The 229,987-nt window shown below is 65.1% G+C and carries 196 protein-coding genes, 3 tRNA genes, 1 other RNA gene and 4 pseudogenes (2 of these 204 only partly in view); 92 read left to right on the top strand and 112 right to left on the bottom strand.

All coding sequences use genetic code 11. The annotated features are described in order from the left end of the window. The 4 genes in view from P5W99_RS08260 to lipA are tightly spaced (at most 46 nt apart) and all read left to right on the top strand, a layout consistent with a single transcriptional unit that may run on beyond the window. Positions 1-256, top strand: partial view of a thiamine pyrophosphate-dependent dehydrogenase E1 component subunit alpha gene (locus P5W99_RS08260; protein ID WP_421024074.1) — the 3' end only. 722 nt of this gene lie to the left of the window's left edge; the window shows 256 of its 978 coding nt (coding positions 723-978); its start codon lies beyond the left edge, outside the window; it ends in the stop codon at positions 254-256. 46 nt (positions 257-302) lie between these two features. After that, positions 303-1,307: an alpha-ketoacid dehydrogenase subunit beta gene (locus P5W99_RS08255; protein ID WP_421024073.1), complete on the top strand. Its 1,005-nt coding sequence runs from the start codon at positions 303-305 to the stop codon at positions 1,305-1,307. A 4-nt stretch (positions 1,308-1,311) separates the two neighbouring features. Beyond that, positions 1,312-2,433 carry an acetoin dehydrogenase dihydrolipoyllysine-residue acetyltransferase subunit gene (locus P5W99_RS08250; protein ID WP_421024072.1) on the top strand — a complete coding sequence of 374 codons (1,122 nt, stop codon included), beginning with the start codon at positions 1,312-1,314 and terminating at the stop codon, positions 2,431-2,433. Between the two features lie 2 nt (positions 2,434-2,435). Beyond that, a complete protein-coding gene (lipA, locus tag P5W99_RS08245; protein WP_434660219.1) occupies positions 2,436-3,470 on the top strand; it encodes a lipoyl synthase in 1,035 nt (344 codons plus the stop codon). Between the two features lie 57 nt (positions 3,471-3,527). Here lipA and P5W99_RS08240 read toward each other — a convergent pair whose 3' ends face one another. The 8 genes and pseudogenes from P5W99_RS08240 to trxA form a co-directional block, all read right to left on the bottom strand. Continuing rightward, complete coding sequence (locus P5W99_RS08240; RefSeq protein ID WP_434660218.1) at positions 3,528-4,895, bottom strand: MATE family efflux transporter; 1,368 nt, start codon at positions 4,893-4,895, stop codon at positions 3,528-3,530. A 7-nt stretch (positions 4,896-4,902) separates the two neighbouring features. Next, on the bottom strand, positions 4,903-6,657 hold the full coding sequence (locus P5W99_RS08235) for an ArnT family glycosyltransferase (protein ID WP_421024069.1): 1,755 nt from the start codon (positions 6,655-6,657) through the stop codon (positions 4,903-4,905). A 278-nt stretch (positions 6,658-6,935) separates the two neighbouring features. Next, positions 6,936-7,199, bottom strand: a complete 264-nt coding sequence (locus P5W99_RS08230; RefSeq protein WP_035526223.1) for a type B 50S ribosomal protein L31 — start codon at positions 7,197-7,199, stop codon at positions 6,936-6,938. Between the two features lie 169 nt (positions 7,200-7,368). Next, the gene (locus P5W99_RS08225) at positions 7,369-8,214 is read right to left on the bottom strand and encodes a M90 family metallopeptidase (RefSeq protein WP_421024068.1); all 846 of its coding nucleotides are present in this window, start codon (positions 8,212-8,214) and stop codon (positions 7,369-7,371) included. Positions 8,215-8,265: 51 nt separating this feature from the next. Continuing rightward, entirely contained in the window at positions 8,266-9,822 is a 1,557-nt protein-coding gene (locus P5W99_RS08220) for an MFS transporter (protein WP_434660215.1), read from the bottom strand. A 155-nt stretch (positions 9,823-9,977) separates the two neighbouring features. Then, a pseudogene (locus P5W99_RS08215) lies at positions 9,978-10,457 on the bottom strand (MerR family transcriptional regulator); the annotation flags it as partial. 161 nt (positions 10,458-10,618) lie between these two features. Further along, entirely contained in the window at positions 10,619-11,881 is a 1,263-nt protein-coding gene (gene rho / locus P5W99_RS08210; RefSeq protein ID WP_027797263.1) for a transcription termination factor Rho, read from the bottom strand. 280 nt (positions 11,882-12,161) lie between these two features. After that, entirely contained in the window at positions 12,162-12,488 is a 327-nt protein-coding gene (trxA, locus tag P5W99_RS08205; RefSeq protein ID WP_027797264.1) for a thioredoxin TrxA, read from the bottom strand. Positions 12,489-12,911: 423 nt separating this feature from the next. Here trxA and ffs point away from each other — a divergent pair. The 5 genes from ffs to P5W99_RS08180 all read left to right on the top strand — a co-directional run bounded on the left by ffs (position 12,912) and on the right by P5W99_RS08180 (position 18,143). Continuing rightward, positions 12,912-13,010, top strand: an RNA gene (gene ffs, locus P5W99_RS08200) — signal recognition particle sRNA small type. Positions 13,011-13,276: 266 nt separating this feature from the next. Beyond that, positions 13,277-15,751 (top strand): DNA polymerase III subunit gamma/tau, encoded by a 2,475-nt coding sequence (locus tag P5W99_RS08195; protein WP_434660212.1) that lies wholly within the window; start codon positions 13,277-13,279, stop codon positions 15,749-15,751. An 84-nt stretch (positions 15,752-15,835) separates the two neighbouring features. Beyond that, the gene (locus P5W99_RS08190) at positions 15,836-16,162 is read left to right on the top strand and encodes a YbaB/EbfC family nucleoid-associated protein (RefSeq protein ID WP_028204938.1); all 327 of its coding nucleotides are present in this window, start codon (positions 15,836-15,838) and stop codon (positions 16,160-16,162) included. A gap of 98 nt (positions 16,163-16,260) precedes the next feature. After that, complete coding sequence (gene recR, locus P5W99_RS08185) at positions 16,261-16,857, top strand: recombination mediator RecR (protein WP_421079536.1); 597 nt, start codon at positions 16,261-16,263, stop codon at positions 16,855-16,857. A 32-nt stretch (positions 16,858-16,889) separates the two neighbouring features. Next, positions 16,890-18,143, top strand: coding sequence for a CaiB/BaiF CoA transferase family protein (locus tag P5W99_RS08180; protein WP_434660210.1), 1,254 nt, complete (start codon positions 16,890-16,892; stop codon positions 18,141-18,143). Positions 18,144-18,230: 87 nt separating this feature from the next. Here the strand turns inward: P5W99_RS08180 and P5W99_RS08175 are convergent, their stop codons facing one another. Continuing rightward, on the bottom strand, positions 18,231-19,202 hold the full coding sequence (locus P5W99_RS08175; RefSeq protein ID WP_421024063.1) for an NADPH:quinone oxidoreductase family protein: 972 nt from the start codon (positions 19,200-19,202) through the stop codon (positions 18,231-18,233). Between the two features lie 298 nt (positions 19,203-19,500). Here P5W99_RS08175 and surE point away from each other — a divergent pair, with 298 nt between their 5' ends. Genes surE through P5W99_RS08150 form a run of 5 tightly spaced genes read left to right on the top strand, consistent with a single transcriptional unit; the run spans position 19,501 to position 24,155 of the window. Then, positions 19,501-20,262 carry a 5'/3'-nucleotidase SurE gene (gene surE, locus P5W99_RS08170; RefSeq protein ID WP_421024062.1) on the top strand — a complete coding sequence of 254 codons (762 nt, stop codon included), beginning with the start codon at positions 19,501-19,503 and terminating at the stop codon, positions 20,260-20,262. After that, on the top strand, positions 20,259-21,377 hold the full coding sequence (locus P5W99_RS08165; RefSeq protein WP_421024061.1) for a protein-L-isoaspartate(D-aspartate) O-methyltransferase: 1,119 nt from the start codon (positions 20,259-20,261) through the stop codon (positions 21,375-21,377). The genes surE and P5W99_RS08165 overlap by 4 nt, the downstream gene beginning before the upstream one ends. A 5-nt stretch (positions 21,378-21,382) precedes the next feature. Then, the gene (locus P5W99_RS08160) at positions 21,383-22,255 is read left to right on the top strand and encodes a peptidoglycan DD-metalloendopeptidase family protein (protein WP_421024060.1); all 873 of its coding nucleotides are present in this window, start codon (positions 21,383-21,385) and stop codon (positions 22,253-22,255) included. 12 nt (positions 22,256-22,267) lie between these two features. Next, positions 22,268-23,344: an RNA polymerase sigma factor RpoS gene (gene rpoS, locus P5W99_RS08155; protein ID WP_421024059.1), complete on the top strand. Its 1,077-nt coding sequence runs from the start codon at positions 22,268-22,270 to the stop codon at positions 23,342-23,344. A 31-nt stretch (positions 23,345-23,375) separates the two neighbouring features. Continuing rightward, complete coding sequence (locus P5W99_RS08150) at positions 23,376-24,155, top strand: 3'-5' exonuclease (protein WP_434660207.1); 780 nt, start codon at positions 23,376-23,378, stop codon at positions 24,153-24,155. A gap of 40 nt (positions 24,156-24,195) precedes the next feature. Here the strand turns inward: P5W99_RS08150 and P5W99_RS08145 are convergent, their stop codons facing one another. From P5W99_RS08145 to P5W99_RS08135, 3 genes are all read right to left on the bottom strand, one after another. Next, positions 24,196-25,095 carry an endonuclease/exonuclease/phosphatase family protein gene (locus P5W99_RS08145; protein ID WP_421024057.1) on the bottom strand — a complete coding sequence of 300 codons (900 nt, stop codon included), beginning with the start codon at positions 25,093-25,095 and terminating at the stop codon, positions 24,196-24,198. A 68-nt stretch (positions 25,096-25,163) separates the two neighbouring features. Next, positions 25,164-25,529, bottom strand: coding sequence for a hypothetical protein (locus tag P5W99_RS08140; protein WP_421079531.1), 366 nt, complete (start codon positions 25,527-25,529; stop codon positions 25,164-25,166). Positions 25,530-25,646: 117 nt separating this feature from the next. Next, a complete protein-coding gene (locus P5W99_RS08135; protein ID WP_421079530.1) occupies positions 25,647-25,853 on the bottom strand; it encodes a hypothetical protein in 207 nt (68 codons plus the stop codon). A 398-nt stretch (positions 25,854-26,251) separates the two neighbouring features. Here P5W99_RS08135 and rlmD point away from each other — a divergent pair, with 398 nt between their 5' ends. Further along, the gene (rlmD, locus tag P5W99_RS08130; protein ID WP_434662492.1) at positions 26,252-27,556 is read left to right on the top strand and encodes a 23S rRNA (uracil(1939)-C(5))-methyltransferase RlmD; all 1,305 of its coding nucleotides are present in this window, start codon (positions 26,252-26,254) and stop codon (positions 27,554-27,556) included. A gap of 114 nt (positions 27,557-27,670) precedes the next feature. On the opposite strand, the gene P5W99_RS08125 is transcribed toward rlmD, so the two are convergent. Then, entirely contained in the window at positions 27,671-28,567 is an 897-nt protein-coding gene (locus P5W99_RS08125) for an outer membrane protein assembly factor BamD (RefSeq protein ID WP_421024054.1), read from the bottom strand. Between the two features lie 41 nt (positions 28,568-28,608). On the opposite strand from P5W99_RS08125, the gene P5W99_RS08120 reads away from it, so the two are divergent. From P5W99_RS08120 to phaR, 6 genes are all read left to right on the top strand, one after another. Then, complete coding sequence (locus P5W99_RS08120) at positions 28,609-29,877, top strand: RluA family pseudouridine synthase (RefSeq protein ID WP_421024053.1); 1,269 nt, start codon at positions 28,609-28,611, stop codon at positions 29,875-29,877. Continuing rightward, a complete protein-coding gene (gene pgeF / locus P5W99_RS08115) occupies positions 29,874-30,767 on the top strand; it encodes a peptidoglycan editing factor PgeF (protein WP_421024052.1) in 894 nt (297 codons plus the stop codon). The genes P5W99_RS08120 and pgeF overlap by 4 nt, the downstream gene beginning before the upstream one ends. A gap of 446 nt (positions 30,768-31,213) precedes the next feature. Further along, entirely contained in the window at positions 31,214-33,151 is a 1,938-nt protein-coding gene (gene phaC, locus P5W99_RS08110; RefSeq protein ID WP_434660204.1) for a class I poly(R)-hydroxyalkanoic acid synthase, read from the top strand. A 129-nt stretch (positions 33,152-33,280) separates the two neighbouring features. Beyond that, the gene (locus P5W99_RS08105; protein ID WP_421024050.1) at positions 33,281-34,462 is read left to right on the top strand and encodes an acetyl-CoA C-acetyltransferase; all 1,182 of its coding nucleotides are present in this window, start codon (positions 33,281-33,283) and stop codon (positions 34,460-34,462) included. Positions 34,463-34,579: 117 nt separating this feature from the next. Then, a complete protein-coding gene (locus P5W99_RS08100) occupies positions 34,580-35,320 on the top strand; it encodes a 3-ketoacyl-ACP reductase (protein WP_413185929.1) in 741 nt (246 codons plus the stop codon). A gap of 164 nt (positions 35,321-35,484) precedes the next feature. Further along, entirely contained in the window at positions 35,485-36,087 is a 603-nt protein-coding gene (gene phaR, locus P5W99_RS08095) for a polyhydroxyalkanoate synthesis repressor PhaR (protein WP_421024049.1), read from the top strand. Positions 36,088-36,089: 2 nt separating this feature from the next. Here phaR and P5W99_RS08090 read toward each other — a convergent pair. After that, positions 36,090-36,185: pseudogene (locus P5W99_RS08090) on the bottom strand (helix-turn-helix domain-containing protein); the annotation flags it as partial. Between the two features lie 211 nt (positions 36,186-36,396). Here P5W99_RS08090 and rimO point away from each other — a divergent pair. From rimO to P5W99_RS08070, 4 genes are all read left to right on the top strand, one after another. Continuing rightward, entirely contained in the window at positions 36,397-37,734 is a 1,338-nt protein-coding gene (gene rimO, locus P5W99_RS08085) for a 30S ribosomal protein S12 methylthiotransferase RimO (RefSeq protein ID WP_421043726.1), read from the top strand. A 5-nt stretch (positions 37,735-37,739) separates the two neighbouring features. After that, positions 37,740-38,678 carry a sugar kinase gene (locus P5W99_RS08080; RefSeq protein ID WP_434660201.1) on the top strand — a complete coding sequence of 313 codons (939 nt, stop codon included), beginning with the start codon at positions 37,740-37,742 and terminating at the stop codon, positions 38,676-38,678. Next, the gene (locus P5W99_RS08075; RefSeq protein WP_434660199.1) at positions 38,678-39,268 is read left to right on the top strand and encodes a hypothetical protein; all 591 of its coding nucleotides are present in this window, start codon (positions 38,678-38,680) and stop codon (positions 39,266-39,268) included. Before P5W99_RS08080 ends, P5W99_RS08075 begins: the two co-directional genes overlap by 1 nt. Positions 39,269-39,438: 170 nt before the next feature. After that, a complete protein-coding gene (locus tag P5W99_RS08070) occupies positions 39,439-40,653 on the top strand; it encodes a cystathionine beta-lyase (RefSeq protein ID WP_421079524.1) in 1,215 nt (404 codons plus the stop codon). Between the two features lie 112 nt (positions 40,654-40,765). Here the strand turns inward: P5W99_RS08070 and serB are convergent, their stop codons facing one another. Continuing rightward, on the bottom strand, positions 40,766-41,605 hold the full coding sequence (gene serB, locus P5W99_RS08065) for a phosphoserine phosphatase SerB (protein WP_421079523.1): 840 nt from the start codon (positions 41,603-41,605) through the stop codon (positions 40,766-40,768). 316 nt (positions 41,606-41,921) lie between these two features. Between serB and ligD the strand changes: the two genes are divergently transcribed. Continuing rightward, positions 41,922-43,007, top strand: a complete 1,086-nt coding sequence (ligD, locus tag P5W99_RS08060) for a non-homologous end-joining DNA ligase (protein ID WP_421024043.1) — start codon at positions 41,922-41,924, stop codon at positions 43,005-43,007. Positions 43,008-43,232: 225 nt separating this feature from the next. Next, on the top strand, positions 43,233-43,790 hold the full coding sequence (locus tag P5W99_RS08055; protein ID WP_421024042.1) for a DUF6013 family protein: 558 nt from the start codon (positions 43,233-43,235) through the stop codon (positions 43,788-43,790). 131 nt (positions 43,791-43,921) lie between these two features. On the opposite strand, the gene P5W99_RS08050 is transcribed toward P5W99_RS08055, so the two are convergent. Together P5W99_RS08050 and P5W99_RS08045 are read right to left on the bottom strand one after the other, a co-directional pair. Beyond that, positions 43,922-44,746: an ABC transporter permease gene (locus P5W99_RS08050; protein ID WP_421024041.1), complete on the bottom strand. Its 825-nt coding sequence runs from the start codon at positions 44,744-44,746 to the stop codon at positions 43,922-43,924. Beyond that, positions 44,743-45,495, bottom strand: a complete 753-nt coding sequence (locus tag P5W99_RS08045; RefSeq protein ID WP_421024040.1) for an ABC transporter ATP-binding protein — start codon at positions 45,493-45,495, stop codon at positions 44,743-44,745. The genes P5W99_RS08050 and P5W99_RS08045 overlap by 4 nt, the downstream gene beginning before the upstream one ends. An 88-nt stretch (positions 45,496-45,583) precedes the next feature. Between P5W99_RS08045 and P5W99_RS08040 the strand changes: the two genes are divergently transcribed. Next, positions 45,584-47,953, top strand: a complete 2,370-nt coding sequence (locus P5W99_RS08040) for an AsmA family protein (RefSeq protein WP_434660196.1) — start codon at positions 45,584-45,586, stop codon at positions 47,951-47,953. Positions 47,954-48,037: 84 nt separating this feature from the next. On the opposite strand, the gene P5W99_RS08035 is transcribed toward P5W99_RS08040, so the two are convergent. Then, positions 48,038-48,541, bottom strand: coding sequence for a hypothetical protein (locus P5W99_RS08035; RefSeq protein ID WP_434660194.1), 504 nt, complete (start codon positions 48,539-48,541; stop codon positions 48,038-48,040). A 426-nt stretch (positions 48,542-48,967) separates the two neighbouring features. Between P5W99_RS08035 and P5W99_RS08030 the strand changes: the two genes are divergently transcribed. The 3 genes from P5W99_RS08030 (at position 48,968) to P5W99_RS08020 (ending at position 53,405) form a co-directional block, all read left to right on the top strand. Further along, on the top strand, positions 48,968-50,683 hold the full coding sequence (locus P5W99_RS08030) for a sensor histidine kinase (RefSeq protein WP_434660192.1): 1,716 nt from the start codon (positions 48,968-48,970) through the stop codon (positions 50,681-50,683). A gap of 43 nt (positions 50,684-50,726) precedes the next feature. Next, a complete protein-coding gene (locus P5W99_RS08025) occupies positions 50,727-51,311 on the top strand; it encodes a response regulator (protein WP_421079520.1) in 585 nt (194 codons plus the stop codon). 96 nt (positions 51,312-51,407) lie between these two features. Next, positions 51,408-53,405 (top strand): response regulator, encoded by a 1,998-nt coding sequence (locus P5W99_RS08020; RefSeq protein WP_434662489.1) that lies wholly within the window; start codon positions 51,408-51,410, stop codon positions 53,403-53,405. Between the two features lie 58 nt (positions 53,406-53,463). On the opposite strand, the gene mscL is transcribed toward P5W99_RS08020, so the two are convergent. From mscL to mfd, 4 genes are all read right to left on the bottom strand, one after another. Further along, complete coding sequence (gene mscL / locus P5W99_RS08015) at positions 53,464-53,901, bottom strand: large conductance mechanosensitive channel protein MscL (protein ID WP_421024034.1); 438 nt, start codon at positions 53,899-53,901, stop codon at positions 53,464-53,466. Positions 53,902-54,044: 143 nt separating this feature from the next. Next, entirely contained in the window at positions 54,045-55,055 is a 1,011-nt protein-coding gene (locus tag P5W99_RS08010) for a threonine/serine dehydratase (RefSeq protein ID WP_421043740.1), read from the bottom strand. 52 nt (positions 55,056-55,107) lie between these two features. Further along, positions 55,108-56,349 carry an acetylornithine deacetylase gene (gene argE / locus P5W99_RS08005; RefSeq protein WP_421079518.1) on the bottom strand — a complete coding sequence of 414 codons (1,242 nt, stop codon included), beginning with the start codon at positions 56,347-56,349 and terminating at the stop codon, positions 55,108-55,110. 126 nt (positions 56,350-56,475) lie between these two features. After that, positions 56,476-59,949 (bottom strand): transcription-repair coupling factor, encoded by a 3,474-nt coding sequence (gene mfd / locus P5W99_RS08000; RefSeq protein ID WP_421024031.1) that lies wholly within the window; start codon positions 59,947-59,949, stop codon positions 56,476-56,478. A gap of 280 nt (positions 59,950-60,229) precedes the next feature. Between mfd and ispD the strand changes: the two genes are divergently transcribed. The 3 genes from ispD to P5W99_RS07985 all read left to right on the top strand — a co-directional run bounded on the left by ispD (position 60,230) and on the right by P5W99_RS07985 (position 62,776). Beyond that, the gene (gene ispD, locus P5W99_RS07995; protein ID WP_421024030.1) at positions 60,230-60,949 is read left to right on the top strand and encodes a 2-C-methyl-D-erythritol 4-phosphate cytidylyltransferase; all 720 of its coding nucleotides are present in this window, start codon (positions 60,230-60,232) and stop codon (positions 60,947-60,949) included. A 68-nt stretch (positions 60,950-61,017) separates the two neighbouring features. Then, the gene (ispF, locus tag P5W99_RS07990) at positions 61,018-61,497 is read left to right on the top strand and encodes a 2-C-methyl-D-erythritol 2,4-cyclodiphosphate synthase (protein ID WP_421024029.1); all 480 of its coding nucleotides are present in this window, start codon (positions 61,018-61,020) and stop codon (positions 61,495-61,497) included. Between the two features lie 139 nt (positions 61,498-61,636). Further along, on the top strand, positions 61,637-62,776 hold the full coding sequence (locus P5W99_RS07985) for an acyltransferase family protein (protein ID WP_434660188.1): 1,140 nt from the start codon (positions 61,637-61,639) through the stop codon (positions 62,774-62,776). Positions 62,777-62,865: 89 nt separating this feature from the next. On the opposite strand, the gene P5W99_RS07980 is transcribed toward P5W99_RS07985, so the two are convergent. The 3 genes from P5W99_RS07980 to ompR form a co-directional block, all read right to left on the bottom strand. Next, positions 62,866-63,414 (bottom strand): peroxiredoxin, encoded by a 549-nt coding sequence (locus P5W99_RS07980; RefSeq protein ID WP_434660186.1) that lies wholly within the window; start codon positions 63,412-63,414, stop codon positions 62,866-62,868. A 134-nt stretch (positions 63,415-63,548) separates the two neighbouring features. Next, positions 63,549-64,898: an ATP-binding protein gene (locus P5W99_RS07975; RefSeq protein WP_421024027.1), complete on the bottom strand. Its 1,350-nt coding sequence runs from the start codon at positions 64,896-64,898 to the stop codon at positions 63,549-63,551. Between the two features lie 53 nt (positions 64,899-64,951). Further along, positions 64,952-65,686 (bottom strand): osmolarity response regulator transcription factor OmpR, encoded by a 735-nt coding sequence (gene ompR / locus P5W99_RS07970; protein ID WP_027814652.1) that lies wholly within the window; start codon positions 65,684-65,686, stop codon positions 64,952-64,954. A 263-nt stretch (positions 65,687-65,949) separates the two neighbouring features. Between ompR and P5W99_RS07965 the strand changes: the two genes are divergently transcribed. From P5W99_RS07965 to P5W99_RS07955, 3 genes are all read left to right on the top strand, one after another. Next, positions 65,950-66,252 (top strand): hypothetical protein, encoded by a 303-nt coding sequence (locus tag P5W99_RS07965; RefSeq protein WP_421024026.1) that lies wholly within the window; start codon positions 65,950-65,952, stop codon positions 66,250-66,252. Between the two features lie 154 nt (positions 66,253-66,406). Continuing rightward, the gene (locus tag P5W99_RS07960) at positions 66,407-67,870 is read left to right on the top strand and encodes a DUF1800 domain-containing protein (protein ID WP_421079517.1); all 1,464 of its coding nucleotides are present in this window, start codon (positions 66,407-66,409) and stop codon (positions 67,868-67,870) included. 141 nt (positions 67,871-68,011) lie between these two features. After that, positions 68,012-69,253, top strand: coding sequence for a DUF1501 domain-containing protein (locus P5W99_RS07955; RefSeq protein ID WP_421079516.1), 1,242 nt, complete (start codon positions 68,012-68,014; stop codon positions 69,251-69,253). A gap of 54 nt (positions 69,254-69,307) precedes the next feature. On the opposite strand, the gene P5W99_RS07950 is transcribed toward P5W99_RS07955, so the two are convergent. Beyond that, entirely contained in the window at positions 69,308-70,150 is an 843-nt protein-coding gene (locus P5W99_RS07950) for a squalene/phytoene synthase family protein (protein WP_421079515.1), read from the bottom strand. Positions 70,151-70,447: 297 nt separating this feature from the next. On the opposite strand from P5W99_RS07950, the gene P5W99_RS07945 reads away from it, so the two are divergent. Beyond that, a tRNA-Leu gene (locus tag P5W99_RS07945) sits at positions 70,448-70,534 on the top strand. A gap of 103 nt (positions 70,535-70,637) precedes the next feature. Here P5W99_RS07945 and P5W99_RS07940 read toward each other — a convergent pair. Both P5W99_RS07940 and P5W99_RS07935 read right to left on the bottom strand, forming a co-directional pair. Further along, complete coding sequence (locus P5W99_RS07940) at positions 70,638-71,084, bottom strand: MarR family winged helix-turn-helix transcriptional regulator (protein ID WP_421024022.1); 447 nt, start codon at positions 71,082-71,084, stop codon at positions 70,638-70,640. A 213-nt stretch (positions 71,085-71,297) separates the two neighbouring features. Beyond that, positions 71,298-72,455, bottom strand: coding sequence for a glycerate kinase (locus P5W99_RS07935; protein WP_421024021.1), 1,158 nt, complete (start codon positions 72,453-72,455; stop codon positions 71,298-71,300). A 518-nt stretch (positions 72,456-72,973) separates the two neighbouring features. Between P5W99_RS07935 and tig the strand changes: the two genes are divergently transcribed. The 7 genes from tig (at position 72,974) to P5W99_RS07900 (ending at position 81,869) form a co-directional block, all read left to right on the top strand. After that, on the top strand, positions 72,974-74,320 hold the full coding sequence (gene tig, locus P5W99_RS07930; RefSeq protein WP_421024020.1) for a trigger factor: 1,347 nt from the start codon (positions 72,974-72,976) through the stop codon (positions 74,318-74,320). 169 nt (positions 74,321-74,489) lie between these two features. Continuing rightward, a complete protein-coding gene (clpP, locus tag P5W99_RS07925) occupies positions 74,490-75,143 on the top strand; it encodes an ATP-dependent Clp endopeptidase proteolytic subunit ClpP (protein ID WP_035533252.1) in 654 nt (217 codons plus the stop codon). A 274-nt stretch (positions 75,144-75,417) separates the two neighbouring features. Then, positions 75,418-76,689 (top strand): ATP-dependent Clp protease ATP-binding subunit ClpX, encoded by a 1,272-nt coding sequence (clpX, locus tag P5W99_RS07920; RefSeq protein ID WP_421024019.1) that lies wholly within the window; start codon positions 75,418-75,420, stop codon positions 76,687-76,689. A 190-nt stretch (positions 76,690-76,879) separates the two neighbouring features. After that, a complete protein-coding gene (lon, locus tag P5W99_RS07915; RefSeq protein WP_213295434.1) occupies positions 76,880-79,309 on the top strand; it encodes an endopeptidase La in 2,430 nt (809 codons plus the stop codon). A 270-nt stretch (positions 79,310-79,579) separates the two neighbouring features. After that, positions 79,580-79,655 (top strand) — tRNA-Val (locus P5W99_RS07910). A 91-nt stretch (positions 79,656-79,746) separates the two neighbouring features. After that, positions 79,747-79,823, top strand: a tRNA-Asp gene (locus tag P5W99_RS07905). A gap of 102 nt (positions 79,824-79,925) precedes the next feature. Next, a complete protein-coding gene (locus P5W99_RS07900) occupies positions 79,926-81,869 on the top strand; it encodes a SurA N-terminal domain-containing protein (protein WP_421024018.1) in 1,944 nt (647 codons plus the stop codon). Positions 81,870-81,987: 118 nt separating this feature from the next. On the opposite strand, the gene P5W99_RS07895 is transcribed toward P5W99_RS07900, so the two are convergent. Then, the gene (locus P5W99_RS07895; protein ID WP_421024017.1) at positions 81,988-82,326 is read right to left on the bottom strand and encodes a hypothetical protein; all 339 of its coding nucleotides are present in this window, start codon (positions 82,324-82,326) and stop codon (positions 81,988-81,990) included. 149 nt (positions 82,327-82,475) lie between these two features. Further along, positions 82,476-83,240 (bottom strand): arylesterase, encoded by a 765-nt coding sequence (locus P5W99_RS07890; protein ID WP_434660180.1) that lies wholly within the window; start codon positions 83,238-83,240, stop codon positions 82,476-82,478. Between the two features lie 6 nt (positions 83,241-83,246). On the opposite strand from P5W99_RS07890, the gene P5W99_RS07885 reads away from it, so the two are divergent. Then, complete coding sequence (locus P5W99_RS07885; protein ID WP_434660178.1) at positions 83,247-84,017, top strand: ABC transporter ATP-binding protein; 771 nt, start codon at positions 83,247-83,249, stop codon at positions 84,015-84,017. A gap of 9 nt (positions 84,018-84,026) precedes the next feature. On the opposite strand, the gene pgi is transcribed toward P5W99_RS07885, so the two are convergent. From pgi to P5W99_RS07870, 3 genes are all read right to left on the bottom strand, one after another. Next, positions 84,027-85,646, bottom strand: a complete 1,620-nt coding sequence (gene pgi, locus P5W99_RS07880; RefSeq protein WP_434660177.1) for a glucose-6-phosphate isomerase — start codon at positions 85,644-85,646, stop codon at positions 84,027-84,029. A gap of 214 nt (positions 85,647-85,860) precedes the next feature. Then, on the bottom strand, positions 85,861-87,477 hold the full coding sequence (locus tag P5W99_RS07875) for an NAD(P)H-hydrate dehydratase (protein WP_434660175.1): 1,617 nt from the start codon (positions 87,475-87,477) through the stop codon (positions 85,861-85,863). A 105-nt stretch (positions 87,478-87,582) separates the two neighbouring features. After that, on the bottom strand, positions 87,583-88,878 hold the full coding sequence (locus P5W99_RS07870) for an FAD-dependent oxidoreductase (RefSeq protein ID WP_434660174.1): 1,296 nt from the start codon (positions 88,876-88,878) through the stop codon (positions 87,583-87,585). A 369-nt stretch (positions 88,879-89,247) separates the two neighbouring features. Here P5W99_RS07870 and purL point away from each other — a divergent pair, with 369 nt between their 5' ends. Beyond that, positions 89,248-93,324 carry a phosphoribosylformylglycinamidine synthase gene (purL, locus tag P5W99_RS07865; protein WP_434660172.1) on the top strand — a complete coding sequence of 1,359 codons (4,077 nt, stop codon included), beginning with the start codon at positions 89,248-89,250 and terminating at the stop codon, positions 93,322-93,324. Between the two features lie 276 nt (positions 93,325-93,600). On the opposite strand, the gene P5W99_RS07860 is transcribed toward purL, so the two are convergent. The 5 genes from P5W99_RS07860 to P5W99_RS07840 all read right to left on the bottom strand — a co-directional run bounded on the left by P5W99_RS07860 (position 93,601) and on the right by P5W99_RS07840 (position 97,426). Beyond that, complete coding sequence (locus tag P5W99_RS07860) at positions 93,601-94,380, bottom strand: peptidylprolyl isomerase (protein WP_421024010.1); 780 nt, start codon at positions 94,378-94,380, stop codon at positions 93,601-93,603. Between the two features lie 35 nt (positions 94,381-94,415). Continuing rightward, positions 94,416-94,727, bottom strand: a complete 312-nt coding sequence (locus P5W99_RS07855) for a BolA family protein (RefSeq protein ID WP_213295460.1) — start codon at positions 94,725-94,727, stop codon at positions 94,416-94,418. Next, positions 94,724-95,257 (bottom strand): septation protein A, encoded by a 534-nt coding sequence (locus P5W99_RS07850; protein ID WP_421024009.1) that lies wholly within the window; start codon positions 95,255-95,257, stop codon positions 94,724-94,726. Before P5W99_RS07850 ends, P5W99_RS07855 begins: the two co-directional genes overlap by 4 nt. 93 nt (positions 95,258-95,350) lie before the next feature. Continuing rightward, entirely contained in the window at positions 95,351-95,770 is a 420-nt protein-coding gene (gene msrB / locus P5W99_RS07845) for a peptide-methionine (R)-S-oxide reductase MsrB (RefSeq protein ID WP_213295467.1), read from the bottom strand. 54 nt (positions 95,771-95,824) lie between these two features. Next, complete coding sequence (locus P5W99_RS07840; protein WP_421024008.1) at positions 95,825-97,426, bottom strand: protein adenylyltransferase SelO; 1,602 nt, start codon at positions 97,424-97,426, stop codon at positions 95,825-95,827. 174 nt (positions 97,427-97,600) lie between these two features. On the opposite strand from P5W99_RS07840, the gene P5W99_RS07835 reads away from it, so the two are divergent. The 9 genes from P5W99_RS07835 (at position 97,601) to P5W99_RS07795 (ending at position 107,538) form a co-directional block, all read left to right on the top strand. Further along, positions 97,601-99,280, top strand: coding sequence for a 3-(methylthio)propionyl-CoA ligase (locus P5W99_RS07835; RefSeq protein ID WP_421024007.1), 1,680 nt, complete (start codon positions 97,601-97,603; stop codon positions 99,278-99,280). Between the two features lie 250 nt (positions 99,281-99,530). Further along, positions 99,531-101,612, top strand: coding sequence for a 3-hydroxyacyl-CoA dehydrogenase NAD-binding domain-containing protein (locus P5W99_RS07830; protein WP_434660168.1), 2,082 nt, complete (start codon positions 99,531-99,533; stop codon positions 101,610-101,612). 29 nt (positions 101,613-101,641) lie between these two features. Next, entirely contained in the window at positions 101,642-102,277 is a 636-nt protein-coding gene (gene pncA / locus P5W99_RS07825) for a bifunctional nicotinamidase/pyrazinamidase (protein ID WP_421024005.1), read from the top strand. A gap of 96 nt (positions 102,278-102,373) precedes the next feature. Then, entirely contained in the window at positions 102,374-103,552 is a 1,179-nt protein-coding gene (locus tag P5W99_RS07820; RefSeq protein WP_421024004.1) for an acetyl-CoA C-acyltransferase, read from the top strand. Between the two features lie 96 nt (positions 103,553-103,648). Next, positions 103,649-103,951 carry a Dabb family protein gene (locus P5W99_RS07815; protein WP_421024003.1) on the top strand — a complete coding sequence of 101 codons (303 nt, stop codon included), beginning with the start codon at positions 103,649-103,651 and terminating at the stop codon, positions 103,949-103,951. A 26-nt stretch (positions 103,952-103,977) separates the two neighbouring features. After that, positions 103,978-104,475: a PaaI family thioesterase gene (locus P5W99_RS07810; RefSeq protein WP_413185975.1), complete on the top strand. Its 498-nt coding sequence runs from the start codon at positions 103,978-103,980 to the stop codon at positions 104,473-104,475. Positions 104,476-104,602: 127 nt separating this feature from the next. Beyond that, a complete protein-coding gene (locus P5W99_RS07805; RefSeq protein ID WP_421079504.1) occupies positions 104,603-105,601 on the top strand; it encodes an NADP-dependent oxidoreductase in 999 nt (332 codons plus the stop codon). Positions 105,602-105,638: 37 nt separating this feature from the next. Beyond that, positions 105,639-106,520 (top strand): SDR family oxidoreductase, encoded by an 882-nt coding sequence (locus P5W99_RS07800; protein WP_421024001.1) that lies wholly within the window; start codon positions 105,639-105,641, stop codon positions 106,518-106,520. Between the two features lie 55 nt (positions 106,521-106,575). After that, complete coding sequence (locus P5W99_RS07795) at positions 106,576-107,538, top strand: alpha/beta hydrolase (RefSeq protein WP_421024000.1); 963 nt, start codon at positions 106,576-106,578, stop codon at positions 107,536-107,538. Between the two features lie 23 nt (positions 107,539-107,561). Here P5W99_RS07795 and P5W99_RS07790 read toward each other — a convergent pair whose 3' ends face one another. Next, positions 107,562-108,404: an NRDE family protein gene (locus P5W99_RS07790; RefSeq protein ID WP_434660165.1), complete on the bottom strand. Its 843-nt coding sequence runs from the start codon at positions 108,402-108,404 to the stop codon at positions 107,562-107,564. A gap of 78 nt (positions 108,405-108,482) precedes the next feature. Continuing rightward, complete coding sequence (locus P5W99_RS07785) at positions 108,483-109,520, bottom strand: YgfZ/GcvT domain-containing protein (protein WP_434660163.1); 1,038 nt, start codon at positions 109,518-109,520, stop codon at positions 108,483-108,485. A 78-nt stretch (positions 109,521-109,598) separates the two neighbouring features. Between P5W99_RS07785 and mltG the strand changes: the two genes are divergently transcribed. The 10 genes and pseudogenes from mltG (at position 109,599) to P5W99_RS07735 (ending at position 119,077) form a co-directional block, all read left to right on the top strand. Beyond that, the gene (gene mltG, locus P5W99_RS07780; RefSeq protein WP_421023997.1) at positions 109,599-110,609 is read left to right on the top strand and encodes an endolytic transglycosylase MltG; all 1,011 of its coding nucleotides are present in this window, start codon (positions 109,599-109,601) and stop codon (positions 110,607-110,609) included. Then, positions 110,610-111,230: a dTMP kinase gene (gene tmk / locus P5W99_RS07775; protein ID WP_421023996.1), complete on the top strand. Its 621-nt coding sequence runs from the start codon at positions 110,610-110,612 to the stop codon at positions 111,228-111,230. 83 nt (positions 111,231-111,313) lie between these two features. Continuing rightward, on the top strand, positions 111,314-112,357 hold the full coding sequence (locus P5W99_RS07770) for a DNA polymerase III subunit delta' (protein WP_421023995.1): 1,044 nt from the start codon (positions 111,314-111,316) through the stop codon (positions 112,355-112,357). A gap of 137 nt (positions 112,358-112,494) precedes the next feature. Beyond that, a pseudogene (locus P5W99_RS07765) lies at positions 112,495-112,572 on the top strand (GNAT family N-acetyltransferase); the annotation flags it as partial. Between the two features lie 94 nt (positions 112,573-112,666). After that, complete coding sequence (locus tag P5W99_RS07760) at positions 112,667-113,452, top strand: TatD family hydrolase (protein WP_421023994.1); 786 nt, start codon at positions 112,667-112,669, stop codon at positions 113,450-113,452. Positions 113,453-113,527: 75 nt separating this feature from the next. Further along, positions 113,528-114,232 carry an ankyrin repeat domain-containing protein gene (locus P5W99_RS07755; RefSeq protein WP_421023993.1) on the top strand — a complete coding sequence of 235 codons (705 nt, stop codon included), beginning with the start codon at positions 113,528-113,530 and terminating at the stop codon, positions 114,230-114,232. A gap of 186 nt (positions 114,233-114,418) precedes the next feature. Beyond that, positions 114,419-114,775 carry a Rap1a/Tai family immunity protein gene (locus P5W99_RS07750; protein WP_421025216.1) on the top strand — a complete coding sequence of 119 codons (357 nt, stop codon included), beginning with the start codon at positions 114,419-114,421 and terminating at the stop codon, positions 114,773-114,775. Positions 114,776-115,070: 295 nt separating this feature from the next. Further along, positions 115,071-116,477, top strand: a complete 1,407-nt coding sequence (gene otsA / locus P5W99_RS07745) for an alpha,alpha-trehalose-phosphate synthase (UDP-forming) (protein ID WP_421023992.1) — start codon at positions 115,071-115,073, stop codon at positions 116,475-116,477. A gap of 91 nt (positions 116,478-116,568) precedes the next feature. Further along, entirely contained in the window at positions 116,569-117,738 is a 1,170-nt protein-coding gene (locus P5W99_RS07740) for an AAA family ATPase (RefSeq protein WP_421079500.1), read from the top strand. Positions 117,739-118,009: 271 nt separating this feature from the next. Further along, entirely contained in the window at positions 118,010-119,077 is a 1,068-nt protein-coding gene (locus P5W99_RS07735) for a glycosyltransferase family 4 protein (protein WP_421023990.1), read from the top strand. A gap of 84 nt (positions 119,078-119,161) precedes the next feature. On the opposite strand, the gene P5W99_RS07730 is transcribed toward P5W99_RS07735, so the two are convergent. From P5W99_RS07730 to P5W99_RS07720, 3 genes are all read right to left on the bottom strand, one after another. Continuing rightward, positions 119,162-119,749 carry a BPSL1445 family SYLF domain-containing lipoprotein gene (locus tag P5W99_RS07730; RefSeq protein WP_421023989.1) on the bottom strand — a complete coding sequence of 196 codons (588 nt, stop codon included), beginning with the start codon at positions 119,747-119,749 and terminating at the stop codon, positions 119,162-119,164. A gap of 147 nt (positions 119,750-119,896) precedes the next feature. After that, the gene (locus P5W99_RS07725; protein WP_421023988.1) at positions 119,897-120,343 is read right to left on the bottom strand and encodes a hypothetical protein; all 447 of its coding nucleotides are present in this window, start codon (positions 120,341-120,343) and stop codon (positions 119,897-119,899) included. A 309-nt stretch (positions 120,344-120,652) separates the two neighbouring features. Further along, positions 120,653-120,982, bottom strand: a complete 330-nt coding sequence (locus P5W99_RS07720; protein ID WP_434660159.1) for a PsiF family protein — start codon at positions 120,980-120,982, stop codon at positions 120,653-120,655. A gap of 190 nt (positions 120,983-121,172) precedes the next feature. Here P5W99_RS07720 and P5W99_RS07715 point away from each other — a divergent pair, with 190 nt between their 5' ends. Next, positions 121,173-121,469 carry a YciI-like protein gene (locus tag P5W99_RS07715; protein WP_421023986.1) on the top strand — a complete coding sequence of 99 codons (297 nt, stop codon included), beginning with the start codon at positions 121,173-121,175 and terminating at the stop codon, positions 121,467-121,469. 27 nt (positions 121,470-121,496) lie between these two features. Here P5W99_RS07715 and P5W99_RS07710 read toward each other — a convergent pair whose 3' ends face one another. Further along, positions 121,497-122,144 carry a phosphoribosyltransferase gene (locus P5W99_RS07710; RefSeq protein ID WP_421079498.1) on the bottom strand — a complete coding sequence of 216 codons (648 nt, stop codon included), beginning with the start codon at positions 122,142-122,144 and terminating at the stop codon, positions 121,497-121,499. 205 nt (positions 122,145-122,349) lie between these two features. Between P5W99_RS07710 and P5W99_RS07705 the strand changes: the two genes are divergently transcribed. Further along, positions 122,350-122,523, top strand: a complete 174-nt coding sequence (locus P5W99_RS07705) for a hypothetical protein (RefSeq protein ID WP_434660157.1) — start codon at positions 122,350-122,352, stop codon at positions 122,521-122,523. 201 nt (positions 122,524-122,724) lie between these two features. On the opposite strand, the gene P5W99_RS07700 is transcribed toward P5W99_RS07705, so the two are convergent. Then, a complete protein-coding gene (locus P5W99_RS07700; protein ID WP_421023983.1) occupies positions 122,725-123,843 on the bottom strand; it encodes an asparaginase in 1,119 nt (372 codons plus the stop codon). Positions 123,844-124,244: 401 nt separating this feature from the next. Between P5W99_RS07700 and P5W99_RS07695 the strand changes: the two genes are divergently transcribed. Further along, positions 124,245-124,562, top strand: coding sequence for a YnfA family protein (locus tag P5W99_RS07695; RefSeq protein ID WP_421023982.1), 318 nt, complete (start codon positions 124,245-124,247; stop codon positions 124,560-124,562). A 46-nt stretch (positions 124,563-124,608) separates the two neighbouring features. Here P5W99_RS07695 and P5W99_RS07690 read toward each other — a convergent pair whose 3' ends face one another. The 16 genes from P5W99_RS07690 to P5W99_RS07615 all read right to left on the bottom strand — a co-directional run bounded on the left by P5W99_RS07690 (position 124,609) and on the right by P5W99_RS07615 (position 141,761). Further along, the gene (locus tag P5W99_RS07690; protein WP_434660155.1) at positions 124,609-125,052 is read right to left on the bottom strand and encodes a thioesterase family protein; all 444 of its coding nucleotides are present in this window, start codon (positions 125,050-125,052) and stop codon (positions 124,609-124,611) included. Positions 125,053-125,176: 124 nt separating this feature from the next. Then, positions 125,177-125,485: a hypothetical protein gene (locus tag P5W99_RS07685; protein ID WP_213295559.1), complete on the bottom strand. Its 309-nt coding sequence runs from the start codon at positions 125,483-125,485 to the stop codon at positions 125,177-125,179. Positions 125,486-125,662: 177 nt separating this feature from the next. Further along, positions 125,663-126,487: an SDR family NAD(P)-dependent oxidoreductase gene (locus tag P5W99_RS07680; RefSeq protein ID WP_421023980.1), complete on the bottom strand. Its 825-nt coding sequence runs from the start codon at positions 126,485-126,487 to the stop codon at positions 125,663-125,665. A 35-nt stretch (positions 126,488-126,522) separates the two neighbouring features. Then, the gene (locus P5W99_RS07675; protein ID WP_421023979.1) at positions 126,523-126,939 is read right to left on the bottom strand and encodes a MaoC family dehydratase; all 417 of its coding nucleotides are present in this window, start codon (positions 126,937-126,939) and stop codon (positions 126,523-126,525) included. A 12-nt stretch (positions 126,940-126,951) separates the two neighbouring features. Next, positions 126,952-127,392, bottom strand: a complete 441-nt coding sequence (locus P5W99_RS07670; RefSeq protein WP_421043779.1) for a MaoC family dehydratase N-terminal domain-containing protein — start codon at positions 127,390-127,392, stop codon at positions 126,952-126,954. A 36-nt stretch (positions 127,393-127,428) separates the two neighbouring features. After that, positions 127,429-128,616 (bottom strand): lipid-transfer protein, encoded by a 1,188-nt coding sequence (locus P5W99_RS07665; RefSeq protein ID WP_421023977.1) that lies wholly within the window; start codon positions 128,614-128,616, stop codon positions 127,429-127,431. Between the two features lie 30 nt (positions 128,617-128,646). After that, positions 128,647-129,786: an acyl-CoA dehydrogenase family protein gene (locus P5W99_RS07660; protein ID WP_421023976.1), complete on the bottom strand. Its 1,140-nt coding sequence runs from the start codon at positions 129,784-129,786 to the stop codon at positions 128,647-128,649. A gap of 40 nt (positions 129,787-129,826) precedes the next feature. Continuing rightward, positions 129,827-131,707, bottom strand: coding sequence for a feruloyl-CoA synthase (locus P5W99_RS07655; RefSeq protein ID WP_434660153.1), 1,881 nt, complete (start codon positions 131,705-131,707; stop codon positions 129,827-129,829). 153 nt (positions 131,708-131,860) lie between these two features. Then, complete coding sequence (locus P5W99_RS07650; RefSeq protein ID WP_421023974.1) at positions 131,861-134,686, bottom strand: LuxR C-terminal-related transcriptional regulator; 2,826 nt, start codon at positions 134,684-134,686, stop codon at positions 131,861-131,863. A 122-nt stretch (positions 134,687-134,808) separates the two neighbouring features. Next, positions 134,809-135,423, bottom strand: a complete 615-nt coding sequence (locus P5W99_RS07645; RefSeq protein ID WP_434660152.1) for a DUF2889 domain-containing protein — start codon at positions 135,421-135,423, stop codon at positions 134,809-134,811. 197 nt (positions 135,424-135,620) lie between these two features. Further along, positions 135,621-137,042: an aldehyde dehydrogenase family protein gene (locus P5W99_RS07640; protein WP_434660150.1), complete on the bottom strand. Its 1,422-nt coding sequence runs from the start codon at positions 137,040-137,042 to the stop codon at positions 135,621-135,623. 48 nt (positions 137,043-137,090) lie between these two features. Next, positions 137,091-137,993, bottom strand: coding sequence for a TauD/TfdA dioxygenase family protein (locus P5W99_RS07635; protein WP_434660149.1), 903 nt, complete (start codon positions 137,991-137,993; stop codon positions 137,091-137,093). 128 nt (positions 137,994-138,121) lie between these two features. Further along, entirely contained in the window at positions 138,122-139,426 is a 1,305-nt protein-coding gene (locus P5W99_RS07630) for an MFS transporter (RefSeq protein ID WP_434660147.1), read from the bottom strand. A 414-nt stretch (positions 139,427-139,840) separates the two neighbouring features. Continuing rightward, positions 139,841-140,029, bottom strand: a complete 189-nt coding sequence (locus P5W99_RS07625; RefSeq protein ID WP_434660146.1) for a helix-turn-helix domain-containing protein — start codon at positions 140,027-140,029, stop codon at positions 139,841-139,843. Positions 140,030-140,254: 225 nt separating this feature from the next. Next, positions 140,255-140,695 carry a Fur family transcriptional regulator gene (locus tag P5W99_RS07620; protein ID WP_421023968.1) on the bottom strand — a complete coding sequence of 147 codons (441 nt, stop codon included), beginning with the start codon at positions 140,693-140,695 and terminating at the stop codon, positions 140,255-140,257. Positions 140,696-140,873: 178 nt separating this feature from the next. After that, on the bottom strand, positions 140,874-141,761 hold the full coding sequence (locus P5W99_RS07615) for a DUF2092 domain-containing protein (protein ID WP_421023967.1): 888 nt from the start codon (positions 141,759-141,761) through the stop codon (positions 140,874-140,876). A 343-nt stretch (positions 141,762-142,104) separates the two neighbouring features. Between P5W99_RS07615 and P5W99_RS07610 the strand changes: the two genes are divergently transcribed. Further along, positions 142,105-142,257, top strand: a complete 153-nt coding sequence (locus P5W99_RS07610; RefSeq protein ID WP_421023966.1) for a hypothetical protein — start codon at positions 142,105-142,107, stop codon at positions 142,255-142,257. Positions 142,258-142,403: 146 nt separating this feature from the next. Further along, positions 142,404-143,840: a cytochrome c peroxidase gene (locus P5W99_RS07605; protein ID WP_421023965.1), complete on the top strand. Its 1,437-nt coding sequence runs from the start codon at positions 142,404-142,406 to the stop codon at positions 143,838-143,840. A gap of 67 nt (positions 143,841-143,907) precedes the next feature. On the opposite strand, the gene P5W99_RS07600 is transcribed toward P5W99_RS07605, so the two are convergent. The 19 genes and pseudogenes from P5W99_RS07600 to P5W99_RS07510 all read right to left on the bottom strand — a co-directional run bounded on the left by P5W99_RS07600 (position 143,908) and on the right by P5W99_RS07510 (position 169,636). Beyond that, positions 143,908-144,930 (bottom strand): LacI family DNA-binding transcriptional regulator, encoded by a 1,023-nt coding sequence (locus P5W99_RS07600; RefSeq protein WP_421023964.1) that lies wholly within the window; start codon positions 144,928-144,930, stop codon positions 143,908-143,910. A gap of 81 nt (positions 144,931-145,011) precedes the next feature. Continuing rightward, the gene (locus tag P5W99_RS07595) at positions 145,012-146,115 is read right to left on the bottom strand and encodes an ABC transporter ATP-binding protein (protein ID WP_434660143.1); all 1,104 of its coding nucleotides are present in this window, start codon (positions 146,113-146,115) and stop codon (positions 145,012-145,014) included. A 36-nt stretch (positions 146,116-146,151) separates the two neighbouring features. Then, positions 146,152-147,024 (bottom strand): carbohydrate ABC transporter permease, encoded by an 873-nt coding sequence (locus P5W99_RS07590; RefSeq protein ID WP_421079589.1) that lies wholly within the window; start codon positions 147,022-147,024, stop codon positions 146,152-146,154. A gap of 59 nt (positions 147,025-147,083) precedes the next feature. Then, entirely contained in the window at positions 147,084-148,040 is a 957-nt protein-coding gene (locus tag P5W99_RS07585; RefSeq protein WP_434660142.1) for a carbohydrate ABC transporter permease, read from the bottom strand. Between the two features lie 13 nt (positions 148,041-148,053). After that, a complete protein-coding gene (locus P5W99_RS07580) occupies positions 148,054-149,295 on the bottom strand; it encodes an ABC transporter substrate-binding protein (protein WP_421025214.1) in 1,242 nt (413 codons plus the stop codon). Positions 149,296-149,356: 61 nt separating this feature from the next. Continuing rightward, positions 149,357-150,778, bottom strand: a complete 1,422-nt coding sequence (locus P5W99_RS07575; RefSeq protein ID WP_434660140.1) for a GH1 family beta-glucosidase — start codon at positions 150,776-150,778, stop codon at positions 149,357-149,359. Between the two features lie 226 nt (positions 150,779-151,004). Beyond that, the gene (locus P5W99_RS07570) at positions 151,005-152,657 is read right to left on the bottom strand and encodes a SulP family inorganic anion transporter (RefSeq protein WP_421025213.1); all 1,653 of its coding nucleotides are present in this window, start codon (positions 152,655-152,657) and stop codon (positions 151,005-151,007) included. Between the two features lie 238 nt (positions 152,658-152,895). After that, positions 152,896-154,626 carry a SpoVR family protein gene (locus tag P5W99_RS07565; RefSeq protein WP_421023960.1) on the bottom strand — a complete coding sequence of 577 codons (1,731 nt, stop codon included), beginning with the start codon at positions 154,624-154,626 and terminating at the stop codon, positions 152,896-152,898. Beyond that, a complete protein-coding gene (locus tag P5W99_RS07560) occupies positions 154,623-155,891 on the bottom strand; it encodes a YeaH/YhbH family protein (RefSeq protein WP_421023959.1) in 1,269 nt (422 codons plus the stop codon). The genes P5W99_RS07565 and P5W99_RS07560 overlap by 4 nt, the downstream gene beginning before the upstream one ends. Before the next feature lie 158 nt (positions 155,892-156,049). Next, positions 156,050-157,972, bottom strand: a complete 1,923-nt coding sequence (locus P5W99_RS07555; RefSeq protein ID WP_421023958.1) for a PrkA family serine protein kinase — start codon at positions 157,970-157,972, stop codon at positions 156,050-156,052. Between the two features lie 636 nt (positions 157,973-158,608). Further along, on the bottom strand, positions 158,609-159,370 hold the full coding sequence (locus P5W99_RS07550; RefSeq protein ID WP_421023957.1) for a 2-keto-4-pentenoate hydratase: 762 nt from the start codon (positions 159,368-159,370) through the stop codon (positions 158,609-158,611). A gap of 314 nt (positions 159,371-159,684) precedes the next feature. Next, a pseudogene (locus tag P5W99_RS07545) lies at positions 159,685-161,471 on the bottom strand (methyl-accepting chemotaxis protein). Between the two features lie 180 nt (positions 161,472-161,651). Further along, a complete protein-coding gene (gene rbsK / locus P5W99_RS07540) occupies positions 161,652-162,560 on the bottom strand; it encodes a ribokinase (protein ID WP_434662484.1) in 909 nt (302 codons plus the stop codon). Between the two features lie 153 nt (positions 162,561-162,713). Continuing rightward, positions 162,714-163,751: a LacI family DNA-binding transcriptional regulator gene (locus P5W99_RS07535; RefSeq protein ID WP_434660137.1), complete on the bottom strand. Its 1,038-nt coding sequence runs from the start codon at positions 163,749-163,751 to the stop codon at positions 162,714-162,716. Between the two features lie 104 nt (positions 163,752-163,855). Beyond that, complete coding sequence (locus P5W99_RS07530) at positions 163,856-164,893, bottom strand: ABC transporter permease (RefSeq protein WP_421023955.1); 1,038 nt, start codon at positions 164,891-164,893, stop codon at positions 163,856-163,858. Next, on the bottom strand, positions 164,890-166,626 hold the full coding sequence (locus P5W99_RS07525) for a sugar ABC transporter ATP-binding protein (RefSeq protein ID WP_434660135.1): 1,737 nt from the start codon (positions 166,624-166,626) through the stop codon (positions 164,890-164,892). Before P5W99_RS07525 ends, P5W99_RS07530 begins: the two co-directional genes overlap by 4 nt. Positions 166,627-166,911: 285 nt before the next feature. Next, entirely contained in the window at positions 166,912-167,892 is a 981-nt protein-coding gene (locus P5W99_RS07520) for a sugar ABC transporter substrate-binding protein (RefSeq protein WP_421023953.1), read from the bottom strand. A gap of 169 nt (positions 167,893-168,061) precedes the next feature. Continuing rightward, positions 168,062-169,039 carry a magnesium/cobalt transporter CorA gene (gene corA / locus P5W99_RS07515; RefSeq protein WP_421023952.1) on the bottom strand — a complete coding sequence of 326 codons (978 nt, stop codon included), beginning with the start codon at positions 169,037-169,039 and terminating at the stop codon, positions 168,062-168,064. Positions 169,040-169,168: 129 nt separating this feature from the next. After that, complete coding sequence (locus tag P5W99_RS07510; RefSeq protein WP_421023951.1) at positions 169,169-169,636, bottom strand: hypothetical protein; 468 nt, start codon at positions 169,634-169,636, stop codon at positions 169,169-169,171. A gap of 296 nt (positions 169,637-169,932) precedes the next feature. On the opposite strand from P5W99_RS07510, the gene P5W99_RS07505 reads away from it, so the two are divergent. Next, entirely contained in the window at positions 169,933-170,523 is a 591-nt protein-coding gene (locus P5W99_RS07505; RefSeq protein WP_421023950.1) for an AAA family ATPase, read from the top strand. Between the two features lie 66 nt (positions 170,524-170,589). Here P5W99_RS07505 and P5W99_RS07500 read toward each other — a convergent pair whose 3' ends face one another. Beyond that, positions 170,590-171,696, bottom strand: a complete 1,107-nt coding sequence (locus tag P5W99_RS07500; protein ID WP_434660133.1) for a saccharopine dehydrogenase C-terminal domain-containing protein — start codon at positions 171,694-171,696, stop codon at positions 170,590-170,592. A gap of 191 nt (positions 171,697-171,887) precedes the next feature. Then, on the bottom strand, positions 171,888-172,352 hold the full coding sequence (locus tag P5W99_RS07495) for an Lrp/AsnC family transcriptional regulator (RefSeq protein ID WP_421023948.1): 465 nt from the start codon (positions 172,350-172,352) through the stop codon (positions 171,888-171,890). A 289-nt stretch (positions 172,353-172,641) separates the two neighbouring features. Between P5W99_RS07495 and P5W99_RS07490 the strand changes: the two genes are divergently transcribed. Continuing rightward, positions 172,642-173,178, top strand: a complete 537-nt coding sequence (locus P5W99_RS07490; RefSeq protein WP_421079464.1) for a Spy/CpxP family protein refolding chaperone — start codon at positions 172,642-172,644, stop codon at positions 173,176-173,178. A 130-nt stretch (positions 173,179-173,308) separates the two neighbouring features. Beyond that, positions 173,309-173,743: a PGDYG domain-containing protein gene (locus P5W99_RS07485; protein ID WP_434660131.1), complete on the top strand. Its 435-nt coding sequence runs from the start codon at positions 173,309-173,311 to the stop codon at positions 173,741-173,743. A 63-nt stretch (positions 173,744-173,806) separates the two neighbouring features. Here P5W99_RS07485 and P5W99_RS07480 read toward each other — a convergent pair whose 3' ends face one another. The 8 genes from P5W99_RS07480 to P5W99_RS07445 all read right to left on the bottom strand — a co-directional run bounded on the left by P5W99_RS07480 (position 173,807) and on the right by P5W99_RS07445 (position 181,718). Next, on the bottom strand, positions 173,807-174,172 hold the full coding sequence (locus tag P5W99_RS07480) for a DUF3022 domain-containing protein (RefSeq protein ID WP_413186077.1): 366 nt from the start codon (positions 174,170-174,172) through the stop codon (positions 173,807-173,809). A gap of 70 nt (positions 174,173-174,242) precedes the next feature. After that, positions 174,243-175,073, bottom strand: coding sequence for a YhfC family intramembrane metalloprotease (locus P5W99_RS07475; RefSeq protein WP_434660130.1), 831 nt, complete (start codon positions 175,071-175,073; stop codon positions 174,243-174,245). A 121-nt stretch (positions 175,074-175,194) separates the two neighbouring features. Next, positions 175,195-176,295, bottom strand: coding sequence for a LacI family DNA-binding transcriptional regulator (locus P5W99_RS07470; RefSeq protein ID WP_421023944.1), 1,101 nt, complete (start codon positions 176,293-176,295; stop codon positions 175,195-175,197). Continuing rightward, on the bottom strand, positions 176,292-177,257 hold the full coding sequence (locus tag P5W99_RS07465) for an NAD(P)-dependent oxidoreductase (protein ID WP_434660128.1): 966 nt from the start codon (positions 177,255-177,257) through the stop codon (positions 176,292-176,294). The genes P5W99_RS07470 and P5W99_RS07465 overlap by 4 nt, the downstream gene beginning before the upstream one ends. Before the next feature lie 61 nt (positions 177,258-177,318). Then, a complete protein-coding gene (locus P5W99_RS07460; protein ID WP_434660127.1) occupies positions 177,319-178,605 on the bottom strand; it encodes an MFS transporter in 1,287 nt (428 codons plus the stop codon). 119 nt (positions 178,606-178,724) lie between these two features. Then, positions 178,725-179,702, bottom strand: a complete 978-nt coding sequence (locus P5W99_RS07455) for a sugar kinase (protein WP_421023941.1) — start codon at positions 179,700-179,702, stop codon at positions 178,725-178,727. A gap of 76 nt (positions 179,703-179,778) precedes the next feature. Beyond that, positions 179,779-180,576, bottom strand: a complete 798-nt coding sequence (locus P5W99_RS07450) for a TIM barrel protein (RefSeq protein WP_421023940.1) — start codon at positions 180,574-180,576, stop codon at positions 179,779-179,781. Positions 180,577-180,752: 176 nt separating this feature from the next. Further along, positions 180,753-181,718, bottom strand: coding sequence for a LysR substrate-binding domain-containing protein (locus P5W99_RS07445; protein ID WP_421023939.1), 966 nt, complete (start codon positions 181,716-181,718; stop codon positions 180,753-180,755). Positions 181,719-181,835: 117 nt separating this feature from the next. Here P5W99_RS07445 and P5W99_RS07440 point away from each other — a divergent pair, with 117 nt between their 5' ends. Next, positions 181,836-182,912, top strand: coding sequence for a YeiH family protein (locus P5W99_RS07440; RefSeq protein ID WP_434662382.1), 1,077 nt, complete (start codon positions 181,836-181,838; stop codon positions 182,910-182,912). Here the strand turns inward: P5W99_RS07440 and P5W99_RS07435 are convergent, their stop codons facing one another. Then, a complete protein-coding gene (locus P5W99_RS07435) occupies positions 182,913-183,278 on the bottom strand; it encodes a hypothetical protein (RefSeq protein ID WP_434662380.1) in 366 nt (121 codons plus the stop codon). On the opposite strand from P5W99_RS07435, the gene P5W99_RS07430 reads away from it, so the two are divergent. The 4 genes from P5W99_RS07430 to P5W99_RS07415 all read left to right on the top strand — a co-directional run bounded on the left by P5W99_RS07430 (position 183,272) and on the right by P5W99_RS07415 (position 186,764). Continuing rightward, the gene (locus P5W99_RS07430; RefSeq protein WP_421023936.1) at positions 183,272-184,006 is read left to right on the top strand and encodes a glutathione S-transferase; all 735 of its coding nucleotides are present in this window, start codon (positions 183,272-183,274) and stop codon (positions 184,004-184,006) included. The two genes, P5W99_RS07435 and P5W99_RS07430, sit on opposite strands and share 7 nt — an antisense overlap. 39 nt (positions 184,007-184,045) lie before the next feature. Further along, positions 184,046-185,791, top strand: coding sequence for a ClcB-like voltage-gated chloride channel protein (locus tag P5W99_RS07425; protein WP_421023935.1), 1,746 nt, complete (start codon positions 184,046-184,048; stop codon positions 185,789-185,791). A 271-nt stretch (positions 185,792-186,062) separates the two neighbouring features. Next, complete coding sequence (locus P5W99_RS07420) at positions 186,063-186,329, top strand: hypothetical protein (protein WP_421023934.1); 267 nt, start codon at positions 186,063-186,065, stop codon at positions 186,327-186,329. A 204-nt stretch (positions 186,330-186,533) separates the two neighbouring features. Continuing rightward, complete coding sequence (locus P5W99_RS07415; RefSeq protein ID WP_421023933.1) at positions 186,534-186,764, top strand: DUF2795 domain-containing protein; 231 nt, start codon at positions 186,534-186,536, stop codon at positions 186,762-186,764. 19 nt (positions 186,765-186,783) lie between these two features. Here P5W99_RS07415 and P5W99_RS07410 read toward each other — a convergent pair whose 3' ends face one another. Further along, complete coding sequence (locus P5W99_RS07410; protein ID WP_434662377.1) at positions 186,784-187,416, bottom strand: TetR/AcrR family transcriptional regulator; 633 nt, start codon at positions 187,414-187,416, stop codon at positions 186,784-186,786. A gap of 427 nt (positions 187,417-187,843) precedes the next feature. On the opposite strand from P5W99_RS07410, the gene P5W99_RS07405 reads away from it, so the two are divergent. The 4 genes from P5W99_RS07405 to P5W99_RS07390 all read left to right on the top strand — a co-directional run bounded on the left by P5W99_RS07405 (position 187,844) and on the right by P5W99_RS07390 (position 194,452). Beyond that, positions 187,844-188,995 carry an efflux RND transporter periplasmic adaptor subunit gene (locus tag P5W99_RS07405; protein ID WP_421025210.1) on the top strand — a complete coding sequence of 384 codons (1,152 nt, stop codon included), beginning with the start codon at positions 187,844-187,846 and terminating at the stop codon, positions 188,993-188,995. Next, positions 188,992-192,147, top strand: a complete 3,156-nt coding sequence (locus tag P5W99_RS07400) for an efflux RND transporter permease subunit (RefSeq protein WP_421023931.1) — start codon at positions 188,992-188,994, stop codon at positions 192,145-192,147. The genes P5W99_RS07405 and P5W99_RS07400 overlap by 4 nt, the downstream gene beginning before the upstream one ends. Then, positions 192,144-193,736, top strand: coding sequence for an efflux transporter outer membrane subunit (locus P5W99_RS07395; RefSeq protein WP_434662374.1), 1,593 nt, complete (start codon positions 192,144-192,146; stop codon positions 193,734-193,736). The genes P5W99_RS07400 and P5W99_RS07395 overlap by 4 nt, the downstream gene beginning before the upstream one ends. Before the next feature lie 296 nt (positions 193,737-194,032). Further along, positions 194,033-194,452, top strand: coding sequence for a hypothetical protein (locus P5W99_RS07390; RefSeq protein WP_421023929.1), 420 nt, complete (start codon positions 194,033-194,035; stop codon positions 194,450-194,452). Between the two features lie 291 nt (positions 194,453-194,743). Here the strand turns inward: P5W99_RS07390 and P5W99_RS07385 are convergent, their stop codons facing one another. After that, positions 194,744-197,242 (bottom strand): penicillin-binding protein 1A, encoded by a 2,499-nt coding sequence (locus tag P5W99_RS07385; protein WP_421023928.1) that lies wholly within the window; start codon positions 197,240-197,242, stop codon positions 194,744-194,746. A gap of 506 nt (positions 197,243-197,748) precedes the next feature. Here P5W99_RS07385 and P5W99_RS07380 point away from each other — a divergent pair. The 4 genes from P5W99_RS07380 (at position 197,749) to P5W99_RS07365 (ending at position 202,282) form a co-directional block, all read left to right on the top strand. Then, positions 197,749-198,345: a hypothetical protein gene (locus tag P5W99_RS07380; RefSeq protein WP_421023927.1), complete on the top strand. Its 597-nt coding sequence runs from the start codon at positions 197,749-197,751 to the stop codon at positions 198,343-198,345. A gap of 362 nt (positions 198,346-198,707) precedes the next feature. Continuing rightward, the gene (locus tag P5W99_RS07375) at positions 198,708-199,388 is read left to right on the top strand and encodes a PspA/IM30 family protein (RefSeq protein WP_421023926.1); all 681 of its coding nucleotides are present in this window, start codon (positions 198,708-198,710) and stop codon (positions 199,386-199,388) included. Between the two features lie 101 nt (positions 199,389-199,489). Beyond that, positions 199,490-200,671 carry a tetratricopeptide repeat protein gene (locus P5W99_RS07370; protein ID WP_421079452.1) on the top strand — a complete coding sequence of 394 codons (1,182 nt, stop codon included), beginning with the start codon at positions 199,490-199,492 and terminating at the stop codon, positions 200,669-200,671. A 108-nt stretch (positions 200,672-200,779) separates the two neighbouring features. After that, a complete protein-coding gene (locus P5W99_RS07365) occupies positions 200,780-202,282 on the top strand; it encodes a flavin-containing monooxygenase (RefSeq protein WP_434662369.1) in 1,503 nt (500 codons plus the stop codon). Here the strand turns inward: P5W99_RS07365 and P5W99_RS07360 are convergent. The 6 genes from P5W99_RS07360 to P5W99_RS07335 all read right to left on the bottom strand — a co-directional run bounded on the left by P5W99_RS07360 (position 202,264) and on the right by P5W99_RS07335 (position 207,589). Continuing rightward, positions 202,264-203,058, bottom strand: a complete 795-nt coding sequence (locus P5W99_RS07360; RefSeq protein ID WP_434662366.1) for a class I SAM-dependent methyltransferase — start codon at positions 203,056-203,058, stop codon at positions 202,264-202,266. The genes P5W99_RS07365 and P5W99_RS07360 overlap by 19 nt on opposite strands. A gap of 45 nt (positions 203,059-203,103) precedes the next feature. Further along, entirely contained in the window at positions 203,104-203,232 is a 129-nt protein-coding gene (locus P5W99_RS07355) for a hypothetical protein (RefSeq protein WP_421023922.1), read from the bottom strand. Positions 203,233-203,434: 202 nt separating this feature from the next. After that, positions 203,435-204,253: an ABC transporter permease subunit gene (locus P5W99_RS07350; RefSeq protein ID WP_421023921.1), complete on the bottom strand. Its 819-nt coding sequence runs from the start codon at positions 204,251-204,253 to the stop codon at positions 203,435-203,437. Next, a complete protein-coding gene (locus tag P5W99_RS07345; RefSeq protein WP_421079449.1) occupies positions 204,250-205,185 on the bottom strand; it encodes an ABC transporter permease subunit in 936 nt (311 codons plus the stop codon). The genes P5W99_RS07350 and P5W99_RS07345 overlap by 4 nt, the downstream gene beginning before the upstream one ends. After that, positions 205,182-206,342, bottom strand: a complete 1,161-nt coding sequence (locus P5W99_RS07340) for an ABC transporter ATP-binding protein (protein WP_421079448.1) — start codon at positions 206,340-206,342, stop codon at positions 205,182-205,184. Before P5W99_RS07340 ends, P5W99_RS07345 begins: the two co-directional genes overlap by 4 nt. Positions 206,343-206,488: 146 nt before the next feature. Next, positions 206,489-207,589, bottom strand: coding sequence for a polyamine ABC transporter substrate-binding protein (locus P5W99_RS07335; protein WP_421023918.1), 1,101 nt, complete (start codon positions 207,587-207,589; stop codon positions 206,489-206,491). A 466-nt stretch (positions 207,590-208,055) separates the two neighbouring features. Between P5W99_RS07335 and P5W99_RS07330 the strand changes: the two genes are divergently transcribed. Further along, the gene (locus tag P5W99_RS07330; protein WP_421023917.1) at positions 208,056-208,259 is read left to right on the top strand and encodes a DUF1289 domain-containing protein; all 204 of its coding nucleotides are present in this window, start codon (positions 208,056-208,058) and stop codon (positions 208,257-208,259) included. Between the two features lie 73 nt (positions 208,260-208,332). Here the strand turns inward: P5W99_RS07330 and P5W99_RS07325 are convergent, their stop codons facing one another. From P5W99_RS07325 to P5W99_RS07305, 5 genes are all read right to left on the bottom strand, one after another. Next, positions 208,333-208,977, bottom strand: coding sequence for an OmpW/AlkL family protein (locus P5W99_RS07325; RefSeq protein ID WP_421079447.1), 645 nt, complete (start codon positions 208,975-208,977; stop codon positions 208,333-208,335). An 85-nt stretch (positions 208,978-209,062) separates the two neighbouring features. Next, positions 209,063-210,253: an NAD(P)H-dependent flavin oxidoreductase gene (locus P5W99_RS07320; RefSeq protein ID WP_421023915.1), complete on the bottom strand. Its 1,191-nt coding sequence runs from the start codon at positions 210,251-210,253 to the stop codon at positions 209,063-209,065. Between the two features lie 171 nt (positions 210,254-210,424). After that, positions 210,425-211,858 carry an aldehyde dehydrogenase family protein gene (locus tag P5W99_RS07315; protein WP_421079446.1) on the bottom strand — a complete coding sequence of 478 codons (1,434 nt, stop codon included), beginning with the start codon at positions 211,856-211,858 and terminating at the stop codon, positions 210,425-210,427. Between the two features lie 202 nt (positions 211,859-212,060). Then, complete coding sequence (locus tag P5W99_RS07310; protein WP_421043830.1) at positions 212,061-213,653, bottom strand: ABC-F family ATPase; 1,593 nt, start codon at positions 213,651-213,653, stop codon at positions 212,061-212,063. 225 nt (positions 213,654-213,878) lie between these two features. After that, positions 213,879-214,781 (bottom strand): NAD(P)-dependent oxidoreductase, encoded by a 903-nt coding sequence (locus P5W99_RS07305; RefSeq protein ID WP_421023912.1) that lies wholly within the window; start codon positions 214,779-214,781, stop codon positions 213,879-213,881. A gap of 288 nt (positions 214,782-215,069) precedes the next feature. Between P5W99_RS07305 and P5W99_RS07300 the strand changes: the two genes are divergently transcribed. Next, the gene (locus P5W99_RS07300; protein ID WP_421023911.1) at positions 215,070-215,279 is read left to right on the top strand and encodes a dodecin; all 210 of its coding nucleotides are present in this window, start codon (positions 215,070-215,072) and stop codon (positions 215,277-215,279) included. Between the two features lie 43 nt (positions 215,280-215,322). On the opposite strand, the gene P5W99_RS07295 is transcribed toward P5W99_RS07300, so the two are convergent. The 4 genes from P5W99_RS07295 to P5W99_RS07280 all read right to left on the bottom strand — a co-directional run bounded on the left by P5W99_RS07295 (position 215,323) and on the right by P5W99_RS07280 (position 220,330). After that, entirely contained in the window at positions 215,323-216,408 is a 1,086-nt protein-coding gene (locus P5W99_RS07295) for a BMP family ABC transporter substrate-binding protein (RefSeq protein WP_421023910.1), read from the bottom strand. Positions 216,409-216,480: 72 nt separating this feature from the next. Next, a complete protein-coding gene (locus P5W99_RS07290; RefSeq protein WP_421023909.1) occupies positions 216,481-217,410 on the bottom strand; it encodes an ABC transporter permease in 930 nt (309 codons plus the stop codon). Between the two features lie 64 nt (positions 217,411-217,474). Beyond that, positions 217,475-218,581 (bottom strand): ABC transporter permease, encoded by a 1,107-nt coding sequence (locus P5W99_RS07285; RefSeq protein ID WP_421023908.1) that lies wholly within the window; start codon positions 218,579-218,581, stop codon positions 217,475-217,477. Positions 218,582-218,665: 84 nt separating this feature from the next. Next, positions 218,666-220,330 carry an ABC transporter ATP-binding protein gene (locus tag P5W99_RS07280; protein WP_421079445.1) on the bottom strand — a complete coding sequence of 555 codons (1,665 nt, stop codon included), beginning with the start codon at positions 220,328-220,330 and terminating at the stop codon, positions 218,666-218,668. 279 nt (positions 220,331-220,609) lie between these two features. Here P5W99_RS07280 and P5W99_RS07275 point away from each other — a divergent pair, with 279 nt between their 5' ends. Then, positions 220,610-221,542 (top strand): LysR substrate-binding domain-containing protein, encoded by a 933-nt coding sequence (locus tag P5W99_RS07275; protein WP_035532552.1) that lies wholly within the window; start codon positions 220,610-220,612, stop codon positions 221,540-221,542. A gap of 149 nt (positions 221,543-221,691) precedes the next feature. On the opposite strand, the gene P5W99_RS07270 is transcribed toward P5W99_RS07275, so the two are convergent. Further along, entirely contained in the window at positions 221,692-223,095 is a 1,404-nt protein-coding gene (locus tag P5W99_RS07270; RefSeq protein WP_421023906.1) for an 8-oxoguanine deaminase, read from the bottom strand. 612 nt (positions 223,096-223,707) lie between these two features. Between P5W99_RS07270 and uraH the strand changes: the two genes are divergently transcribed. Continuing rightward, positions 223,708-224,061 carry a hydroxyisourate hydrolase gene (uraH, locus tag P5W99_RS07265; protein WP_421023905.1) on the top strand — a complete coding sequence of 118 codons (354 nt, stop codon included), beginning with the start codon at positions 223,708-223,710 and terminating at the stop codon, positions 224,059-224,061. A 194-nt stretch (positions 224,062-224,255) separates the two neighbouring features. Next, positions 224,256-225,449, top strand: a complete 1,194-nt coding sequence (locus P5W99_RS07260) for a urate hydroxylase PuuD (RefSeq protein WP_421043834.1) — start codon at positions 224,256-224,258, stop codon at positions 225,447-225,449. Between the two features lie 84 nt (positions 225,450-225,533). Here the strand turns inward: P5W99_RS07260 and P5W99_RS07255 are convergent, their stop codons facing one another. The 3 genes in view from P5W99_RS07255 to P5W99_RS07245 are tightly spaced (at most 7 nt apart) and all read right to left on the bottom strand, a layout consistent with a single transcriptional unit that may run on beyond the window. Beyond that, the gene (locus P5W99_RS07255; RefSeq protein ID WP_421079444.1) at positions 225,534-227,138 is read right to left on the bottom strand and encodes a TolC family outer membrane protein; all 1,605 of its coding nucleotides are present in this window, start codon (positions 227,136-227,138) and stop codon (positions 225,534-225,536) included. Continuing rightward, positions 227,135-229,234 carry a peptidase domain-containing ABC transporter gene (locus tag P5W99_RS07250; RefSeq protein ID WP_421079443.1) on the bottom strand — a complete coding sequence of 700 codons (2,100 nt, stop codon included), beginning with the start codon at positions 229,232-229,234 and terminating at the stop codon, positions 227,135-227,137. The genes P5W99_RS07255 and P5W99_RS07250 overlap by 4 nt, the downstream gene beginning before the upstream one ends. Positions 229,235-229,241: 7 nt before the next feature. After that, positions 229,242-229,987, bottom strand: the 3' portion of a protein-coding gene (locus P5W99_RS07245; RefSeq protein ID WP_434662353.1) for an HlyD family efflux transporter periplasmic adaptor subunit. 466 nt of this gene lie beyond the right edge of the window; the window shows 746 of its 1,212 coding nt (coding positions 467-1,212); the start codon falls outside the window, past its right edge; it ends in the stop codon at positions 229,242-229,244.

Here is a 229,987-nt window from a genome sequence, read left to right as displayed (position 1 = left end):
CTATTTTGGCCACTTCGAAGGTGATGCGCAGACTTATCGCGCACCTGGCGAGGTGCAGAAGTTGCGCGAGGAAAAGGACTGCCTCAAGCGCTTCGAGGAGCGCGTGGTGCGCGCGGAGCTCGCAAGCACCGACGACTTGCGCAAGGTGGACGCCGAAGTGAAGGCGCTGATCGACGATGCCGTGGCGAAGGCCAAGGCCGCGCCGTTACCGGCCCCCGAAGCGCTGCTCACCGACGTGTACGTGTCTTATCCCTGAGCGCGGCTTGCTCATGTAATCAGGATTCCAGATCAAGGAGACGGAAATGGCACGGAAAATCACCTATTCGCAGGCGATCAACGAGGCGCTCGCCCAAGAGATGGCGCGCGACGAGAGCGTGATCGTGATGGGCGAGGACAACGCGGGCGGCGCGGGTTCGCCCGGCGAGCAGGACGCATGGGGCGGCGTGCTCGGCGTGACGAAGGGCCTCTATGGCAAGTTTCCGGGGCGCGTGCTCGACACGCCGCTCTCGGAGGGCGGCTTCATCGGCGCGGCGGTGGGCGCGGCGGCATGCGGCATGCGGCCGGTGGCGGAGTTAATGTTCATCGACTTCATGGGCGTGTGCTTCGACCAGATCTTCAACCAGGCGGCGAAGTTCCGCTACATGTTCGGCGGCAAGGCGGTCACGCCAGTGGTGATCCGCACGATGTACGGCGCGGGCCTGCGCGCGGCCGCACAGCACTCGCAAATGCTCACGTCGTTGTTCACCCATATTCCCGGCCTCAAGGTCGTGTGCCCGGCCACGCCATATGACGCGAAGGGCCTCATGATCGAGGCCATCCGCGACAATGACCCGGTGATCTTCTGCGAGCACAAGCTGCTCTACACGATGGAAGGCGAGGTGCCGGAAGAGTCGTACTCGATTCCGTTCGGCGAAGCCAACATCGCACGCGACGGCGACGACGTCACCATCGTCACCTATGGGCGCATGGTCCACTACGCGCTCGATGCGGCGCAACAACTCGCGAAAGACGGCATCGAAGCCGATGTGATCGATCTGCGCACGACGTCGCCACTCGATGAGGAAACGATTCTGGAGAGCGTGAGCCGCACAGGCCGCGTCGTGGTCGTCGACGAGGCGAACCCGCGCTGTTCGATCGCGACCGACATTGCGGCGCTCGTGGCGAACAAGGCATTCTGCGATCTCAAGGCGCCGGTCGGCATGGTGACTGCGCCGCATACACCGGTGCCGTTCGCGGCCCCGCTCGAAGACCTTTACATTCCCTCGGCGCAGCAGATCGCCGATGCCGTGCGCGCGGCAAGGAGCTGAAGTCATGCCGATTCACATGATCACGATGCCCAAGTGGGGCCTTTCGATGGAGCAGGGCCAGGTGAATGGCTGGCTCAAGTCGCTCGGCGACAAGGTTTCCAAAGGGGAGGAATTGCTCGACGTCGAGTCCGACAAGATCGCGTCGGGCGTCGAGTGCGCATTCGATGGCGTGCTGCGGAGGCAGATCGCGCAGGAAGGCGACACCTTGCCGGTGGGCGCGCTGCTCGGCGTGGTGGCGGGCGTTGAAGATTCGGATGCCGAAATAGATGCGGCGGTGGCCGAATTCCAGCGCGATTTCGTGCCCGCGAAGGCCGGCGATGCCGATGCCGGCCCGCAGCCGGAGAAGGCGCAGATCGGCGGGCGCACCCTGCGCTATCTGAAGCTGGGCGAGGGCGACGGCACGCCCGTCGTGCTGATCCACGGCTTCGGCGGCGACCTCAACAACTGGCTCTTCAATCATGCCGATCTGGCCGCGGAGCGCACCGTGTGGGCGCTCGATCTGCCGGGACACGGCGAATCGGGCAAGGCGGTGGAGAGCGGGGCGCTCGATGAACTCGCGCAGAGCGTGGTTGACTTCTTCGACGCGCAGAAGATCGGGCGTGCGCATCTGGTCGGGCATTCGCTAGGCGGCGCTGTCGCGATGACGGTGGCCGAGCGCGTGCCGGCGCGGGTCGCTTCGCTGGCGCTGATCGCAAGCGCGGGGCTCGGAGATGAGATCGACGACGCGTATATCGAAGGCTTCGTCGCGGCGGCAAACCGCAACGCGCTCAAGCCGCATGTGGTGAAGCTGTTCGCCGATCCCGCGCTGGTCACGCGCCAGCTCGTGGAGGACCTCGTGAAGTACAAGCGGCTCGAAGGGGTGCAGGACGCGCTGAGGAAGATCTCGGCGCAGGCCTTCGAAGGCGGCGCGCAGCGACGCGTGTTCCGCGACCGGCTTTCGACGCTCGCGCCGAAGGTGCTGGTGATCTGGGGCGAGACCGACCAGATCATTCCGGTCAAGCACGCACAAGGCTTGTCGCCCGGGGTGCGCGTCGAAGTGATCGCGGGCAAGGGGCACATGGTGCAGATGGAGGCCGCCGCGGAGGTCAACCGCGTGCTCAAGGCCTTCTTCGAGACGGGAGGCTGACCATGAACGCCGTCACGATTGAAGCGGCGCACGCGGGCGCTCGATCGCCGGGCGCAGCCGGCGACACCGCGCTTGGCCAGCATGGCTTGCGTAGCCGCGAGAAGCTCGCGCGCATTCCCGTGAAGATCGTGCCGGCGGACGAGGGCGCGGCGCTGCCCAAGCCGCCCTGGCTGCGCGCGCGTCCGCTCATGAGCACGACGGTTGCGGAGGTGGCCGCTGTGCTGCGCGAACACCGCTTGCATTCGGTGTGCGAGGAGGCGATGTGCCCGAACATCGGCGAGTGCTTCGCGCAACGCACGGCCACGTTCATGATCATGGGTGGGTTGTGCACGCGGCGCTGTCCGTTTTGCGACGTTGCGCATGGGCGGCCCGCGCCGCTCGACGAAGATGAGCCCGTGCACCTCGCGGCGGCGGTCGCGGCCCTCGGACTGCGTCACGTGGTGATCACCTCGGTGGACCGGGACGACTTGCGCGATGGCGGCGCGGCGCATTTCGCGCGCTGCATCGCCGGTGTGCGCGATCGCGTGCCGGGCATCGGCGTCGAGGTGCTGACGCCTGACTTTCGCGGGCGCATCGATCGTGCGCTAGAGGCGCTCTCGGCGGCTTGGCCCGATGTGTTCAATCACAACGTCGAGACCGTGCCGTCGCTGTACCGGGCGGCGCGGCCCGGTGCCGACTATCGCGGTTCGCTCGAACTGCTTGCGCGCGCAAAGGCTGCGCATGAGACGCTGGTCACGAAGTCGGGGCTCATGGTGGGGCTGGGCGAGACCGACGCCGAACTGCACGCGACCATGCACGACTTGCGCGAGCACGGCGTGGAAGTATTGACGATTGGGCAGTATCTCGCGCCATCGCGCTATCACCTTCCGGTACGTCGCTATGTGCACCCGGACGCGTTTGCGGCGCTGCGCGAGGCAGGGCTCGCGATGGGATTCAGTGAGGTGGTGGCAGGGCCGCTCGTGCGTTCGTCATATCACGCCGCGCAGACCGTCGAGGCCGCGCGTGGTTATGGATTCGCAAGCGAAGAAGCCGGTTGATTTGCAACTAACTGCCAAGACCGGGCATCTGCTCCAACAATTGCCCGGCGGCAGGTTTCATACCTTCGCGCGCGGATGCCACTTGCTGACCAGCGAAAGGTAGACCACGAGTCCAATGCCGGCGATCGCGAGGCTGGCGGTATTGGCGATCCAGAAGCCGCGCGCGCCTGTGGCCCATTCGGGCAGGGTGCCGGGCGCGTTGAAGCCGAGCGCATAGCCGCCGCCGAGGCCCACACCCCACAGTGCAATGGCATAGATCACCGTGGGCACCACAGCGACCTTGTAGGCGCGCAGCGCGAATGCTGTGGTGATCTGCAGGGCGTCGAACACGTGATAAAGCGTGACGATCGCCACGAGCGGCATCGCCGCCACGGCGACTGCCGGGTCCGGCGTATAGCCCATGATCAGGAGCGGCCGCAGCACCAGCACGATCGCACCGTAGCAGCATGCGATCGCCACTGCGGTCATCACGCCATGGCGAGCGAGCGTGCGCGCTTCGGCGGGGCGTGCGCCGCCCAGCGCCTGGGCAACCAGCGTCGAAGTCGCCACGCCGATCGAGAGCGGCGTCATGTAGAGCACCGCGCCCACGTTCCCGGCGATCTGATGGCCGGCGAGCGTCGTCGTGCCGAGGCGCGCGATGAAGATGGCCATGAAGGTGTACGACGTCACCTCGATGAGATACGAGAGCCCCATCGGAATGCCGAGCTTGAGCAGTTCGGCCTGACGCTTCCAGTCGGGCCAGCAGAAGTGCTTGAAGATTTCGAAGGGCGCGAATACGTCGATGCGCGTGAGCGCGATGGCGGCGCACACGGCGAGTGCCCAGTTGATCGCGGTGCTCGCGAGCGCACAGCCCGGGCCGCCCAGCGGGGGCACACCGAGGCCGCCGAAAATGAGCCAGGTGTTCAGCGGCACCTTGATGGCGAGCGCGGCCACCTGCAGGAACATGACGAGGCGGGGCCGGCTCACGGCATTGGCGAGCGAGCTGTAGATGCGGAACGCGAGGCTCGCGGGCAGTCCGAACGAAAGCAGCCTTAGATACGCGACGGTGCGCTCGCGCAGCGCCTCGGGCGGGCGCGCGAGATCCAGCAGCGGGCCGGGAAAATAGAGGATCGCGAAGCCGATCACCATCAGCGCGAGCGCGAGCCAGAAGGCCTGGCGCACTTCGAGGCCGATCTCGATGTCCTTGCGCGCGCCATAGAGCTGTGCGGCGACGGGTTGCAGCGCGGTGAGTATCCCGGTCAGGCCGATATAGACCGAAACATAGATCGACGAACCCAGCCCCAGCGCCGCGAGATCGAGCGCCGAATAGCGGCCCACCATCGCGGTGTCGATCACCCCGAACGCGATGATCGCGAGCTGGCCGACCAGCACCGGCCAGGCGAGCGCGGCGATGCGCTGGATGTCGCCGACGAAGGTCGTCGTCACCGGGGCCTCAGTCGGGACGCTTGCGCCAGATGCGTTTCTTCAGCGGCGGCTGCGGGCGGTCGATGCGCACGTAGAGGCGGAAGCGCTCGTCGCGGTCGGCCACGCGGCGGCCTTCCCAGACGAGCTTCCACACGAAGTTCGACATTGGGCTCGGCTCGCCGTAATCCTGCGTGTCCTGGCGCAGGATCACATCGCAGTCGTCGTTGAAGGAGAAATGCATCTTGCCGAAATACGCGAAGGTGGCGATTTGCGCGTCGCCGAGGCGCACGGGTGAAATGCACTGGTAGTCGTCTGGCAGATGCGTGGCGATCTGCTGCGCGACGTCCTTGTAGGTCCGGCTGTAGTTGACGACCGGCAGCCAGAGCGTCATCAGCAGGACCCACATCAGCGTGGTGCCGCCGCTCGACAGCACGACACTGCGCCAGAGCACCTTCGGGTGCCGCGCGACGCGCCAGTGCGCGAGCGTGATCCAGCACACGGTCACGGCCACCGCGCACACGAACGACAGAATCTTGAACTGCGGCACGTAACCGGGCACGAGGCGCGCGAGGTTGCGCGCGAGCGGCGCCGGGAAGCCGGTCATGCTGGCGAGCCAGACGAGCCACACGAAGGTGCCGAGTATCGTGAAGCTCAGCACCGCGAACCAGTCGATTGCATTGATCGTTCCGCGCTTGAGCGTGGGCAGCGCGAAGGTCGCGAGCACCGAGAGTGCGGGCAATACGAGCATGAAGAGCAGGTTGGTCTCGTGGCTCTGCACGATCACGAGGACCAGCAGCGGCACGATGACCGAGAGCGGAATTGCGACATGCGGTGCGCGTCGCAGCCCCGCCCAGCTCATCCAGGCCCAGATTGCGAGCGGCCAGGCTGGCCATGTGAAGAGCGGCAGGTTCTTCGCCGCGTAGCGCAGCACCGAGCCCGGCGGGCCCGCGAAGGTATTGACGCTCGTGCGCGCCCACTGGTCGAGGAACCATACGCCATCGGTGGGGTAGAGATGCAGAGTGGCGATCGGCCAGGAGAGCGACACCACGAGCGCGACCGGCAAGCCGGCCACGAGCAGCCAGCGCGAGCGCGTCTCGGGCGCGAAAACGAGCATGACGAGCGTGCCGATGAGCAGCGCGGCCACCAGCACGGGCCCGCTCGAAAGCATCACCACGCCGAGCGCGAGGCCCCACCAGAGCGCGCCTTGAATGGGCTTGTCGATGGCGCGTACGAGGCCGTACACCAGCATGGCGATGCCCATGAACTGCATCAATTGCGGCGTGGTTTCGTGGCCGCGCTCGGCGAGACCGAAACAGGCGAGCAGGATGAGCAGGGCGCCGTCGCCGAGCGTGCGGCCGTAGTCGCGCGGCTCGGGCTCGCCGCCAAACGCATATTTGAACGGCTGCACTTCAGGGCGCCGGCCGAGTAGATAGGCGCCGTACCAGACGAAGGCACACGCGCTGCAGAACAGCACGCCGGTGGCCACGCGGGCCGCGTTGCTCGCGTCCACCCAAGGGGCGAACACGCGGATGCAGATGGCGCCGAGCCAGTAGCCAAGCGGGCCATTGGCGGTGATGTATTTGCCGACGAGGTTCGGCATCAGCCAGTCGTGCGCGGTGCCGCCGGCCATCGTCCACATCACGCCGAAGCCGGCCGCATCCTCGTTCTTCCACGGGTCGCGGCCGAACAGGCCAAACGAAGCGAAGATGATGCAGATGGTCAGCAGCAGCCAGCGCGGCAGGGCGCTGGTGGCGGAGGCGGTCAGGCGAATGGCAGGCTTCATGCAATGCGAAGGAATTCGGGTAAGCGGACCGCGGGGTGCGCGAATGGCGGCCGTGGCGTCAAGGGGGCGATGCCTCGGGCGGCTGCGGGAATTGCCACGGCACGTGTCGTCGTGCGCCGCCGGTCGGGAGCATGCGGCATTCTAGCCGCCTGCGCCAGCGAGCGTCACGGCGCGGACCAGCGTGAACACCGTGCGGGCAATAAAAAAGGGCAGCGCAGGCTGCCCTTCTTTTGTGCGGGACCGGCTTGGAGCCGGTACGCGAAGTTCGCTTCGAAAGCTTACTTTGCAGCCTTGCCCGAGGCGCGCGCGCCGAACTTCTTGTTGAACTTCTCGACACGGCCGGCCGTGTCCATGATCTTTTGCGTGCCCGTGTAGAACGGATGCGATTCCGACGACACTTCGATCTTCGCGAGCGGGTAGGTCTTGCCGTTGAACTCGGCGGTTTCGCGCGTCTGGATAGTCGAGCGGGTCACGAACTTGAAGTCGTTCGAAACGTCGATGAACAGGACTTCGCGGTAATCCGGGTGAATGCCTTCTTTCATGGTTTTTCCTTAAATCTGGCGGTAGCCAACCCGCGAGCCCGGCTGCCCAATGCAGGACCGGCGCTTTTGCCTGAAATCAGGCGCGAGCCACTTGCCCAAGGTCGAAAAACGGCGATTATGCCAGAAAATCAGCCGGTTGGCGAATTTTTGCTGGCTCGCGAGGTGGGATTCACGCAGGCGGAGCGGCGAGCGCGGCCAGCGCTCCCACTTTGGCCGGATCCTGCCGGTAATAGCACGCGAGCAGCCGGTAAAGCTCGGGATATTCAGCCTCGAATGCCTTGGGCTTGACGAACAGCGCCTCGCTGCACACGGCGAAGAACTCCGACGGATGGTCCGAGGCATAGGGATCGATCAGCGAGTCGCGCTCGAAGCGCGACCAGCGGCGTTCGGGCACGGCATCCACCTTGTCGCAGAACTGGTCGTAGGCGTTGTCGAACACATCGGCCCAGGCCTGCCCGTCGAGCGGCGCATGCCAGCGGCGAAAAAGGGGCGGATGACCGTCGGCTTCGCCGGTGAGCATATCGATCTTGTGCGCGAATTCGTGGATCACGACATTGTAGGCATCGCTGCCATCGGTCATCTGCGCGTCTTCCCATGAGAGGATCACCGGTCCGCCTTCCCAGGCCTCGCCGCTCGCGTCGTGCTCGACTTCGTGCACCACGCCGTCCTCGTCCTCGACGGTCTTGCGGATCACGAATTCGCCGGGGTAGACGGTGACGCCGACCCAGCCCTTGTACAGATCGAGGGAAAGATTGAGCACCGGCAGCGACGCCTGAGCCGCGATCGCCACCGCGATCTGGTCGGTGAGCTCGAGGTCGTGCGCCGTGGAAAATTCCTTTTGCGCGAGAAAGAGGCTCGTGAGTTCGCGCAGGCGCGCGAGATCGGCGGCTTCGAGGTGCGAGAGGAAGGGCAGCCCGGCGAGCGTGGTCTGCCAGAGCGCGTCGTCGATCGCGTAGGTGCGCAGCGCCTTTTCGCGGCGGCGCGCGCCGAACCAGTGGGTCAGTTTCGAAAGCATCGCTCGGTGCGCTCAGTGGTGTATGCGGGGTGCGTTCACGTGTCGTTCAGTTCAGTCGATCTGCTTTTGCCACGCCGCGAAGATCCCGCCGCACACGGCCACGCCGATCAGGAAATAGAACCCGTCTAGCGAGCTCAGAAAGCTCGCCTGCTGCGCGACCAGACGGCTCATCTGCGCGAGCGCGACCCCATGGGCCTCGACTGGCGAGCGGCCGAGCGCTTCAAAGGCGTGCGAGAGCGTGGCGTAAGTGCTCTGGAAGATCGGGTTGAGCGGGTTCACGAACTCCACGAGCCGCGCCTGGTGCAGCGCCAGCCTGTGCTGCTCGACGATGATAATCGTTGCGGTCGCGAACGATATGGTCAACTGACGGACGACGTTTTTCAAGCGGTATCCGTGCGTGAACTCTTCGTTGTCGAAGATGCGGAACGTCAGGTTCGCGACCGGCAGCACGATGAAGAGCAGCAGGAGGCCGCGCAGCAGCAGCGGGAAAACGAGCCAGCTTTCGCTGGTGTCGGGCGTGAGGCGTGTCATCCAGAACGAAATGAACGCCGCTAGCACGAAGCCCGGCACGATGATCCACTTTTTGTGCGTGACGAACTTCGCGTAGCGGAAATAGAAGAACAGCGTCGAAGCTGAAATCAGCGACGTGATGCCGGTGAGGCGCCCCGCATTTTCCACCGGATAATTCAGCCCGCCCTCGAGAAAGCGCGAGACCAGATAGCTGAGCGCCGTGCTCTGGTAGTAATAGATCATGTAGAGCAGCAGCCCGACGCGAAACGGCTTTTCGCGCAGCGCGTGCAGTCGCATGAGCGGCTTCGGATGATGCCACTGATGCCAGGCGAACCACGCGAGCGCCGCTATGCCGGCCACGCTCAGCAAGATGGTGCCGGGCGAGGTGCTGAAGAGCGTGAAGCGCACCTGCTGCATGGCGATCTGAAGCGCGCCTTGGGCAAGCGCAAAGGTGATGTAGGGCCAGAAATGCGTATCGCCGCGCGCTTCGGGCAGCACGTGGCCGGCGTCGGGCAGTGCGAGCAGGGCGAGCACGGCATAGAGCACGCCGGCGGGCGCGGAAAACGCGAAGAGGGCGCGCCAGTCGAAATGCGAAACGAGAAAACCGCCTGCGAGCGGCGCGAGGGCGCTGGACAGCACGATCAGGATCAGGAATGCGCGCGTCGCCACGGGACGCTGCTGCGGCGTGAAGGAAATCTGGATGAGGATGCGGCAGGTGCCCATCATCGGGCCAATGAAATAGCCCTGGAAACCGCGCGCGAAGGCGAGTTCGATCGACGATTCGCAAAGCGCTGCCGCCACCGCGCCCGCCGAGTAGAGCAGCAGGCAGCCACCGACATAACGGCGGTAGCCGATGCGCTCGACCCACCACTGCTGCTGCAGGATGCCGAGCACGGCACACACTGCGTAAGCGCTGGACGCCCAGACGAGTTCGTCGGGAGAAGCGTTGATGCCGCCGGCGATATAGCTCGTGAAGAATGAAAAGATGGCGTTGTCGTAGTAGTCGAGGCCGGTCGCGAGCGCGAGCACCCAGGGAAAGAAGTCGCCTCGCAGGCGCGCAGCGTCAAAGACCGGTGCGCGCGTCGGGGTGCTGCTCATTCGCGAGCGCTCCCATGTTTGCGCCCGCTCGCGCTTTCGCCTTCGTCGCCGGTCTCGACGGGCCCGGCAGCGGGCGAGGTGCCGCCTGTATTGCCGTTGCGTTTGCCGCCTCTCGTGCTCGGGAGAGAGGCCGACGGCTCCGCGGCTTTGGCCGCCTCCTTGCGCCGGCGCGTGGCGGCAAGCCGCTCGTCGATCAAGGTCTCCGATGGCACGCCAGCAAGGCGCCGCCGCAGATAGTCGAGATCGCCGGCCAGTTCGGTGCGTACTGCCTGCGCTTCCCTCAATTCGCGGCGCACGGCGGCGATTCTTGCGTCGAGCGTGTCGATCTGTTGCGCGAGTGCATCGGCAATCTGCTGCAGCGATTCCTGTGAATAGCGCCGGCGGCCATCGTCGAGCGATTCAAGCGGGCGCTTGAGCATCTCGGTAATGCCGTGCAGCGAGAAGCCGAGCGCACGCAGCCGCAGGATGCGGGCGAATTGCTCGAGGTCGTGTTCGTCGTAGAGGCGGTAGCGGCCTTCGCTGCGCGTGGGCCTGACGAGGCCGCGTTCCTCGTAATACTTGAGCGTGCGCGGCGTGACGTTGAGCCGCTGGGCGGCGTCGCGCACCGTCAGCAGTGCGCTGGAATCCCTGGACATCGGCGGGCGGCCGCATGGCGGCGGTGGAGTGATGGCCGGATTATAGTCCAACGTGAACGTTCACGTACAGGTTACGGCGCTGGAGCAGCCGGATCAGAAATGACAAACGCCCGCGGATGCGGGCGTTTGCAGTACATCAAGGGTACAGGATGGGCGAGGCCTTAGCCGCCGCGACGCATCATGTCGAAGAACTCAGAGTTGTTCTTCGTCTGGCGAATCTTGTCGAGCAGGAATTCCATGGCCTCGACTTCGTCCATGTCGTGGATGAACTTGCGCAGCACCCAGATCTTCTGGAGGATGTCCGGCTTGATCAGCAGCTCTTCGCGGCGCGTGCCCGACTTGTTCAGGTTGATCGACGGATAGACGCGCTTTTCCGCGAGACGGCGCTCGAGGTGCACTTCCATGTTGCCGGTGCCCTTGAACTCTTCATAGATCACGTCGTCCATGCGGCTGCCGGTTTCGATCAGCGCGGTGCCGATGATGGTGAGCGAGCCGCCTTCCTCGATATTGCGCGCGGCGCCGAAGAAGCGCTTCGGGCGTTGCAGCGCGTTGGCGTCCACACCGCCGGTGAGCACCTTGCCGGATGCGGGCACAACCGTGTTGTACGCACGGGCGAGACGCGTGATGGAGTCGAGCAGAATCACGACGTCGTGCTTCATTTCGACAAGACGCTTGGCCTTCTCGATCACCATTTCGGCCACTTGCACGTGACGCGCGGCCGGTTCGTCGAAGGTCGAGGCGATCACTTCGCCTGCCACCGAGCGCTGCATTTCGGTCACTTCTTCCGGACGCTCGTCGATCAGCAGCACGAACAGGATCACGTCGGGGTGATTCTGCTTGATGGCGTGCGCGATGTGCTGAAGCATCACGGTCTTGCCCGACTTGGGCGAAGCGACCAGCAGGCCGCGCTGACCCTTGCCGATGGGCGCGATCATGTCGATGATGCGGCCCGTCACGTTCTCCTCGCCGCGCATTTCACGCTCGAGCAGCAGCACCTTGTTCGGGTGCAGCGGCGTGAGGTTCTCGAACATGATCTTGTGCTTCGAGGCCTCCGGCGGCTGGCCATTGACCTTGTCCACCTTCACGAGCGCAAAGTAGCGCTCGCCATCCTTCGGTGTGCGCACTTCGCCTTCGATCGTGTCGCCGGTGTGCAGATTGAAGCGGCGGATCTGCGACGGGCTGATATAGATATCGTCCGTGCTCGCGAGATACGAGGTTTCCGGCGAGCGCAGGAAACCGAAGCCGTCCGGCAGCACTTCAAGCGTGCCGTCGCCGAAGATCGTTTCGCCCGTCTTGGCGCGCTTTTTGAGAATCGCGAACATCAGTTCCTGCTTGCGCAGGCGGTTCGCACTTTCGATCTCGAGGCCATTGGCCATCTCGATCAATTCGGACACGTGCAGAGACTTGAGCTCGGAAAGATGCATACGGAGAACCCGTCGGGGAGGATGCGACGAAAAGAAGTCTGGGGGAAAAGAAGCGAGCGGAACCGCTCAAGGACTTTTGCTTGAAACTTGCTTGAAACTTATATAAGGGCGCCGGGTAGACGCTTTATAAATTCTAGCATAGCACACGCCAGAAGCCGCCAGTGGAGCCCTGTGGCAAGTTTTGGCATGTTTTTATGGTGCGTGTTGTCGGTGGACAACACGCACCTTTGATTCGCCCGCCCGTTCGCCCATTCGCGCGGCGGGGAGGAGGAACGCCTGGTTACAGGTGGCTATCCAGGAACGCGGTGAGCTGCGACTTCGAGAGCGCGCCGACCTTCTGCGCCGCAACGGCGCCATTCTTGAAGAGGATCAGCGTCGGGATGCCACGCACGCCGAACTTCACCGGCGTCGATTGATGCTCGTCAACGTTGATCTTCGCGATCTGGAGGCGATCGCCGTAGTCCTTCGCGACCTCGTCGAGAATCGGCGCGATCATCTTGCAGGGGCCGCACCATTCGGCCCAGAAGTCCAGCAGCACGGGCTTGTCGGATTTCACGACGTCCTGTTCGAACGATGCGTCGCTGATGTGCTTGATTTGTTCGCTCATTGTATGAATACCTCTTCACGATCGAGGCTGATTGAATTGCTCGCCACGATACACCAAAACTCAAAATATATCCGGGGGCCAAGGCCTCGCCAGGCGGGACCGGATGGGGTCGCCGGGATGCGGTCGCCGGGCCTGCCCAGGCAACAGTCGACGCCAGTGTAGCCTAAATCCCTATGCGTTGCCGACGGTGATAGTACGCATATCGGCAGCAGGGTTTCCCGGTATTTCAAGGCGTTCCCCAAACTTCACGATGCCGATATGGCGATGCGGGGGCGCATTTGCAAGAGGCGCACACGATGTGTCTGTCTTCATGTTTTACGCGTGCTCACCCCGGCCCATTCATCGTGGTGGACCAGGGCCGTTTGAAGACTTTTTGCGATGCGGCATTCGCAATGCCGCACAACCAATGTTAGAATGCGCCGTGACGGGCCTCCTCGCATGGAGGGGCGGTCAACCTGGTCAGGTCGGGAACGAAGCAGCCACAGCCGTTTTCCGCCAGTGCCGAGGGTCGGGCTCGTCACCTTCCTTTTTCTTCCGCGTCGTTTCTTCTCTCCCTCATCGTTTCTCCCCAAGTGCATGGCCTTTGCCGGATTTGGCTGAGTGCGCCGCTTTTAGCGTGTCGTTCGCACGCGGATCGCCTGCGGGGACGTGGGGCGCAGTACGCGCAAGCGCTCGTCCGGGCGGCCTCACGGCGATGCTGTGGCTGGGGTTCGGCGTGCCCGTCCAGAGGACGCGAGACGCGCTTCGAATCCATCTGGACGCACGGGCGTTGCTGATACAATTTCCGGATGACCTATCAAGTTCTCGCACGCAAGTGGCGACCGAAGGATTTCGCTTCGCTCGTCGGACAGGAGCACGTGGTGCGCGCGCTCACGCATGCGCTCGACGGCGGGCGTCTGCATCACGCGTACCTCTTCACGGGCACGCGCGGCGTGGGCAAGACGACGCTCTCGCGCATCTTCGCCAAGGCGCTCAATTGCGAGACCGGCGTGACGTCGAAGCCCTGCGGCGTGTGTCGTGCGTGCCGGGAAATCGACGAGGGCCGCTTCGTCGATTATGTCGAGATGGACGCGGCGAGCAATCGCGGCGTCGACGAAATGGCGGCGCTGCTCGAGCGCGCGGTCTATGCGCCAGTGGATGCGCGCTTCAAGGTCTATATGATCGACGAAGTGCACATGCTCACGAACCACGCCTTCAACGCGATGCTCAAGACGCTGGAGGAGCCGCCGCCGCACGTCAAGTTCATCCTCGCGACCACCGACCCGCAGAAGATTCCGGTCACGGTGCTTTCGCGCTGTCTGCAGTTCAACTTGAAGCAGATGCCGGCCGCCAATATCGTCGAGCATCTCACGCATATTCTTGGCGAAGAGAGGGTCGAGTTCGAACCGCAAGCGCTGCGCCTGCTCGCGCGCGCTGCGGACGGCTCGATGCGCGACGCCCTCTCGCTCACTGACCAGGCTATTGCCTATTCGGCCAATCAGGTCACGGAAGAAGCCGTGCGCGGCATGCTCGGCGCGCTTGACCAGAGCTACCTGATTCGCCTGATCGACGCCCTGGTCGCTGGCGATGGTGCACAGGTACTCGCGATCGCCGACGAAATGTCGCTGCGCAGCCTGTCGTTTTCCACCGCGCTGCAAGATCTCGCGAGCTTGTTCCACCGTGTGGCGTGGGCGCAATTCGCGCCGGCGTCGGTGCTCGACGAATGGCCCGAGGCCGACGATCTGCGCCGCTTCGCCGACGTGCTGAGCGCGGAGCAGGTGCAGCTTTTCTATCAGATCGCGACGCTCGGGCGCAGCGAGCTCGGTCTTGCGCCAGACGAGTACGCGGGCTTCACCATGACGCTGCTGCGCATGCTTGCGTTCGAGCCCTCGGTGGGAGCGGGCAGTGCGGGCGGCGCGCCGGTTTCGAGGCCGGCCGCGGCAGGCGCAGGTGTGCGCGTGGCTGCGCAGACGGCAGCACAGACTGCAACTTCGGCTGCGGGCGTTGCGTCCGCCGAGCGCGCTGTTGCTCAGCCGAAGGTTGCCGCGCCGGCCAAGCCGGTCGCACCGCGTGCCGAACAGGAACAAGCTGAAGGCGCGAGTACGCCGCTTCGTGCCGCTTTGACGGTAGACGCGAAGCAGGGCGCACCATCGCCGGTTGTCGACGACGGACATGCAGCGCCAGCAGACGTGGAACCGATCGCAGACACGGCTGCAGCGAATGTCGTGGAGGCCGCCCCCGTTGCACAAGAGCGCGTCGTGCCGCCTTGGGAAGACGAGGCCACAGCCGCGTCGGGCGACGATGCAAAGCCCGAAGCGCAAGCCGGCGTGCAAACCGCGCCGGCGCCTGCTGTTGCGCCTGTCGCCGCAGAGCCGGCCGCGCCCGAGTCACAGCCTGGCACGCATGAGGCGCCGGCCGTAGCCGCATCGTCGCGTAGCGGCGCGAGCGCTGCACTAGACGTGCTGCGCAGCAAGGGCATGCGCGTGTCCACCGAGCGCGGCTCCCGGCCCGCGGCCCAGGCTGCAACGCCCGCGGCGCCTCCGAAGAGCGCCGCGCCGCGCGCGGAGGTGAAGGTGCCAACACCCGACCCCGCGCGTCGCGCTGCGGCCGCGCAGGAAGCGCAGGCGCGTCGGCCCGCGCGGGAATCGAGTCCGCGTCAGGACGCATCGGGCGCGCCGCCCTGGGACGACATCCCGCCTGACGATTACGTGCCGCTCAGCGCCGACGATGCTTATTTCTCGGCACCTGACGATACCTTCGCGCCTGCGTACGACAGCGAGTCCGCCGCGCCGCGAGCGGCCGCGCCTGCTGCGACTGCGGCCGCAGTGGTCGATGTCAGCAAGCTGCCTGCGGGCATTCCGCTCGACACTATCGGTTTTGCGGGCGACTGGCCGGGGCTTGCCGCCACGCTGCCGCTCACGGGCATCTCGTATCAGCTTGCGTTCAACAGCGAACTCACCGCGCTCGAGGGCGGCGTGCTCAAGCTCAGCGTGCCGGTGCCGCAGTACGCCGACACCTCGCAGGTCGCCAAGCTCAAGACGGCGCTGGCCGAAACCCTCGGCAAGGCCGTGGAAGTCGACGTCACGGTCGGCCCCGCGCGCCGCACGGCGGCTGCGCTGGATGCCGCTGCGCGCGCCGAGCGCCAGCGCGACGCCGAGCGCGAGATCGGCGCCGATCCTTTCGTGCAGCAATTGATTCGCGACTTCGGCGCGAGCATCGTGCCGGGTTCGATCCGGCCGATCGCTCCGGAGGCCGCGACGGGCGGCAACCAGGCCGCCCATTGAATTGCGCGGCGCGGCGCCCCGGGCGTCGCGCGTGCGAACACATCATTTTTTACGAATCACACATGATCCAGAAGGAGCAGTGAAATGTTGAAAGGTCAACTCGCCGGGCTCATGAAGCAAGCGCAGCAGATGCAGGAAAACATGAAGAAGATGCAGGAGCAGCTTGCCCAGATCGAAGTCGAGGGTCAGGCAGGCGCCGGCCTGGTCAAGGTCACGATGACGTGCCGTAACGACGTGCGCCGTGTGTCGATCGATCCGAGCCTGCTCGCCGACGACAAGGACATGCTCGAAGACCTCGTCGCCGCCGCGTTCAACGACGCCGTGCGCAAGGCCGAAGCCACGTCGCAGGAAAAGATGGGCGGCATGACCGCGGGTCTGCCGCTGCCGCCGGGCTTCAAGATGCCGTTCTAACCCCAGGCGCGCCGCGCGGCCCGGTGGCTGCGCGCAGCCTGTGCGCGGTGGTTTTCCTGGCCGCCGCGCACGCTCATGCATTGCCACGCTGAATCCGCATGAAACAACCTTCCGCCCTGGCGGCGCTCGTCGAGGCGCTGCGCGTATTGCCCGGTGTCGGGCCGAAGTCGGCGCAGCGCATGGCTTATCACCTGATGCAGCACGACCGGGACGGCGCTGAAAAGCTCGGCCGCGCGCTGCTGTTCGCGACCGACCATCTGAAGCATTGCGAGAAGTGCAATACCTTCACCGAAGCTCAGATATGCGAAACGTGTCTCGACGATGAGCGCGACCCCACGCTCCTGTGCGTCGTGGAGACGCCCGCCGACCAGATCATGCTCGAGCAGACCATGACTTATCGCGGGCTGTATTTTGTGCTGATGGGCCATCTAAGTCCGCTGGACGGTATCGGTCCCAAGGAAATTCATTTCGACCGCCTCGTGAAGCGCGCCTCGGACGGCATCGTCAAGGAAGTTGTGCTCGCAACCAATTTCACCAACGAAGGCGAGGCAACCGCGCATTACCTCGGCCAGACGCTCAAGGCGCGAGGCCTCGCCGTCACGCGCCTCGCGCGTGGCGTGCCGGTGGGCGGCGAACTGGAATACGTCGACGCGGGCACCATTGCCCGCGCAATGCTCGACCGGCGCTCGATGTAGCGACGCGCCGGTTGCAGAACACAAGGAGTCTCATGAGGGCAGCCTCTTCCCCTGAATCCGCAGCGAAACCAGCCGGCCCGCTCGCAGGCGTGAAAGTGCTGGAGCTCGGCACGTTGATCGCAGGTCCGTTCGCCGCGCGCTTTCTTGGCGAATTCGGCGCCGAGGTCATCAAGATCGAGGACCCGAAGGGCGGCGACCCGCTGCGCAAGTGGCGCAAGCTCTATCCCGAAGTGGGCGGCACCTCGCTCTGGTGGGCGGTGCAGGCACGCAACAAGAAGTCGGTGACGATCAATCTCAAGGCCGAGGAAGGCAAGGAGATCGTGCGCCGGCTCGCAAAAGAAGCCGATATCGTCGTCGAGAACTTCCGGCCTGGCCTGCTCGAAAAGCTCGGTCTCGGCTACGACGTGCTCTCGAAGGAGAACCCCGGTCTCGTGATGGTGCGGCTCTCGGGTTATGGCCAGACCGGCCCGTATCGGGACCGTCCTGGATTCGGCGCGATTGCCGAGTCGATGGGCGGGCTGCGCCACATCACCGGCTATCCCGAGTTGCCGCCGCCGCGCATCGGCATTTCGATCGGCGACTCGATCGCGGCGCTGCACGGCGTGATCGGCGCAATGATGGCGCTTCATCATCGCAACGTGAACGGCGGCAGCGGCCAGATCGTGGACGTCGCGCTCTACGAGGCCGTATTCAACATGATGGAGAGCGTGGTGCCCGAGTACGGCGTGTACGGCATTGTGCGCGAGCGCACTGGCGCCTCGCTGCCGGGCATCGTGCCGTCGAACACCTATCCGTGCCGTGATGGCAGCATCGTGATCGGCGGCAACAGCGATCCGATCTTCAAGCGTCTCATGACGGCGATCGATCGCGACGACCTCGCCAACGATGCCGGCCTTGCGCACAACGACGGCCGTGTGCCGCGCACTGCGGAGATCGACGGCGCGATTGCAGAGTGGCTCGCGGCGCGCACCATCGACGAAGCGCTCGACGTGCTCAACGCTGCTGACGTGCCTGTGGGCCGCATCTACACGGTGGCTGACATGTTCGCCGATCCGCAGTTCGCCGCGCGCCAGATGATCCAGCAGTTCCGCTGGCAGAAGAAGGACGCGCAGGGGGGCGAGGGCGTCGATATCGCGCTGCCGGCGGTCACGCCCAAGCTCTCGGAGACACCGGGCGACACGCGCTGGCTCGGCCCCGAACTGGGTGAGCACACCGACGAAGTTTTGCGCTCGCTCGGTTATGACGCGGAGCGCATCGCACAGTTGCACGCGCAACAAATCGTCTAGCAGCGCGGTGACCGGGCCGGAAACCCAAAAAGGCTCGCGCGCTGCGAGCCTTTTTTATTCCTGCCGGGGTAACGCGCCGCGTGCCGCTCAGGGCTCGATCACGATCTTGCCCGTCACCTTGCGCGAGGCCATGTCCTTGAGTGCCTGCGCGGTGTCGGCGAGCGCATAACGCTTCGAGACATAGGGCTTGAGCTTGCCTTCGCCGATCCAGCCCACCATCTGCGCGAAGGCCGCTGCATTGCGCTGCGGCTCGCGGCGCGCAAAATCGCCCCAGAACACGCCGACGATGCTCGCACCCTTGAGCAGCGTGAGGTTCAGCGGCAGCTTCGGAATTTCGCCGTTGGCGAAGCCGACCACGAGATAGCGCCCGCGCCAGCCGATGCTGCGAAATGCCGGTTCGGCATAGACGCCGCCGACCGGGTCGTAGATCACGTCAGGACCCTTGCCGTCGGTGAGCGCCTTGATGCGCTCGCGCAGGTCCTCGGTGCTGTAGTTGATGGTGGCGTCGGCGCCGAAGCGGCGGCAGACCTCGAGCTTTTCGTCGCTCGATGCGGCGGCGATCACGCGCGCCCCCAGCGCCTTGCCGATCTCCACCGCAGCCAGGCCTACACCGCCGGCCGCGCCGAGCACGAGCATCGTTTCGTCGGCGCGCAGCGCGGCGCGGTCGACCACAGCGTGATGCGAAGTGCCGTAGGCGAGCGTGAAGGCAGCCGCAGTGGCGAAATCGGCGCCTTCAGGCAGTGGCACGCAGGCGGCGGCATCGGCAAGCACCTGCTCCGCGAACCCGCCGTTGCCGACATAGGCGACCACGCGCATGCCGGGTGCGAGCGTCACGCCCTCGCCGACGGCGCGCACGATGCCGGCGACTTCGGCGCCGGGCGTGAAGGGCAGCGGGGGCTTGACCTGATATTTGTTCTCGATGATCAGGACGTCCGGGAAATTGACGGCGGCCGCTTTCACGTCGATCACGACCTGGCCCGCGCCTGGCACGAGTTCAGGCAGGTCTTCGAGGGTGAGCGTTTCGGGCGGGCCGTACTGGTTGCAGCGGATTGCGCGCATCGTATCTCCTGTCTTCTGCCGTTCTGGCGGGGCTGTCATGGATAAGGCTCAGCGCCACAGTGTACGGTAATCCTGGTGAATGCGAACGACCGTGCATTTATTTCTTGGGTCGGGTGATCGATCCGGTCCGTGCGCGGATAGAAAAGACCGCGCAACGGGCGCGAGAAGCGGGAGAAAAGCGAAGCGCGCAAGATTCCCTGCACGCGTTGGAATGCGCCACGAATTAGCCCCTGCGCAACGGCGTGGCGCACACCGGCCTGTCGTTCGCCTGCCTTCTTTCCTCGGTTACAATCGGCGGATGCGAATCCTGATCAGCAACGACGACGGTTATCTCGCCCCCGGCCTTGCCGCGCTCTACGAAGCGCTCAAGCCGCTCGGCGAGGTTACGGTAATGGCGCCCGAGCAGAACTGCAGCGCCGCTTCCAACTCGCTCACGCTGTGGCGCCCGCTTTCGGTGCTGCGCTCCGCGACTACGGGCTTCTATTACGTGAACGGCACGCCCACCGACTCCGTGCATATCGCGCTCACGGGCATGCTCGATCACAAGCCCGACTTGGTGGTGTCCGGTATCAACAACGGCCAGAACATGGGCGAGGACACGCTGTATTCGGGCACGGTGGCGGCCGCCACCGAAGGCATCATGTTCGGCATGCCGGCCATTGCGTTCTCGCTCGTCGACAAAGATTGGGCGCACCTCGACTCCGCCGCGCGCGTGGCGGCCGAAATCGTCGAGCATTATCTGGCGAATCCGCTGCCGGGCAGTCCGCTGCTCAACGTCAACATCCCCAATTTGCCATACGACGAACTCGGCGAATGGCGTGTCACGCGTCTGGGCAAACGCCATCCATCGCAGCCTGTGATCCGCCAGACCAATCCGCGCGGCGAACCGATCTACTGGATCGGCCCCTCGGGCAGCGCGCGCGACGCGAGCGAGGGCACGGACTTTCATGCGGTGTCGCACGGTCACGTGTCGATTACGCCGCTGCAACTCGACCTTACACACACGCAGATGTTGCCGGCGACGCACGATTGGGTGCGTCAGGGTGGCAGCGCTTCATGACGGGCGAGCGCACGAAGCGTTTCCCGCTCGGTCTCGCGGATCTCGTGCGCGAGCCGCGGCGTCATGACGGCCAGGATCGTCACGATGGGCGGCCGGGCGAGGCGCGTGCGCCGCTCGGGCGAACGAGCCGGCCAGGCGGCGTATCGAAGCAGGCAGTCAATCCGGTGGCCAAAGCCGCGCCTGCGAAAAGTGCCGGCGTCAAGGGCTTGGCGGGCGTGAAGAGCGCGCCTGGTTCGTCATCCACCGCGCACGCCATTCAACCCGCAAAAGCGCCCGGAGCATTGCATGCGGCAGCGTCGCCTGCGCGCAAGTCCGAGGTGCGCCGCAGCGAGCAGGCGCAGCGCCCCGCGGCGTTCTTTTCTGCGACTACATCCGCGGCCAGGAGCGCACAGGCACGGCCGGCAGCCAACGCGCGCCCGGGTGCGGCGCCCAGCTCGGGGGCGCCAGGTGTCGCGCTCAATGGCGCACACGCGCTGACTTCGGAACGGGTTCGCGAACGCATGGTCGAACGCCTGCGTGCGAATGGCATTGCCGACCCGCGTGTGCTCCAGGCAATTGCGGGTGTGCCGCGCCACATGTTCGTCGACCCCGGCCTCGCGACCCAAGCCTACGAAGATGCGGCTTTGCCGATTGGCCATCACCAGACCATTTCGAAGCCCTCGGTAGTCGCCCGCATGCTCGAACTCGCGGGCGCGGGCCGCAACCTCGAGCGCGTGCTCGAAATCGGCACCGGCTGCGGCTATCAGGCCGCGGTGCTGAGCCGGATTGCACGCGATGTGTATTCGATTGAACGCGTCAAGCCGTTATACGAACGCGCAAAAACGAACCTGCGCCCGTTGCGCATCCCGAACATCCGCTTGCACTACGGCGACGGAAGGCTCGGTTTGCCGTCGGCGGGGCCGTTCGACGCGATCGTGATCGCCGCCGCCGGCTTCGAGGTGCCGCAGGCGCTGCTCGAACAACTCGCCATTGGCGGACGGCTCGTCGCGCCTGTCGCGGAGCAGGGCGAGACGACCCAGGTGCTCACGCTCGTCGAGCGTACGGGGCCTGCGCAGTGGCGGGAGTCGCGGCTTGATCGCGTTTTCTTTGTCCCTTTAAAATCCGGAGTGATTTGAAACCGATGAGTATGTTGCGCGCGATGCAAAGAAAACGCTTGAATATCGACCTGACCGCGGCCCGTAACGGTGCTTCGGTCATCGCGCTCTGCCTGCTGACGGCTTGCGCGACGCGCCTCGACAACGCACCTGTCGTTGACCGCACCGCGCCGCTCGGGACGGCGGGCGCACAGCCGGCGGTGCCGCTCGGGCCGCCTCCTCCGGGATACTACCGGGTGAAGCCGGGCGACACTCTCTATAGGATTGCGCTCGAAAACGGTCAGAACTACCGCGACGTTGCTACGTGGAACAATCTCACCAACCCGAACCAGATCGAGGTGGATCAATTGCTGCGCGTCGCGCCGCCGAATGGTGCGAGCAGCGCGCCGGGTGCCGTCGCTGCGCCGGCGCCGGGCGCACAGCCGGGCTCGTCTGCGATGCCGCCGATGTACGGTTCGGGCGTGGGCGCGCCGCCGCCCGTTGCTGCTGTGCCCCCGCAGGCAAGCGGTGGCGACATGGCCGCGGCGCCCGGCAGCGTGTCGCTTGCGTGGCCGGTGCGTGGCCCGGTGCTCAACAGCTTCGACGATGCGAAGAACAAGGGCATCAATATCGGCGGTTCGGCTGGAGAGTCGATCAAGGCTGCCGGGGACGGCCGAGTGGTTTATGCCGGAAATGGGCTGCGCGGTTACGGCAATCTCATTATCATCAAGCATGACGCGACGTTTTTGACAGCGTACGCACACAACCGGGCTTTGATGGTAAAAGAAGGAGATGCGGTCACGAAGGGTCAGAAAATTGCCGAGATGGGTAATACCGATTCGGACCGCGTGATGCTGCATTTCGAAGTACGCCGTCAGGGCAAGCCCGTCGACCCTATGAAGTACTTGCCGCCGCAATAAAGCGAGCCGAATATGCCGAAATCGAAGCGCCGTCTGCAGCAGTCCGAGTCTGACAGTCAAGCCGCCCAGGTTTCGGTGGAGGACGGCGCTCGGCAGGGCGACGACGAAGAACTCGAGAACACACGCGAGCTCGACGAGCGCGAGTCCGGCTCTGAAGAGGGCGGCCGCGAGAGTGAAGAAGTAGCGGAAGCGCCGCCCGATGCGGACGACTTTCGCGCGATGCTGCAGGCCGAACTCACGGCCGACACCATCCAGCATTATCTGAACCGGATCAGTGTGAAGCCGCTGCTCACCGTCGAGGAAGAGCAGCGCTACTCGCGTCTTGCCAAGGCCGGCGAATTCGAGGCTCGACAGGTCATGATCGAGCGCAATCTGCGTCTCGTCGTCAGCATTGCGAAGGGCTATCTGAACCGTGGCGTGCCGCTGCTCGACTTGATCGAAGAGGGCAACCTCGGCCTGATGCACGCGATCGAGAAGTTCGATCCGACGCGCGGCTTCCGCTTTTCGACTTACGCCACCTGGTGGATCCGCCAGAGCATCGAGCGCGCGATCATGAACCAGGCGCGCACGGTGCGCCTGCCGGTGCATGTGATTCGCGAGCTCAATCAGGTGCTACGCGCGAAGCGCCATCTGGAGAAGAATTCGCTGAACGCCGATTCGGCGTCCGACCGGCGCGACGCGAGCATCGACGACATCGCCTATCTCACGGGCAAGACCACCGAGGAAGTCACCGACATCCTCGCGCTCAACGAACACACCGCTTCGCTCGATGCGCCGCTCGACCTGGATCCGGCAAGCAGCCTGCTCGATCTGCTCTCGGACGACCAGAGCCAGTCGCCCGACGCTGAGGTGCAGCATCGCGAGCTCGAGACGCTCACGCGCGCCTGGCTCGGCCGGCTCTCGGACAAGCATCGCCATGTCATCGAGCGGCGCTTTGGACTGAACCATATCGAGCCCGCCACGCTCGAAGAGCTGGCCGACGAAATGGGCCTCACCCGCGAGCGTGTGCGGCAAATCCAGCAAGAAGCGCTGGTGCGCCTCAAGCGCTTTTTCGCTTCGAACGGCGTGCGCAAGGACGCTGTTCTATAAAGTCTCGCAGTCCACCTCGCAGTTAACCCGAATGACAGTTCCTGTACTTGTATTCGACATCGAGACGATTCCCGATGTCGACGGCATTCGCCGCCTCGAAGATCTGCCCGCTTCGCTCACCGACGCCGAAGTGGCCGAGCACGCGTTCGCCGCGCGCCGCGAGAAAACCGGCAGCGATTTCCTGCCGCATCATCTGCAGCGCGTGGCCGCGATTTCGTGCGTGTTCCGCGACGGCCAGGGCTTTCGCGTGCGCTCGCTCGGTACGCCCGAAGACGGCGAAGCAAAGCTGATCGATTCGTTCTATCGCACCATCGAAAAGTACACGCCGCAACTCGTGTCGTGGAACGGCGGCGGCTTCGACCTGCCGGTGCTGCACTATCGGGCACTGGTGCACGGCATCCGCGCGGTGCGCTACTGGGAAATGGGCGAAGAAGACCGCGACTTCAAGTGGAACAACTACATCAGCCGCTACCACTCACGTCACACTGACCTGATGGACCTGCTCGCTCTGTATCAGCCGCGCGCCAACGCGCCGCTCGATGCGCTTGCGAAACTGTGCGGCTTTCCGGGCAAGCTCGGGATGGACGGCGGCCAGGTGTGGACGTTGTTTCAGCAGGGGCGCATCGAGGAAATCCGCAACTACTGCGAGACCGACGTGGTCAACACGTATTTGCTCTATTGCCGCTTCCAGATGATGCGCGGCGGCTTCACCGAGCGCGAATACGACGACGAAATCCTGTTCGTGAAGCAATCGCTCGCGGCCGAGCCCGCGGCGCACTGGCAGGAATATCTGGAAGCGTTCGGCCAGTGAGCGCCGGGGCCTGGGGGGTCTACCTGGTCGGCCCACTGGGTCAGTCCAGCTCGAGCACGATGGGCTGATGATCGGATGCTTCGATGGCGCCGTCGATCTCACAGTGCTTTAGGCGCCCGCGCAAATCCTCGGTGACGAACACGAAGTCGCAGGCGAGCGGCCCGTCGGACCATTGCACGGTGTCGAAGACGCCCGCTGTGGGCGGTGGCGTCGCGCCGGGATGCAGCGACATCCAGGCATCGACGAATGCCGGACTGCCGGCAAGCGGCTCAAGCATGCGTGTGTAAGCGGCGCTGCCGAAAGCGCTGTTGAAATCTCCACAGACAATTGCACTCACTGGTCGCGCGGTACGAGCGAACGGTCCTGCGGCGTTTTCGGCGGGGGCGGGGTGTGCCGCGTGGGCGGCGGCTTCCTGCTGCAGTTGCCGAAGCGCATCGACCTGTGCAAGCCGCTGGCGCGTGGAATAGAACTCCAGATGTGTCACGAGCACGCGCAATGCGCCGCCTGACGACGTAGCGCCGGACACATCGAGCACCGCTTCGAGCGCGACGCGCTGCATCGACGGCGCGGCAGGATCGGCGGGCCAGGGCAGCAGATGGCGGAACACCTGGGCGACGGGCAGGCGTGTGGCGATCGCATTGCCGAACTGCCGGCGCGGTGCGGGCCCCGTGCCTGGCGCAGTGGCCGGAATGACGCTCAAATCGGCACTCAGATCGGCACCGATTGCCTCGATTACTGTGAAGCCGGGTAGAAGCGTTGCCAGTTCGGCGAATTGATCGTTGCCAGGACCGCCGGGCAGCGCGTGAAAGCCTCGCGTGATTTCCTGCAGACACAGGATGTCGAAGTCGGCGAGGCGGCGGGCTTCGCGCACCGTGCGCGCGAGATCCACGACGCCTGATGCGTCGCGCCCCCACTGCACGTTCCAGCTAACGAGTTTCATGACCGGCTCCGGTTCACGCATCATTGAATGGCCGAGTCGCCAGACTCCGAGGAGTGGCCGCGAGCGGGTTATCGGCGCATGACCGCGTAATCGGATGAATGATAGGCCACGGCGGGCCCGGCTGCCGCGCGTACCAGGGCCAGGTCGCATTTCCCGCGCGCGGTCGCCGATATGACGCGCTGCTTGAAGTACACGGCAAAGGGCACGTTCCCGTAGTCGCCGAGCGCATACTGGTAGCACTCGTTGCCATTTTCGCCAAATATGCGATCGGGTGGCCCGATGCGCTTGGTAACCTCGGTTTGCGTCATGCCACGCATGACGGAGGAAATCGTTACGTCAGGTGCGGGCGTCGGCGAGGTGCAGGCGCTCGCGCCGAGGACAGTTGTGACGAGCATCGCATAAAGCAGTTTGTTCATTTCAAACCAGAAGATCATGATGGGTGCGCTATCTGTACGCTCCCGGTGAGAAATTTCCTATCGGATTCGTCTCAATTCAACGTGCCAAGGAATCCAAAGCATCGCGTGCACGTGCGGGGCCGTTTACTCGGCCACTCAATCGAATACGAAGCGGACGACGAGATAAATGAGGCCGATCATCAGGAGCTGGCTGCCTGACATGACTGCGCCGACCGCATACGAGCGGCGCCGTGCGATGGCGCGACGAGGCGGCACTCCCAGAAAAGGAGCGAGTAATACAACCGCAGTGCAAAGCATGACCAGCGGGATCGCAAAGCCATGATCGGAGAGGAGTATGTCCATGATGTCGGGTCTCGGGCGCTGGCCTCATATGGCACATCGCGAGAAACATCGTACTGACCGGTGCCGGCGCCGGATATCGGATTAATTTGAAAGCGCGCGAGTGCGCATACCGGCGTGAGCGGGTGCGTGTCGTAGCGCGGGTAGGGGAGGCGACGCCGAATCGACTACAATCTCGCCTTCGCCTGAAAAATTCCCCCTCACTGTCTGTCAGGAACCCGCTGGTGTCTCAAGCTGCCCCCGACCCTCAAGCCGAAGCCGGCCGCACCGAATCCACTGCCGCTGCTTCTGTGCCCGTGCCCGCGAAGAAGCGCAGCAAGCGCGAGCGCCGTGCCGAGAAACGCGCATCCATCGAAGCGTCGGTTGCTCATGCCCCGATTCTGGAAATCGAGTCCCTCGACATGGAGGCGCGTGGCGTGGGCCGCACCGTCACCGAAACGGGCGAACCCGGCAAGGTGATCTTCGTCGAGGGCGCTTTGCCGGGCGAGCAGGTCACATACTTGAGTTACCGCAAGAAGCCGAGCTTCGAGCAGGCCCAGGTCGTGAACGTGCTGCGTGAGAGCGCGATCCGCACGAGGCCGCAGTGCCAGTTCTTCGGCACGTGTGGCGGCTGCTCGATGCAGCATCTGGACGTGCGCGCCCAGATCGCCGTCAAGCAGCGCGTGCTCGAAGACAATCTCATGCATCTCTCGAAGGTACGTGCCGAAACGATGTTCCGGCCAATCCATGGGCCGTCGTGGGGCTATCGCTACCGTGCGCGCCTGACCGTGCGCAATGTGCCTAAGAAGGGCGGCGTGCTGGTGGGGTTCCACGAACGCAAGAGCAGCTATGTCGCGGACATGACGAGCTGCGAAGTATTGCCGCCGCACGTCTCGGCCATGCTCGTGCCGCTGCGCCGGCTGGTCGAGGCGCTGTCGATTCGCGATCGCATGCCGCAGATCGAGTTGGCCGTTGGATCGAGCGTGACGGCGCTGGTGCTGCGCATCCTCGAGCCGCTCACCGCCGCCGACGAAGACTTGCTGCGCGCCTTTGCCGATCAGCACAACGTGCAGTTCTGGCTGCAGCCCAAGGGGCCGGACACGGTGTTCCCGTTTTATCCGCTCGACAAGGCGCTCGACTACACGCTGCCCGAGTTCGATATCCGCATGCCCTTCAAGCCCACGGATTTCACGCAGGTCAATCATCAGATCAACCGCGTGCTCGTGGGCCGCGCGCTGCGCCTGCTCGCGCCCGGGGCGGGCGATCGCGTGCTCGACCTGTTTTGCGGCATCGGCAACTTCACGCTGCCGCTCGCGCGTCTCGCCCGCGAAGTGGTGGGCATCGAGGGCAGCGATACGCTGACGGCGCGTGCACTCGAAAACGCGCGTGCTAACGGCGTGGACGGCCATACGTCGTTTGCGTGCCGCAATCTGTTCGAAGTCACCGCCGACGACCTTCGCGCGCTCGGCGCCTTCGACAAATTCCTGATCGATCCGCCGCGCGAAGGTGCACTCGCGGTGTCACAGGCGCTGGCCGAGATCGCGAAGAGCGGCGACGGGCCGCTGCCCACGCGTATCGTCTACGTGTCGTGCAGCCCGGCGACGCTCGCTCGCGACGCGGGCGTGCTGGTGAACGAAGCGGGTTACCGGCTCAAGGGCGCGGGGGTGGTCAACATGTTTCCGCACACGTCGCACGTCGAGTCGATCGCGCTGTTCGAACGCGACTGAACGAGGACGGCGCCTCCGGTGCCTTTCCTGGCCGCTCGGCAATCGATGGCGGCAAAAAAAATCGCCACGGATTTCCGTGGCGATTTTTTTGGACCGATTGGGCCGAAGCGGTGATTACCAGATCTGGTACCACGGCTTGCTCTCCTTGCCAGCACGCGCATGGCCCGTGATATACGGGCTGTCCGGGAACGTGGCTGCGAGCACGCGGCGGGTGTCCTCGGCCATCTGCGGCTGATTCAGCTTCTGATACGAGAGGATCATGATGTGCAAGGCATCCTCGATTGCCGGCGCGCTCTTGTAGTCCTGGATCGCGAGTTGCGCGCGATTGATCGCCGCCACGTAGGCGCCGCGACGGTAGTAGTAGTCGGCCGCGTGCACTTCGTGCGAGGCGAGTGCGTTCACGATGTAGCGCATGCGCTGCGCCGCGTCTGGCGCGTACTTGCTCTTCGGGAACCTGTCGACGACGACCTTGAACGCGTCATACGACTCGCGCAGCGACTTCGGATCGCGCTCGCTCATGTCCTGGCCGGAGAAGCGGCCGAACAGACCGAGATCGTCGTTGAAGTGGATCATGCCCTTCAGATAGTACGCGTAGGCGATGTCCGGATGATCGGGGTGCAACTGGATGAAACGGTTGATGGCCTGGTCGGCGGCATCGTTCTCGTTATCCTTCCAGCTGCAGTAGGCGACGTTGATCTGCGCCTGCTGGGCGAAGTGGCCGAACGGGTCGCGACCTTCGAGCTGTTCGAAGTATTTCGCGCATTTGCCCCAGTCGCCGCTGGAGAGCGCGTCCTGGGCCTCCGTATATAATTTGTTGTTATTCCACGTTGCCGTTTCGTCGGTTTTTTGCGGCAGGCCGTGGCAGGCCGCGACCACGGCGAGCGCGGCACCGCAGGCGGCAATGCGAACAACGTTGCCGATCTTGCCGAGCGTTCGTGCTCGCGCCGTGCGCGTAGCGTTTCGGGCCATTGTTTCTTGGGCCAGTTTCGTAATCGTGTTCAAGGCTCGCATTTATCCAGTCCAGCTACAGGTCCACAGGTGACCCAGACTCAATGACCCGTTCAGTTATTCGGGGGGCCGGCGCTCCCGGCGCCCAAAACAGCATCAGCGATTATAGCCTGGGCGATGAGCCCAATGACGCAGCAGCCGGCGAGGCGCGCGATGACGCCCCCATTGGCAACGCGTGCGCCGCCGCGCCGCGCACGCGTCGCGCCCAGCAGGAGCAGGAAGCCCGCCGCGTCGAGGTGCCGGACGAGCTTGCCGGCGAGCGGCTCGACAAGGTGCTCGCCAAAGTGTTTCCCGAGTTTTCACGCAGCCGTCTGCAAGGCTGGATCGAGGAGCAGCGCGTGCGCGTCGACGGCAAGCCGGCCAAGGTGCGCCAGCCGGTGCCGCTGGGCGCCGTCATCGAACTCGTTCCCGATCTGCTGCCAGAACAGCTCGCGTTCACCCCCGAGCCCCTACCGCTCGATGTCGTCTACGAGGACGACGCCATCGTCGTAATCAACAAGCCTGCGGGGCTCGTGGTGCATCCGGCAGCCGGCAACTGGAGCGGCACGATTCTCAACGGCCTGCTGCACCGCTACGGCGAGGCGGCGGCGGGCCTGCCGCGCGCGGGCATCGTGCACCGGCTTGACAAGGAAACTTCGGGGCTGATGGTGGTTGCGCGCACGCTCGAAGCGCAGACCGATCTCGTGCGCCAGTTGCAGGCGCGCACGGTCAAGCGCCGCTATCTCGCGCTCGTGTGGGGCAATATTCGCGATGAGGGCACGATCGACGCGCCCATCGGCCGCGACCCGCGCGAGCGCACGCGCATGGCGGTCGTGTCGGGTGCCTCGGGCAAGCCCGCGCGCACGCACTTCCGGCGCATCGACAAGACCCTCTGGCACAACCAGCCGGTGAGCGCGATCCATTGCGACCTGGAGACGGGCCGCACGCACCAGATCCGTGTGCACTGCGCGGCCATCGGCCATCCGCTGCTCGGCGACCCGGTCTATGGGCACGCGCGCGGCAAGCGCTCGGTCGCCGCGCTGCCTGGCGGCTTCGCGCGCCAGGCGCTGCACGCGTGGCGTCTCGGCCTGATCCATCCGGTCACGGGCCGCGCGATGCAATGGCGCGCCGAGGTGCCCGACGACATGGACGCGCTGATCGAAGCGCTCGGCTTCGGCCGCGAAGACGGCGAGGACGAGCACGGCTTCGACGAAGAGATGTTCGATAGCGCGTACACCGACGAGGGCTACGTCATCGGCAGCGACGAGGACGATTACGACTACGACGAAGAAGACGACGAAGGCGAAGAGGACGAGGAGAACAAGCCGGTATGACTACGACCTGCCACGAACTGACTTCCGCCGATTTGCTGCAACCGGATTGGCATGTGGCGCCGCGCGTGCGCGCGATCGTGACCACGCGTAACGGCGGCGTGAGCTTGCCGCCGTTCGGCCGTTGGCGGGCAGATGCGGCGTCCCTGGCGGATGCGGCGCACGAAGGCGGCGTGGAACTGCCGTGCGGCCTGAACCTGGGCCGTTCGTCCGGCGACGATCTGGAGCACGTCGAGGCCAACCGCTCGCGCTTGCTCGCCTATGCTGGCGTGCCGGCCGCGTGGCTGAAGCAGGTTCACGGACCGGTGGTGGTAGACGCGGCCGCCGCGCTCGAGTCCGCTCGCGCGGGTACCCTGCTCGAAGCCGATGCGAGCGTGACCGACCAGCCGGGCATCGCCTGCGCGGTGATGGTCGCCGACTGCATGCCCGTGCTGATTAGCGATGGCGCGGGGCGGGCCGTCGGCGCGGCGCATGCGGGGTGGCGTGGGCTCGCTGCAGGCGTCATCGAGAAAACCGCGCAACGCGTGGCCGCGCTCGCGGGCTGTGCCGCGAGCGAACTGCACGCGTACCTTGGGCCGGCAATCGGCCCGAAGGCGTTCGAAGTGGGGGAGGACGTGCGCGCCGCGTTCATGGACCACGTCGAGGCCATCGATGGTGCGCGGCGCGATGCCGTGCGCCTCGGCACAGCATCGGCATTCGTGCCGCGCCCAGAGGCGCCCGGCAAGTATCTCGCTGATCTGGGCTGCCTCGCGCGCCTGCGGCTTGCTGAAATCGGCGTGACGCATATCAGCGGCGGGGGGCTATGCACTTTTACCGATCGTGAACGGTTCTACTCTTATCGCCGCGAACGCGTGACGGGACGCATGGCGGCGCTCATCTGGCTCACGCCTTGAATCGTGCGGTGAGGAGCCGCTTCGCGATTTCAAATGCGCGGCTTCCTGCTGAACATTTCAAACATCGGTTTTAAATCTCGATTCGCCATATTTTGCTGCGCTGCATTGTTGGCGCGAAGCGCCGTATTCCATGCAATTCAAATTAGTCTGGCGATTCCTGCATTGCACTGCAAGCGCTTGCGCGCATGGTGCTTTTTTTGCACTGCCGTGCGCGACGCATTGTGTCAGCCAATTTAAGAATGGCTTACATCGGGAAAACGATAATAAAAAAAATATCGCAGTGCGGCAAAATCGGGCACAAGCATTGACACGCTTTGCAGTGGGGAGCAAGAATGTCCCTCAACTACGGGACAGGACGCGACCGGGCGCACACTAGCAGCCGTGCTCCGCTAGCGGACCACCTGCCTCTCAACCAGTCCTCCGGGACACATCGGTCAAAAGCAGGCATGACGGCATCTCAACGTTCCTCGACAACCCCGGGTGCGGGCGCTTCAACCGACGGTGCACAGTCTTTCATTCCGAAATTCACACCGGACGCCGCTGGCATGCAACAGATGCTCGATGCATGGACGCAGGCATGGCGCAGTGCCATGGATGCTGCGCAGCAACCGGGTATGCAGCACTGGGGCCAGGCGGCGGGGCAACCCGGCGCGTTCTGGCCCGGCATGGCCAACGGCGCCGCGAATGCTGCGCCGAATCCCGTTCAGGCGGCATTTAACGCTGCAATGAATCCCGCCGCAATGCGTTCCGCCTTGGGCGCGCTCGAGGCGTTCAAGCTGCCATCGGCGTCGATCGAGCCTTCGCGTTTGCAGCATCTGCAGGCCGAGTACTCGCGCGATGCGCTCGAACTTCTGCGCGAGGCGTCTGCCGCCTCGCCCAAGGCCCCGGAACTCAAGGACCGCCGCTTCAACGCGGACGCGTGGAAGGCCACGCCGGCCTATGCGTTCACGGCGGCGTGGTATCTGCTCAATGCGCGTTACCTGCATGAGATGGTCGACGCCATCGACACCGATGCAAAAACGCGCGAGCGCATCCGCTTCGCGGTTCAGCAATGGACGGCGGCCGCGTCGCCCAGCAATTTCCTCGCGCTCAACCCCGAGGCACAGCACGCGCTGCTCGAAAGCCATGGCGAGAGCCTGCGCCAGGGCGTGATGAATCTGCTCGGCGACATGTCGCGCGGCAAGATTTCGCAAACCGACGAATCGCGCTTCGTGGTGGGCCGCAATCTCGCGAACACCGAAGGCTCGGTGGTGTTCGAGAACGCGCTGTTCCAGCTCATCCAGTACAAGCCACGCACGGCGACCGTGCACGAGCGGCCGCTGCTGCTCGTGCCGCCGTGCATCAACAAGTACTACATCCTCGATCTGCAACCCGAGAATTCGCTCGTGGCGTATGCGCTGGAGCAGGGGCAGCAGGTGTTCCTCGTTTCCTGGCATAACGGCGACGCGTCGATCGCCCATAAGGGCTGGGACGACTACATCGAGGAGGGGGTGCTGACCGCCATCGAGACGACGCGCAGCATCAGCGGGCGCGAGCAGATCAACACGCTCGGCTTCTGCGTGGGGGGCACGCTGCTCGCCACGGCGCTGGCCGTCGCTGCGGCGCGCGGCGAGCATCCTGCGGCGTCGATGACGCTGCTCACGACGATGCTCGACTTCTCCGATACGGGCGTGCTGGACGTGTTCATCGACGAGGCGCACGTGCAGATGCGCGAGCAGACCATCGGCGGCAAGAACGGCGGCACGCCGGGGCTGATGCGCGGTGTCGAGTTCGCGAACACGTTCTCGTTCCTGCGCCCGAACGATCTGGTCTGGAACTACGTCGTCGACAATTACTTGAAGGGCCGCACGCCCGCCGCGTTCGATCTGCTGTACTGGAACAGCGACTCGACCAGCCTGCCGGGCCCGATGTATGCATGGTATCTGCGCAATACCTATCTTGAGAACAAGCTGCGCGAGCCTGGCGCGCTCACCGTGTGCGGCGAGGAAGTGGATCTCTCGCGCGTCGATGTGCCGACCTTCATCTACGGCTCGCGCGAGGATCACATCGTGCCGTGGCGCAGCGCCTATGCTTCGGTGCCGCTGCTTTCCGGGCCGCTCAAGTTCGTGCTGGGCGCGTCAGGGCATATCGCAGGTGTGATCAATCCCGCTTCGAAAAACAAGCGCAGCTACTGGAGCGTCGAAACCGACGCGAAGCACCTGCCCGACGAAGCCGACGAGTGGTTTGCCAATGCCGAGGAAAAGCCCGGCAGCTGGTGGCCGAGCTGGATCGAGTGGCTCGACCAGTTTGGCGGCAAGAAGGTGAAGCCGCGTGCGCAGCCCGGCTCGGCGGAGTTTCCAGAGATTGAGCCCGCGCCCGGGCGTTACGTGCAGCAGCGCGACTGAGGCGGCCGAAGCGCGGAGTGGATGGGTTCGAAGCGCCCGCCGCGAATGTTGCGGCGAGGCGTTGTGAAGGGTTTTTAACGTGACGGGCAGGTGGCTTTCGCAACTTCCCGCCGCCTGGAGGAACTGAAAATGACGGATATCGTGATCGTTTCGGCCGCGCGTACCGCGGTGGGCAAATTCGGCGGTTCGCTGGCAAAGATTGCCGCGCCCGATCTGGGCGCGCTGGTCATCAAGGCGGCGCTGGAACGCGCGGGCGTGAAGCCCGAGCAGGTGAGCGACGTGATCATGGGTCAGGTGCTGACCGCGGGTTCGGGCCAGAACGTTGCGCGCCAGGCGTCGCTCAAGGCCGGGCTGCCCGCAGCGGTGCCCGCCATGACGATCAACAAGGTGTGCGGCTCGGGCCTGAAGGCGGTGATGCTCGCGGCCAACGCGATTATCGCGGGCGATTCGGAGATCGTCGTGGCCGGCGGCCAGGAGAACATGAGCGCGGCGCCACACGTGCTGCCGGGCTCGCGCGACGGCTTCCGCATGGGTGACGCGAAGCTCGTCGACACCATGATCGTCGATGGTCTGTGGGACGTTTACAACCAGTACCACATGGGCGTGACTGCGGAAAACGTCGCGAAGGAATACGGCATCACGCGCGAAGAGCAGGACGCATTCGCGGCGCTGTCGCAGAACAAGGCGGAAGCCGCGCAGAAGGCGGGCCGCTTCGACGCGGAAATCGTGCCGGTGGAAATTCCGCAGCGCAAGGGCGATCCGCTGGTGTTCAAGACCGACGAATTCGTGCGTCACGGCGTGACGGCGGAGTCGCTCGCGGGCCTGAAGCCGGCGTTCTCGAAGGAAGGCACGGTGACGGCGGCCAACGCGTCGGGGCTGAACGACGGCGCGGCGGCGGTGGTGGTGATGTCGGCGAAGAAGGCCGAGGCGCTGGGCCTCACGCCGCTTGCGCGCATCAAGGCGTATGCGGCGGGCGGCGTGGATCCGAAGGTGATGGGCATGGGCCCGGTGCCGGCATCGAAGCGAGCGCTGGAGCGCGCGGGCTGGTCAGCTAGCGACCTCGATCTCATGGAGATCAACGAGGCGTTCGCGGCGCAGGCGCTGGCCGTGAACAAGCAGATGGGCTGGGACACGTCGAAGATCAACGTGAACGGTGGCGCGATTGCGATTGGTCACCCGATCGGCGCATCGGGCTGCCGGATTCTGGTGACGCTGCTGCACGAGATGCAGCGCCGTGATGCAAAGCGCGGTCTGGCCTCGCTGTGCATCGGCGGCGGCATGGGCGTGGCGCTTGCGCTCGAGCGCGCTTGAGCGCGCTTGAGCTCGATTGAGCTCGATTGAGCGCAACCGGGTCGCGGCAGCAACGGATTGGACGCGAGGCCGGGGCCGTCGGTCGGCGCTCCGGAAAACGATAATGGAGTGTGGTTTATGTCACAGCGTATTGCGTATGTCACGGGCGGGATGGGCGGCATCGGAACGGGAATCTGCCAGCGCCTCGCGAAGCAGGGCTTCAAGGTAGTCGCGGGTTGCGGACCGAACTCGCCGCGCCGTACCAAATGGCTCGAAGACCAGAAAGCGCTGGGCTTCGACTTCGTCGCCTCGGAAGGCAACGTTGGCGACTGGGATTCGACGAAGCAGGCGTTCGACAAGGTCAAAGCCGAAGTGGGTGAGGTCGACGTGCTCGTCAACAACGCCGGCATCACGCGGGACGTGGTGTTTCGCAAGATGACGCGCGAAGACTGGACCGCCGTGATCGACACTAATCTAACGAGCCTCTTCAATGTCACGAAGCAGGTGATCGACGGCATGGTCGAGCGCGGATGGGGGCGCATCATCAATATCTCGTCGGTGAATGGCCAGAAGGGCCAGTTCGGGCAAACGAACTATTCGACGGCCAAGGCCGGGATTCACGGCTTCACGATGTCGCTCGCGCAGGAAGTGGCCACCAAGGGCGTGACGGTCAACACTGTTTCGCCCGGCTATATCGGCACGGACATGGTGAAGTCGATTCGTCCCGACGTGCTGGAAAAGATCGTCGCGACCATCCCGGTGCGCCGCCTCGGTGCTCCCGAGGAAATCGCCTCGATCGTCGCATGGCTCGCCTCGGATGAGTCGGGCTTCTCAACCGGTGCTGACTTCTCGCTGAACGGCGGGTTGCACATGGGCTGATCCCGCGCGACGCCGCGTGCGTGACAGGGGCGCGCGGTATCGCAGGGATCGACGGCGGTGGCGGGCCTGTTTGCACGCCGGGGCAGGCTCCGCTACCGGGCTGGAAGACAGCGCAGCGCGCGATGGTATCTGCCGTCGCGCGTTGGCGCTTACAAGGGCGACACATGACGACTACAAAGAAGACCGCCGAACGGCTGATCAAAAAATATCCGAACCGTCGGCTGTACGACACGGAGACGAGCACCTACATCACGTTGACCGATGTGAAGCAACTCGTGCTCGATCAGGAGGAGTTCAAGGTCATCGATGCGAAGAGCAACGAAGACCTCACGCGCAGCATCCTGCTGCAAATCATTCTGGAAGAGGAGAGCGGCGGCTTGCCGATGTTCTCGTCGTCGATGCTCTCGCAGATCATCCGTTTCTACGGACATGCGATGCAGGGCATGATGGGCACCTACCTGGAGAAGAACATCCAGGCGTTCATCGACATCCAGAACAAACTCGCCGATCAGTCGAAGAGCCTCTATGAAGGCAACGCGATGAATCCTGAGGTCTGGTCGCAGTTCATGAATATGCAGGCGCCGATGATGCAGGGCATGATGACCAGCTACATCGAGCAATCGAAGAACATGTTCGTGCAGATGCAGGAGCAAATGCAGAACCAGGCCAAGAACATGTTCAGCAGCTTTCCGTTCAAGCCCGTCGCGCCTGGCTCGCCCGCGCAAGGCACCAACGAGGGCGGCAGCGGCGAAAACGAGAAGAAGTAAGCTCAGGCGCTTCTCGGGTCGCGCAGTGCTTCCGGATGGCGCTCGGCGACGCGCAACAATGTTTGCGCGGCGCCGGTTGGCTAGCGCCGCCCCTGTTCCCGGATTGATCGCCGGCCATCTTCCATCTGACCCTGACTCCACTCGATGCTGGCCAGACAGCGCGCGCCGCTCGATACGCCAAACGGGTAAAATGGCAGATTGGCTTGATCTCGCGCGGCGCATTCTCCGCCGTGCGCCCCACATCCGGACGTACACGTGAAAAACCCTGTTGAATCAACGACCTCCCGCAATCCTGCACCGCGCGTAGGGATGGTATCCCTCGGCTGCCCCAAAGCGCTCGTCGACTCGGAGCAGATCCTCACCCAACTGCGCGCCGAGGGTTACGAAATCTCGGGTTCCTATGACGGTGCCGATCTGGTCGTGGTCAACACCTGCGGGTTTATCGACGAAGCCGTGCAGGAGAGCCTCGACGCCATTGGCGAGGCGCTCAACGAGAACGGCAAGGTGATCGTCACCGGGTGTCTGGGCGCGAAGGCCAGCGCGAGCGGCTCGAATCTCATTGAGGAAGTGCACCCCAAGGTGCTGGCCGTGACCGGCCCGCACGCCGTAGGCGAAGTCATGCAGGCGGTTCACAGCCATCTGCCCAAGCCGCACGATCCGTTCGTCGATCTCGTGCCGCCGGCGGGCGTGAAGCTCACGCCGCGTCACTACGCGTATCTCAAGATTTCCGAAGGCTGCAATCACCGCTGCACCTTCTGCATCATCCCGTCGATGCGCGGCGACCTCGTCTCGCGTCCGGTCGCGGAAGTCATGCTCGAGGCGGAGAACCTCTTCAAGTCGGGCGTGAAGGAGTTGCTCGTCATTTCGCAGGACACGAGCGCCTACGGCGTCGATGTGAAATATCGCACCGGCTTCTGGAACGGCAAGCCCATCAAGACACGCATGACCGATCTGGTCGCCGCGCTCGGCGAGCTGGCCGCGCAGTACGGCGCGTGGGTGCGGTTGCACTACGTGTACCCGTATCCGAGCGTGGACGAGGTCATTCCGCTCATGGCGGAAGGTCCGTTCAAGGGGCACGTGCTGCCGTACCTCGACGTCCCGTTCCAGCACGCGCATCCCGAAGTGCTCAAGCGCATGAAGCGCCCCGCGAACGCGGAGAAGGTGATGGAGCGCGTCAAGGCGTGGCGCGAAATGTGCCCGGACCTCACGATCCGCAGCACCTTCATCGCGGGCTTCCCCGGCGAGACCGAGGAGCAGTTCGAGACGCTGCTCGACTTCATCCGCGAAGCCGAGCTCGACCGCGTGGGCTGCTTCGCCTACTCGCCGGTCGAGGGCGCGAGCGCCAACGAACTCGATGGCGCGCTGCCCGACGAAGTGCGCGAGGCGCGCCGCGCGCGATTCATGGAAGTGGCCGAGGAAGTCTCGGCCAGGCGCATCCAGCGCAAGGTCGGCAAGACGCTCAAGGTGCTCATCGACGAGATCAACGCCGACGGCGGCATCGGCCGCACGGCGGCGGACGCGCCCGAGATCGACGGCGTGGTCTACGTCGCGCCCGCGACCAAGGCTTCGAAGCGCTACAAGGTCGGCGACTTCGTTTCGGTGAAGATCACCGGCGCCGACGGACACGATCTCTGGGGCGAGGTCTGATCGGCATGTCACGCCTGGCGACAGAAGTCCTCGCCTATGGCGAGGCCATGATCGAATTCAATCAGGCCGAGAAGGGCCAGCCCCAGTATCTGCAGGGTTTCGGCGGCGATACCTCGAACTTCGCCATCGCGGCGGCGCGCCAGGGCGTGCGCACGGGATTCGTTTCGGCGGTGGGCGACGATCAGTTCGGGCGTTTGCTGCTCGACCTGTGGGCGAGCGAGGGTGTGGACACCTCGATGGTACGGGTCGACGCCAGCGCGCCGACCGGCGTGTACTTCGTCTCGCATGGCCCCGACGGCCATGCCTTCGATTACCTGCGCAAGGGTTCGGCGGCCAGCCGCTATGCGCCGCGCGATCTGCCGCTCGACGCGCTGGCCGCCGCGCGCGTGCTGCACCTGTCGGGCATTAGCGTGGCGATCGGCGCCACCGCCTGCGACGCGGCGTTCGCGGCGATCGACCATGCACGCGCGAATGGCGTGCAGGTGAGCTTCGATACGAACCTTCGCCTGAAACTCTGGCCGCTCGCGCGTGCCCGCGCGGTCATGACCGAGGTGCTGCGTGTCACCGATATCTGCCTGCCTAGTTGGGACGATGTCGCGGCGCTGACCGGCCTGGACGATCGCGATGCGATTGTCGACCGTCTGCTCTCGCTCGGTTCGCGTGTCGTCGCGCTGAAGCTCGGGAAGGAAGGTTCTTATGTGGCAACGCCGCACGAGCGCCGTCTCGTGCCGGGCCGCGTCGTAGCGGCTGTCGATGCAACAGGTGCCGGCGACTGCTTTGGCGGCGCGTTCATCGCCCGGATCGTGGCCGGCGACGATCCGTTCGCGGCGGCGCAATACGCAAACGCGGCAGCGGCGCTTTCGACGCTGGGTTATGGCGCGGTCGCGCCGATTCCGCGCCGCGAGGATGTCGAGCGCATGCTCGCCGCCAAGGACGGGGCTTGATGGAAAGGTCGGCCTCGAAAGTCACGAGCATATCGAATCTCGTGCGGCGGTATGGCTTCGCGTGCTTCGCAGCAGCAGCGCTTGCGTTGCCGCTCGTAGCCTGCGCCGCGGGCAGCAGTGCATCGAGCGATGCGGCGAACGCCTCTGCCGCGCCGGAATCTGCGCATGCGCCGCTCAAACCGAGCCCGGAGTTCGCCGGGCTTCCGCAATACGTGGGCACGCTCGGCAAGCGTCCGATCGTGATGCGGCTCGGCGCAAAGACCGACGACCCGGACGACAAGACCGGCGTGCATGGCGAATATCAGTTCACCGACACGGGCGAGGTCGTTCTGATTGCCGGCGATCGCACCGGCACCACGCTCGAAGCGGAAGAGTCGGACGACGGTTCGCGTATCACGGGCAATTGGGTCGGCACGTTCGCGGACGATGGCTCGATCTCGGGCGACCGCATGGAAATCGACGACTCGAATCCGCAGCCGTTCGACTTGAAACCGCTTGCCGCAGGGGCAGCGGCGCACGCGGCGGCCCATCCCGCCGCGAAAGGCGGCCAGGCCGTGAACGGGGGCGGCAATCTCGTGACGGGCGACTAACGCGCCATTGCGCACGATAACGCGCGCGCCGCATGGTGCGCCCCGCACGAAAGCGCAGGTGTTAATCTTCTGCATGCGGCGCGCGTCGCGGCTCCCGTTTCGTTATCGGTCTCGTCCTGGGGAGCACCGCGCCATCTAACCCCCAGCGCATTTACCGCTTGCCATCCGACATGAAGAAATCCGAATCCAGCCGCGCGCTGCAAACGCGCGTCGTTCGCCCCGAAGAAGACATCACGCCCGGCTTCGAATCGTTTGCCGCGCCCGTCACGCGAGCGTCGACGGTCGTGTTCCCCGACCTCAAGTCGGTGCGCGCGCTCGACTGGCGCAACGACGCGCAGTGGCGCTACGGCCTGCACGCGACGCCCACGTCTTCGATGCTCACGCAGCGTCTTGCCGCCATCGAGGGCGGCGAGCATGCGCTGTTGCAGCCGTCCGGTCTCTCGGCCATCTCGAACGTGTACTTCGGGCTCCTGAAGGCTGGCGACGACGTGCTGATTCCTGACAACGTCTATTCGCCGAACCGCGACCACGGCGACTGGCTTGCACGCGATTTCGGGCTGACGGCGCGCTACTACGATCCGATGATCGGCTCTGGCATCGCTGAGCTGATCCGCCCCGAGACGAAGTTGATCTGGCTCGAAGCGCCCGGCTCGGTGACGATGGAAGTACCCGACGTGCGTGCGATCACTGCAGCCGCGCGCGCGCGCAACGTCGTCACGGCGATCGACAACACGTGGTCGGCGGGCCTCGCGTTCAAGCCGTTCGAGCACGGCATCGACATCTCGGTGCAGGCGCTCACGAAGTATCAGTCAGGCGGCAGCGACGTCCTGATGGGCGCAACGATCACGCGGGATCGGGAACTGCATCTGAAGCTCAAGGCGGCGCGCATGCGGCTGGGCATCGGGGTTTCGTCGGACGACTGCTCGCTCGTTCTGCGCGGCCTGCCGAGCATGAAGGCGCGCTTCGAGACGCACGACCGCACCGCGCTCGCGCTCGCGACGTGGCTGAAGTCGCGCGCCGAGATCGCTGCGATGCTGCATCCCGCATTCGCCGATTGTCCGGGCCACGAGTTCTACAAGCGCGATTTCACGGGGGCGGGCGGTCTGTTCTCGGTGGTGTTCGACGGGCAATACAGCCCTGCCCAGATCGACACGTTCTGCGAATCGCTCGAGCTCTTCTCGCTTGGCTGGAGCTGGGGCGGGGCGCATAGTCTCGCGATGCCCTACGACATCGCGTCGATGCGCACGGAGGCGAACTGGCCGCATCGCGGCACGCTGGTGCGCTTCTACATTGGCCTCGAGGATGAAGCCGACCTGCGCGCCGACCTCGAGCGTGCGCTCGCGACGCTCGAAGGCGGCGCATCGGCGCGCGGCCCGCAAGACTGACGCCATAACAAAACGGCCGCGCTTGTCGCCGGGGTTCGCTATCCCCGGGACAGGCGCGGCCGTTGTCATTTCAGCACCGCGCGTGCCGCATGCGCGGCACGTTCGACGCGCTTCAGAAGAGCCGCAGCAAGCCGTCGAGCCCGACGAAATTGAACGCGACGCTAGCCGCTTCGCGCACCACGGGCTTCGCGCGGAACGCCACCGAAAGCCCCGCCTCGGCCATCATCTTCAGATCGTTCGAGCCGTCGCCCATGGCAATCGCGCGGCGCGGCTCGATGCCGATCTGCGCACAGGTTTCGACCAGCGTGCGCGCCTTCACCTCCGCATTGACGATCTCGCCCACGACGCGGCCGGTGAGTTTGCCCTCGACGATTTCGAGCGTGTTCGCTCGCGTGAAGTCGAGGCCGAGTCGCGCCTTCAGCCGCTCGGTGAAGAACGTGAAGCCGCCCGAAACCAGCAGCGTTTTCAGGCCCGCGGCTTTCGCGCCGGCGAGCATTTTTTCGGCGCCGGGAGAAAGCTGCAGGCGTTCCTCATAGACGCGCTCCAGTGCGCTCGCGTCGAGCCCCTTGAGCAGCGCGACGCGGCGCGTGAGGCTTTCGTTGAAGTCCTTGATCTCGCCGCGCATCGCCGCTTCGGTGATTGCCGCGACTTCGGCTTTCAGGCCGCAGAAGTCGGCGATTTCGTCGATGCATTCGATCGTGATGAGCGTCGAGTCCATGTCCATGGCGACGAGCCCGAAGCCGGCAAGCGTGCGGTCCGACTCGATGAACGCGAAATCGAGTTGATGCGTCCCGCAATAGACGTCGAGGTCCGCGTGCTGTGCCGGCGCGGCGTCTTCGATACGGATCGCGTGCGCGTCGATCGGCACGAGGCGGCTGCCGCGCGCGAGCGCGAGCAGTGGCTTGTGGTGGACGGCTTGCAGCGGAGCGGGGCTCTGGATGACGAGATTCATGACGTGAACAGTGCCGGGATTCCGGGATGGCGCCCCGGAAACGGCGGAGGATCGAACGGGTATCGATAAAAGCGTGCAAGGACGGTCGATCCGGCCAATGCACGGCGGCGAAAGACGAATTGTACCGTTTCGATGCCGGCGCGCGGCCCGCTCCGCAGCTTACAGAGACGAAAGCCGCCTTTTTAGGCACAATGAAAGCTCGTGCGGCGCCTGCCGGGGGACGGTCGCCGCATGCCGTCAACCGTGCGTATCGTGATGAGCGGCTCGTCTCGCGCGATGCGTCGCACGCGCCCTGCAGGGCGTAGGGGGAACCGGTATGCAGGACGCTCACCATGCCCAGACGGGCGCCGCTCGAACGCCGACCGGCGCGCGGGCCGACGCTGCGGACACCGCAGCGCAAACCGCACCCAGCGCGCCCAACGTGTCTACCCAGCGCGCGCCGCGTGCCTCCATGCCTCGTGCGCCTAGATCTCCTCGAATCTCTTCGGGCCGTCATGGGACCATCGGCGAAGTCGCAGGCATACGCATCACCAGCGCGCGCCGCGTCATCGATGTCGACAGCGGCACACGCAAGCTCGACCTCGTGCGCTATTACGCGCGCGCCGCCCCCTGGCTGCTGCCGCATTTGCGCGATCGTCCAGTTTCGCTCGTGCGTGCGCCGCAAGGTCTCGACGGCGAGCTTTTCTTCCAGCGCCACAGCGCGCGCGCGCCGATTCCCGAGGTGACGCAACACGAAGGCCTCGATCCCGGCCATCCGCCGGTGCTCACCATCGATTCGCTCGAAGCGCTTGTGCACGTCGCGCAGATGGACGCAATCGAGCTGCATACATGGAATGCCGTCACCGCCGATATCGAAGCGCCCGATCGCATCGTGCTCGACCTCGATCCCGATCCGGTGCTCGACTGGGACCGCATGATCGAGGCCGCGCAGCTCACGCGCGCGATGCTCGCCGATCTCGGTCTTGAAGCGTTTTGCAAGACGAGCGGGGGCAAGGGGCTGCACATCGTCGTGCCGCTCATGCACGGTGCGGGCTGGGACGACGCGAAGGCGTTCGCGCGCGCCGTGGCGCAGCGGCTTGCCTCGGGCTGGCCCACGCAGTTCACGGCGACCATGGGCCCCGAGCATCGCAAGAAAAAAATCTTCGTCGACTATCTGCGTAACGTGCGCGGCGCCAGCACGGCGGTTGCCTATGGCGTGCGAGCGCGGCCGGGCATGGGCGTCTCGGTGCCGATCGCGTGGGACGAACTCGCCGATACAACGGGCGGCGCGCAATGGACGCTCGCAAATATCGATGCGCGTCTGGCGCATGTCAACCGCTCGGACCCATGGGCAAATTATGCGCAGGTGCGCCAGTCGATTAGCAGCGAGCTCACGCTGCGGCTGGAGCAGGGCGCTGCTTAGGCGTCGTGCGACGGGGCCCGCTTCGTCTTCGTGCATCACGACAGCACGTTGCGCATTGCTAATAAAATGCGCGGACTGGCAAGCCGGATAAAACCTGGTCACGCCGACGTCATCGTCCGGCGCAAGGCTTCGCGCGTCGCGCTAGACTGACAGTAGAAGTTCCGCCACGTGCTGCCCGCACCGCGTCGTTCGCGGCCCACGGCAGCTCCCGCCAGGAGGTGACGCATGCCTTGCAGCAGCTCCAGCCGTCCCAGCCGCACTCGCGCGGCGCTCGTTCGTGTTGCCGTTGCCCTGTCTTGCGCGATCGCGCTGCCGGCACTGGCCTCGCCCCCGATCAAGGTGACGTCGAAGACGCCGCCCGATGGCCCGATTCGTTACACGGTCAAGGTCGCGTCGAAGCTCTACGGCAACTCACAGGAGACCCGCACGCTGCGTTCGGGCGACACCGACGACTTTACGTGGCGCACCACGCCGCCAGGCGGCGCGGTGCCGGCGGCGCAGAGTTGTCCCGATTACGCCTCGCTGCCGCTCGACGCGAACGGCGCGATGGTGCGCCAGACGCAGGTGCGTCTCGCGCCTATCGTCGCGGCGGACGGCACGGCGAACGTTCAGGTGAGCTTCCGGGCCCAGGCGCCGCGCACGGGCAAGTCGGCCGCCGGCGCGCAATGTCCCGAAGTGGTCGCCCATAGCGAGGTGCTGCACTTTTCGATGCCGACCAACGGCACCGCCAAAACGCTCACGCTCAGCGACGGCACGCAGTTGAGCATTTCGGCGCAACGTTAGATGGCTGCGTTCAGAACCGGGCCCACGTTGCGGTAGCGCGGAAATGCACTCGCGCGCGTTGCGGCGAGCGGCTGGAGGCCCTTGACGGCACGTGCGCGCGCGTCCCGTCAAGGCACATCATGCCCGGGACGTCACGCGCGCGCTTTCGTGCGGGCCTGCCGCTCGACGAGCCGCGCGGCCAGGAAGCAATGCTCGGGCGAAAAAAGCCGCCGGTACGCGAGCACGACAGCGCCCACGGTGCCCAGCGCCGACGATGCCGCGATCAGGAACATGATCACGATTTGATAGCGCACCGCCTGCAGCGGCGATTGGCCCGCGAGCACCTGGCCCGTCATCATGCCGGGCAGGCTCACCACACCCACCACAGCCATCTGGTTGAGCGTCGGGATCATGCCCGCGCGCACGGCCTCGCGCGCGCTCGCCTGGGCCGCCTCCCAGCCGGTGGCGCCGAGCGCGAGGGCGCTTTCCACGCGGTCGCGCCGCGCCGTGAGTTCCTGCATCACGCGCTCGACGCCGAGCGACACGCCCGTGAGCGTATTGCCGAGAATCATGCCGAGGATCGGTATCGCATATTGCGGCTCGTACCACGGCCGAATCCGGATCACCACGAAAAGTCCCACAGCCGCCACGAGCCACGCGCTGACCCAGATCGATACGATGCTGTCCACGCGCTGGCCGAGATAGGTGCGAGCGCCGCGCTGCGAGCCCGCGATGCCGGCGATGAGCGTCATCAGTGCCATGAGCGGCAGCACCGCGTACCAGCGGTTGAACGCGAACACCCAGCCGAGCACGTAGCCGATGGCGAGCAACTGCACGACGGTGCGCACGGCGGCCCATGCGAGCTTGCGTTCGAGGTCGAGCTTGAGCAGCACCGAAACGGCGCCGTTGACGAATACCAGCAGCGCGGCGATGGCGACGTCGCCGATGCCGAGGTTCTGCAGCACGCCGGGGCTCATCGCAGGGCCCCCAGCGTGGCGTGCGTGGCGGCGGCCTCGTCGAGCACGCCCGCGCGCATCGTGATGTGGCGCGTGCCCACGCGTTGCGCCTGCGCAGGATCGTGCGAGACCCATACGGTCGCACGTGCGGCGCGCTCGTGTTCGAACCAGTGCGCGATCAGCGTCTCGACCGCGCGCGCCGATTCAGGATCGAGCGAGGCGGTAGGCTCATCGAGCAGCAGCGCCTCGGGATCGAGTTGCAGCACGCGCACGAGCGCCACGATCTGCGCTTCGCCGCCGGATAGCTCCGCGGTCTCGCGCGCGAGGAAACCAGCCCCCCGGCCCGCCGCGTCGAAGAGCGCACGCGCGCGCGCGACGTCGAAGGCTGCATCGCGATAGACCGCGAGCGAGAATGGATAGCGCAGATTGTCCTCCACCGTGCCGTCGATCAGCGCGGGCCGCTGCCGCACGTAGGCAATGTGACGCCGGTAGCGCGGAATCCGCGCGGACGCGATCGGTTGGCCATGCCAGTGCAGGGTGCCGCCGTCGAGCGGATCGAGCAGCGCGAGCGCACGCAGGAATACACTTTTGCCCGATCCGGACGGGCCCGTGAGCACGACGCGTTGACTCGCATGAAGCGCAAAATCGGTGGGCTGTAGCAAGACCTGGCCCCGCTGGGCATCGCGGCGCGTGATGCGTCTTGCTTCGATGAGCGGCGCGCTCGACTTCGGGTCAACGCCGGCCCGGCTCGAATCGTTGTGATGAGTCATCGGAGAATTACAGACAAATAGCAGCCACCGGGCACGCAGGCTGCTGCGCCATCGTTGGCGAAACAACAACGCATAACATGGAGTACGCATGACGTCACGGCAACCCCGCGGCTTGGGCCGCACGCTCGCCAAGATCTTCGCATGGCTCGCGGCCGGTGTCGTGGTGCTCGTCGCCGGGCTGGGCGTCTTCATTTACACCTTCGACTGGAATCGCGCCAGACCCTTTGTCAACGACAAGGTGACGCAAGCTATCGGGCGACCCTTCGCCATCGTCGGCAACCTCAAGGTGGGCTGGCGCCGGCCGCCGAACGAAACGGGCTGGCGCGCCTGGGTGCCCTGGCCGCGCTTCTCGGCCTCCCAAATCGAAGTGGCGAACCCCGACTGGACCCAGACGCCGCACTTTGCCACGCTCGATTCGATCGATTTCGATGTGGCCGTGCTGCCGCTGCTCGCGCACGACATCGTGATTCCGGCGATTCACCTCGAGAATCCGGCCGTCGATATCGAACGCCTCGCCGACGGGCGCAACAACTGGACCTTCAAGCTGGCGTCGTCGGGCGGGCCTTCCACATGGAAGCTTGATCTGCACGACATCACGTTCTCCAGCGGCAATATCGCCGTGAGCGACCAGCAGACGAAAACCGATGTGAAGATCGCCGTGAATCTGCTCGGCAAGGGGATTCCGATTGGCGAGGTGATGGCACAGCAGGAGGCCGCGTCGCGCCAGGGTTCCGCCGAGATGATCGGACGCGCCGGCGCGAACCGGCTCGCGCAGCAGGCGGAGAAGGCTCAGGCCTCCGAGGCGGCCGCCGCAAGCGCTGCATCCGCTGCGAGCGCCGCTAGCGCAGCTAGTGCCTCCAGTGCCTCCAGCGCTGCAAACGCTCCAAACGCTGCAAGCGCACCTGCGGCACGCAAGCCGAACGAGCCGTTCTACGCGTTCGGCTGGACCGTCAAGGGCACCTACAACAAGACGCCGCTGTCGGGCGCCGGCAAGTTCGGCGGCGTGCTGGCGCTGCAAGACGCAAAGCGGCCGTTCCCGCTCCAGGCCGACGTGCACGCCGGCGACATGCATATCGCACTGGTCGGCACGCTGACCGACCCCATGCATCTCGCCGCTGTCGATCTGCGCCTGTGGCTGCAAGGCCGGAGCATGGCGCATCTATACAGGCTGACCGGCGTGACGCTGCCCGAAACGCCGCCTTACGCAACCGAAGGGCGTTTCGTCGGCCAGTTCCATCGCGGTGCAAGCGTGTTCCGCTACGAGAATTTCACGGGCCGTGTGGGCGGCAGCGACCTGAACGGCACGTTCGTATACACGCAGCGCCAGCCGCGCCCGCTGCTGTCCGGCGAGCTCGTGTCGAACCTGCTGCAGTTCTCGGATCTGGCGCCGATCATCGGCGCCGACAGCAAAGCGAGCAAGGCGAAGCGCGGCGACACGGCCAGGCAGCCTGCCGGCCGGGTGATCCCCGTCGAGCCGTTCAAGACCGACCGCTGGACGTCCATCGACGCCGACGTGAAGTTCACCGGCAAGCGCATCGTCAAGCAGGGCAGCCTGCCGCTCCAGGACCTCTACACGCACGTGATCCTGACTGACGGCGTGCTCGAGTTCGAGCCGCTGCAATTCGGCGTAGCGGGTGGCCGGTTCGCCACGCGGCTCTCGCTCGATGGCAGCGGCGAACCGCTCAAGGCGCGCGGCACCATCACCGCGCGCCACCTGAAGCTCAAGGAGCTGTTCCCGAAATTCAAGTCGATGCAATCGGCGCTTGGCGAGATCAACGGCGACGCTTCGCTTTCCGCGACCGGAAATTCGCCGGCTGCCCTCGCGGCTACCTCCAACGGCGAGGTGAAGGCGCTGGTCACGCAGGGCACCATCAGCCGCCTGCTGATGGAAGCGGCAGGCCTGAACGTGGCGAATGTGGTCTACGAAAAGCTGTTCGGAAGCCGCGACGTGAACATCAATTGCGCGGCCGCCGATTTCGTGGCGACCAACGGCGTGCTCGATCCGCGCGTGTTCGCGCTGGACACCGACGATGCGGTGATCAACATCGACGGCCCCATCGATCTGCGCAACGAATCGATGGACATGAAGGTGCATCCGCACACCAAGGGTTTTCGGGTGTTCTCGTTGCGCTCGCCGCTCTACGTGAAGGGCACGTTCCAGAATCCGCACGTGGGCGTGGATGCCGCGGCGCTCGCGCTGCGCGGCGGCGCCATGGTGGGGCTCGGGCTCATCAACCCGTTTATGGCACTCTTGCCGCTCGTCGCGCCGAGCAATAACAAGCCGCTGCCGTGCGATCAGTTGTTCGCGCAGATCCGCCAGCGTCCGGCCGCACCGCCGCCGGGCCAGAAGATGCCTGCCTTGCCGCAGCCCGCTAGCGGGACGAAGGCGGTCTCGCCGCCTGCGTCACATGGCGACGCTGCGCAAACCGGCATACAGAGTCTCTACAAGGGCAGTTGAGGCAGATGGCCGACGCCGACGCATTGCAGCCGCGCAGATACAACAACGCCCGACGCTTGAGCGTCGGGCGTTGTTGAGGATGGCTCAGCGCAACTGTTGGCGCGGCGCGGGATCGCCGGTGGTGTCCTGGCGGCGTGCCGCGTGCCGCAAGCTGATGCCGGGCCGCGTCCCGCCGAACTCGGGCAGGATTCGCCCGCGCGCCCGGCTCGCGAACACGAGAAGGCCGAAGCCGTCGGCTTCGTACCAGTAGCCGCCGTTCTCGAGCCCCTCGATCGGTTGCTCGAGTGCATGCGCGATCGATTCGATGCAGCGCCGACGCAATTCGCTCGTGCCGGGATAGGGCGGATGCGCACCGCGGACGCTGCATAACAGCACATCGAGCCCAGGCAGCACGTGTGCATAGAGCACTGGTTCGTCCTGCGCGCGCGCACGTGCAATCTTGGTGTCGAGTTGACCAAACGGCTTGAAGTGGCTGAGTACGGCGAGAAACGACTCGTCGCCATCCGCCCTGATGCGTTTACGCTTTTTCGGGAAGGACATAAAAATTCGCCTGAAAAAGGTGGATTGCAAAAAACGCAGCGTTCCCATGCGACCACTCCCGGACTGGTGCGCCGCACGTCGATCCCTCAAGCATACCGATCTGCCAGTTCACGAGGACTCAGGCCCGTGAGGACCCTGTCGACACCCTCGTTGTGTCAGGCAAACGCCATGCCGGACCACACGTCGCGCTCATGTAGGTATCCCGGCGCTCTCTCGCTACCATTTACTTATCTCCGGTCTCAATAATAGACCTGCACGCGCGCGCAGTGTGACGATTTCTCTGGAAAATGCCGGCTTTTCTCACTACGTGGTGCGGGTCACCACATACGTTGTAATCTCATAATCTACCGGGGATAATGATTCGGCACGGGCGGCGCGGCCTTTTCGCGGCACGCGAGGACCTGGCCTGGGGTGGCCGGGCGGGGTAGGTCCGGCGCGCAAGCGCGGCCCGGAGCGGCATCTAATCAGACAGACATGAAACTGTTCGCCAAGGGGCTTTTGCTGATCGCGATACCGAGCGCAATCGAACTCGCGCTGCTCGGCCTCGTATTCGATACGCAAGGCGAGGCCGCCCTGGCTGCGAAGAGCGCTGAGAACAGCAAGCAGATTCTCTGGCAGGCCGCGGGCCTCGCCCATCCGCTGTTGCGCGAGGCCGCGCGGGTCCGCACGGCGATCGTGCTCGAAGATCCCTCGTTCATCGACCGTCGCGCTGTTTGGGCCGAATTCTCCGACCGCATCGCGCTGCTCGAGCATATGGTGAGCGACAACCCCAGGCAGCTCGCGCGCATCCAGCGCATCAACGACTCTGCGCGAACGTGGCGCGCGAGCTGTGGAAAGGTGGCCGACGCGCTGCGCGACGGTAATGCCGGGGGCTTCACGTATACGGGCGGCATCGGCCTGCCGCCGGAAATCGACGCGGTGCGCAGCGAGCTGGATGCGTTCATCGCCGAACAAACGCGCTTTGACGAAACGCGCAGCGCCTCGCTGCGCAAGAGCCGCGAGCGGCAGCAGGATGCGCTCATCTTCGCGGTCGCCGGGTCGATGTTGGTCTGGGCCGCCACCGCAGCAGTGTTCGCGCGCAATGTGAGCCTGCGCCTTGCCACGCTGAGCGCCAATGCGCAACGGCTCAGCGTTGGCGTGGCGCTCGCGCCGCCGCTTGCCGGCAACGACGAAATTGCCTCGCTCGACGCCGTGCTCAACCAGACGAGCCGGCGCCTGAGTGAAGCCGAGCATGAACAGACGGCGCTCAAGGCGCAATTGCAGGAGCGCGCCGCGGATCTCGCCGCCGCCAACGACAATCTGCGCCAGGAGAGCCAGGACAACGAGATGTTCATCTACAGCGTCTCACACGACCTGCGCTCGCCGCTCGTGAACCTGCAGGGCTTTTCGAAGGAATTGCAGGTTTCGTGCAGCGATCTGCGCGAGCAGATCGATCTGGCCGATCTGCCGCCTACCGAGCGCCGGCACATGATGGAAGTGCTGGACGGCGATGTCGACGAATCGCTGCAATTCCTGCGCCAGGCCGTGGCGCGCGCGGCAGCCATCATCGACGCGCTGCTGCGCATGTCGCGCGCCGGGCGGCTCGAGTACCGCTGGCAGCGCGTAAATGTGGGGCGGATTGTCGAGCGCGCGCTCGCCGGCCTCGCAGCGGGGCTCGCGCAGCAGGCGCGCATCGAGGTGCGCGAGCTGCCGCCCGCGTGGGGCGACCCCGCGGCGCTCGAGCAGATCTTCGGCAACCTGATCGACAACGCCTTGCGTCATCTCGATCCGGCGCGGCCCGGGCATGTGGAAATCGGCGCACTGGAGCTGGGCGAGGGCGCACAGGGCCGTGCGACGCTGCCCGCCACGTCGCTCGTCACGTCGCTCGTCACGTCGCTCGTCACGTCGCTCGTCACGTCTTCCGCGATTGCCGGCGCCACCGCGCGTGATGCCTCGCGCATATCGGGCACGCGCACCCGGACCTATTATGTGCGTGACAATGGCATCGGAATCCCGGCTGCGTATCTGCCCAAACTCTTTCGCGTGTTCCAGCGTCTGCACGGCGGCGAGTCGGACGGGCAGGGCACGGGGCTCGCGCTCGCGCGCCGCATTGCGGAGCGCCATGGCGGCCGCATCTGGGCCGAGTCGACGGAAGGCGCGGGTTCCACTTTCTTCGTCGCGCTGCCCGACGAGCCGCTGCGTGCAGCATGAGGGCACGACCATTGAATCGCATGAGGAAACCTCGGAGAGCGGTATGAGAGAGGGAGAGAGGGCCGAAAAGAAGGCGGACGACAGCGCGGGGACGCAGCCGGATCCGCACCCGGGCGGCGCGCGAGCCGACCTGGCGGCCGAGCCGGGCGAGCCAGGGCGGCGCGTGAGCATCGTGCTGATCGAAGACGACGATGGGCATGCCACGCTGGTCGAACGCAACCTGCGGCGCTCGGGCGTGTCCAACGGCTTTTTGCGTTTTCGCGACGGCCAGGAGGCGCTCGATTACTTCTTTGGCACGCCGGGTGCCGACACCGTTGCAGCGTCGAATTACCCGTCGCGGGAAGAACTGGCGAATTTCGTCGTGCTGCTCGATCTGCGCATGCCGCGCGTGGACGGCTTCGAAGTGCTGCGGCGGTTGAAGGCCGATCCCGTGACCGCTTCAGTGCCGGTGATCGTGCTCACCACGACCGACGATCCGCGCGAGATCGAGCGTTGTTACGAACTGGGCTGCAATGTGTACATCACGAAACCCGTCGAATATGACGCATTCATCGAGGCGGTGCGGCGGCTTGGATTTTTTCTCCAGGTCGTCAAGCTGCCGCCGGGGCATCGCTTCTTGCGTCCTTGATGTTTTCGATTCACGCAGGATCACCACGACAATATCGATACTGCCCGCGTCAGCGGCGCGGCGCCAGCCACAAGGGATGCTCGACGCATGAGCGGCATGAACGGCATGAATGATTTGAACGAAGGGGCGCCGATGTTGGCGGGCCCGCACGTGCTCGTCGTCGACGACGACGAGGGCATTCTGCGGCTCGCGCGCAAATCGCTCGTGCGGGCCGGCGCGCGCGTGGACACCTGCACGGGCGTTGGCGAGGCGCGCGCGGTGCTCGCGGCGCGCACGCCCGACGTGCTCGTGCTCGACTACCAGTTGGACGGCGCCGAGACCGGCCTCGACTTTTTCCGCCGTCTGCGTGCCGAGGACGTGCGCGTGCCGGCGATTCTCGTCACCGGTTTCACCGACGAATCGCGCGTGATCGCCGCGCTGCGCGCGGGCGTCTCCGACGTGGTGCCGAAGTCGGGCGATTACCTCGACTACTTGCCCGAAGCGGTGGCGCGCGTGCTCGCCCAGGTCGCGCTGCAGCGCGCCTCCGACCAGGCGCTGCTCTTGCGCGATCGCGAAGAGCACTACCGCACGTTGTCCGAAGCGCTGCCGCACCTCGTGTTCACCTGCGGGGCGGATGGCGAGTGCGATTTTCTTTCGAAGCAGTGGCGCGAATACACGGGCATCGACGCCGACACGACGCACGGCCTTGCGTGGCTCGACGCCGTGCATCCGGACGACCGCGACGAGATTCGCGACACCTGGCTCAAAGCCGTGCGCACCGCCAACGACGATTACCGGCACGAACTGCGTATTCTGCGCCACGACGGCGCATACCGATGGTTCGACGTCCGAATCGTTGCCATGCGCGATCCACGCGGCGGCGTCAACAAGTGGTTCGGCAGTTGCACCGACATCCATGCGCAGCGCGAGTCGAACGAAGAGCGCGAGCTGCTGCTGGCCTCCGAGCAGGCCGCGCGCCAGGCGGCTGAAGAAGCCAATCGCGCAAAGGACCGCTTTCTGGCGATGCTTTCGCACGAGTTGCGCACGCCGCTTACGCCCGTGCTGGCTGGTACGCGCCTGCTCGAGCAGATTGACGGCTTGCCCGACGCCGCGCGTGCGGGCGTGCTGATGATTCGCCGCAATATCGAACTCGAGGCGCGCCTGATCGACGATCTGCTCGATCTCACGCGCGTCGCGAACGGCAAGCTGAGCCTCACGCTCGACACGGTCGACGTGCACGAGGTGATCGACGCGGTGCTCGAACTCTTTCACAGCGAAATCCAGATCAAGCAGCAGGACGTGCACGTCGAGCGACTGGCGCAGCATCACTACGTGCGCGGCGACCGCGCGCGAATGCAGCAGATGTTCTGGAATCTCGTGCGCAACGCGGCGAAATTCACGCCCGACGGCGGCCATATTTTCGTGCGCACCCGCGATGAGCGCATGCATGTAGTGATCGAAGTCGAGGACACCGGCATAGGTATCGCGCCTGACCAGATCGGCAAGCTCTTTCACGCCTTCGAGCAGGGTAGCCACAACATGACGCGGCAGTTCGGCGGCCTCGGCCTCGGCCTCGCGGTGACGAAGGCGCTGACCGAGGCGCATGGCGGCACCGTGAGCGCGAAGAGCCCGGGGTCGCATTGCGGCGCGACCTTCACGATCGTGCTGCCGACTGCGGAGCCCGCTTCGGGCGCCGCTCGCCCTGCGGACCACAGCGGGCCGCACCGTGCGGGTGCGCTCGACATCCTCCTGATCGAGGACCACGACGACACGGCCGAGGTCATGTCGCAATTGATTCGCACGCTCGGCCACGACGTTTCAGTGGCCGCGAGCGTGGCCAGCGCGCTCGCTCTCACGGCCGCGCAGCATTTCGATCTGGTGGTGAGCGATATCGGTTTGCCGGACGGCTCGGGCATCGACTTCATCCGTGCATTCCGCAAGGAGTCGGCGGCGCCGGCCATCGCGCTCACGGGCTTCGGCACCGACGACGATGTGCGCCGCAGTCTCGACGCCGGCTTCACCGCGCATCTCACGAAGCCCGTGAATTTCGAGCAACTCGAGCGTTTGATCGAAGCGACGGTGACACAGCGCGCAGGCGATGCATCGGTGGCATGAGCGTCGCCCGCGAGATCGAAAAAAAAGCCCGCGAAAGCGGGCTTTTTTTTGACTGTCCTTACTTCTTGAGCGAGTCGCGAATCTCGCGCAGCAGCAACACGTCTTCGGGCGTGGGCGGCGGTGCGGCCGGCGCGGGCGGTTCCGACTGGCGCAGCTTGTTCACGAATTTCACCATCAGAAAGATGATGAAGGCGAGGATCACGAAGTTGATCAGCGCCGTGATGAACGCACCGTAGCCGAACACGGCCACGCCGGCGGTTTGCAGATCCTTGTACGAGTCGGGATTGCCCTTGAAGGTGTCGGGAATGTGGCCGAGCCGGACGAACAGGTTCGAGAAGTCGAGGCCGCCCGTGACGACGCCGATCACCGGCATGATGAGATCCTTCACGACCGAGTTGACGATGGTGGAGAAGGCGCCGCCGATGATCACACCGACTGCGAGATCCATCACATTGCCTTTGACGGCAAACTCCTTGAACTCCTTGATGATGCTCATGAGCGGGCTCTCCTTGAACGGGGCGGCAAAGGCCAGGGGGCGTAAGGGCACAATGGCGCAATGATAGCGAACGCATCTGCAATGCGGTAGCGATTTGACACTGCATGACATTGTGTCGATGGCCGGCCCCGCGTCGCGGGGCCTCAGTGAGCCTGCTCGATCTGCTCGCTAAAGCGTTGCGGGTCGGTATTGGTCCCGCACAGCAGGACGCCCACGCGCTTGCCCTCGAGCGTGTCGCGCAGCGGCCCGTAAAGGCCCGCGGTGGCTGTTGCGCAGGCCGGCTCGACGGCCAGTTTCAGTTCGTCGAAGAGCAGGCGCATCGCCGTGCGCAGGGCGTCGTCCGAGACCGTGACGACGCGCTCGACATGGCGGCGGCATAGCGTATAGCTGTACTGCTCGGTGTGCGGCGACATGAGCGAGTCGGCAATCGTCTGCATGTGGGTCATGCGCACCGTGTGATTCGCCGCGAAGCTGCGGCTCATTACGTCAGCGCCCTCGGGCTCCACGCCGTAGACACGCACGCGCGGGTTGGCGAGGCGCAGCGCCGTGGCGACGCCCGCGGCCAGCCCGCCGCCGCCGATCGGCACGATCACGGCGTCGAGATCGGGTGCCTGGGTCGCCCATTCGTAGCCGAGCGTCGCCGTGCCGAGCACGGTGCGACAGCCGTTGAACGGGTGCACGAAGTAGCGGCCTTCCTCGGCCTCGATGCGGCGCACGATCTCGAATGCCTCGCGGTTGTCGTTGGCCCGCACGATTTCGGCGCCCAGCCTTCGGCACTGCTCGACGCGCGCTTCGCTCACGCTGCGAAAGAGCACGACCTTCACGCCGATGCCAAGCCGCTTTGCCGCGTACGCGACGGCGATCGCATGATTGCCGCCCGAGACGCAGGTGACGCCCGCACTGCGCTGCGCCGCGCTGAGCGCGAGCAGGTGCGTGAACGCGCCGCGCACCTTGAAGCTGCCGCTCGCCTGCAGCAGTTCGAACTTGAAGTTGACGTGCGTGCCGCCGAGCGAGGGCAGGTCGTGGCGGTCGAACACCGGCGTGCGCAGCACCCACGGCGCCAGCATGAAGTGCTGCGAGGCGATCTCGTCCAGGGTTGGAACGGGTTCGCCGTCGATCGTGCGATCGGTGGGCAGCGGCGTGGCGGTTGACATGGCGTTGGACCTGCGCGCGGGACGAGTGTGTTGAGGAGGAGCGCCTCGGTGACTACTGTGCCTGCGCCTGAACCGAAAGGCCGTGCACGAGCTTGCGCAGGAAGCCCTCGCACGCCGCGAGCTGGTCGAGCGAGACGAATTCGTTGGGCTTGTGCGCCTGCTCGATGTCGCCCGGGCCGCACACCACGCTCGGAATGCCTGCACGCGCGAAGAGGCCCGCTTCTGTGCCGTACGCTACCTTGTGCCGCGTGCGGTCGGCGGTGAGCGCGCGCACGAGCTGGGTGATCGCGGCTTGCTCGCTGTCGTCGAGTCCCGGCGCGGCAGCGATTTTCATGAACTCGATCGCGCCCGCTGCATTTTCGCGCTGCATCTTCGGCACGAGCGTTTCGCGCGCGTATTGCTCGATGCGCGCGAAGATCGCGTCGGGGTCGAGTGTGGGCAGGTTGCGGAATTCGAAGGCGAAGCGGCATTCGGCCGGCACCGTGTTGATCGCGTTGCCGCCTTCGATCGTGCTGGTTTGCGCGGTCGTGAACGGCACGTCGTAGAGCTCGTCGAATGGGCCTTTCGCGCGGAACTCGTCGGCCATATCGCGGATGTAGCAGATCAGGCGCGCCGCGTATTCGATGGCATTCAGGCCGCGCGGCGTGAGCGACGAATGGGCAGCATGGCCGCGCACGCAGCATTGATACGCGTTGATGCCCTTGTGCGCCACGATCGGGCGCATGCTCGTGGGTTCGCCAACGATGCAGCCCTCCGGGTTCACGCCGCGCTTGACGAGATCTTCGATCATGAGCGGGGCGCCCACGCAGCCGACTTCCTCATCGAACGAGAGCGCGAGATGCAGCGGCTTCGCGAGTTTGATCTGCTGGATCTCGGGCACGAGCGAGAGCGCTGTGCCGATAAAGCCCTTCATGTCGCAAGTGCCACGTCCATACAGCAGGCCGTCGCGAATCTCGGGCTTGAACGGGTCGCTGTCCCACTTCTGGCCGTCGACGGGCACCACGTCGGTGTGGCCCGACAGCACGATGCCGCCATCGGTCGAGCCGTCGTGGGCGGGCAAGGTGGCGAACAGGTTGGCCCATTTGCCGTTGTGGCCGTAGGTGAGCGTCGCTTCGATGCCGCGCGCGCGCAGGTCGTCGCGCACGGTCTCGATCAGCCCGAGATTCGGATGGCGGCTGACCGTGTCCATCGACACGAGGCGGGTGACCCATGGGAGCGCAGCGGGGAGAGAGGCGGATGACGATGCTTGGGAAGACGGCGTGGACGACTGCGCTGAATCAGCGGCGATGGTCATGATGGACTCCAGCTTGCTTGTCTATCCATATTACCCAAAAAGAATCGCTCAAGCCAAAACGACCCGGGCGAAGCAGCCCGGGTGTGCAATGGCGCAGTGCAACATCCGCCCCGCGCCAAGGCGCATTCAGCGTGCCGCCGCCCTCGCCGGCGCGCCGAGCGCGCGCAGGGTCTCCTTGACCGTCGCCACTCGCACCGCGAGGTCGGGGCTGCGTGTTTCGATGCGCAGCTTGTCCTGCCCCGCGAGCTTGATGTGCTTGTGCTTCTGCACCATTTCGATGATGCGCATGGCGTCGACAGGCGGATTCGGCACGAACTGCAGCCCGATCACGGCTTCGCTCGCGTCGATCTTGGTGACGCCGAGCGGCTTGGCCGCGAGACGCAGCCGATGCGTTTCGATCAGCGCGTGCGCCTGCGGCGGCATCTTGCCGAAGCGGTCGATCAGCTCCTCCTGAATGCCGTCGATCGAATCGTCGTGCTCGCAGTTCGCGAGGCGCTTGTAGAGCGACAGGCGCTCCTGGACGTCGCCGCAATAGTCGGCGGGCAGGATCGCGGGCGCGTGCAGGTTGATCTCCGTGGTTGCGGCGAGCGGCGCGTTCAGATCCGGCTCGCGGCCGTCCTTGAGCGCCTTCACGGCGTCGTTGAGCATGTCGGTGTAGAGCTGGAAGCCGATCTCGTGAATTTCGCCCGACTGCTTGTCGCCGAGCACTTCGCCGGTGCCGCGGATTTCGAGGTCGTGCATCGCGAGATAGAAGCCGGCGCCCAGTTCCTCCATCTGCTGAATCGCTTCGAGACGGCGCTGCGCCTGCTTCGTGAGCCCCTGCGGATCGTGCACGAGCAAATACGCGTAAGCCTGGTGGTGCGAGCGCCCGACGCGGCCGCGCAGTTGGTGGAGCTGGGCGAGGCCGAATTTGTCGGAGCGGTGAATGAGGATGGTGTTCGCGGTCGGCACGTCGATGCCGGTCTCGATGATGGTCGTGCACAGCAGCACGTTCGCGCGCTGCGCCACGAAATCGCGCATCACGGCTTCGAGTTCGCGCTCGTGCATCTGCCCGTGCGCGACCGCAATGCGCGCTTCGGGTACGAGCGCTTCGAGCATCGCGCGGCGGTTCTCGATGGTCTCGACTTCGTTGTGCAGGAAATAAACCTGGCCGCCGCGCTTGAGCTCGCGCAGCATCGCTTCGCGAATCACGCTGTCTTCCTCGCGGCGCACGAAGGTCTTGATGGCGAGGCGCTTTTGCGGCGCGGTCGCAATCACGGAGAAGTCGCGCAGCCCTTCGAGCGCCATGCCGAGCGTGCGCGGAATCGGCGTGGCGGTGAGCGTGAGCACGTCCACTTCGGCGCGCAGCGCCTTCAGGGCCTCCTTCTGGCGCACGCCGAAGCGGTGTTCCTCGTCGATGATCACGAGCCCGAGGCGCTTGAACTGCACATCGGACGAGAGCAGCTTGTGCGTACCGATCACGATGTCGACGCTGCCTTCGTTGATCTGCTGGATCGCGCTGCTCACTTCCTTCGCGGACTTGAAGCGCGACAGCTCGGCGATGCGCACGGGCCAATCGGCGAAGCGGTCGGTGAAAGTTTGCGTGTGCTGCTCGGCGAGCAGCGTGGTGGGCGAGAGGATCGCCACCTGCTTGCCGCCCATCACGGCGATGAAGGCCGCGCGCAGCGCCACTTCGGTCTTGCCGAAGCCCACGTCGCCGCACACGAGGCGGTCCATGGGCTTGCCGCTCGTCATGTCGCCGATCACGGCCGCGATCGCCGCCGCCTGGTCGGGCGTTTCCTCGAAGCCGAAGCTTTCCGCAAACCTCACGTAGTCGCGCGGCTCGAGCGCGAACGCGTGGCCCTCGCGCGCAGCGCGGCGCGCGTAGAGGTTGAGCAGCTCGGCGGCGGTGTCGCGGATCTGCTGCGCGGCCTTGCGGCGCGCCTTTTCCCACTGGCCCGAGCCGAGCGCGTGCAGCGGGGCGCTATCGGGATCCGCGCCGCTGTAGCGCGAGATCACGTGCAACTGCGAGACCGGCACGTAGAGCTTGCTGGCACTCGCGTATTCGAGGTGGAGGAACTCGGTGTCGCCTTCGCCGAGGTCCATCGTCACGAGCCCGTGGTAGCGGCCGATGCCGTGCTGCGCGTGCACGACCGGGTCGCCCACCTTGAGCTCGGAGAGGTCGCGCACCATCGAATCGACGTTGCTCGCCTGTTCCTGGCGGCGGCGTCCCGCGCGGCGCGCGAGCGGGCCGTAGAGCTCGGTCTCGGTGATGATCGCAAGGCCTTCGCCGGGCAGCGCGAAGCCGGTCGAGAGCGGCGCCACGCCCAGCGCGAAACGCTCGTCGCTGCCGAGCCAGTCTGCGTAGCTGTCCGCGGAGGCGGGGCGCAGATGGTTCTCGGCCAGCAGTTGCGCGATGGTCTCGCGGCGTCCCGCCGACTCCACCGCGAACAGCACACGGTTCTTCGTGGTGTCGAGGTACCCGCGCAGCGCGGCGAGCGGGTCGTCGGCGTGGCGGTCGATCGCGAGGCTCGGCAGCGCGTTGGCCCAGCCGCCCGCACTCGTGGCCGGCAGCGCGAGGCGCGCGAAGGGCTTGGCGAGCGTGAAGAAGTCCTCGTCGGTCAGGAACAGGCGCTGGGGCTCGAGGATCGGCCGCTCGCGGTCGTGCGCGAGGAAGGCGTGGCGCTGCTTCGTGTCGGCTGTGAAGCGGCGGATCGAGGCGTCCAGGTCGCCAGAAAACACCAGTTGCGCATGTTCGGGCAGATAGTGGAACAGCGTGGCCGTTTCTTCGAAGAAAAGCGGCAGGTAGTACTCGATGCCCGCGGAAGGCACGCCGTTGCCGATGTCCTTGTAGATGGACGCGCGGCTCGGATCGCCTTCGAACACCTCGCGCCAGCGGCTGCGAAACGCCGTGCGCGCGGCCTCGTCGAACGGGAACTCGCGGCCTGGCAGGAGGCGCACGTCCTTGACCGGATAGAGGCTGCGCTGGTTGTCCGGGTCGAAGGCGCGGATCGAGTCGACCTGATCGTCGAACAGGTCGAGGCGGTACGGCAGCGGCGAGCCCATCGGGAACAAGTCGATCAGCGAGCCGCGTACGCAGTATTCGCCGGGCCGCACGACCTGGCTCACATGCTCGTAGCCGGCCAGTGTGAGCTGCGACTTGAGCTTCGCCTCGTCGAGGCGCTCGCCCTGCGTGAACGAGAACGTGTAGGCCGCGAGAAACGATGCGGGCGGCATGCGGTACAGCGCGGTCGTGGCCGGCACGATGAGGATGTCGCAGCGGCCCTCGCCGAGGTCGTGCAGCGTCGCAAGGCGCTCGGACACGAGGTCCTGGTGCGGCGAGAACGTGTCGTAGGGCAGCGTTTCCCAGTCGGGCAACAGGCGCACGCGCGCTTCGGGCGCGAAGAACGGGATTTCCTGGGCGAGGCGCTGGGCGTCCACGGCGCTCGCGCAGATCACCGCCAGAAGCGGGGCGCTTGCACGCGCGGCTTCGCGATAGCGGGCGATCAGGAGCGCATCGGACGAGCCGTGCGTGCCGTCGAAGGCAAAGCGCTGCCCCGGCTTGACGATGGCGACCGGGGACGAAGACGGCGACTGCTTGGGTGCGGCGATATCGGACATAGGGGCAACAGAGTGGCGAGGCGCTGCTTATCGTATGCGTCAGTGATGTGTCAGTAGCGGAGCGCGCGAGGCAACGCGCATGCGATCCGGTTATCGACAGCCATTCGTAAGGCAAAAGGGCGCGCGCAGCCTTGCGAAGGGCGGCCAACGTATCCGCCACGCCCGCCAGGCAACGCAGGTTGCGGCGCTGGCCGAGGGCCTTGAGCGAGCGGCTGACGTGTGGTCAAAGGACCTATTATAAAATCCGTCCTTTACTTTGACTCATGCGGCCTGCAATACCGTGACCTCACGTCTTTTTGCCCTGATCCCCTGTGCCGGCACCGGCAGCCGTTCGGGATCGGCGATGCCCAAGCAATACCGGGCGGTTGCCGGACACGAACTCCTGCACTATACGCTCGCGGCATTTGACGCCTGCAGCGAATTCTCCCAGACGCTCGTGGTTATTTCTCCCGACGATAGCCATTTCGACGCGCGCCGCTTCGCCGGCCTGCGCTTCGCGGTGCGCCGCAAGGGCGGGGCGTCGCGCCAGGCGTCGGTCTACAACGGCCTGATCGCGCTGGCCGACTTCGGCGCCACCGACGACGACTGGGTGCTCGTGCACGACGCCGCGCGCCCCGGCATCACGCCCGCGCTGATCCGCTCGCTCGTCGAAGCGCTCAAGGACGACCCCGTGGGCGGCGTCATGGCGCTGCCCGTCGCCGACACGCTCAAGCGCGTCGCGCCCCGGCACGTGCCGGGCGGCCCGCGCATCGCGCGCACGGAAGCGCGCGATGGCCTCTGGCAGGCCCAGACCCCGCAGATGTTCCGCATCGGCATGCTGCGCACGGCGATCGAGCGCGCACAGCAAGAAGGTCACGATCTCACCGACGAAGCGAGCGCCATCGAATGGCTCGGCCATTCGCCGCGGCTCGTGCAGGGCAGCCTGCGCAACTTCAAGGTGACCTACCCAGAAGACTTCGCACTCGCCGAAGCCATTCTCAGCCGCAATCCTGGCAACTGAGCAGACAACTGAGCAGGAAACTGGGCCGGCAATTGAGCCGGCCAACAGAGCTACACGGAAGACCTCATATGGATATCAGAATCGGACAAGGCTATGACGTGCACGCGCTCGTGCCGGGACGTCCGCTCGTCATCGGCGGCGTGACGGTGCCTTACGAGCGCGGGCTGCTCGGCCACTCGGACGCCGACGTGCTTTTGCACGCGATCACCGACGCGCTGTTCGGCGCCGCCGCGCTCGGCGACATCGGTCGCCATTTCCCGGACACCGACAAGCAGTTCTACGGCGCGAACAGCCGCGTGCTGCTGCGCGAGTGCATGCGCCGCGTGCAGGAGGCGGGCTTCACGCTCGTGAACGTGGACACCACCGTGATTGCACAGGCGCCGAAGCTCGCGCCGCATATCGAAGCGATGCGCGCATGCATTGCGGAAGATCTGCAACTGCCGCTCGATCGCGTGAACGTGAAGGCAAAAACCAACGAGAAGCTCGGCTATCTGGGCCGTGGCGAAGGCATCGAGGCGCAGGCGGCCGTGCTGCTCACGCGGGTCTAGCAGGCCGTATGCCTGCTGCCGTACCCAGGGCGGTGATTGCATCTGCAATCACCGCCCTGGCTTTTCTTGTCGATTAATTTCCGTTTTTTTTCGCCGCATACTCAAGGCGGATTAAGTCGTACCGGAAGCGGAAAGGTTCATGACGAGACTCGAAAGACGCGTGAAAGGCCTCGACGGTCTCCGGGCACTGGCTGTGATGCTGGTGTTCCTCTCGCACAAGGCGCACGTCGACGCAATCGACGCAGGCAAGATCGGCGTGTGGCTGTTCTTCCTCATCAGCGGTTATCTCATCATCGGCGAACTGCATCGCAACCGCCTGCGCGTCGAGCAACGCACAGCGCGCCGCGATGCGGTGCTTTATGTATTTTTCGTCAAGCGCACGTTGCGCATCTTCCCGGTCTATTATTTGCTGCTCATCGCGCTGACGATCGCACATGCGTTCTTCTATCAACGCGATGTGGATCTCGGGCTCGCCTGGCATTACGTATTCCTCTCCAATTTCTGGATCGGCATTGTCCATGATGGATGGCCGGGCTCGGTCTCGCATTTCTGGAGCCTCGCGGTCGAGCAGCAGTTCTATCTGATCGCGCCGTTTGCGCTGCTGTTCACGCGCGCTTCATATCATCTGGCGATTTGCGTCGTCATGATCTGCGGCGCGGCGCTCGCGCATCTCGTGCTCTACGCGACTGGTGCGATCGAGCCGCTCGTCTATGCGTTCTCGCCGTGGAATTTCGCCTTGCTCGCGCTCGGCGGCGTGCTGGCCATCGGCGGCGCCCGCGTGCCGATCCAGGGGAGGGTGCGAAGCGGCGCCTGGTTCGTGCTCGCATGCGCGGGTCTCGTGACATTCGCGCTGGCGCGCGCCGATTGCGACACCTGTGAAGCGGCACAACGCGCCATCTTGCCAGGCTTGCTCGATATCGGCCTGGCGCTTTCGCTCGGTGCAGTATTTCTATGGCTCGTGCGACGCCAGGACAGCCTGCTCGCGACCGCGCTGGAAGCCAGGCCGCTCGCGTATCTCGGCACTATCAGCTACGGGTTCTATCTGTTCCACAATCTGGTGCCGTCGCGTCTGGGCGAGGCGCCGGCGTTCTACGCAAGCTTGCACGTGCCGCCGCTGGCGCAGGACCTGCTGTCGCTCGTCATGCAGTTCGCGCTTTCGGTGTTGCTTGCGCATCTGTCGTGGCAGTTGCTGGAAAAGCGCGTGCTCGAATGGAAGGAGCCGCTCGCCACGGCGATCCGTAGTCGCCTGCCTGCGCGCGCGGCCGCCGGGCGGACCTGAGCGGGGCGGCGTTGAGCCGCTCTCAGTGCGCAGACTGCATGTGCGGCCTGCACATGCAACCTGTGCACGCGGCTTTCAGCATGCGTGCCTCAAAACGTCGCGCCGCCCACCTCGCGATCGCTCGGGCAGAGTTCGCCGGTTTGCAGCCCATCGAGCACGCGCAGGATTTCGGCGGCGCTGCGCCCGACGCTCAGGTTGTTCACCGAGACGTGCTGAATGACATTGTCCGGATCGACGATGAAGGTCGCCCGCAGCGCCACGCCCGCTTCCTTATCGCGAATGCCGAGCTGGTCGATCAACTCGCCTTTCACGTCGCCGAACGCATAGTGGTTCAGCCGGTCGAGCGCCTTGTTCTCGCGCCGCCACGCGAGCTTCACGTATTCGTTGTCGCAACTGCCACCCAACAGCACGGTCTCGCGGTCTTCGAATTCCTTGTGCAATTGCGCGAATGCCGTGATCTCGGTCGGGCAGACCGTCGTGAAATCTTTCGGATAGAAGTAGATCACTTTCCACTTGTCGGGAAAGCTGCGCTCGGTGAACTCCATGAACGCGGACTCGCCGTTTTCTTCGGGCTGGTTGAAGCCGGGTTTCGCGGCGGTGACCGTGAAGGCTTCGAGTTTGTCGCCAACGGTTTTCATGGCGTCGCTCCTTGAACGCGGGGCGCACGCGCGCCCCGTGCGCGCGCCTCATGGCCCGATGTTTGGGCTAATTGTGGCAGGGGCGGAGCGCGCGTGCCACCGGCGTGCGCCGGGACCGGGGCAAAGGCTGAAACTCAGGCGCCCTTGGCGAGCGGAAACTCGATGGTGACTTCGAGACCCGGCCCCGGCGCGCGATTGCGCAGGCGCAGCGCGCCGCGATAGCGGCCCACGAGGCGCTGCACGATGGCCATGCCGAGGCCCGTGCCGTTGGCCTGGGTGCGGGCGCTGTCGACGCGATAGAACGGCCGTGTGACGAGCGGAAGCTGGTCTTCGGGAATGCCGGGGCCTTCGTCGACCACCGAAAGCTCCACGCGCGAATGCGAGACGCGGGTTTCCAGCATGATGTGAGGAATGCCGTCGGACTCGCTCAAGCCGTACTTGCGCGCATTTTCGATCAGATTGCCCACCACGCGGCGCATGTCGGTGTCGTCGGCTTCGATCACGGCCGTGGGCGCAAGACGCGTGATCAGGCGCACGCCGTCCTCGGTGGCCATGCGCGCGGCCATTTCGCTCGCGATGACCGACAGGTCGACGCGCTCGGGCATGCGCTGCACGGGCCGCGCATAGTCGAGGAAACGGCCGATGATCATGTCCATCTGCTCGATGTCGTCGATCATCGCGTCCTTGGTCGCCTGGTCGGACGGACTCATTTCCGTTTCCAGCCGCAGCCGCGCGAGCGGCGTGCGCAGATCGTGCGAGATGCCGGCGAGCATGAGCGCCCGGTCGGCCTCCAACTGCTCGAGGTCACGCACCATCTGGTTGAACGAGCGATTGGTCTCGGCGGCCACGCCCATGCCGCTTTCGGGCAGCTTCGCGGGCGACTGGCCCGAGCCCACCATGCGCGCGGACATGGCGAGCCGCGCGAACGGCCGGTTCACGAGACTCGTGATGAATGCCGCGCCGAACAGCGAGAGCGCGAGGGCGGATACGCCCCAGCCGACCCACTGGAGGCCCGTGACGTTGTCGAGCTGGTCGCGATCGAGCGCGACCCAGTAATCGTCGTCGTCGATCTTGAAGCTGATCCACACGCCGGGAATGCCGTTCACCGACTGCGCAATCACGGTGTCGTCGCCAAGACGCCCGCGGATGTCGTGCTCGATCAGGCGATTGAGCGATTCGTCAGGCTGAAGCTTGTATTTGTCGGTGGCCTCGCGCGGGTAGACGCGTACGCCCTCGTTGCTTTCCAGGTCCTGGAGCAGCGCGCGGCGCAAGTCGGGATCGGAGTAGAGGAGCGCAGTGCGCGTGAGCTTGACGACGGCGACGAGCTGCAGCGCCACGCGCTGCGCGCGCGGCTCGCGCTCGATCACGCGAAAGCTCTGGAACCACGCGGCGAGACTGACCGCGATGAGAAGGGCGATCAGCAGGAAGGTGCGCCAGAACAGATCGCCAAACGCGAGCGTCAGCAAACGCCGGTCAATCCGCATGGGCCCTTCCCGTTTCAACAAAGGCAGTGCAGACAACGAGACCCCGTCGAGTATCAGGCCGCACCGTCGGGAATGAACACGTAGCCGAGGCCCCAGACCGTCTGGATGAAGCGCGGGCTGCCCGGGTCGGGCTCGATCAGCTTGCGCAGACGCGAGATCTGCACGTCGAGGCTGCGGTCGAACACTTCGTATTCCCGGCCGCGCGCGAGCTCCATGAGTTTTTCGCGTGAGAGCGGCTGGCGCGGATGGCGCGCGAACACCTTGAGCACCGAGAATTCGCCCGTGGTGAGCGGGATTTCCTGGCCAGCCTTGGTGAGCGTGCGGGTGGCGAGGTTCAGCGCGAATTCGCCGAACTCGAACACCTCCGTGGTTTCCGAAGGCGCGCCCGGCAACTCGGACGGCGCCTGGCGACGCAGCACCGCATGAATGCGCGCAACCAGCTCGCGCGGGTTGAAGGGCTTCGGAAGGTAATCGTCAGCGCCCATTTCGAGGCCGACGATGCGATCCACATCTTCGCCCTTGGCGGTAAGCATGATGATGGGCGTGCGATCGTTGCTGCCGCGCAGGCGCCGGCAAATGGACAGGCCGTCTTCGCCCGGCAGCATGAGATCGAGCACCAGCAGATCGAAACGTTCGCGCACCCACAGCTTGTTCATCGCGGGTGCGTTTTCTGCCACATAGACGTTGAAACCCTGCTCGCCGAGGTAGCGGCGCAGCAGGTCCCGCAGCCGCGGGTCGTCGTCGACAACGAGAATTTTGGACGGGTTCTTGGTTTCCATGCCTGGCATCTTAGCGCGATTGAGAAGATGTGCGAGTTTGCAACAATTATAAGGTTACAGTCAGTTACAAAATTTACCCATGCTGTGGCACGGGCTCAAGCACTGACAGATAGACTTCTTTGCGTAAAACGGCCATTCGTTAGATACTTCATTCGAATTTCGAACCAGTGCCCGTATCGAGCCGGGTCCGTCCATGAATTCGAGGTAGCCGTTTGCCGCGTCAAGAAGGGAACAAAACGATGGGAGGGGTCAGGCCGACAATGCGCCATAACATGATTGCACTGGCGTTGGCCAGTGGCGTCGTGGCTGCATTGAACACGGCGCCCGTCCATGCCCAGACGTTCCCGGAGGGTTCCCAGGCGTCCGCCGCCCACACTCGCCGCACTGGCGCGAAGCAGCCTGCGCGCAAGATGCGTACCGATACGCCCGCTGGCCCTGCATCTGACATCACGCAGCGCGCGGCGGTTCCCTCCGATCTCGACCAGCGCCGGCGTGACGGTCATATGACGCCCGACGAGCGCCGCCTCCTGCGCCAGCACATCGAAGACGCCGTGCGCGAACTTTACAAGCGCTGATCGAGCGGCCCGCCTATGAGTCGCTAAAGACGCCTCTCTCCATCGCTGAAAAATCCTGTAGCAACGCGCCGTCAACAGATGCGTCGCGTGCATCGTTAGTTCGTTACCTTCGTCTCCTGGGGGCGCGCGGGCCGAACCTGCGTGTTTCAGTCCCATGTCAGTCACGCAACGACCTGCATCGGTTCCACCGGCGCGCCGTGGGCATCGTCATGGCGCGGCAAGCGCACCGCCTGTGTCCACAGCCCCGGACAGCGCGCTCCTCGACGCCGACGACGCCACTCATCTGCTCATCCGCACGGGCTTCGCGCCGGCGCCCGCCGAGATCGCGCCTTATGTCGGGCTCACGCGCGTAGCGGCCGTCGAGCGCGTTCTGGCGACGGCGCGCACCGATGCAGTGACGCCGCTGCCTGCATGGACCGCCGATCCCCCGTTGAACCGCGCGCAGCGCGAAACCCTCACCCCCGAGGCGCGTCGCGACGTGCAGCGTCAGCATCGCCTGCACTACGAAGAACTGCGCGCCTGGTGGATGCGTGAAATTCTGGTCACGCCATCGCCGCTCACCGAGCGCATGACGCTCCTCTGGCACAACCATTTCACGTCGGGCCAGGACAAGGTTGGCGAGCCAACGCTGATGGCGCAGCAAAATGCGCTGCTGAGGCGCAACGCTCTGGGCAGCTTCGCGACGCTGCTGCACGAGGTCGCGAAGGATCCGGCGATGCTGCTGTATCTCGACGGCGCCAGCAACCGCAAAGGCAAGCCGAATGAGAACTTCGCGCGCGAGGTCATGGAGCTCTTCACGCTGGGCGAAGGGCAGTATTCGCAGCAGGACGTGACTGAGGCAGCGCGTGCATACACGGGCTGGGGCGTCGATCCCGACACGCGGCGCTACGTCTGGCGCCCGGCGCAGCACGACGAAGGCGTGAAGACCGTGCTGGGCAGGAGCGGCCCCTTCGACGGCGACGCCGTGCTCGATATCCTGCTGGGCGAGCCGCGCACCGCGAGCTTCATCTCGGCCAGGCTATGGCGCGAATTCGTTTCGGATACGCCGGACCCGGCTCGGCTCGGCATGGTGGCAGCACGCTTTCGCGCGAGTGGCTACGACATCAAGGCGGCGCTCGGCGCGCTGCTCGTCTCGCCCGAGTTCTGGGACGAGCGCAATCGCGGCGTGCTGGTGAGCTCGCCGGTCGAATTCATCGCGGGCACCGTGCGCCGCTTCGGGGTGAGCTACGCGAATACGACGATGTTCGCGCGCACTTCGGCGGCGCTCGGCGAGAATCTGTTCTATCCGCCGAACGTGAAGGGCTGGCCCGGCGGCGCGATGTGGATCAACAGCGCGACGCTGCTGGCGCGCAAGCAGTTCGTCGAGCAGCTTTTTCGCGCCACCGAGACCGCGCGTCCGCGCATGGGCGGCGCGATGCATGGTGGCATGCGCTTCGATCTGGACGGCTGGCTCGGGCACTTCGGCCTGACGGCCGACGCCGTGCCCGGTTTGTCCGCCCAGTTGCAGATGCAGCACGCCGTGCTGCCGCTCGCGCCCGTCGACGCGATTGCGGCGGGCAGCAGTGCGGGCGCGTATCTCGAAGCACTCCTGATGGACCCGGTCTTTCAGTTGAAGTGACCCGGTAGAAGTGATCCAATGACGCCAGCGTCGAGCGATTGAAATGAACGCCAGCAATCACGATAGAAGCATCGGTAGCAGCATCGATTACCACGACAACCGCGGCGCGGCACGGCGTCGCCTGGACCCGCGAGGCCCGGCATGAAGCGGCGAGACTTTCTGGCCGCCGCAGCCGCGATGACGGCCGCGGGCGCTGCATCGTGGCTGCCCGCGGCGGCGCATGCGCAAGGCAACATGGCCGCGCAGCGTCGCGCGAGCGGCTACGACAATCTACTGATTCTCGTCGAGCTCAAAGGTGGCAACGACGGGTTGAACACCGTCGTGCCATTCGCGGATCCGCTCTATTACCGCTATCGCGCGAACATCGGCGTGCGTCGCGACGATGCGATCCAGCTCGACGAACGCACGGCGCTGCATCCCGCGCTTGCGCCGCTCATGCCGATGTGGCGCGAACACGAACTCGCCATAGTGCAGGGCGTGAGCTATGCGCAGCCGAATCTCTCGCATTTCCGCTCGATCGAGATCTGGGACACGGCGTCCAATGCCGACCAGTACCTGCGCGAAGGCTGGCTTACCCGCGCGTTCGCGAGCGCGCCCGTGCCGACGGGCTTTGCGGCCGATGGCCTCGTGCTCGGCAGCGCCGAGATGGGGCCGCTCGCGAATGGCGCGCACGCTGTTGCGCTCGTCAATCCCGCGCAGTTCGCGCGCGCCTCGCGGCTCGTCACGCCGGTCGCGCTCAAGGAGCGCAATCCTGCGCTCGCCCATATCCTCGATGTCGAGAACGAAATCGTCCGTGCCGCCGACCAGTTGCGGCCGCGTCCCGGCCAGTATGTGCTGAAGACTGCGTTTCCGGGGGGCGCCTTCGGCACTTCGGTGAAAACTGCGATGCAGGCACTGGCCTCGGGCGCAACCATGACCGGCGCGCAAGAAGGGCCCGCGCCGGTGCCGGGACGGGGTGTGGCCGTGATCCGGCTCACGCTCAACGGTTTCGATACGCATCAGAACCAGCCGCAGCGGCATGCGGATCTGTTGCGCCAGTTCGCGGCGGGGATAGTGGCGATGCGTTCGGCGCTGGCCGAGATGGGGCGCTGGGACCGCACGTTGATCGTCACCTATGCCGAGTTCGGGCGACGCGTGCGCGAGAACCAGAGCCGTGGCACGGATCACGGTACGGCCTCAGCGCATTTTGTCGCGGGCGGGCGGGTGGCCGGCGGGCTTCATGGCGAGGCGCCGAAGCTTGCGCGCCTCGACGGCAACGGCAATTTGCCGGTCGCCGTCGACTTCAGGCAGATTTACGCGACGGTACTGGCGAACTGGTGGGGGCTCGACGCGCAGGCGGTGCTGCAGCAACGCTTCGACACGCTGCCGCTGCTGCGGGCATAGCGCAAGCGTTCCAGCGCCGGCATCGGCATCGGCGCCGGTTGGCGCATTGGGCAATCAGGCGCGGCGGGCGGCGCGCCAGGCGATCCAGAGTTTGCGAATCGGCGTGATCACGATCTGCTGGTGCAGCACCTGAAAGCCTTCGCGCTCCACTTCGTCGAGCAAGGCAAGCTCGAGCGCCGCGAGCGCGCGCAAGGTGCGCTGATGGCGGCGCTCCGCAACGGGAATCGCATCTAGCGCTGCGTTCACGGCTTCGCGCGCGCGGGCGGTCTGGAACTGCATGAGTTCCGTGAATTCACCGCTATAGCGGCGATTGATCAGATCGGCCGCGGTGACGTTGTAGCGCTGCAATTCGTCGATTGGCACGTAGATGCGGCCATGGCGTGCATCGTTGCCGATCTCGGGCACGAATTGCGCCAGCATCAGCGCATTGCCGAGCGGCGCGGCCCAGCGCGCGGCGCCGGCGCGGGCTTCATCCGTGCGCGCGCCAACTTGGGCCACGAGGGTCGCGAAGGTGCCGCCCACACCATCGATATAACGGCGCAGATTCGGCAGGTCGAGATAGCGTGCCTGCTCGAAGTCCATTTCGAAGCCGGCGAGCAACTGCTGAAGCAGCGAATCGATCGCGACCGTACCGTCCAGATGGTGCGCGAGCGCCTGGGTTACGGGGTGCGATGCGTTGCCTGCAGCGAGCGCCGCCAGTTCCTTTTGCCACCATGCAAGCTTGGTGCGGCCCACCGTGGGGTCGCTCGTTTCCTTGGCGGTTTCCTCGAGCTCGCGGCGCAGCGCGAACAGGGCGGTGAGCAGCGGTTGACGGGCGGCGCTGGCCTGGCGCAGCGCGTAGTAGGTGCTCGATCCGGGCGGGGCCGCTTTTTGCAGGCAGTATTCGTCGAAATTCACGGCGTTCGGGGGCGAGGAAGGGCGGATTCGCCGGCGTCCCAACGGGGCGCGCGGAGCAAGTCGCTGCGGAGCGGCGATTCTAGCACCGGTACTTGTTTGCGGCGGGCCGATCGGAGGCGGCCGGATGCGCAGCCAGGGTGCAGACAAGCGCAAGGCAATCGGTTAGAATCTCGCGCTTGCGCTTTGCGGGTGGCTTATCCAGCTGTCGGAGGCGCAGTGCAGGTTTGTATCGCACGCGATAGATCCCACGTCCCACACTCACGTGAGCTCGCAGCGGTCCCGCCATGCAAGGAATTCGCGTGAGTGGCGAAATTGGTAGACGCACCAGGTTTAGGTCCTGACGCCCGCAAGGGTGTGCCGGTTCGAGTCCGGCCTCACGCACCAAAAGCAAAGGCCACGTACCTCCGGGTACGTGGCCTTTTTGTTCGACGCCCACGCACTCGATCATGCGCATGGGCCATCTATTCCGTTTATCGCGCGTGCTGCATCACGATTCTTCCTGGGCTGCCGCAATGACTTTCTCCAGCGCGCGGTTGAGCAACTCGCGTTCCTTCTCGTCGAGACAGGCGAACAGGTCCACGTTCCACTTGCGCGCAACGGGCATGACCTTGCGATAGAGCGCGCGCCCGTCGGTTGTGAGCGAAACGAGTACGAGGCGCCCATCTTCCTCGCTGGCGTCGCGTTGCATGAGGCCGCGGCGCATCAATGCCTCTGCGGCGCGGCTGGCCTGGCTCTTGTCGAGATTCGCGTGACGCGCGAGTTCCATCACGGAAAACGGGCCGAACGCGCCCACGGCGGCAATGAGACGTGCCTCCGGCAGCGTGATGCCGAGCTTCGCCTGGTAGCGCTCGCTCGCACCGCGTTCGGACAGCTTGTTGAGGACATGGAGCCGATAGGTCAGAAATTGTTCGAGTCCGGCTTTGCTTGCCTTCATGGTCGTCCTGGTCTGGTCGCGTGAGGTCCGCGCGATCACGCCGCGCGTATCATGATTGTTGCCTCAACCAGCGCCCGGGTCAACGCGCAAGAACCCTCGTAGGCCCGTCCGGAATGGGCCTACGAATCTATTAATCCCTTACTGCGAAACCCGGCGAAAACGCGTACTAAAGTCAGACGGAACTTCGGGCTTGCGGCGCGTTATGGTGGTGCGTCAGGCGTCGCGCGAACCGTACCTGAGGCGCGTGAGTTGCTCCGCTTCGTTCGCGAGCAGCGTGGCGGCTTCGCGGATGGCCGTGTCGAGCGTGATCGGGCCCGGCGCAGGCGAGAAGCAGCCGCTGAAGTGTTCGGCGAGACGAGGCAGGGCAGCGGGATCGACCGCGCCCGACAGCAGCGTGGCCGGCACGCCGGCGGCCTGCGCATGGCGGCATGCAATGAAGGGGGCCTTGCCGTGCAGCGTCTGCACGTCGGAACGGCCTTCGCCGGTGATGAGCCAATGCGCGCCCGCGAGCGCCGCGTCGAGGCCGATCGTGCGCGCCACGACTTCGGCGCCGGGCTCGAAGCTCGCGCCGAGCATGCGCAGCGCAAAGCCGAGACCGCCTGCGGCGCCCGCGCCGGCTTCGCTGCGCGCGCTGCGGCCGAGCGCCGCTTCGAGCAGATCGGCGAAACGCACGAGGGCGGCGTCGATCGTTGCGACCTGTTCGGGCTTCACGCCTTTTTGCGGGCCGAACACCGCGGTTGCGCCGTGATCGCCATTGAGCGGATTGTCGACGTCCGACATCGCAACGAAGCTGGCTTCGCCAAGCCGTGCGTCGAGCCCGGAGACGTCCACCCGCGCGAGCTGCGCCAGCGCCTGCGGCGTGGGTGCGAGCGCATTGCCGTTGGCGTCGAACAATTGCAGGCCGAGGCCGACCAGAAGGCCCGCGCCGCCATCGTTCGTGCTGCTGCCGCCGAGCGCGACATAGAAGCGGCGCACGCCTTCGTCGAGCAGTGCGCGAATGGCTTCCCCCATGCCGCGCGTGCTGCGTGCGTCGACCGGCACGCCCATGCCCACCGGGTCGGTGATGCCGACGATCTCGGCGGTTTCGACGACGGCGCTGCCGTCGTGCAGCAGGCCGACGGCAGCGTCGCGCCGTGCGCCGGCCGCGCCTTCCACATTGATCACGCGGCGCTCGCCGCCTACGCTGAGCATCGCGTCGAGCGTGCCTTCGCCGCCGTCCGCCATCGGGCAGATGCGGATATCGGCGTCGGCGCGGGCGCGGCGAATGCCATCGGCGATCGCGGCGGCGACCCCATCCGCGCTGAGCGAGCCTTTGAAAGAATCGGGAGCAATGACGACGACGGGTGCGTCAGCAAACGACTGGTTGGGCATGGTGTCTCGACTGGAAGAGTTGTGTTGGCAGAGGCTGTTGCCGGCGGGGCGTCCGGCGCGAGCGCTAGCTTACCAGTGGTCGGGTGCCTGCTGGATACCTCAGGCGAGATAGCACGCATCGCAGCCACGTACCCACGCGCGAAATCCGGCCGTTTCATGGACGCTTCATGGCCGCTTCATGGCCATCGTGTGGCTGTTTTGCGGCCGTTTTTGCGTCCCGGTCAGCGCCATCTTCCTGCAGGAACGGCAATTCCATTTGAGTGCGGCAATAGTTTGCTAAAATACCGGGCTCTTTTGACGGAACCGCACCGCAAACTGCTCGATCCGGCTTAATTTGGCCGATTGATAGCGGGATGGGTCTCGCGGATCCCGCAAAGGGCGCCGCCCCGTATCCCGGTCGGGCGCAAGCCGGCGGCGCCGACGAGGCACAGGCGAGACGCAAGCGATGCGGGTGACCCATCGGACTGCGGCAGCAAAGATTACTGAAACGCTCGAACAATTTTAGGACGATTGAAGCCATGGCTAACGTTGTAGAAAACCTCGGCAAGCTCGAACGCCGCGTGACGATTTCCCTGCCGAAGGACGCCGTGCAGAAAGAAGTCGACTCGCGCATCCGCCAACTCGCGAAGAACGTGCGCATGCCGGGTTTCCGCCCGGGCAAGGTGCCGCTCAAGATGGTCACGCAGCAGTACTCGGGCCAGGTCGAAGCCGAAGTCCTGAGCGACAAGGTCGGTAAGGAGTTCTTCGACATCAGCCGCGCCGAGAACCTGCGCGTTGCAGGTCAGCCGAGCTTCGCGCCGAAGGCCGAAGCTGCTGAGGGCGATTACGCGTTCGATGCGACTTTCGAGGTCTATCCGGAAGTGACGCTGGGCGACGTCGCGAGCGCCGAAATCGAGCGCACGACCACCAGCATCACCGAAGCGGAAATCGACCGCACGCTGGACATTCTGCGCAAGCAGCGCGTGCACTACCACGCACGTGGCGAAGCAGGCGAGCACGGTGACGGCGGCGCCGACACCGCAGCGAAGGAAGGCGACCGCGTGACGGTCGACTTCGTCGGCAAGATCGACGACGTCGCATTCCCTGGCGGCAGCGCCGAAGGCTTCGCATTCGTGCTGGGCGAAGGCCGCATGCTGCCGGAATTCGAAAAGGCGGCGATCGGCCTGAAGAAGGGCGAGTCGCGCGAATTCGACCTCGCATTCCCCGAGGACTACCACGGCAAGGAAGTCGCCGGCAAGACCGCGAAGTTCACGATCACGATGCAGCAGATCGAGTGGCCGCACCTGCCGGAGATCGACGCTGAATTCGCGAAGTCGCTCGGCATCGCCGACGGCGACCTCGTGAAGATGCGCGCCGAGATCAAGGACAATCTCGAGCGCGAAGCGAAGCGCCGCACCCAGGCCATCGTCAAGAACCAGGTCATGGACGCGCTCCTGAAGATCGCCGAACTCGACGTGCCGAATGCGCTCATCGAACAAGACCAGCAGCGCCTCGTCGAAATGGCGCGCGCCGACCTCGCGCAGCGCGGCGTGCCCAACGCGAAGGACGCCCCGATCCCGGCCGAAATGTTCAAGGAACAAGCCGAGCGCCGCGTGAAGCTCGGCCTCGTGCTGGCCGAGCTCGTGAAGGCGAACAACCTCGAAGCGAAGCCGGAGCAGATCCGCGCTGAAGTCGACGAATTCGCGAAAAGCTACGAAGACCCGAAGGAAGTCGTGCGCTGGTATTATTCGAACCAGCAGCGCCTCGCCGAAATGGAAGCCTACGTCGTCGAATCGAACGTCGTGGACTTCGTGCTCGGCAAGGCCAAGGTGACGGACAAGCTGGTGAGCTTCGAAGAACTGGCAAGCGCAACGGCGCAGGCTTAAATCTGCCCGCTACGGCGTGCCGGCTGTCGGAGCGACCGACGGCCAGCACGCCGTTTTTGTATCCGCAGAATTTGGCCCCACTCGAGTTGTGGTTGATTTTTGCAGGGTCCGTCGCCATTGAGCATTATCAGGGTTACCAGAACAACTCTTCCAGACAAGGATGCACCGCATGACCATTCGCGCTCAATCGCTGGACACGTTGACCTCCCACGCCTCGCGGGATTTCGATCCGCAGGCGCTCGGGCTCGTGCCGATCGTCGTCGAGACGAGCGGCCGCGGCGAGCGCTCTTATGATATCTACTCGCGCCTGCTCAAGGAGCGTGTGGTGTTCCTGGTCGGCGAAGTGAACGACCAGACCGCGAATCTCGTTGTCGCGCAGTTGCTGTTTCTCGAAAGCGAAAACCCTGACAAGGACATCAGCCTGTACATCAACAGTCCGGGTGGCTCGGTTTCTGCTGGCATGGCGATCTACGACACGATGCAGTTCATCAAGCCTGATGTTTCGACCCTTTGCATGGGCCTCGCGGCCAGCATGGGTGCGTTCCTGCTTGCGTCGGGCGCGAAGGGCAAGCGCTTTGCGCTGCCGAACTCGCGCGTGATGATTCACCAGCCGCTCGGCGGCGCACGCGGCCAGGCGTCGGACATCGAAATCCAGGCGCGCGAAATCCTGTACCTGAAGGAGCGCCTGAACCAGCTGCTTGCCACGCACACGGGGCAGCCGGTCGAGCGCATCGCGCGCGACACCGACCGCGATAACTTCATGTCGGGCGACGACGCGCAGGCGTACGGCCTCGTCGACCAGGTGCTGCACAAGCGTCCCTGATCCGGTGCGCGTTTTTGCTGGCATTTTTGGTGCCAGTTAATGGTGCCAACTGAGGGTGCCAACTGAGGATGCCAACCGAGGGCCCGCTCGCTTCGTGCGCGATCCCCGTGAAAAACGGGATAGCCACGGGCGCGCGGACCATGTGAAATAATCGGCAAACGCGCTTCGCGGCCTGCGGCCCAACGCCGTCACAGCAAGCGGTTCACGCGCCCCCCGGCGGCGTCCGGGGGAAACGGCGTATCATGTAACAGAGTGTCCGGAGGCTCATTTATTCATGGCGGACAAGAAAGGTTCTAACAGCGAAAAGCTGTTGTATTGCTCGTTTTGCGGCAAAAGCCAGCATGAAGTAAAGAAACTGATTGCTGGTCCGTCGGTATTCATCTGCGATGAATGCATCGACTTGTGCAACGAGATCATTCGCGACGAGGCTGCCGGTGCCGGCATCGACGCTGCGCTGTCGCGCTCGGACCTGCCGAGCCCGCAAGAGATCCGCGACATTCTCGACCAGTACGTGATTGGTCAGGAGCGCGCGAAGAAGATCCTCGCGGTGGCGGTGTACAACCACTACAAGCGTCTGAAGCATCTCGACAAGAAGGACGACGTCGAGCTCTCCAAGAGCAATATCCTGCTGATCGGGCCCACGGGCTCGGGCAAGACGCTGCTCGCGCAGACGCTCGCGCGCCTTCTGAACGTGCCGTTCGTGATTGCGGACGCCACCACGCTGACCGAAGCCGGCTACGTGGGCGAAGACGTCGAGAACATCATTCAGAAGCTGCTGCAGAACTGCAATTACGAGGTCGACAAGGCCCAGCGCGGCATCGTCTATATCGACGAAATCGACAAGATCAGCCGCAAGTCTGACAACCCGTCGATCACGCGCGACGTGTCGGGCGAAGGCGTGCAGCAGGCGCTGCTCAAGCTCGTTGAGGGCACGATGGCGTCAGTGCCGCCGCAGGGCGGTCGCAAGCATCCGAACCAGGATTTCATCCAGGTCGACACGACCAATATTCTGTTCATTTGTGGCGGCGCGTTTGATGGTCTGGAAAAAGTCATCACGGATCGTACCGAGAAGACCGGCATCGGTTTCGGCGCGAGCGTGAAGAGCAAGCAGGAACGCGACACGGGCGAAGTGTTGCGCGAAACGGAACCGGAAGACCTGATCAAGTTCGGCCTGATTCCGGAGCTGATCGGCCGTCTGCCGGTGGTCGCGACGCTTGGCAAGCTCGACGAAGCCGCGCTCATGAAGATTCTGGTCGAGCCGAAGAATGCGCTCGTCAAGCAGTATCACAAGCTCTTCAACATGGAGCGCGTGGAACTCGAGATTCGCCCGGCTGCCTTGCAGGCCGTCGCCCGCAAGGCGATCCGCCGCAAGACGGGCGCCCGGGGGCTGCGCTCGATCCTGGAGCAGGCATTGCTCGATGTGATGTACGAGCTGCCGGCCATGAAGGGTGTGAGCAAGGTCATCATCGACGACAACGTGATCGACGGCGACGGTAAACCGCTGCTGATATACGAAGACGCGCCAAAGGTTGCTGGCTCGAACTGATGGTGATGATCGGCTAAAGAGTTCCGGGAAAAAGCCGTTCATGCAATGGGATGAACGGCTTTTTCGTTTATCTTGTGGTCGATGGCGCACTTTTTTGGAGTCACTGAACTTTTCCCACTTGCGCGAGGCTTGCAATCGACTCTTGTGGCCTCACTTACCGAACAATTGATTCCACTCATGGGGAAATGAAATGTCAGGAACCCAACTCCTCCCGCCGGAACGCACCACGCTCCCGCTGCTGCCGCTGCGAGACGTCGTAGTTTTCCCGCATATGGTGATTCCCCTTTTCGTGGGCCGGCCCAAATCGATCAAGGCCCTCGAAGCGGCAATGGAAGGCGGCAAGCACATCATGCTCGTCGCGCAAAAGACTGCCGCCAAGGATGAACCCACCGAAAAAGACATGTACGAAGTGGGGTGTATCGCCAACATCCTGCAAATGCTCAAGCTGCCCGACGGCACCGTGAAGGTGCTCGTGGAAGGCTTGCAGCGCGCGAAAACGCTTTCCATCGAAGAGCAGGAAACGCAGTTCTCGTGCGAGGTCATGCCGCTCGAACCCGATCACGCCGATAGCGCCGAAACCGAAGCGCTGCGCCGTGCGATCGTTTCGCAGTTCGACCAGTACGTGAAGTTGAACAAGAAGATCCCGCCGGAGATCCTGACCTCGCTGTCGGGTATCGATGAGGCTGGTCGTCTTGCCGACACCATCGCCGCGCATCTGCCGCTCAAGCTCGACCAGAAGCAGCACATTCTCGAGATGTTCCCGGTGGTGGAGCGTCTGGAGCATCTGCTCGCCCAACTCGAAGCCGAGATCGACATTCTCCAGGTGGAGAAGCGCATTCGCGGCCGCGTGAAGCGCCAGATGGAAAAGAGCCAGCGCGAGTACTACCTGAACGAGCAGGTCAAGGCCATCCAGAAGGAACTGGGCGAGGGCGAAGAGGGTGCCGATCTCGAAGAGCTCGAGAAGCGCATCACGGCTGCGCGCATGCCCAAGGAAGCCAAGAAGAAGGCCGACGCCGAACTCAAGAAGCTCAAGCTGATGTCGCCGATGTCGGCCGAAGCCACCGTCGTGCGCAACTACATCGACACGCTGATCGGCCTGCCGTGGCGCAAGAAGAGCAAGGTCAACAACGACCTCTCGAACGCCGAAGCCGTGCTCGACGAAGACCACTTCGGTCTCGAGAAGGTGAAGGAGCGCATTCTCGAGTATCTCGCGGTGCAACAGCGCGTGGACAAGGTCAAGGCGCCTATCCTCTGCCTCGTCGGGCCTCCGGGCGTGGGCAAGACCTCGCTTGGCCAGTCGATTGCGCGCGCAACGAACCGCAAGTTCGTGCGCATGGCGTTGGGCGGCGTGCGTGACGAAGCCGAGATTCGCGGCCACCGTCGTACGTACATTGGTTCGATGCCGGGCAAGATCCTGCAGAGCCTGGCCAAGGTCGGCGTGCGCAATCCGCTCTTCCTGCTCGACGAAGTCGACAAGATGGGCATGGATTTCCGTGGCGACCCGTCGTCGGCGCTGCTCGAAGTGCTCGATCCGGAGCAGAACCACACGTTCGCCGATCACTACATCGAAGTCGATTTCGATCTCTCCGATGTGATGTTCGTCGCCACGTCGAACTCGCTGAACATTCCGCCGCCGCTGCTCGACCGGATGGAAGTTATCCGCCTCTCGGGCTACACGGAAGACGAGAAGGTCAGCATTGCGCAGCGCTATCTCCTGCCCAAGCAGAAGAAGAATAACGGCCTGAAGCAAGGCGAGATCGAGGTGACCGAAGGCGCGATCCGCGACATCATTCGCTATTACACGCGTGAAGCCGGCGTGCGTTCGCTCGAGCGTGAAATCTCGAAGATCTGCCGCAAGGTCGTGAAGATGCTGCTGCTGAAGAAGGCCGATAAGGCCGTCACGGTGGACAGCGCCAACCTCGATACCTTCCTTGGCGTGCGCAAGTACGACTTCGGTCTGGCTGCGAAGGAAAACCAGATCGGCCAGGTCACGGGCCTCGCGTGGACGGAAGTGGGCGGCGATCTGCTCACGATCGAAGCCGCGGTCATGCCCGGCAAGGGCAATGTGATCCGCACGGGTTCGCTCGGCGACGTCATGAAGGAATCGGTCGAAGCAGCACGCTCGGTGGTGCGTTCGCGTTCGCGTCGTCTCGGTATCAAGGACGAGGCGTTCGAGAAGCAGGACATCCACATCCACGTGCCGGAAGGCGCGACGCCGAAGGACGGCCCGTCCGCGGGCGGTGCGATGACCACGGCGCTCGTGTCCGTGCTCACGGGGATTCCGGTGCGTGCCGATGTCGCGATGACGGGTGAAATCACGTTGCGCGGCGAAGTGCTGCCGATCGGTGGCTTGAAGGAAAAGCTGCTCGCGGCGCATCGCGGCGGTATCAAGCTCGTCCTGATTCCAGAAGAGAACGTCAAGGACCTCACCGAGATTCCGGACAACGTGAAGAACTCGATCGAGATCGTGCCGGTCCGCTGGATCGACAAGGTGCTCGAACTCGCGCTCGAACGTGTGCCGCAGCCCCTGCCGGAAGAAGAGGTGAAGGCCGACGACGCCAAGGCGCCCGTTGCTGCCGAAACGAAGGAAGCCGGCGCGACCGAAGTGGTCAAGCATTGAGCTTCATGTGAGCCGCGCTGATGGTGCGGCTCGCAGGAACGCTCGATACCCCCAAAAAACCCGCGGCGGCGTCCGCGGGTTTTTGTTTGATGCGCCCCGGCCTCCGTTAGATTCGTTGACGTTGGGAGATCAAGATCAAAACCGCACCAGTTCCTGAATTGGGGCTTGGTAAAATGGGTGGAGATGCGTTAAACTTATGGGCTCGCTGCTTGATGGGCGGCGCAGTAAAAAGCGCAGCAAAAATATGCGATGCGCGAGGGTCATGAAGCTGGGTGCTTAGCTCAGTTGGTAGAGCGGCGCCCTTACAAGGCGTAGGTCGGGAGTTCGAGCCTCTCAGCACCCACCACAGCTTCAGATTCGCATGACGCATCTTGCGGCACGCGAGATGCAGTGCAGCGGCAGCGCAGTAAAAGTGCAGCGCGGCAGTACACCAGCACGGAGCGGTAGTTCAGTCGGTTAGAATACCGGCCTGTCACGCCGGGGGTCGCGGGTTCGAGTCCCGTCCGCTCCGCCAGATCTATCAGCAAGAAGGCGAACTCCGGTTCGCCTTTTTTGTTGGCCGCTGTTGTAATATCGGGCGTTCCGTTTTTAGGCGCCCTCCAACGCTTGGTCACGCATGCTCGACTTTTTCCGCAATCACAAACGACTGATGATGCTGATGCTGATGCTGGTGATTCTGCCAGGTCTCGGCTTCGTCGGCATTCAAGGCTTCCGCGGCTTTTTTGACGAAAGCGCGAACGTTGCGAGCGTCAACGGTCACAAGATCACTCGCGCCGAATTCGACGGCGCCGCGCGTCAGCAGATGGACCAGGCGCGGCAGATCATGGGCGCACGGTTCGACGCGAGCACGTTCGATACGCCGCAGCGCCGCAAGGACATCCTCGACGGCCTCATTCAGCAGCGCGTGCTCGTGGACGAGGTCCAGCGCCTGCATCTGACGGCCTCGGATAACGCAGTGCGCCGCACCTTGCTGTCGGATCCCGTGATCTCGTCGTTGAAGAACCCCGATGGTTCGATCGACCTCGACAAGTACAAGCAGTTGCTCGCGATGCAGGGCATGACGCCGGAGCAGTACGACGAGCGCGTGCGCTATAGCCTCGCCATGCAGCAGTTGCCTGCGGCGCTCGTGAACAGCGCGTTCACGCCGAAGGCGCTGGCGCAGCAGCTCACCGAACTCTCCGAGCAGCAGCGCGAAGTGCAGGGCCTCGCATTCCGGGCGAGCGACTTCGCGCCGAAGATCAATCCGACCGACGCACAGCTGCAGGCGTACTACGACGCGCACAAGAACGATTTCGCCACGCCGGCCACGGCGCAGATCCAGTATCTGGTGCTGTCGGCCGCAACCGTTGCGGCTTCGGTCAATCCCAGCGACGCCGATCTCAAGAAGTACTACGACGAAAACATCGCGCACTTCAAGACGCAGGAAGAAGTGCGGGCGAGCCATATTCTGATCACGGTTGCGAAGGACGCGAGCGCCGCCGATCGCACGGCCGCCAAGCAGAAGGCCGAGCAGATTCTGGCTGAAATCAAGGCGCATCCCGACCAGTTCGCACAGATCGCCCAGAAAGATTCGCAGGACCCGGGTTCGGCCTCGAAGGGCGGCGATCTCGGCTACTTCGGTCCGGGCATGATCGCGGGCGGCCAGGCGTTCGACGACGCGGTCTTCAAGCTCAAGAAGGACGAAATCAGTGGTGTGATTCAGTCGGATTTCGGCTATCACATCGTCAAGGTGACTGATATCAAGCCGTCGGTGACGAGGTCGTTCGACGAAGTGAAAGGCCAGATCACCAACGACGTGAAGGCGCAGCAGGCCGCAAAGCTGCTTGCCGACGCGACCGAGGGTTTCACGTCGACCGTCTACGAGCAGTCGAAGAGCCTTCAGCCGGCCGCCGACAAGTACAAGCTCACGCTTCAGACGGCCACGGTCACGCCGAAGCCGAACCCCGCACTGCCGCAGGACAACCCGCTGAACAACCCGAAGTTCCTCGACGCGGTGTTCGCGACCGATTCGGTGAGCCAGCACAACAACACGCAAGCGATCGATGTCGGCAGCAACACGCTGATCTCCGCGCGCGTGACGAACTACCAGCCGGCCGCCGTGCCCGCGTTCGCAGCGGTCAAGGACGCCGTGCGCGGGAAGGTGGTCGCGCAGCAGGCGGGCGAGCAGGCGCGCAAGGATGGCGAGGCGAAGCTTGCGGATCTGCAGAAGTCGAAGGCGACCGATGGCTTCTCGTCGGCGCTCAAGGTTACGCGCAACGATGCGCAGGGCCTGCCGCCTAACGCGCTTTCGGCCGTGTTCAAGGCCGACCCGAAGAAACTGCCCGCTTATGTGGGCGTCGATCTGGGCGACAATGGCTACGCGATTTATCGCGTGAACAGCGTGACCAATGGCCCGGCCGCCGACGGCCCGCGTCTCGCAGCCGCGCAGCAGCAACTCGCGGGCGTGAGCGGCCAGTCGCAGACGCAGGCTTATCTCGATGCGCTGCGCGATCGCTCCAAGGTCAAGCTGTACGGCTCCCTGAACGCAGCCAGCCAGTCTGGCGAGGGCGACGGGCAGTAAGTCCTGCGGCCGGCTTCAAGCCAGGACGCGCAAATGCAAAAAAAGCCCCGCGAATGCGGGGCTTTTGCTTTGGGCGCTCGCAACGCGACTGATGCGTTGCGCGTGCATGCACCGGCATTTAGAGGCAGCCGCTGATATCGCTCGACGCATCGCCTCCGGCGCCACGCATTCCCACCCAGGTTTTCGCGTTGGCGTTCCATGCCGGGCGCACCGTTGCGGCCGCACCATTGGGCGGTTGCTGGCCGGGCACGTACACGTCGACAGCCTGGCCGTTCGCGAGGACGCTCTGCTGGACGACCTGCTGCTGCGATTTGTCGGCCCACTTCTTGGCGATGCATTGCGCAACGGCGGCGGGCGGTTGCTGGCTGGTGCCCACCGATTGCGTGCCGCTCGGTATCGGCTGATTGGCGCAGGCTGCAAGGGTGGCCGTAATGGCAATCAAAGGTAAAAATTTCACGTTTTCTCCCTTCAGTCGGAGTCAGTCGAGAAACAGACGAAAGCCGCTCGTCCGTTGCAAAGTCGTGGCCCGGCACGCGGCGAGGGTAACGGCAACACGCACACTACACGACAAGGCCTTTGTGTGCCCTACAGATGTGTTAGGTGCTGTCAGCGCTTCGCGCCGCCGCCGAGTAGCGGCTTGAGCGTCGGCCACACGTTTTCGAGCAGCAAGGGCTGTGCCTGCTCGTTCGGGTGCATCTGATCGGACTGAAAGAGATTGGGCTTGTCGGCGAGGCCGGCCAGCAGGAACGGCACCAGCGGCACGTGCAACTCGTTCGAAAGCTGAATATAGAGTCCGTGGAACGCGCGGGTATAGTCGGGGCCGTAATTGGGCGGCACGTACATGCCCACCAGCACGGGCTGCGCGTTGCCCTTGCGGATCTGCTCGATGATCGCGCGTAGATTGCCTTGTGTCGTCGCGAGCGGGACACCGCGCAGCGCGTCGTTCGCGCCAAGCTCGACAACCACGATCGAGGGTTTCATCCGCCGCATCACGAGCGGCAGGCGGGCGAGCCCGCCGCTCGTCGTGTCGCCGCTGATGCTCGCATTCGCGACGCTATAATCGATTCGCTCGCTGGCAAGCCGCTGGCGCAGCAGCGCGACCCAACCCGTGTCGCGCTGCAGGCCGTATTCAGCCGAGAGACTGTCGCCGAGCACGGCGATAACGGGTTTCGCGACGGCGGGCTGAGCCGCGGGCGTCGTGGCAGCGAGGGCCTCATGCGAGCCGCCGGGCAGTGTGGCGGCGGCGGCCAGGCCAAGCACAGCGGCAGCCGTGACAGCGCCGAGACGGGCGACAGTGGTGCCGAGGGTGGTACGGGCCGCAGCGGCCGCCGTGCCATGCCGCGCCCAGGCGGCAAAACTTTGCTTCATCATGTGCGAATGAATAGCGATCCAGTCATCGAAGTGCGGGGTCTGAGCAAGCGGGTCACCGATGCGACCGGCGAACTGACGATCCTCGACGGCATCGACCTGACCGTGCACGCGGGCAGCAGCGTGGCGATCGTGGGCGCGTCGGGTTCGGGCAAGTCGACGCTGCTCGGCCTTCTGGCCGGATTGGACAGCGCGAGCGCCGGCTCGGTTCGCCTGCTCGGCCATGAGCTTACCGGCATGGCCGAGGATCAGCGCGCCGCGCTGCGCAATGGTTCGGTGGGCTTCGTGTTTCAGTCGTTCCAGCTGATGCCGCATTTGAGCGCGCTGGAGAATGTTGCGCTACCGCTCGAACTGCAAGGCGGGATCACTACGCGCGAAGCTTTTGCGCGCGCCCGTGCGCTGCTGGAGCGCGTCGGGCTCGGGCAGCGCACCGACCACTATCCCAAGCTGCTGTCGGGCGGCGAGCAGCAGCGCGTGGCGCTGGCCCGGGCGTTCGTCACGCAGCCGGCCGTGCTGTTCGCCGATGAACCCACCGGCAGTCTCGATGCGGCGACGGGGCATGCCGTCATCGACCTGATGTTCGAGCTCAATCGTTCTGGCGGCGGCGCTGGCAGCAGTGCAAGCGGCGGCGCGACGCTCGTACTCGTCACGCACGACGTCGATCTTGCGCGCCGCTGCGATGCCGTGGTGACGATCGAAGCGGGCCGCCGCGTGCCGAATGCGCTGCATGTCGACAACCCGGAGGATGTGCACGAAGCGCCCGAGGCGGGCCGCGTCTAGACGCGTCGCCTAACGCTTGAGCGCGGCGCGCGCCCGCGCAATCAGCGCGGCCGTCGACGAATCGTGCGTCTTCACGTCGGCGCTCGCGGCCGTGAGGTCGGCCTCGACCACCTTGCCGAGAATCTTGCCGAGCTCGACGCCCCACTGATCAAACGGATTGATGTTCCAGACGGACGCCTGCACCAGCACCTTGTGCTCGTACAGCGCAATCAGCGCGCCGAGCGAGCGCGCCGTGAGCGCATCGACGAGCAGCGTCGTGGTCGGGCGGTTGCCGGGGAACATGATGTGCGGCACGAGTTCGGGCTTGTCCGGACCGGCGATCTTCTTCGCTTCTTCCTCGGTGCGTCCGAGCATCATCGCCTCGCTCTGCGCGAAGCAGTTGGCGAGCAGCTTCGGGTGATGATCGGCGAGCGGATGCTCGGGCGTGAGCACGGCGATGAAGTCGATCGGCACGATCGTCGTGCCCTGGTGCAGCATCTGGAAAAACGCATGCTGGCCGTTCGTGCCAGGCTCCCCCCACGTGATGGCTGAGGTGGCGTAATCGACGAACTTGCCGTCCAGGCGCGCCTGCTTGCCGTTACTCTCCATTTCAAGCTGTTGCAGGTACGAGGGCAAGTAGTGCAATGCTTCGGAGTACGGCGCGACCAGATAGCTCTGCGAGCCGAAGAAGTTGCGATACCAGATGCCGATCATGCCGAGCAGCACGGGAAGATTCTTTTCGAGCGGCGCGGTGCGGAAATGCTCGTCCATGTCATGGGCGCCCGCGAGCAGTTCGTCGAACTGCTGCGGCCCGATAGCGATCATGATCGAGAGGCCCACCGCCGACCACAGCGAGTAGCGGCCGCCCACCCAGTCCCACATCTCGAAGACGTTATCCTTGGCAATGCCGAACTTCACGACTTCGGCCGGGTTCGCGGAGACGCCCACGAAGTGCTTCGCCAGCGCGCTCTCCGGGCAGCCGTGCTGGATGAACCAGTCGCGCATCGAATGCGCATTCGTCATGGTTTCGAGCGTGGTGAAGGTCTTCGAGACGATGATCGCGAGCGTTTCCTCGGGATCGATGCCCTCGATCACGCGCCAGAGGTCGGCGCCATCGACGTTCGAGACGAAGTGCGAGCTGATCTCGGGCGTTTCGAGGTGCTTGAGCGCGTGCACGACCATCTTGGGCCCGAGGTCCGAGCCGCCGATGCCGATGTTGACCACGTGGCGGATGCGCTTGCCGGTGTAGCCGGTCCAGGCGCCGCTGCGCACGGCGTCGGCGAACTTCGCCATCTTTGCTTTTTCGGCGAGGATCTGCGCGTGGAACGGCGCGTTCGGCTCGGTGGCGCGCAGCGCCGTGTGCAGCGCGGCGCGGCCTTCGGTCGGATTGACGACTTCGCCCGCGAACATCGCATCGCGGCGCTTTTCGACGCCGGCCTCGCGCGCGAGTTGCACGAGCAGCTTCAGCGTGTCGTCGTTGATGCGGTTCTTCGAGAAGTCGGCTGCGAGGCCGCCGCCCGCGTAGGTGTAGCGTTCGGCGCGGGTCGGCGCGGGGTCGTTGGCGGGTGCGAACCAGTCGCGCATCTGTTCGTTGCGGATCTGTTCGTAGTGCGTCTGTAGCGCGGACCAGGCAGGAAGCGGATTCGTCATGTTCGTCTAGCGAGGGAAAACGAATGGAGGGCGGCGGAGGGCGCTGCGCCGGTCGGGCGCGACGCGCGCATCGCGCGCTGCGGGGATGCGTGCTGCCGGTGAGCAGCGCGCGAGGGACCAGTATAGCGGGGCAGCACGTTGCTGAGCAGCAACGCGCGGATCGGCAGAAACAACAGCAAGCCGCGTGCCTCAAGCTTCCCGCGAAACCCCTTCATCAATCTTTTGCGGCGTAAAACAGGCGGTTCATCAGGCGCCGAATCACGGGAGCGAGCTCGCCCGCCGCGAGGCCCACGGGGCCTTCTCCCTCGGCAACGAGCGTATCGGCAGCGAGCCCGTGCAGGTAGACGCCCGCCAGCGCCGCTTCCCAGGGAGGCAGGCGCTGTGCAAGCAAGGCACCGATCAGGCCGCCGAGCACGTCGCCGGTGCCGCCGGTGGCAAGCGCCGCGTTGCCGGTGGGGTTCACGGCAAGGCGGCCATCGGGCGCGGCAATGACCGTGCCGCTGCCCTTGAGCACGACGACTGCCGCGTAGTGCGTTGCGAGTGCACGCGCGGCGGCCAGGCGATCGCGCTGCACTGCTGCCGTCTCCGTGCCCAGCAGGCGCGCGGCTTCGAGCGGGTGCGGGGTGAGCACGCATGGCGCGCCATGCGCGCGCAGGTGCTCGGCCACGCGTCCGGCCAGGACCGTGTCGCGGGCGACGAGATTAAGGGCGTCAGCGTCGAGCAGCACCGGGACGTCGAGTTGCAGGATCCGGTCGACGAGTTGCCGCGCCGAAGCGCTCCCGCCCATCCCGCAACCCGCCGCGACCGCGCTCATCGCCTCGAGCGCGAGCTTGCCCGCGGTGTGCAGCATCAACTCGGGATGCGGCGCGTCGTAGGGCGGCGCGTCGTGGCCGAGGAAGCCCACGTGGACCTTGCCCGCGCCCGCGAGCAGCGCGGCGCGCGCGGCGAGGATCGGCGCGCCGCACATGCCGGTATCGCCGCCCACGACGGCGAGCGTGCCGAAGCTGCCTTTGTGGGTAGCGAAGTCGCGTGCGGGCATGGCTGCGCCGAACAGCGCCGGTGCGTTGAGTCTCGCGGAGCGTGCTCCATTGGGCGTGTCGATGCCCGCATGCAGCCCCTCATTTAGCCCAATCGGCGCCACACTCACCGCGCCGGCGCAATCGCGTCCCGCGCCCGTATAAAGCCCGGGCTTCGCGGCAATGAAGGTGACGGTATGGGTTGCCCGCACGGCCGGGCCATTGCCGACCAGGTTGCCGGTGTCGCTGTCGAGGCCGCTTGGCACGTCGAGCGCGAGCACATGGCCGTGGCTGCGCGCTCGCGCAGCGAGCCGTTGAGCGAGCGCGCCGAACACGCCGTCCAGCGCGCGGGCAAGGCCGATGCCGAACAGACCGTCGACAAGCCAGCCGTACGTATCGAACGACTCGGGCGGCGTGGCCGTGATCGGCACGCCCGCCGCGCGCGCCTCGGCAAGCGCCCAGCGCGCGTCGGCGGGTTTCACTTCGAGCGGCATGCAGACTTCGACGGCAATTCCCGCGCGCTTGAGTTCGGCAGCGGTCACGAGCGCATCGCCGCCGTTGTTGCCGGGGCCGGCGGCGAACCAGACGGGCTTCACGCTGGCCGGCGACGGCGCATGCGCAATCTGCTCGCGCAGGAAATGCGCCGCGGCGGCGCCCGCGCGCGCCATCAGCGTGTGCGCGGGCAGGGCGCCCTGAGCGGCGGTTTCGGCTGCGCGCAACTGCGCGACCGTGAGCAGCGGCGCGGCCCGATCATGCGGATTGACGAGCGTGGGAGCCGGAATAGGAAGCAGCGAGCTATGCGTGGCGTCTGTCATGGTGGCGATGGCGGCCGCAAGGGACTGCGGCGCGTGCGGGAGTTCGACAGTGCAACGATACCCGAGCGGCGCGCGCCCGGCGCTGGCTCGTGCTTGAGTCGTGCTTTAGTCGCGTCCGGGCCAGAGCGCCTCGACGGTCTCGGCGGGCAGATCGGGCGCGGTGCCCGAAATCTGTGCGGCGATCAGGCGCGCGGAGCCCAGCGCGAGCGCCCAGCCGGCCGGACCATGGCCCGCGTTGACATAGAGGCGAGGATGCCCGGCGTTGCCCGCTGCCGGCATGCCGTCGGCGGAGAGCAATTTCATGCCTTCCCACGCGAGTGCTGCCGAAATGCGCGCGGCGCCCGGCGCCCAATCGCGCGAAGCCTCGCCTAGCAGGGCGAGGGCTTCTTCGGTGAGCGCTTCGGGCAGCGCCTCGTCGAGTTCCTTCACGCGCTGGAGCACCGCGCCGCCCGAAATGCGCAGCCGGTGGTTCGTGCGCGTGATCGCAATGCGCCGCGCCACATCGATCAGCGTCGAATGCGGCACGCATTCCTCGTGCGCGACCGGTGCGTTTAGTGTGTGCACCCGCACGGGATAGAACGGCAGCTTGATGCCGAGCGGCGCAAGCAGCTTCGGTGCTTGCGCGCCGGCCGCGACGACCACGGCATCGGCGGAAATGACTTCGACTTCGCGCTTGTGCGCCGTGTCGGCGGGGAGCGGAGCGAGTTCCACGGCTGCGCGCGTGCCTTCGAGGCGGATCGCGCTGACGGTGCGCCCGGTCTGGAATTGCACGCCGCCCATCGTATCGAGCACCTGCTTGAGCTGCTTGACGAACAGCGGGCAGTTGGCCACGCGCGCCTGGTCGAAACGGATGGCGCCCGCGAACGGCGGATCGGCGGGAATCGTATGTTCGGATGCCACGCACTCGTGCGGCGTGAGCACGTGATGCGGGGTCTCGAATTGGCGCAACAGTTCGAGCGCGGGCTGCGCAAGCGACCACTCGTCGCTGCCGCGCACGAGATAGAGCAGGCCTTCGCGCTGCTCGTATTCGAGCTCGAAGCGGCCTTCGGCCTCGTCCAGCGCGTTTTGCGCCGATTCGATCAGCGGACGCAGGAGCGAATAACGCGCGGCGAAAGCTTCGGAGCCGTGCAGAGACGCGAGACGCTTCACGAAGCTGCGTGCGTGTCCGGTGAAGCCGGTCTTGCAGATCACCCCGCCCGACGACTGCCGGCCGTTGCGCAGGAAGGTGGGCCCGAACCAGACGTCGAGCGGCGTAGGCAGCACCACGCCGCTATGGCCGTAGCTCGCGCCTTGCGCGACGGTGGCGTGGCGCTCGACCACGCAGACGCGATGGCCCGCCGCGCGCAACTGATAGGCGGTGGCGACGCCGGCGATTCCGCCGCCAATGACGATGACATCCATGACGATTTGATCTGCTGGCAGACGGCGCGCCGAGGGGCGAAGGCACCCTGCCGAAGGGGGTGAGGCATGCGGCGCGGGCTATTGCGCCGATCGGGTGAAACGCGCAATCATAGCAGCCAAACCGGCCCGCTTGCCATGCGCGTTGCCAGGGCGCCTTTGCGCGGGCGCCGCTGACATCGGCGCAGGCGCTTCGCGGCTGCCTCGCGGCTCGGCCAGGCGGGGTCTTCCGAGTTATAATCGCGGTCTCCTCATCGCCCGACGTCGGCACGACGTCATCGCCTGCATGCGACGCTTCGCCACTCCGCGAGACGCCCGTGAGGCGATGGCGCAACGCAACTCCGACGCAACCTCGACGCAACGCCCCAGTCCATGGCCCACTTCTCGTGTTTCCCCGGTGCTTCGGCCCTTTCCGACTTCCGCCAGACCCGCCTGCTCGAAACGCTCCAGCGTATCGACGCCAATATCGTCGGCGTGCACGGCCAGTATCTGCACTTCGTCAACTCGGCCACGCCGCTTTCCGCTGACGACAGCGCGAAGATCGAAGCGCTGATGCACTACGGCGCGCCGTTCGCGGCCCCGCAGGAGCGCGGCAGCGCGGTCACGTTCCTCGTCGTGCCGCGCTTCGGCACGGTGTCGCCGTGGGCGAGCAAGGCCACCGACATCGCGCGTCACTGCGGCCTTGAGCAGGTGCGCCGCATCGAGCGCGGCGTCGAGTACACGGTCATCCTCAAGAGCGGCCTGCTGGGCGCCAAGAAGACCTTGTCGGACGAAGCGCACGCCGCTGTCGCGGCTGCGCTGCACGACCGCATGACCGAGAGCGTGGCGGCTTCGCGCGATCACGCGCTGCATCTGTTCGACGAACTGCCGGCGCGCCCGATGCAGACCGTCGACGTGCTCGGCCACGGCCGCAAGGCGCTCGAGACGGCCAACGGCGAACTGGGCCTCGCGCTCGCCGACGACGAAATCGACTATCTCGTCGACAACTTCACGAAGCTCGGCCGCAACCCGACCGACGTGGAGCTGATGATGTTCGCCCAGGCCAACAGCGAGCACTGCCGTCACAAGATCTTCAACGCGAGCTGGACGATCGACGGCCAGGACCAGGACCTGTCGCTCTTCGCGATGATCCGCAACACCGAGAAGGTGAGCCCGCAAGGCACGATCGTCGCATACTCGGATAACTCGTCGATCATGGAAGGCGCGGTGGCGGAGCGCTGGTTCCCGCGCAAGAACGGCGCGGACGGTGCGCCTGGCGAACAGTACGGCCGCCACACCGAGCTCACGCACACGCTCATGAAGGTGGAGACGCACAACCACCCGACCGCGATCTCGCCGTTCGCGGGCGCGGCCACGGGCTCGGGCGGCGAAATCCGCGACGAAGGCGCAACGGGCCGCGGCGCGCGTCCGAAGGCCGGCCTCACGGGCTTCACGGTCTCGAACCTCGATTTGCCGGATGCGCGCGAAACGTGGGAAAACGCCCGCGACGCGGCCACCCCGCTCGCGCACCGCAATCCCGCCGATAAGGCGCAGACCTATGGCCGCCCGGACCGCATCGCCTCGCCGCTGCAGATCATGATCGATGGCCCGCTCGGCGGCGCGGCGTTCAACAACGAATTCGGCCGCCCGAACCTCGGCGGCTACTTCCGCACCTACGAGCAGAACGTCGCGGGCACCGTGCGCGGCTATCACAAGCCGATCATGATCGCGGGCGGCATCGGCAACATCAGCGCGAAGCTCACGCACAAGCAGGACCTGCCCGCGGGCACGCTGCTGATCCAGATCGGCGGTCCCGGCATGCGCATCGGCATGGGCGGCGGCGCGGCCAGCTCGATGGCCACGGGCACCAACACGGCCGAGCTCGACTTCGACTCGGTGCAGCGCGGCAACCCGGAAATCGAGCGCCGCGCGCAGGAAGTCATCAACGGATGCTGGCAGCTCGGAGAAGCCAACCCGATCCTCTCGATTCACGACGTGGGCGCGGGCGGACTCTCGAACGCGTTCCCCGAACTCGTCGACGGCGCCGACAAGGGTGCGCGCTTCGAGTTGCGCAAGGTCCAGCTCGAAGAATCGGGCCTCTCGCCGCGCGAGATCTGGTCTAACGAATCGCAGGAGCGTTACGTCCTCGCGATCCCGCCTGCCGATCTGCCGATGTTCGAGGCGATCTGCAAGCGCGAGCGCTGCCCGTTCGCCGTAGTGGGCGTGGCGACCGACGAACGCGAGCTGAAGCTGATCGACACCGACGAAGCCGCGCTGGCCGCGAACGGCGGCCACCAGCCCGTCGACATGCCGATGGACATCCTGCTCGGCAAGCCGCCGCGCATGCACCGCAACGTCGAGCACGCGAGCGTGCCGCTCACGCCGGTTGAAGTCACGGGCATCGCGCTCGACGAAGTCGCGAAGAGCGTGTTGCGCAATCCCACTGTGGGCAGCAAGTCGTTCCTCATCACCATCGGCGACCGTTCGGTGGGCGGCACGAGCGTGCGCGACCAGATGGTCGGCCCGTGGCAGGTGCCGGTGGCCGACTGCGCGATCACGGCGCTCGACTACGCCGGCTACAAGGGCGAAGCGATGACGATGGCCGAGCGCACGCCGCTCGCCGTGATCGATGCGCCCGCGTCGGGCCGCATGGCCGTGGGCGAGGCGATCACCAATATCTCCAGCGCGCCGATTCTGTCGCTCGACAAGCTCAAGCTCTCGGCGAACTGGATGGCCGCATGCGGCGCGCCCGGCGAAGACGCCGCGCTCTACGACACGGTGAAGGCGATCGGCATGGAACTGTGCCCGGCGCTCGGCATCGGCATTCCGGTGGGCAAAGATTCGCTCTCGATGCGCACGAAGTGGAACGAAGAAGGCGTGGCGAAGGAAGTCGTGGCGCCGGTTTCCCTGATCATTTCGGCGTTCGCGCCGGTCGAGGACGTGCGCCGCCACCTCACGCCGCAACTGCGCCGCGCCGACGAAGTGGGCGAATCGGTGCTGATCGCGATCGATCTGGGCCGAGGCAAGAACCGCCTCGGCGGCAGCATCTTCGCGCAAGTCACGCAGCAGGTCGGCGACGCCGTGCCGGATGTCGACAGCGCCGAAGACCTCAAGCAGTTCTTCACGGCGATCCAGCAACTGAACGCGAACGAGCAACTGCTCGCGTACCACGACCGCTCGGACGGCGGCCTGTGGGCGACGGTCTGCGAAATGGCGTTTGCGGGCCATACCGGCGTCACGCTCAACATCGACATGCTCACGCTCGACGGCGAGCACGAGTCCGACTATGGCGACGCGAAGGACTGGGCGAAGCAGACCAGCGGCCGCCGCGAAGACCGCACGCTGCGCGCCCTGTTCTCCGAAGAGCTGGGCGCCGTGATCCAGGTGCCGGCGCAGCAGCGCGACGCCGTGTTCGCGGTGCTGCGTCAGCATGGTCTCTCGGCGTGCTCGCATGTGATCGGCTCGCTGAACAACCGCGATTCGATTGAAATCTATCGCGACGCCAAGCGCATCTACGAAGCGCCGCGCGCTGAGCTGCATCGCGTGTGGAGCGAAGTGAGCTGGCGCATCGCGCGTCTGCGCGATAACCCCGCTTGCGCCGACGCCGAATACGATGCGCTGCTCGACGCCGCCGATCCTGGCATGCAGCCGCATCTCACGTTCGATCCGGCCGAAGACGTGGCCGCGCCGTTCGTCGCGAAGGGCGCGCGTCCGCGCGTGGCGATCCTGCGCGAGCAGGGCGTGAACTCGCACCTCGAAACGGCCTATGCATTTGACCGTGCAGGCTTCGATGCGCACGACGTGCATATGAGCGACCTGCTCGAAGGCCGCGCCACGCTCGCCGACTTCGCGGGCGCAGTGGCCTGCGGCGGCTTCTCGTATGGCGACGTGCTGGGCGCGGGCGAGGGCTGGGCCAAGACGATCCGCTTCAATGCGCAGCTCGCGGACATGTTCGCGGCGTTCTTCGCGCGCGAGGACACCTTCGCCCTCGGCATCTGCAACGGCTGCCAGATGCTCTCGAGCCTCGCTTCGATGATCCCGGGCGCCGAAGCCTGGCCGAAGTTCACGCGCAACAAGTCGGAGCAGTTCGAAGCGCGCTTCTCGCTGGTGGAAGTGCAGAGTTCGCCGTCGATCTTCTTCAACGGCATGGAAGGATCGCGCATTCCGGTCGCGGTCGCGCACGGCGAAGGCTTCGCCGACTTCTCGCAGCAGGGCGACCTCTCGAAGGTGGCCGTGGCGATGCGCTACGTCGACCACCGTGGCCAGGCGACCGAAGGCTATCCGTTCAACCCGAACGGCTCGCCGCAGGGCATCACCTCGGTCACGACGCCCGATGGCCGCTTCACCGTGTTGATGCCGCACACCGAGCGCGTGCAGCGCACTGTGACGATGAGCTGGCACCCCGAAGGCTGGGGCGAGGCGAGCCCGTGGCTGCGTGCGTTCCAGAACGCACGCAAGTGGCTCGGTTAAGCCGAAACCGCGCTGCCGTTCGGCCGAAACGCTGACGGCACAGTCGAGGTCGAGAGGCCCCGGCCACGCCCAAAAGTGAGGCGCGGCCGGGGCCTTCGCGTTTTTGGGCGGCCTCAGGCGTCTGTCGGCTCGGCTTGCGGCGAATCCCGCCGTTATTCGCCGCATGTTGTGCGGTGGATAACTCGAACGTTCAGCGAGCACCGGCAACAAAAAACCCCGCGCCTTCGCAGGTCGCGGGGTTTTTCTTTTCGCAGCAAGGAAGCCGCACAACGGCCCTTACTGGATCTTCGCCTTGTCGCGCAGTTGCTTCTCGAATGCGAGCAGCTTTTGCTGCTGCAGTTGCTGCATGATCTGCGGGCGCACCTGCTCGAGCGGCGGCGGCGCGATGTCGCGAATGTCGTCCACGCGGATGATGTGCCAGCCGAACTGCGTATGCACCGGCGCATCGGTGATCTGGCCTTTCTGCAGATGCGTGGCGGCATCGGCGAATTCCGGCACGTAGGCCTTCGGGTCCGACCAGTCGAGATCGCCGCCGTTCTTCGCCGAACCCGGATCCTTCGAGAATTGCTTCGCGAGATCTTCGAAGCTCGCGCCGCCCTTGATCTTCGCGATCAGGTCCTTCGCCTGCTGCTCGTTGTCCACGAGGATGTGATGCAGGTGATATTCCTTGCCGGCCGCTCCTTGCGTGAGCTTGTCATACATGGCCTTGACTTCGGCGTCGCTGGGCGGGTTGCTCTTGAGGAAGTCCTCGATCCACGCATGCAGGACGACCTGCTGCTGCGCCATCGCCAGTTGGGCCTTCACGGCCGGGCGGTTCGGAATCCCGACGCGCGCCGCTTCCTGCATCAGCACCTGGCGATTGATGAGTTCCTCACGCACGGCCTTTTCCAGGTCCGGCGTGTCTTGCTGGCCCTGGGCCACGACCTGGGCGATCAGCGCGTCGGCCTGCGACTTCGGAATCGGCGTGCCGTTCACGACGGCGACGTTCTGCGCAAAGGCGGGAGCCGCCGCGAACGCAGCCAGCAACACCCAGAGACGGGTTTTCTTCAAGGTCATCGAAAAATCCTGAGGGGCGAACTAAAAAGTGGGGCTTAGCGGGGCTGCGCTGCCGCCTCTTCGGGCGTGAGCGCGGTGATTGCGAGCGCGTGAATGCCGCGCTGCATGGCTTCGGCCAGCGCATCATACACCATGCGATGCCTTGCTACGCGGGCCTTCCCCGCGAATGCGGCCGCAACGATCGTGACGTGATAATGGCCGCCCGCGGCGGCGCCGGCATGGCCCGCATGCTGTGCGCTGTCGTCGCGCACGGCGATCGATTCGACGGGCGCGAGCGCGGCCGAAAGGCGGGTTTCGATCAGCGCCATGCGCTCAGCCGGGCTGGCATGGAGAAATACGTCGCTCATTCTTCTTCCTTCATGTAACGCGAGAGCCACAGGCTCTGGCCGACGATGAACACGACGAGAATGCCCGTCGCGCCAAAGAGCTTGAAGTCGACCCACGCATCGGTGGAGAAGTGGTACGCGACGAACAGGTTGAGGATGCCGAGCAGCGCGAAAAAGATCGACCAGATGAAGTTCAGTTGCGTCCAGATGCGCGGCGGCAGGGTGATCTGCTTGCCCATCATCGCTTCGATGAGGTTCTTGCCGAACACCACCTGCGAGACCAGCAGCACGACCGAGAAGGCCCAGTAGAGGACCGTGGGCTTCCACTTGATGAAGGTCTCGTCGTGCAGCATGAGCGTGGCGCCGCCGAACACGACGACGATGCCCAGACTCAGCCACAGCATGGGGTCGACCTTGCGATGGCGGAAGGCGACCCACGCGATCTGCGCGAGCGTTGCGACGATCGCAACGGCCGTGGCCGTGAAGATGCCCCACACCTTGAAGGCGACGAAGAACAGGATGATCGGGAACAGATCAAACAGAAATTTCATATCGGCCTGGAAGTTGACAAAATGAGCCGCAAAAAGAGGGCGCGACGCGCTTGATCCTGCGTCACACCCCGCGCGAGCGGGCCTCGCTCGCGTTCACTTGGGCTCGAATTGTAGCGCAGCCGAATTGATGCAATACCGAAGGCCGGTCGGGGCCGGGCCGTCCTCGAACACGTGTCCCAGGTGCGCGCCGCAGTTCTTGCAGCGCACTTCGATGCGCAGCATGCCGTGCGAGCGGTCGGTGCGCTCCTCGATCACCTCGCCGTCGATCGGACGGAAGTAGCTGGGCCAGCCGCATCCGGCGTCGAATTTCGTGTCCGACTCGAAGAGCGGCGTGCCGCAGCACACGCAGTCGTACACGCCGCGCTCGGTGTGATCCCAGTACTTGCCCGTGAAGGGGCGTTCGGTCGCTGCGTGGCGCGTGACCTGGTATTGCGTGTCCGAGAGCTGCTTGCGCCATTCGGCGTCGCTCTTGTGACCGGGGTACGCGTCGGAGTTGTGATCGTCCTGGCTCATGTCGGTTTCCTGTGGGTGACAAATGCGGGGGCAATTGCGCGGGGAAATGCGATGTCACGAAGAGCAACTGACTTCGAGCGAGCTCGCCCAGTCGGGCGGCAACGCGGCGTAGCCTTCGTGCTCGGGCTGCTCGTCGAACGGGTGCTTGAGCACGTTTGCGAGCCGTTCGACTTCGCTAAAATCTTTCTGCGCGGCGCGCTCGATCGCGGTTTGCGCGAGGTGGTTGCGCAGCACGTATTTCGGGTTCACGCGATTCATCGCCGCGGCGCGTGCGGCGTCGTCGCGCGTTTCGCGTGCGAGGCGCGCGCGATAGTCGAGCGCCCACGCATCGAACGCGGCGCGATCGAGAAACAGGTCGCGCACGGACGTGTCGCCGTGCGCATCATGCTTCGAAACGCGCGCAAGGTGGCGGAACGTCAGCGTGAAGTCGGCGCGGTTCGCATGCATGATTTCGAAGAGGCGATCCGCGAGTGCGTCATCGCCTTCGTGCGCGTGCTCGAGGCCGAGCTTGGCGCGCATGCGCATTTCCAGTGCGGGCGCGAAGTGCCCCTTGAAGCGCTCGAGCACCGCTTGCGCGTCGGCCACGCAACGCTCGCTGCGCGCTTTTTCGTCGGCGATTTCGTAGTGCGCGCCAAAGAGCGGCAGCAGCGCCTGCGCGAGGCAGAACAGGTTCCAGTAGCCGATCTGCGGCTGCATGCGGTAGGCGTAGCGGCCCTGCGAATCGGAGTGATTGCAGATGTGGTTCGCGTCGAAGCCGTCGATGAAGCCGAACGGGCCATAATCGATGGTGAGGCCGAGGATCGACATGTTGTCGGTGTTCATCACGCCATGGCAGAAGCCCACGGCCTGCCACTCGACCATCAGCGCAGCCGTGCTGCGCACCGCTTCGTCGAGCAGCCCGAGATACGGATCGTCGGCTTCGCGCAGATGCGGGTAAAGGCGGCCGATCACGTGATCCGCGAGCGCGCGCAGCGCTTCTACATTGTCGTGCGAATAGAAGTGCTCGAAGTGGCCGAAGCGCACGAAGCTCGGCGACACGCGCGTGACGACCGCGGCCGTTTCGAGTTCTTCGCGCCGCACCGGCTGGTCGGAACCGGTCACAGTCAGCGCGCGCGTGGTGGGAATGCCGAGGTGATGCATGGCCTCGGAGCACAGGAATTCGCGGATCGACGAGCGCAGCACCGCGCGGCCGTCGCCCATGCGCGAATACGGCGTGCGTCCCGCGCCCTTGAGTTGCACTTCGTGGCGCTTGCCCGCGTGCTCGATCTCGCCGAGCATGAGCGCGCGCCCGTCGCCTAGCTGGCCGGCCCAGACGCCGAACTGGTGTCCCGAATAGACGCTCGCATACGACATCGTCGTAGGCGTGCGCTCGCGCGTGAAGTTGCCGCTGAAATACTCGGCGAATGCCGGATCGCCCACCACTGAGGCATCGAGTCCGAGCAGCGCGGCCGTCTCTTTCGAGAAGCCGACCACGTAGGGCGCTGGCAGCGGCGCACCGGGCAGCCGGGTATGGAAGGTCGCGCCAAGGGCCGCGAACGTGTCGTCGCGCGGCACGCCGAGCGCGCGTTCAAAGTCGGCGAGCGGGCCGCTTGCCGGCGCGCGCGCGGCGGTCGAGCCGCCATGTGATGAATCGGTTTGGCCTGGTGAAAACGACATGTTGAGCGCCTGTTGAATAGCCGATATTGTAAGTCCGCGCCCGCGGGCGTGCAGGAGACGGCCCGAACCCGTGCCACACGCGCTTTTGCGGCTTCCGGCATGCTGTGCCAAGACCGCGAGCACTGCGCCATCCCATACAAAATTCTGGCATTCGAGTCGAGGAGACCGCTGACCATGACCGCGACGAACGCGCCGTTGCTGGGACGCATGATGGACGTGCCGCTTCTCGTGTCGTCGTTGATTGCGCACGCGGCGCGCCATCACGGCAGCACGCAGATCGTGTCGCGGCGCATCGAAGGCGATCTGCATCGCTATACATACCGCGAATGCGAAGTGCGTTCGAAGCAGCTCGCGCAGGCGCTCGTCGCGCTGGGTGTCGAGCCGGGCGAGCGTATCGGCACGCTGGCGTGGAACGGCTATCGGCACCTCGAAGCCTACTACGGTGTGGCCGGCTTCGGCGCGGTGTGCCACACGATTAATCCGCGCCTCTTTCCCGAGCAGATCGCGTGGATCGTCAATCATGCCGACGATCGCTACGTGCTGTTCGACCTCACCTTCGCCGCGCTCGTCGACACGCTCGCGCCGCAATGCCCGCAGGTGCGCGGCTGGATCGCGCTGTGCGACGAGGCGCACCTGCCGGCGATGCAAACGCCGGTGCTCAGCTACGAAACGCTGCTCGCGGCGCAGGACGGCCGCTTCGCATGGCCCTTGCTCGACGAGCGCAGCGCGTCGAATCTCTGCTACACCTCGGGCACCACGGGCAATCCGAAGGGCGCGCTCTATACGCACCGCTCGGCGGTGCTGCACGCTTATGGCGCGTCGATGCCCGATGCAATGGGGTTTTCCGCGCGCGACGCCATGCTGCCCGTGGTGCCGATGTTCCATGTGAATGCATGGGGCGTACCGCATGCGGCGCCGCTTGCCGGCACGAAGCTCGTGCTGCCCGGCAAGGATCTCGACGGCAAATCGCTCTACGAACTCATGGAAGCGGAGGGCGTGACCTGCTCGGCCGGCGTGCCGACGGTGTGGCTCGGCCTGCTCGCGTACATGCGCGAGGCGGGCGTGAAATTTTCCACGCTCAATCGCACGGTGATCGGCGGCTCGGCTTGCCCGCCCGCCATGCTGCGCAGCTTCGAGGACAACTACGGCGTGCAGGTGATCCACGCGTGGGGCATGACCGAGATGTCGCCGCTCGGCACGCTCTCGAAGCTGAACTGGGAGCAGACGCAGCGCCCGCTCGAGGCGCAACGCGCGTTGCTCGAAAAGCAAGGGCGCGCGATTTTCGGCGTCGACATGAAAATCGTCGGCGACGATGGGCGCGAGCTGCCCTGGGACGGCGTGGCGTTCGGGGATCTGTACGTGCGCGGACCCTGGGTCATCGAGCGCTACTTCAGGCAGGAAAGCGACTCGCCGCTCGTGGACGGCTGGTTCCCGACCGGCGATGTCGCGACCATCGACCCCGATGGCTTCCTGCAAATCACCGACCGCAGCAAGGACGTGATCAAGTCGGGCGGCGAGTGGATCAGCTCGATAGAACTCGAGAACATCGCGGTGGCGCATCCGGCCATCGCGGAGGCGGCCTGCATCGCCTGCGCGCATCCACGCTGGACCGAGCGGCCGTTGATCGTCGCGGTAAAGAAACCGGGTGCCGATATCACGCGCGAGCAACTGCTGGCGTTTTTCGAAGGCAAGGTGGTGAAGTGGTGGCTGCCCGACGACGCCGTGTTCGTCGACGAGCTTCCTCACACGGCCACCGGCAAGCTGCAGAAGCTCAAGCTGCGCGAGCGGTTTCGCGATCATGTGTTGCCGAGTGCCCTCGAGTCGGGCGGCCAGTGCCCGGCCGAGCCGATCTAGCGCCCCGGATGCACCCGAACGAAACGCAGCCTCCGGCTGCGTTTTTTGTTGGCCGGTCGATTTCGCATGGGGCAGAGGATTGGTACAAACCCCGATGCCTTGTGCGCAGCAACAAATTGAACGAACGTTCTTTTTTAGGTATTCTGCGTGTGAACCGGGAATGCCGGACAATGAAGCGGCCGGCGCATGTGCGGCGAGTCAGGCGACTCCCGCGAGACACAACGCGGCCCGCAAGCACGGAGGCAGGCAAATGGCAGTGGATTACACGACTCGCGACGGCGTTGCCGTCATTACGCTCAACAATCCGCCCGTCAACGGACTGGGGCATTCGACCCGGGTCGGCATCGTCGAGGGACTGGCGCGCGCCAACAGCGATCCGGCCGTCTCGGCCATCGTGATCACGGGCGCCGGCAAGGCCTTTTCGGGCGGCGCCGACATCACCGAATTCAACACGCCCAAGGCGACCCAGGAGCCCACGCTCCACACGGTCATCAAGGAAGTCGAGAAGAGCGCCAAGCCTGTGGTGGCCGCGATTCATAGCGTGGCGATGGGCGGCGGTCTCGAACTCGCGCTCGGCGCGCACTACCGCGTCGCGGCGCCCGGCGCGCAGATCGCGCTGCCCGAGGTGAAGCTCGGCATTCTGCCGGGCGCGGGCGGCACGCAGCGCCTGCCGCGCGCGATCGGCCTGGAAGCCGCGCTCAACATGATCGTGAGCGGCACGCCGGTGCTCTCGGAAAAGCTCGCGAATGCCGGCCTTTTCGATGCCATGGCTCAAGGCGATCTGCTCGATGAGGTCATCGCCTTCGCGCGCCAGGCCGCCAGCAAGCCGGGCCCCCATCCGCTCGTGCGCAACCGCAAGATCGAGCATGCGAACGCCGAAGGCTTCCTGCAGTTCTCGCGCAATACCGTTGCGGCGATGTCGAAGAACTATCCGGCTCCGCTGAAGTGCGTGGACGCCATCGCCGCGGGCGTGAAGCAGGGTTTCGATAAAGGCCTCGCGTTCGAACGCGAATGTTTCGTCGAACTCGTGCAGACGCCCGAGAGCCGGGCGCTGCGCCACGCGTTCTTCGGCGAGCGCGCCGCGAGCAAGATCCCCGACGTGCCTTCGAGCACGCCCACGCGTGAGATCCAGAAGGTGGCGGTGATCGGCGCGGGCACGATGGGCGGTGGCATCGCCATGAACTTTCTCAACGCCGGCGTGCCGGTCACGCTGCTCGAGACGAAGCAGGAAGCGCTCGATCGCGGCCTCGCGACGATACGCAAGAACTACGAAGCCCAGGTCAAGAGGGGCAAGCTCACGGCGGAGAAGCTCGAAGCGCGCATGGCGTTGATCCGCCCGACGCTGACCTATGACGATCTCAAGGAAGCCGACCTCATCATCGAAGCCGTGTTCGAAGAACTCGGCGTGAAGGAGCAGGTGTTCAAGCGCCTCGACGAAGTCGCGAAGGCCGGCGCGATTCTCGCGTCGAACACCTCGACGCTCGATGTGGACAAGATCGCGGCGTTCACGAAGCGTCCGCAGGATGTGGTGGGTCTGCACTTCTTTAGCCCTGCCAACGTGATGAAGCTGCTCGAAGTCGTGCGCGGCAAGGAAACGGCAAAGGACGTGCTCGCGACCGTGATGCAGGTTGCGAAGAAGATCCGCAAGACGGCCGTGGTGTCGGGCGTGTGCGACGGCTTCATCGGCAACCGCATGATCGAGCAGTACATCCGCCAGGCGCTTTACATACTCGAAGAAGGCGCGCTGCCCGCGCAGGTCGATCGCGCGATCGAAAAATTCGGCTTCGCGATGGGCCCATTCCGCATGAGCGATCTCGCGGGCAACGACATCGGCTGGGCGATCCGCAAGCGCCGCTATCAGGAAAAGCCGGAGATCAAGTATTCGAAGGTCGCCGACCGCCTGTGCGAACAGGGCCGCTTCGGCCAGAAGACCGGCGCGGGCTGGTACGACTACAAGGCGGGCGAGCGCAACGCGCTGCCTTCTAAGCTCGTGGACGAGATGATCGTCGCGTACTCGAAGGAAGCGGGTGTCGAGCGCCGCAAGATCGGCGACGAGGAAATCGTCGAGCGCCTCGTGTACGCGCTGGTGAACGAAGGCGCGAAGATCCTCGAAGAGGGCATTGCGTCGAAGGCGTCGGACATCGACATGGTCTACCTCACGGGCTACGGCTTCCCGCTGTGGCGCGGCGGCCCGATGCTCTACGCGGACGCGGTCGGCCTCTACAACGTGGCGCGCGCGATCCGCGGCTATGCGCAGCAGCCGAACGGCGACGCATGGCAGATCGCCTCGTCGGTTGCCGAACTGGCCGATAAGGGCGGTACGTTCAACTAAGCACCCAGACACATATTCGGACGAACATCATGAGAAGCGCTGAAGACGTGCTCCTGCTGATCGACCTGCAATACGACTTCATGCCGGGCGGAGCGCTTGCCGTCGCGCACGGCGACGAAGTCGTGCCGCTCGCGAACCGGCTCGCGCAAGACTTTCAGCACGTCGTGCTCACGCAAGACTGGCACCCGGCGCAGCACGTCTCGTTCGCGGCCGGGCACGCGGGGCGCAAGCCCTTCGAGACGATCGCGCTGCCTTACGGCGAGCAGGTGCTGTGGCCGACGCATTGCGTGCAGGGCACCGAAGGCGCCGCGCTGCATCGCGATCTCGCCGTGCCGCACGCGCGCGCGGTCATCCGCAAGGGACATCACGCACATGTCGACAGCTACTCGGCGTTTCTCGAAGCCGACCGCACGACGTCCACCGGGCTCGCGGGCTATCTGCGCGACACGGAGGTGAAGCGCGTCTACTGCTGCGGTCTTGCGACCGATTATTGCGTCGCGTGGTCCGCGCTCGATGCGCGTGCCGCCGGCTTCGAGACCGTGCTGATCGAGGACGCCTCGCGCGCCATCGACTTGCACGGCTCGCTCGCCGCCGCGTGGCAGCAGTTGAGCGCAGCGGGCGTGAAGCGCGTGCAAATGGCCGAGGTGCTGAGCGGCGCGGTCTGATGAGCGTTCGAAATCTATCTGATTCGCAGGATCAACACATTCGCAAGGGATCGCATGTCGAGCTTCGATGCTTGATGCGATTGACTGGAGACACACATGACTGATGCCGTAATCGTTTCTACCGCCCGCACGGGCCTCGCCAAATCGTGGAAAGGCGCGTTCAACATGACCCATGGCGCCACGCTTGGCGGTCACGTCACGCAGGCCGCCGTCGAGCGCGCGAAGATCGACCCCGCACGTGTCGAAGACGTGATCATGGGTTGCGCGAACCCCGAGGGCGCCACGGGCACCAACATCGCGCGCCAGATTGCGCTGCGCGCTGGCCTGCCGGTCTCGGTGCCGGGCATGACCGTGAACCGTTTCTGTTCATCCGGACTCCAGACGATTGCGCTCGCCGCGCAGCGCGTGATCGCAGGCGAGGGCGATGTGTTCGTCGCCGGTGGCGTGGAGTCCATCTCGTGCGTGCAGAACGAGATGAACCGCCACATGGTGGTCGAAGGCTGGCTCGGCCAGCACAAGCCAGAAATCTACTGGAGCATGCTGCAGACCGCCGAGAACGTTGCGAAGCGCTACGAGATCTCGCGAGCGCGTCAGGACGAATATGGCGTGCAGTCGCAACTGCGCGCGGCGGCGGCCCAGGCTGCGGGCCTCTTCAACGATGAAATCGTGCCGATGACGGTGCTCGCCGGCGTGGTCGACAAGGCCTCGGGCCAGCTCGTCACGAAGGAAGTGACGATTGCCGCCGACGAAGGCATTCGCGCCGACACCACGCTCGAAGGCGTGTCGAAGATCCGCACGGCGATGCCGGGCGGCGTGATCACGGCGGGCAACGCGAGCCAGTTCTCGGACGGCGCGAGCGCCTGCGTGGTGATGAACGCGAAGGTTGCCGAGCGCGAAGGACTGCAGCCGCTCGGCATTTTCCGCGGCTTCGCCGTGGCCGGTTGTGAGCCCGACGAAATGGGCATCGGCCCCGTGTTCGCCGTACCCAAGCTCCTCAAGCAGGCCGGCCTCAAGGTGGAAGACGTCGGCCTGTGGGAATTGAACGAAGCGTTTGCGGTGCAGGTGCTCTACTGCCGCGACAAGCTCGGCATTCCCGCAGATCGCCTGAACGTGAACGGCGGCGCGATCGCGGTGGGCCATCCGTACGGCGTCTCGGGCGCGCGCCTCACGGGCCATGCGCTCATCGAAGGCAAGCGCCGTGGCGCAAAGTTCGTGGTGGTGACGATGTGCATCGGCGGCGGGCAGGGCGCGGCGGGGCTGTTCGAAATCGCCTGATCGCGCTGTGGCCGCTGGCCCAGGCAGGTATCATGACGGCTGGATTGCGCCCGCGTGGCGCGTCCGCCGTTCAAGACTGACTGAAAAGGTGAACACGTGATTCGTCATATCGTGATGTGGAAGTTCAAGGAATCAGCGGAAGGCGCAACGCGTGCCGAGAACCTCGCGAAGTTCAAGACGATGCTCGAAGGTTGCCGCAATCTCGTGCCGGGCACGTTGCATCTCGAAGCCGGTCTTGCCGAGCCGGGCCTCGCTTCGACGTTCGATCTCGTGCTGCTCTCCGATTTCGCCGACCGGACTGCGCTCGACGCCTACCAGGATCACCCCGACCACCAGATCGTGAAGGACTTCGCCAGGCGCGTGGTCGAGGCGCGCCAGTGCGTCGATTACGTGCTCTGAAGACTGTGGAGAATTCGAGCGCAACCATGACCGGTACCACGGATACAACGCAGGGCGATGCATCGAGCCAGCAGCCCATCATCGAAAGCCCGTTTGTCGATCATCTCGGCGCGCAGCTCGTGAGCGCGCGCGACGGCGCGAGCGAAGTGCTGCTTTCGCTCGCCGAGCGGCATATGAATACCTGGGACGTAGCGCACGGCGGCGTGACCATGACGCTCGCCGACATCGCACTCGCGATGGCCGCGCGCAGCGTCGCCGCCGACGGTGTGGGCGTCGTCACCGTCGAAATGAAAGTGAACTTCATGCAGCCCGGCCGCGGCGAGCTGCGTGCCTATGGCCGCGTGCTGCATCGCTCGACCACGATGGCTTATTGCGAAGGCGAGATTCGCGACAGCGAAGGTCACTTCGTGGCGAAGGCGCTCGGCACCTTCAAGTACATGCGCCGTCTCGCAGTGGGCCGCGACGTGACGCGTCAGCGCCTGCGCAGCGACCCCAACGCAAAACCCGGTCCGAGCGACGGCTGAACGCCGCGCCCGATGTACCTCGGGCACACAAGCCGCATGCGTGTTTTCATTTGCTGGGCGTGTGCGACTCCACTCCGCTCCGCTCCCAACCCGCGCGGTGCAAGCCGCGACGACACACCCGAACGCCATGACTCAATCCAATCGTCAGATTCTGCTCGTCTCGCGCCCGGAAGGCGCGGCTAGCGTCGATAACTTCCGCCTCGTCGAAACGCCGCTCGCGCCGCTTGCGCAAGGTCAGGTGCGCGTGCGCAATCACTGGCTTTCGCTCGATCCATACATGCGCGGCCGCATGAACGACAGCAAGTCGTATGCAGCGCCACAGCCGCTCAATGAGGTGATGATCGGCGGCACGGCGGGCGAAGTGGTCGAATCGCTCAACCGCAAGTTCAAGGTTGGCGACCAGGTGGTCGGCATGGCCGGCTGGCAGGAGTACGGCACTTCGGACGGCAGCGATCTGCATGTCGTCGATACGAAATACGTGCCGCTGGCCGCGTATCTGGGGCCGGTGGGCATGCCGGGCGTCACGGCCTGGTACGGGCTGAACCGCATCATCGCGCCGCAGGCCGGCCAGACCGTGGTGGTGAGCGCGGCGAGCGGCGCAGTGGGCAGCGTCGTGGGCCAGCTTGCGAAGCGGGCGGGCTGCCGCGCCGTGGGCATCGCGGGCGGCGCGGAAAAGTGCCGCTATGTCGTGGAGACTCTCGGCTTCGATGCATGCGTCGATTACAAGGCTGGCGATCTCTACCAGCAACTCAAGGCCGCAACCCCGCAGGGCGTGGACGGCTATTTCGAGAACGTTGGCGGCGACGTCCTCAACGCCACGCTCGCGCGCATGAATGCCGGCGGGCGTATCGCGGTGTGCGGCATGATCGCGGGCTATGACGGCGAGCCGATCCCGCTCAAGCACCCGCAATTGTTGCTCACGCAACGTCTGCTTGTGCAAGGCTTCATTGTGACTGAGCACCTGGACGTCTGGCCGAAAGCGCTCACCGAACTCGGTACGCTGGTCGCGAAGAAGCAACTGGCCTATCGCGAGAGCATTGCCGAAGGCCTCGAGAACGCGCCCACGGCGTTCCTTGGCATGCTCAAGGGCCAGAACTTCGGCAAACAGCTCGTCAAGCTCGTTTGACGCCTTTGCAGCATTAACGATCAGGTGAGGAAGCGCAATGTCTGACCCGTTTCAATTCGAAGGCCGGGTGGCCGTCATTACCGGCGCGGCGAGCGGCTTTGGCCGCGCGTTCGCGCAGCAGGCCGCGTCGCTTGGCATGAAACTCGTGCTCGCGGACGTGGACGCGCTCGCGCTAGACGAAACCGTTCAGGCGCTGCGCGCCCAGGGCACCCAGGCGATCGGCTTGCGCACCGACGTGCGTGACCCGGCGCAGGTGGACGCGCTCGCTCAGGCGGCGCTCGATGCCTATGGCAAGGTCCATCTGCTCTTCAACAATGCAGGCGTGGGCAGCGGCGGCTTCGTGTGGGAAAGCAGCGCGCGGGACTGGGACTGGGTGTTCGGCGTGAACGTGATGGGTGTCGCGAACGGCTTGCGCAGCTTTACGCCCAACATGCTCAAGCAGGGCGAGCGCGCGCATATCGTCAACACGGCCTCGGTGGCGGGGCTGCTCGCGCCGCCCGCAATGGGCATCTATAACGCGTCCAAGCACGCGGTGGTTGCGCTCACCGAGACGCTTTACCACGACCTCCGAAACGTGAGTGCTCAGGTGGGCTGCTCGCTCCTGTGCCCCGCGTTCGTGCCGACGGGCATCGCCAACGCCGAGCGCAACCGGCCTGACGATATGCGCAACGAAGCGCCTCCCACGCGCTCGCAGCAGGCCGCCGATCTGCAATTGCAGCGCGCGGTGCGCTCGGGCCGCCTCACGGCCGACGATGTCGCGAAAGTCACTTTCGACGCGGTGCGCGAAGGGCGCTTCTACATCCTCACGCATCCGGGCATACTCCCTTCCGTGAAGCTGCGTCACGAAGACATCGAGACGTTGCGCAATCCCACCGATCCGCTCTCGCTCAAACCCGAAGTGAAGAACGCGCCGGCTTGACGATACCCTTGCGGGCACGGCCGGCGTTCGAGCGGAACCTTCAATCGACAGACTCATGCCGCTCAACGCGAAGATCGCTTTAGTGCTCGACATGGTGGCCCGCGCGGGCCGCACGCCTTATCACGAAATGACACCGCAGCAAGCGCGCGCGTCGTATGAAAAGAGCGCGTCGGTGCTGGAGATCGCGTCCGCGCCGATGCACTCGGTCGAGGACCTGCAAGTGCCCACGCGCGACGGCGAGACGATCCGCGCGCGGCTCTATCTGCCGGTCGAGCCGCAGTGGTCCGAACCCTTGCCAGCGCTCGTCTATTACCACGGCGGCGGCTTCACCGTGGGCAGCGTCGACACGCACGACGCCTTGTGCCGCATGTTCGCGCGCGACGCGCGTTGCGCGGTGCTTTCGGTCGATTACCGGCTTGCACCCGAACACAAGTTCCCGACTGCCGTGAACGACGCGTTCGACTCCTATGCATGGCTGCACGCGCACGCGGCCGAATTCGCGATCGACGAGACGCGGCTCGCCGTGGGCGGCGACAGCGCGGGCGGCACGCTCGCGACGGTGTGCGCGGTGCTCGCGCGCGACGCGGGCATGCCAGCAGTGCTGCAAATGCTGATTTATCCGGGCACGGGCTCGCACCAGCAAACGGCATCGCACAAGCGCCTCGCCATCGGCTACCTGCTCACGGAGCCCACCGTGCAATGGTTCTTCAATCACTACGTGCGTGATGCGTCCGATCGCGACGACTGGCGTTTCGCGCCGCTCGACGGCACGCATGGCGCGCCCGATTTTCACGGCGTGGCGCCGGCGTGGATCGCGGCAGCGGAGTTCGATCCGCTCGTCGATGAGGACGAAGCCTATGCGCAGAAGCTGCTCGCCGCCGGCAACGAGGTCACGCTCGTGCGCTTTCCCGGCATGATCCACGAGTTCTTCAAGATGGGCGGTTTCGTGGACGAGGCGCGGCGCGCGCAGGCGCAAGCCGCACAAGCGTTGCGCGCGGCATTCGGCATCGACGATTGATCAGGCGGGTGGGCCGCCTGGCTTCAGCGCGCCGCGCTTACCGTGAAGCGTTCATGGCGCTCGAATGCGCCGGGCCGCACGATGCGGTGCGAGCCGTCATCGTCGCTGCGCTCGCTGGCTTCCACGCTCAACTGGCCGCCATTCACGCGCACGCGCAGCGCCGTCGTGCCACGTGTGCCGTATTCGGGTGTCTCGATGAAGGCCGCCGAAAGCGCGCGCTCGCGCTCGAGCGGAATGCCCGTCGCGGGTAATTCACTGTCGAGCGCGATGCGCGGGTCGCGCATCAATTCGATCAGGCGTTCGAGTGGCACATCGGGACCATCAGCAGCGAGTTCGGCAAGCCCTGCGCGCTTGTGCACGAGCTTTGGCCACGGCGTGTCGAGCACCGCGTTGGAGATGCCGTGGGTGCCCTCGGGCAGCAGCGCGGGCATGCGCTCGCCTCGGTTGCAGTACCAGGCCAGCTCGCGCCGCTTCCAGTCGCCGATGACCAGGTTGAAGCCGTTATACATTTCGCCGTCGCGCGCGACTTCGGCGAGATAGGCTAGCGGCGTATCGGGGATATCGATCCCGGCACCTTCGGAGCCGGCTGCCAGCCAGCGCGAGACGAGCGTGCCGCGCGTGGGGGCGTCGGGGCGCATCTCGTGCGGCGCGCGGTAGTTGGTGAGCGCCGCGAAGCGGCCACCACGTGTCATGCCGAGCCAGGTGCCGCCGCCCATGAGATCGCGGCCTGCGAGCACGTCCGGCGCGTCTTGCCACCACTGCATGGGATCGGCGGTGCGACGCAGGAATTCGTCGCGGTTCGCGGCGAGCGTGAAGAGCGCGCCATCGGTCGCATGCGGCCGCCAGTCGAAGACGATCAGGCACATCGCGCGCGGCCTCCGCTGCGACCCGCAAAAACGAGGCGCGGCGCGAACTGCGTCGTCACAGGACTCTTTGCCAAGCCGTCACACCTCGGACGGCAGTGCGTACGGCAGCGGCAGGATGCGCAGTGCGGGGCCGTCACCGGCGCCCAGATGCACGCTGCCCGATTCGAGCGCCGCGAGCTTGATCTCCGCGAGCAGATCGACGCCACCTTCGGGCGCTGCCGCCGCGTTCACGATCATGCCGCACGGCTGGCTCGGGTCGTCGGAATGGAACAGCTCCGCGCCCGCGCGCGCGGCGTCGGTCCCGGCTGCGACGCTCGCGAGCGCGGTGCGGCGCTTGATCGTGCCGCGATACTGGCTGCGCGCCACGATTTCCTGGCCCGGATAGCAGCCCTTCTTGAAGTTTACGCCGCCGAGCACGTCGTAGTTGACCATCTGCGGGACGAATTGCTCGCTCACGGCTTGAGTGATGCGCGGCTCGCCCGCGCGGATGTCGAGCCAGTCCCACACCGCGGGCGAGACGGGCTTGAGCACGTCCTGGAGCGAGGCGAGCTTCGCCTCCACGGCGTCTTTCGGACCAACCCACAGATAGCGCAGGCGCCCGAGCGCATCGGGCACGCGGATCAGCGTGCCGGCGGGATCGTCCACCTTCACGTGCACGCCGTCGGGCAGCGCGTCGAATACGCGCGCGAGCGCGCCGCGCACATCACCCGCGAGGCCCACCACGAGCAGTTTGTCGCTGTCGTCGGTGAGCCTGGCCTTGGCGCGCAGCACGAACATCGAGAGACGCTTTTGCACGCTCGCCTGGACATCCTTCGAAACCAGCAGGCGGATCGTGTCGCCCGTCTTCCATGTGAGGAACGAGGCGAGCAGTCGGCCCTTGGGCGAGCAGTAGCCGGCGAGGCGCGCGCCGGTCACGTCCAGATGCTGGATGTCGTTCGTGAGCTGGCTGTGCAGGAAGCTGGCTGCATCGTCGCCATTGGCGTCGATTACGCCGAATTGCGGCAGGATCGCCCAGGCGCCTCCCTTGAGGACGGCGTCGAACTCATCGGCGGCAGGCGCCGCGATGGAATGCGTGTCGGGGGAATGCGTGTCGTGGGATGCGAGCGGAGCGTTCATGGATTCGGGGAACAGTCAATCCTGACTTTAGCGAGGGCAAGCAGTTATTATATGAGGTCCGCCTGAGTCACGTTACGCATGTCCCTCCTCAAGAAATGCCTTGTTGCCGGCGCCGGCCTCGTCGTGCTTGGCGCCGTCGCAGCGGGTAGCGTCTGGCGCTGGGCGACCTCGCCCGTGGCGCTCGCCGTCCCGCAACTCGATGTCACCATCAAGCCGCACAGCTCCGTGCGCAGCGTCACTGCCCAGCTGCGCCGCGGCGGCGTGCCGGTCCAGACCGATTTGTTCGTGCTGATGACGCGCGTGCTCGGCCTGCAAAGCCAGCTCAAGTCCGGCAACTACGAATTCAAGGCCGGCGTCACGCCCTATGAGGTGCTGCAGAAGATGGCGCTCGGCGACGTCAACGAGTCCGTGGCGACCATCATCGAAGGCTGGACGTTCAAGCGCATGCGCGACGAGCTCGATACCAATCCGGCGCTGCGCCACGATACTGCCGGCATGAGCGACGCCCAACTGCTGGCCGCGATCGGCGCGCCCGCCGCGCCGCAGGGCAGCGGAGAAGGGCTGTTCTTCCCGGACACCTATTTGTTCGACAAGGGCTCGAGCGATCTGGATGTCTACCGCCGCGCCTACAAGCTCATGCAGACGCATCTGAACGAGGCGTGGGCCGCGCGTGCGCAGGGCTTGCCGCTGAAGTCGCCCTACGAGGCGCTCACGCTTGCCTCGCTGGTCGAGAAGGAGACCGGCAAGGCCGGCGACCGTCCGCTCGTGGCGGCCGTGTTCGCGAACCGGCTCAAGGTAGGCATGCCGTTGCAGACCGATCCGTCGGTGATCTACGGGCTCGGGGTGAACTATACGGGGCGGCTGCGCAAGAGCGATTTGCAGACCAACACTATCTACAATACCTACCTGCGTCCCGGGTTGCCGCCGACGCCAATTGCACTGCCGGGCGTCGCCGCCCTGCAGGCTGCGCTCAATCCTGCCTCGACCCCTGCGCTGTATTTCGTGGCGCGTGGCGATGGCAGCAGCGTTTTTTCTGACAATCTCGTCGACCACAACAAGGCCGTCGACAAGTACATCCGGGGTAATTAAATGGCGCGGGGCCGATTCATCACGTTCGAGGGCATCGACGGCGCGGGCAAGACCACGCATCTGGCGTGGTTTCGCGAGCGGCTCGAACAGAAGCTGGGCGCCTCGGGCCGCTCGGTGGTCATGACGCGGGAACCGGGCGGCACGCCGCTGGGCGAAAAGCTGCGCGAGATCCTGCTGCACGAGCCGATGGACCTCGAGACCGAGGCGCTGCTGATGTTCGCCGCGCGCCGCGAACACCTCGCACGCGTGATCGAGCCGGCGCTTGCGCGCGGCGACTGGGTGCTCTCGGACCGTTTCACCGACGCCACTTTCGCCTATCAGGGCGGCGGCCGGGGCTTGCCGCGCGACAAGCTCGAAGCGCTCGAGCGCTGGGTCCAGGGCGGATTTCAGCCCGATCTGACCGTGCTGTTCGACATCGAGCCCAATACGGCGAGCGAGCGCCGCGGCGCCGCGCGCGAGCCGGACCGCTTCGAGAGCGAAACCGACGCATTCTTCGCGCGCACCCGCGCCGAGTATCTGCGCCGGGCTGAGGAAGCGCCGTACCGCTTCGCGATCGTCGACTCGTCGCAGAGCATCGATGAGATTCGTGAGAAGCTCGAAAAAGTCATCGCAACGCTTTGATAAAAAGCGTTATTTGCTGCTCTGATGGTTTATAGAGTTCGCGCGGGTTCTCCGAAATACCGCTTAACAGATTGATTTAAAACATGATCTATCCGTGGCAATCGGGCGACTGGGAGCGCCTCCAGCAGTTGCGCAGCCATTGGCCGCACGCACTGCTGCTGCACGGCCAGGCAGGCATCGGCAAGCTCCAGTTCGCGCAGCATCTGGCGAAGGGGCTGCTGTGCGAGTCGCCGCAGGCCGACGGCCAGCCATGCGGCAAATGTCCGGCGTGCACCTGGTTTGCGCAGGGCAACCACCCCGACTACCGGATCGTGCTGCCCGAGGCGCTGGCCGGTCTCGCAGGCCAGGCGGGTGCCGAGGACAAGGAAGACGCCAAGGCCGATAAAGCTGACGCGGACGAGGGCAAGAAGACTCGCGCGCCCAGCAAGGAAATCCGCATCGAGCAGGTGCGCGCGCTGCTCGATTTCACCGGCGTGGGCTCGCATCGCGGCGGCCTGCGCGTGGTCGTGCTGTATCCTGCTGAGGCGCTCAATGTTGCGGCCGCGAACGCGCTGCTGAAGACGCTCGAAGAGCCGCCCGCGGGCGTGGTGTTCCTGCTGGTTTCGGCGCGCATCGACCGGCTGCTGCCTACCATCATCAGCCGTTGCCGGCAGTGGCCGATGAGCACGCCCGCGCCGGACGAGGCTCAGGCGTGGCTCGCGAACCAAGGCGTGGGTGATCCAGCTGGCCTGCTCGCGGAAGCGGGAGGCGCGCCGCTTGCGGCGCTCGCGCTGTCGCAGGACGACAATCGCGCGCTGCGCGACTGGACCCTCGGCCAGCTCGCGGCTGGCGCGGCGTGCGACGCCTTCGCCTGCGGCGAGACCCTGCAGAAGCTGCCAGTGCCGCTCGTCCTCGGCTGGCTGCAGCGCTGGGTCTATGACCTGCTGGCCGAGCGCACGGCGGGCCGGCCGCGCTACTACCCGCAGTCCGCAGCGGCGCTCACGCGCTGCGCAGCGAATCTGGATGCGTCAGCGCTCGCCCGTTACCTGAAGTCCATGACGCGCCAGCGTGCCGTGGAAAATCATCCGCTGAATGCGCGCCTCGTGTTCGAGGAGCTGTTTCTCGGCTATCGTGAAATGTTTGCCTGAGACGTCTTGCTGAGCGTCCGCCTTATCCGATGATTCGCCGCTGATCCGCACCATGAGCCTTGCTTACCGGGATGCCACCCTTGACGATCTGTCCACGATCGTCGCCATTTACAACTCGACCGTGCCGTCCCGGCAGGGGGACGCTGCCGCGCGTGGTCGTGCTCGACGGCGTCGAGCGCGACCACGTGATTCTCGGCAAGCGGCTTGCCGCCTGAGTTGCAGGCCTGAATTTTTCGTTGCGCACGTTGGTTGCGGATTTCCGTAGATTCCGCGCAGTCAGCCTTACCGTAACCCCATCGCAGGACCGCCATGTTTGTCGATTCACATTGCCACATCAATTTCGAAGGTCTCGCCGACCGGCTGCCCGAGGTGCTCGAGAACATGCGCGCGCAGGCCGTCACGCATGCGCTGTGCGTTTCGGTCGATCTCGAGACGCTGCCCTCGGTGCTCGACATCGCGAGCCGCTACGAAAACGTCTACGCGTCGGTGGGCGTGCACCCCGATCACGAGGACGTTCAGGAGCCCAGCGTCGCGGACCTCGTGGAGCTGGCGCAGCACCCGAAGGTCGTGGCGATCGGCGAAACGGGGCTCGATTACTATCGGCTCGGCGAGCGCACGATCGAGGACATGGAGTGGCAGCGCGAGCGCTTTCGCGTCCATATCCGCGCGGCGCACGCGACGGGAAAGCCGCTCATCGTTCATACGCGTGCGGCGTCGGACGATACGCTGCGCATCATGGAAGAAGAGCGCGCCGGCGAACCCGGTGGCGTGATGCACTGTTTCACGGAGCCCTGGGCGATCGCAGAGCGCGCCCTTGTGCAGAATTTTTACATTTCCCTTTCGGGTATCGTGACGTTCAAGAGCGCGACCGAGGTTCAGGAGGTGGCGCGCCGCGTGCCGCTCGAGCGTTTGCTGATCGAAACGGATTCGCCCTATCTTGCGCCAGTGCCATATCGGGGCAAACCCAATGAACCTGCGTACGTTAGCCATGTCGGAAGATTCATCGCCCAGCAACGCGGATTGCCGGACGCCGAACTCGGCGCTGCCACCACGCAGAATTTTTTCCGGCTCTTCAAGATTCCGGCCGCGGCCTGATTCGTGATCCGCTAGCAGTCGATTTTGATTTATCGTTTTTTATCAATTAGATATCGAATAACGTTAAGGTCTGACATGAACTCGAATCCGCTTACGTCCACCGTCCGCGCCACGCGCGCTACCGGCGTGCGCCGCATCGCTGCCGCGCTCGCCATCGGTATGAGCGCCGCCTTCCTCGCGAGCGCGCCGGTCCACGCCGCGTCGATCGATTCGCTCGTGAAGGGCGTGAAGTTCGACGACGCCAAGGGCGTCGCCAAGGACCTCGCAGACGGCATGGACCCGAACGCCACGGATAGCCAGGGCATGCCGCTGCTCGTGCTGGCCGCGCGCGAGAAGTCGGACAAGGTCGCGGCAGTGCTGCTCGACAATCCGAAGATCAACATCGCCGCCGAGGACAAGTCGGGCGAGAACGCGCTGATGCTGGCCTCGCTCAATGGCGACATGGATCTCGTGAAGCTGCTCATCACCAAGGGCGCCGAGGTGAACAAGCAGGGCTGGACGCCGCTGCACTACGCCGCCGCGAACGGCCACGACGACGTGGTGAAGCTGCTGGTCGGCTATTCGGCCGACGTCAACGCGCTGTCGCCCAACGGCACGACCCCGCTCATGATGGCCGCGCGCGGCGACCATATGAGCACCGCTAAACTGCTGCTCGACCACGGCGCCAATCTGAACGCAAAGAACCAGATCGGCATGACGGCGCTCGATTTCGCCAAGCAGTACAAGGCGCCTGACGCGATCAAGGACCTCTCGGCGCGCATGGGCCAGGCGGCGCAGTAACGCCGCCGCGGGCGCTGACGGCCGGGTCATCGGGTGCATTCGCGCAAGCTCTTTCGCGGAAGAGCCGCACGACGCGCCCCTAAAACAGTGCACAATACCGGGGTTGCCGCCGGCCGCCAGCGGGCGGCTCGCGGCGCGGCAAATGCCGCACCCGATGACGAATCAAGCGACGAATCAAGGAGAATCATGCTGCGGGCTCTGATCTGCGCCGGCGCGCTCGCTGTGCCGGTTTCGGCTTTTGCCTTCACCGCCTCCGATCTGAACCGGCTGTGTTCGAAGACTGACGTGGCGTCGCGCAGCGCATGCGCGGCTTATATCGAAGGGGCCGCCGACGGCATTTTCAACACCATCGACGCCATCGGCGGCACGACCGGCCCGCGCGTCGGCCAGTATTTCTGCCTGCCGCAGGAGGCTCGCTCGGCGCAACTCACCGACGCCGTGCGCAAATACATCGCCGATAACCCGAACGTCGCCGGCTACAACGCCAGCACGGCCATCTCGCTCGGGCTCGGCAAGGCGTTTCCTTGCAAGACCGGCAATTGACGGGGCACTGGGCCGGGCCGGCAATCGCGACGGCAATCACGCCGAAACCCGACTCAGCGCCGAGCCGTCGGCCTGAATTTTTTCCTGAACGGCCCGACTTGGCCGATCGCAATCTTTAGCGCATCTTTACGCGCATTCAAGTAGCGTGACGTCGGGTACTGTTGCCTTGCGCCGCGCTCACTACCTTCCCGAACGCTAGCCAGCCCGGCGAGTCCGCAGGCTCCGGCCAATACCGTGGCACGTCCCTTGCTGGGGAATTCGGTTGCCGGAGCAAAACGGAGGAGGAAATATCTCGATGGCCAGACTGATAGTCGTCTCGAACCGCGTGGCGACGCCCACGGAGACCAAGGGCTCCGCAGGGGGGCTCGCTGTTGGCGTGTTCGGGGCGCTCAAGGATGCAGGCGGCGTGTGGTTTGGCTGGAGCGGCGATGTCGTGAGCGAGACGGTGGCCAACGCGGGCCCGACGCTCGCCGAGGAGGGGCCGGTCACTTTCGCGACTGCCGGGCTCACGAAGAAGGATTACGACCAGTATTACCGCGGTTTCTCGAATGCCACGCTGTGGCCGGTGTTCCACTACCGCAACGATCTCGCGCGCTATGAGCGCGATGAATACGCCGGCTACCGGCGCGTGAATGCGTGGCTCGCGCACAAGCTCGTCAAGCTGATCCAGCCCGACGACATGATCTGGGTCCACGATTACCACCTGATTCCGTTCGCTGAGGCGCTGCGCTCTGAGGGCATGCGCAATCGTATCGGCTTCTTCCTCCATATTCCGTTTCCTTCGCCGCAAGTACTGCAAACGATTCCGCCGCACGATGAGCTCGTGAGGTCGCTGTGCTGCTATGACCTGCTCGGTTTCCAGACGCGCAACGACCAGCAGGCGTTTCACGATTACATCGCGCGCACCGCGAGGGGCGTGGTGCGCGAGCATGGCGAAAACAAGGAAGCGGGCGAGGTGGAGGCCTACGGGCGCAAGCTGCGCACGGGCGTCTATCGCATCGGCGTGTTTCCCGACGAGATCGCCGAGCAGGCCGCGCGCTACGAGAGCCGCCAGCATGTGCTCGATCTCAAGCAGAGCCTCGAAGGCCGCAAGCTTGTGATGAGCGTGGACCGGCTCGATTACTCGAAGGGGCTCGTCGAGCGCTTTCACGCCTTCGAGCAATTGCTCGAGCATTCGCCCGAATGGCGCGGCAGGGTCACGCTCGTGCAGATCGCGCCGCCCACGCGCTCCGACGTGGCGAGCTACAAGATCATCCGCGAGGAACTGGAGCGCGAGGCCGGACGCATCAACGGGCGTTATTCGGGCCTCGACTATACGCCTATCCGCTACCTGAGCCAGCAGTACGACCGCTGGAAGCTGATGTCGCTTTTTCGCGAGTCGCAGGTGGGCTATGTCACGCCGCTGCACGATGGCATGAATCTGGTCGCGAAAGAATACGTGGCCGCGCAGAATCCCGACGATCCCGGCGTACTCGTGCTCTCGATCTTCGCGGGCGCGGCCGCCGAGCTTACGGGCGCGCTGCTCGTGAATCCTCATGATGCCGCGGGCATGTCGGAGGCGCTCGGGCGCGCGCTGTCGATGCCGCTAGAAGAGCGCAAGGCGCGCTACCTGACCAATATGGAAGCGCTGCGCCGCAACGATCTGGGCGTCTGGCGCGACCGCTTTCTCTCCGATCTCGCGGCCGTGCCGCAGCTGCGCTGACTGCCTGAGTATGGAGATAGCGCGAGCCGCGCCCGATTGCGTATCATCGGGCGCTGGCTCAACCTGCGCATGCGCGCGCTTGCTACGGCCCATGCTTTCGACCCTCGCCATCGCCAACTACCGCTCACTGCGCGAACTCATCGTGCCGCTCGGGCCGCTGAACGTCATCACCGGCCCGAACGGCAGCGGCAAGTCCAATCTCTATCGGGCGCTGCGCCTGCTCGCGTTGACTGCGCGCGGTGGCGTGATTCCATCGCTCGCGCGCGAGGGAGGCTTGCAATCGACGCTCTGGGCCGGCCCCGAGCGCTTTTCGCGCGCGGTCGCCCAGGGCGATTACGCCGTGCAGGGCACCGTGCGCAAAGACGCCGTGAGCCTCAAGCTCGGCTTCGCGAGCGAGACCTTCGGCTATGCGATCGACCTGGGCTTGCCGGTGCCCGGCTCCTCGCAGTTCTCGCTGGACCCGGTCATCAAGCGCGAATGCATATGGGGCGGGCCGCTGCTGCGGCCATCGACTGTGCTCGTCGACCGTCAGGGGCCCATGATCCGCATTCGCGACGGGGAAGCGGAGGGCGGGTGGACGACACTCGCGCAACCCGTGGCGAGCTTCGACAGCATGATGACGGAGTTCGCCGACCCGCGCAGCGCGCCCGAAATGATCGCGGTGCGCGAACAGATCCGTTCGTGGCGCTTTTACGATCACTTCCGCACCGACGAGCACGCGCCCGCGCGCCGGGTGCAGATCGGCACGCATTCGCCGGTGCTGGCCGACGATGGCGCCAATCTTGCCGCCGCGCTGCAGACGATCCGCGAGATCGGTGACGCCGGTGCGCTCGACGCGGCAATCGGCGATGCGTTTCCGGGCGCGCGCGTCGAGATCGTCAATCACGAAGGGCGCTTCGAAGTCGCGCTGCGTCAGGAGGGTTTGCTGCGGCCGTTGCGTGGCGCCGAGCTTTCGGACGGCACGCTGCGCTATCTCTTGCTCGCTGCCGCGCTGCTGAGCCCACGCCCGCCCGCGCTGCTCGTGCTCGACGAGCCGGAGACGAGCCTGCACCCCGACTTGCTGCCGTCGCTCGCACGGCTCATCGCGCGCGCCTCGGCGCACTCGCAGGTGCTGGTGGTCTCGCACGCGGCGCGGCTCGTTGCAGCGCTCGAGCGCGAGGCGGGCAGCCAGTCGATCGTGCTGGAGCGGCGTCTCGGCGCGACGGCGCTCGCCGACGCCGATTCGCTCGATGTACCGGCGTGGCAATGGCCGTCGCGCTAAGCCGCCTCGGGCGCTCTGCGACGGGCGCCAGGCAGGATGTTTCGACGTGTAAGTCCATATAGCAATTGAAAGACTCGCAGCGCGGGCGCGGCGCAAGGCGAATAATAGCGAAATGCGCCGTGCTGCGAGCCGCCCGATCGCGTTCTCCGCGAGTCTGTCCCTTCCTTCGATATTCGAGGGCACGATTGCAATACTGGGCTTCCTTTAAAATGGCTCGACCCACCTGGCGGAATTTCCCGCGTGCGTGCGCGGAACACGAAGGAGACACTCAATGAGAATTGCGCAGATCGCCCCGCTGACCGAATCGGTGCCACCGAAGCTCTACGGCGGCACCGAGCGCGCCGTGTCGTACATCACCGAGGCGCTAGTCGAGCTCGGTCACGACGTGACGCTGTTCGCAAGCGGCGATTCGCAAACGCGTGCGAAGCTCGAACCCGTGTGGCCGCGCGCGTTGCGCCTCGACCCCGGCATTCGCGACCGTATTGCGCCGCACATGCTGCTCATGGAAATGGTGCGCCGCCAGGCCGACCAGTTCGACGTGCTGCATTTCCATATGGATTACTACTCGTTCTCGGTGTTCAAGCGCCAGGAAACGCCGTTCGTGACCACGCTGCACGGCCGTCTGGACTTGCCCGAGCAGCAACCGGTGTTCGACACGTTCAACACGGCGCCGGTCATCTCGATCTCGAATGCGCAGCGCCAACCGATGCCGCAGGCCAAATGGCTCCGGACGGTCTATCACGGCCTGCCCGAGGCGCTGTATACGCCGCAGCCCGTCGAGCCGCGCTATCTCGCGTTTCTCGGCCGCATCTCGCCCGAGAAGAGAGTGGACACGGCGATTCGCATTGCCCAGCGCTGCGGCTTGCCGATCCGCATCGCCGCCAAAGTCGACGAGGCCGATCGCGAGTATTTCGAACGCGAGATCAAGCCACTCTTCGCACTCCCGAATGTGGAATTCGTGGGCGAGATCAACGACAGCCAGAAGGCCGAGTTCCTCTCCGGTGCGCATGCGCTGCTGTTCCCGATCGACTGGCCCGAGCCGTTCGGGCTGGTGATGATCGAGGCGATGGCGTGCGGCACGCCCGTGATCGCGTTCAATCGCGGCTCGGTGCCGGAAGTGGTGGATGAGGGCGTTTCGGGATTTATCGTCGAGGACGAAATTGGCGCCGTGGCGGCCGTGAACCGGCTTTCACGCGTGCCGCGCGCCGGTGTGCGGCAACGCTTCGAAGAGCGCTTCACGTCACACCGCATGGCGCAGCAGTATATCGAGGCGTATCAGGCGGTGATCCGCGCGAACAAGCGTTCGCGCTTCAAGGTGATCGACACGTCCACGAGCTGAGCGGCGGGGGGGCCTTGTTTCGCACAGGCAGCGCCCGAGCGGAACAAGGCCCGGGCGCCCTGCATGCTCGTGAACGCGTGAAACTTACAGCTTCAGCGGGGAGATCTTGGTCGTGCCGAGCGAGAGGTCGCCGATCAGGCCGCTGTTGGTGAGCACGAAGACTTCCACGGGCTTGGTGGCCGTGGTGGTGTCGATCGTGCCGTTCGCGCCGACCTTCGCGATCGCGACCGAGGCGTCGCCGCCTGCCGACCAGCCGCTCGAATTGCGGAATTTGTCGAGTGCTTCCTGCGTCATGAACAGGTAGACGACCGACTTCGACTGCATGCCGAGCGTTGCGCCCACCGAGGCGCCCGTGGTGCTGTAGTAACCAACCGTGCTGCCGCCGACACGCAACGCGCCGTCGCCATGCTCGCCGCCAATGCCGATCCCTGCCTGAGTCACCTGCGGGAAGACCAGCACGCCGCGCGCCTTGCCTACGAGTTCGCGCGCGCCGGGCACGGTCTGATAGAGCCGCGACATCGTGCCGTCGACGCTTGCGTCGATCGACTGGCGTTTCGCATCATTGGTTTGTGCCGTCGGCGGCGTGTTGCCGGTGGTCGAGCAGCCTGCGAGCGCCGCGCTGGCAAGCGCGATTGCAACCGAAGCCTTAAGGATGAAACGGCGTCCTTGCATGTTGTTCTCCGTTCTGTGTTCCGGGATATCCGAAATAGCCTTAAGCCGTGCCGTCATGGCGTTTTGCCAATGAAGGAATCAGCTTTCGCTCTTATAACACAGGGCCCGGATTTGCCCGTTCAAGACCGTGCATCGGCAAGACGCGCATCAGTGTTCCGCCACGGGCTTCGCAGCGGGAGGGCGTCGCAGCGCGCGGCGCACGGCGCCCAGGACGATGCCGATGGCGAGCAGGGTTGCAGCCGGCACGACCCAGTAGCCAACGAATGCGTGCCACAGATAGCTCACGAGTGTGGCGCGCCGCGTGGCGTATTCGTCGAGCGCAGCCTGGTGAGCCGCGGCGTTTTCCGCGAGCACGGCGGCAGGGCAGCCCAGCGCGCGTGCCCGTTCAGGCGTCCCCTGGCAATGCAACGGCGCGCCGGCGGCCCGTTCGGCGTCGGTGAAAGTCCAGTTGGCGAGGGCGCGCTGCAGATCCGCGCGGTTGTAGGCCATCTCGTCCTGGGCCTCGCGCACCGCAATGATCATCACGGGCACGAGCCAGAAAACGATCACCACCAGCCAGCGGCGAAACCAGCGATTCTTGTGCTTCCATGCCATCCGCGCCTCCGTACGATGCGACAGGCATCACTCCGGCTCCAACCTTCGTTCGGCGGCCCGATGGCGTCTGTGCGATTGCGTATCAGGGAAAGGGCGCCGCTGCAGCCATCATAGAAGAAAAATCGCGCACGGGCGCAACGCCGAAGCGCGCGGGATGCAAGTGGACGGCCTGCCAGGCCAGGTGCGCCGCACCATGAAAAACGACGCGCCGCAGCATGAGCTACGGCGCGTCGTGAAAGCGATCGTTCTGCGGTGAAGCAGTGGCAGGGCAAACCCGATGCTTCGATCAAGCTTCGGCCGCCTGGCGGATCAGCTCTTGGTCGTGAGGCACTGCTTCATGAAGGCCTTGCGGTCGTCGCCTTTCTTGTCGCCGGCCTGCGTGTTGCACGCCTTCATGCGCTCCTGCTGCGACATGGTGGGGGACACGCCGGCCGCGGAAAGGCATTGCTTCATGAAGGCCTTGCGCTCGTCACCCTTCTTGTCGCCGGCCTGCGCGTTGCAGGCCTTCATCTTGTTCTGCTGGCTATTCGGGCTAGCGGCTGCGGAAGCCGCTGCCGCGCGTGCGGCGGTCTGTGCGAACGCCGGTGCGGCCAGTGCGCCGCCCAGCACGATTGCAGCAATGACGGATTGCATCTTCATCGTTCACTCCCATGGGATTTCGACGTTTGTCGTTAGTCGTGCGAGCAGGCGGCCCATCCGGTCCATCATTGCCTATCGCCGCAACCATTATGGCAAAGCCAACCTGAAAACGAACGGTGAGTGGGTTCGGTTGACGCATGCTCAGGCACAATGCGCTGTATGCACACCACAACGAGACCGGAGATCGACTATGCATTACCTCTTGATGTACGAACTCGTAGACGATTATCTCGAGCGGCGCGCCGAGCATCGCGATGCACACCTGGCGCTTGCGTGGGCGGCGGTGGAGCGCGGCGAGCTGCTGCTCGCGGGAGCGATTGCCGAGCCCGTGGACGAGGCGTTGCTGCTCTTCCAGGGCGAGAGCCCGGCAGCCGCCGAAGCGTTCGCGCGCGCCGATCCCTATGTGAAGGCCGGCCTCGTCAAGGCGTGGCGCGTGCGGTCCTGGCAGACCGTAGTAGGAGAAAAAGCGGCTAATCCGGTGCGCTGAACGCGGGTACGCTGGGCGCTTCGATCGTTACGGCGTGGCCGCGCGGTCGAGCAAATCGCGTACCGTGTCGTCGTCGACCTGGTCGAAGTCGAAGTAGAACTGGCCCACGCTCATGAACGACGAGGGCGTCTGGACGCAGACGAAATCGTCGACTGCGCCGGCGAGCCGTGCGCGCGCACCGGCCGGTGCAACCGGCAACGCCGCGATGATGCGCGCCGGCCCGAGCGACGCGAGCGCCCGCGCGGCGGCCTTGAGCGACGCGCCCGTGGCCATGCCGTCGTCGACCAGCAGTGCCACGCGCCCGGCCACCGGCACAGCGGCGCGTGCACCGCGGTAACGCGCCTCGCGCCGGCCCAGCTCGATGCGGGCGAGCGAAAGTACACTCTGTAATTTCGCCTGGCTCACTCCGGCTTCGCGGATCAGCGCTTCATCGACGTATTGCGCACCATTCGACGAGATCGCGCCCATGGCGAGCTCCGGCTGCCACGGCGTGCCGAGCTTGCACACGGGCAGCACGTCGAGCGGCGCGCGCAGCGCCCCGGCCACTTCATACGCGACCGGCACGCCCCCGCGCGGCAGCGCGAGCACGACGATGTCGCGGCGCCCGGCGTAGGACGCGAGTTGCGCGGCGAGCATTTGCCCGGCCTCGCGGCGATCGGTGAAGGGACGTTCCATGAACGACTCCTGTGTCATGCAAAGTTGAAGCGGAACGGTTGTTTCAGTGTGCCACGCGCGGTCCTGGCGCGGGTGCCCGGGCGTCTTCGCGTGTGCCTGCCTGTGCCCGATTCGCGGCCGGGACGCCTTCGGGACCGGGGCGGCGCAGACGTGATTCCGCGCGTGGCGGCCGTGACCGCGCAACTGCGCGCGGACGGCGTACGCATTGGCTCGACCACGGGCTACACACGGGCTACACACGGGCCACACACGCGAGATCATCGACCAGATCGTGCCCGGCGCTGCCGAGCAGGGCTATGCCGCGGACAGCCCGAAGAATTCGCCCAGCGCCGCGATGCCGCCACGAAACGCCTGCGCGCCGCTGGTGAGCATCGTGTGATCGACAGCGAAGCCGGCCGCGGCTCGTGGTCACGGAAATCAAAATGCGGCTCGCGCGCGGCGAGCGCCCCTTAGTTGCATTGAATTGCGTTGAATTGCGCCGAGTTGTTCCGAGGTTCAGGCGCGGGCGGCTTGCCTCCGCCCGTTCGCTTCATCGTGAGCGCTTCATCGTTCCGAAGCACGCCTGATCATGCAGCACCGCTCACAAGGTCGCTGCGAACGCCTTCTGCACCTGCGCGGGCGAGGTGATCCCGTTGGCGATCAGCAATTGCGTGAGCACGCGCGCCTTCTGCGGATTCAAGTCGAGCGAGACGACGAAACCGCTCGTGTCGTCATTCACTTCGACATTGCGGTTCACGAATCCCGACCCCACGCGCGATGCGCGCACCACCACGATTCCCTGCTTCGCGGCGCGCTGGAGCGCCTCGATCGCCGGCTTCGAGGTGTTGCCGTCGCCCACACCCGCCAGCACGATGCCCTTGGCCTTGTTGGCGATGGCGTTGTCGATCTGCACGCTATCCATATTCGCGTGCGCGTAGACGATTTCGACGCGCGGCAATTGCTCGCCCGAAGGCAGTGCATACTTGTGGCTGTCGAGTTGGACCGCGGACGCCAGGAAGCGCACGCTTGCGGGATCGACATAGCCGATCGGCCCGCTGTTCGGCGAAACGAACGTTTGCACGCTCGTGGTGTTGGTCTTGGTGGTTGCGCGCGCCGACTGGATCGTGTCGTTGAGCACCACCATCACGCCGCGCCCGCGCGCTGCGGGGCTGGCAGCCACTTCGACGGCTTCGTACAGGTTGCTCGGGCCGTCAGCGCTCGTGGCCGTGGAGGGGCGCATGGAGCCCACCAGCACGACGGGCTTGTCGGTGCGCAGCACGTTGTCGAGGAAGAAGGCCGTTTCTTCTAGCGTGTCCGTGCCGTGCGTGATGACGACCGCATCAGCTTCGTTGCGGTCGAAGATTGCCTGGATGCGCCGCGCGAGCGTGAACCAGACCTTGTCGTTCATGTCCTGCGAACCGATGGACGCAACCTGTTCGGTGCTCAGGCGGGCAAGCTTTTCGATGCCGGGCACGGCCTGCACGAGTTGCTGCGCGCCCACCGCGCCCGCGTTATAGGCGTTGGCCGCGCGCGTGTCCGCCTGGCCCGCGATTGTGCCGCCCGTGGCGAGCACGGCCACGCGCGGCAACGCCGCCGACGCGGTGGTGGACGTGGCGGGCGCGGCGGCTTCGCCGGCGGCCAGAGCGACGCTTGCGGGCAGGACAGTGCCGACAAGCACGAGTGCGGCGGCAAGGCATTTTGCGTGGATGGCGATTGTCATGTTTTTTCCTTGGCGGTTAATAATCATTTTTAAAATGAAAATTTCGAAAATAATTATCTACCGATTATGGATAAATTCAATCCCGCGTTGATAATTAATTGATTCATGTCGTGCACATAATGCGCTATACATGTACGTCAAAAACCGGACCTCAACGATTGAGCCGATTTTTGACACAATTGTTTGCAGTATTTTTATCAATGAATCAATGAATTCATATAACCCGAACTTGCAATAGCAATGCCTGTGCGGCACGTTCAATAATTCGAAATTAAGATAATCAATCTTCCAGGGAAAAAATAATCGGCGGGCGGGGTCCGCGCATTCCGTGCTTTTACTGTTTATTGGCCACGTGCGCTACCATGAGCCCCCACGACTCTCGCGCAGTATTTGTGCCATCCATGAAGACGTTCCTGCTGTTCATTGCCACCGCGCTTGCCGAAATCGTCGGCTGCTATCTGCCGTATCGCTGGCTGCGCGAGGGCGCGAGCGCCTGGCTGCTCGTGCCGGCCGCCGCATCGCTCGCGCTGTTCGCGTGGCTGCTCACGCTGCATCCGAGTGCGGCGGGGCGCACCTACGCCGCCTATGGCGGCGTCTACGTGTGCGTAGCGATGCTATGGCTGTGGGGCGTGGAAGCCATCCGGCCGAGCCCGTGGGATTACGCCGGGATGGCGCTTGCGCTGGCCGGCATGGCGCTCATTGCGTTTCAGCCGCGCTGAACCGGTATTCTGCGGGGAGTCAGTTCAGACGAAGTGCGGATTCGCTTCAGGCGAGCGAGTTGACGCCCGGGAATTTCGTGCGGAATGCCACCGGCATCGGCACGACTTTCTTCGCCTCGTAGTCGAAGAAAACAAACCCCGACTTGGCCATCGCAATGAGTGCGCCGTCCGAGGGGCGTGTGATGCGGAAAATGATGTCGCCGCCGTAGCGGTTGAAATCCATGATGCCGACCTCGAAGCACAACTGGTCGCGCGCATAGGCTTCGGCGCGATACGTGGTGGCGAGGTCGGTGACGATGATGCTGGTATGGGCGTCTTTCATGTCTTCGATGCCGGCATCGAAGAGAAAACGTGCCCGTGCCTCGGAAATCATCGAGATCATCGAGTCGTTCGCGAGGTGGTTGGCCGAATTGATGTCGGTGACGCGCACCGTGAGGTGGGTCGAGTAGTAAAACTGGTCTTCGGGGAAATGGAGCTCGATGCGGGCCATGGCGCAATGCGTTGAATAGGGGCGTGGGGAGTACGGCGCCCGGCCGTCGGCCAGGCGCCGCTTGTGCGCCGGCAAGCGCACTCCGCTATTTTATCGGTTCGCACAGGCGCGCATGCGCGCCGGCCTAGATGCGCGGCAGATCATCCATCGACTTTTCGACGCTGCCGTCCGGGACCTCCATATCGATTCCGTCGATGCCGTTGGGGTGGGGAACCGCCTTGATCTTCGGCCCGAGGAATTTCATGCCGCCCAGCGTGAACACGGAATATACCACGGCGCCCGAGCGCAGGCCGTTCGCGACGTCGGCCACTTCCGAGATTTTGGGCGGCGAGAGCCAGTCATGGGAATGAGGGTCGATTGGCGCCCAGCGCACGTGCGTCACGCGGTCCGTTGAAGCGCTGATGCGCACGCCATCGACAGCATACGTAGCCATGGTCGTCTCCTTCGCCACCGAAATTCCTATGCTATTCCGTTCGGCAACGGCTGGAAAGCGGCGCGCGAGCGATGGCGCAAAATGCGAGGCCCCCTCAGGCGACGGACGCCGCCTGTGGGGCCATGAACGGGCCCCGAGTGGGCCCCGAGTGGGCCTTGCGTGCAGGCGAATCCGGACTTACTGCAGATTGCCGGCCACCGCGATGGTCTGACCCGTGATGTAGTTCGACTCGGGCGAGCAGAACAGATACACCCCGCCCGCGGCTTCCTCGGGCGTGCCTCCACGGCCCAGCGGGTTGCGCTGTGCGTGCGTCTTCAGCATTTCGGGGTTCAGACCTACGCGGATGTCGCGTCCGTCGATCTTCACCGTCGCACCGGCCTTTGCGTCAGCGGACGTCATGCGCGTATGGATCAGGCCGAACGCCACCGCGTTGACGTTCACTTTGAAGCGACCCCATTCGCGCGCGAGCGCGCGCGTCATGCCGATCACGCCGGCCTTCGCGCCCGAGTAGTTCATCTGGCCCGCGTTACCGTTGAGCGCCGACGTCGACGAGATATTGACGATCTTGCGATAGACCTCGCGGCCCTCCGCTACGTCCGCGGCGTGCAACGCCTTGATGTGCGGGTAGGCGGCGCGCAGGATGCGAAAAGGCGCGGTCATGTGGCAGTCGAGAATCGCATACCACTGCTCGTCGGTCATCTTCTGGATCACGTCGTCCCACGTGTAGCCCGCGTTGTTGACGACGATGTCGATGCTCTTGAAGGTGTTCATCGCGGTGCCGATGAAGCGCTCGGCGAAGTCTGGCGCGGACACGTTGCCCACGCAGGCCACCGCTTCGGCGCCCATCTTCTTGAGTGCTTCCACCGTTTCGTGGGCCGGATCGGCGTCGAGATCGTTCACGACGATGCGCGCTCCTTCGCTCGCGAGCTTTTCCACGATTGCGCGGCCGATGCCGCGGCCCGAACCGGTGACGAGCGCCACTTTGCCGTCGAGTTTGCCCATACTGCTGTCTCCTTCAATAAGTTGATACGTGTGTGTTAGAGCGCGACCACCGCGTCGCCGACGACGCGCGATTCGCCATACTGGTTGGCAGTCTGGATTTCGAGGCGCAGGCGTTTCTCGCCTTCGGCTTCGAACTTCTCGACCACGCGTCCCGTGCAGGCAATGCGGTGACCGAGGTGAGTAATGCCGACGAAGCGCACGCCGAACTGGCGCAACTGACGTTGATCGACCCACTTCGTGAGCAGGCGGCCGAGCCAGGCCATCGAGAGCATGCCGTGCGCGAACACGTCGGGCATTCCGGCGCGGCGTGCGTAATCGATGTCGATATGCACGGCGTTGTGGTCGCCCGATGCGCCGGCGAAAAGTGCGAGCATCTTGCGGTCGACCGGCGCCAGTTCCAGCGGCGGCAGCGTATCGCCAACGTGGATTGCGTCGTAGTTGAGGTTGTTCATGCGTTGGCTTCCTTAACCGTTACGTTGCACGATCACGCTGCGCAGATCGGCCACGTGTTCGCCGCGCTGGTTCGTCACGCGCGTTTCGCGCACCACGAACTCCAGCAGGCCGCCTTTCTTGTCGTAGATGTCCGCGATGTGCGACTCGAACAGCAGCACGTCGCCGGCGTAGGCAAGCCGGTGATAGGTGAAGTTCTGCTCGCCGTGCAGAATGCGCGGCAGTTCGATGCCGATCTCGTCGCGCCACGAAGCGTCTGGCTGTTCGAATTCGAGCGAGAACAGGAACGTGGGCGGTAGCGGCAGACCGGGATGGCCCGCATCGCGCGCGGCGGCTTCGTCGAAGTAGACCGGGTTCGTCTCGCCAATCGCCTTGGCGAAAAAGCGCAGGCGGCCTGCTTCAGCCACCGCGCGAAACGCCGGCAGTTTCTTGCCGATGAACTGCTTGTCGATCATGTCGGTTGCTCCGTGGTTATCTGGTCAATGGCCCGTTCAAGCCGACTGGTAAACCGTCACCACACAAGCGCCGCCGAGACCCACGTTGTGCGCGAGCGCGACCTTCGCGCCCTCGACCTGGCGCTCTTGCGCCGTGCCGCGCAACTGCTGTGTGAGTTCGTAGCACTGCGCGAGACCGGTTGCGCCTAGCGGGTGGCCCTTCGAGAGCAGACCGCCCGACGGATTCACGACCCACTTGCCGCCGTAGGTGTTGTCGCCGTCGTCGACGAGCTTTTCGGCTTCGCCTTCGCCGCACAGACCGAGTGCTTCATAGGTGATGAGCTCGTTCTGCGCAAAGCAGTCGTGCAGCTCGATCACGTCGAGGTCCTGCGGGCCCACGCCGGCCTGTTCGTACGCGCTCTTCGCAGCGGCCTGGGCCATGTCGAAACCCACCACGCGGATCATGTCCTTCGCGTCGTAGGTGCTGGGCGTGTCGGTGGTGAGCGCCTGGCCGGCGATGATCACGTCGGTGCGCAGGCCGCGCTTTTTCGCGAACGCTTCCGAAACGATCAGTGCCGCAGCCGCGCCGCAGGTGGGCGGGCAGGCCATCAGGCGCGTGAGCACGCCTTCCCAGAGCATGGGTGCCGCCATCACGTCCTCGGTCGTAACGACGTTTCGGAACACCGCGAGCGGGTTGCGCGCAGCATGGCGGCTCGCCTTCGCGCGAATGCTGGCGAAGGTCTCGAGCCTGGTGCCGTACTTCCTCATATGCGCCATACCGGCTCCTGCGAACTGGCGGATCGCGTTGCTGAGTCCGTCGAGTTTGCCGACCAGTTCGTCGACCACCACGTTCGCCCGTTCTAAGGCAGGAGCGCGATCGGTCCAGTTGGACTTGAGCGCGCCGGGCTGCATGAATTCGAACCCCACGGCAAGCGCGCAATCGACCGCGCCGCTCTGCACGGCCTGACGAGCGAGGAACAGCGCCGACGAACCGGTCGCACAGTTGTTGTTCACGTTGATGACGGGAATGCCGGTCATGCCCACGTGATAGAGTGCCTTCTGGCCGCACGTCGAGTCGCCGTAGACATAGCCGGCGTAAGCCTGCTGGACGTCCGCGTAGTCTAGCCCGGCATCAGCCAGTGCCTGGCGGATCGCGGTGGCACCCATCACGTCATAGGTTTCGCTCGTGCCCGGCTTCTTGAACGGGATCATGCCGACTCCGGCGACAAATGCTTTGTTCGTCATATCAGGACTCCTGTTTATCGAAAAGTTTTTTTAAAGCTTGCGGGAGATGAGATCGCGCATCACTTCGCTCGTGCCGCCGTAGATGCGCGTGACGCGCGAGTCAGCGAAAGCGCGGGCCACCGGGTACTCGAGCATGTAGCCGTAGCCGCCGTGGAGTTGCACCATCTCGTCGAGCGCCTTGCCGAGCGATTCGGTGGCGAAAAGCTTGGCCACGGCCGCTTCTTCGAGCGTGAGACGGCGGCGCACGTGCTCGGACAGATAGTGGTCCACCATCAGGCGCACGGCGATCGTCTGGGCCTTGATGTCAGCCAGCTTGAACTTGGTGTTCTGGAAGTCCCACACGGTCTGGTTGAACGCCTTGCGGTCCTTCACGTAGTTCAGCGTGTGCTCGAGGCAGGCCTCCAGCTTCGCAGCGGCACCGACTGCGATCGAAAGGCGCTCCTGTGGCAATTCCGCCATCAGATAGGCGAAACCTTTGCCTTCTTCGCCGAGCAGGTTCGACACGGGCACGCGCACATTGTCGAAGAAGAGCTCGGCGGTGTCGCCGGCGTGCTGGCCCACTTTGTCGAGCTTGCGGCCACGGCGGAAGCCCGCGCGATCGGCTTCGACCACGACGAGGCTCACGCCTTTCGAGCCGGCCGCCGGGTCGGTCTTGCATACCACGATGATGAGGTCGGCGTTCAGGCCGTTGCTGATGAAGGTCTTGCTGCCGTTGATGACGTACTCGTCGCCGTCACGGATCGCGGTGGTGCGCACGGCCTTCAGGTCGCTGCCCGTGCCGGGCTCGGTCATCGCGATCGCGAGGATGCACTCGCCCGAGCAGATTTTCGGCAGCCAGCGCTGCTTCTGCTCTTCCGAGCCGATGCGGGCGACGTAGGGGGCGATGATGTCCGAGTGGACCGAGAAGCCGAGGCCGCTCACGCCCGAACGGTTGACCTCTTCGTTGAACACGGCTGCGTGGCCGAAATCGCCGCCGCCACCGCCGTACTCGGTGGGAAGCGTGAGGCACAACAGACCCTCGCGGCCCGCCTTGAGCCAGGTTTCGCGGTCCACCTTGCCGGCTTTGTCCCATTCGGCCTGTTTCGGCAGGCATTCTTTTTCCAAAAAGCGGCGCGCGGTGGTGCGCAGCATTTCGTGATCGTCACGGAAGAAGGTCCGGTTGATATGCATTTTGTTTTCCTAAGCTTGGGCGTTTGGTTCGAAGCGTATTTCAGCGTGCGCGCGCGATGTGCGCCGCGGGCTCGGTTACATAGAGTGCATCGACCAGATCGGCGCGGCGCGCCCGCGTGACGGCCTGGTTGACGTAGCCTTTCTCGGCAATTTCGTTGGCGTCCATTGAGGGTGGTTCGGCCATCAGCATGAGGCGATCGACCGAGAGGCTCGCGCCTTTCGCACCCTGACGGCGCAGCCTCTCGCCCAGTTCCGCGACAACGCGCGGATGCTGCACGAGGGCGGCGGCGTCGAGTCCCTCGAGCTCCGGCGCGAGACGCCGGCAAGCGGCCACGTTGGGCCACGCGAGCGCAGCCAGGTAGTCATGGTCGTGGCCGCAAATCACGGCGTCGGTGAGGAGCGGGGCGCAGCACTCGAGCAGCGCGAGCCGCACGGCGCCCGTGCGAACCCATGTGCCATTGGTGAGCTTGAAATCTTCCACGACGCGGCCCGCGAACAGCATGCCCTTCGAAGGATCCTCGGGGTCCGCAAGCCGCACGGCATCGCCGAGCCGGAAGAAGCCTTCTTCGTCGAATGCGGCTGCAGTTAGTTCGGGATGCTTGATATATCCGCCGAACACGTTGGCGCCGCGCATGCGGATCTCGTAGCGGCCATCGCCGCCTTCGAGCGGTATCAGCTTCACTTCCGAACCGGGCACGGGCGTGCCGATGTTGCCGATGGTCTCGGTCGTCCAACCGCAATACGTTCCCATGCCGGACGTTTCCGTGCAGGCGAGGCCAGTCATGAAGGCGATGCGCTCTCCGGTGATCTTTTGCGCCACGCGTTGAATGCGCTGCCAGACGTCGGCAGGCAGGCTGGCGCCGCCATAGCCGAAGTAATGGACTTTCGAGAACAGATTCGCCGCGAGCGCGTCGTCGCGTTCGAGCTCGTTCGCGAGCACGGTCCACGCGGACGGCACGGTCGTGAAGATAGTGGGCGCCACTTCGCGCAGATTGCGCACGGTGCGCTCGACGAGGCCGGGCAGCGGACGCCCGTCGTCGATGTAATGGGTTGCGCCGAACTGGATCGAACGGCCGAGATTGAGCACGCCGCCAAGACCGTGATGCCACGGCAGCCAGTCGAGAAATACGGGTTCGAGCTCGTTCAGGAATGCAAGGTTGTCGGAGAAGTAAGCGGCGACAGCCTTGAAATTGCCATAGGTGAGGTTCACGCCCTTCGGCATGCCGGTGGAGCCTGAAGTAAAGAGCACGCGCGCCGTTGCATCGGGCGAGATGGCCGAGTGGGCGGCGGTAACGGCGGCTTCGCGTGCGGGTGTCAGCTCGGTGGCCGCAAGCTTGGCCCAGTCGGCCTGCCCTGCACGCACGTTGCGCACGGCGATCACTGCGGCCCCCGTGTGCTCGAGGGCGGCGAGCGCGCGCTCGAGGGCGGTGCCGTCCTGCACGAAGAGCGCGGCCGGCGGCACCATGTCGATCACGCCGTTCAGGCGCGCAAAGTCCTTGCTGAGCGACGCGTAGGCGGGCGAAACCGGCGCTGTCGGGATGCCGGCGTACTCGGCCGCGAGCAATACCACGGCCTGTTCGATCGAGTTGCCTGATAGCAGCGTCAGCGGGCGAGTTTGGCCGAGCCCCATTTCGAGCAGCGCAGCCGCGACCGCACGCACTTGTTGCCACAGATCGCGCCAGCTCAAGCGGCGCCACTCGCCGGCGCTATCGCGCTCGGCGAAGGCCGTCATGTCGCCGCGCACGGCGGCCCAACGTTCGATGAAATCGGCAAAGCTGGTTTGGGTGATGGCGGGCGGCGGGTTGGCCGAACGGAGAATCAGGCTGCCGTCGCTGCGGCGTTCGACGAGGGTTTGCCGCGAGGGCAGCCGGACCGGTCGGAATGCGGCCGACGGGGCAGAACTGGGCGTGAGCGTAGTCATTACGCCGTGTCTCCTGTTACGTTTTTTGGCTGTGCCGGGTTTGCGCCGCCGTGGCGAAGCGCAAACCCTGATACAGAGAATAGTCGGCCCCGGCGCCGGGCCGAACCACCCGCGACGGGTAGCGAGGAGGGGGAGTGGGGCGAAACGCCCGGGCTACTGGTCGAGATCGAGCCCGAGATCGCGCACGCGTGCGACGGCTTCGTCGCGGCTCGAAACGCCGAGCTTGCCGTAGATGTTCTTGAGGTGCCACTTGACCGTTTCCGGCGAGATGCCGAGGGTTCGGGCGATCTTCTTGTTAGGCAACGTCTGCGCGAGCAGGCTGATGACCTTGGCCTCGCGATCGCTGAGCGCTTCGGCGCCGCCAGGCAGCGCGCCACGTGCGCTGCTCGCCGTGGCCGGCGGCGCGGCGAGAACGCTCGCGGCCGCCTCGGCGCGGCGCAGCCGGTCGACATAGAACGCCAGCACCGCATCGTCCGGCTCGGCGCGCACGACCTGTTCCGCGAACGCGATCACATCGGGCGCGGCGTCGAGAATGCTGCGCACCAGCCCGATCCGGTGGCCGAGGCGCAGGCTGGCGAGCGCGCTCTGGTGCGCCGCATCGGTGCGTCCGCGCTTCAGGTCGACCAGCGCCGACTGCAGGCGCAGGCGGGCGACGTGATGCTGACGGCCCCGCTCGCCACACAATGCGATGAGCGCCGGCAAGCGCAAGGCGGCGCTTTCGTAATCCTTGTGGGCGATGTTCCAACTGACGTGCGCCTGCTCCGCGAGCGCTACGACGTCGCGGTGGGTGAGCGGGCGCGTGGGCGCGAGACTGGCCGCGATCATGTCGAGCCGCGCGAGACCGGCCTCGGCGTCGTCGAACCGGCCGGATTGGAGATGATACTGGACCTGGGCTGCGAGGCTGTGAGCCTGAAGCCGTGGCAGGCCTTGCCGCGTGGCGTACTCATCGAGCCGTTCGAGGTAGGCGAATGCGTCGAGGTGATGTCCTTCCGCCCAGTGCGCCGCCGCAAGCACGCTCAACACGCGCACGACCGAATCGGGGATGGACACCCGCTCGAGCACATCGACGCGATCTTCGAGCAGACGTCTCGCGCCGGCGATGTCGTTGAATTCGTACAGCGCCTCGCCAAGCAGCGCGGCCGCGAAGCAGGCCGGCTCCGCCGCGCCGCTGCCGCGTTGCTCGGCTTCGGCCAGCACGTCGCGGCTGATGCGCTCGACCTGCGTGAATTGCCCTTCGAGCGCATGGCTGAAGCCGGTCATGCAGCGACTATTGAGCACGCCTGCGGAGGTGCCGAGCAGCGGTGCGCCGGCGACGAGCACACGCGTCGGGTCGAGTTGCATCGCGCGCGCTTCTTCGTACTCGCCCGCGTGCATGTAGAGCCATGACAGCAGGATGGCGCGCGCGCCGACCGAGAAGCCGTCGGCATCCGCGGGCGCATTCAGGATCACGGGCAATTGCCCCATCGCGCGGTCGGGATCGTCGCGCTGCACCTCGACTGTGGCGCGCAACAGCGCCAGCCGGTAGCGCGTGCGTGCATCGCCGGCGGGGATGTCGGCTTCGAGCCGCGCGATGCTGTTCGCGCAGGCTTCGAAATCGCGCGCATACAGCTGCAGTTGCAGGCGCCACATGCGCAAGCCGATGCGGGCTTCGATCTCGACATGCGGCAGCAACTGCATGAGCGAGACGAGCTTGCGCAGATCGCCGGACACCTGCAAGCCGCGCGCCACTTCCAGAACGAGGTTCGCCGCGGCCGCGGATTCGCCGGCCTGCAGCGCATGCCGCACGGCCTCGTCGGGCAGGTCGTGGTCGCGGAACCAGCACCATGCCGCATGGTGCACCGAACGCTGCAGCGCCTCGCTGCGAGCCCGGAAGCGGTCGAGCAGGGTCTCGCGAAAGAGCGGGTTGAGGCGGTACCAGGTTTCGTTACCCACGCGCTCGATCTGCGCGATGAACAAATTGTCGGTCTCGAGGCGTTCGAGCAGCGCGAGCAGCTCGCGAGGCGGCTGCTCCGCGCCGACCAGCGCCACGCACAGCGATGAGCACAACCGCGCGCACACCGAGGTGCGCACGAGCAGCTCCACCTCGTTCGCCGTGAGGTGGGACAGCACTTCGCGCTCGAAGTAGTCGCCGAGCGAGCGCGCATCGAGCAGGTGAGTGTGAGGAAGACGGCTGAGCGACTCCGTCGCGTTGCGCGCGCCGGAGGACGCGCGGTGCCGCTTCAGATGCATGGCAAAAAGCTGCAAGCCTGCGACCCAGCCGTCGGTGAGCTCGTGCATTTCGCGAGCATCGCGCTCGCTGACTTCGCCCAGTTGCGCGCGCAGGTATTGCGCAGATTCCTCGAACGTGAAGCGCAGGTCCCGCATGTTGAGTTCGAGCACGAGATCCTGATCGCGCAGGCGGCCGACCGAAACAGGAAAGGTGCCGCGCGAGACCAGCACGATATGCAGATTGGGCGGCGCGTAATCGAGCAGCCATTGCAGCGCCTTGTGGCTGCGCGGATTGGCGATATGCTGCAGATCGTCGACGACGAGGGTGAGGTCGCCGGAGCGTTCCGCGATGCCGCGCACCAGCGCGATCACGGTGCGCTCGACCGCTTCGTCGTCCACGCCGCGCCCGCCGAGGAGGGCCGCTTCGCGGCAGATGGCCGGGTCGATCTGAGCGAGGCTCGCGACGAGGTAGTCGATGAAGCTCGCCAGATCGTCGTCTTCGGGCGCGAGCGTGAGCCACGCGAGCTCGAAGCCGAGCGGCAGCAGCGCCTCGCGCCAGGCGACCAGCGTGCTGGTCTTGCCGCAGCCGGCAGGGCCTTGCAGCATGATGCAGCGCTTGCGCCGCGCCTCGATCAGCTGGGCGACAAGACGCTCGCGCGCGACGACGCGGGTTCGGTGACGCGGGGCCATGACACGGGATGCGGGGTTGGTGGGGAGGGTGGGGGCCTTGTCGGAGCGGCCCTCATCGGACGGAACTGAGGATTGCGGCATGTTCGCGTGCGCCTTTCTGTCGAGGCGCGGCTATTGCAGCGCGCGCCCAATGACGAAATGGATATTCGGCCATTGTAGCGTGCGAAGAATGCACGCGAAGCGCTCTGCCAGCGGTGCCGCGGCTAAGCCGGGCGTGCCTCCCCCTCGGCGTGCTCGTCGGCCGCGGTGGGAGCCTGCTCGGCTTGCTGGCTCCGGTTGCGGCGCGCGAGCCGGACGACTTCGCCGTCCGCGCGCCAGGCGTGGCAGGTGTCGAGCATGGGCAGCAGCGGCGCGCGGGCGTCGTCCATCATGGCCGCGTGCGTGCGCTCGCGCAGCTGCATGAGGGTCTGGAATGCCGTGGTGGCCATCGGGCCGAGCAGTTCGGTCAGGTGCGTGCAGCCCGCGCCGCCGCCGACCCGCGCTTTGACCTCCTTCATGAAGCCATTGCCGATGCGCACGCCGATCAGCTTTCCGTACGCGGCGTTGATATGGGTGCAATACGGCGTAGGCGCGGCGTGGGTGAGCGCGCGGGCATCGTGAATCACGAGATTGTTGTCGACGGTGATCCTGAGCCACATGTCATGAATCGGCTCGCCGGCAGGCACTTCCTTGAACAGCATGCTCGCGTGGTGCCCCTTGGTGTCCCGCATGCAGGCCTCGATATCGTAGAGGCCGTCTTCGCGTGCGTATCCTGTGCAGACGATCTGGCGCGTGTGCGCCAGCCTTCGTGCGGCGGTGGGGGCGGGATTCTCGGACATCGCGGCGGGCTCCTGACGAGCGCCCTCACGGGCGCGGTATCGCGATGATGGCTGGATACCCCGGGCGTTGTCCCTACCCGCGGCGGGTAGTCGCACCCTGGCCCCTCGCGCACGCACAGGAGGCGAAGGCGGCAGACCATGCAATCATGCCGCTCGTGCCCTGAGGATGCCTTAATGATGCTCGCAGGGCGGCGGCCTTACATCGTCACCGACTTGCACTCGAGGAACTCAGCCAGCCCCTCGGCGCCGTATTCGCGCCCGTTGCCGGAGGTCTTGTAGCCGCCGAACGGTACCGTGACGTCGAGCATCGCGCCGTTGATGCGCACCGAGCCCACGCGCAGCCGTGCCGCTACCTTGCGGGCGCGCTCCGGATTGCCCGAAGCGATATAGCCCGCGAGACCGTAGATGCTGTCGTTGGCGATGCGGATGGCGTCTTCCTCGTCCTCGTAAGGCATCACGACCAGCACGGGACCGAAGATCTCCTCGCGCGCGATCGCCATGTCGTTATGCACGTCGGCGAAAATCGTCGGCTTCGCATAGAAGCCGCGCGTGAGCCCGTCGGGCCGGCCGGTTCCGCCCGCTGCCACGCGCGCGCCTTCCTCGATGCCGGCAGCGATCATGTGCTGGACCTTTTCGTACTGCAAACGATTGGAGATGGGGCCCATGCGCGTAGCGGGATTGGCGGGGTCTCCCACGGTCACCGCGTTCGCGGCGGCTGCCGCGATGGCGACCGCTTCCTCATAGCGCGAGCGCTGAACCAGCATGCGCGTGGGCGCAATGCAGGTCTGGCCGGAGTTCGCCATGCATTGTGCAACGCCGCTGGCGACCGCGCTTTGCAGATCCGCGTCGTCGAGTATCAGCAGGGCCGACTTGCCGCCCAGTTCCTGGGTCACGCGCTTCACGGTGGGCGCGGCGCTGATCGCCACCTCGACGCCCGCCCGCGTGGATCCCGTGATGGAGACCATGGCCACGTCCGGATGCGAGGACAGGCGCGTGCCCACGATGCGGCCTTCGCCGAACACCATGTTGAACACGCCCGCCGGCGTGCCGGCCTCGTGCATGATCTCGGCGAACAGCATCGCGTCAAACGGCGCGATTTCCGAGGGCTTGAGCACGACGGTGCAGCCCGCCGCCAGCGCTGGCGCGACCTTGGCCACGATCTGGTTCAGCGGCCAGTTCCACGGCGTAACGAGCGCCGCGACGCCGATCGGTTCCCGGCGCACATAGCTTTTGGCATGCGTGGTTTCGAACTCGAAGCGGCGCAGCGTGTCGATGGCCGCCTGCAACTGCATGAGGCCGATCGGCGCCTGCAACGCATTGCACAGCATGACCGGCGCGCCGATTTCCTTGCGCACGGCCTCGGCGATCTCGGGCATGCGGCGCTGATAGATTCCGGCGATGCGCTGGAGCAGGGCAATCCGCTCCTCGCGGCTCGATTCGGACCACGAATCAAACGCCTCACGCGCAGCGGTGACGGCGCGATCGGCGTCCTCTGCCGTGCCCATCGCGAGCTTGCCGGTGTGCTCCTCGCTGGTCGGGTCGACGATGTCGAAGAACGTGGCGCCGGTCGAGGGCTCGACCCACTCGCCGCCGATATAGAAACGGTTCAATGTTGTCATGACTTGCTCGTTGACGAAAATTGGCTCGATGTCGATGCTGTGGGCGGCTCAGAAAGGCCGGTCGCCGATCACCGTCGCGCGCATCATCTGGCGCACGGCGGGGAAGTAGTCCTGGATGGCGTAGTGCTGGCACGACCGGTTGTCCCAGAACGCGATGGTGTTCGGCTGCCACTTCAGGCGCACCTGATACTCGGGCGCCTGCGCCTGGCGGAACAGGTACTGCAGCAGTTCCATCTCGGCGAGCTTGAAATCGAAGCCCACGCGGTAGCGCTCGACCGTCTTGTGGCCATAGTTGGCGATATGGGTCGTGAAGGCCTCGTTGACGTACAGAATCTTTTCGCCGGTTTCCGGATGGGTGCGCACGACGGGGTGTGTTGCCGGCGGAAAACGCTTCTTCATCGTCTCGTGCTGATCGTCGGGCACCACGATGCCGAACAGCGGCAGGAAGTCGTGCACCGCCTTCAGGTCGGCGATCAGCGCCTTGACGTCCTCGGGCAGGTTTTCATAAGCCGCGACCATGTTGATCCACAGGGTGTCGCCGCCCACCTCGGGGCATTGCACGCAGCGCAGCATCGAGCCCATCGACGGAATCTCGCGCCACGACACGTCCGAGTGATAGAGATTCTCGCGCCCGCGCTTCGCCTCGCCGCGACCCAGAATCGCGAGTTCGGGATGGTCGGGGTGATGCGGGAACGTCGGGTGCAGTTCGAGCTCGCCAAAGCGGCGCGCAACGGCAACGTGCTGGGCCGGCGTGATGTCCTGGTCGCGGAAAAACAGCACCTTGTACTTGAGCAGCGCGCGGCGCAGGGCGAGGTAGGTCGCGTCGTCCAGCGGCTCGCGCAAGTCGATGTCGCTGATCTCAGCGCCGATGGTCGGGGTTTGACGAGTGACGGTGAACGGCCAGCTTTCGCTTGAGGCTTCGGCGGCTGGGGTACCAACGGTTGCTTGCATGTCGAGTCTCCAGATTGGATGTTTGTGTTCGGCCGCTCATTGGCAGGTGCCGACCCGATGATAGTTGGATCGATTCAATGCCGGGATCATGCGTGACGTGCTCCGAAAAGTTGAGAATCGGCCGGACATCACGCGGCAAGCGGCGCCGCTTCGCGGTTGAGCGTGCGCAGCGAGCGCGCCGGATGCAGCCAGCGCAGCGCGACGAGCGCGGCCACGATCAGCAGGACCGCGGTAACGAGGATGCCAAGCTCATAAGCATGACTGCCCGCGTTTGCGCGCGACTGGATGATGCTGCCCGCCACGGCCGGCCCCACGGCGGCACCGAGGCTCGATATGGCCGTGTTGATGGCGATGATCGAACCGCGCTGCGCGAATGGCACGATCTCGGCAAGAATGGCGGGCGCGAGCGTGAGGCACAACATGGGCAGCGCGCCGGCGATGGCATAGCAGAGCACTTTCTGAACCGACGTCAACTCGATGGTCGCGAGCGCGACGAACAGCAGCGCGCCGCCGATCATGGTGGCGCAGGATAGCTGGACGCGCGCTTCGCGCGTGGTCGCGCCGTGCTTCATCATGGACTGTGACAGCGCGCTCAGCCCGACGGTCACGGGCGCAGCAAACGCAATGACAAGGGCAAACCAGCGGCCCGCGACGACGCCGCCGAAGCCGAGCCCTTTTTCCAGATACGTGGGCAACCAGGTGATGGTCTGGCCGAGCAACCAGTAGGCCACGAAGCCGAGCAGGAATACGCACAGCACCGAGGTATCGGTGAGTATCCTGCGGTACGGCAGGCGCTCGGGCACCTGCCCAGCCGGGTCCGCCTGGGCCTGGGCGCCGCCGGGCCTTGCGCCGAGCGAGCCCTCGCGGCCAAAGCACAGCCACAGCGCACACCAGACGCAGCCGATCGCGGCAAGCACGAAGAAGTTGGCGCGCCAGCCCCAGCGAAGCGTGAGGAGCGGTATGCCGACGCCGGCCAGGACCATGCCGATGACCGCGCCCTGATTGATGATGGCGACCGGAACGCTGCGCTTGTGATCCGGAAACCACTTGAACAACGCGTGAACAGAGGTTGGAAACGAAGGGCCTTCAGCTGCGCCGAGCAGGACGCGGCAGACGAGCAGCGCAAACACGCTGTCCGTGAATGCCTGCGGCAACTGGAGGATCGACCAGCTCGCGCCCATGGCTAGCAGGATCCAGCGCGTCTCGATGCGATTCGAGAGGAAGCCGACGATGACGGTGGAGGTCGAGAATAGCCAGAAAAAGCTGCCGGCGACCAGGCCGAACTGGGCCGGTGAAAGATGCATGTCGGCCATGAGCGGCACGGCCACCATGCCGAGAACGATCTTGTCGAGGAAGTTGATCATGGCAAGCCAGGTGAGCAGTGCGGTGATCATCCAGGCTGGCTTGGGCTGGTAGGCAGAGGAAGCAGACATGTGCGCGGTCTCGTGGTTCGGCATGTGAGGCAAGGGTGGCCTGGGTGGCCAAGCGCGCTCCAGTGGCAGGGATAGCCGCGTGAAGGCGCATGGAAACAGCGAGGTGGAAAGAGGCCGAAAGCGCGCGCCAGCGGGGCCGGGCAATCATGGCCGCCATTGGTGTCTCCTTGTTCTTGGACTACGCGTGCCGAACGGCTTGCCGTCACGATTGCGTGTATCGGTTTGCAGGTTAGGGGGCGCGCCGCGCGGGGCACCCCCCCGTGGTGGGGAGGACGCACCCGAAACTCACGAAATCGCCAAAACAGCGGCATTTCTGCTTTCAGACGGTGCTGGCAACATCGCTGGGCAGAAAGACGTCCGCAGGCAATGCTCAGCAGTCGCGTAAAAGCCGCCACTCTCACGTTAGAGCATGGGCTATGTAACCGCGAGCGAGGACGAGGCACGCTTGCCCGACACCAGTCCAGCGATGCCTGCGGCCCGGTAACGCAGCACCAGCCACTCGACCTGGCGCACGCTCAGGCCCAGCCGCTCGGCCGCGCGACCTGGCTTCAGGCCCGAATCCACGACAGCCTGGATTACCTTCAAACGATCAAGTTCTCGCATGTTCAATGTCACCAGTGCGCTTCGGTGCATGGGCGGCTCCACGGTCTCGCAGGGAACCGGCAAGCTTACCGAGGTCGAAACGCGACATTTCTAAATGGCTAGAACACGACATTTCTATTTGGGACCTACAAATTTAACTTCGATAATTTATATTATGTAAAATAAAAAATTCACCCGGCTTTCGCTTCCACCACCGCCTGGTTCCGCCCACGCATGCACCCCGCACTATTGCACGCGCCGATCCATCCCATGCAACGCGCCCGCACGCCGAACGGCCGAATCTGGCGAGGCCTCGCATTGCGCACAGCGCCCGAAGATCACAAGGCTTGCGCTTGCATACCGAAACTCGCGCGCGGCCGCAATGGCCTCGTGCTGCAACTCGAGCGCGTTGTCGTCGACATCACAAATCGTGCCGCAATCGCTGCAGACCAGATGCGAATGGCGCGTGCCGCGATTGAGTTCGTACACGACGCGCTGCTCGCCAATCCACGCGCTCGTGATCAGGCCCGCATCCAGCAATTGCGCCAGCGCACGATACACACTCGCGAGGCTGCATTGCTCGGTCTCCGGCGGCACGCGCCGAAAGACCTGGTCGGCGGTCATGTGCTCGCGCGGAAATTCGTGGAACAAATGCAGAACCGCGACGCGACTAGAGGTCGGACGCATACGGGCTCGCTTCAGATCGGCGTAAATCGCTTTCATTCCATCGGCACACTTTTTCAGACTTGGCCGATAGTCTCGTCGCCGGTAGCTTAAGAATTGCTTAAGTCACTTCGCCCCTCAAGTAATTAGGCCCGTGCCCGCGTTCCATGCGCACAGGTGTGAGGCTCGTGCTTCGGCTTCCTCATTCCGCCTCCCCGTAAGGTGAATGATCTGCGGGCTTAAGCTCGATCTGCCGCGCACCGGGGCCCGGATGGAACACGAACGTCGACGCCGCGAAGGCCGGATTGAGCCGCCAGTGGTACGTCACATCATGGCGCGGCCGCGTCGGCTGGGTCGTGTCGGTAACGATCATTTTGCACGGCAGCGGCCTGCGCCCCGTTTGTACCCACAGTTCCCAGTCCACGTCCGCTTCCCTGAATGCATAGTGCGTGCAGGTGCGCGCGTCGATCTTCTCCTCGCCAAGCGTTTGTGCCGATTGAATGGCGCTGTTGTCGGGCTTGCCGTTGCCCCAATAGAACAGATCGACGAGCGGCGTTTCGATATGCCAGTTGGCGGCGAGGTCATGCACCAGAGCGTCGAGCGTGGGCGGAGCATCGTGCCGCGCGTAGTAGCCCTTTTTCTCGTTGAAGATCGTGAAGCGATGGCCGTCATAGACGATGCCGCGCACGTTGCCGTTACCTGTGATGTCCGCGCGCAGGCGATCGGGCCGTTTGACCTTGAGCACGGCGTGATGCAGGAACGCTACGTTTTGGCCGTTGTCGAGCACGACGTCGGTGGCCGTGTCCGCATTCACTTCGAAGGTGCGTAACGAGCGCAGATACCGGCCCATGGCATCCAGCGCACTCGTTGCGCGCGCATCGATTATTGCCGCACTGCTCTCGCCCGGCCCGCTGCCGAGGTCATTGAGCGGCGATGGCACGTTCGATTGCGCAGGCTCATGCTCGCTTGCCACTTTCTGGTGAGCGCAGCCGCCCAGCATGACTGCACCTATGAGCGCGAGGCAAATCGGGCTCACGAGCTGCACCGCGAAGGTTCGCGCAATGACTCCAGGGAAGACAATTTTGTTCACGTCGTCTCCTGACTGAAAGGTCGTCTATGACCGTCCCAGATTGCAGCACCCATTTGTTCCCTGCGCGCGCGAACCGGCACTGATCAGCGAAGCCTGGACATGGCCCTGCACAGGCTTTGCGGTATCCAGCTTACCAGCGGCTAGCGTATCGCGGCACGAATGCGCCATCGCCCTGCTTTCGTGGCTCGATGAAAACCCCTTGAAAGCATCGCGCCGCGCAGACCGGGAGGCGCTCTCAGGCGTACGCCTTGATGCAGGCGACGCGACGGCACACCATCTGCTCCGGCTCTAGCCGTGCGACCTCGTTTCAGGCGCCGGGCACGGTATTGCACGGGTGACCTTGATGCCTATCATTCACGGCATGATTGCCATGAATGAAAAAAATAGAAAGGCCGTTTTGTTTGCTCTACTTATCGAATCGACGGCCAGTTTTTTAAGCTTCGACCGGTCGCGGGCGACAAGTCAGCGTCTGCTTGACGTGCCGCAATGGCGCTGACGCCGGGTATCGGTAGCATCAGCACGCTAATCCGTCTCGGCCCTTCGTCATCTGGCGTTCACCGTACTCAGGTCCATACCAGAGTGGGCTTGTTCGGGCCCGACATCCACTCAGGATTCCCAGGTTCCCTACAACCAACGCCAACAATGAAAAAATTCCTCGTCTGCGCTGCCGCGCTTCTCGCCGCCGGCTATCTCGGCCTTAGCGGCATCGCCTGGTATCACGACACCCTCTACGCCGAAAGCACGGCCAGCCTGCCCGCCGCGTCTCCGGAGGCTGCAAAGGTTCGCAATATCCTCGACCGCAACGCATGCTATTACTGTCACTCGACCAAAGCGGTACTGCCGGCGTATGCGTCCCTGCCCGGCATCCAGCAGCTCTCGCGCTACGACATCGAGACCGGCCAGCGTTATTTCCGGCTCGACGCTGTGTTCAATGCGCTGCGCAACGGCACACCTCCCCCGCAGGCCGATCTCGCCAAGCTGGAGCGCGCCGTGACGAACGACACGATGCCTCCCCTGCGCTTTCGCATGATGCACTGGCGCACCGGGCTGAACCAGCACGACCAGCAGACGCTGCTCACATGGATCTTGCAGGAGCGCAAGCGCTGGTATGCCACGCCTGGCGTCGCGATGGCTTTCGAGAACGATCCGGTGCAGCCGTTGCCGCGGGCGTTGCCGACCGACGCGCGCAAGGTCGCGCTCGGCGCGCAGTTGTTCCACGATCCGCGCCTTTCCGTTGACAATACCATTTCGTGCGCGAGCTGCCATTCGCTCGCGACCGGCGGCGTGGACAACCGCAAACGCTCGCTCGGCGTGGGCGGCCAGCTGGGCGGCGTGAATGCGCCCACGGTATTCAATGCCGCGCTCAACCATACGCAGTTCTGGGACGGGCGCGCCGCCACGCTTCAGGAGCAGGCAGGCGGGCCGCCGCTCAATCCGGTCGAGATGGCGTCGGCATCGTGGGATCAGATCGTCGGCAAGCTCAATGCCGATGCGCCGTTCGCGCAGGCCTTCTTGCAGGCCTACCCTGATGGACTGAACGGCGCGAACATCACCAACGCCATTGCCGAATACGAAAAGACTCTACTCACGCCCAGCCGTTTCGACGCCTGGCTGCGCGGCAACACTGAAGCATTAAGCAACGAAGAGGTGCGTGGCTATAACCTGTTCAAGTCGGTGGGGTGCGCGAGCTGCCACGTCGGCGCCAATCTGGGTGGGCAATCGTTCGAGCGCATGGGCCGTGCTGGCGACTACTTCGCCGCACGCGGCGACGCGCTGACCGAAGCCGACAACGGCCGGGCCAACGTCACGCACGATCCGCGCGATCGCCAGTCGTTCAAGGTGCCGGGATTACGCAACGTGGCGCTCACGGCACCGTATTTCCACGACGGCAGCGTAACGGATCTGCGTGAGGCGGTGCGCATGATGGCGCAGTATCAGCTCGGCACCACGCTGTCCGAAGCGGACGTCGACGCGCTGACCGCCTTCCTCAAGTCGCTCACCGGCACCTATACGGCTGCCGCCACACACACCAGCGCCCCTACCCCGTCGTCCTCGCCTGCGCTCGCTGCGCAGCCTTGATTCGCGCGGGCGGTGGTGCGCGCGTGCGTGCCACCGCCATCCCATACGCTCTTGCGCCGAGCAATAGTCAGACAAGACGAGCGGGATTCGGCCGTGCGACCGAGGCACGCATCGTTACGCTGACGCCGAAATCGCGCTCGATGTCCCAATGCGTGCCATAGCACTGATTGATCAGCCAGCGCACGGCATTGCGGGTGAGTTCCGCCGTCGGAATGTGGACCGAGGTGAGCGCGGGTGCCATATAGGCCGCTGAATAATCATCGTCATAGCCCATCACTGAGATGTCGTCCGGCACCGCAATGCCCGCCTGCTGCAAACGGGCGAGCGCCGACATGGCCATCGTGTCGTTGGCGCAGAAAAGTGCCGTGAAGCGTTGCTTCGAGTCGAGCAACTCGCCGGCCGCGGCATAGCCGCCCTCGGGCGAGAAGTCCGACATGATGAGCGGCACTGCCGCGCGCGCAATGCCGTGGTGCGCGAGTTCGGTGAAGAAACCGTCGAGACGCGCGAGGTTGTCCGAAGAGCTCGGCGGCCCGCCGATCACTGCAATCTCCCGGTGGCCATGCTTGACCAGCGTCCGCGCGGCCAGTTCGCCGCCGTGAAAATGGTCGGCGCAAAACGACGCCTCGGGCAACTGATCGAATACACGGTTCAGGAATGCCATACGCGGATGCATCGCATGCAGCATATTGAGGTCTTCGTCGTGCAGGTCGTGGCTGATGACCACCATGCCGTCGCAGTCGCGCCCGATCAGAAAGCGCACGGCCTCGATGGCCTGCTCGCGTGGCGAGCCGTCGCCGCAACCGGTGGCCACTACCACGTGCCGCTTCACCGCGCGCAATTCCGTATCGGTCTCCTTGAGGATGGTGCCGTAATAAGAGCCAAAAAAAGTCGGCACGAAAATGCCGACGATGCCGAGCGACTGCGTCGCCATCGCCCGCCCTATCGACGACGGCCGGAAGTTTAGATGCTCGATAGCGGCCTGCACGCGCGCGGCGGCCTCGGCCGACACCGGCCCCTTGCCCGAAATCGCCCGCGAGGCCGTGGAAAGACCCACACCGGCCAGCGTTGCCACGTCTTTGAGGGTTACCACGCTTGTTTGCCCCCTTGCCTTCTTCTGGTTATGTTTTCCGAGCGCCCGCCCCTTTCATCTAATGGTCTGATGAATGGGCGCTCAAAGTCGCAGGCTGCTCGCCTCGTCGAACAGCGATACCTGCCCGGCATCGATCTCGAACGGCACATTAGCTCCGCTCGCGAGTGGTGTCTTGTCCTGATCGATCGAAGCGATCTGCGTTCCATGATAATCGAGCCAGAGGACCCGGTGGTTGCCCATCGGTTCGATCAGCGTAATTTGGCCTTGCAGCGCCTCGCCCCGCGAGGCAATGCGCACCGGATCGCCCGAGCGGATGTCCTCGGGACGCACGCCCAGCACACATGGCCGGCCAGGATCGAGCGCCCCCTTGAACGCATAGCGCGAGACGTCCACGGCGAGCCGCTGCCCGCGGAACCACAGCTTGCCTTCGCCGGCTTCGAGCACACCGTGCAGAAGATTCATCGGCGGTGCACCAAGGAAGGTCGCCACGAACAGGTTTTCGGGCCGCGCATAGACATCGGCGGGCGCGCCGAACTGCTGGATCACGCCGCCATTCATGACCGCCATGCGCGTGGCGAGCGTCATGGCCTCCACTTGATCGTGCGTCACGTAGATCATTGTCGCGCCCAGTTGCTGATGCAGTTGCTTGAGCTCACGGCGCAGTTCCGTGCGCAGCTTGGCGTCGAGATTCGAGAGCGGTTCGTCGAACAGGAACACATCGGCTTCGCGCACCAGCGCGCGCCCGATCGCCACGCGCTGGCGCTGACCGCCCGAAAGCTGCGACGGCTTGCGCGAGAGCAGCGGGCCGAGTTGGAGCATCTCCGCCGCTCGCTGCACGCGCCGCTCGATTTCCGCGCGTGGCGTGCCATTGATACGCAATGCGAATGAAAGATTTCGCTCGACGTTCATCGTCGGATAGAGCGCGTACGACTGGAACACGAGCGCCACGCCGCGATCCTTGGGATCGGCCCACGTCATGTCTGCGCCCGCGATTTCGATGCTGCCGTGGGTCACGTCGATGAGGCCGGCGATGCTGTGCAGCAAGGTGGACTTGCCGCAGCCCGAAGGGCCGAGCAGCACCACGAACTCTCCCGCGCGCACATCGAGGTCGAGATCTTCGATCACCGTGTTCGCGCCAAGGTCGATGCGCAGGTTGTGCACCGCTACGTTTGCCGGATTCGCCATCGTCTGCCTCCTTGCCCTGACCTCATCGTCGGCTGCTCATCCCTTCATCGCGCCCGATGCGATGCCGCGCACGAACCAGCGGCCCGAAATGAAATAAATCGCGAGCGGTACGAGCGAGGTTAGGATCGTCGCGGCCATGTTCACGTTATAGAGCCGCTCGCCCGTGGTGGTATTGATGATGTTGTTGAGTTGCACGGTCATCGGCAGGTTATGGGTGCCCGCGAAAACCAGCCCGAGAATATAGTCGTTCCAGATGCCCGTGACCTGCATGATCAAGGCAACCACGATAATGGGCGCCGACATGGGCAGCATGAGTTGCACGAAGATGCGCCAGAAGCCGCCGCCGTCGATGCGCGCCGCCTTGAAGAGCTCCTGCGGCAGCGCGGCATAATAGTTGCGAAATAGCAGCGTCATTACGGGCATGCCGAAGATCGTGTGGATCACGACGATGCCCGGCAGCGAAGCGAACAGATGCACGGCGGCCAGCACGCGCACGAGCGGATAGACCATCACCTGCACGGGAATGAACGCGCCCGCGAGCAGCACGGCGAATAGCACGCCCGCGCCGCGCGGCCGCCAGAACGAGAGCGCGTAGCCGTTCACGGCGCCCACCGCAATCGAAATGATCGTGCTCGGCACGACGATGCGCACCGAATTCCAGAAGCCCACGCGAATGCCCGCGCATTCGAGGCCCGTGCATGCCGACGACCAGGCGTCCTGCCACGGCGCGAGCGTGACATGAAGCGGCAGCGCAAGCAGATGGCCCATGCGGATTTCATTCATCGGCTTGAGCGAGGTAACGAGCATCACATAGAGCGGCAACAGGAAAAACAGTGCGGCAATAATAAGGAATCCATATATACCGAAGCGAGCCGGTGTGAAATGACGCCGCCGCCTCGGGGCAGGCATGCGGCGCCCGGGCTTCGCTTCAGTCGCGCGGGCGCTGGACGGTTTGGCAAGCCGAACGTTCATGTTCGCTCTCCCCTGCGCGCTGCCATGGCCGAAACATGGCTGCGCGCGTACAGCACTGGCGCGAGCACCGCGAGAACCGTCGCGAGCAGCACGATCGAGGCGGCGGAAGCCAGCCCGATGTTCGCGCGATTGAACAGGTAATCCATGATGAACTTGCCCGGCACTTCGCTTGCGGTGCCAGGGCCGCCTTGCGTCATGGCCACCACCGCGTCGTAGAGCTTCACCACCATCACGAAGAGCAGCACGAACGCGGTGGACATCGAGGTCTTCAGCATCGGCACGACGATGCTCGCATAAACACGCCAGCGCGGAATGCCGTCGAGGCGCGCGGCCATCCAGAGCTCTTCCTCGATGCCGCGCAGCCCCGCGAGCATCAATGCCATCACGAGCCCCGAGGCCTGCCACACGGTCGCGATCACGAGCGTATAGATCGCGAAGCGTTGCGAAACGATCCAGTCGAAGTGCGCATGCGCGAAACCCATATGCCGCAGCACCGCCTGGACGCCGAGTTCGGGATTGAGGATCCACTGCCACACGAGCCCGGTTGCTACAAACGACATCGCATATGGATAGAGAAAGATCGTGCGTAGCGCACCCTCGGCTGCAACGCGCTGGTCGATGAATATCGCGAGCAACAAACCAGTCGCGAGACAGACGACGATAAAGCACACACCGTAGATCGCGAGGTTCTGCAGCGAGACGATCCAGCGGTCGTTTTCGAAGAGCCGCACATACTGCGTCGCGCCCGCGAACGTGTTGGTCGGCAGTGAGCGCGAGTAGCTCATCGAAACACGCGCGGTCCACAGCATCGTGCCGATATAGGCGAACACGACCGTGGCTGCCATCGGCAGCAGCGCGATCCATGCGGCCAGCGACAGGCGCCGCCGCATGGGGCGCCCCGCGCGTTTCAATCGTTCCCGGCGCCTCGCATGATCCAGCTTGAGCGCGTACATGGGCTGCCCCGGCTCAGCGCTTGATCGCCGTGGCGAACGCTTTCTGCGCTTCGTCGACGGGCTGGTTCTTGTTCCAGAAGTTCGTGATGACGTCCTGAAGCGCGCCCTGCACATCAGGCGGAATCAGCATCTCCGGGTTCGGCAACTGGCGAGATTTGTCCTTCATGATTGTCATGCCCCCCTTCGCGCAGATGTCGAAGTTCGAAGTATCCACGTCCTGGCGAATCGGTATCGAGCCCTTCTTCTCGCTGAATGCCGCTTGCGCCTTGGGCGAGGTCATCACCGTCGCGAGCAGTTGCTGCGCTTTCACGGCCTGCGGGTTGTCGGTCTTCGGGAACACGAACGCATCGCCCGCCACCATATACGGGGAATTCGCGAAGCCCGGAAAGCAGCCGAAGTCCTTGCCCGCCACCTGATGCGCGTTAGAGAACTCGCCCTTCGCCCAGTCTCCCATGATCTGCATGCCTGCCTTGCCCGAAATCACGAGCGCCGTCGCATCGTTCCAGTTGCGGCCGGGCGAGCCCGGATCGACATAGCTGTGCAGGCGTTTGAAGGTCGTCAGCACGTTCTTGAAAGCCGGCGAATTGACGGCGTTCGCATCGCGGTCGCGATAGACCCTCATGTAGAGATTGCGATCCATGTCGGCGAAGATCGCGTCGAAAGTGATTTTCTCCTGCCACGCCTGGCCGCCGAGCGCGAGCGGAATCAGGCCTGCCGCCTTGAGCTTGTCGAGGGCGGCGAAAAGGTCGTCGAAGTTCCTGGGTTCGCTCGCGATGCCGGCTTTGGCAAACGCGGGCTTCGAGTAAAAAAACCAGTCCTGCATGTGGATGTCCACGGGTGCGGCATAAAAATGCCCGTTCACCTTGATCTGGTTGAGCACCGATTCTGGCAAAATGGCGTTCCAGTTCTCCCTGGCTGCAACGTCATCGACATTATTCAGGAGTCCCTGGTCGATGAGATCGTGAAACTGTTTGGACGTGTTGAACTGTGCCGCCGTGGGCGGATCGCCGCCAACAATGCGGTTGATTGCCGTGGCGCGCGCCTGGTCCGCGCCGGCAATCGCGTTGTCGATCCACTGGCCGCCCGCCTGATCATAGGCTTGCGCGAATTGCTTGATGGCGGCCGATTCGCCGCCCGAGGTCCACCAGTGAATCACGGTGGCCTTGAGTGGTGCGTCCGCGGCGTGCGCCACCAGCGCGCCGGCCATGGCGAGCGCAGCGACGACAGCGCGCAGCATGGGCGCGCGTGGGTTCATCCGGTCCAATCGCTTCATTGCGTCTCCTCCGGTGTACCGGTTTGTCTATCGTTCTATGAAGTCAAGCCCGCGCGCCCCGCTGGGCCATGAAGCGCGCAATCAGTTGTGCGCTGCGTTTGGGCGTGCGCTTTTGCGTGTCGTAATCCACATGAACCACGCCAAAGCGCCGTTCGTAGCCGAATGCCCATTCGAAGTTGTCGAGCAGCGACCACACAAAGTAGCCGCGCACGTCCACGCCCGCCTTGATCGCGGCGTCGACGGCAGCCAGATGCCGCCTGAGAAACGCAATGCGCTGCGCGTCGTCCACTTGCCCGTCGCGCACGCTGTCGTCGGAAGCCATGCCGTTCTCGGTGATATAGACAGGCGGCAGGTTTTCATACGTGCGATGAAAGCCCACGAGCAGATCGCGCAGGCCGTCCGGATAGACCTCCCAGCCCATCTGCGTGCGTTCGACGCCGGCAAGCGGCACTTCGACAAAGCCGTGTGCGCCGTCGCTTTTCACCTGGGTACGAAAATAGTAGTTGATGCCGAGGAAGTCGAGCGGTGTGGCGATCGTCTGCATGTCGCCGTCGAGCACGAGCGGCTCAGTGCCGGGCCACAGTTCGAACAGCTCGGCTGGATACTCGCCCTTGAGCAACGGGTCGAGAATCCACGCGTTGTGCTGCACTTCGAAGCGGCGCGCGGCGGTGAGGTCGGCGTGCGAATCTGAATCCGCCGTGCCGCGCCCGACGTTCGCGACAATGCCCTTGGCCGAGCGCGGATCGTTCGCGCGCAGCGCCGCCGTCGCCAGCCCGTGGCCCAGCAGCAGATGATGCATGGCCTGGGTCGCATAGCGCGGATTCGCAAGGCCCGGCGCATGATGGCCGTTGCCATAGCCGAGATACGCCGAGCACCACGGCTCGTTGAGCGTCATCCATGCGTCGACGAGGCCCGACAATTCACGGCTCATCAGGTCCGCATAGTCGGCAAAACGCCAGGCCGTATCGCGGTTGAGCCAGCCACCGCGATCCTCCAGATGCTGTGGCAAGTCCCAGTGATAGAGCGTCGCGAAAGCCCGGATGCCCTTCTCTTTCAAACGCTCGAGCAAGCGCCGGTAGAAGCCGATGCCCTTTTCGTTCGGACGGCCCGACGCATCCATCACCCGCGGCCAGGCAATCGAGAAGCGATAGGCCTCGAAGTTCAATGCTTCCAGTAGATCGAGGTCGCTTTCCCAACGGTGGTAATGATCGCAGGCCACAGCGCCGGTATCGCTCGCGAGCACCTTGCCGGGTGTGGCGCTGAAGGTGTCCCAGATCGATGGCAGACGGCCATCCTCGCCCACCGCGCCTTCGATCTGGTACGACGCGGTGGCCGCCCCCAGCAAGAAGTCGCCTCGCCAGAGCACGGAATCGGGCGTCGGCGTGAAGGCGTCGGGTTCGAACGAGGCAGCCGGATCGGGATGCGGCGAAGCGGAATGCGGCGAAGCGGCTAGGTCGTGTGTCACGAAAGCTCCTGCGCAAAAGCCGTCAGCGAGACGTTGCCGCGCCCCGGCGGCGTTGATGTGGAAGCGCTTCCACAGCGCTTGACGCGCAAGATATCAGCCACGAAATCTCGCGGGCAATTCGGGTTTCTCTGGAGGTCCGAGGGTGTGCAAACGCTCGCGAGCGCGGCAGCCCCGCTGGAACCATGCTGCACTGCGCGAGGATAGTGCAAGGACGTGCAAGGACCGGTCACGCGTCAGCGTGCTGGCCGAGTTCCGGATGCACGGCCGCGAGCGCCTCGTGTAGCGTCGTATAGATGTTTTCCGCGCCCACCACGGGGGTGATGCCGTGGCGATCCATGTCCGCGCGCAGATAGCGGTTGACCCGGCCGAATATCACCTCGATGCCGCGATTGCGCAGCGACTCGCATAACTCGTTAACCGAACGACCTGCCGAATAATCAATGGCCGTGATGGCCGATGCGTCGATCACGAGACAATGCACGGGCGACGGCGCCCCGTCGATCAAACCGTTCACTTCGTCGACGAAAAGATGATCGTTGGCGTAGAAAAGATCGGAGCCAAAGCGATAGACGATGAGGCCGGGCCCGGTCACGAGTCCGACCTGCGCCGGCACGGGCATCCAGCGCCCCGTCTCGTTGGGGGCAAGCATCATCGTATGCGGGCGATAGCTGTGGCGCACGTGGCGCAGCAGCGAGAGCCCGATCGCAATGAGAATGCCGTTCTCCACTCCGATCACAACCACGGAGAGCGCGGTAACCACGGCGAGCCAGAACTCGCCACGGCTTTCGCTGCGAATATCGATCAACTGGCCGATGTGCACCATGCCGGCAGCGATCGTGAAGACGATGGCCGCAAGCACGCAGCGTGGCAGATATTGCAGCCAGTTGCTCAGAAATAGCAGCACCACAACGACAACCGCAGCAAACGCCAGTTGCGCAAACTGGCTGCGCGCGCCGGCCTGCTCGGCCATGGCGGTCTGCGTGGGGCTGCCGTTCACCACGAACGCGCCGCTCAGCGAAGCCGCCGCGTTTGCTGCGGCGAGGCCCAGCAAATTCTGGTCTTCATCCACGCGTTCGTCGTAGCGCTCGGCGAATGCGCGGCTCGTCGCCGCGCTCTGCGCGATGATGATCACGAAGCACGCTGCCGCCACCTGCATCAAGTCGAGCATCTGAAACCAGCCCACGGCCGGAAACGCAATGTGCGGCAGCCCTCCTTGCAGCGGTCCGGTCACGGCAATGCCGCGGCCCGCGAAGTCGAACGTGGCGCTCGCGGCGATGCCGCCCACCACCGCGACGAGCGGCACGGGCCAGGCCGGCCGCAATCGCTTGAAGACGAGAATCGTCAAGACTACGAGCGCCGCGATCGCAGGCGTCTGCCAGTGAATGGAGGAAAACTGCAAGATGATCTGCCTGACCTGCAGGGCCGTGCGCCGCGAGGCGAACGGAATGCCGAGCATGTCGCCGAGCATCGCCACGCCCACCTGTACGCCAACACCGGTAAGAAAGCCCACCAACACCGTGCGCGAGAGAAAGTCGGCGAGAAAGCCTAACCGGAAAATGCGCGCGAGCAGCAGGAAGAACGCCGTGAGCAACGCGGTCATGCCAGCCAGCGCGACGTATTCGGCGCTCGCAGGCGCCGCCATGGCTGTGAGCTTGCTCGCGAAGATCGTGGCCGTAGCCGAATCCGCAGCGACCACGAGGTGGCGCGAGGCGCCGAAGAACGCGAACGCGATGAACGGCAGGAAGCCGGTATAGATCCCGGTAACGGCCGGCATGCCCGCAATGCGCGCATAGCCGAGCAGTTGCGGAATATTCATCGACGCGAGCAGCACGCCCGCTTTCGCGTCACGCAACGCCCCTGCGCGGTTGAGGTGACGCATGCCACTGAAAAATTCAAACGCCACGACGGCTTCCTTTCGATGCCTGCATCCGCATGGGCTTCGGAGTAACTGGCGAGTAAGGGTAATAGCGCCGTATCTTAGCGCGGCACAGCCGGTTCGTTCACGGCGGCTTGCCATGCTGCGATCCTGGCGAAAGGAAAGCTGCGCGACACCAAGAAAAAGGCCAGCGCGCGGGCTGGCCTTCGGTTGCACTGCGGGCGTCGAAGCCGGTGTATGCCTATACCCTCACCGCCGGCGGCACGTAACGGCATTCGTAGCGCTTCCTGACCGTGCCGTTCTCGTCGACGCTTTCCAGATACACATCGAATTGCCAGAGCCGCGCCATGTGCCGCAGGACTTCGTCAGTGTCGCCCGACAGATGACGGTTATCGCTCATGAAGTGGCGCAGCGTGAGGCTGCGGTCGCCGCGTGTGTTGACCGACCAGACCTGAATGTTCGGCTCGCGATGATGCATGTCGTACTGCCGCGAGAGCGCCTGGCGCACGTACTGATAGCCGCTGTCGTCGTGGATGGCCGAGACTTCCAGCGCGTCGCGCATGTCGTCGTCGAGCACCGAGAAGAGCCGCATCTCGCGGATCAGATGCGGCGAGAGATACTGCGCGACGAAGCTCTCGTCCTTGAAGTTGCGCATCGCGTAGTGCAGCGCACTGAGCCATGGGCTGCCGGCGAGTTCCGGGAACCACTTGCGGTCTTCCTCGGTGGGGCTTTCGCAGATGCGGCGTATGTCGCTCATCATCGAAAAGCCCAGCGCATACGGATTGATTCCGCTGTAGTAGTGCTTGGTGACTGGCGGCTGATAGACCACATTGCTGTGCGAGTGCAGGAACTCCATCATGAAGCCGTCTTCCAGCTTGCCTTGCGCATACAGCGTATTGAGCAGCGTGTAATGCCAGAACGTGGCCCAGCCCTCGTTCATCACCTGAGTCTGGCGTTGCGGATAGAAGTACTGACCCACCTTGCGCACGATGCGGATGACTTCGCGCTCCCACGGTTCGAGCAGCGGCGCGTTCTTTTCGGCGAAATACAGCAGGTTCTCCTGCGGCTCGGGCGGGAAGCGCTCGTCGATTTCCTCGGCGATGGGCTGCTGCGTCTTCGGCAGCGTGCGCCATAGTTCATTGACTTGCGATTGCAGATACGCCTCGCGCTCGCGGCGCAGCGCAGCCTCGCGTTCGAGCGAAAGCTTTTGGGGCCGCTTGTAGCGGTCCACGCCGTAATTCATGAGCGCGTGGCACGAGTCGAGCAACTCCTCCACACGGTCGAGACCGAAGCGCTCCTCGCATTCGGCAATGTAATTCTTCGCGTAGACGAGGTAGTCGACGATCGCATGCGCGTCGGTCCAGAGGCGGAACAGGTAGTTGCCCTTGAAGAACGAGTTGTGTCCGTAGGCCGCGTGCGCGATGACGAGCGCCTGCATCGTCATCGTGTTTTCTTCCATCAGATACGCAATGCACGGATTCGAATTGATGACGATCTCGTACGCAAGCCCCATCTGTCCCCGGCGATAGCTCTTCTCCGTGGAGAGAAAATGCTTGCCGAACGACCAGTGGCGATAGTTGACCGGCATGCCGACTGACGCATAGGCATCCATCATCTGCTCGGCGCTGATCAATTCGAGCTGGATCGGATAGACGTCCAGTTCGTATTGCTCCGCAACATGCGAGATATGCGTGTCGTATTCTTCGATCAGCTCGAAGGTCCAGTCGGATGGGCACGGCAACGGCCGTCTGTCGGCTACGTTCATATGCAATTCCCTGGTTTCCGGAAGCCGGGGTTCAGGGAGGTCATGTTCGGGGAGCCCGTGCGCGTCTTTGCGCGCCGGCTCGGCCGGGTGTCCCCCCCGTTTTGCGGCAGCCTCGTGATCGCCGTGCTGTCCCTTCCCGTGGCCGCCGGTCTTGCGGCGCTCCGGCTGATAGCCGCGCGCCTCGTTGTGCAGGTGGCGTGTCGTCATGAATGCTCCACCTGCTTTTCAAACAGCTCCCGGAAGACCGGATAGATATCCGCCGGGTTGTCGACCTTCTTCATCGCCAGATTCGGGTCGGTGAGCGCCAGCTGCGCATATTCGAGCCAGAGGTTTTGCTCCTCGGGCGTCACCTGAATATAAGCAAAATAGCGCACCTTAGGCAGGATGTCATCCGCGAGCAGCTTGCGGCACTTCGGCGAATCGTCGGTCCAGTTGTCGCCGTCCGAAGCCTGCGCCCCGTAGATGTTCCAGTCGCTCGGCGAATAACGGTCTTCGATCACCTTTTTCATCAATTCCAGCGCGCTCGACACCACCGTGCCGCCGCTTTCCGTCGAATGGAAGAAGGTATCCTCATCCACTTCCTCGGCGCGCGTGTGGTGGCGAATGAAGACCACTTCGATCTTTTCGTAATTGCGCTTGAGGAACAGGTACAGCAGGATGAAGAAGCGCTTCGAAAGGTCCTTGCGCTGCTCGTCCATCGAGCCGGACACATCCATCAGGCAGAACATCACCGCCTGGCTCGACGGCTGCGGCTGCTTTACGCGGTTCACGTAACGCAGGTCGAACGGGTCGATGAACGGGATGCGCCAGATGCGTCCGCGCAGATGATGAATCTGCTCTTCGAGCTGCTTGATGTCGTCGCGCCGGTCCGACGGATCGGCCATTAGCGCCTCCAGCTGCTCTTCGAGGTCGCGCAATTCGTTCACGAGCGGCGCGCCCAAAGCGATGCGCCGCCCGAGCGCGCTCCTCAGAGAGCGCACGACGTCGATGTTATTCGGCGTGCCCTCGGCGGCCCACCCGGCGCGGATGCTCTTCCACGTGGGCACGGCCATCAGATGGGTCTTGACGAGGCGCGGCAATTCGAGGTCGTCGAAGAAGTACTGCATGAACTCCTCGCGCGAGAGTTCGAACACGAAGTCGTCCTGACCTTCGCCCTCGTTGCTCGCCTGGCTGCCGCCACCGCCCCCGCCGCCTTGCGGACGCGGAATGCGGTCGCCGCGCACGTAGTCCTCGTTGCCCGGATGCACCATTTCGCGCCGGCCGCCGGGGCCGTGCCGGAACGACGGCTCGGCAATGTCCTTGCGCGGAATGGTGATGCTCTGGTTGCTTTGAATGTCCTTGATGCTGCGGTCACGCACCGCTTCCGAGACGGCGTGACGAATATAGTTCTTCACGCGGCGCAAAAAGCGCTCGCGGTTTGCAATGCTCTTGTTCTTGCCGGCCAGCCTGCGGTCGATGATTTGATGAAGCACATCCAGTCTCCCGCTCACGTTTCGAATGGGCGGGGTGCGCAGTCTGGAATGCCACGTTCAGTTGCTCATGGCTACGTGGCCTGCGCCCCGCCGGATTTCCTTTTTGCGCCGCCGCATGAAATGTGCGGCGGCGCAACAGGAAGGTATTGCCTCTGCGCTCATGACGACTTGCGCACACGCAGATACCAGTCGCAGAGCAACCGGACCTGCTTGGGCGTATAGCCCTTCGCCACCATGCGATTGACGAAGTCTTCATGCTTGCGCTGTTCTTCCGCCGATCCCTTTGCATTGAACGAGACGACCGGCAAAAGTTCTTCCGTATTCGAGAACATTTTCTTCTCGATCACCACGCGCAGTTTCTCGTAGCTGATCCACGCCGGGTTCTTGCCGGCGTTGCCCGCGCGCGCGCGCAGCACGAAGTTCACGATCTCGTTGCGGAAGTCCTTCGGGTTGCTGATGCCCGCGGGCTTTTCGATCTTCTCCAGTTCCGCGTTCAGCGCCGCGCGGTCGAAACTCTCGCCCGTGTCGTGGTCGCGGAACTCCTGATCCTGAATCCAGAAGTCGGCGTACGTGACATAGCGATCGAAGATGTTCTGCCCGTATTCAGAATACGATTCGAGGTAAGCGGTCTGGATCTCCTTGCCGATGAACTCGGCGTAACGCGAGGCCAACACGTCCTTCACGAACGACAGATACTTTTGCTCGGTCTCCGGCGGAAATTGCTCGCGTTCGATCTGCTGCTCGAGCACGTACATGAGGTGCACCGGATTCGCGGCTACTTCGGTCGAATCGAAATTGAACACGCGCGAGAGGATCTTGAACGCGAAGCGCGTGGAGACCCCGGCCATGCCCTCGTCGACCCCGGCGAAGTCACGGTATTCCTGATACGACTTGGCCTTCGGGTCGGTGTCCTTGAGGTTCTCGCCGTCGTACACCTGCATCTTCGAGAAGAGGCTCGAATTCTCGGGCTCCTGCAAGCGCGTGAGCACGGAGAATTGCGACATCATTTTGAGCGTGCCCGGCGCGCACACCGAATCCGCAAGCGACGAGTTGCGCAGCAGCTTCTCGTAGATCTTCATCTCTTCCGAATAGCGCAGGCAATAAGGCACTTTCACCACAAAAATACGGTCGAGCAGTGCTTCATTATTGCGGTTATTGCGGAATGCCTTCCACTCCGATTCGTTCGAGTGCGCAAGGATGATGCCGTTGAACGGAATTGCGCCGAATCCTTCAGTACCCTTGAAGTTGCCTTCCTGGGTGGCCGTGAGCAGCGGGTGCAGCACCTTGATCGGCGCCTTGAACATTTCGACGAATTCGAGCAAGCCCTGATTCGCGAGGCACAGGCCGCCGGAATAGCTGTAAGCGTCCGCGTCGTCCTGCGCGTATTGCTCGAGCTTGCGGATGTCGACCTTGCCGACGAGCGAGGAAATATCCTGATTGTTCTCGTCACCCGGCTCGGTTTTCGCAATGCCGATCTGCCGCAGGATCGACGGATAGCGGCGCACCACGCGGAACTTGCGGATGTCGCCGTTATATTCGTGCAGGCGCTTGACGGCCCACGGGCTCAGGATGCTCTTCAGATAGCGGCGTGGAATGCCGTATTGCTCTTCGAGGATAGGGCCATCCTCGTCGTAGTCGAAGAGACCGAGCGGCGACTCGTTCACGGGCGAGCCCTTGATCGAGTAAAACGGCACGCGCTCCATGAGCTGCTTGAGCCGCTCTGCAATGGAAGACTTGCCGCCGCCCACCGGGCCCAGCAAGTAGAGGATCTGCTTCTTCTCTTCGAGCCCCTGCGCCGCGTGACGGAAGTACGCGACCACCTGCTCGATCACCTCTTCCATGCCATAAAACTCGCGGAACGCGGGATAAACCTTGATGACCTTATTTGCAAAGATGCGCGACAGGCGCGGATCGTTGCGAGTGTCGATCTGTTCTGGTTCCCCGATTGCCGTCAGCATGCGTTCGCCAGCCGTGGCATACGCACTGGGATCTTCTTTGCAGAGCGCGAGATACTCCTCAAGCGAGAGCTCTTCCTCTCGCGTTTTTTCGAAGCGGGTCGCGAAGCTGCTGTAGATATCCATGCTACCTCCTCGCCGAGATCTGGACCGATGTCGTGCGCGGCGCGCTATTCGGAAACGACATCGCTCGAATTCATCCTAAACCTTTTCGAATTTTTTTTCACACAAAAATCGAGCCTGATTGAAAGTTCAGACTCGAGTGCTTGGAGCCTGGCCTGCGACGCCGTACAATTTTCAGCCTACCCGCAAAATTCACGCCGCTAGCGCGCGCAATCGCACTGCGAATCGACGCTCGAGCATCAACCCCGCCGCTACGCCGCCCTCTGCCGCGCGCGTGTATCGCTTCTTCATAGAACGCACGGCCGCACAAGCCGTGTACAGATCACCACGCTAAGTTGTAACGCCATTTTTGTAACAGCGCGCGCTGTCGTTGCGCATCTTGGCCATTATGCGTGAGCGATTTTTTTATTTGTTATACGCGGCACATGGGCCGGTGTCAGTGAGTTGGCGCGCATTCATTCATGGGACGATAAACGCGCGCTGCCCCTGCTGGCAGTAGTGGCTTTCGGGTGACTCGAATGCGCATTGCGCCGGCGCCGCAAAAAGCATGACCGCCTCTCTTTGTATCGTGCTCGCCTCGTGCTCGCGTCGTGCTGATATGCACGGTGTTCGCGAGCAAGATCCTGCGAGCGCGTCGCGTCAGACGAACTCGATCTCGACCTCGCCGAGACCGTCTATATGACCGTGCAGCAGGCCTGCGCCCTCGATGCGGTGCGCCCCTACGTATGAACCCGTGGTGATGGTCCACTCGGGTTCGATGGTGATGCCCATCGCGGCGCAATGATTGACGAACCAGACCAGCAACTCGCGCGGATCGCCTGCGGGATTACCCGCCATTTCCGGCACGAGCGACACGCCGTCGAAGGTGAGTTCGAGCTCGGGCGCGACGAAGTCGAGCGCTCGCGCGAGCGCCCCATAAGGCTGCGCATGCCCGGTCACGAGCGCGCCGTTGTTCTGTGCATCGGCAAGCTGCGCGAGCGGCGCGACGTTCGGCCATTCGGCAAAGCGGCTGTCGACGATTTCGATGGCGGGCAGGATTTGCCCCACGAGCGCGAGCACCTCGTCGCGCGCATAAGCGTCGGCGCGCGGCAAGACCCGTTCGGCAAAGCGGAAGGCGATCTCCAGCTCGACCAGCACGCGGAAGAACGCCTGGCGTTCGACGCGCGCCGGCGAGGCGTGCACGTGAGTCGCGGGCAACGGTGCGCCTGACCCCGCGCCGCCGGGCGCGCGCGCACCGATCTTCCAGCCGCCCGTGGCGGTGCCCAGCCCCGCGAGCACGGCCTGCTGGATCGCGTACGCAGTGGCGGCGTCGGGCGGCAGCCATTCGGGCGCCAGCGTCTCGATCATCTGATGGCGGCTGCGCGCCGCCACGAGGCGCTGCGCGAGATCGTCACGTGTCATGTCTGGATCCTTTCTTGTGCGTGCGTGTGCGTGCGCCGGCAGCGCGAGTCCTGCGGCGAGCCGGCATGATGGCGCGATGTCGCGCGTGTTGCAGTGCGCTTGCGGCGCCTGGCCCTTGCCGCGAAAGCGGCTGCGCAGTGTACCGTGTGTCCCCGTCCGCGCGCGTGACAAGATCCACAATGTACCGTAACCGGCTTGGTGCGGCACATGCGCATGCATGCGCATCGCAGGCATAAAAAACGCCGCTGCGATGCAGCGGCGTGGCTTCGTCAAACAGCGGATTTGCGGCACAGCCCAGTCGCGGGAGCCGGGCGTCAGAAAGCCTCCCAGTCGTCGGTCGATCCCGCCGCCGCGACCGCCACCGGCTTGATGGCCGCATTGGCGACCGGTTTGGCGGCCGGACTGGCCACCTGGGCCGCGCGCCGGGGTGCGCGCGCAGTGCCCACCCCGGCGCGCACAGCGGGCTTCGTCGCCGGACGCGTCGCGGGCTTCGCGTCCGCGGGCGGCGAGGCAGACGGCACACCGGCCCTCAAATCGTGCTCGATGAAGCCGGGCGCGTGCGATTCGTCGAGTTTGAACACGGCGACAGCGGCACGCAGCTGGCTCGCCTGGTCTTCGAGCGACTGCGCCGCGGCGGCGGCCGCCTCCACGAGCGCGGCATTCTGCTGTGTCACCTCGTCCATCTGCGTGACGGCACGCGCCACCTGGTCGATGCCGCCGGACTGCCCCTGCGAAGCCGCCGAAATCTCCCCCATGATGTCGGTCACGCGCTGCACCGCGCCGATGATTTCCGTCATCGTGCGCCCCGCCTCGTCGACGAGTGCGGAACCTGCATGCACGCGCTCGACCGAGGTATCGATCAGCCCCTTGATCTCCTTGGCCGCCGCCGAGGAGCGCTGTGCGAGGCTGCGCACCTCGCCCGCCACGACCGCGAAGCCGCGCCCCTCCTCACTCGCGCGGGCGGCTTCCACAGCCGCATTGAGCGCCAGGATATTGGTCTGGAAAGCGATCCCCTCGATGATCGCGATGATGTCGGCAATCTTCGCCGAGCTTTGGTTGATCTCGCCCATCGTGCCCACTACCTCGCTCACGACGCGGCTGCCCTTGTTGGCGATATCCGATGCGCTGGCGGCCAGCGCGCTCGCCTGGCGGACGTTTTCGGCGTTCTGCTTCACCGTGCCGGTGAGCTCCTCCATGCTCGCGGCGGTTTCCAGCAAGGCCGAAGCCTGCTCTTCCGTGCGCGAAGAAAGGTCGATGTTGCCGGCTGCGATCTGGTGTATGGCCGTGGCGATCGCTTCGGTGCCGCCGCGCACCGAGCGCACGGTATCGCTGAGGCTGCGCTGCATGCGCGCCACGCCGCCCAGCAGCTCGCCCATCTCGTCGCGCGAGCGCACCACGATGGGACGGCTCAGATCGCCCGCCGAGATGGCGGAGAACGCGCCGAGCGCCTCGCCCAGCGGCCCGGCGATCGCGCGGCGCAGCGTGAAGAACGAGTACGCGGCCGCGCCAATGCCGATCAGCAGCACGGCGATCACGGCGATGCGCAACTGGCCGAACGCCGCTTCTGCCTCTTCAAAGCCCGCTTTCGCGAGCGCGCCATGCAGCTTGTCGAGTTCGAGATCGGCCTGCGAAAGCTGGCTGTACACCGCTTGCAGCGCATTGGCGCCGCTGACGACCTTGCTCTGATCGCTTGCGGCGATGGTGGCGGCAAATCTGTCCGCAGCCTGCTGAAACGCTGCGCGGCGCACGGCGACACCCTGCGCGAGACGGTCTTCCTGGGCGTTGTGCGGCAAGCTCTGATACTGCCTCCAGTAATCGTCGGAGACGCCGCGCAGCATGCTGGCGCGCGCGAGTGTGGCGATGCTGTCGGGCGTGCCGATCTCGAATGCTGCGCGGTCGAGCGCGAGCCGCTCGCGCGCCGCATAAATTTCGGCGAGGTTGACCGGGTGTCGGCTCGGCATCTGGTTGGTGCAGGTGGTGCGGTAGGCCTCGTTCGAGCGTGTCAGCCAAGCAGCCCCACCGCGCCGACAATGACGATGAGCGCCGCCAGAAACCCCATCGTGAGGCCAATGCGCGCCTTGATGCTGATGCCCTTGTTCATGACTCTCCCGCGCTTGCCAAGGGGCGGTTTTCCGGCCCCGAATGTGCGGGCCGTTGCCCTGCATGTTTGTTTGCGGCAAGCGTCCGGGAGGCTTGAAATAGTGATCAGATATGACGAAATGAGAAGAATTGGCTGACGAATAAATTACAGCAGGGGCTGCGGGACGCGTTTCCCCTGATTTCAGCGCGCCATGTCTTCAAGCGAAGGAATGGACGGTTGCGCCCCTGCGCGCGTCACGGAGATCGACGCCGCGCGCAGTGCGAACTGGATCGCCTGCACGGGCGCCTCGCCAGCGGCGAGGCGCGCCGCCAGAGCGCCGATGAAGGTGTCGCCGGCCGCCGTCGTATCGACTGCGGCCACCTTGGGCGCGGGCCAATGCACGGGCGCCATCCCGCCCGCCGGGTCAGCGGCACTCGATGCTTCATCGCCGAGCAAGGCGCAGACGCCCTGCTCGCCGAGCGTCACCAGCACGTTGCGCGCCCCCGCGCGGTGCAGGGTCTGCGCGGCACGCGCGGCGTCCTCGGGCGTGGCGAGTGGCAGGCCCGTGAGCGTCGCGGCTTCGAGTTCGTTGGGAACGAGATAGTCGATGAGCGGCAGCCAGTCCGCGGGTAGCGGACCGGTGGCCGGTGCGGGATTGAGGATGGTGATCTTGCCGAGCCGGCGCGCGGCGCAAAGCGCCGCGTGCACCGCGTCGAGCGGCGATTCGAGCTGGCAGACGACGACGTCGGCAGCCGCGAGCGCCGCCTCGTGGCGCGCCAGACTTGCCGGCGTCACTTTGGCGTTGCTGCCCGCGACGATCACGATGGCGTTCTGGCTCGCCTCGTCGACGACGATGAGCGCCACGCCGGTCGGCGCTTCCGGCGCGGTGTCGAGCGCGCCGCAATCGATGCCTTCGGCAAGGAGCCCGGCGCGCAGCAGCTCGCCATTGGCGTCCGCGCCCACGCAGCCGACCATCGCCACCTGCGCGCCGAGCCGCGCCGCCGCGACCGCCTGGTTGCCGCCCTTGCCGCCCGCGACCTGCGCGAAGGCGCTGCCCGCGAGCGTCTCGCCAGGGCGCGGCAGACGCGGCGCGCGCGCGACCAGGTCCATGTTCAGGCTGCCGACCACCGCCACGCGGCCACGCTGCCGGCCTGCGTCTTGCGTACCCGATTGCGCATGCGTGCGCGCAGCTTCGTCAATCGCCACTTCGTGTGCCTCCGGTGCTCTGTCCAGTCGGCAGATTATGCACGCGTCGCACGCACATCAGGCCGCGAGCGACGCCCGGGCGCCGCACCACGGCGCGGTCGATTCGCGCTCCATGAGCTGAGGCGCCATCACGCGCCGGAGCACCGTCGCGCCACTGCGTGTCTCGCCTGCAGTGCCGATGCGCTCGATCAGCGTGAGCGCCGCCATCTCGCCCAGCTCGCGTACCGGCTGGCCGACCGTGGACAGCGCGGGCCAGGTGAACTGGCCCAGCTCGATGTCGTCGAAGCCGATGATCGAGCACTCGGCCGGCACGCGCAGGCCGCGCTCGGCTGCCGCGCGCAGCGCGCCGATGCCCATCATGTCGTTACACGCGAAGATCGCGCTGGGCCGCACGGTGTCGAACAGCTGCCCCGCGGCGCGATAGCCGCCCGCACCCGAGAAGTCGGCCTCGACGATCGCGCCCGGCGCGATCTCGATGCCGCACTCGGCCATCGCGCGCAGAAAGCCGTGCATGCGCATCGCGCTCACCGCCGCGCTGACCGGCCCCGTGATGCAGCCGATCCGCGAATGCCCGAGCTCGATCAGATGGCGCGTCGCGAGCCATGCGCCGCGCTCGTGGTCGATCTGCACGAGATCGGTGTCGAGACCTTCGATGTTGCGGTCCACCACGACGATCGGCTCGCGCGTCTCGCCCAGCGTAGCCGCGAGCACGGCATCGTCGCCCGCCGACGCCACGATCAGCCCGTCGATGCGCTTTTCCTGCAGCACGCGCAGGTAGTTGCGCTGCTTGACCGGGTCGTCATCGGAATTGCAGAAGAACACGCAGTAGCCCTTTTGCGCGCAGCCGTCCTCGACGCCGCGCGCAAGCTCCGCGAAGTACGGATTCGTGCCGTTGGGCACCACGAGCCCGATCGTCGCCGTCGAGCGCACCTTGAGCGAGCGCGCGACCGCCGACGGCACATAGTTGAGGTCGCGAATCGCCTGCTCGACCTTGGCCCGCACGTTCGCCGAAACCGGCCGCGAATTGTTCACCACATGCGACACCGTCGTGAAAGACACCCCCGCCACGGCGGCCACATCCTTGATCGTCGCCATTTTTGCTGTTGCTCCTGCTTCGTCCTGCCCGTTTTCTACTGCTGCCGCCGCGCGGCTGCGCTTTCGTCACGTTCTTGTTGTTGCTTCGCCCTTCATTTGCCGCATCACTTGCTCTTGCGGCGGCTTCGATACGTGTCGAGCACCACCGCGATCACGATCACCGCGCCGGTGATGATGCGCTTGGTGGGCTCGTTCGCGCCGATCTGCGCAAGTCCCGCCGCAAGCACCGAAATGATCAGCACGCCAAAAAAAGTGCTGATGACCGAACCGCGCCCGCCCATGAGGCTCGTGCCGCCGATCACCACGGCGGCGATCACCTGTAGTTCGAGGCCGACGCCCGCGTTGGGATCGGCGGCTTCGAGGCGCGAAATCTGGAACAGCGCCGCAAGCCCCGCAAGCGCGCCCATCAGCGCGAACACGATGACCTTGTACGGGCGCGGATCGACGCCCGCGAGGCGCACCGCCTCCTCGTTGGTGCCGATGCCGATCAAATAGCGGCCGAACACGGTGCGCGTGAGCACCAGCTGCGCGATCACCATCACCGCGACGGCGATCAGGAACGCCGGGGAAATGCCGAACGCGATCGGATTCGAGAGGAAATCGAACGCATCGCCGATATAGGCGGTGCGCGAATGCGTCATCTGGTACGCAAGGCCGCGCGCGGCCTCCAGCACGCCGAGCGAAACGATGAAAGACGGAATGCGCCACCCCACCGTGACCGCGCCCGTGAGCGTGCCGGTGGCCGCCGCGGCCAGCACGCCGAGCAGTGCGGCGGGCAGCGCGGAGAGGCCCCACTTGAGCGACGCCACGCTCACCACCGACGCCCCGAGCGCCAGCACCGATCCCACCGAGAGGTCGATGCCCGCGATGATCAGCACGAACGTCATGCCCACTGACATCACGACGAGATCGGGAATCTGGTTCGCGATCGTGCTGAACGTGTCGTAGGTGAGGAAGTGCGAGCTTAGCAGCGAGAACAGCACGATCATCGCGACCAGCGCGAGCGCGAGGCCCAGATAGTTCGAAAAGCCAAAGCGCGTGCCGACGGGCCGCGCGCTCGCGGCAACGGCCCCGTGCGGCGATGATTGCGCCGGCGGCCCCGGTGGTTCTCCTGGTTGTTCGCGCAACGGTTGGTTCGTCATGAAGCGCTTCCTCCTCGCTCATCGGGCGGCGGCGATTGATTGCGGCGCTCGGGCTGCTTCGCGGCCACGGGCGTTGTCGGCTCGGGGAGGTCGGCGGCATCGGCGAGCAGCGCATCTTCGGCGCGATAGCCCGCGAAGGCGGCGCCGAGCAGCGCGTCCTGCGTCCATTCCCCGCGCGCGAAGATCGCCGTCATCTTCCCCGCCGACATCACGCCGATGCGGTCGCAGATCAGCATCAGCTCGCGCAGGTCGCTCGACACCACGACGAGTGCGCAGCCTTCGCGCGCGAGCGCGCCCATCAGCGCGTAGATGTCGAACTTGGCGCCCACGTCGATGCCACGCGTGGGCTCGTCGAACAGCAGCACGCGCACGCCTTGCGCACCCTGCTCGTCCGTGATGCGCCGCGCGAGCCAGCGGCCGATCACCACCTTCTGCTGGTTGCCGCCCGACAGCTCGCCCACGCGCTGTCCAGGACCGCTGGTGCGGATGCGCAGGGCATCGATTTGCGTTTCGGCAAGCGTGTTCTCGCGCCCGGTATCCACCACGCCATAGCGCGCGACCGCACTCACGTTGCCGAGCGACACGTTCGCGGCCACCGGTTGCGTCAGCAACAACCCCTCGCCCTTGCGGTCCTCGGTGATCAGCGCGATGCCGTGGCGCACGGCGTCCGCCGGTGAGTCGATGCGCACCGGCATGGGCGGCTCGCCCGCTGCGCCCGCGAGCGCCACCGTGCCGCGATCCTTCGCGTCGGCGCCGTAGATGAGCCGCATGAGCTCGGTGCGCCCCGCGCCGATCAGCCCCGAGACGCCGAAAATTTCTCCCGCGCGAACCTCGAACGAAACGTCACGCACGACGCCGGCGCGGCCGATCCCGTCCACCCTGAGCAGCGGTGCGCCGATGCGCCGCTCGCCCAGCTCGATGCGCTCGCCGAGTTCGCGCCCCACCATCAGCGCGACGATGCGCTCGGGCGTGAAGTTGGCCATCTCGTCGACGCGCACGAGCCGGCCGTCGCGCAGCACCGCCACGCGCTGCGCGATGCGCTCCAGCTCCTCGAGCCGGTGCGAAATGTAGACGAGCGCCACACCGCGCGCCTTGAGTCGCGCGATCTGCTCGAACAGCAGCTCGACCTCGCGGCCCGTGAGCATCGCGGTGGGTTCGTCCAGGATCAGCACGCGCAGCGGCGCGGCGCCTGGCGCCTCGTCGCCGATCAGATTGCGCGCGATCTCCACCAGCTGCTGGTGGCCGATGCCGAGCGCACCCACTGGCTTATCGGGATCGATCGCCTCGAGCCCGACTTGCGCCATCGCCGCGCGGGCGTCCTCGCGCAACCGCGCGCGGTCGATCCAGCCCGCCCAGCCGAGCGGCCCGAAGCTGCGCTGCAAGCGGTCCAGGTACAGGTTTTCGGCAACCGAAAGCGTGGGCAGCAGGTTGAGCTCCTGCATCACCATGCGCACGCCGAGCGCTTCGGCCTGTGCGCGGCTCGCCGGCGCATAAGGCTGGCCCATCAGCGTCATGGTGCCCGTGGTGGGCGCGGTGAGCCCGCCCACGATCTTCGAGAGCGTGCTCTTGCCAGCGCCGTTCTCGCCCGTGAGCGCAAGCACTTCCCCCGCGTGCAGCGCGAGGCTGACGTCGGCGAGCACCGGCTGCTCGTAGGTCTTGCCGGCGCCCGTCACCGTGAGCACCGCGCCTCGCGCGGATGCCGGTGTTTGGGCGTCGGGGGCAATTGCTTCCATCACGATCCTGTTATCGCGAGCCGCACCGCGCGGCAAGGGGAGCGCGGGATTGCGGAGCGGGCGGCCGCCGTTCAGGCGGCGCGTTCGAGCGATGCCGCCACGGCGGCCCGCTTTTGCTTGCTGCTTGCGCGGCCATCACGATACGAATAACGGCTGCGCGGCGGCTTTCTTGAGCGTTTATTACACGTGCGGATGCATGAGCGGACGAGCCACGCGAACGAGGCGCGCGCCGCATGCCATCAGCGCGCCCCGCCCGCTTACATTTACATTTCACTGGTTCTGCGGCTATTTCGCGGAGTCCTTGGTGACGAGCACGACGGGGGTTTCGACTACGCCCGAGAGTTCGGACTGCTTCTTGTGCTCCTTGAGCGCCTTGAGCGCGGTGTCGATGCCGAACACGGCCTGCTTCGCGGCGTACTGGTCGGCGGTGGCCAGCACGCGGCCGTCCTTGAGCATCGGCTTGATGGCGTCGATGTTGTCGTAGCCCACAACGTAGACCTTGCCCTGCTTGCCGGCCGCGCGCACGGCGGACACGGCGCCGATCGCCATGTTGTCGTTGCCGCAAAGCAGCGCCTTCATGCCGGGATATTCGTTGAGCATGGCCGAGGCAACCGCGTTGCCCTTGTCGATTTCCCATTCGCCCGACTGCACCGAGACGATCTTCGCGCCCACGGCCTGCATCGCGTCCTTGAAGCCCGCGGTGCGCTGCTGCGCGTTGGTGGTGGTCGAGACGCCTTCCACGATGCCCACCTGATCGCCCGCCTTGAGCTTCTTCGCGAGGTAGTCGCCGACCTGGCGCGCGCCCTTGCGGTTGTCCGGGCCTACGAACGGCACGTTCAGATCCTTGGACTTGAGCACGTCCGGATCGAGCCGGTTGTCGATGTTCACGACGATGATGCCCGCGTCCACGGCTTTCTTCACCACCGGCACGAGCGCCTTGGAGTCGGCGGGCGCAAGCACGATGGCGTCCACCTTGGAGACGATCATCTGCTCGACGATCTGGATCTGCGCGGCCGTGTCGGTTTCGTTCTTGATGCCGTTGGTCACGAGCTCGAAGGTGGACGCGTTGTGCTTCTGGTAGTCCTTCGCGCCGGTTTCCATGGTCAGGAAGAACTCGTTGGCGAGCGACTTCATGACCAGCGCGACTTTCGGCTTCTGCCCGGCCGCCGTCTGGGCGTGGGCGGCAAGCGGCATGGCGGCCGCGAACGTGACGGTGGCAAGTGCGGCTGCGGCGCCAAGAACGCGCCGGCGAATGCGGGAGTTCATCGTTTGTGTCTCCGGTTGTCTGGCCCGGCCGGGCCGTATTTCTGGTTATGCGCAATCGTTTTTCAGGCGGCCCATCCCCGGCGCGCGCGATCGGCGATTCAATCACGCGCATCATGCAGCACGACGCTGCGGCGCAGCAACCGGCAGGGCATCGGCGTCAGAATCGGCCTCAGAGCCAGCCGCCACGGCGGAACAGGATGTACAGCACGATATCGATAATCGCCATCACGGCGAGGCAAACCTGGTAACCATACTTGAAATGCAATTCGGGGATATTGGAGAAGTTCATTCCGTAGATCCCCGCGATCATGGTCGGCACCGCAAAGAGCGCCGCGAACGAGCCGAGCCGCTTGGTCACTTCGTTCTCGGCGAGCGAGATCATGCCGAGATTCACCTGGATCGCCGTGACGATCATTTCGCGGCGCGCATCGACCAGGTTGGACACGCGCACGAGATGGTCGTAAACATCGCGATAGTACGCCTGCATGCCCGCGCAGATCTGCGGAATGCGCCCGCCCGCGAGCTTGCCCACGGCGTCCACGAGCGGCGTGACGTGGTGCTGCACGATAACGAGGCGCCGCTTGAGCGAATAGAGATCCTCGATGATGGCGCGCGACTGCGCGAGCGAGTGCTTTTCGAAGATGCGGTCCTCGAGATCCTCGATTTCGCCCGAGAGCTTCTCCAGCACGGGCGCATAGCGGTCAACCACGCTGTCCATCAGCGCGTAGAGCACGAAACCCGCGCCCTCCTTGAGCAGTTCCGGCTCGCGCTCGCAGCGCGCGCGCACGTCCCGGAAACCCTGCTGCGCGCGATGGCGCACCGAAAGCACGAAATTCGGGCCGGCGAACACGTTCACCTGGCCGGTGACGATTTCATCCTCCTCGTCGATCTCGATCGTATGGAACACCGCGAAAATCGTATTGCCGTATTCCTCGATCTTCGGCCGCTGGTTGCCGTTCATCACGTCTTCGATGGCGAGCGCGTGCAGACCGAACTCTTCCTTCATCGCGGCCATCTCGCCCGCTTCGGGGTCCTTGAGCGCAACCCAGACGAAACACCCGGGTTTCTGGAGATAGTCGCTGATTGCCTCGATGCCGATATCGGCCAGTTTCTTGCCGCCCTGGTACGCGGCGCAATTGATAAGCATGGGTCGTGAGCGTCCCGGTGGCGCGGGGGGGCGAAAACGGGCGCGCCGCCTGTCCTGAAGTTGATCGATTCGCCAAGTTTAAGCGTTGAGCGGGATGGGCGGCGAAACACGCGCCAGCCGCCCGCACCATCACTGCGCAACCCGGCGGATGCCGATGCGATGATCCTTGTCGAAGGTTACGCTGGCACGGTTCGTGTAGCGCGGATCGACGATGAAGCGCAACTCCACGACCGGATCGAACTGCGTGGTCACGCCGACGCGATGAACGCCCGGCTTCAGGTAGAAGGTGACGTGCTCGCCGTCCATGAGGTCGGTGACCTGCTCGCCGTCGATATACACGGGGGCGTCGCGGAACTTGACGATGACGTTGCGGGTGCGCTCGCGCCGCACGTCCACGGCCACGAGCCCCTCGCCCGGCTGCGTATACCCCGGCTTGACGATGCGCTCCGCCGGCACCGGCTTGAAGGGCACCGGCGCAGCCGGCTCCTCGGCGCAGCCGCCCAGCGATAGCGGCAATGCGACTGCCAATGCCACGAGCGCCGCCGCTAGCGCGGCGCGCTGCGAACCAAGGCTCATTCCGAACACGCGCAATGGCATGGGCGCTATCCCCTCGTCGGTTTTCCGGTGCTGGCGCAGCGCGCGGGGCGCGGGGCATATCGATCCTCGACGCAGCAGCGTCCGGGTGCGCCCATCATATACGCATGCACCGCCCGGCCCACGCGCGACGCCGCACATTGCACGCCGCGAGCCGCCGTGGGCGATGCAGTGCCGGGTGACCGCTGGTATAAGCTTCGGAATCGGGCGCTGTCCCGCCCAATCAAGTCATCACATCACACGAGGAGAATGCAGGCGATGGCATACGCACAGGCCACCCAAGCCCGGAGCCACGGTTCGTGACGCGGCTGATTTTCTTCTGCGGCCACGCCGGCACCGGCAAGACCTCGCTCGCAAAGCACCTGATCGGCCCGCTGGCCCGCGCGACGGGCGAACCGTTCTGTCTGCTCGACAAGGACACGCTCTACGGACGCACCGGCGCCGCGATGCTCGCCGCGCTCGGCCAGGACCCGCACGACCGCGACAGCCCGCTCTTTCTCCAGCATCTGCGAGATCCCGAATATCAGGGCATGCTCGACACCGCGCGCGAAAATCTCGCGCTGGGCGTGAGCGTGGTTGCGGTGGGGCCGCTTTCGGGGGAAGTGCGCGAGCGGCGCCTGCTCGATCGCGCGTGGCTGGGGGTGGCGGCGGACGTGGGGCTCGCCGCCGTCTGGGTGCGCACCGACGAAGCCACGGCGCGCCAGCGCATCGTGGCCCGCAACCATCCCGACGACGCCTACAAGCTCGCGCACTGGAACAGCTATCGCAAGCGGCGCTTCGAGCCGGCGGGCGCACAGCTCGACGACCTCATCGTGTTCGACACGACCGCGCCCGGGCCCGCCGACTACGACGCATTGCTGCAGCGCATCGTGACGGCGTCCGCGGCCTGATCGAGGTTCGATCGCAGCCGCGGCGCCCTGCTTATACTGCTACTGCCGTCTTGTGCTTCGCGTGCGTCAGTCGACGTGCGCCGACGCCAGCGCTTCGAGCGTCGCGCCTTCGTACACCTTGCCGAAGCGGTTCGAGAGGAACTGCTCGAGCGACACCTGCTCCTGACGCACGAAGCCCTTTTGCGGCAGCTTCTTCTCGCGGAACAGGTCGAGCACGGCGCACATTGCGCCGGCCGTGGTGATTTCGATGGCGCTCATCGGCACGCCGCACACCGTCTTCGCGAAGATCTTGCGCGTGAAGACTTCCTGCACGAGCTGGCCGTTACGCATGCCGGTCACGGTAATGAAGATCAGCACGACGTCCTGCTCGGTGGACGGAATCGCGCGGCGCATGATCGACTTGAGCGTGTCGCGGTCGCCCGAGAGGCGCAGGTCTTCGAGCAGGAACTGCATGAGCGCGCGGTGGCCCGGATAGCGCACCGACTTGTAGTCGAGCGATTCGACGCGTCCGCCTAGCGTCTCGCATAGCGTGCCGAGGCCGCCCGACGTGTTGAACGCCTCGTACTCCACGCCGTCGAGCGAGAAGTGCTCGTGGCCTTCGAGCGGCTGCACCATCTGCGTGCGACCCTCGTGGATCGCCTCGCACGGCTGGCAGTACTCGTTGATGAGGCCGTCCACGCTCCAGGTGAGGTTGTACTTGAGCGCGTTGGTGGGGAACTGCGGCAGCGCGCCCACGCGCATTTTCACCTCGCGGATCTCGGTGAAGCGGCTCGCGAGCGCGTGCGCCGCGAGGCCGATGAAGCCAGGCGCCAGGCCGCATTGCGGCATGAACGCGTGATCGGCGCCTTCGGCCAGCGCGCGGATCGCGTGCGTTGCGCGCACGTCCTCGGTGAGGTCGAAGTAGTGAACGCCCGCGCTCTTGGCCGCCGACGCGACATTCACCGCAAGGTAATACGGCAGCGCGTTGATGAGCACGTCGAAGCCTTCGAGCGCCCCGCGCAGCGCGGCGGCGTCGCCGGAGTCGACGCGCAGGGTGGGAATGCCCTGCGCGGCCAGCTTTTCGAGCGCCTTGGCATCGCGGTCGAGCGCCGTAACTTCGTAGTCCCCGGTTGCGCGCAGCATGTGTGCAATGGTGTGGCCAATCAGGCCGGCGCCTGCAATCGCGACTTTCATTCGTTATCTCCTTGGGTTTTCTGTGGTTCGGGTCATGCTGTACCCGGTACACACAGTCTAAGGAGGGGCGAAATCAGATCCTAGACACAAAATGATGCGCTTCGACGGATGGTTTCGTCGTTTTGACGATGAATTTCGTCAAAACGACGAAATTCCCTAAAAACAGCCTTAACGAGGGTGGCGCGCTGCTCTCAACCCATCACCGTGCCGCGGTCGATCTTGCGCGCGAGCACGATCGACGTGGTCGTGCGCTCGACGCCCTGCATGCCGCCGATCTGGTCGAGCAAATCGTTCAGGCGATCGGGGGAATCCGCGCGCAGCCAGGCCACGTAGTCGTACTCGCCGCTCACCGCGCAGAGCAGTTGCACTTCCGGCATTTTGGAAAGCCGCCGTTGCACCTCGGGGCCATTGCGCGGCGCGATGATGAGCCCGACCCACGCCTGCAGGCTCGCGTCGAGTACGTCCTGCCCCAGCCGCACGCCGTAGCCGGCGATGACCTGGGAGCGTTCGAGCCGCGCGATGCGCGCGAGCACCGTGGTGCGCGCCACGCCTAGCTGGCGCGCGAGATTCGCTACGCTCTCGCGGGCGTTCTCCTGCAGCAGCGCAACGAGGTTGCGGTCGAGGTCGTCGAGTTGGTCGAGGCGCGGCGGTCTCATCGTGATGCGGGCTCCTGAGTTGGTGAATGAGGTGGCGAATGGTCGAATGCACGGCTTCGATGCCGGATCATTATCGCGCGCGGCCAGCCGTGCACAAACCTGCGCAGGCGCCCGGCATCCCCCGTATAGCGGCGTATTTCGGCGCGTTTCTCCTGCGTTTCGTTTGTAAGCAGTTGTCGCATAGCAGCCGTGCTCAAACGATAACGTGGTACTAATACCGCCTGTAGGCGATGGATCTCACGTCGCCCCGCTACGTAACCTCCACGAATTGAAGTTCCAGGGAGCAAAAATGAAGAAAGTTTTCGTGATCCTTGCTGCCACGCTCTCCATGAGCGGCGCGTTCGCACAGACCGCCGCTTCGTCCGCCGCGCCCGCGACTGCCGCAGCGGCGTCGAACGCCGACGCACGCGCCGCACAGCATCAGCAACGTGTGGAGGAGCGCATTGCCTACCTGCACTCCGCGCTGAAGATCACGGGCGCTCAGGAGCCGCAATGGAAGACGTTCGCCGACGTCATGCGCAGTAACAGCCAGACCATGGCGGGCCTCTACAAGCAGCGCATGGAAGGCGAAGCGCAGCGTAACGCGCTCGACGACATGAAGCAGTACGCGCAAATCACCCAGGCGCACGCGGAGGACATGCAAAAGCTCGTCACGGCGTTCGAGCCGCTTTACAACAGCCTCTCGCCGGAGCAGAAGAAGCTGGCCGACGTCACCTTCCGCCACGGCCAGGAAACGGGCCATGCGAAGTACAAGGGCAAGCCGCACGCGAAGAAGGCGCCAGCCGCCGAGGCGGCAAGCGGCACAGAAGCAACGCCGGCACAGTAAGCAGGCGCATCAGTTAGCCCCGCATTCGGGTAATATCACGGCGCAGCGCGCGAACCGTTCGAGCAATCGGCCGGTCCGCGCGCTGCGCCGTTTTCGTTTTCGTAACAGGTAACAAACCCGCAGCCGCACCATGATCGAACTGACCCAACTCGACCTCGCCGCCGATCCCGCCGCGCAACGCGTGGTCAAGGATGAAACCGTCACCGTGGAATTCGCCGCCGCATCCGGCGAATTGATGAGCCTTGAAGGCCCGAACCGATACGCACCGGGAGACGCGATCATCACGGGAGCGACGGGCGAGCGCTGGGTCGTTTCGCGCGAACGCTTCGACCCGAAGTACCGGCCGGCCGACGCCGCGCTCGCACATGGCGCGCCCGGCGCCTATCGCAATCTGCCGACTGTCGTGCTGGCCAAACGCATGGATGAACCGTTCACGATCGTGCGCTCGGCAGGCGGCGACCGCCTCGCTGGCGCGGCTGGCGACTGGGTCATGCAATATGCGCCCGGCGACTTCGGCGTGGTGAAAGCCGAGCGCTACGCGAAGGTGTACCGGCTAGCCGATTGAGACGATCGAGACGATTGAGTGTCGCTCCCGCGTTCGCGCACCGCTTATGCGGTGCCGGGTGCTTCAGGCGAATTCTTCGTCGAGATCGAGCGTGACGTCGCGAGGCGTCTCCTCGCCCTTCGCGTGCTGCTCCTCCAGCGAGCCGATCGTGGCTTCCACATACGCGCGCAAGACGGCGAAGCTGCGGCCGCGCAAGCGTGGCGGCAGCGCCCGATAGCGCGCGAGCGCGGCCGGCGCGATGGCCACCGTGAGCGTCATGCGGCGCGCGGCGGAGCCCATGCGCATCGCCACCCAATGCACGACGAGCAGCGGCGCGCCGGTTTCGGCGGGCTGCTCGCTAAAGCGCGTTTGCTCGGGGAACAAATCGGCGATCACGCGAGCAAGCTCCTCGAAATCGGGGCTTGCGCATTCAAACAGATAGTCTTCCATTGCTGGCAAAGAGAAATTGATCGAGCGTTGCGTACGCAACGAAATAGCATTAAGCGACAGGCGCGTCGAGTCAGGCCGGGCGCAGCGCACGCCGGTTTCGCACGCATGTTCTGAAGAGGACGACGGCCACCGCGATCGCCACGACCGCATAGAGCGCATCCACCGCAACGAGCGGCAGGAGGCGTGCCTGGAACATCGCAGCGGGCACATCGATCAACGCGTGCAGCGCGATCGCGATCGGCAGGATCGACCTGCGCCCCGCGCGCACGCCGCGCCACATCAGCACCGAAAGTCCGATCTGGAACACGAACGCGGCCACGCGCTCGAGCGCGAACAGGCCGGCCACCAGCGGCGAAAGCGTGCCGAGAATCAGATGCACGCGCAGCACGGCATCCATCGAGAGATTGCTCAGATGTTCCTCGAGCTCGCCCCGGTTGGCGAGCACCGCGAAGACAATCCACTGCAACTGCACGAGCACGCCGACGAACCACGCTTCCGCGCCGCCATGGCCAATGCCATAAGCGAGCCCCGTGCTGTCGACCGATGGCGTGGCCGACACGCGGGGCGAGCCCGGTTGTCCCGCCGCGCGCCGTGCGATCAGGCGCATCGCGATGTAGCGCCCTGCTTCTTCGCACACGCCCGCTGTGAGCGCGCCATAGAGCACGAATGCGAGCGGGTTGGCGAGCAGCTGCGCCGTAACGGGATTTCCATGCAGCACGTAGCCGTTGAGCGCGCGCTCGATCACCGTCGCGAACAGGGCGAAGACCGCGATGCCGGCGATGGTGTCGCGCCAGTCGAATGCGAACGGGCCACGCAGCCGGCGGTACAGCGAGATGGGCAGAACGGCGACGAATAGCGTCGCTAGCGACAGACAGACCAGCGTGACGGGATCGACGTGCATGGGGCTCCTTGTGACGTCCGGCGCGCGAGGCGCGCGCCGCAGCCCGAATCATCGCAGATATCGGCGCGCTCGCGGAACCCCGGGGGCGCAGGCCCTGGCCGGCGCGCCTGGCCGGGGGCGCCTAGCCCGGCGTCGAGGCCCGCACGATCAGCTCGCCCGGGAACGCAGCGGCGCGCGTGGCCAGCGCCACGCCCTCGATGCGATCGTGCAGGAATTCGACGGCCCGGTAGCCGATCGCGCGCGTGGGCTGGCGGATCGTGGTGATGCCGGCCAGCTCGGCCCATTCGGGATCGTCGATGGCGATCAGCGCCGCATGCTGTTGCCATTGGGCGCCGAAACGCGCCTTCAGATGCAGCGCGAGCCGCAAGGCGACCGGCGCATTGGCCGCGAACAGCGCACAGCGCGCGCCACGCCGCACGGCGTCGGCGATATGCGCGTCGAGCGCAGCGAGCGCGGCGTCGACGCTTGCCTCCTCGCGCAGGTCGAGTACGTGCGTGGTCGCGCGCACCTCGCGTGCGCCTTGCTTGCCGTGCGCGCATGCCTGAAACGCCGCTTCGCGCTCGCGCCGCGAGCTTACGTGCTCGAAGGGCTGCACGACGAACACGAGGTCGTCGTAGCCGTGCGCGAGCAGATGCTCGACGCCCAGACGCGCGGCGGCCGCATTGTCGAGCCCGACCATGTCGGCGTCGAGGCCGTCCACGGTGCGGTCGACCAGCACGGCGGGAATGCCGCCGCTCGCCATCGGCTTGAGCATCGGTTCGGGCAGGCCTAGCGCGTTGACGATCACGCCTTCCACGCGATACGTCGTGAGCAGTTGCAGATAGCGCCGCTCCATCTCGACTTCGTTCGCCGCGTGGCAGATCAGCGGCATGTAGCCGAGCGCGTGGCACGCGGCCTCCACGCCTTGCAGCACTTCGACGGAGTACGGGTTCGCCAGGTCCGCGAGCAACAGGCCGAGCAGCCGGTTGCGCCCGCGCTTGAGCCCGCGCGCCATCTGGTTGGGCCGATAGTCGAGCCGCGCGATGGCGGCTTCGATGCGCGCGCGCAGGTCCGGCGAAAGCGCCGCAAGCTCGCCGTTCAGATAGCGCGAGATACTGGTCTTGCCGGTGCCGGCCTCACGGGCGACATCGCTGATGGTCGCGCGGCGCGGCAGCGCGGCCTCGCCTGCGCTGCTGCCTGTGGTGCGGCCTGTGCTGTTGTCCGCGCTGCTGCCGCTGCTCATCGCGCGAGCACCTCGCGATTGACGATGTTGCGATCGAGCGTGCCGGCGAGCGCCGCGACGAGGTTCTCGGCGGCGCAGCGCGCCATCGCGTGGCGCGTCTCGTGCGTGGCGGAGCCGATGTGCGGCAGCGCCACCACATTGGGCATGCGCAGCAGCGGCGAGGCCGGATCGATCGGCTCCTGCTCGAACACGTCGAGGCCCGCGCCGTGGATCGTGCCCGCTTCGAGCGCGGCAATCAGCGCCGTCTCGTCGACGGTCGCGCCGCGCGAGGCGTTGATCAAGATCGCGCTCTTCTTCATCTTTTGCAGTTGCTTCGCGCCGATCATGTGACGCGTAGCGTCGGTGAGCGGCACCTGCAGGCAGACGAAATCGGCCGTGGCGAGCAGTTCGTCGAGCTCGACGCGGCGCGCGCCGTAGTCGCGCTCGGCGGCTTCATTCGCGCTGCGATTCGTATAGAGCACCTTCATGTTGAAGCCGAGCGCCGCGCGCCGCGCGAGCGCGCCGCCAATGCGCCCGAGCCCGACGATGCCGATGGTCTTGCCCTGCACGTCCACGCCGAATTGCGCGGGGCCGATGCTCGCCTTCCAGTGGCCCGCCTTGACCCAGTCGGCCAGTTCGACCACGCGGCGCGCGCTCGCGAGGATCAGCGAAAACACCGTGTCGGCCGTCGATTCTGTCAGCACGTCGGGGGTATGCGCGAGCACGATGCCACGCTTCGTGAGATCGGGCACGTCGAACTGGTCGTAGCCGACCGAGATGGTCGAAAGCGCCTTGATGCGCGAGCCTTCGAGCAGCGCGGGCGCGATCTTGACGCTTGCGCCGATCGCGCCGTCGGCGTCCTTGAGCGCGGCCGCGAACGCCTGCGGATCTATCGCGTCGACGAACATCACCTCGAAATGCTCGCGCAGATACCCGGTTACATCCTCTGGCAAAGTTTTGTAGGCAACGATTTTTTGCTTCATGAGTGGGCTATTGCTGTCTGCGATGTTCTGTGAAATTTTATCGAGCGTGATGTTCCGCCCATTACTTGCCGTGCGCCGGCGCGGCGTAGGCAGGGGTCCCGTCGCGGCGCGGCTTCACCGCGCGCAGCGTGAGGATCACCGAGGCCACGAGCGCCGCGCTCATGAACGCGTAGGATGCCGTGGGCGAACCGGTCGCGCCGTTCAGGTAACCGACTACGTAGGAGCCCACGAACGAACCGAGCGCGCCCATGCTGTTGATGAGCGCCGTCGCGCCGCCCGCGACGTTCTTCGGCAGCAGCTCGGGCACGATCGCGAAGAACGGGCCGTACGGCGCGTACATTGCGGCGCCCGCCACGACCAGCAGCGCGTAAGAGGCCCAGAAGTGCGTCGTGCCGAGCACGTACGAAGCCGCGAACGCGAGCGCGCCGACCAGCAGGAACGGCCAGACGAACGCGCGCCGGTTGTCGAGCTTGTCCGAGGCCCACGAAGCGGCCAGCATCGCAATGGTAGCAGCCAGATACGGCAGCGCCGAGAGCCAGCCGGTTTCGACCATGCCGAGCGCCGAGCCGTTCTTCACGATCGAGGGCAGCCACAGCACGAAGCCGTACACGCCGATGCTCCAGCAGAAGTACTGCGCCGAGAGCAGCATCACGGCAGGCGAGCGGAACGCTTCGGCGTAGTTCTTGACCGGCTTGATGCCGGCCTGCTCGGCGCGCAGGGCCGCGTCGATCGCACGCTTGTCCTCGTTCGAAAGCCAGCTCACCTGGTCCGGCTTGTCGCGCACGAGCAGCCACCAGCACACGGCCCACAACACGGCGGGCACGCCCTCGGCGACGAACATGTGACGCCAGCCGTACGCATGCACGAGATAGCCCGAGACGATCGACATCCACAGCACCGTGACCGGATTACCGAGAATCAGGAAGGTGTTGGCGCGCGAGCGCTCGCGCTTCGTGAACCAGTTGCTGATGTAAATCAGCATCGCTGGCATCACCGCGGCTTCGACGATGCCGAGCACGAAGCGGATCGCCATCAACGAAGGAATGTTCGTGACGACGCCGGTGAGCGCCGCGCATCCGCCCCACAGAATGAGACTCACGAACACGAGCTTGCGCACGCTGCGGCGTTCGGCATAGACCGCGCCCGGCAACTGGAAAAAGAAGTAGCCGAGGAAGAACAGCGCGCCGATCAGCGACGAAAGCCCGGGGCTGATGCCCAGATCATGATTGATGCCGGCTGCCGAAGCGAAGCCGTAGTTGGCGCGGTCGAGGTAGGCCAGGCTGTACGTGATGAACACGATCGGCATGATTGCCCACCAGCGGCGCGGGGCGAGCGAAGTTGAGGTCATCTGTGTCTCCAGTCTCAGGGGGCCTTATGCGGGTCGCAGGCAAGGCTGTCGGTATCGGGTATCTGTGTCGGGCGCCGGCGTGGACCGGCGCCTTGTTGCTCGATTGTTCGATTGCTTGTTTATGCGATTGCAGGCGCCGGGGCGGCGTCCCGGGCTTCGATTGCATCGAGCTGCGCGCGCGTGGGCAGCCCTTCCGAGTCGCCGCTCACCTGCACGGCGAGCGCGCCGATGCGGTTGCCTCGCGTCACGGCCTCGCGCAGCGTGCGGCCTTCGAGCAGCGCGCTCACCACGCCCACCGCGAAGCCGTCGCCTGCGCCAACCGTGTCGACCACGTTCGCCACCGGCTGCGCCCTCACCGGGCCTCGCTCGCCTTCACGCGTCTCGTAGTACGCGCCCTCGGCGCCGAGCTTGACGATCACGCCGCGCGCGCCGCGCTCGAGATAGAAGCGCGCGATCGTCGCGGGATCGTCGGAGCCCGTGAGAATGCGCCCCTCGTTCAGGCCCGGCAGCACCCAGTCGGCGTAGCTCGCGAGTGCGTTGAGCGTCGTGACCATCTCGGCTTCGGAGCCCCACAGCGTCGGGCGCAGATTCGGATCGAAGCTGATCGTGTGCCCCGCCTCGCGCATCGCGCGGGCGAGCGTGAACGCGAGTTCGCGCGAGCTAGCCGAGATCGCGGGCGCCACGCCGCTCAGATGCAGATGGCGCGCGCCGAGCACATAGTCCCGCTTGAAATCGTCGATCGACAGGTGGCTCGCCGCCGAGCCGCGACGGAAGTATTCGACGGTGGGATCGCTGCCGTCGTCGTTCTTCGACTTGAGCTGGAAGCCCGTGGGATAGCGCGCATCGGTTTGCACGCCCTGCGCGTCGATGCCTTCTTGCGCGAGCACGCCGCGCACGAACCGGCCGAACGAATCGTCGCCCACGCGGCTCATCCAGCCCACCTTGAAGCCCAGGCGCGCAAGGCCCGTCGCCACGTTGAGCTCCGCGCCCGCCGCACGCTTCGTGAAGCGCGCGACGTCGCTGAGCGGGCCGGTCTCGGCGGCCACGAACATCGCCATGGCCTCGCCGTAGGTGATGACATCGAGTGCGTGCGTCATGGAGTGCAGTCCTCAAAAAAACAGATTCTCGGGTGGCCGGGCTGTCAGAGAGTCGGAGCGCCCGGCAGGTGACACGTCAGGCGTTGCCGAGCCACGCCACGTAGCGCGCAGCGTCCTCGTTCAAGCGCGCGGCGTCGAACGGAAACTCGATGCCGCGCGGCACGTCTGCCGGCAGACACGCGAGCGCTGCGCGGCACAGCGCGTCGTCGGCGGCCGGCGCGCAGGCGAACCGGCGCGCACCCGCGCCTTCCACGGCCTTGCAATGGATGTACTCGACGTGTGGCGCGAGCGCGGCGGCAGCCGTCAGCGGTGCTTCGCCAGCCCATTGCCAGTTGCCGATATCGAAGGTCATGCCGATCAGCTTGTCGTGCCCGGCGCCGCGCAACGCATCAAAGAGGCCGACGAACTGGGCAAGGCTGCCGCCCTGCTCGAGCTGGCCGTTTTCGACGACAACGCGCGGCGCCGGAGTGGCTTCACCTGCCTGCAAGGTCGCGAGGCCAAGCGCTTCGAGCACCGCCGCAAGTCGTGCGACCTGCGCATCGCCCGCGAAACCGCCGAGCTGCAGCTTGACGATGCGCGCGCCCAGCGCGCGACCGCAGGCAACGGCGGCGCGCAACGCGGCCTCGTCGAGCGTGCCGTTCTCGCAATACAGCGTGTCGGGCGTCGACCACACGGGCCACAGTCCCTCGCGCTCCAACGCCATGCCGAGCGCGCGCAGCGCCTGCGGCTGGGCGTCGGCGTCGTCCATCAGTTCGCGCCGCACCTCGAATGCCCTTGCGCCCGCCTCCCGGGTTGCGCCGCACCACGCCGCATGTCCGTCGCGCCGGATCGATCCGGCGCCGAATGCGCTCGCCACTATCGCTACTTCCGCCATCGTTTTTTCCCATTGCTTGTCCGGTTGCCCTGCCGCCGGGTCTCTCTCCCTGCGGCCTTTGGAACCGGTTCCAAAACAGTACCGAAAAAAAAGCGCCTGGGCGCCTGATTGCTACTGATCGATGGGCGGATAGTGCGCTGCCGTAGCGCACCGCGCCATTATGGAAATCCCCTAAATCACGGCGGAAACCTGGCGCCGCCTGCCTCCGCGAGCGGCGCGTCGAGCAGGCATAGCTCGAGAAAGCGCTGGGTAACGCGAGAGGCCGCGCCCGCGTGCGGCACGATGATCGAAAAGCGCCGCGCCAGCGGCTCGGGCTGGATGCGGATCTGCTGGAGCGCGCCGTCCTCATGCCGCATCGACATGGCCGAGACGAAACCGATGCCCATGCCGGCCCGCACCGCTTCCTTGACGCCCTCCACACCGGCGATTTCCAGCGCGACGCGCATCGGCACGGCGGCGCGCGCGAACGCGCGCTCCACTACCTGACGCACGCCCGAGCCGTCCTCGCGCAACACCAGCGGCAGGTCCGCGAAGGCGCCCAGCTCACAGCGCAGCGGCGCCGTCCCCGCGCTTTCGCGCGCCGGCTCCTCGCCCGCCGCCTGGGCGTGCGCGGCAAGCGCGTGGCCGCGCGGCGCGATGGCGACGATTTCATCCTCGAGCCATGGGTGCACGGCGCAATCGGCGGGCAACTGCTCGCCCACCGGCCCTTCGATCAGCGCGATATCGAGCTCGCCAAGCATCGCGACGATGTCGGTCGTGTTGCCGCTAGCCGTATCGAGCTTCACATCCGGGTAGCGCCGATGAAACGCCGCCACCAGATACGGCAGCCGATAGCTCGCGGGCGTCGTGCTCGCGCCGATGCGCAGCGTGCCGCGCTCGAGCCCGCGCAGTGCGTCGCGAAACGCCAGCGCGTCGCGCCAGGTATCGCGCAGGCGAGCCGCATAGGCCGCGAGCTGCTCACCGGTGGGCGTGAGGCGCACGCCGCGCCCATCGCGCAAATAGAGCGGCTCGCCGAACTCCTCCTGCAGCAGCCGCAATTGCCCCGACACCGCGGGCTGCGACAAATGCAGCGCGAGCGCAGCACGGCTGATGTTCAGGTGCTCGGCAACGGCGGCGAAAGTTATCAGTTGTTCCGGGGTCATTGCAGTCAACTATCTGTTTGACTTATATTTTACGTCGCAAATGACGATTTTTCATATCCTTATATCTAATTTAGGATTGGCGCATTCGTTAGTCAGTCACATTTGCTGCCAAACACCATGTCCACACCCTCGACTTCCCTTGCCTCTGCGTCGTCCGCCGCGCGCGGCCAACTCTATGGCCAACTCAACGGCGTGCTGTTCGTTGCGCTGTTCGCCGCCGCCGTCACGCGCATCGCGGCGCTGCCCGCCGTCGCGGGTCTTGGCCTGAGCCCGCTGATCGTCGGCATCGTCGGCGGGGCGCTCTATGGCAACGCGCTGCGCCACGGCATGCCCGAAAGCTGGGCCGCCGGCGTCAACTTCTCGGCGCGCAAGCTGTTGCGCATCGCGGTGGCGTTCTTCGGGCTGCGCGTGAGCCTTCAGGAAATCGCCCAGGTGGGCCTGCCGGGCCTCGTGGAATCGGCGGTGATCGTGTTGAGCACGCTCGCGATCGGCACCTGGGCCGGCATGAAGCTCATGAAGCTCGACCGCGACACGGCTATCCTCACCGCGGCCGGCAGCGCGATCTGCGGCGCAGCCGCGGTGCTCGCCTTCGAATCCACGCTGCAGTCGAAGCCGCACAAGAGCGCCATGGCCGTGGGCAGCGTCGTGCTGTTCGGCACGCTTTCGATGTTCCTCTACCCGCTGCTCTATCGCGCCGGCTGGCTGCATCTTGACACCATGGGCGCCGGGCTCTTCTTCGGCGGCACCATCCATGAGGTCGCGCAGGTCGTGGGCGCGGCGAGCAGCGTGAGCCCCGAGGCCACGCATATCGCCACCATCGTGAAGATGACCCGCGTGATGCTGCTCGTGCCGGTGCTGCTTGCGCTCGGCGTCTGGCTGAACCGTTCGGCGCGCGGCGCGGCGGTTGGCAAGCAAAGCGGGCGCAAGCTCGCGGTGCCCTGGTTCGCGCTCGGTTTTCTCGCACTCGTGGTGGTGAACTCGCTCCACGTGCTGCCGGATTCGGCAACCCAGACGCTCAACCTGCTCGACACCTTCGCGCTCACCATGGCCATGACGGCGCTTGGCATCGAGACGCGCTTCTCGCAGATCCGCCAGGCCGGCCCACGCGCCCTGACCACCGGCTTGATCATCTATGTCTGGCTGGTCGGCGGCGGCCTCGCGATTACCTGGGCTGTGGAGCGGCTATTCGGATGATCATCGGCGATGGGCCTTTCCACCGTTTGAGAGACTGCGCACCGGCTTGCCCGGGCGCTTGCCCCGCCCCTGGCGGGGCTTTTTGCGTTTTTCGCGCCGGGAAATTGCATGGCGCCCGTACGCAACGAAGTGCACAAAGAACCACGCAAAAAGCCACACCAAGAAGCGAACAACGAAGCGAACAACGAAGCGAACGAAGGAGCGCACGAAGAAGCGCACGACGAAGTGCGCGAAGCGCAGCACAACGGGAAGTCGCAGCCCGCGCGCCGCAACGTGCCATTGCGCGCGATACTGTCGTCCCATGCCGCTCGCCGTACGGGCGGCCGTCGAGGCAATCCTTGTCCGGATGGAGACGACCGATGGCATACGAACTGTATTACTGGGACGGCCTGCAAGGCCGGGGCGAATTCGTGCGACTCGCGCTCGAGGAAGCGCGCGCGCCCTACGTCGATGTGGTACGCGGCGCGAAAGAGGACGGCCAGGGTATGGGTGCGATGATGGCCCAGCTCGACAGCGACGGTCCGTATCCGCCCTTTGCGCCACCGTTTCTCAAGGACGGCGATCTGATCGTGCCGCACGTTGCGAATATCCTGTTCTATCTCGGCCCGAAGCTGAAGCTCGCGCCGCGCGACGAGGCGCTGCGCCTGGTCGCGAACGGTTTGCAGCTCACGATCGCCGATCTCTTGACCGAGGTGCACGACACGCATCATCCCATCGCGAGCGGCCTGTATTACGAAGACCAGAAGGACGAGGCGAAGGCGCGCGCGAAAGACTTCATCGCGCATCGCATGCCGAAATTCCTGGGCTACTTCGAGCGCGTGCTCGCGCAAAACCCGGACGGGCCGCAGCATATGGTCGGCAAGGCGCTCAGCTATGTGGACCTGTCGATGTTCCAGATCGTCGCCGGACTGCGCTATGCGTTTCCGAAAGCCACGAAGCATCTGGCCGACCACTATCGGCACGTGAGCGCGCTGCACGACGCCGTGGCCGCGCGCCCCAACATCGCGGCCTATCTCGCCTCGCAACGGCGGCTGCCGTTCAACGAGACCGGCATTTTCCGTCACTATCCTGAACTCGACCGCGCCGCGCGCTGAATGCGCGGCATCCACTAACCAGAAAAATACCGAACCGCCGTGCTGTCATTCCTGCTGAAACTGCGCACCCGCGCTCGCGATCTCTTTCGCCTCTCCGACGCCCACACGATGCTGATCTGGTCGGTCATCGTCGGTATAGCCGGTGCGTTCGCAACCGTGCTCTTTCGCGAAGGCATCGCACATCTGCAGATCCTTTTCACTGGCAGCGAAGGCAGCTTCGTGGCGATGGCGCGCCGCCTGCCCTGGCACACGCGCATCTGGCTGCCGGCCGCCGGCGGTTTCGTGGCGGGCTGCTGCCTGCTGATCGCGAGGCGCAGCAGCGCGCCCGGCGGCGGCAAGCCGATGCACACCGACTACATAGAGGCCGTGGCGATCGGCGACGGCGTGATGCCGGTCGGCAAGAGCATCTGGCGCAGCGTCTCGTCGCTTTTCACCATTGCGAGCGGCGGCTCGATCGGCCGCGAAGGCTCGATGGTGCAACTCGCCGCGCTCGCGGCCTCGCTGATCGGCCGCTGGGTCCACTTCGATCCGCAGCGTCTGCGCCTGCTCGTGGCGTGCGGCGCGGCCGCCGGTATCACCTCGGCCTATAACGCGCCGATCGCGGGCGCTTTTTTCGTCACCGAGATCGTGCTTGGTGCAATCGTGATGGAAAGTTTCGGGCCGATCGTCGTCGCCTCGGTGGTGGCAAACATCACGATGCGCGAGTTCGCCGGCTACAAGCCGCCGTACGAGATGCCGGTGTTTCCGCCCGTCACGGGCGTCGAGGTGCTGCTGTTCGTCGCGCTCGGCTTGCTGTGCGGGGCGCTCGCGCCGCGCTTCCTGTCGCTGCTCGACCTGACGAAGGCCGGCTTCGGCCGGCTGAAGCTGCCGCTGCCCGCGAAGCTCGCGCTGGGCGGCCTTGTCTGCGGCGTGCTGTCGATCTGGACGCCCGAGGTCTGGGGCAACGGCTATAGCGTCGTGAACTCGCTCCTGCATTCGCCGTGGACATGGACCGCGCTCGCCACGGTGCTCGTGTTCAAGCTCGTCGCGACCGCCGCGACCGTGGGCTCGGGCGCGGTGGGCGGCGTGTTCACACCGACTCTCTTCATGGGCGCCGTGATCGGCTGCCTGTTCGGCCAGGGGATGCAGGCGATCTGGCCGCATGGCATCTCGGCGCCTTACGCATACGCGATGGTCGGCATGGGCGCATTCCTCGCGGGCGCAACCCAGGCGCCGCTCATGGCGATCCTGATGATCTTCGAAATGACGCTCAGCTATCAGGTGGTGCTGCCGCTGATGCTTTCGTGCGTGGTCGCGTACTTCGTCGCGCGCGCGACGGGCAAGAAGTCGATGTACGAGATCACGCTGCACCGCAATCGCGAAGAAGCCGAGCGCCTGCGCCTGCGCGCCACGCAGATGCGCGAGCTGATCCGCCCCGCCGATACTGTGGTGCGCGCCGACGCCACCGTGCAGGACATGACGCGCGTATTCCTCGAATACCCGGTGAAGTATCTCTACGTAACCGACGACGATAGCCGCTTCCTCGGCGCGGTCGCACTCGCCGACATCACCGACGACCTCCTGCAAAAGCACGACACCTCGAACAAGCGGGCGCGCGACTACCTGCGGGCCTCGTTCGACGTGCTCACGCCCGACATGCCGCTCGCAGTGGCATTGCAGCACTTCATGTCCTTCCAGGGCGAGCGTCTGCCCGTGATCGAAAGCGCGCAGCATCCTGCGCTGGCGGGGGTGGTCTACAAGACCTCGCTGCTCGACGCGTACCAGCGCATGACGCCTGAACGCTGACGGCCCCGCAAAAAAGCACGCACGTTCGAGACGCGCTGGCACATTTGCTGCCATTATGGGACCGTCGCTTGCGCGTGCGCCCTGGCGGACATCATTTCCCGCCCGCCGTCTCCCGCCTCATTGCACGCGCTGCGGCGCGCCCCGCTCTTCCCGGGTCAGCCGCGAGGCCATGCCCCCGAACCGTGGCCGCCCTGCCGCCCCGGTCAGCCGGATCGTCGCGGCACGGTACTTGCTGCGACCCTTGGGCCGCATGAGGAAAGGAGGTCGAGCGATGAAAACCTCGACACTGATGACCACCGTGCTGTTGTCTGCCTCGTGTTTTGCCGCACCTGTGCACACCCAGGACGCCCAGGTCGACCGGGCAAGCGCCCCGGTCCAAGCCCCCTTCGTGCGCTCGCCGATGAACGACGCCCCCGTGGCGCCGCCCGCGCCCGATATCCCGGTCGCTATCGGCATTCAGCACTGGAAATACCTGACCCTGCCGAAATCCCACCGCCTGGATCAGTCGGTGATCCCGGTCTTGCATCAGCAAACCTGAACGCCAGCGCCCGCGCGGGCGGCGGTTCACCGTGACGTGTGAGCGTGGCCATGCTGTTGGCCAGGATGGCCGGCGGCCGGCTGCGCCGGCGCCTCGCACCGTGCACATCCAGTGGCGGCGCCCGGCAAGGATTCGGTATGCTTGATCCGCTGCGCCACCCGTCTTTCCCGCCTCGACCCACCTGCCCCACAAAGGATCCGCCAGATGTCCGCCACACCCATCCCCGAAGAGCCGATCGATCTCCAGTTCACCGACGTGCTGCGCGAAGTGCGCTGGCCCTCCAACAAGGACGAACTCGTCGAAGCCGCCCGCGCCGCCGGCGCGAGCAACGAGGTGCTGGCAATCCTCGATGGCCTGCCCGAACAGGATTATCGCGACGTGGCTTCGGTCACGCGCCTGATCGGCAGCAACTACGGTCCTGGCCTCGGCATCTGAGGCTCGGCGCGCGCACGGCTCAGGCGTCGCGCCCGAACACCACGCGCGCAAAGAAGCGGCCAAGCACCTCCGTGACAACCGGCGGCGTGATGTGCTGCGGATCGGCGGCGGCAAGAAATTGCACGCCGTCGCACAAGCCGATCAGCCCGATCACGAGCAACTCGGGCGCAAGCGTGACCGGCGTGCCCGCGCGCGCCGAAAATTCCTCGATATAGGCGGCCAGCTGATCGCGCTTGTCCTTCATGAAGGCGTTAAAGCGCGTACGAAAGCGTGCATCGCGCGCCGCGAGCAACTTGGCCTCGACCCACAGCAAGAACGCCTTGTTGTCCTGCGGCAGGCGGCTGTAGTACTGGATCACGCGCGCTTCCATGTCGTCGCGCGACATGTTTCCGGCAAAAATCGCGAGCAGGTCAGCCTGCATCGCCTCGTGATCGCGCCGCAGCAATTCCACCAGCAGCTCCGACTTGCTGCGAAAGTTCGAATAGAACGCGCCGCGCGTATAGCCTGCCGTCTGAGCGATGTCCTCCACGCTCGCACCCACGAAACCCTTGCGCATGAACATGGCCTGGGCGGCATCGAGCAGGCGTGCGCGCGTCTGATCGCGGCTTTGCTCGCGGGTGAGTCGAGTGCGCTTGGCGGGTTGGCGCGTCATGGCGTGGAGAAATCGGACAGAAATTGAGACGGCGCGATAGTAGCGCGAGTCTAGCACTGAACGATTCCTCTGATTCAGATGAGTATTCAGATACACCGTTGTATTAGAATTCATTGGATTATCTGAGGCCGGCCGCGCGGCGAGGCACGAGACATTGAAGCGCACCACGCGCGACTGGACTGGACTCAGCAATGGCGCATATCCCGCCAACTCCGAGGTCATCCGGCCCGGTCAACCCGGCCCTCTCAGCCAGCACGGCGCACTGGGCCTGCGTCAGGGACTGTTCACGCTGATAACAGGCCCTGGCATCGAGGTCCAAGTGAATCATTGCGGTCGCGGCGCATCGAGCGGGATGCGCAATCAATCCGGTGGGTACGTCGAATCGATCCAGTTCCTCCGGCACGCGCTACAGGCGCTGCGGCATGGCCTGGCGCGCCTCGTTAGCCCGCTTGCCCGGGTTACCCCGCTAACCTCCTTAGTTGGGCTCTGCGCGCTCGCGAGCCTCGCGGCTTGCGGGAAAAAGCCGGAAACAGCGCCCTCGCCACGCCCGGTTGTCTCGATGATCGTCCATCGCGACGGCATCACCCCCTCGGCCACCTGGCCCGGCACCGTGCAGGCGCGCTACGCCACGCCGCTTTCGTTCCGCGTGAACGGCAAGATCGTCGAACGCAGTGCCCGTCTTGGGGACACCGTTAAGCCCGGCCAGGTGCTCGCGCGCCTCGACCCCGCCGACTACGAGAAGAATGCGGCAAGCGCGCAGGCACAATACGACGCCGCACAGCACCGCTTTGAATTCGCGAAGCAGCAACTCGATCGCGACACGGCCCAGGCTCAAGCCAACCTCATCGCACGCGCGCAGTTCGAACAAACGCAGGATGCCTACGCTTCGGCCGCAGCCCAACGCGATCAGGCGAAGCAACAGCTCGCGCTCGCTCAGGACCAGCGCCGCTACACCCTGCTCACGGCCGATCACGCGGGCGTCATCACTGCCGAAAACGCCGATACCGGCCAGAACGTGCAGGCGGGCCAGCCGGTCTACCAACTCGCGTGGGCGGGCGATGTGGACGTGGTGAGCGATCTTCCCGAGAACGCCATCGCCGCCGTGCACACCGGCGACGCCGCTCAAGTCACGCTGCCCGCGTTGCCGGGCCGAAACTACACGGCCAAAGTGCGCGAGCTGGCCGCCGCCGCCGACCCGCAAAGCCGCACCTGGCGCGTGAAGCTGACGCTCGATCAGCCGGACGCCGAAGTGCGGCTCGGTATGACCGCGAATGTCGCGCTCGCGGTCAACGCCAGCAATGCCGCCACCGCCGCGCAGCCCGACGGCGGCGCCTTCACGATACCGGCCACCGCGCTCTTTCACGATGGCAACGCGCCCGCGCTGTGGATCGTGCACGGCGCGGACAATGTGCTGCAATTGCGCCGCGTGAGCGTCTCGCGCTACGACGCGCGCACGATCACGGTCACGCAGGGCCTGAAGGACGGCGAGCGCATCGTGCTGCAAGGCGTGCACACGGTCACCGCCGGCGAAAAGGTGCGCCCGGTCGCGCCGCTGCACCCCGAGGATTTCGCGTCATGAGCCAGCGCAGTGACCAGCGCAGTGACCAGGCCCCGGGCTTCGATCACGACGAGGGGCGCTTCAATCTTTCGGCATGGGCGCTACGCCATCAGGCGCTGGTCATCTTCGTGATCGCGCTCGCCACGATCTTCGGCGCGCTCTCCTACTCGCGGCTCTCGCAATCGGAGGACCCGCCGTTCACGTTCCGCGTGATGGTGATCCAGACCTTCTGGCCCGGCGCCACCGCGCGCCAGGTCGAGGACGAAGTCACCGGCCGCATCGGTCGCAAGCTCCAGGAAACGCCCAATATCGACTACCTGCGCAGCTATTCGCGCCCCGGCGAATCGCTCGTGTTCTTCGTGATGAAGGACTCCGCGCCCGTGAGCGAGGTGCGCGAGACCTGGTACCAGGTGCGCAAGAAAGTGGGCGACATCGCGGCCATGCTGCCGCCGGGCGTGCAAGGCCCGTTCTTCAACGACGAGTTCGGCGACGTCTACACCAACATTTACGCACTCGAAGGCGATGGTTTCTCACCCGCGCAACTTCACGACTATGCCGACAATCTGCGCGAGACGCTCTTGCGCGTGACGGATGTCGGCAAGGTCGACTATTTCGGCGATCCGAACCAGCGCATCTTCGTGGAAATTCCGAACGCGCAGCTCACGCGCCTCGGCCTTTCGCCCACGCAGATCGGCCAGGCGATCGGCGCGCAGAACGCCATCGCGGCGGCCGGCACGATCAACACCGCCGACGACCGCGTATTCGTGCGCCCGAGCGGGCAGTTCACTGACCTCAAGGCGCTCGCGGACACGCTCATCAGCGTGAATGGCCGCAGCTTCCGTCTCGGCGACATCGCCACGATCCGGCGCGGCTACGACGAGCCGCCCGCCACGCAGATGCGCTTCCAGGGCAAGGCGGTGCTCGGCATCGGCGTCACGATGCAGCCGGGCGGCGACGTGATCCAGCTCGGCCACGCGTTGGACAAGCGCATCGAGGCACTGCGCCGCGGACTGCCCGCGGGCCTGAAGCTCGTGGAAGTGTCGAGCATGCCCGACGCGGTCTCGCGTTCGGTCGACGACTTCATCGAGGCGGTGGCCGAGGCCGTGGGCATCGTGCTCGTGGTGAGCCTCGTGTCGCTCGGCGTGCGCACCGGCATGGTGGTCGTGATCACGATTCCGATCGTGCTCGCCGTCACCTCGCTCGTGATGTATCTGTTCGGCATCGGCCTGCACAAGGTCTCGCTCGGCACGCTCGTGCTCGCGCTGGGCCTGCTCGTGGACGACGCCATCATTTCCGTCGAAATGATGGCCGTGAAGCTCGCGCAGGGCTGGAACCGCACGCGCGCCGCCGCGTTCGCGTACACGAGCACGGCGTTCCCGATGCTCACCGGCACGCTCGTCACGGTCTCGGGCTTCCTGCCCATCGTGCTCGCGAAGTCGAGCACGGGCGAATACACGCGCTCGATCTTCCAGGTCTCGGCAATCGCACTGATCGCCTCGTGGTTCGCGGCGGTCGTGCTGATTCCGCTGCTCGGTTATCGGCTGCTGCCCGAGCGCAAACCCGGCGCCGGCGCGCAGGGCGACCATCACGAAGCGGACATCTACGACACGCGTTTCTACCACCGCCTGCGCCGCTGGGTCGGCTGGTGCATCGAGCGCCATCTCGTTGTGCTCGCACTGACCGGAGGGTTGTTCGTGCTCGCGCTCGCGGGCTTCGCGGTGATTCCGCAACAGTTTTTCCCGAGCTCGGACCGCCCCGAGCTGCTCGTGGACGTGCGCCTGCCCGAAGGCGGCGCGTTCGACGCCACGCTGCGCGAGACGAGGCGCCTTGAAGCAGCGCTGCAGGGCCGGCCCGAGATCGACCACTCGATCGACTTCGTCGGCACCGGCGCGCCGCGCTTCTATCTGCCGCTCGATCAGCAATTGCAGAGCCCGAACTTTGCACAGTTCGTCATCACGACCAAGTCCGTGGAGGATCGCGAGAAGCTCGCGAACTGGCTCGAAACGAAGCTGCGCAACGACTTCCCGGCCGTGCGCACGCGTCTCTCGCGCCTCGAGAACGGGCCGCCCGTTGGCTATCCCGTGCAGTTCCGCGTGAGTGGCGACGACATCGCGACCGTGCGCAGCATCGCCGAGCGCGTGGCCGCGATCATGCGCGCCGACAAACGCGCCGACAACGTCCACTTCGACTGGGACGAGCCCGCCGAGCGCTCGCTGCACTTCGAGATCGACCAGCAAAAGGCGCGCGCGCTCAACATCTCCTCGCAGGACGTCGCGAACTTCCTGCAGATGACCTACTCCGGCTACACCGTCACGCAGTACCGCGAACGCGACAAGCTGATCGGCGTGGACCTGCGCTCGCCGCCGAAAGAACGCGTGGCTCCCGCACATATGCTCTCGCTCGCCATGCCCACGCCGAATGGCCCCGTTCCGCTCGGCGCGATCGGGCACCTCGAGAACACGCTCGAATACGGCGTAATCTGGTCGCGCGACCGGCAGTCCACGCTCACCGTGCAAGCCGACGTGCGCGCGGGCGCGCAAGGCATCGACGTCACCCATGCGCTGCAAAAGCAGCTGGAGCCGATGCGCGCAACGCTGCCCTCCGGCTACCGCATCGAAGTCGGCGGCTCGGTCGAGGAAAGCGCGAAAGGCCAGGCGTCGATCTACGCGCAGTTGCCGGTCCTCGCGATTGCCGTGCTCACGCTGCTCATGATCCAGCTGCAAAGCCTCTCGCGCGTCATGATGGTCGTGCTCACCGCGCCGCTCGGGCTGATTGGCGTGGCGCTCGCGTTGATCATCTTCCGCGAGCCATTCGGCTTCGTCGCGATGCTGGGCGTGATTGCCATGTTCGGCATCATCATGCGCAACTCGGTGATTCTCGTGGACCAGATCGAGAGCGACATCCGCGCCGGGCACAAGCGCTTCGATGCCATCGTCGGCGCAACGGTGCGGCGCTTCCGTCCGATCATGCTGACCGCGGCGGCGGCCGTGCTCGCGCTTATTCCGCTCGTGCCCTCGAACTTCTTCGGACCGATGGCGACCGCGCTGATGGGCGGCATCACGAGCGCGACCGTGCTCACGCTGTTCTTCCTGCCCGCGCTCTACGCCGCCGCGTTCCGCGTGCGCAGCAGCGAGACCGACACGCCACGTCCCCATGCGGAGAACGCATCATGAATCTGAACCGCATTCCGGGCCGCATTCCTGACGATGGCGCGGCGATCAACGCATGCCGGTCGTTCGCATCGAATCCCGCGAGCCTGCTCGCGGGCGCGGCAGCGCTGTGCGCGCTTTTCGCGAGCGCCTGCACCTGGGGTCCGGGCGGTGCGCCACCCGCGATGCCGGAGCCCGCGCACTATGGCGCGCAGGTGCAGCCCGCACAGACCGTCGCTGCTCAGGGCGTCGCCCAGCAATTCGTGACGGGCGCGCAACCGGTGCCGCAATGGTGGACGCTCTACGACTCGCCCGAACTCGACGCGCTCGTCGATGAGGGCCTCGCCAACAACCCGAATCTCGCCTCCGCCGATCACAGCCTGCAGGCCGCACGCGAGCAGTTGCGCGGCCAGTTGGGCAGCTCGATGCTGCCCACCGTCGATGCGCTCGGCATCGCACAGCGCAATCGCCTGCCGGGTGTTCCGCAGCTCGGCTTCGACAAGCTGCAATACGACATGTTCGCGGGCCTTGTCCGGGCGAGCTACTCGTTCGACATTTTCGGCGCGACGCGCCTGAACAACACGGCGCTCGCCGCGCGCGTGAACGTCCAGGCATTCCAGTACGAGGCCGCTCGCCGCGCGCTCGCGGCGAACATCGTCGCGAGCGCGCTGGGCTCGGCCACGCTGCATGCGCAGATCGACACGACCGAGCGGCTCGTCGCGCTCGCCAACGCGCAGGCCGACGACGTGCAAAAGCGCTACGCGCTAGGCGCTGCGTCGCACACCGATCTGCTCAACGCGCAGCAAAGCGCCGCTTCGCTCGCCGCCAATCTGCCGGGGCTACGCCAGCAACGCTCGGCGATGCGCCACGCGCTTGCCGTGCTGCTCGGGCGCACGCCCGACGCCGCACCGCCCGACCTCGACCTCGCGAGCCTGACTTTGCCCTCGCAGGTGCCCGTCGTCGTTCCATCGGAGCTGCTCAAGTCGCGGCCCGACATCCAGGCCGCAGGGGCGGCGCTAATCGCCGCATCCGCCGATGTGGGCGCCGCCACGGCGCAGATGTTTCCGAGCATCTCGGTTTCCGCCGGTCTCGGCCAAGGCGGCTTCAGCTGGCCCGTGGTGACTTCGGGCGCGGGTGCGCTCTGGATGATCGGCGCCTCGCTCACGCAGCCGCTGTTTCACGGCGGCGCACTCCTCGCACAGCGCCGCGCGGCCTTGCAGTCCTATGATGCGGCCAATGCGTCGTACAAGCAGACCGTGCTCGCGGCGTTCCAGGACGTCGCCACCCGGCTTGCCGCGCTCGAGCACGACGCTCAGGCGCTCGACGCAGCCAGCACGTCGGCGCAGACCGCACAGGGCGTCTTTGAAGAGACGAACGCACGCTACAAGCTGGGTGCGGTGCCCTACTACGCCGTGCGCCAGAGCGAACAGCAATGGCGCAATGCGCGGCTCGATGAAATCCGCTATCGCGGCACGCGTCTCTCCGATACGGCCGCGCTGTTCCAGGCCATGGGGCAGCCGCCAACGAGCACCGATGCCTCGGCTTCGAACGCGCAATCTCGTGCCGCGGACGGCAACGGCCACCCTGCCGCGACGACCTCAACGCAGGACTAGAACGCCCGTCCTGCCCCCAAGCGCGCGCAAAAGCAAAAACAACCACTACGCCGCGCGCTTCGTCCAAAGCCTCTTCCATCCGCCTCGCCTCTGTCATCCATTTCCGTCAGAAAGATCTGAGCCCTAATTTCAGGATGCAACTGCTAAACTGCGTCGCAAATTGAGATAAGAGCAAGCAAATTATTTCGGAATGCTACTTAAATCATGAACATTTCATCAAGCGACCTGCCATCGCCACGTGCGCTATCCAGGCAGCCTGTGTGCGACGGCGCATTTCAACCCCGACGACATTTATCATGGCACTCGTATCGAATCGCGGCCTCTGCGCCGCAGCGCTTCTCATGGCCAGCGTCGCTGCGCACGCCGAGCTCCAGTGCGCCACGGAGCGCGGTGGCTTCCGCGTGGAATCGGATAGCTGGGGCGGCACCGACAAACTCGAGCACTTTGCGGTTTCCGCGCCGTTCGGCGCGCTCGGCGGTTGGCTCACGCGCGACACCGATCATCCCGTGGTCTACGGCACGCTGATCGGCACGGCGCCCGGGCTCGCGCTGCAAGTCCTGAACGGCACCTGCCCCGGCGGCGGCTTCTCGTACAAGGACCTGTTCGCCGATGCGCTGGGCGCGCTCACTGGCGCGTGGCTCACACATTGGGCGCTCACCTATTCGCGCGAGCCGCACAGCCACACAATCGGTTTGCAGTACGACAACACCTTCTGATGCGCCACGCAGTGCTCCAATGTGCTCGTGTCTGCGGACAGCCTTGTGGATCAGTGAGTTAGCTTCGCTCTCCCAACGTTATCAACAGGGCCATCAACAAAAACTGTGGACAACGGAGCATCGGGCCGAAGTCAGGCTTATCCCCAATTTTTGTTGAAGGCCCTGTGGAAAAGCCCTGGGCAACCCGTCCAAGTCCTTGATGCAAAAGCAAAACGGCGCGCCCAAACAAAACGCGGCACATCGTTGCCGATGTGCCGCGTTCAGAACAACTCGTCCATCAACGAGCGCCCATCAAGGCTTGTTCGTTTCGAACAGATCCATGATCTGCTTGCGCTCGCTCTGCGTGACGCTCGGCGTCGGCAGTCCGCCCGGCCCCATGCTGCCGGTCGCCCCGCTCGCATCGCTGGCCGCCCCCGCCGCGTTACCCGACTCCATGCCGACCGCCGAGACGAAGCCCGCGCCCGGCGTCGCGTCGGAGTAGTACAGCTCACCGCCGATCGTCGTGAGACCCGCCGGCATCGGCGGCTCTTCCTGCGGCATGCCGCGCAGTGCTTTGCTCATGTACTCGACCCAGATCGGCAGGGCGAGTTGCGCGCCGAACTCGCGGCTGCCGAGGCTCTTCGGCTGGTCGTAGCCCATCCACGCCACGGCCACGAGGTTGCGCTGATAGCCGGCGAACCAGCCATCGTGCGCGTCGTTGGTCGTACCGGTTTTGCCCTGCAGGTCGTCGCGGTGGAGAACGTTGGTACCCGCGCCCGTGCCCGCCGTCGCCACCGAATGCAACAGGCTGTTCATCACGAAAGCGTTGCGCGGCGAGAGCGTTTGCGGCGCGTTCTGGCCCGCCACGAGCGGCTGTGCGCGCAGGATCGGCTGACCGTGCGCATCGTCGACTTCGGCGATCAGGTACGGGTTGATGCGATAGCCGCCGTTCGCGAACACGGAGTACGCGCCCGCCGACTGCAGCGGCGTGACGAGACCCGCGCCCAGCGCCATCGGCAGGTACGGCGGCGTCTTGTCCGCGTCGAAGCCGAAGCGCTGCGTGACATAGTCCTGCGCGTACTTCGTGCCGATGTACGAGAGGATGCGGATCGACACGAGGTTCTTCGACTTCTGCAGCGCGAGGCGCATCGACATCGGCCCTTCGGGATAGTCGTCGTCCTTCGGCTCCCACGCGTCGCCGCCCGGCGTGCTGGGCGGGAAGTACAGCGGCGCGTCGTTGATCATGGTGGCCGGCCCGAGACCCTTCTCGAGCGAAGCCGAATAGATGAACGGCTTGAAGCTCGAGCCCGGCTGGCGCCACGCCTGCGTGACGTGGTTGAACTTGTTCTTGTTGAAGTCGAAGCCGCCAATCAGCGCGCGAATCGCGCCGTCCTGCGGCGTGAGCGAAACCAGCGCGCCTTCCACCTGCGGCAGTTGCGTGATTTGCCAGTTGTTCTTGCTGTCCGCCATCAGGCGCACGATCGAGCCTGGCCGAATCTTCAGCGCAGCCGACGCACGCGCCGAAAGCCCGCTCGCGACAAACCGCAGCCCGTCGCCCGTGACGGTGATCTGCGTGCCGTCGAGCAACTGCGCAGTGACCGACTTCGGGCTCGCATCGATGACCACCGCCGAGACGATGTCGCCGTTATCGGGGTGATCGGTGAGCGCGTCGTCGATCGCCTGATCGCGGTCATCGCCCGCAGCGGGCAGTTGCACGAAGCCTTCGGGACCGCGGTAGCCGTGGCGGCGCTCGTAATCCATCACGCCCTTGCGCACGGCCGCGTAGGCCGCGTTCTGATCGGCGGAATCGATCGTCGTGGTGACCGTGAGGCCGCGCGTGTAGGTTTCGTCCTTGTACTGCGCATACATCATCTGGCGGACCATTTCCGCAATATACTCCGCATGCACGCTGTACTCGGTGCCCGCGGTGCGCGTATGCAGCGGCTCCTTGATCGCCTCGTCGTACTGCGCCTGGGTAATGTAGTTCAGGTCGAGCATGCGCTTGAGGATGTACTCCTGACGAATCTTCGCGCGCTTCGGATTGACAATCGGGTTATAGGCGGACGGCGCCTTCGGCAGGCCCGCGAGCATCGCGGCCTCGGCAAGCGTGATGTCCTTGAGGTCCTTGCCGAAGTACACGCGCGCCGCTGCCGAGAAGCCATAGGCGCGCTGCCCCAGATAGATCTGGTTCATGTACAGCTCGAGGATCTGGTCCTTCGTGAGCGCGCGCTCGATCTTGTAGGCGAGCAGCATTTCGTAGATCTTGCGCGTGTAGGTCTTCTCGCTCGACAGGAAGAAGTTGCGCGCCACCTGCATCGTGATCGTGCTCGCGCCCTGCGACGCTCCGCCGTGCATCAGGTCGGCGACGCCCGCGCGCAGGATGCCCACGAAGTCCACGCCGCCGTGCTCGTAGAAGCGGTAGTCCTCGATGGCGAGCACCGCTTTCTTCTGCACGTCGGGGATGTCCTGGAAGCGCACGAGCTGGCGCCGCTCCTCGCCGAACTCGCCGATCAGCACGTGATCGGCGGTATAGATGCGCAGCGGCACCTTGGGCTGATAGTTGGTGAGCGCATCGAGCGAAGGCAGTTGCGGACCCATCACGACGAGCGCGTAGCCGACGATCAGCGCGCCGATCACGCACAGCGTGGCGACCAGGCCGGCGAACCAGAGCGCGATCGTCGCGACGAACGAGCGACGGCGCACTCGCTCGTTGCGCGAGTCCTCGCGGCGCTGCGGCTGACGTCCATTGTTGAAGGAGGGTTCCCGATCGTTCGGGTACTGCGCGGAAGGCGGTCGTTTGATGATAGGCATGACTGGAATGATTGGCGCGTGGGTTCGCGCCCCCGGCTGCGCGCGGCTTGCGCGCATAGATCTCGATCCTGGCGTCATGGCGCCAATGCGGCGTGTGACAGCGCCGCCGCTTGAGCGCGGCGCTCTGGCGTGACCGGCAACGCCCCCGTTCGGCCACGCGGCGTGCCTGGCCGGCGCGCCGTCGCAAGGTTACTCTTTCAATACCCTTTCGCAGGGGCCTCTACGGAAGCATCCGTGCGAAATGTAACAGCGCATTCTAAATAATTCGTGCGCGGGCGGTCGCGCTTTTTTTGTAAGAGTTTTTTGGAAATGGGCCTGCGACCCTCATTTTGCGGGCGCATCTTTGCGTTGCGCATCGCCTGTCTCGTCATATGATGGAAAAGCTACTGCACGCTCTGCCCGTTTTGCTTGCCGGCCAATACGCGGGCTAATACGCCCCGCGACACCGGCGTCGTGCGCATGCGGGACCCCGGTTCACTCGAAGCCGATCCAACGGCCAGCCGATCATGAACAAGCCCAGCGAACGCATCGTCGTTTTCGTCACGTCCGCGCAAAAGCGCGCGATCTCCGCCACGGCCGATGAACTCGGCATCAGCATCAGCGAGTTGATGCGCCGCGCCGTGCTCGCTTTTGGCGCGACGAGCGACCCGGTGAAGGCAGCGAGCATCGTCGACCGGCTGAGCGCGACGCGCCAGCCCGACGCGCTCGCGCAAGTGCTGCGCAAAGCCGCGAAGCCGCTGCGCACGGGACGCTCGGCGGCACTGCGGCCGGCTGCCGTGGAGCCCGCAGACGAAGCACAAGCAAACGCTGATGACGCCGCTGCGCTTGCGGCGGGACCTGACGAACGCGCCGACGCCGTGCCTGAGGCCGGACTCGAACCGGACTCCGCACGCGCCGAGCGCGCCTTGGCCCAGGCCGTTGCCCGCCTGTCCGGCGAAGCCGCCGAGGCGGCCCAGGTTGCCGACACGCAAGCCGGTATCGCTGGCCAGCCCGACGCCGAACCGCTGCAGCCGCTGAGCGGCGCCCCGTTCGCGCGCGCGGCACACGATGACGACGACATGCACAGCAGCGACGCCGCCCCCAACGCGGGCAAATTCGCCTGAGCGCCCGACTGCTTTAGCGTTTGAACACGCGGTTTGAACGCGCGCGAATCGCACCAGGGCCGACGGCCCTTTAAGTCCCTTTTAAGAGACCCCGTGGTGTAATATCCGCGAGCGATGCGCCTGGGCAGGATCGATGGCGCAACGGTTAATTTAACCGCTTTGGCCTGTTGCAATTGGCCAAAGCGCCCCGAATTTCGCGCTGCATGCGCGGCTTGCACAAAGCGGCGTAATCTAAATGCGAGATTGCCGGGCGCAACGATCGGATCCGCAGCAATACCTCGCGACGCAACGCGAATGCCGCATGCGTGCAGCGCGGCCCGCTGGAGCATGGTGGGGCCAATCTCATTTCACCGGAGGAATACATGTCGCTTTTCGACTCCATCTCTCGCACGGTCAAGGGTCTCCTGAACGACGCCGCCGACTCCGTGCAAGACCCGTCGCGCGACGCGCGCCAGATCGTGCGCGAACTCGACGACAGCATCGCGAAAGCCGAGAACTCGCTCGTCGAGATCCAGGCGCAGGTCGCGATGCAGCAAAGCAAGCGCGACGTGGCCGCCGACAAGGCAAAGAAGTACGAGGACGGCGCGAAGCGGGCGCTGCAATCGGGCGACGAAGCCCTCGCGCGCGAAGCGCTCGGCGCCCAGAGCACGGCTGAAGCCGAACGCGATGCGCTCGCGGCCGAACTCGCCAAGCTCGAACCGTCGGTCGATCAACTGAAGCAGCAGATCGACGACATGCGCTCGCGGCGCAACGACCTCAACGCGCGCTCGAACATCCTGCAGGCGAAGCAGCAGATCGCCCAAGCGAAGGATGTCGCGGCCACGGCGCTCGGCGGCATTGGTGGCAAGAATCTGTCCGAGGACTTCCAGAAGCTCGAAGACAAGGTGAATCTCTCGAACGCACGCTCGGACGCCCGCCTGAACTCGGCGGATACGTCGAGTGGCAAGGCGCTCGACGACAAACTCGCCGCGCTGAACAAGGGCCCGTCGGTGGACGACCGCCTCGAAGCCCTCAAGAAGCAGCTCAATACGCCGGCACAGTAAATGCGCCGGAACGGATGCGGCGCGGCTGGCCAGTTCCAGTACGCGCCGCATCCACGTTTCGTATGTCATGGAGACGGGTGGCAAACCGCCCGGCCTGCAACATGAAAAAGTTTCTCGTCGCCGTTCTCGCATCGCTCGCACTCGTGAGCGGCCTGGCGTTCGCCGTGCCGAGCGCGCAGCAGATCGAATCCGCGATGTCGCAAGGCAACTGGCAACGTGCGGACGCGGGCCTCACCGAAGTCCTGCAGGCGCACCCCGACAATGCCCGCGCACATTACCTGTATGCGCAGGTGCTCAATCGCGAAGGCCGCTACGCCGACGCGCTCAAACAAATCCAGCAGGCGAAGTCGCTCGATCCGCAGGTCCGCTTCACGCAGCCGCAGCGTTTCGCGCAGGTCGAAGCGAAGATCCGTTCGGACGCGACGCGCGCCGGCGCTGTCACGACGAACCGCGCGAATAACCCGTTCGCCCAGCAGACCCAAGTGGCTGCGCCGTCGGCGCTCGCCGCAGCCGCGCCGCAAAAACACGGTCCCGGCATGGGCATGTGGATCGGCATTGTCGTCGTGCTGGTGGGCGTGGCGCTCGTGCTGCGCTGGACGCTGCGCCGCGCGAAATCCACGGAAGACGCGAAAGCCGGCGACGACCGCCGCGACCAACTCAAGCGCGCCACCGACCTGCTCAACGCCGTGCGCTCGCTCAAGCTCGACCTGAAGCTGTCGACTGCGGCGGGCCATGAAGCGCTCGAAAAAGAAGTCGAAGGCTTCGAGGCGCAATTGCGCAGCATGGTCGAAACGCTCTCGGGCAGCACGAATCCAGTGGCGCCGTATCAGATCGAGGATCTCGAGCGCCAGTTCGCGAGCCTCAAGGCGCGCGCCGAAGGCCGGCCCGATCCGAACGCCCAGGCCGCCGCCGCGCAGCCTTATGGCGAAGGTTCGGCCTATGCGCGCGAGGCGGATGCCGCGTTCGGGCACAACCCGCAATATCCTCCGCAGTACCCGCCCCAGCAGCAGCAACCGCCAGTCATCGTCCAGCAAGGCGGCGGTGGCATGGGCGGCATGGGGGGCCTGATGACCGGCGTGCTGCTGGGCCAGGTGCTCAATCAAGGCCGCGACCGGGTGATCGAGCGCGATGTCCTTGTCGACGACGAAGGCCGGCGCATTGTGCGCGATGGCGGCAATGGCGGGGGTGTCGACTTTGGCCAGGGCTCGAACGACTGGAACGACGGCTCGGGCGGCGGCGTCGATCTGGGCAGCAGCGACAGCTCGGATGACTGGAATACCTGAGCCGCTCCCGGCCGATGGCGCGCCATGACGGGCTCCCTCGCGGAGCCCGTTTTGCATCTTTCGCCTTTTGCCATTGATCTTTTGCGCGGCAACGCCCTCCATTCAGATATGACCACTCACGCGTCCTCGTCGCGGCAAGACACGCAAACCTCACCGCGCATCGCGATTGTCGGCAGCGGCTTTGCCGGCATCGGCATGGCGATCCGTCTGCGGCGCATGGACATCGAGACCTTTACGCTCTACGAGGCGGCAGAGAGTCTCGGCGGCACGTGGCGCGACAACGCTTATCCCGGCGCGGCCTGCGATGTTCCTTCGCACCTCTATTCATTTTCGTTCGAGCCGAATCCGAACTGGACGCGCACCTATGCGCCGCAGTGCGAGATTCTCGATTACCTGCGCCATTGCGCGCACAAATACGGCATCGAGCGCCACATCCGCTATCGCTCGCGCGTGAACGCCGCGCGCTTCGACGTCGGGCGCAGCGTGTGGATGATCGAGATCGAGCGCGACGGGGTCTTGCATACTGTCGAGGCCGATTTGCTGATCGCCGCGAACGGCCCGCTTTCGCGCCCCGCGCTACCCGCCATCGACGGGCTCGAGCGCTTCGAAGGCGCGCTCTTTCATTCGGCGCGCTGGAACCACGATTACGCGCTCGATGGCAAGCGCGTCGCCGTGATCGGCACCGGCGCAAGCGCCATCCAGTTCGTGCCGATGATTCAACCGCGCGTCGCACAGCTCACGGTGTTCCAGCGCACGGCGCCATGGATCATGCCGCGCCGCGATCGCGCCATCGGTACGCGTACGCGCTGGGTGTATCGCCATGTGCCGCTTGCACGGCGCCTGGCACGCGCGGCGATCTACTGGCAACTCGAATCGCGCGCACTGGGTTTCGTCGTCGATCGGCGCCTGCTCAATGCACCGATGAAGTTCGCGCGCAACTATCTCGCGCACAAGGTCAAGGACCCGGCGCTGCGCGCAAAGCTCACGCCCAACCATGTGCTGGGCTGCAAGCGCGTGCTGCTGTCGAGCCACTATTTCCCGGCAATCTCGCAGCCGAACGTGAACCTGGTAACCGAACCGATTCGCGAAGTGGTCGCCGACGGGATCATCACCGCGGATGGCGTGCATCGAGAATTCGATGCGATCGTCTGCGGCACCGGCTTTCAGGTAAATGATGTGGACGCGCCGTTTGGCGTGACCGGCTTGAACGGCGCGGATCTGGGCACAGCGTGGCGGCGCGACGGCCCCGAGGCGTATCTGGGCACCACCGTTGCGGGTTTTCCGAATTTCTTCATCGTCGTCGGCCCGAACACAGGCCTCGGGCACAACTCGATGATCTACATGATCGAGTCGCAAGTGCGCTATATCGCTGGCTGCATCGAAGCTCTGCGCAACCGCCATGCGCGTACGATGACCGTGCGGCCCGAGGTCCAGCGCGCCTTCAACACGCAGTTGCAGGCGCAACTCGCGCACACGGTGTGGACCTCGGGCTGCCGCAGCTATTACCAGACCATGAGCGGCAAAGTCACGTCGCTATGGCCAGGCTTCACGTTCACGTTCCGGCGCCGTACGCGCCGCGTGCGCGAGCGCGACTACGAGTTCGGGCGTTGAGCGCCCATCGGCCTGCCGGCATACACACGCGTTTCATAGGCGAAATTCACGCGCCCGTCACGTTGCGTCGCGTCGAACAGTTCGCGCAGCGCGGCGAGCATCGGCTCGTGGCGCGCATCGTCAGGCTTCGGCGCATACGACGAAGACGCGAGACGCCCCCGCAGTCCGTCGTAGTCGAGCAGTTGCGCATTCGGAAACACGGTCTTGTGCTCGAAGCCGTCGCCGAACCAGTCGGCCATGGCGTCGTCGTCGGGGTACGTCTCGGCCACGCTCGCGTAGTCGGTGCTGAATTCGCGCAGCAGCGCTTCGTAACCCTCGAGAAACGCCGAGCCCTTCAAGAGCCGGCTGTTCCAGAACAGCACGATCTTGCCGCGCGGCTTGAGAATGCGCGCGAACTCGCGCCGGGCGTCCGCCTTCTCGAACCAGTGAAACGCCTGCGCCGCTGTCACGAGATCGATGCTCGCGGCTTCGAGCGCCGTGTTCTCCGCAGAGCCGGCCACGCTCCGATAGCCGGGGTTGTCGGCATAGTTCGCGAGATAGCGGTCCGCGGCCTCGCGCATCGCCGCGTTCGGTTCGACGGCCACGACCGGGTGGCCCGCATCGAGAAAGAGTTTCGCCGAAATGCCGGTGCCCGCGCCAATGTCGGCTACCGTGGCGCCTGGCGCAATGCCGCATTCGACATGAGCGAAGGTCGCCACTTCGCGTGGATAAGTCGGCCGGTACTTCACGTAGTCCGCGACCCGATCGGTGAAACGCCGGGTGGAATCGTCGATCATCGTGTGCCCTCGTGTCGTGTGCGCCGCGTTCCGGCCGCCTCGCACTCAGGCGCCGCTCAAGAGCTTGAGCAACCCCCAAAGGAAGCGGCAGACCATGACAATCAGCTCCCAGAGCTGAATCAGTTGTTGCCAGAGCGCTACGATCGCGCCCTCTTTCACTATTACTTCGATCATCGTGTGCCCGCTGCAGGCCGCACAGGACGCCGTGCTACATGGCGCTGGCAGTCCGCCTGTATTTCTCGATCATAGCCCCATAGCCGCCTGGCACGCTAAAGCCCCCCGGGAACGCGAACGCGCTGAAAAAAAGAAAACGGCGCGTGAGCCGATGCCCACGCGCCGCCATTTGCAGGGTAACGCCCGCTTGCCCGCGAGTGCGTCAGACCGCCATCGCCATGCGTTTGCGCTCGGCGCGCTGCATGAAGTAGTTGCCGATGATCACGCCCGCCGTCACCACGAGAATGAAGAGCGTCGCGAGCGCGTTCATCTCCGGGTTCAAGCCGAGGCGCACACGCGAGAACACGACGAGCGGCAGCGTCGTCGAACCGGGGCCGGAGAGGAAGGCCGAGAGCACGAGGTCGTCGATCGACAGCGTGAACGACAGCAGCCAGCCTGCCGCAAGCGCCTGCGAGATCAGCGGCAGCGTGATCTGGAAGAACACCTTGAAGGGCGTCGCGCCCAGGTCGAGCGCGGCTTCTTCCAGCGACGGATTGAGCTCGCGCACGCGCGATTGCACGATGATGGCCACATAGGAAATGCACAGCATTACGTGGCCGATCCAGATCGTGAACACGCCACGCCCCGCCGGCCAGCCGAACAGCTTGCCCATTTCCACGAACAGCAGCAGCAGCGAGATGCCCTGAATCACTTCGGGAATCACGAGCGGCGCGTTGATCATTCCCGAAAAGAGCGTGAAGCCGCGAAAGCGCCCCATGCGCGCGAGCACGAAGCCCGCCCACGTGCCGATGATCACCGAGGCGAACGCCGTCATCAGCGCGACGCGCAGCGACAGCCACGCGGCGGTGATGAGCTCGTCGTCGGTCGCGAGCGCCTGATACCAGCGCGTCGAGAAATGCGTCCACACTGTCACGAGCTGCGAGTCGTTGAACGAGTAGACGATCAGGCTCAGGATCGGAATATAGAGGAACGCAAAGCCGATGCCGAGCGCGATGAACTGCAGAACACGATTCGGCTTCATTTGCCGCGGCCCTCCAGTTCCTTCGCCTGGAAGTGCTGGAACAGTGCCATTGGCACGAGCAGCAGCAGGACCATTGCGCAGGTGACGGCGGAAGCCATCGGCCAGTCGGCATTGTCGAAGAACTCGTTCCACATGACGCGGCCGATCATCAGCGTGTTCGCGCCGCCGAGCAACTCGGGAATCACGTACTCGCCCACCGCCGGAATGAACACCAGCAGGCAGCCCGCAATAATGCCGTTCTTCGAGAGCGGCAGAGTGATCTCCACGAACGCGCGCCACGGTTTCGCGCCGAGGTCATAGGCGGCTTCGAGCAGCGTGAGATCCATCTTCACGAGGTGCGCGTAGAGCGGCATCACGAGAAACGGCAGATACGAATACACCATGCCGATATAAACCGCCGTGTTCGTGTGATAGAGCTCGATGGGCGAATGGATGATGCCGAGCGACATCAGGAAATTGTTCAGCAGTCCGTTGTTCTTCAGGATGCCGATCCACGCGTACACGCGAATAAGGAACGACGTCCAGAACGGCAGCATCACCGCCATCATGAGAACGTTGCGCGTGGCCGGATTCGAGCGCGCGATGTAGTACGCCATCGGATAGCCGATCAGCAGACACAGCAGCGTCGAGATGGCTGCCACCACGACCGAATTCACGTAGGTCGCGAAATACAGGCTGTCCTGAAGCAGGAACGCGTAGTGCGAAAGATCCAGCGCGATGTGCCAGACGCCATTCGCGTACGACGTGAGCTCGGTGTATGGCGGGATGCCGAGCTGCTGGTCGGCGAAGCTGATCTTCACCACCAGCAAGAACGGCACGAGGAAGAACAGCAGCAGCCAGAAGAACGGGCCCGCCACGACGGCCGTGCGGCCGGTCAGGTTGAAACGCTTCGCCGGCCAGTGCAGCAGATTCTTGAAGCTCAGCGCGCTCATGACGTCAGCACCACCCCGGCCGATGCGCTCCAGCGCACGTAGACCTCGTCGTCCCAGGTGGGCGAGTCGATCTCGGAGAGCGCGAGGCTCGACATGTTCGCGATCACCGTCTTGCCCGATTCGAGCTGGACGTGATAAAGCGAGTAGCCGCCCATGTACGCGACGTTCTTGACGACGCCCTTGCCCCAGTTGAACGCGCCCTCGGGCGGCTTGCGCGTGAGCGCGATGCGCTCGGGCCGCACCGAGATCGTCACGGGCATGCCGAGCGGACCGGTGATGCCGTGGTTCACGTAAAGGCGCACCGTCAGGTCCGGCGACTCGACGAATACGTGATCGGGCTCGTCCTCGACCACGTTGCCCTCGAACAAATTGGTCGAGCCGATGAATTCCGCCGAGAAACGGCTGTTCGGAAACTCGTAGACCTCATTGGGCGCACCCAGCTGCACGATCTGCCCTTCGCTCATGACTGCGAGACGGTCGGCCATCGTCATTGCCTCTTCCTGATCGTGCGTGACCATGATGCAGGTGACGCCCACGTTCTCGAGAATGTTGACGAGTTCGATCTGCGTGCGCTGGCGAATCTGCTTGTCGAGCGCCGACATCGGCTCGTCGAGCAGCAACAGCTTGGGACGCTTGACGAGCGAGCGCGCGAGCGCGACGCGCTGCTGCTGGCCACCCGAGAGCTGATGCGGCTTGCGTTTGGCGAAACGCGACATCTGCACGAGTTCGAGCGCGACGGCCACGCGGTCCTTGAGTTCGGACTTCTTCACGCCCTCCTGGCGCAGCCCGAAGCCGACATTCGACTCCACGGTCATATGCGGAAAGAGCGCATACGACTGGAACATCATGTTGACCGGACGACGGTACGGCGGCAGCATCGCGAGATCCTCGCCGTCGATCAGGATCTTGCCCGAGGTCACTGTCTCCAGACCGGCAAGCATGCGCAGCAAGGTGGATTTGCCGCAGCCCGAGCTGCCGAGCAGCGCGAACAGTTCGCCCTTCTTCACCGACAGGTTGACGCCCTTGACGGCCGTCGTTTCGCCAAACTTCTTGACGACGTCAACGACCTGCACGAAGTTGTCCGCGGCGCTATCCGCCGTGGCGTTGCCCGAAGGCAGCACGCCGGGGGCTGCCGGCGCGCTCGACTGGTCACTCATGATTCTCTCTGCCCTGCCTGGTTCTGCCTTGATGCTGGACGGGGTTGACGAACAAAGCCCCCGGCATCATGCCGAGGGCTCGGGTAAAGCGATCAGAAGACGCTACGCGCACCGCCAACGCAATCTGTCAACGGCGCGCCAGCGCATCAGCGGCCCGACTTGAACTCGGTCCACAGACGCGTCTGCAGACGCTGGATCTCAGGCGGCAGCGGCTTGAGCAGGAACAGCGTCTTCAGGACTTCGGGCGACGGGTAGACGGCCGGGTCGTTGGCGATGTCCTTGTTCACGTACTTGCGTGCTTCGGCGTTCGCGCTCGGGTAGTAGACCGCATTCGTGATGGCCGCGTGAACCTGCGGCGTCTCGATATAGTTGATCCACTCGTGAGCGGCTTCCTTGTGCTGCGCGTCCTTCGGGATGGTCATCACGTCAAACCAGATCGGCGCGCCGCCCTTCGGGATGTAGTACTCGATCTTGTACGGCTTCTTCGCGTCGATGGCGCGATGCTTGGCGATCACGACGTCCCCCGACCAGCCGTAGGCAAAGCAGATGTCGCCGCCCACGAGGTCGTTGATATAGCCCGACGAGTTGAACTGCGTGATGTACGGACGGATCTTCTTCATCATCGCGAGCGCGGCGCGATAGTCGTCCGGGTTCGTCGAAAGCGGGTCCTTGCCGATGTAGTGCAGCGCGGCCGCGAACATCTGGTCCGGTGCGTCGAGCACGGATACGCCACATGCCTTCAGCTTCGAGATGTTCTCGGGCTTGAAGAGGATGTCCCAGTTGTCGAGCGGCACGTTCTTGCCAAGGATCTGCTGCGCCTTGGTGACGTTATAGGCGAGTCCGGTCGTGCCGTAGGCCCAGGGCACCGCGTACTTGTTGCCCGGATCCGCGCCGGCGACCAGCGCCATGAGTTGCGGATCGAGATACTTGAGGTTGGGGATCTTCGATTTGTCGAGCGGCGAAAAAATGCCGGCGGCAATCTGCTTGCCCGCATAGTTGCTGGTCGGCACCACGATGTCGTAGCCCGAATTGCCTGCGAGCAGCTTGGCCTGGAGGGTATCGTCGCTATCGTAGTTGTCGTACTTGACCTGAACGCCGGTCTGCTTCGTGAAGTTCGGGATCGTGTCCTTGGCGATGTAATCGGACCAGTTATACACATTCAGTTGCGTATCCTTCGCCACCGACGTCACCCACGGCGCCGCGCACAGCGCGAGTACAGCCAGTTTCGCCAAAACCCGTTTCTTCATCCCGTTCTCCGCTTTTAGCCGATTGATAGCCCGATTGAAGGCCTGATTGTTAACCTGCCTGTTAGCTTGCGTGCTGCTTGTCCCTGCCGGTATTCAGCCTGGCGGCGCCCGCCTGAATATTTCATCGAACCTACCATCAAACCTGCCGGGCGACAAAGAAAGCGCACCGGCCTGTCGCACAAACGGAACAGGACCCGCCGTGCAGCCAGGCCGGCCGCAAGCTGCGCACGCCGCGGTTGGGCGCCACTGACAGTAAATCGCGCGCAATTTTAGCCGTTTATCGGCCCCTGTCCACCAAAAAAACGGCCCGCGCAACATTCGCGCGACGCCGCTCGCCACCAGGCCATCGCCCCTCCGCCAATTGGGCTAATCAGGCGGCGCCCGCGAATCGATTAACATAGCGGGGTTTTCCGCAAAGCCGGTGCGCATGTCCGCGTGCCGGTCATCCTGCCCCCAAGACATATCGATGGCCTCCAATCTCCACGACCTTCCCGACAGCCCCTGTATCGGCGTGTGCTCGACGCTGTTCGACGAAATCTGCAAAGGCTGCGGCCGCACAGCGACGGAAGTTTCGAACTGGGTGTTCCTGACCGACGAGGAAAAGCGCGCCGTGTGGACGCGCATCGAGCGCGAAGGCACCGCCATGCGCTTCCAGCAAAACCGCGCCTGACCCAGCGGCCCACAGCACGAAAAAACGCCGGGCGAACCGGCGTTTTTTTCGTTTCGATAGCGGGCGGCAGCGGTCAGAACTTCATGCCGACCCCCACGCCCACCACGATCGGATCGATATAGAGCGTGCCGAGCGACGAGCCATTGAGCGACGCACCCGTACGCATCCAGATCTTCTTGACGTCCGCGTTCACGAAGACGTTTTTCGCGACCTGGTAGTCGACGCCGAACTGCAGCGCCGGGCCGAAGCTATGGTTGTCGATCGACACGGGCTGGCCACCCGCGTGCAGCCCATTGTTGTAGAACAGCGTGTAGTTGATGCCGGCGCCCACGTATGGCCGGAATACCCCTGCATTGTTGAAGTGATACTGCAGCAGCAGCGTGGGCGGCAGCACGCCGACTCCACCCAGCGCGCCGAGGCTGGACGTGACCTGATTGCGCGACGTGCCGAGAATGAGCTCGGCGCCGATGTTGTTCGTCACCATGTAGGTGAAGTCGAGCTCAGGAACGATTGCGTTGTTGACGCCAGCCTTGAGCGTATTGAGCGCGCCGCTTGAACTCACCTGCGGCGTGATGGCGATCGCGCGCAGCCGCACGAGCCAGTCCCCCGCGTAGATACCCGTGGTGGGCGTATCGGCGGCATGAGCAGCCGATACGGCGAACGCGGCGCCCAGCGCCAATGCGGCAACGGCCGCGATGGTTTTCAATTGCCTCGTCATGATGGTTACCCCCTTTTTTCCCCGCGTAGATTCGCAGGTCCGCAGAGATTCTCTGCGGGAGATCCCATCACGAAATTGACAGCTGTCAGTTCATGGCCAATGCCGGCTGTTGTGCGACCTGAGGCCGCGTAACACCGGTCAAAAGCAGCTCCAGCAGGTCCCTGACGCTGCGAATGGCGTTGCCAAACGGCAACGCTTCACGGCCACGGAAGAACAGGCCGTTTGCCACATCGCCGCGCAACGCCGCCGCCAGGCGGGTGTCGATGCAGAAGTGGCCGAATTTTTCGATGCCGTCGCGCAGGCCGCAGATCGACAGGCATTCGAGCCCGGTCGGGCAGGCATTTTTCTTCGAGCCAATCTTGATGCGGATGCGCGACTCGTTGCGCAGGTAACGATCGAGCCATGGCGTTTTCACCGCGCGCGCGGGCAGGCCGGTCACGCTCACGAACTCGACGATGTCCTCGGGCTTGGCGTCGGCGAGAACGCGCTTGAAATTCGGGTGCGCGTCACCCTCCTCCGTCACGGCGAACGGCGTGCCCACCTGCACGCCGTTGGCGCCCGCCTCCAGCCACTTGCGCACGGCCTCGTGGCTGTTGACGCCGCCCGCCACGATGAGCGGCACCTCGCGGCGCGTGATGCCGAGCGACGCATAAACACCGTCGAGTTCCTCGAAAATACGCTCGAACCCGAAGCGCTCGTTGTCCATGTCGGCGATGTCGGTCACGCCAAGGTGGCCGCCCGCATGTGCGGGGTGTTCGAGCACGATGGCGTCGGGCAGACGCCCCTTCTTCATCCACTTTTTGAGCACGAGCGAGACGCCGCGCGCATCCGAAAGAATCGGGATGAGCGCGATGTCCATGCCCTGCGTGAGATCCGGCAGATCAAGCGGCAGGCCCGCGCCCATGACGATGGCATCGGCGCCATGCTCGCAGGCCGCGCGCACGTAGTCGGCATGCGCACTGACCGCTTTCATCACGTTCACGGCGATCATGCCGTTGCCCTGCGCCAGCTTGCGCGCAGCCGCGATTTCACGGCCGAGCGCGACGAGATTGGCGCGCTCGAGCGTTTCGTGCCGAGGGTCGGCGCGGCACAGATCGACAAGGTCGGGATGATGATGGCGCAGGTCGATGCTCGCGATGGTGCCAAGCGCGCCTTCGCGCGCGACGCTGCCCGCAAGCCGGTGCGCCGAGACGCCGACACCCATGCCGCCTTGCACGATGGGCAACAGTTGGCGGCCGCGAATATGGAGCGGCGCGAAAGAATAGTTAGGAAACATGGTGGACCGCTTTGCGTTATCGGTGGCAAAACGTTAATAGTCGCGCGCTGCCCACAGACGATATTGATACATGTCAATAAAAAACGCGGAGCCCCTTGGGGATCCCCGCGTTTTTGACGAAAATCAAAACGTCGCGCCAAAACATTTGCAAGGCGCGAAAACGTCATCAGATCAAGGTTTTGGCAGCTTGAACTGCATCGACTTGTACTCGAGGTACTCTTCGAGACCGTATACGCCGTTCTCGCGGCCATGGCCGGATTGCTTGAAACCGCCGAACGGCGCGGCCATGTTCCAGGCGCCGCCGTTGATGTCGATCTGTCCTGTGCGGATACGTCGTGCCACGCGCGCCGCGCGCTCGTCGCTGCCGGCCCACACCGCACCGCCCAAGCCATAGAGCGAGTCGTTGGCGATGGCGACGGCGTCGTCCTCGTCTTTCGCCGTGAGGATCGTGAGCACCGGGCCGAAGATCTCCTCCTGCGCAATCGCAGCATCGCGCGGCACGCGGCCGAACACGGTCGGCTTCACGAAGAAGCCCTTCGTCACGCCTTCTGGCATGCCTGCGCCGCCCGTCACGAGTTCGGCGCCGTCGGCAATGCCACGCTCGATGTACTGCTGCACACGTTCTTGCTGCACCTTCGAGGCAAGCGGCCCCAGCTTCGCCTTCTCGTCGCGCGGATCGCCTACCGTATAAGCTTCGACAGCCTCCTTCGCGAGTGCGCGCGCTTCTTCGTAACGGGCCTCGGGCACGATCATGCGCGTGTGCGCCGAGCAGGTCTGCCCCGAGTTCAGGAAGCAGGCGCCCACGGTGCCCTTCACGGCCGCGGCGAAATCGGCGTCGTCCAGCACGACCGAGGCCGACTTGCCGCCCAGCTCCAGCGCGACGCGCTTGACGGTGGCCGCCGCCACTTCCGAGACGCGCTTGCCCGCGCGCGTCGAGCCCGTGAACGAGACCATGTCGACCTGGGGATGACGCGCGAGCAGTTCGCCGACCACCGGCCCATAGCCGGTCACGAGATTGAAGACGCCGGCGGGCAGGCCGGCCTCGTGAATGGCCTCGGCGAGCACGAACGCATTAAGCGGCGCAACCTCGGACGGCTTGAGCACGACGGTGCAACCTGCCGCAAGCGCGGCAGCCACTTTGAGCGTGATCTGATTGAGCGGATAGTTCCACGGCGTGATGGCCGCCACCACGCCCACCGGCTCGCGCACGACGAGTGAATTGCCCACGCGCTCCTCGTACTGGAACTCGTTTGCGAGTTTCGCATAAGCGCCCCAATTGTAGACGGGACCGCCCACCTGAATCGCGCGCGCGAGTTTCAGCGGCATGCCCACTTCACCCGCAATCAGTTGCGCGAGCTCGTCGGTGCGGGCCTTGAGGTTATCGGCGATTTTCTGCAGATAAGCGCCACGTTCCTGCGGGCTCGTCGCGGCCCATTTGTCGAAGGCGGCGCGCGCTGCGGCGATGGCCGCCTCGGCGTCGGCTTCATTGCCCTCAGGGATGCGGCCCATGACGGCTTCAGTGCCCGAATCGATAACGTCGATCGTGCCCTTGCCATGCGGCGCGACCCACTGGCCGTTGATGTAGAGCTGGTCGTAGTTATGCATGCGCGTCTCTCCTGACTCCGTGTTCGTTTGCGGTCTCGTCGCGGCTTGCACCGCGGGAACAGTGCATTCTAGCGTGGTTGACGCAAACGTAAGTTCGGGCTTTCGTGCGCTCAGGCAATTGCGCCGCTCCAAAAACAAATCGGGCGACGCATGCACGCCGCCCGATTTGTTTCCCTGTCTGCTCTACTCGCTCAACCAGCGCTTAGTGCAGCCCCTGGCTCGCAAGGAAGTCCTCGTAGTTGCCGCTGTAGTCGTTGATCTTGCCATCGGTCTTCACTTCGATGATGCGGTTGGCGAGACCATTCACGAACTCACGGTCGTGCGACACGAAAATAAGCGTGCCTTCGAACTTCTCGAGCGCGATCTGCAGCGACTCGATCGATTCCATGTCCATGTGGTTGGTCGGCTCGTCCATGAGCAGCACGTTGTGGCGGCCGAGCATCAGCTTGCCCCAGATCATGCGGCCCTTCTCGCCGCCCGACAGCACCTTCACCGACTTGCGGATGTCATCGGCGTTGAAAAGCAGACGCCCCAGCGTGCCGCGCACCGATTGCTCGTCGTCGCCTTCCTGGCGGTACTGGTCGATCCAGTCCATCAGCGTGACATCGTTCGGGAACTCTTCGTATGTGTCCTGCGGCATGTAGCCGATGTTCGCGTTCTCGGCCCACTTCACCGTGCCGTTGTCGACGGCCAGGTTGCCCAGCAGCGAGCGCAGCAGCGTGGTCTTGCCCGCGCCGTTTTCGCCGATGATCGCGATGCGCTCGCCCGGCTGCACGCTGATGCTGAATTTATTGAAGATCTTGCGATCGTAGGTCTTCGTGATTTCTTCCGCGACCACCACGATGTTATGCAGTTTCTTCTCGAACTCGAAGCGGATGAACGGGTTCTGGCGCGACGACGGCTTGAATTCCTCGATCTTGATCTTGTCGATCATCTTCAGACGGCTGGTCGCCTGGCGTGCCTTCGACTTGTTCGCCGAGAAGCGGCGCACGAAGTCCTGCAGGTCGGCCACGCGCTCCTTCGCCTTCTGGTTCGCGGCCTGCTGACGCTCACGCGCCTGCGCGGAAGCGAGCATGTAGTCGTCGTAGTTGCCCGGCCAGACCTTGAGCGTGCCGTAGTCCATGTCCGCCATGTGCGTGCAGACCTGGTTCAGGAAGTGTCGATCGTGGGAAATGATGATCATGGTCGAGTTGTACTCGTTCAGAACATCTTCCAGCCAGCGGATCGAGTTGATGTCGAGGTTGTTGGTCGGTTCGTCGAGCAGCAGCACGTCCGGCTTCGAGAACAGCGCCTGGGCGAGCAGCACGCGCAGCTTCCAGCCCGGCGCCACGGCGCTCATCGGGCCGTTGTGGAATTCCGTGCCGATGCCGATGCCAAGCAGCAACTCGCCCGCGCGCGCTTCGGCCGTGTAGCCGTCGTACTCGGCGAACTTCGCCTCCAGTTCGGCGGCGTGCATGTAGTCGTCGTCGGTGGCCTCGGGGTTCGCGTAGATCGCGTCGCGCTCGGTCATTGCGGCCCACATTTCGGTGTGGCCCATCATGACGACGTCGAGCACGCGCACGTCTTCGTACGCAAACTGGTCCTGGCGCAGCTTGCCCAGACGCACGTTCGGCTCGAGGATCACGGTGCCCGAGCTTTGCTCAAGATCGCCACCGAGGATCTTCATGAACGTGGACTTGCCGCAACCGTTCGCGCCGATCAGGCCATAGCGGTTGCCTTCGCCGAATTTGACCGAGATATTCTCGAACAAGGGCTTCGGCCCGAATTGCATGGTGATGTTGGCGGTAGAGAGCACAGCGCGTCCCGGAAAGTAGATCGACGAAAAACCTGTAATTTTAGCAGGTTATGCCAGTTCGCGCGCGGCTGCCAGCGCTCCGGCCTTGCAGGCGCACTCAGGAAAACTACCGGAAATTCGTGGCAGATTGGTGCAGGCGGCGCAGGAGCCGCCCGGGATGGGGTCTGATGAAAGCCCTTTGGGCAAGAGGTGGCCGCTCGATGCCGCCTTCATCAGCTCACGCCATCAGGCGCGGCGCGGCGTCTGCAGGACGTCGACGAAACCCGACAAGTCCGCCTCGGCCAGGCCCATCGCGGCGCCGAGGCGCAGGACTTGCTGCACGGTGCCCGCGACGGGCATGGGCGTGCCGGTCTGGCGGGCGGCATCCGCGACCGTGTCCACGTCCTTCTGGAACGTTCTCAGTGCACCGATCGGCACGAGGCCGTCCTGCGTCATGCGCGGCACGAACGTGCGCAGCAGCGTGGAGTCGGCCCAGCCGCCCGCGAGCGCCTCAGGCAGCTTGGCGGCGTCGATGCCGCTGCGGCGGGCGAGCCCCACCGCCTCGGCAATGGCCGCAACCGTCGCCGTGACGATCGCCTGGTTGCACAGCTTCGTGGTCTGACCGGCGCCGGGGCCGCCCATGTGCGTGACTCGCGCCGCATAGGCAGCAAGTATCGGCGCCACCGCCCCGATGTCTTCCGCCGTCCCGCCCGCCATGACCGCGAGCGAGCCCGCCTGTGCGCCAGCCACGCCGCCCGACACGGGCGCGTCCACCCAGCCCACGCCCAGCGTCGCCGCGCGCGCGGCCAACTCGCGCGTCTGTTCGGGCGGGATGCTCGAATGGTCGACGATCCGGCGCACACGCACGGCTTGGCCGCCCTCGGCCACCGCAGCGGCCAGCAAGCCGTGCTCGCCGAACACCACCTGCTCGACGGCTGCGCCGTCCGCGACGCAAAGCAGCACCACATCCGCGTGCTGCGCCAGCGCCGCGGGGGTGGCCGCGACCTGCGCGCCATCGGCGACCAGCGCCTCGGCCTTCGCCGGAGAACGATTCCACACGTGCACCGTGTTACCCGCGCGCAACAAATGGCGAATCATCGGTGCGCCCATCAACCCCGGCCCGCAAAATCCCAGTTCCTGCTTCTGCATCCTCTCCGTCTCCTGCATCGTGCCTCGCTACATTCGAGTCCGGCACATTTCACATTCCGCGCCGCGTGCGGTCTCTGCCAGGCTCCGGCCGGCACGTCCGATGCGGCGCAATCGCAAGGCGCCATGATACCGGCCGTCGTTGTTCGCCGTTGCCCGCCGTTGCCCGCCGTTGCCTATACTCGATTGACACGTGCGCCGAATGCACCGCGCCGCCCCGCAAGAGCTTTGCATGGGACTGGGACTAAGCGCTAAAGCGTCAAGTCCCATCGACACACAGGAGACATTGTCATGAACGACCACGTCTACAAGCAGATCGAACTCACCGGCTCCTCCACCGTCTCGAGCGACGACGCCGTGCGCGGCGCCATTGCGCGCGCCTCGAAGACGCTGCGCAATCTGCACTGGTTCGAAGTCACCGAAACGCGCGGACTGATCGAGAACGACCAGATCACGCGCTGGCAGGTGACCATCAAAGTCGGGCTGCGCATCGACGAGTAAGGTTCGTGCGCAGCCGCGTGGCGCCGCCAGGCCCTGCTTCGGCTTACTTCGGCAACGCGCCGTCCACGCCCTCGACGTACCAGTTCAGGCGCTGCAGTTCCGGATCGGTCAGCGTCTTGCCGGCCGGAATCTTGACCGCGCCGGTCTGATCCTTGATCGGGCCCGTGAAGACGTCCCACTTGCCGCTCGCGATCTGTTCGCGCTTCGCGGCGACGGCCTTTTGCGCGTCGGCGGGCAGCTCGGACGTGTTCATGTCGCCAAGATCGACGGCCTTCTGCGCGATGCCCCACCAGACCGGATCGTTCTTCCACTTGCCGTCCAGCACCTGCTGGATCGCGGCCGTATAGTAGACGCCCCAGTTCGCCTCCACCGAGCCCAGGTGTGCATGCGGGCCGAACTTCTTCATGTTCGAGTCCCAGCCGAAGGCGTGAACGTGCTTCTCTTCGGCGGTCGCGAGCGTCGCGCTCGAATCGGTGTTTTGCAGCAGCATGTCGGCACCCTGGCCGATCAGCGTCTCGGCCGCCTGTTTCTCCTTGCCCGGATCGAACCAGCTATTGATCCAGATGACCTTGGTATGGACCTTCGGATTCACCGAGCGCGCGCCCAGCGTGTAAGCGTTGATGTTGCGCACGACTTCGGGAATCGGCACCGAGGCGACGAAACCCAGCGTATTGGTCTTGGTCGCGTAACCGGCCGCCACGCCTGCGAGATACGCGCCCTGATACATGCGCACGTCATAGGTGCCGAAGTTCGCGGCCTTCTTGTAGCCGGTCGCGTGCAGGAACACGGTATCGGGGAAATCCTTGGCGACTTTTAGTTCGAAGTCCTGATAACCGAAGCTCGTGCCAAAGATGATCTTGTTGCCCTTGTTCGCGAGATCACGGAACACGCGCTCCGAGTCGGCGGACTCGGGCACATTCTCGATGCGCGTGATCTTGATCTTGTTGCCGAACTTCTGCTCGACCATTTTCGAACCCTGATCGTGTGCGAAAGTCCAGCCGGCATCGCCCGGATTGCCGAGATAGACGAACGCGACGCCCGGCGCATCGGCGGCCTGGGCCTGCGGCGCGAGCGCCGCCGCGCTACAGGTTGCGGCTACGGCGAATGCGGTCAGGATGGTTTTTCTCATCGTGGATCTCCTGTCGTGGATAGGGGTACTGCGTGCGTTCGAAGCTTCAATGCGACCACCTGGGCGGCTCCCCTACGCGGCTCCATAAAATGCCTTGCCGAGCGAGGCCGGCGCGTTCAGGCGAATCGTATTCGGATTACGGGAAATGAGGACCAGCACCACGATCGTCGCCACGTAGGGCAGCATGGCGAGAAACTGCGTGGGCACCGGCACGCCCACGGCCTGCGCATAGAATTGCGCGCCCGTGACAGCGCCAAACAGCAGCGCGCCGATCAGAAGGCGCCCCGGCCGCCACGTCGCGAACACGACCAGCGCGAGCGCGATCCAGCCGCGCCCCGCCGTGATCTGCTCCTGCCACAGGTGCAGTTGCACGACCGAATAGTAGCTGCCCGCGAGCCCCGCCATCGCGCCACCGAACGCCGTCGCGCCATAGCGCACGCCGATCACCGGAAAGCCTACCGAATGCGCGACCTGCGGCGACTCGCCCACCGAGCGCAGCACGAGCCCCGCGCGCGTGCGATAGAGAAACCAGCCTACCGCGGCGAACATCAGGAATGCGAGGTAATCAACGGGCGTGAGGCTGAAGAGCGCCGGCCCGGCCACTGGCAGATGCGAGAGGCCCGGAATCGGCCAGGCGGCAATCGTCGCCGAGGTGGCAGCGGAAGTGTAGGGCTTGCCCACATACGCCGAAAGCCCGACGCCGAAGATCGTGAGCGACAGGCCGGTGGCGACCTGGTTGGCCTGCATCGTGAGCGTGAGAAAGCCGAACAGCAGCGCCATGGCAATGCCCGCACCCATGCCGGCCAGCAGCCCGAGCCATGGATCGCCTGTGATGGTGGTGAGCGCGTAGCCGCTCACCGCGCCCATCAGCATCATGCCTTCGACGCCGAGATTGAGCACGCCCGACTTTTCCGTGACGAGTTCACCCACGCCGGCGAACATCAGCGGGATCGCTGCGGTGACGGCGCTCGATGCGAGCGAGCTGGCTTGCTGAATATCCATGTCCTGAGGCCTTTTTGTGGACTTTTTCGTGATGGTCTTTTTCGTGAGCCGGTCGATTGGCGGATCAGCGGGCGGCGGCGATGGGATGGCGGCGGCGCACGCGGTAATTCACGAACAGGTCCGCGCCGAGCAGGCAGAACAGCAGCAGGCCCTGAAACACTCCTGACAGCGCCTGGGGCAATTGCAGCGAGGTCTGCACGGCTTCGCCACCCAGATAAAGCAGCGCCATCAGCAAGCTCGCGAGCACGATCCCGAGCGGATGCAAGCGCCCCACGAACGCGACGATGATCGCCGTGAAGCCGTAGCCCGGCGACCACGTTGCCTGCAACTGGCCGATCGGGCCCGCGATCTCGCTCATGCCCGCAAGTCCGGCGAGGCCGCCCGACAGCAGCAGCGAGGTCCAGATCGTCGTCTTTTCCGAGAAGCCCGCGTAGCGCGCGGCGAGCGGCGCGAGGCCGCCCACGCTCATGCGGTAGCCTGCAAAGCTGCGGCGCATGAACAGCCAGACGAGCGGCACGGCCGCGAGCGTGAGGAAGATCGACGCGTTCAGGCGCGTGCCGCGCAGCCAGTGAATGCGCCAGTCGCCGCCGAAAGTCGGATAGAGCGCGTCGCCGCTGAACATCTCCGAAAGCGGGAAATTCATGCCGTTGGGGTCGCGCCACGGACCGCTCACGAGCCAGATCAGCAATTGCGTGGCGACGTAGGTGAGCATCAGGCTCGTGAGGATCTCGCTGGTGTTGAAGCGGCTCTTGAGCCAGGCGGGAATCGCCGCCCAGGCCATGCCGCCCAGCACGCCCGCGAGCATCATCAGGAACAGGATCCACCAGCCGCTCGATTGATCGAAATAGATGGCCACGCCGCTCGCCGCGATGCCGCCCAGCACCATCTGCCCTTCTGCGCCGATATTCCAGACGTTGGCGCGGTAACCCGCCGCGAGGCCCAGCGCGATCAGGCATAGCGGCGACGCCTTGAGCAGCAGCTCGGACCAGCCATTGATGCTTGAGAGCGGATCGATGAAGAACGCGCGCATTGCCTGCACGGGATCGCGCCCGACGAGACCGAAGATCAGAAAGCCGATGGCGAGCGTGAGGAGCGCGGCGACCAGCGGCACGGCAATGCGCACCGTGCGGGACGGCGTCGTGCGGGCTTCGAGGCGGTACGGGAAGATCATGATGGCTATATCGTCAAGCGGTCCGGTGATTGTGGTGTTGGCTCTGCGCCAAAGCTTGGGGACGCAGCAGGTGGCGCGCTTCGCTCAGGGATGCATCACAGACTGGGCGGGCGGCGGGCCGCCGTCCGGGCGCCCCGCGCCTTCGCCGCGCTCCCCGAACAGGCCCGCCATCCAGCGGCCAATCTCCTCCGCATTGGTCTCGCCCGTGAGGCGCGCGGGCGAAAGACGGCCGCCCGCAAGCACCGCAATGCGGTCGCAGATGTCGAAGAGTTCGTCGAGCTCCTCCGAAATCACCAGGATTGCCACGCCGCGCGCCGAAAGATCGAGCAGTTGCTGCCGGATGAATGCGGCCGCCCCGACGTCCACGCCCCAGGTGGGTTGCGCGACCACCAGCACCTGCGGCGCCTGCAGGATCTCGCGCCCGACGATGTACTTCTGCAAGTTGCCGCCCGAGAGGCTTTGGGCAAGCGCGTCGGGACCGCCACAGCGCACGTCGAAAGCGTCGATGCAGCGCTCGGCGAATGCGCGCATCGTACCCGTGCGCAGCCAGCCCGGGATGGGCCAGCCGGAGCGCACCATGCCCTGCCGGTGGCCCGTGAGCAGCGCGTTTTCGGCTAGCGACATCGCGGGCACGGCGCCGCGCCCGAGCCGCTCCTCGGGCACGAAAGCGAAGCCGAGCTTGCGCCGCGCGCCGGCGGAAAGACGCGCGGCCGGCTTGCCGCAGATCGTCACTGCATCGGCGGCCACGCGGTGGCGGGCCGCCCGGGACTGGAGCGCATCGCGCGCCTCGCCCGAGAGCGCCGCGAGCAGTTCCGCCTGGCCGTTGCCTGACACGCCGGCGATCCCCAGGATCTCGCCCGCATGCACGGCGAACGTGACATCCTCGAGCGAGGTGCCGAATGGATCCTCGCTTGGCATCGACAGATGCTTCACGTCGAGCCGCACGTCGCCCGGCGCATGCGCGCGGCGTGTGTAGTCAGGCAACTCGTGGCCCACCATCAGCCGCGCCAGCGAGGCGTGGGTCTCCTCGCGCGGGGTCACGTTGCCCGTCACCTTGCCGCCGCGCAGCACCGTAGCCGTGTCGCAAAGCGCCTGGATTTCGTCGAGCTTGTGGCTGATGTAGAGGATGCTGCAACCTTCCGAGGCCAGCCGGCGCAAGGTGCCGAACAACTTGCGCACGGCCTGCGGCGTCAGCACCGAGGTCGGCTCGTCCATGATCAGCAGGCGCGGGTTCTGCAAAAGGCAGCGCACGATCTCCACGCGCTGGCGCTCGCCGACCGTGAGGCTGTGCACATGACGCTGGGGATCGACGTCGAGCCCATATTGCGCCGATACCTCGCGAATACGCTTGGCCAAAGCCTTGAGGTCGAACGCCTCGTCGAGCGAAAGCGCAATGTTCTCGCCCACTGTAAGCGTTTCGAACAGCGAAAAATGCTGGAACACCATGCCGATGCCGAGCTTGCGCGCAGCAGCCGGACTGGGAATCTCGACCGTCTCCCCTTCCCAGCGGATTTCGCCGGCATCCGGGCGCACCGCACCGTAGACGATCTTCATGAGCGTGCTCTTGCCCGCGCCGTTCTCGCCGAGCAACGCGTGAATCTCGCCCGGCGCGACCGAGAGCGTGACATCGTCGTTCGCGCGCACTGAGGGATACTGCTTGGTGATGCCGGCAAGCGCCAGCCGCGGCACGTGCGCAGCAGCGCGCTCCGCGTGTGGACTGCCGGCCAGACGTGAAGATGAGTCGCCCATGGAGGTTTCGCTGTAGTACGTTATGGCAATCTGTGTTTCGACGTGGTGCGGTGCCGTTCGATGCCGCGGCGAGCCTCCGTGAGGCGTCGCCGCGCGAAATGACGATACTTGTTCACAGTGCCAGAGTCGAGCCGCCAAAAACCCGCGTTTCCCCGCGCGGCACAGGCTCGACAAGCACGCCTGGTAGAAAGACTCCCTTGACGGAGCTTTCAGTTCATATTAAAAATCATATACTGACAAAGCCCCTCGATCAGCCTAAACATATAATCCGGAGAGTTCATGAGCCAGCAACGCGAGGCGATCGACACGTACCTCTTGCGCGTCTTGCACACCCTTTTGATGGAACGCAGCGTCACGCGCGCGGCCGTCAAACTGAATCAATCGCAACCCGCGATCAGCGCCGCGCTGCGGCGCCTGCGCGACATCACCGGCGACCCGCTCCTCGTGCGCGGCAAGTCCGGCATGGTCCCCACCGAATACGGCCTGCGCCTGCTCGAACCCGTGCAGAACGCCCTGCGCGAGATCGAGCGCATCCGTTTCCAGCAGCACAATTTCGATCCGGCCACCTCCATCCGCTGCTACCGCATCGGCTGCCCGGACTATCTGAACGTGCTGTTCGTGCCCACCGTGGTCGAGCGTTTCCGCCAGGCCGCGCCCAACGCCACGCTCGAGTTCCATTCGCTCGGGCCCGCGTTCGACTATGAGCTCGCGCTCGAGGAGGGCAAGCTCGATATCGTGATCGGCAATTGGCCCGAGCCGCCCGAGCAGTTGCATCTTTCGAATCTGTTCGTCGACCAGATCGTCTGCCTGCTGAACAGCACGCACCCATACGCCAAGCGCGGCGGGCTCACGCTCGATCAGTACCTCAACGCGCCGCACCTCGCGCCCACGCCCTATTCCGTGGGCCAGCGCGGCGCCATCGACGTGCATCTCGCGCGCGAGCGCCTCAAACGCCACGTGGTCGTCACACTGCCGTACTTCAACCTCGCGCCCTACGTGCTCATCAAGTCGGACCTCGTGTTCACGACCACGCGCCTGTTCGCCGACCACTATGCGCGCTTCCTGCCGCTCACGGTCGTGCCGGCGCCGCTCGACTTCCCGCCGATGCAGTATTACCAGTTGTGGCATGAACGCTGTCATTACTCGGACGAAGTACGCTGGTTGCGCAGTCTCGTGGCCGAAGCGACGAAGACGCTGATCGACAAGCCCTAAGCGGCAGGCAACGCTGCTGCGGCAAGCGGGCCGCATGAGGTTGCGCCGCCGCACTTTCTACGTTCCTTCCCTGCTTTATCCATTCCTTGCCGGGCGGCACGCGCATGCGCACCGCCCCTCCCATCGGATCTTCCCTGCACTTATTCCACTTAGCGCGCCAACTGCGCGAGCTGCGACGCGAGCCGGTTATGCCGCTCGATCACTGGCCCCAGCTCGATGGTCTGCAGCCCCCCCTCCTTCACCACAACCCGCCCGTTGATCACCGACAGCGCAACCTGCGACGGTGCGCAGAACACGAGCGCCGCGACCGGATCGTGCAACGCGCCCGCAAAGTGCGGCTGGCGCAGATCGAACGCGATGAAGTCAGCGGCCATGCCCGGTGCGAGCGCACCGATGTCGTCGCGGCCCAGCACGCGCGCGCCGCCCAGCGTGGCAATTTCGAGCGCTTCGCGCGCGGTCATCGCGTCGGGGCCGAAGCCCACGCGTGCGAGCAACATGGCCTGACGCGCCTCCGCCACCATCTGCGCGCCGTCGTTGGAAGCCGAGCCATCCACGCCGAGCCCCACCGGCACGCCAGCCAGGCGCATCTTCTTGATGGGCGCGATGCCCGAGGCAAGCCGCATATTCGAGCACGGGCAATGGGCGACGCCCGTGCCGGTGCGCCCGAACAGGCCGATGCCATGCTCGTCGAGCTGCACGCAGTGCGCATGCCAGACGTCGTGGCCCACCCAGCCCAGATCCTCGGCGTACTCGGCCGGCGTCATGCCGAATTTTTCGCGGCTATAGGCGATGTCGTTGACGTTCTCCGCGAGGTGCGTGTGCATGGAGACGCCGTAGTGGCGCGCCAGCGTCGCCGATTCGCGCATGAGGTCGCGGCTCACCGAGAACGGTGAGCACGGCGCCACCACCATGCGCAGCATCGCGTAGCGGCCCTCGTCGTGATACGTCTCGATGAGACGCTGGGTATCGGCGAGAATCGCGTCTTCGTTTTCGACCACGGAATCGGGCGGCAAGCCGCCATCCTTCTGGCCGACGCTCATGCTGCCGCGCGCCGCGTGAAAGCGCATGCCGATCTGCTGCGCGGAGCGAATACTGTCGTCGAGCCGGCTGCCGTTCGGGTAGATGTAAAGATGGTCGCTCGAGGTCGTGCAGCCCGAGAGCAGCAGCTCGGCCATGGCCGTGAGCGTCGACACCTCGATCATTTCGGGCGTGAGGTTCGCCCAGACCTTGTAGAGATTCGTGAGCCAGCCGAACAGCTCGGCGTCCTGCGCGGCGGGAACGGCGCGCGTGAGGCTCTGGTACATGTGATGGTGAGTGTTGACGAGGCCCGGCAGCACCAGATAGCCGCGCATATCGAGCACTTCGTCGGCAGTTTCCGGCAGCTCGCCGGCGGTGCCGACCGCGACGATGCGGTTATCTTCGACGTAGAGACCGCCGCCGCGAATCTCGCGCCGCGCGCCGTCCATTGTCACCAGCATGTCAGCGTTTTTCACCAGCAAGGTCTTGCCGCGCTTTTGATTTGAGCCTTGCGCTGTGCGGTTCGTGGGTTCCATTGTGTCTGTTCGCTCCGTTGTCTTGCCGCGGCGCATGCCGCGCGCCAGTAAGCGCGCCGCACGCCGCGTTTGAGATGACCATGAATGTGAAGCAGACGCCCTCGCCGCACGCGCCAGCCAATCCGGGACCCCGGTGCCGACGCGTCCCGACTGCAGACGCCGCTGGCCCGGTTACCCAGCGCCTGGCGCCGTCTTCGGGACGCGCGGCTCAACTCGTGAGCCGCACATAACCGTTACCTTGCGTGGCCAAAATCAGGCTGACAATTCACCCGGACGGGATAACCACATTCACGGAATACGTATAAAGGTCGATTTTTGGCTCGTTCAAGATTCATCCATGGGTGAAAACCCCAACCCCTTGCCGCCGTGTAAGCCCCACGGAGCAAGGCTCGGCGCGCGAGGTACATGCTGCCTGGATTATCTTTCCTATCGGTCGCGCGCTTATGCCGCATTGTTCTTAAAATGCGTGCACGGCGCTCATATCGATCCGCCGACGGGTATGTAGCCACAGCTGACGTGGAGCCTCGATCCGCCAAGAACCTTCGGGTTCGACGGATCGGACTGCCGCCGAAACCTCGCAATGACACCAGGAAAAGACAAGGAAAACTGCGAATGGGCAAGCTGACTACCCACGTGCTCGACACCGCGAACGGCCGTCCCGGCGCGGGCATCAAGGTCGAACTCTATGCGCTCGAAGGCGAAACCCGCCGTGCGCTGAAGACCGTCACGACCAACCACGACGGCCGCTGCGACGAACCGCTGCTCGAAGGCCCGGCGCTCGCCAGGGGCGAATACGAACTGATCTTCCACGCGGGCGACTACTTCGCCGCGCTGGGCGCCAAAGTGCCGGAGCCGCGCTTCGTCGACCGCGTCGCGCTGCGCTTTGGCATCGCCGACACGGACGCGCACTACCACGTGCCGCTGCTCGTTTCGCCGTGGTCCTACAGCACCTATCGCGGTAGCTGAACGGTCCCGCCAAACCCAAAAACGCATAACAGACTGAAAGCGGCCCGCGCAAGCGACACTCCGCTTTTGACGCGCCGCACTTTCTCTCGGCGTTTGGTGCGAGACCGGATTACCCGGTTCCTGCGCGCCGTCCCCGCAGTCAGCGCGAGACGCATTGCCGTCCGCGCGCATCGAATCAGGATTGGAGGAGTTTCATGGAAGGCTTTATTACCGACTGGCTGAACCTCGCATTGCGCTGGTTCCACGTCATCGCGGCCATCGCCTGGATTGGCGAGTCGTTCTACTTCGTCGCACTCGATAACAGCCTCAAACCGCCTACGGACGCCAACCAGCGTCGCCGCGGCGTGTTCGGCGAGTTGTGGCACGTGCACGGCGGCGGCTTCTACAACATGCAGAAGTACACCGTCGCGCCGCCCGAAATGCCCGAAGACCTGCACTGGTCGAAGTGGCCGTCGTACACGACGTGGCTCTCGGGCGCGTCGCTGTTCACGGTGCTGTATCTGATGGCGCCGAACACGTACCTGATCGACAAGAACGTGCTCGACATGGGCCCGGTCGTCGCGGTCTTCTCGGCACTCGGCTTCCTCGCCGCCGGCTGGATCGTCTACGACACGCTGTGCCGCACACTCGGCACGAACGACAAGCTGCTCGGCGTTTGCGTCGGCATCTATGTCGTGGTCGCGGCCTACCTCGCCTGCCACATTTTCTCGGGCCGCGCAGCGTACCTGATCATGGGCGGCATGCTGGCAACGATCATGTCGGCGAACGTGTTCTTCGTGATCATCCCGGGCCAGCGCAAGATGGTCGCAGCGATGCTCAAGGGCGAAACGCCGAACCCGATCTACGGCAAACGCGGCAAGCAGCGTTCGGTGCACAACACCTACTTCACGCTGCCCGTCGTGTTCGCGATGCTGTCGAACCACTACGCCATGACCTACGCGCACGCCTACAACTGGGCCGTGCTCGTCGTGATCATGCTGGCCGGCGCGCTGATTCGCCAGTTCTTCGTGATGCGTCACCGTGGTCAGCAGCTGTGGTATCTGCCGATCGGCGGCGTGGTGCTGATGTTCGTCGCACTGATCTGGACGCTGCCGAAGCCGGTCGTGCCGCAGGCCGAAGCCGCGAACGCTCCGTCGATCAAGGTCTCGGACATCCAGCCGATCCTGCAGCAACGTTGCGCGGGCTGCCACTCGGCTCACCCGACGATGATGGGTGCAGCGCCCGCCGGCGTGATGCTCGATACGCCAGACGAAATCTCGCAGAACGCGCAGCGTCTGTACCAGCAGGCCGTCACGCTCAAGGCCATGCCGCTTGGCAACGTCACGCACATGACCGATGATGAGCGTCAGAAGATTGCAGCGTGGTTCCAGGGCGGCGCAAAGCAGTAATCTGCCCTCGCCGCGAAACAGGCAGTCAAGCAAAATGAAAAGCCCGAAGCGCAACGCTTCGGGCTTTTTCTTTTACCGATCAGATCAGCGAACGAACGGCACGTAGCTATTCAAGGCCTGCGCTGCGGGCGCCATGTCGGCCGCCGAAAGCACACGATGCGCTCGCGGCGCAGCCTGGGGCGGTGCGCTTTGTGCCGGCGCCGCCGCCGCTGCGCGTGGTGGAGGGACCGGCATCCCGGCGGGCTCCGGGGGGCGCATGACGGAGGCCTCGTTATCGACGACATCGTGCACGACCGGCTCGGCGATGGGCGTGCTTGCCTGCCTCGCACCAGCCTGACTTGCCGTGGCCAGCGGCTGCCCGCGCTCGGGCATCGCACCGCTCGCGAAAAGCTGCGCATTGATCCGCCCCACTTCGTCCAGGTCAAGCGTGGTGGTCTGCGAGAGCAGCTTTAGCAACGCGAGCACGGATTCATAGCGCGCGCGGATCAGGTCGCGACGGCTCGCGTAGAACGTATCGGTCGCACGCAGCACGTCCAGACTCGTGCGGCTGCCCACGCCGAAGCCGATGCGCGTCGCGTCGAGCGCCGTCTGCGAACGCCGCACGACCTGTTCGAGCGCGCTCACGCGCGCCTGCCCCGATGTCACGCGCAGCCACGCGTCGCGCGCCCCCGCTCCCGAGTCGCGCACCGCCACGTCGAGATCGTCGCGCGCCTTGTCTTCGAGCGCCCTCGCCTCGTCGACTTTCGCCGAGATCTCGCCGCCCGCAAAAAGCGGAATCGTGACGGCGAGCATGCCGGTCGTCGTCGTCGTGGGCCTCGCATAGCCGCCCGCCGCACCGGCCGGCGTGTGACTCACCTGCAAGTCGACAGTCGGATAACGTTCCGCACGCGCCTTCTCGGTGTCGAACTTCGCGATCTGCAGCGCCACCTCGCCGATCTGCACCGCGTAGCCGTGCGTTTGCGCCTGCGTGACCCAAGGCTCGACATCGGCAGGCTGGAGCATGGGCGCGCCGCCTGGCGGCAGCGGCGCGAGCGTCTCCGCAGATTTTCCTGAAAGCCGTTCGAGCGCTGCGCGCGCAAGACGCGCTTGGCTCTGCGCGTCGAGCAACTGGAGTTGCGCCTGTGCGCGGCTCGCTTCGCCATCGTGCACATCGATGAGCGTCGCCTCGCCCGCTGCCTTCGCACGCTTGACCAGCGCGAGATGCGCGTCGAGCGCGCGCAAATAGTCCGTCGCCCGCGCCACCTCGTCGCCAGCCGCAAGCGCATCGAAATACGCACGCGCTGCGGCAAGGATGGTGTCCTGCGTCGCATTGGCCGCCTGCAGGCGTGCACGCATCACCTCGTAGTCGGCCTGCCGGTACGCAGTCCAGTTCGCCCAGTTGAATAGCGGTTGCGTCAACCCGATCGTCCAGCCGCTCTGCCAGTAATGCTGGGTCGGGAAATCCTCCATCACAATGCCGTTGTAAGCGCGGCCCAAACCGCCCGTGACCCGAGGCAGGAGCCCAGCGCGCGCCTTGGGCACGGCCTGCGCGGCTGCGCGCGTCGCCGCGCGCGAAGCGGCCAGCGCCGGATCGTGATCGGGCGCGTCGTCGACCACGGAAAGCAGGTCTGCGGCATGCACACCGTTCGCGAGCAGGAAGCACGCGAGCGCGAGCGCGCGCACGCCACGGCGGGAACGCGCGCCGCTCATGCCACGCCCTCCATCGCCGCGCCGGCGTGCTCGCGCTCGACGCGCACGAACGCACCATCGACGAGACGATAGTGCCGCTCGGCAACGTCGTGCGTGATCACCACGACCGTGCGATCGAGCCGCTGAAGCAGCGCCGATATGCGCCGCACCGCAACGGGGTCGAGATTCGAAGTCGGCTCGTCGAGCAGCAGCAACTCGCGCCGCTGATAAAGCGCGCGGGCAAGCAGCAGCCGTTGCCGCTGGCCGGCGGAAATATTCGCGAGCGAATCGCTGATGATCGTGCGCGTGCGCATCGGCAAACGCATCACGTCATCGAGCAGACCGACCTCCTCGAGCAGCGCGAGAATGCGCGCTTCGTCCGGGTTGCCTTCGAAGAGCGAAATATTATCGGCGATCGAACCGTGCAGAATGATGTCGCCCTGGCGCATGTGAACGGCGTGGCGGCGGATTTCGTCGACGCTCAAATTGGGCCAGGCGACGCCGTTAAGCGTAATTTCTCCTTGCTGCGGCACTTCGGAAGCGGCCAGCAATTTGAAGAGCGTGGACTTGCCAGCGCCCGACGGTCCAGTAATCACGATCTTGTCGCCGCGCGCGATGTCGATGCTCGCCCCCGCGAGCACGGGCTGGTCGGAGACGCCATACGCAAAGGTCACATTGCGTACGCCGATGCGCTCGAACTCGCGCACTTCGACGGTCTTGTGCACGTCGGCGAGTGCCGTATAACGCTCGGGCTCGCAGGCAACGATGTCGTCGACCCGCGCGACCGGCACGCTCAGCATGTAGTACGCAAAGCCCGTGTTGATGGTGGAAGCGATCCGCTCCGAAAACAGCGCCTTGTAGATCATGAACGAGTAGAACGCGCCGACTGAAAGCACGCCGCCGAGCATCAGCTTCGCTGCGAACCAGGTGACGACCAGCGTCTCCACATGCATGAGCAGCTTGAGCACCGCGTCGCGCGTCGCCGCGAGCCGGCTGCTGCGGAACAGCGCCGAAGCATAGGTGCGAAAGATCTCCATATAACGCGCCACGCGCCGCGTCTCGCCTTGCGACAGCTTGATGAGCGATGCGCCGCGCACGGTCTCGAAGAGTGCGTCGTCGCAACGTGCGCCTTCCTGTAGCACGCGCGCATGCGCGTCGCGCATCGAGGAGAAGATCGCTCCGGAAACGATGACGTAGGCCGCAAAAATCACCAGCACGAGGAGCGATAGTTTGACGTTCTGAACGAACATCAGGAACATCGCCAGCAACCCGACTGTGATGTCGATGCAAAACGACACGGCCTTGCGCGACGCGAAACCGTTGATCTCGTCCTGGGACTTGAAGCGCGTGAAGATATCTCCGACATTGCGCTTTTCGAAGTACGCGATGGGCACACGCAACAGATGCGCAAACAGCCCCTCCGTGGCATTCACGCTCGTGTGCGCGTAGAGCAACTCGACCAGCACGCCTTGCACATATTGGCTGAGCGCGCCCACGAGGAAGATCGATCCGAACGTGAGCGCGAGCACGTTAAGAAGTTCGAGATTGTCCGCGGACACGACATGATCGAGCACGAACGAACCGAAGTAAGGCTGCGCGAGAATCGCGAACTGCGCCCCCAGCGCAACGAAGAGAATCTTCGCGAACTGGCCACGCATCTGTGGATTGAGCTCACGCACGCGTGCGAGTGCGGCGGGCACCCGCGAGCGCCGCTTGATCTGCGTGAGCGCCGGTGTTGGCGCGCATTCGATCAAATAGCCGGATACGCACGCGAGGAAGGTGTCCTTTGCGATGCGCCGGCGTCCGACCGCCGGATCGAGCAACGTGACGTAATGGCGTGAGGCACGCTCGAACACCACGAAATGCGCGCCGCCGAAATGGATGATCGAGCCGCGCTTGATCTCGCCCACCTGCGAGGCATCGAAGCGGAACGCCTGAACTTCAAGGCCGAAATCGGTTGCCGTGTCGTACAAGTCCATCAACGACAGGCCGTTAGCCGAAATCGGCCGGTACGCCGAAAGCTCGCGGACCTCCGTGGCGCGGCCGAAATGCGAGAGCACCATGGCAAGACACGCGTAGCCGCACTCGGCGACTTCGTTCTGGTAAATCACCTGCATTTCAGCCTCATACGATCTTGAACAACGGCTCGAGCACCCATTCCGCGATGGTGCGCCGCTCGACAACGACGCTCGCGGTCGCCTGCATCCCCGGCAGAATGTCGAAACGCTGCGAGCCATAGTGGAACGTATTGCCGGGCAGCGTGACCCACGCAACGTACTCGTCGCCCTGCTCCGGCGGCGTGCCGCCGGTAGCCGCGGCGGCTGCATCCGCTCCGGTGGGCGGCGACGCAGCCGCTACCGTCGTGTGCGAAATCGAGTTGATGCGTGCCTCGTATGAGCCGAAGCGTGCGTAGGGAAATGCATCGAACTTCAGGCGCACCGTCTGGCCCTCGTGCACGAAACCGCGCCGACGTGACGGAATGCGCAATTCGGCGCGCAAGGGCTGCTTCGGATCGGTGACGATCACCATCGCTACGTCGTCGGGCTGCAGCGTGCTTCCCTGCACGAGGCGCGAGAACGTCATCATGCCAGCCTTCGGCGCCGAAATCGTCGCATCGCGCCGGTTTTGCTCGAAGCGCACATCCGCTTCCTGGAGTTCGCGCGCATGGCTCGATTCGAGTTCCTTGAGCTGCGCGGCGAGAGCCGTCTGGGTATTTTGCAGATCGGAGATCGCCGCCTGGGCCTGCTGACGCCGCGACGCCGCCTCGGCGCTCGCAATGCGGCTCTGGTGCAAGTCAGCGCGCGCCTGCTCGACACGGTCGGCGGCGACGTAATCGGAAACGGATTCGAGACGCGCGAGCTTCTTTTGCG

This window comes from Paraburkholderia sp. A3BS-1L (assembly GCF_051125215.1).
In the GTDB taxonomy this organism is placed as follows: domain Bacteria; phylum Pseudomonadota; class Gammaproteobacteria; order Burkholderiales; family Burkholderiaceae; genus Paraburkholderia.
The sequence above is the reverse complement of the archived record's forward strand: the minus strand, read 5'-3'. Positions and strand labels throughout refer to the sequence as shown.

Excerpts from the sequence above, each read along its gene's own strand:
- P5W99_RS08255 (WP_421024073.1), top strand. The coding sequence starts at position 303 with ATGGCACGGAAAATCACCTATTCGCAGGCGATCAACGAGGCGCTCGCC.
- P5W99_RS08250 (WP_421024072.1), top strand. The coding sequence starts at position 1,312 with ATGCCGATTCACATGATCACGATGCCCAAGTGGGGCCTTTCGATGGAG.
- lipA (WP_434660219.1), top strand. The coding sequence starts at position 2,436 with ATGAACGCCGTCACGATTGAAGCGGCGCACGCGGGCGCTCGATCGCCG.
- P5W99_RS08235 (WP_421024069.1), bottom strand. The coding sequence starts at position 6,657 with ATGAAGCCTGCCATTCGCCTGACCGCCTCCGCCACCAGCGCCCTGCCG.
- P5W99_RS08230 (WP_035526223.1), bottom strand. The coding sequence starts at position 7,199 with ATGAAAGAAGGCATTCACCCGGATTACCGCGAAGTCCTGTTCATCGAC.
- P5W99_RS08225 (WP_421024068.1), bottom strand. The coding sequence starts at position 8,214 with ATGCTTTCGAAACTGACCCACTGGTTCGGCGCGCGCCGCCGCGAAAAG.
- P5W99_RS08220 (WP_434660215.1), bottom strand. The coding sequence starts at position 9,822 with ATGAGCAGCACCCCGACGCGCGCACCGGTCTTTGACGCTGCGCGCCTG.
- rho (WP_027797263.1), bottom strand. The coding sequence starts at position 11,881 with ATGCATCTTTCCGAGCTCAAGTCTCTGCACGTGTCCGAATTGATCGAG.
- trxA (WP_027797264.1), bottom strand. The coding sequence starts at position 12,488 with ATGAGCGAACAAATCAAGCACATCAGCGACGCATCGTTCGAACAGGAC.
- P5W99_RS08195 (WP_434660212.1), top strand. The coding sequence starts at position 13,277 with ATGACCTATCAAGTTCTCGCACGCAAGTGGCGACCGAAGGATTTCGCT.
- P5W99_RS08190 (WP_028204938.1), top strand. The coding sequence starts at position 15,836 with ATGTTGAAAGGTCAACTCGCCGGGCTCATGAAGCAAGCGCAGCAGATG.
- recR (WP_421079536.1), top strand. The coding sequence starts at position 16,261 with ATGAAACAACCTTCCGCCCTGGCGGCGCTCGTCGAGGCGCTGCGCGTA.
- P5W99_RS08180 (WP_434660210.1), top strand. The coding sequence starts at position 16,890 with ATGAGGGCAGCCTCTTCCCCTGAATCCGCAGCGAAACCAGCCGGCCCG.
- P5W99_RS08175 (WP_421024063.1), bottom strand. The coding sequence starts at position 19,202 with ATGCGCGCAATCCGCTGCAACCAGTACGGCCCGCCCGAAACGCTCACC.
- surE (WP_421024062.1), top strand. The coding sequence starts at position 19,501 with ATGCGAATCCTGATCAGCAACGACGACGGTTATCTCGCCCCCGGCCTT.
- P5W99_RS08165 (WP_421024061.1), top strand. The coding sequence starts at position 20,259 with ATGACGGGCGAGCGCACGAAGCGTTTCCCGCTCGGTCTCGCGGATCTC.
- P5W99_RS08160 (WP_421024060.1), top strand. The coding sequence starts at position 21,383 with ATGAGTATGTTGCGCGCGATGCAAAGAAAACGCTTGAATATCGACCTG.
- rpoS (WP_421024059.1), top strand. The coding sequence starts at position 22,268 with ATGCCGAAATCGAAGCGCCGTCTGCAGCAGTCCGAGTCTGACAGTCAA.
- P5W99_RS08150 (WP_434660207.1), top strand. The coding sequence starts at position 23,376 with ATGACAGTTCCTGTACTTGTATTCGACATCGAGACGATTCCCGATGTC.
- P5W99_RS08145 (WP_421024057.1), bottom strand. The coding sequence starts at position 25,095 with ATGAAACTCGTTAGCTGGAACGTGCAGTGGGGGCGCGACGCATCAGGC.
- P5W99_RS08140 (WP_421079531.1), bottom strand. The coding sequence starts at position 25,529 with ATGATCTTCTGGTTTGAAATGAACAAACTGCTTTATGCGATGCTCGTC.
- P5W99_RS08135 (WP_421079530.1), bottom strand. The coding sequence starts at position 25,853 with ATGGACATACTCCTCTCCGATCATGGCTTTGCGATCCCGCTGGTCATG.
- rlmD (WP_434662492.1), top strand. The coding sequence starts at position 26,252 with ATGGAGGCGCGTGGCGTGGGCCGCACCGTCACCGAAACGGGCGAACCC.
- P5W99_RS08125 (WP_421024054.1), bottom strand. The coding sequence starts at position 28,567 with ATGCGAGCCTTGAACACGATTACGAAACTGGCCCAAGAAACAATGGCC.
- P5W99_RS08120 (WP_421024053.1), top strand. The coding sequence starts at position 28,609 with ATGACCCGTTCAGTTATTCGGGGGGCCGGCGCTCCCGGCGCCCAAAAC.
- pgeF (WP_421024052.1), top strand. The coding sequence starts at position 29,874 with ATGACTACGACCTGCCACGAACTGACTTCCGCCGATTTGCTGCAACCG.
- phaC (WP_434660204.1), top strand. The coding sequence starts at position 31,214 with ATGACGGCATCTCAACGTTCCTCGACAACCCCGGGTGCGGGCGCTTCA.
- P5W99_RS08105 (WP_421024050.1), top strand. The coding sequence starts at position 33,281 with ATGACGGATATCGTGATCGTTTCGGCCGCGCGTACCGCGGTGGGCAAA.
- P5W99_RS08100 (WP_413185929.1), top strand. The coding sequence starts at position 34,580 with ATGTCACAGCGTATTGCGTATGTCACGGGCGGGATGGGCGGCATCGGA.
- phaR (WP_421024049.1), top strand. The coding sequence starts at position 35,485 with ATGACGACTACAAAGAAGACCGCCGAACGGCTGATCAAAAAATATCCG.
- rimO (WP_421043726.1), top strand. The coding sequence starts at position 36,397 with ATGGTATCCCTCGGCTGCCCCAAAGCGCTCGTCGACTCGGAGCAGATC.
- P5W99_RS08080 (WP_434660201.1), top strand. The coding sequence starts at position 37,740 with ATGTCACGCCTGGCGACAGAAGTCCTCGCCTATGGCGAGGCCATGATC.
- P5W99_RS08075 (WP_434660199.1), top strand. The coding sequence starts at position 38,678 with ATGGAAAGGTCGGCCTCGAAAGTCACGAGCATATCGAATCTCGTGCGG.
- P5W99_RS08070 (WP_421079524.1), top strand. The coding sequence starts at position 39,439 with ATGAAGAAATCCGAATCCAGCCGCGCGCTGCAAACGCGCGTCGTTCGC.
- serB (WP_421079523.1), bottom strand. The coding sequence starts at position 41,605 with ATGAATCTCGTCATCCAGAGCCCCGCTCCGCTGCAAGCCGTCCACCAC.
- ligD (WP_421024043.1), top strand. The coding sequence starts at position 41,922 with ATGCAGGACGCTCACCATGCCCAGACGGGCGCCGCTCGAACGCCGACC.
- P5W99_RS08055 (WP_421024042.1), top strand. The coding sequence starts at position 43,233 with ATGCCTTGCAGCAGCTCCAGCCGTCCCAGCCGCACTCGCGCGGCGCTC.
- P5W99_RS08050 (WP_421024041.1), bottom strand. The coding sequence starts at position 44,746 with ATGAGCCCCGGCGTGCTGCAGAACCTCGGCATCGGCGACGTCGCCATC.
- P5W99_RS08045 (WP_421024040.1), bottom strand. The coding sequence starts at position 45,495 with ATGACTCATCACAACGATTCGAGCCGGGCCGGCGTTGACCCGAAGTCG.
- P5W99_RS08040 (WP_434660196.1), top strand. The coding sequence starts at position 45,584 with ATGACGTCACGGCAACCCCGCGGCTTGGGCCGCACGCTCGCCAAGATC.
- P5W99_RS08035 (WP_434660194.1), bottom strand. The coding sequence starts at position 48,541 with ATGGGAACGCTGCGTTTTTTGCAATCCACCTTTTTCAGGCGAATTTTT.
- P5W99_RS08030 (WP_434660192.1), top strand. The coding sequence starts at position 48,968 with ATGAAACTGTTCGCCAAGGGGCTTTTGCTGATCGCGATACCGAGCGCA.
- P5W99_RS08025 (WP_421079520.1), top strand. The coding sequence starts at position 50,727 with ATGAGAGAGGGAGAGAGGGCCGAAAAGAAGGCGGACGACAGCGCGGGG.
- P5W99_RS08020 (WP_434662489.1), top strand. The coding sequence starts at position 51,408 with ATGAACGGCATGAATGATTTGAACGAAGGGGCGCCGATGTTGGCGGGC.
- mscL (WP_421024034.1), bottom strand. The coding sequence starts at position 53,901 with ATGAGCATCATCAAGGAGTTCAAGGAGTTTGCCGTCAAAGGCAATGTG.
- P5W99_RS08010 (WP_421043740.1), bottom strand. The coding sequence starts at position 55,055 with ATGTCAACCGCCACGCCGCTGCCCACCGATCGCACGATCGACGGCGAA.
- argE (WP_421079518.1), bottom strand. The coding sequence starts at position 56,349 with ATGACCATCGCCGCTGATTCAGCGCAGTCGTCCACGCCGTCTTCCCAA.
- mfd (WP_421024031.1), bottom strand. The coding sequence starts at position 59,949 with ATGTCCGATATCGCCGCACCCAAGCAGTCGCCGTCTTCGTCCCCGGTC.
- ispF (WP_421024029.1), top strand. The coding sequence starts at position 61,018 with ATGGATATCAGAATCGGACAAGGCTATGACGTGCACGCGCTCGTGCCG.
- P5W99_RS07985 (WP_434660188.1), top strand. The coding sequence starts at position 61,637 with ATGACGAGACTCGAAAGACGCGTGAAAGGCCTCGACGGTCTCCGGGCA.
- P5W99_RS07980 (WP_434660186.1), bottom strand. The coding sequence starts at position 63,414 with ATGAAAACCGTTGGCGACAAACTCGAAGCCTTCACGGTCACCGCCGCG.
- P5W99_RS07975 (WP_421024027.1), bottom strand. The coding sequence starts at position 64,898 with ATGCGGATTGACCGGCGTTTGCTGACGCTCGCGTTTGGCGATCTGTTC.
- ompR (WP_027814652.1), bottom strand. The coding sequence starts at position 65,686 with ATGCCAGGCATGGAAACCAAGAACCCGTCCAAAATTCTCGTTGTCGAC.
- P5W99_RS07965 (WP_421024026.1), top strand. The coding sequence starts at position 65,950 with ATGATTGCACTGGCGTTGGCCAGTGGCGTCGTGGCTGCATTGAACACG.
- P5W99_RS07960 (WP_421079517.1), top strand. The coding sequence starts at position 66,407 with ATGTCAGTCACGCAACGACCTGCATCGGTTCCACCGGCGCGCCGTGGG.
- P5W99_RS07955 (WP_421079516.1), top strand. The coding sequence starts at position 68,012 with ATGAAGCGGCGAGACTTTCTGGCCGCCGCAGCCGCGATGACGGCCGCG.
- P5W99_RS07940 (WP_421024022.1), bottom strand. The coding sequence starts at position 71,084 with ATGAAGGCAAGCAAAGCCGGACTCGAACAATTTCTGACCTATCGGCTC.
- P5W99_RS07935 (WP_421024021.1), bottom strand. The coding sequence starts at position 72,455 with ATGCCCAACCAGTCGTTTGCTGACGCACCCGTCGTCGTCATTGCTCCC.
- tig (WP_421024020.1), top strand. The coding sequence starts at position 72,974 with ATGGCTAACGTTGTAGAAAACCTCGGCAAGCTCGAACGCCGCGTGACG.
- clpP (WP_035533252.1), top strand. The coding sequence starts at position 74,490 with ATGACCATTCGCGCTCAATCGCTGGACACGTTGACCTCCCACGCCTCG.
- clpX (WP_421024019.1), top strand. The coding sequence starts at position 75,418 with ATGGCGGACAAGAAAGGTTCTAACAGCGAAAAGCTGTTGTATTGCTCG.
- lon (WP_213295434.1), top strand. The coding sequence starts at position 76,880 with ATGTCAGGAACCCAACTCCTCCCGCCGGAACGCACCACGCTCCCGCTG.
- P5W99_RS07900 (WP_421024018.1), top strand. The coding sequence starts at position 79,926 with ATGCTCGACTTTTTCCGCAATCACAAACGACTGATGATGCTGATGCTG.
- P5W99_RS07890 (WP_434660180.1), bottom strand. The coding sequence starts at position 83,240 with ATGATGAAGCAAAGTTTTGCCGCCTGGGCGCGGCATGGCACGGCGGCC.
- P5W99_RS07885 (WP_434660178.1), top strand. The coding sequence starts at position 83,247 with ATGAATAGCGATCCAGTCATCGAAGTGCGGGGTCTGAGCAAGCGGGTC.
- pgi (WP_434660177.1), bottom strand. The coding sequence starts at position 85,646 with ATGACGAATCCGCTTCCTGCCTGGTCCGCGCTACAGACGCACTACGAA.
- P5W99_RS07875 (WP_434660175.1), bottom strand. The coding sequence starts at position 87,477 with ATGACAGACGCCACGCATAGCTCGCTGCTTCCTATTCCGGCTCCCACG.
- P5W99_RS07870 (WP_434660174.1), bottom strand. The coding sequence starts at position 88,878 with ATGGATGTCATCGTCATTGGCGGCGGAATCGCCGGCGTCGCCACCGCC.
- purL (WP_434660172.1), top strand. The coding sequence starts at position 89,248 with ATGGCCCACTTCTCGTGTTTCCCCGGTGCTTCGGCCCTTTCCGACTTC.
- P5W99_RS07860 (WP_421024010.1), bottom strand. The coding sequence starts at position 94,380 with ATGACCTTGAAGAAAACCCGTCTCTGGGTGTTGCTGGCTGCGTTCGCG.
- P5W99_RS07855 (WP_213295460.1), bottom strand. The coding sequence starts at position 94,727 with ATGAGCGACGTATTTCTCCATGCCAGCCCGGCTGAGCGCATGGCGCTG.
- P5W99_RS07850 (WP_421024009.1), bottom strand. The coding sequence starts at position 95,257 with ATGAAATTTCTGTTTGATCTGTTCCCGATCATCCTGTTCTTCGTCGCC.
- msrB (WP_213295467.1), bottom strand. The coding sequence starts at position 95,770 with ATGAGCCAGGACGATCACAACTCCGACGCGTACCCCGGTCACAAGAGC.
- P5W99_RS07840 (WP_421024008.1), bottom strand. The coding sequence starts at position 97,426 with ATGTCGTTTTCACCAGGCCAAACCGATTCATCACATGGCGGCTCGACC.
- P5W99_RS07835 (WP_421024007.1), top strand. The coding sequence starts at position 97,601 with ATGACCGCGACGAACGCGCCGTTGCTGGGACGCATGATGGACGTGCCG.
- P5W99_RS07830 (WP_434660168.1), top strand. The coding sequence starts at position 99,531 with ATGGCAGTGGATTACACGACTCGCGACGGCGTTGCCGTCATTACGCTC.
- pncA (WP_421024005.1), top strand. The coding sequence starts at position 101,642 with ATGAGAAGCGCTGAAGACGTGCTCCTGCTGATCGACCTGCAATACGAC.
- P5W99_RS07820 (WP_421024004.1), top strand. The coding sequence starts at position 102,374 with ATGACTGATGCCGTAATCGTTTCTACCGCCCGCACGGGCCTCGCCAAA.
- P5W99_RS07810 (WP_413185975.1), top strand. The coding sequence starts at position 103,978 with ATGACCGGTACCACGGATACAACGCAGGGCGATGCATCGAGCCAGCAG.
- P5W99_RS07805 (WP_421079504.1), top strand. The coding sequence starts at position 104,603 with ATGACTCAATCCAATCGTCAGATTCTGCTCGTCTCGCGCCCGGAAGGC.
- P5W99_RS07800 (WP_421024001.1), top strand. The coding sequence starts at position 105,639 with ATGTCTGACCCGTTTCAATTCGAAGGCCGGGTGGCCGTCATTACCGGC.
- P5W99_RS07795 (WP_421024000.1), top strand. The coding sequence starts at position 106,576 with ATGCCGCTCAACGCGAAGATCGCTTTAGTGCTCGACATGGTGGCCCGC.
- P5W99_RS07790 (WP_434660165.1), bottom strand. The coding sequence starts at position 108,404 with ATGTGCCTGATCGTCTTCGACTGGCGGCCGCATGCGACCGATGGCGCG.
- P5W99_RS07785 (WP_434660163.1), bottom strand. The coding sequence starts at position 109,520 with ATGAACGCTCCGCTCGCATCCCACGACACGCATTCCCCCGACACGCAT.
- mltG (WP_421023997.1), top strand. The coding sequence starts at position 109,599 with ATGTCCCTCCTCAAGAAATGCCTTGTTGCCGGCGCCGGCCTCGTCGTG.
- tmk (WP_421023996.1), top strand. The coding sequence starts at position 110,610 with ATGGCGCGGGGCCGATTCATCACGTTCGAGGGCATCGACGGCGCGGGC.
- P5W99_RS07770 (WP_421023995.1), top strand. The coding sequence starts at position 111,314 with ATGATCTATCCGTGGCAATCGGGCGACTGGGAGCGCCTCCAGCAGTTG.
- P5W99_RS07760 (WP_421023994.1), top strand. The coding sequence starts at position 112,667 with ATGTTTGTCGATTCACATTGCCACATCAATTTCGAAGGTCTCGCCGAC.
- P5W99_RS07755 (WP_421023993.1), top strand. The coding sequence starts at position 113,528 with ATGAACTCGAATCCGCTTACGTCCACCGTCCGCGCCACGCGCGCTACC.
- P5W99_RS07750 (WP_421025216.1), top strand. The coding sequence starts at position 114,419 with ATGCTGCGGGCTCTGATCTGCGCCGGCGCGCTCGCTGTGCCGGTTTCG.
- otsA (WP_421023992.1), top strand. The coding sequence starts at position 115,071 with ATGGCCAGACTGATAGTCGTCTCGAACCGCGTGGCGACGCCCACGGAG.
- P5W99_RS07740 (WP_421079500.1), top strand. The coding sequence starts at position 116,569 with ATGCTTTCGACCCTCGCCATCGCCAACTACCGCTCACTGCGCGAACTC.
- P5W99_RS07735 (WP_421023990.1), top strand. The coding sequence starts at position 118,010 with ATGAGAATTGCGCAGATCGCCCCGCTGACCGAATCGGTGCCACCGAAG.
- P5W99_RS07730 (WP_421023989.1), bottom strand. The coding sequence starts at position 119,749 with ATGCAAGGACGCCGTTTCATCCTTAAGGCTTCGGTTGCAATCGCGCTT.
- P5W99_RS07725 (WP_421023988.1), bottom strand. The coding sequence starts at position 120,343 with ATGGCATGGAAGCACAAGAATCGCTGGTTTCGCCGCTGGCTGGTGGTG.
- P5W99_RS07720 (WP_434660159.1), bottom strand. The coding sequence starts at position 120,982 with ATGAAGATGCAATCCGTCATTGCTGCAATCGTGCTGGGCGGCGCACTG.
- P5W99_RS07715 (WP_421023986.1), top strand. The coding sequence starts at position 121,173 with ATGCATTACCTCTTGATGTACGAACTCGTAGACGATTATCTCGAGCGG.
- P5W99_RS07710 (WP_421079498.1), bottom strand. The coding sequence starts at position 122,144 with ATGGAACGTCCCTTCACCGATCGCCGCGAGGCCGGGCAAATGCTCGCC.
- P5W99_RS07700 (WP_421023983.1), bottom strand. The coding sequence starts at position 123,843 with ATGACAATCGCCATCCACGCAAAATGCCTTGCCGCCGCACTCGTGCTT.
- P5W99_RS07695 (WP_421023982.1), top strand. The coding sequence starts at position 124,245 with ATGAAGACGTTCCTGCTGTTCATTGCCACCGCGCTTGCCGAAATCGTC.
- P5W99_RS07690 (WP_434660155.1), bottom strand. The coding sequence starts at position 125,052 with ATGGCCCGCATCGAGCTCCATTTCCCCGAAGACCAGTTTTACTACTCG.
- P5W99_RS07685 (WP_213295559.1), bottom strand. The coding sequence starts at position 125,485 with ATGGCTACGTATGCTGTCGATGGCGTGCGCATCAGCGCTTCAACGGAC.
- P5W99_RS07680 (WP_421023980.1), bottom strand. The coding sequence starts at position 126,487 with ATGGGCAAACTCGACGGCAAAGTGGCGCTCGTCACCGGTTCGGGCCGC.
- P5W99_RS07675 (WP_421023979.1), bottom strand. The coding sequence starts at position 126,939 with ATGAACAACCTCAACTACGACGCAATCCACGTTGGCGATACGCTGCCG.
- P5W99_RS07670 (WP_421043779.1), bottom strand. The coding sequence starts at position 127,392 with ATGATCGACAAGCAGTTCATCGGCAAGAAACTGCCGGCGTTTCGCGCG.
- P5W99_RS07665 (WP_421023977.1), bottom strand. The coding sequence starts at position 128,616 with ATGACGAACAAAGCATTTGTCGCCGGAGTCGGCATGATCCCGTTCAAG.
- P5W99_RS07660 (WP_421023976.1), bottom strand. The coding sequence starts at position 129,786 with ATGCATATCAACCGGACCTTCTTCCGTGACGATCACGAAATGCTGCGC.
- P5W99_RS07655 (WP_434660153.1), bottom strand. The coding sequence starts at position 131,707 with ATGACTACGCTCACGCCCAGTTCTGCCCCGTCGGCCGCATTCCGACCG.
- P5W99_RS07650 (WP_421023974.1), bottom strand. The coding sequence starts at position 134,686 with ATGCCGCAATCCTCAGTTCCGTCCGATGAGGGCCGCTCCGACAAGGCC.
- P5W99_RS07645 (WP_434660152.1), bottom strand. The coding sequence starts at position 135,423 with ATGTCCGAGAATCCCGCCCCCACCGCCGCACGAAGGCTGGCGCACACG.
- P5W99_RS07640 (WP_434660150.1), bottom strand. The coding sequence starts at position 137,042 with ATGACAACATTGAACCGTTTCTATATCGGCGGCGAGTGGGTCGAGCCC.
- P5W99_RS07635 (WP_434660149.1), bottom strand. The coding sequence starts at position 137,993 with ATGCAAGCAACCGTTGGTACCCCAGCCGCCGAAGCCTCAAGCGAAAGC.
- P5W99_RS07630 (WP_434660147.1), bottom strand. The coding sequence starts at position 139,426 with ATGTCTGCTTCCTCTGCCTACCAGCCCAAGCCAGCCTGGATGATCACC.
- P5W99_RS07625 (WP_434660146.1), bottom strand. The coding sequence starts at position 140,029 with ATGCGAGAACTTGATCGTTTGAAGGTAATCCAGGCTGTCGTGGATTCG.
- P5W99_RS07620 (WP_421023968.1), bottom strand. The coding sequence starts at position 140,695 with ATGCGTCCGACCTCTAGTCGCGTCGCGGTTCTGCATTTGTTCCACGAA.
- P5W99_RS07610 (WP_421023966.1), top strand. The coding sequence starts at position 142,105 with ATGCCTATCATTCACGGCATGATTGCCATGAATGAAAAAAATAGAAAG.
- P5W99_RS07605 (WP_421023965.1), top strand. The coding sequence starts at position 142,404 with ATGAAAAAATTCCTCGTCTGCGCTGCCGCGCTTCTCGCCGCCGGCTAT.
- P5W99_RS07595 (WP_434660143.1), bottom strand. The coding sequence starts at position 146,115 with ATGGCGAATCCGGCAAACGTAGCGGTGCACAACCTGCGCATCGACCTT.
- P5W99_RS07590 (WP_421079589.1), bottom strand. The coding sequence starts at position 147,024 with ATGCCTGCCCCGAGGCGGCGGCGTCATTTCACACCGGCTCGCTTCGGT.
- P5W99_RS07585 (WP_434660142.1), bottom strand. The coding sequence starts at position 148,040 with ATGTACGCGCTCAAGCTGGATCATGCGAGGCGCCGGGAACGATTGAAA.
- P5W99_RS07580 (WP_421025214.1), bottom strand. The coding sequence starts at position 149,295 with ATGAACCCACGCGCGCCCATGCTGCGCGCTGTCGTCGCTGCGCTCGCC.
- P5W99_RS07570 (WP_421025213.1), bottom strand. The coding sequence starts at position 152,657 with ATGCGTCACCTCAACCGCGCAGGGGCGTTGCGTGACGCGAAAGCGGGC.
- P5W99_RS07565 (WP_421023960.1), bottom strand. The coding sequence starts at position 154,626 with ATGACGACACGCCACCTGCACAACGAGGCGCGCGGCTATCAGCCGGAG.
- P5W99_RS07555 (WP_421023958.1), bottom strand. The coding sequence starts at position 157,972 with ATGGATATCTACAGCAGCTTCGCGACCCGCTTCGAAAAAACGCGAGAG.
- P5W99_RS07550 (WP_421023957.1), bottom strand. The coding sequence starts at position 159,370 with ATGACACGTGACGATCTCGCGCAGCGCCTCGTGGCGGCGCGCAGCCGC.
- rbsK (WP_434662484.1), bottom strand. The coding sequence starts at position 162,560 with ATGGACCTGGTCGCGCGCGCGCCGCGTCTGCCGCGCCCTGGCGAGACG.
- P5W99_RS07535 (WP_434660137.1), bottom strand. The coding sequence starts at position 163,751 with ATGGCGACGATCAAGGATGTGGCCGCCGTGGCGGGGGTGTCTTTCACG.
- P5W99_RS07530 (WP_421023955.1), bottom strand. The coding sequence starts at position 164,893 with ATGACGAACCAACCGTTGCGCGAACAACCAGGAGAACCACCGGGGCCG.
- P5W99_RS07525 (WP_434660135.1), bottom strand. The coding sequence starts at position 166,626 with ATGGAAGCAATTGCCCCCGACGCCCAAACACCGGCATCCGCGCGAGGC.
- P5W99_RS07520 (WP_421023953.1), bottom strand. The coding sequence starts at position 167,892 with ATGAACTCCCGCATTCGCCGGCGCGTTCTTGGCGCCGCAGCCGCACTT.
- corA (WP_421023952.1), bottom strand. The coding sequence starts at position 169,039 with ATGCTTATCAATTGCGCCGCGTACCAGGGCGGCAAGAAACTGGCCGAT.
- P5W99_RS07510 (WP_421023951.1), bottom strand. The coding sequence starts at position 169,636 with ATGCCATTGCGCGTGTTCGGAATGAGCCTTGGTTCGCAGCGCGCCGCG.
- P5W99_RS07500 (WP_434660133.1), bottom strand. The coding sequence starts at position 171,696 with ATGAAAGTCGCGATTGCAGGCGCCGGCCTGATTGGCCACACCATTGCA.
- P5W99_RS07495 (WP_421023948.1), bottom strand. The coding sequence starts at position 172,352 with ATGAGACCGCCGCGCCTCGACCAACTCGACGACCTCGACCGCAACCTC.
- P5W99_RS07490 (WP_421079464.1), top strand. The coding sequence starts at position 172,642 with ATGAAGAAAGTTTTCGTGATCCTTGCTGCCACGCTCTCCATGAGCGGC.
- P5W99_RS07485 (WP_434660131.1), top strand. The coding sequence starts at position 173,309 with ATGATCGAACTGACCCAACTCGACCTCGCCGCCGATCCCGCCGCGCAA.
- P5W99_RS07480 (WP_413186077.1), bottom strand. The coding sequence starts at position 174,172 with ATGGAAGACTATCTGTTTGAATGCGCAAGCCCCGATTTCGAGGAGCTT.
- P5W99_RS07475 (WP_434660130.1), bottom strand. The coding sequence starts at position 175,073 with ATGCACGTCGATCCCGTCACGCTGGTCTGTCTGTCGCTAGCGACGCTA.
- P5W99_RS07470 (WP_421023944.1), bottom strand. The coding sequence starts at position 176,295 with ATGAGCAGCGGCAGCAGCGCGGACAACAGCACAGGCCGCACCACAGGC.
- P5W99_RS07465 (WP_434660128.1), bottom strand. The coding sequence starts at position 177,257 with ATGAAGCAAAAAATCGTTGCCTACAAAACTTTGCCAGAGGATGTAACC.
- P5W99_RS07460 (WP_434660127.1), bottom strand. The coding sequence starts at position 178,605 with ATGACCTCAACTTCGCTCGCCCCGCGCCGCTGGTGGGCAATCATGCCG.
- P5W99_RS07455 (WP_421023941.1), bottom strand. The coding sequence starts at position 179,702 with ATGACGCACGCACTCGATGTCATCACCTACGGCGAGGCCATGGCGATG.
- P5W99_RS07450 (WP_421023940.1), bottom strand. The coding sequence starts at position 180,576 with ATGGCGGAAGTAGCGATAGTGGCGAGCGCATTCGGCGCCGGATCGATC.
- P5W99_RS07445 (WP_421023939.1), bottom strand. The coding sequence starts at position 181,718 with ATGACCCCGGAACAACTGATAACTTTCGCCGCCGTTGCCGAGCACCTG.
- P5W99_RS07440 (WP_434662382.1), top strand. The coding sequence starts at position 181,836 with ATGTCCACACCCTCGACTTCCCTTGCCTCTGCGTCGTCCGCCGCGCGC.
- P5W99_RS07430 (WP_421023936.1), top strand. The coding sequence starts at position 183,272 with ATGGCATACGAACTGTATTACTGGGACGGCCTGCAAGGCCGGGGCGAA.
- P5W99_RS07435 (WP_434662380.1), bottom strand. The coding sequence starts at position 183,278 with ATGCCATCGGTCGTCTCCATCCGGACAAGGATTGCCTCGACGGCCGCC.
- P5W99_RS07420 (WP_421023934.1), top strand. The coding sequence starts at position 186,063 with ATGAAAACCTCGACACTGATGACCACCGTGCTGTTGTCTGCCTCGTGT.
- P5W99_RS07415 (WP_421023933.1), top strand. The coding sequence starts at position 186,534 with ATGTCCGCCACACCCATCCCCGAAGAGCCGATCGATCTCCAGTTCACC.
- P5W99_RS07410 (WP_434662377.1), bottom strand. The coding sequence starts at position 187,416 with ATGACGCGCCAACCCGCCAAGCGCACTCGACTCACCCGCGAGCAAAGC.
- P5W99_RS07400 (WP_421023931.1), top strand. The coding sequence starts at position 188,992 with ATGAGCCAGCGCAGTGACCAGCGCAGTGACCAGGCCCCGGGCTTCGAT.
- P5W99_RS07395 (WP_434662374.1), top strand. The coding sequence starts at position 192,144 with ATGAATCTGAACCGCATTCCGGGCCGCATTCCTGACGATGGCGCGGCG.
- P5W99_RS07390 (WP_421023929.1), top strand. The coding sequence starts at position 194,033 with ATGGCACTCGTATCGAATCGCGGCCTCTGCGCCGCAGCGCTTCTCATG.
- P5W99_RS07385 (WP_421023928.1), bottom strand. The coding sequence starts at position 197,242 with ATGCCTATCATCAAACGACCGCCTTCCGCGCAGTACCCGAACGATCGG.
- P5W99_RS07380 (WP_421023927.1), top strand. The coding sequence starts at position 197,749 with ATGAACAAGCCCAGCGAACGCATCGTCGTTTTCGTCACGTCCGCGCAA.
- P5W99_RS07375 (WP_421023926.1), top strand. The coding sequence starts at position 198,708 with ATGTCGCTTTTCGACTCCATCTCTCGCACGGTCAAGGGTCTCCTGAAC.
- P5W99_RS07370 (WP_421079452.1), top strand. The coding sequence starts at position 199,490 with ATGAAAAAGTTTCTCGTCGCCGTTCTCGCATCGCTCGCACTCGTGAGC.
- P5W99_RS07365 (WP_434662369.1), top strand. The coding sequence starts at position 200,780 with ATGACCACTCACGCGTCCTCGTCGCGGCAAGACACGCAAACCTCACCG.
- P5W99_RS07360 (WP_434662366.1), bottom strand. The coding sequence starts at position 203,058 with ATGATCGACGATTCCACCCGGCGTTTCACCGATCGGGTCGCGGACTAC.
- P5W99_RS07355 (WP_421023922.1), bottom strand. The coding sequence starts at position 203,232 with ATGATCGAAGTAATAGTGAAAGAGGGCGCGATCGTAGCGCTCTGGCAA.
- P5W99_RS07350 (WP_421023921.1), bottom strand. The coding sequence starts at position 204,253 with ATGAAGCCGAATCGTGTTCTGCAGTTCATCGCGCTCGGCATCGGCTTT.
- P5W99_RS07345 (WP_421079449.1), bottom strand. The coding sequence starts at position 205,185 with ATGAGCGCGCTGAGCTTCAAGAATCTGCTGCACTGGCCGGCGAAGCGT.
- P5W99_RS07340 (WP_421079448.1), bottom strand. The coding sequence starts at position 206,342 with ATGAGTGACCAGTCGAGCGCGCCGGCAGCCCCCGGCGTGCTGCCTTCG.
- P5W99_RS07335 (WP_421023918.1), bottom strand. The coding sequence starts at position 207,589 with ATGAAGAAACGGGTTTTGGCGAAACTGGCTGTACTCGCGCTGTGCGCG.
- P5W99_RS07330 (WP_421023917.1), top strand. The coding sequence starts at position 208,056 with ATGGCCTCCAATCTCCACGACCTTCCCGACAGCCCCTGTATCGGCGTG.
- P5W99_RS07325 (WP_421079447.1), bottom strand. The coding sequence starts at position 208,977 with ATGACGAGGCAATTGAAAACCATCGCGGCCGTTGCCGCATTGGCGCTG.
- P5W99_RS07320 (WP_421023915.1), bottom strand. The coding sequence starts at position 210,253 with ATGTTTCCTAACTATTCTTTCGCGCCGCTCCATATTCGCGGCCGCCAA.
- P5W99_RS07315 (WP_421079446.1), bottom strand. The coding sequence starts at position 211,858 with ATGCATAACTACGACCAGCTCTACATCAACGGCCAGTGGGTCGCGCCG.
- P5W99_RS07305 (WP_421023912.1), bottom strand. The coding sequence starts at position 214,781 with ATGCAGAAGCAGGAACTGGGATTTTGCGGGCCGGGGTTGATGGGCGCA.
- P5W99_RS07300 (WP_421023911.1), top strand. The coding sequence starts at position 215,070 with ATGAACGACCACGTCTACAAGCAGATCGAACTCACCGGCTCCTCCACC.
- P5W99_RS07295 (WP_421023910.1), bottom strand. The coding sequence starts at position 216,408 with ATGAGAAAAACCATCCTGACCGCATTCGCCGTAGCCGCAACCTGTAGC.
- P5W99_RS07290 (WP_421023909.1), bottom strand. The coding sequence starts at position 217,410 with ATGGATATTCAGCAAGCCAGCTCGCTCGCATCGAGCGCCGTCACCGCA.
- P5W99_RS07285 (WP_421023908.1), bottom strand. The coding sequence starts at position 218,581 with ATGATCTTCCCGTACCGCCTCGAAGCCCGCACGACGCCGTCCCGCACG.
- P5W99_RS07280 (WP_421079445.1), bottom strand. The coding sequence starts at position 220,330 with ATGGGCGACTCATCTTCACGTCTGGCCGGCAGTCCACACGCGGAGCGC.
- P5W99_RS07275 (WP_035532552.1), top strand. The coding sequence starts at position 220,610 with ATGAGCCAGCAACGCGAGGCGATCGACACGTACCTCTTGCGCGTCTTG.
- P5W99_RS07270 (WP_421023906.1), bottom strand. The coding sequence starts at position 223,095 with ATGGAACCCACGAACCGCACAGCGCAAGGCTCAAATCAAAAGCGCGGC.
- uraH (WP_421023905.1), top strand. The coding sequence starts at position 223,708 with ATGGGCAAGCTGACTACCCACGTGCTCGACACCGCGAACGGCCGTCCC.
- P5W99_RS07260 (WP_421043834.1), top strand. The coding sequence starts at position 224,256 with ATGGAAGGCTTTATTACCGACTGGCTGAACCTCGCATTGCGCTGGTTC.
- P5W99_RS07255 (WP_421079444.1), bottom strand. The coding sequence starts at position 227,138 with ATGAGCGGCGCGCGTTCCCGCCGTGGCGTGCGCGCGCTCGCGCTCGCG.
- P5W99_RS07250 (WP_421079443.1), bottom strand. The coding sequence starts at position 229,234 with ATGCAGGTGATTTACCAGAACGAAGTCGCCGAGTGCGGCTACGCGTGT.